At 53.9% G+C, this 225,175-nt stretch carries 226 protein-coding genes, 1 other RNA gene, 3 pseudogenes and 1 riboswitch (1 of these 231 cut by a window edge); of the genes and pseudogenes, 104 read left to right on the top strand and 126 right to left on the bottom strand.

The window, feature by feature from the left end:
* Both ccoO and ccoN read right to left on the bottom strand, forming a co-directional pair.
* On the bottom strand, positions 1–281 hold the start of the coding sequence (gene ccoO / locus AB9F27_RS05890; RefSeq protein WP_335583712.1) for a cytochrome-c oxidase, cbb3-type subunit II. 445 nt of this gene lie to the left of the window's left edge; 281 of the gene's 726 nt are visible here — the first part of the coding sequence; the start codon lies at positions 279–281; the stop codon falls past the left edge of the window.
* Positions 282–294: 13 nt separating this feature from the next.
* A complete protein-coding gene (gene ccoN / locus AB9F27_RS05885; RefSeq protein WP_335583713.1) occupies positions 295–1,887 on the bottom strand; it encodes a cytochrome-c oxidase, cbb3-type subunit I in 1,593 nt (530 codons plus the stop codon).
* A 193-nt stretch (positions 1,888–2,080) separates the two neighbouring features.
* On the opposite strand from ccoN, the gene AB9F27_RS05880 reads away from it, so the two are divergent.
* Positions 2,081–2,920: a universal stress protein gene (locus AB9F27_RS05880; RefSeq protein WP_335583714.1), complete on the top strand. Its 840-nt coding sequence runs from the start codon at positions 2,081–2,083 to the stop codon at positions 2,918–2,920.
* Positions 2,921–2,957: 37 nt separating this feature from the next.
* On the opposite strand, the gene fnrL is transcribed toward AB9F27_RS05880, so the two are convergent.
* Positions 2,958–3,704, bottom strand: a complete 747-nt coding sequence (fnrL, locus tag AB9F27_RS05875; protein ID WP_335583715.1) for a transcriptional regulator FnrL — start codon at positions 3,702–3,704, stop codon at positions 2,958–2,960.
* Between the two features lie 63 nt (positions 3,705–3,767).
* Between fnrL and hemN the strand changes: the two genes are divergently transcribed.
* On the top strand, positions 3,768–5,123 hold the full coding sequence (hemN, locus tag AB9F27_RS05870) for an oxygen-independent coproporphyrinogen III oxidase (protein WP_335583716.1): 1,356 nt from the start codon (positions 3,768–3,770) through the stop codon (positions 5,121–5,123).
* Here the strand turns inward: hemN and AB9F27_RS05865 are convergent.
* The 5 genes from AB9F27_RS05865 to AB9F27_RS05845 all read right to left on the bottom strand — a co-directional run bounded on the left by AB9F27_RS05865 (position 5,120) and on the right by AB9F27_RS05845 (position 11,692).
* Positions 5,120–6,721: an ABC transporter ATP-binding protein gene (locus AB9F27_RS05865; protein ID WP_335583717.1), complete on the bottom strand. Its 1,602-nt coding sequence runs from the start codon at positions 6,719–6,721 to the stop codon at positions 5,120–5,122. The two genes, hemN and AB9F27_RS05865, sit on opposite strands and share 4 nt — an antisense overlap.
* A complete protein-coding gene (locus tag AB9F27_RS05860; RefSeq protein ID WP_335583718.1) occupies positions 6,718–7,824 on the bottom strand; it encodes an ABC transporter permease in 1,107 nt (368 codons plus the stop codon). Before AB9F27_RS05860 ends, AB9F27_RS05865 begins: the two co-directional genes overlap by 4 nt.
* A gap of 2 nt (positions 7,825–7,826) precedes the next feature.
* Entirely contained in the window at positions 7,827–8,918 is a 1,092-nt protein-coding gene (locus AB9F27_RS05855; RefSeq protein WP_039001886.1) for a microcin C ABC transporter permease YejB, read from the bottom strand.
* Positions 8,919–8,933: 15 nt separating this feature from the next.
* Entirely contained in the window at positions 8,934–10,865 is a 1,932-nt protein-coding gene (locus AB9F27_RS05850; RefSeq protein ID WP_335583719.1) for an extracellular solute-binding protein, read from the bottom strand.
* 176 nt (positions 10,866–11,041) lie between these two features.
* A complete protein-coding gene (locus AB9F27_RS05845) occupies positions 11,042–11,692 on the bottom strand; it encodes a cytochrome c family protein (protein ID WP_335583720.1) in 651 nt (216 codons plus the stop codon).
* Here AB9F27_RS05845 and AB9F27_RS05840 point away from each other — a divergent pair.
* Complete coding sequence (locus AB9F27_RS05840) at positions 11,686–12,525, top strand: prephenate dehydratase (protein ID WP_335583721.1); 840 nt, start codon at positions 11,686–11,688, stop codon at positions 12,523–12,525. The genes AB9F27_RS05845 and AB9F27_RS05840 overlap by 7 nt on opposite strands.
* Positions 12,526–12,546: 21 nt before the next feature.
* Here AB9F27_RS05840 and AB9F27_RS05835 read toward each other — a convergent pair whose 3' ends face one another.
* Positions 12,547–13,020, bottom strand: a complete 474-nt coding sequence (locus AB9F27_RS05835; RefSeq protein ID WP_335583722.1) for an SRPBCC family protein — start codon at positions 13,018–13,020, stop codon at positions 12,547–12,549.
* Between the two features lie 33 nt (positions 13,021–13,053).
* Positions 13,054–14,016 carry an NAD(+) diphosphatase gene (gene nudC / locus AB9F27_RS05830; RefSeq protein ID WP_335583723.1) on the bottom strand — a complete coding sequence of 321 codons (963 nt, stop codon included), beginning with the start codon at positions 14,014–14,016 and terminating at the stop codon, positions 13,054–13,056.
* Positions 14,017–14,169: 153 nt separating this feature from the next.
* Here nudC and AB9F27_RS05825 point away from each other — a divergent pair, with 153 nt between their 5' ends.
* From AB9F27_RS05825 to recR, 6 genes are all read left to right on the top strand, one after another.
* A complete protein-coding gene (locus AB9F27_RS05825) occupies positions 14,170–16,149 on the top strand; it encodes a bifunctional 2',3'-cyclic-nucleotide 2'-phosphodiesterase/3'-nucleotidase (RefSeq protein ID WP_335583724.1) in 1,980 nt (659 codons plus the stop codon).
* A 91-nt stretch (positions 16,150–16,240) separates the two neighbouring features.
* An RNA gene (gene ffs, locus AB9F27_RS05820) (signal recognition particle sRNA small type) lies at positions 16,241–16,339 on the top strand.
* 167 nt (positions 16,340–16,506) lie between these two features.
* Complete coding sequence (gene rsgA / locus AB9F27_RS05815; protein WP_335583725.1) at positions 16,507–17,553, top strand: ribosome small subunit-dependent GTPase A; 1,047 nt, start codon at positions 16,507–16,509, stop codon at positions 17,551–17,553.
* 115 nt (positions 17,554–17,668) lie between these two features.
* Positions 17,669–19,447 (top strand): DNA polymerase III subunit gamma/tau, encoded by a 1,779-nt coding sequence (locus tag AB9F27_RS05810; protein WP_335583726.1) that lies wholly within the window; start codon positions 17,669–17,671, stop codon positions 19,445–19,447.
* Between the two features lie 57 nt (positions 19,448–19,504).
* Complete coding sequence (locus tag AB9F27_RS05805; RefSeq protein WP_335583727.1) at positions 19,505–19,849, top strand: YbaB/EbfC family nucleoid-associated protein; 345 nt, start codon at positions 19,505–19,507, stop codon at positions 19,847–19,849.
* Between the two features lie 6 nt (positions 19,850–19,855).
* On the top strand, positions 19,856–20,449 hold the full coding sequence (recR, locus tag AB9F27_RS05800) for a recombination mediator RecR (RefSeq protein WP_335583728.1): 594 nt from the start codon (positions 19,856–19,858) through the stop codon (positions 20,447–20,449).
* A 73-nt stretch (positions 20,450–20,522) separates the two neighbouring features.
* Here recR and AB9F27_RS05795 read toward each other — a convergent pair whose 3' ends face one another.
* Positions 20,523–21,269 (bottom strand): cell cycle transcriptional regulator TrcR, encoded by a 747-nt coding sequence (locus tag AB9F27_RS05795; protein ID WP_335583729.1) that lies wholly within the window; start codon positions 21,267–21,269, stop codon positions 20,523–20,525.
* A gap of 135 nt (positions 21,270–21,404) precedes the next feature.
* Here AB9F27_RS05795 and AB9F27_RS05790 point away from each other — a divergent pair, with 135 nt between their 5' ends.
* Positions 21,405–22,046, top strand: a complete 642-nt coding sequence (locus AB9F27_RS05790) for a ribonuclease T2 (RefSeq protein WP_335583730.1) — start codon at positions 21,405–21,407, stop codon at positions 22,044–22,046.
* Here AB9F27_RS05790 and AB9F27_RS05785 read toward each other — a convergent pair.
* The 3 genes from AB9F27_RS05785 to AB9F27_RS05775 form a co-directional block, all read right to left on the bottom strand.
* A complete protein-coding gene (locus AB9F27_RS05785; protein WP_335583731.1) occupies positions 22,043–23,032 on the bottom strand; it encodes an NAD(P)H-quinone oxidoreductase in 990 nt (329 codons plus the stop codon). The two genes, AB9F27_RS05790 and AB9F27_RS05785, sit on opposite strands and share 4 nt — an antisense overlap.
* A gap of 10 nt (positions 23,033–23,042) precedes the next feature.
* Entirely contained in the window at positions 23,043–23,747 is a 705-nt protein-coding gene (locus tag AB9F27_RS05780) for a COQ9 family protein (protein ID WP_335583732.1), read from the bottom strand.
* 170 nt (positions 23,748–23,917) lie between these two features.
* Positions 23,918–24,376 (bottom strand): Lrp/AsnC family transcriptional regulator, encoded by a 459-nt coding sequence (locus tag AB9F27_RS05775; RefSeq protein WP_039001871.1) that lies wholly within the window; start codon positions 24,374–24,376, stop codon positions 23,918–23,920.
* Positions 24,377–24,510: 134 nt separating this feature from the next.
* Between AB9F27_RS05775 and ald the strand changes: the two genes are divergently transcribed.
* Complete coding sequence (ald, locus tag AB9F27_RS05770; RefSeq protein WP_335583733.1) at positions 24,511–25,626, top strand: alanine dehydrogenase; 1,116 nt, start codon at positions 24,511–24,513, stop codon at positions 25,624–25,626.
* Between the two features lie 51 nt (positions 25,627–25,677).
* On the opposite strand, the gene mscL is transcribed toward ald, so the two are convergent.
* The 9 genes from mscL to pyk form a co-directional block, all read right to left on the bottom strand.
* Complete coding sequence (mscL, locus tag AB9F27_RS05765) at positions 25,678–26,115, bottom strand: large conductance mechanosensitive channel protein MscL (protein ID WP_335583734.1); 438 nt, start codon at positions 26,113–26,115, stop codon at positions 25,678–25,680.
* Positions 26,116–26,198: 83 nt separating this feature from the next.
* Positions 26,199–26,648 carry a YtoQ family protein gene (locus tag AB9F27_RS05760; protein WP_335583735.1) on the bottom strand — a complete coding sequence of 150 codons (450 nt, stop codon included), beginning with the start codon at positions 26,646–26,648 and terminating at the stop codon, positions 26,199–26,201.
* A 17-nt stretch (positions 26,649–26,665) separates the two neighbouring features.
* Complete coding sequence (gene pheT / locus AB9F27_RS05755; RefSeq protein ID WP_335583736.1) at positions 26,666–29,077, bottom strand: phenylalanine--tRNA ligase subunit beta; 2,412 nt, start codon at positions 29,075–29,077, stop codon at positions 26,666–26,668.
* A 2-nt stretch (positions 29,078–29,079) separates the two neighbouring features.
* Positions 29,080–29,523: an ASCH domain-containing protein gene (locus AB9F27_RS05750; RefSeq protein ID WP_039001866.1), complete on the bottom strand. Its 444-nt coding sequence runs from the start codon at positions 29,521–29,523 to the stop codon at positions 29,080–29,082.
* Complete coding sequence (gene pheS / locus AB9F27_RS05745) at positions 29,520–30,593, bottom strand: phenylalanine--tRNA ligase subunit alpha (protein WP_335583737.1); 1,074 nt, start codon at positions 30,591–30,593, stop codon at positions 29,520–29,522. The genes AB9F27_RS05750 and pheS overlap by 4 nt, the downstream gene beginning before the upstream one ends.
* Positions 30,594–30,723: 130 nt before the next feature.
* Positions 30,724–31,086, bottom strand: coding sequence for a 50S ribosomal protein L20 (gene rplT, locus AB9F27_RS05740; RefSeq protein WP_039001864.1), 363 nt, complete (start codon positions 31,084–31,086; stop codon positions 30,724–30,726).
* Positions 31,087–31,098: 12 nt separating this feature from the next.
* Positions 31,099–31,299, bottom strand: a complete 201-nt coding sequence (gene rpmI / locus AB9F27_RS05735; protein ID WP_039001863.1) for a 50S ribosomal protein L35 — start codon at positions 31,297–31,299, stop codon at positions 31,099–31,101.
* 119 nt (positions 31,300–31,418) lie between these two features.
* Positions 31,419–31,640, bottom strand: coding sequence for a hypothetical protein (locus tag AB9F27_RS05730; RefSeq protein ID WP_039001862.1), 222 nt, complete (start codon positions 31,638–31,640; stop codon positions 31,419–31,421).
* A gap of 32 nt (positions 31,641–31,672) precedes the next feature.
* Complete coding sequence (gene pyk / locus AB9F27_RS05725; protein ID WP_335583738.1) at positions 31,673–33,121, bottom strand: pyruvate kinase; 1,449 nt, start codon at positions 33,119–33,121, stop codon at positions 31,673–31,675.
* 211 nt (positions 33,122–33,332) lie between these two features.
* Here pyk and AB9F27_RS05720 point away from each other — a divergent pair, with 211 nt between their 5' ends.
* Positions 33,333–33,665 carry a DUF1244 domain-containing protein gene (locus tag AB9F27_RS05720; RefSeq protein WP_335583739.1) on the top strand — a complete coding sequence of 111 codons (333 nt, stop codon included), beginning with the start codon at positions 33,333–33,335 and terminating at the stop codon, positions 33,663–33,665.
* 37 nt (positions 33,666–33,702) lie between these two features.
* On the opposite strand, the gene AB9F27_RS05715 is transcribed toward AB9F27_RS05720, so the two are convergent.
* The 3 genes from AB9F27_RS05715 to dgcN are packed head-to-tail and all read right to left on the bottom strand — an operon-like array spanning position 33,703 to position 36,553.
* A complete protein-coding gene (locus AB9F27_RS05715; RefSeq protein WP_335583740.1) occupies positions 33,703–34,566 on the bottom strand; it encodes a D-amino-acid transaminase in 864 nt (287 codons plus the stop codon).
* Between the two features lie 10 nt (positions 34,567–34,576).
* Positions 34,577–35,542 carry an N-acetyl-D-Glu racemase DgcA gene (dgcA, locus tag AB9F27_RS05710; protein ID WP_335583741.1) on the bottom strand — a complete coding sequence of 322 codons (966 nt, stop codon included), beginning with the start codon at positions 35,540–35,542 and terminating at the stop codon, positions 34,577–34,579.
* Positions 35,543–35,551: 9 nt separating this feature from the next.
* The gene (dgcN, locus tag AB9F27_RS05705) at positions 35,552–36,553 is read right to left on the bottom strand and encodes an N-acetyltransferase DgcN (protein ID WP_335583742.1); all 1,002 of its coding nucleotides are present in this window, start codon (positions 36,551–36,553) and stop codon (positions 35,552–35,554) included.
* A gap of 266 nt (positions 36,554–36,819) precedes the next feature.
* On the opposite strand from dgcN, the gene AB9F27_RS05700 reads away from it, so the two are divergent.
* Positions 36,820–37,779, top strand: coding sequence for an L-malyl-CoA/beta-methylmalyl-CoA lyase (locus tag AB9F27_RS05700; RefSeq protein ID WP_335583743.1), 960 nt, complete (start codon positions 36,820–36,822; stop codon positions 37,777–37,779).
* Positions 37,780–37,952: 173 nt separating this feature from the next.
* Positions 37,953–38,915 (top strand): acetyl-CoA carboxylase carboxyltransferase subunit alpha, encoded by a 963-nt coding sequence (locus AB9F27_RS05695; RefSeq protein ID WP_335583744.1) that lies wholly within the window; start codon positions 37,953–37,955, stop codon positions 38,913–38,915.
* Positions 38,916–38,920: 5 nt separating this feature from the next.
* On the opposite strand, the gene AB9F27_RS05690 is transcribed toward AB9F27_RS05695, so the two are convergent.
* From AB9F27_RS05690 to AB9F27_RS05675, 4 genes are read right to left on the bottom strand one after another with little or no spacing between them, the layout of a single operon-like run.
* Complete coding sequence (locus AB9F27_RS05690; RefSeq protein WP_335583745.1) at positions 38,921–39,526, bottom strand: pyridoxamine 5'-phosphate oxidase family protein; 606 nt, start codon at positions 39,524–39,526, stop codon at positions 38,921–38,923.
* An 11-nt stretch (positions 39,527–39,537) separates the two neighbouring features.
* A complete protein-coding gene (locus AB9F27_RS05685; protein WP_335583746.1) occupies positions 39,538–40,278 on the bottom strand; it encodes a lysophospholipid acyltransferase family protein in 741 nt (246 codons plus the stop codon).
* Positions 40,275–41,180 (bottom strand): ABC transporter permease, encoded by a 906-nt coding sequence (locus AB9F27_RS05680; RefSeq protein ID WP_039001854.1) that lies wholly within the window; start codon positions 41,178–41,180, stop codon positions 40,275–40,277. Before AB9F27_RS05680 ends, AB9F27_RS05685 begins: the two co-directional genes overlap by 4 nt.
* Complete coding sequence (locus AB9F27_RS05675) at positions 41,177–41,848, bottom strand: ATP-binding cassette domain-containing protein (RefSeq protein WP_335583747.1); 672 nt, start codon at positions 41,846–41,848, stop codon at positions 41,177–41,179. Before AB9F27_RS05675 ends, AB9F27_RS05680 begins: the two co-directional genes overlap by 4 nt.
* Positions 41,849–42,011: 163 nt before the next feature.
* Here AB9F27_RS05675 and AB9F27_RS05670 point away from each other — a divergent pair, with 163 nt between their 5' ends.
* Positions 42,012–42,860: a zinc-ribbon domain-containing protein gene (locus tag AB9F27_RS05670; RefSeq protein WP_335583748.1), complete on the top strand. Its 849-nt coding sequence runs from the start codon at positions 42,012–42,014 to the stop codon at positions 42,858–42,860.
* 17 nt (positions 42,861–42,877) lie between these two features.
* Here AB9F27_RS05670 and AB9F27_RS05665 read toward each other — a convergent pair whose 3' ends face one another.
* Both AB9F27_RS05665 and lysA read right to left on the bottom strand, forming a co-directional pair.
* The gene (locus AB9F27_RS05665; protein ID WP_335583749.1) at positions 42,878–45,460 is read right to left on the bottom strand and encodes a TIGR02302 family protein; all 2,583 of its coding nucleotides are present in this window, start codon (positions 45,458–45,460) and stop codon (positions 42,878–42,880) included.
* A 37-nt stretch (positions 45,461–45,497) separates the two neighbouring features.
* The gene (gene lysA, locus AB9F27_RS05660) at positions 45,498–46,763 is read right to left on the bottom strand and encodes a diaminopimelate decarboxylase (protein WP_335583750.1); all 1,266 of its coding nucleotides are present in this window, start codon (positions 46,761–46,763) and stop codon (positions 45,498–45,500) included.
* 146 nt (positions 46,764–46,909) lie between these two features.
* Here lysA and AB9F27_RS05655 point away from each other — a divergent pair, with 146 nt between their 5' ends.
* A complete protein-coding gene (locus tag AB9F27_RS05655) occupies positions 46,910–47,281 on the top strand; it encodes a VOC family protein (protein WP_335583751.1) in 372 nt (123 codons plus the stop codon).
* Positions 47,282–47,284: 3 nt separating this feature from the next.
* On the opposite strand, the gene AB9F27_RS05650 is transcribed toward AB9F27_RS05655, so the two are convergent.
* The 4 genes from AB9F27_RS05650 to argH are packed head-to-tail and all read right to left on the bottom strand — an operon-like array spanning position 47,285 to position 49,351.
* Positions 47,285–47,602, bottom strand: coding sequence for a DUF2834 domain-containing protein (locus AB9F27_RS05650; RefSeq protein ID WP_335583752.1), 318 nt, complete (start codon positions 47,600–47,602; stop codon positions 47,285–47,287).
* On the bottom strand, positions 47,602–47,766 hold the full coding sequence (locus AB9F27_RS05645; protein WP_335583753.1) for a hypothetical protein: 165 nt from the start codon (positions 47,764–47,766) through the stop codon (positions 47,602–47,604). The genes AB9F27_RS05650 and AB9F27_RS05645 overlap by 1 nt, the downstream gene beginning before the upstream one ends.
* 25 nt (positions 47,767–47,791) lie before the next feature.
* The gene (locus AB9F27_RS05640; RefSeq protein ID WP_335583754.1) at positions 47,792–47,935 is read right to left on the bottom strand and encodes an argininosuccinate lyase; all 144 of its coding nucleotides are present in this window, start codon (positions 47,933–47,935) and stop codon (positions 47,792–47,794) included.
* Positions 47,936–49,351 (bottom strand): argininosuccinate lyase, encoded by a 1,416-nt coding sequence (gene argH, locus AB9F27_RS05635; RefSeq protein ID WP_335583755.1) that lies wholly within the window; start codon positions 49,349–49,351, stop codon positions 47,936–47,938.
* Positions 49,352–49,378: 27 nt separating this feature from the next.
* Here argH and AB9F27_RS05630 point away from each other — a divergent pair, with 27 nt between their 5' ends.
* Positions 49,379–49,927 (top strand): TlpA disulfide reductase family protein, encoded by a 549-nt coding sequence (locus tag AB9F27_RS05630; RefSeq protein ID WP_335583756.1) that lies wholly within the window; start codon positions 49,379–49,381, stop codon positions 49,925–49,927.
* A gap of 5 nt (positions 49,928–49,932) precedes the next feature.
* On the opposite strand, the gene AB9F27_RS05625 is transcribed toward AB9F27_RS05630, so the two are convergent.
* Entirely contained in the window at positions 49,933–50,502 is a 570-nt protein-coding gene (locus AB9F27_RS05625) for a DNA-3-methyladenine glycosylase I (protein ID WP_335583757.1), read from the bottom strand.
* 116 nt (positions 50,503–50,618) lie between these two features.
* Here AB9F27_RS05625 and AB9F27_RS05620 point away from each other — a divergent pair, with 116 nt between their 5' ends.
* The 4 genes from AB9F27_RS05620 to AB9F27_RS05605 all read left to right on the top strand — a co-directional run bounded on the left by AB9F27_RS05620 (position 50,619) and on the right by AB9F27_RS05605 (position 54,656).
* The gene (locus AB9F27_RS05620; RefSeq protein ID WP_335583758.1) at positions 50,619–51,458 is read left to right on the top strand and encodes an EAL domain-containing protein; all 840 of its coding nucleotides are present in this window, start codon (positions 50,619–50,621) and stop codon (positions 51,456–51,458) included.
* Positions 51,459–51,604: 146 nt separating this feature from the next.
* Positions 51,605–52,780 carry an acetyl-CoA C-acetyltransferase gene (locus AB9F27_RS05615; RefSeq protein WP_335583759.1) on the top strand — a complete coding sequence of 392 codons (1,176 nt, stop codon included), beginning with the start codon at positions 51,605–51,607 and terminating at the stop codon, positions 52,778–52,780.
* A 76-nt stretch (positions 52,781–52,856) separates the two neighbouring features.
* Positions 52,857–53,579 carry a beta-ketoacyl-ACP reductase gene (locus tag AB9F27_RS05610; protein WP_335583760.1) on the top strand — a complete coding sequence of 241 codons (723 nt, stop codon included), beginning with the start codon at positions 52,857–52,859 and terminating at the stop codon, positions 53,577–53,579.
* A gap of 225 nt (positions 53,580–53,804) precedes the next feature.
* Positions 53,805–54,656 (top strand): DMT family transporter, encoded by an 852-nt coding sequence (locus AB9F27_RS05605; RefSeq protein ID WP_335583761.1) that lies wholly within the window; start codon positions 53,805–53,807, stop codon positions 54,654–54,656.
* Here the strand turns inward: AB9F27_RS05605 and AB9F27_RS05600 are convergent.
* The 3 genes from AB9F27_RS05600 to AB9F27_RS05590 form a co-directional block, all read right to left on the bottom strand.
* Positions 54,653–54,820: a YdcH family protein gene (locus tag AB9F27_RS05600; RefSeq protein WP_082802223.1), complete on the bottom strand. Its 168-nt coding sequence runs from the start codon at positions 54,818–54,820 to the stop codon at positions 54,653–54,655. The two genes, AB9F27_RS05605 and AB9F27_RS05600, sit on opposite strands and share 4 nt — an antisense overlap.
* Positions 54,821–54,950: 130 nt before the next feature.
* Positions 54,951–55,703, bottom strand: a complete 753-nt coding sequence (locus AB9F27_RS05595; RefSeq protein ID WP_335583762.1) for a methyltransferase domain-containing protein — start codon at positions 55,701–55,703, stop codon at positions 54,951–54,953.
* Complete coding sequence (locus AB9F27_RS05590) at positions 55,704–55,919, bottom strand: DUF2007 domain-containing protein (protein ID WP_039001840.1); 216 nt, start codon at positions 55,917–55,919, stop codon at positions 55,704–55,706.
* A gap of 56 nt (positions 55,920–55,975) precedes the next feature.
* Between AB9F27_RS05590 and AB9F27_RS05585 the strand changes: the two genes are divergently transcribed.
* The gene (locus AB9F27_RS05585) at positions 55,976–56,974 is read left to right on the top strand and encodes a polyprenyl synthetase family protein (protein ID WP_335583763.1); all 999 of its coding nucleotides are present in this window, start codon (positions 55,976–55,978) and stop codon (positions 56,972–56,974) included.
* On the opposite strand, the gene AB9F27_RS05580 is transcribed toward AB9F27_RS05585, so the two are convergent.
* Both AB9F27_RS05580 and AB9F27_RS05575 read right to left on the bottom strand, forming a co-directional pair.
* Complete coding sequence (locus tag AB9F27_RS05580; RefSeq protein WP_335583764.1) at positions 56,971–58,623, bottom strand: thiamine pyrophosphate-binding protein; 1,653 nt, start codon at positions 58,621–58,623, stop codon at positions 56,971–56,973. The genes AB9F27_RS05585 and AB9F27_RS05580 overlap by 4 nt on opposite strands.
* Before the next feature lie 93 nt (positions 58,624–58,716).
* Positions 58,717–59,769 carry an FAD-binding oxidoreductase gene (locus tag AB9F27_RS05575; RefSeq protein ID WP_335583765.1) on the bottom strand — a complete coding sequence of 351 codons (1,053 nt, stop codon included), beginning with the start codon at positions 59,767–59,769 and terminating at the stop codon, positions 58,717–58,719.
* A gap of 61 nt (positions 59,770–59,830) precedes the next feature.
* Here AB9F27_RS05575 and mnmD point away from each other — a divergent pair, with 61 nt between their 5' ends.
* Both mnmD and AB9F27_RS05565 read left to right on the top strand, forming a co-directional pair.
* Entirely contained in the window at positions 59,831–60,511 is a 681-nt protein-coding gene (gene mnmD / locus AB9F27_RS05570; protein WP_335583766.1) for a tRNA (5-methylaminomethyl-2-thiouridine)(34)-methyltransferase MnmD, read from the top strand.
* Positions 60,508–61,398 carry a DMT family transporter gene (locus tag AB9F27_RS05565; RefSeq protein WP_369757601.1) on the top strand — a complete coding sequence of 297 codons (891 nt, stop codon included), beginning with the start codon at positions 60,508–60,510 and terminating at the stop codon, positions 61,396–61,398. Before mnmD ends, AB9F27_RS05565 begins: the two co-directional genes overlap by 4 nt.
* Here the strand turns inward: AB9F27_RS05565 and AB9F27_RS05560 are convergent.
* Positions 61,373–63,319 carry a lytic transglycosylase domain-containing protein gene (locus AB9F27_RS05560; RefSeq protein ID WP_335583767.1) on the bottom strand — a complete coding sequence of 649 codons (1,947 nt, stop codon included), beginning with the start codon at positions 63,317–63,319 and terminating at the stop codon, positions 61,373–61,375. The two genes, AB9F27_RS05565 and AB9F27_RS05560, sit on opposite strands and share 26 nt — an antisense overlap.
* A gap of 158 nt (positions 63,320–63,477) precedes the next feature.
* On the opposite strand from AB9F27_RS05560, the gene dapA reads away from it, so the two are divergent.
* The 6 genes from dapA to AB9F27_RS05530 all read left to right on the top strand — a co-directional run bounded on the left by dapA (position 63,478) and on the right by AB9F27_RS05530 (position 68,086).
* Positions 63,478–64,350, top strand: a complete 873-nt coding sequence (gene dapA, locus AB9F27_RS05555; protein WP_335583768.1) for a 4-hydroxy-tetrahydrodipicolinate synthase — start codon at positions 63,478–63,480, stop codon at positions 64,348–64,350.
* 86 nt (positions 64,351–64,436) lie between these two features.
* Complete coding sequence (gene smpB / locus AB9F27_RS05550) at positions 64,437–64,919, top strand: SsrA-binding protein SmpB (RefSeq protein ID WP_335583769.1); 483 nt, start codon at positions 64,437–64,439, stop codon at positions 64,917–64,919.
* A gap of 47 nt (positions 64,920–64,966) precedes the next feature.
* Positions 64,967–65,821, top strand: a complete 855-nt coding sequence (sseA, locus tag AB9F27_RS05545) for a 3-mercaptopyruvate sulfurtransferase (protein WP_335583770.1) — start codon at positions 64,967–64,969, stop codon at positions 65,819–65,821.
* 1 nt (position 65,822) lies between these two features.
* Positions 65,823–67,007, top strand: coding sequence for an amino acid aminotransferase (locus AB9F27_RS05540; protein ID WP_335583771.1), 1,185 nt, complete (start codon positions 65,823–65,825; stop codon positions 67,005–67,007).
* A gap of 113 nt (positions 67,008–67,120) precedes the next feature.
* Positions 67,121–67,678 carry a TetR/AcrR family transcriptional regulator gene (locus tag AB9F27_RS05535; protein ID WP_335583772.1) on the top strand — a complete coding sequence of 186 codons (558 nt, stop codon included), beginning with the start codon at positions 67,121–67,123 and terminating at the stop codon, positions 67,676–67,678.
* 42 nt (positions 67,679–67,720) lie between these two features.
* On the top strand, positions 67,721–68,086 hold the full coding sequence (locus tag AB9F27_RS05530; RefSeq protein WP_335583773.1) for an META domain-containing protein: 366 nt from the start codon (positions 67,721–67,723) through the stop codon (positions 68,084–68,086).
* On the opposite strand, the gene recO is transcribed toward AB9F27_RS05530, so the two are convergent.
* The 11 genes from recO to folK form a co-directional block, all read right to left on the bottom strand.
* On the bottom strand, positions 68,083–68,802 hold the full coding sequence (gene recO / locus AB9F27_RS05525) for a DNA repair protein RecO (protein WP_039001829.1): 720 nt from the start codon (positions 68,800–68,802) through the stop codon (positions 68,083–68,085). The genes AB9F27_RS05530 and recO overlap by 4 nt on opposite strands.
* 9 nt (positions 68,803–68,811) lie before the next feature.
* Positions 68,812–69,144 carry a DUF1491 family protein gene (locus AB9F27_RS05520; protein ID WP_335583774.1) on the bottom strand — a complete coding sequence of 111 codons (333 nt, stop codon included), beginning with the start codon at positions 69,142–69,144 and terminating at the stop codon, positions 68,812–68,814.
* Positions 69,141–70,052, bottom strand: a complete 912-nt coding sequence (era, locus tag AB9F27_RS05515; protein ID WP_335583775.1) for a GTPase Era — start codon at positions 70,050–70,052, stop codon at positions 69,141–69,143. Before era ends, AB9F27_RS05520 begins: the two co-directional genes overlap by 4 nt.
* Positions 70,049–70,735, bottom strand: a complete 687-nt coding sequence (gene rnc / locus AB9F27_RS05510; protein WP_039001826.1) for a ribonuclease III — start codon at positions 70,733–70,735, stop codon at positions 70,049–70,051. The genes era and rnc overlap by 4 nt, the downstream gene beginning before the upstream one ends.
* 117 nt (positions 70,736–70,852) lie before the next feature.
* Positions 70,853–71,635 (bottom strand): signal peptidase I, encoded by a 783-nt coding sequence (gene lepB, locus AB9F27_RS05505; RefSeq protein ID WP_039001825.1) that lies wholly within the window; start codon positions 71,633–71,635, stop codon positions 70,853–70,855.
* A 76-nt stretch (positions 71,636–71,711) separates the two neighbouring features.
* On the bottom strand, positions 71,712–72,116 hold the full coding sequence (gene acpS, locus AB9F27_RS05500) for a holo-ACP synthase (protein WP_335583776.1): 405 nt from the start codon (positions 72,114–72,116) through the stop codon (positions 71,712–71,714).
* A gap of 40 nt (positions 72,117–72,156) precedes the next feature.
* The gene (locus AB9F27_RS05495) at positions 72,157–72,906 is read right to left on the bottom strand and encodes a pyridoxine 5'-phosphate synthase (RefSeq protein ID WP_335583777.1); all 750 of its coding nucleotides are present in this window, start codon (positions 72,904–72,906) and stop codon (positions 72,157–72,159) included.
* A 42-nt stretch (positions 72,907–72,948) separates the two neighbouring features.
* On the bottom strand, positions 72,949–73,596 hold the full coding sequence (locus AB9F27_RS05490; protein ID WP_039001822.1) for a DUF2062 domain-containing protein: 648 nt from the start codon (positions 73,594–73,596) through the stop codon (positions 72,949–72,951).
* A gap of 22 nt (positions 73,597–73,618) precedes the next feature.
* Positions 73,619–75,742, bottom strand: a complete 2,124-nt coding sequence (locus tag AB9F27_RS05485) for a bifunctional (p)ppGpp synthetase/guanosine-3',5'-bis(diphosphate) 3'-pyrophosphohydrolase (RefSeq protein WP_335583778.1) — start codon at positions 75,740–75,742, stop codon at positions 73,619–73,621.
* Between the two features lie 25 nt (positions 75,743–75,767).
* On the bottom strand, positions 75,768–76,124 hold the full coding sequence (gene rpoZ / locus AB9F27_RS05480; protein WP_039001820.1) for a DNA-directed RNA polymerase subunit omega: 357 nt from the start codon (positions 76,122–76,124) through the stop codon (positions 75,768–75,770).
* 76 nt (positions 76,125–76,200) lie between these two features.
* Positions 76,201–76,794 carry a 2-amino-4-hydroxy-6-hydroxymethyldihydropteridine diphosphokinase gene (gene folK, locus AB9F27_RS05475; protein WP_335583779.1) on the bottom strand — a complete coding sequence of 198 codons (594 nt, stop codon included), beginning with the start codon at positions 76,792–76,794 and terminating at the stop codon, positions 76,201–76,203.
* A 99-nt stretch (positions 76,795–76,893) separates the two neighbouring features.
* Between folK and AB9F27_RS05470 the strand changes: the two genes are divergently transcribed.
* The 4 genes from AB9F27_RS05470 (at position 76,894) to rnhA (ending at position 79,586) form a co-directional block, all read left to right on the top strand.
* On the top strand, positions 76,894–77,475 hold the full coding sequence (locus AB9F27_RS05470) for an NYN domain-containing protein (RefSeq protein ID WP_039001819.1): 582 nt from the start codon (positions 76,894–76,896) through the stop codon (positions 77,473–77,475).
* A 119-nt stretch (positions 77,476–77,594) separates the two neighbouring features.
* Positions 77,595–78,545: a 4-hydroxy-3-methylbut-2-enyl diphosphate reductase gene (ispH, locus tag AB9F27_RS05465; protein WP_335583780.1), complete on the top strand. Its 951-nt coding sequence runs from the start codon at positions 77,595–77,597 to the stop codon at positions 78,543–78,545.
* Positions 78,542–79,135, top strand: a complete 594-nt coding sequence (locus AB9F27_RS05460) for a class I SAM-dependent methyltransferase (protein ID WP_335583781.1) — start codon at positions 78,542–78,544, stop codon at positions 79,133–79,135. The genes ispH and AB9F27_RS05460 overlap by 4 nt, the downstream gene beginning before the upstream one ends.
* Positions 79,128–79,586, top strand: a complete 459-nt coding sequence (gene rnhA, locus AB9F27_RS05455; protein WP_335583782.1) for a ribonuclease HI — start codon at positions 79,128–79,130, stop codon at positions 79,584–79,586. Before AB9F27_RS05460 ends, rnhA begins: the two co-directional genes overlap by 8 nt.
* A gap of 10 nt (positions 79,587–79,596) precedes the next feature.
* Here rnhA and fmt read toward each other — a convergent pair whose 3' ends face one another.
* The 3 genes from fmt to def (AB9F27_RS05440) are packed head-to-tail and all read right to left on the bottom strand — an operon-like array spanning position 79,597 to position 81,527.
* Positions 79,597–80,496, bottom strand: coding sequence for a methionyl-tRNA formyltransferase (gene fmt / locus AB9F27_RS05450; protein WP_335583783.1), 900 nt, complete (start codon positions 80,494–80,496; stop codon positions 79,597–79,599).
* Positions 80,497–80,511: 15 nt separating this feature from the next.
* Positions 80,512–81,009 (bottom strand): peptide deformylase, encoded by a 498-nt coding sequence (def, locus tag AB9F27_RS05445; protein ID WP_335583784.1) that lies wholly within the window; start codon positions 81,007–81,009, stop codon positions 80,512–80,514.
* The gene (def, locus tag AB9F27_RS05440; protein WP_335583785.1) at positions 81,006–81,527 is read right to left on the bottom strand and encodes a peptide deformylase; all 522 of its coding nucleotides are present in this window, start codon (positions 81,525–81,527) and stop codon (positions 81,006–81,008) included. Before def (AB9F27_RS05440) ends, def (AB9F27_RS05445) begins: the two co-directional genes overlap by 4 nt.
* A 107-nt stretch (positions 81,528–81,634) precedes the next feature.
* Between def (AB9F27_RS05440) and AB9F27_RS05435 the strand changes: the two genes are divergently transcribed.
* Positions 81,635–82,804, top strand: coding sequence for a MalY/PatB family protein (locus AB9F27_RS05435; RefSeq protein WP_335583786.1), 1,170 nt, complete (start codon positions 81,635–81,637; stop codon positions 82,802–82,804).
* A 41-nt stretch (positions 82,805–82,845) separates the two neighbouring features.
* On the opposite strand, the gene AB9F27_RS05430 is transcribed toward AB9F27_RS05435, so the two are convergent.
* The 8 genes from AB9F27_RS05430 to AB9F27_RS05395 all read right to left on the bottom strand — a co-directional run bounded on the left by AB9F27_RS05430 (position 82,846) and on the right by AB9F27_RS05395 (position 89,888).
* Complete coding sequence (locus AB9F27_RS05430) at positions 82,846–83,199, bottom strand: hypothetical protein (RefSeq protein WP_335583787.1); 354 nt, start codon at positions 83,197–83,199, stop codon at positions 82,846–82,848.
* Positions 83,200–83,300: 101 nt separating this feature from the next.
* Positions 83,301–84,092 carry a precorrin-4 C(11)-methyltransferase gene (gene cobM / locus AB9F27_RS05425; protein WP_335583788.1) on the bottom strand — a complete coding sequence of 264 codons (792 nt, stop codon included), beginning with the start codon at positions 84,090–84,092 and terminating at the stop codon, positions 83,301–83,303.
* Position 84,093: 1 nt separating this feature from the next.
* Positions 84,094–85,932, bottom strand: a complete 1,839-nt coding sequence (gene cobJ, locus AB9F27_RS05420; protein ID WP_335583789.1) for a precorrin-3B C(17)-methyltransferase — start codon at positions 85,930–85,932, stop codon at positions 84,094–84,096.
* Positions 85,923–86,624 (bottom strand): precorrin-2 C(20)-methyltransferase, encoded by a 702-nt coding sequence (gene cobI / locus AB9F27_RS05415; RefSeq protein ID WP_335583790.1) that lies wholly within the window; start codon positions 86,622–86,624, stop codon positions 85,923–85,925. The genes cobJ and cobI overlap by 10 nt, the downstream gene beginning before the upstream one ends.
* Positions 86,621–87,832, bottom strand: a complete 1,212-nt coding sequence (cbiE, locus tag AB9F27_RS05410) for a precorrin-6y C5,15-methyltransferase (decarboxylating) subunit CbiE (protein WP_335583791.1) — start codon at positions 87,830–87,832, stop codon at positions 86,621–86,623. Before cbiE ends, cobI begins: the two co-directional genes overlap by 4 nt.
* Positions 87,829–88,521, bottom strand: coding sequence for a precorrin-8X methylmutase (locus AB9F27_RS05405; RefSeq protein WP_335583792.1), 693 nt, complete (start codon positions 88,519–88,521; stop codon positions 87,829–87,831). The genes cbiE and AB9F27_RS05405 overlap by 4 nt, the downstream gene beginning before the upstream one ends.
* A complete protein-coding gene (locus AB9F27_RS05400) occupies positions 88,518–89,636 on the bottom strand; it encodes a sirohydrochlorin chelatase (RefSeq protein ID WP_335583793.1) in 1,119 nt (372 codons plus the stop codon). Before AB9F27_RS05400 ends, AB9F27_RS05405 begins: the two co-directional genes overlap by 4 nt.
* A gap of 12 nt (positions 89,637–89,648) precedes the next feature.
* Positions 89,649–89,888 carry a DUF6732 family protein gene (locus tag AB9F27_RS05395; RefSeq protein WP_335583794.1) on the bottom strand — a complete coding sequence of 80 codons (240 nt, stop codon included), beginning with the start codon at positions 89,886–89,888 and terminating at the stop codon, positions 89,649–89,651.
* Positions 89,889–90,184: 296 nt separating this feature from the next.
* Here AB9F27_RS05395 and AB9F27_RS05390 point away from each other — a divergent pair, with 296 nt between their 5' ends.
* Positions 90,185–91,165 (top strand): glutathione S-transferase family protein, encoded by a 981-nt coding sequence (locus AB9F27_RS05390; protein ID WP_335583795.1) that lies wholly within the window; start codon positions 90,185–90,187, stop codon positions 91,163–91,165.
* A gap of 4 nt (positions 91,166–91,169) precedes the next feature.
* On the opposite strand, the gene AB9F27_RS05385 is transcribed toward AB9F27_RS05390, so the two are convergent.
* Positions 91,170–91,535, bottom strand: a complete 366-nt coding sequence (locus AB9F27_RS05385) for a response regulator (protein ID WP_335583796.1) — start codon at positions 91,533–91,535, stop codon at positions 91,170–91,172.
* Positions 91,536–91,727: 192 nt separating this feature from the next.
* Here AB9F27_RS05385 and AB9F27_RS05380 point away from each other — a divergent pair, with 192 nt between their 5' ends.
* Genes AB9F27_RS05380 through AB9F27_RS05365 form a run of 4 tightly spaced genes read left to right on the top strand, consistent with a single transcriptional unit; the run spans position 91,728 to position 95,199 of the window.
* Entirely contained in the window at positions 91,728–92,114 is a 387-nt protein-coding gene (locus AB9F27_RS05380) for a DUF1636 domain-containing protein (protein ID WP_039001805.1), read from the top strand.
* Positions 92,111–93,046, top strand: coding sequence for a threonine-phosphate decarboxylase (locus tag AB9F27_RS05375; RefSeq protein ID WP_335583797.1), 936 nt, complete (start codon positions 92,111–92,113; stop codon positions 93,044–93,046). Before AB9F27_RS05380 ends, AB9F27_RS05375 begins: the two co-directional genes overlap by 4 nt.
* On the top strand, positions 93,043–93,957 hold the full coding sequence (gene cbiB, locus AB9F27_RS05370) for an adenosylcobinamide-phosphate synthase CbiB (RefSeq protein ID WP_335583798.1): 915 nt from the start codon (positions 93,043–93,045) through the stop codon (positions 93,955–93,957). Before AB9F27_RS05375 ends, cbiB begins: the two co-directional genes overlap by 4 nt.
* Positions 93,958–94,017: 60 nt before the next feature.
* The gene (locus tag AB9F27_RS05365; protein WP_335583799.1) at positions 94,018–95,199 is read left to right on the top strand and encodes a lytic murein transglycosylase; all 1,182 of its coding nucleotides are present in this window, start codon (positions 94,018–94,020) and stop codon (positions 95,197–95,199) included.
* Between the two features lie 20 nt (positions 95,200–95,219).
* Here the strand turns inward: AB9F27_RS05365 and smc are convergent, their stop codons facing one another.
* Entirely contained in the window at positions 95,220–98,675 is a 3,456-nt protein-coding gene (gene smc, locus AB9F27_RS05360) for a chromosome segregation protein SMC (RefSeq protein ID WP_335583800.1), read from the bottom strand.
* A gap of 317 nt (positions 98,676–98,992) precedes the next feature.
* A riboswitch (cobalamin riboswitch) is annotated at positions 98,993–99,224 on the top strand.
* Between the two features lie 33 nt (positions 99,225–99,257).
* On the opposite strand from smc, the gene AB9F27_RS05355 reads away from it, so the two are divergent.
* The 5 genes from AB9F27_RS05355 to cobN are packed head-to-tail and all read left to right on the top strand — an operon-like array spanning position 99,258 to position 105,447.
* Positions 99,258–99,458, top strand: a complete 201-nt coding sequence (locus tag AB9F27_RS05355; RefSeq protein ID WP_335583801.1) for a CbtB domain-containing protein — start codon at positions 99,258–99,260, stop codon at positions 99,456–99,458.
* A gap of 3 nt (positions 99,459–99,461) precedes the next feature.
* Positions 99,462–100,172: a CbtA family protein gene (locus AB9F27_RS05350; protein WP_335583802.1), complete on the top strand. Its 711-nt coding sequence runs from the start codon at positions 99,462–99,464 to the stop codon at positions 100,170–100,172.
* 60 nt (positions 100,173–100,232) lie between these two features.
* A complete protein-coding gene (cobW, locus tag AB9F27_RS05345) occupies positions 100,233–101,300 on the top strand; it encodes a cobalamin biosynthesis protein CobW (protein ID WP_335583803.1) in 1,068 nt (355 codons plus the stop codon).
* Positions 101,297–101,749, top strand: a complete 453-nt coding sequence (locus tag AB9F27_RS05340) for a GNAT family N-acetyltransferase (protein ID WP_335583804.1) — start codon at positions 101,297–101,299, stop codon at positions 101,747–101,749. Before cobW ends, AB9F27_RS05340 begins: the two co-directional genes overlap by 4 nt.
* Entirely contained in the window at positions 101,749–105,447 is a 3,699-nt protein-coding gene (gene cobN, locus AB9F27_RS05335) for a cobaltochelatase subunit CobN (protein ID WP_335583805.1), read from the top strand. Before AB9F27_RS05340 ends, cobN begins: the two co-directional genes overlap by 1 nt.
* Here cobN and AB9F27_RS05330 read toward each other — a convergent pair.
* Complete coding sequence (locus tag AB9F27_RS05330) at positions 105,444–105,740, bottom strand: hypothetical protein (protein WP_335583806.1); 297 nt, start codon at positions 105,738–105,740, stop codon at positions 105,444–105,446. The two genes, cobN and AB9F27_RS05330, sit on opposite strands and share 4 nt — an antisense overlap.
* A 144-nt stretch (positions 105,741–105,884) precedes the next feature.
* Between AB9F27_RS05330 and cobO the strand changes: the two genes are divergently transcribed.
* Positions 105,885–106,493 carry a cob(I)yrinic acid a,c-diamide adenosyltransferase gene (cobO, locus tag AB9F27_RS05325; RefSeq protein WP_039001794.1) on the top strand — a complete coding sequence of 203 codons (609 nt, stop codon included), beginning with the start codon at positions 105,885–105,887 and terminating at the stop codon, positions 106,491–106,493.
* Between the two features lie 4 nt (positions 106,494–106,497).
* Here the strand turns inward: cobO and AB9F27_RS05320 are convergent, their stop codons facing one another.
* The 4 genes from AB9F27_RS05320 to AB9F27_RS05305 all read right to left on the bottom strand — a co-directional run bounded on the left by AB9F27_RS05320 (position 106,498) and on the right by AB9F27_RS05305 (position 111,921).
* A complete protein-coding gene (locus tag AB9F27_RS05320) occupies positions 106,498–107,322 on the bottom strand; it encodes a 4-(cytidine 5'-diphospho)-2-C-methyl-D-erythritol kinase (protein ID WP_335583807.1) in 825 nt (274 codons plus the stop codon).
* Positions 107,323–107,328: 6 nt separating this feature from the next.
* Positions 107,329–109,014, bottom strand: a complete 1,686-nt coding sequence (locus AB9F27_RS05315; protein WP_335583808.1) for a tetratricopeptide repeat protein — start codon at positions 109,012–109,014, stop codon at positions 107,329–107,331.
* 116 nt (positions 109,015–109,130) lie between these two features.
* Positions 109,131–110,783, bottom strand: coding sequence for an electron transfer flavoprotein-ubiquinone oxidoreductase (locus tag AB9F27_RS05310; protein ID WP_369757600.1), 1,653 nt, complete (start codon positions 110,781–110,783; stop codon positions 109,131–109,133).
* Positions 110,784–110,934: 151 nt separating this feature from the next.
* Complete coding sequence (locus AB9F27_RS05305; RefSeq protein ID WP_369754920.1) at positions 110,935–111,921, bottom strand: phosphatase PAP2 family protein; 987 nt, start codon at positions 111,919–111,921, stop codon at positions 110,935–110,937.
* A gap of 111 nt (positions 111,922–112,032) precedes the next feature.
* Here AB9F27_RS05305 and greA point away from each other — a divergent pair, with 111 nt between their 5' ends.
* Both greA and AB9F27_RS05295 read left to right on the top strand, forming a co-directional pair.
* Entirely contained in the window at positions 112,033–112,503 is a 471-nt protein-coding gene (greA, locus tag AB9F27_RS05300) for a transcription elongation factor GreA (RefSeq protein WP_335583811.1), read from the top strand.
* Positions 112,504–112,524: 21 nt separating this feature from the next.
* Positions 112,525–113,556 carry a hypothetical protein gene (locus AB9F27_RS05295; RefSeq protein WP_335583812.1) on the top strand — a complete coding sequence of 344 codons (1,032 nt, stop codon included), beginning with the start codon at positions 112,525–112,527 and terminating at the stop codon, positions 113,554–113,556.
* On the opposite strand, the gene AB9F27_RS05290 is transcribed toward AB9F27_RS05295, so the two are convergent.
* From AB9F27_RS05290 to AB9F27_RS05280, 3 genes are read right to left on the bottom strand one after another with little or no spacing between them, the layout of a single operon-like run.
* On the bottom strand, positions 113,553–115,304 hold the full coding sequence (locus AB9F27_RS05290; RefSeq protein WP_335583813.1) for a bifunctional molybdopterin-guanine dinucleotide biosynthesis adaptor protein MobB/molybdopterin molybdotransferase MoeA: 1,752 nt from the start codon (positions 115,302–115,304) through the stop codon (positions 113,553–113,555). The two genes, AB9F27_RS05295 and AB9F27_RS05290, sit on opposite strands and share 4 nt — an antisense overlap.
* Positions 115,301–115,921, bottom strand: coding sequence for a molybdenum cofactor guanylyltransferase MobA (gene mobA, locus AB9F27_RS05285; protein WP_335583814.1), 621 nt, complete (start codon positions 115,919–115,921; stop codon positions 115,301–115,303). The genes AB9F27_RS05290 and mobA overlap by 4 nt, the downstream gene beginning before the upstream one ends.
* Complete coding sequence (locus AB9F27_RS05280; protein ID WP_335583877.1) at positions 115,918–116,751, bottom strand: formate dehydrogenase accessory sulfurtransferase FdhD; 834 nt, start codon at positions 116,749–116,751, stop codon at positions 115,918–115,920. Before AB9F27_RS05280 ends, mobA begins: the two co-directional genes overlap by 4 nt.
* Positions 116,752–116,831: 80 nt before the next feature.
* Between AB9F27_RS05280 and AB9F27_RS05275 the strand changes: the two genes are divergently transcribed.
* Positions 116,832–117,542: an AzlC family ABC transporter permease gene (locus AB9F27_RS05275; protein ID WP_335583815.1), complete on the top strand. Its 711-nt coding sequence runs from the start codon at positions 116,832–116,834 to the stop codon at positions 117,540–117,542.
* Positions 117,539–117,868, top strand: coding sequence for an AzlD domain-containing protein (locus tag AB9F27_RS05270; protein WP_039001786.1), 330 nt, complete (start codon positions 117,539–117,541; stop codon positions 117,866–117,868). The genes AB9F27_RS05275 and AB9F27_RS05270 overlap by 4 nt, the downstream gene beginning before the upstream one ends.
* A gap of 62 nt (positions 117,869–117,930) precedes the next feature.
* On the opposite strand, the gene AB9F27_RS05265 is transcribed toward AB9F27_RS05270, so the two are convergent.
* From AB9F27_RS05265 to AB9F27_RS05250, 4 genes are all read right to left on the bottom strand, one after another.
* Positions 117,931–118,065 carry an aa3-type cytochrome c oxidase subunit IV gene (locus tag AB9F27_RS05265; protein WP_039001785.1) on the bottom strand — a complete coding sequence of 45 codons (135 nt, stop codon included), beginning with the start codon at positions 118,063–118,065 and terminating at the stop codon, positions 117,931–117,933.
* Positions 118,066–118,145: 80 nt separating this feature from the next.
* The gene (locus AB9F27_RS05260; RefSeq protein ID WP_335583816.1) at positions 118,146–118,613 is read right to left on the bottom strand and encodes a DUF6173 family protein; all 468 of its coding nucleotides are present in this window, start codon (positions 118,611–118,613) and stop codon (positions 118,146–118,148) included.
* Positions 118,597–119,673 carry an MBL fold metallo-hydrolase gene (locus tag AB9F27_RS05255; protein ID WP_335583817.1) on the bottom strand — a complete coding sequence of 359 codons (1,077 nt, stop codon included), beginning with the start codon at positions 119,671–119,673 and terminating at the stop codon, positions 118,597–118,599. Before AB9F27_RS05255 ends, AB9F27_RS05260 begins: the two co-directional genes overlap by 17 nt.
* Positions 119,670–121,388 carry an acyl-CoA dehydrogenase gene (locus AB9F27_RS05250; protein ID WP_335583818.1) on the bottom strand — a complete coding sequence of 573 codons (1,719 nt, stop codon included), beginning with the start codon at positions 121,386–121,388 and terminating at the stop codon, positions 119,670–119,672. The genes AB9F27_RS05255 and AB9F27_RS05250 overlap by 4 nt, the downstream gene beginning before the upstream one ends.
* Positions 121,389–121,533: 145 nt before the next feature.
* Here AB9F27_RS05250 and AB9F27_RS05245 point away from each other — a divergent pair, with 145 nt between their 5' ends.
* Positions 121,534–122,448, top strand: coding sequence for an L-threonylcarbamoyladenylate synthase (locus AB9F27_RS05245; RefSeq protein ID WP_335583878.1), 915 nt, complete (start codon positions 121,534–121,536; stop codon positions 122,446–122,448).
* Here AB9F27_RS05245 and AB9F27_RS05240 read toward each other — a convergent pair.
* On the bottom strand, positions 122,445–123,014 hold the full coding sequence (locus AB9F27_RS05240; RefSeq protein WP_369757612.1) for a YqgE/AlgH family protein: 570 nt from the start codon (positions 123,012–123,014) through the stop codon (positions 122,445–122,447). The genes AB9F27_RS05245 and AB9F27_RS05240 overlap by 4 nt on opposite strands.
* A gap of 114 nt (positions 123,015–123,128) precedes the next feature.
* On the opposite strand from AB9F27_RS05240, the gene AB9F27_RS05235 reads away from it, so the two are divergent.
* Positions 123,129–123,953, top strand: coding sequence for a protein-disulfide reductase DsbD domain-containing protein (locus tag AB9F27_RS05235; RefSeq protein ID WP_335583820.1), 825 nt, complete (start codon positions 123,129–123,131; stop codon positions 123,951–123,953).
* Here AB9F27_RS05235 and AB9F27_RS05230 read toward each other — a convergent pair.
* From AB9F27_RS05230 to AB9F27_RS05215, 4 genes are all read right to left on the bottom strand, one after another.
* Positions 123,942–127,352 carry an efflux RND transporter permease subunit gene (locus AB9F27_RS05230; protein WP_335583821.1) on the bottom strand — a complete coding sequence of 1,137 codons (3,411 nt, stop codon included), beginning with the start codon at positions 127,350–127,352 and terminating at the stop codon, positions 123,942–123,944. The genes AB9F27_RS05235 and AB9F27_RS05230 overlap by 12 nt on opposite strands.
* A gap of 2 nt (positions 127,353–127,354) precedes the next feature.
* A complete protein-coding gene (locus AB9F27_RS05225) occupies positions 127,355–128,827 on the bottom strand; it encodes an HlyD family efflux transporter periplasmic adaptor subunit (protein WP_335583822.1) in 1,473 nt (490 codons plus the stop codon).
* A 104-nt stretch (positions 128,828–128,931) separates the two neighbouring features.
* Entirely contained in the window at positions 128,932–129,417 is a 486-nt protein-coding gene (locus AB9F27_RS05220) for a molybdenum cofactor synthesis domain-containing protein (protein ID WP_369757599.1), read from the bottom strand.
* Between the two features lie 37 nt (positions 129,418–129,454).
* Entirely contained in the window at positions 129,455–130,270 is an 816-nt protein-coding gene (locus AB9F27_RS05215) for a uracil-DNA glycosylase (protein WP_335583824.1), read from the bottom strand.
* A 107-nt stretch (positions 130,271–130,377) separates the two neighbouring features.
* Between AB9F27_RS05215 and AB9F27_RS05210 the strand changes: the two genes are divergently transcribed.
* Genes AB9F27_RS05210 through AB9F27_RS05195 form a run of 4 tightly spaced genes read left to right on the top strand, consistent with a single transcriptional unit; the run spans position 130,378 to position 133,675 of the window.
* Entirely contained in the window at positions 130,378–131,319 is a 942-nt protein-coding gene (locus AB9F27_RS05210) for an aspartate carbamoyltransferase catalytic subunit (protein ID WP_039001778.1), read from the top strand.
* 24 nt (positions 131,320–131,343) lie between these two features.
* Complete coding sequence (gene pyrC, locus AB9F27_RS05205; protein WP_335583825.1) at positions 131,344–132,630, top strand: dihydroorotase; 1,287 nt, start codon at positions 131,344–131,346, stop codon at positions 132,628–132,630.
* Positions 132,617–133,222 (top strand): glycerol-3-phosphate 1-O-acyltransferase PlsY, encoded by a 606-nt coding sequence (plsY, locus tag AB9F27_RS05200; protein WP_335583826.1) that lies wholly within the window; start codon positions 132,617–132,619, stop codon positions 133,220–133,222. Before pyrC ends, plsY begins: the two co-directional genes overlap by 14 nt.
* Complete coding sequence (locus AB9F27_RS05195; RefSeq protein WP_335583827.1) at positions 133,223–133,675, top strand: hypothetical protein; 453 nt, start codon at positions 133,223–133,225, stop codon at positions 133,673–133,675.
* Between the two features lie 8 nt (positions 133,676–133,683).
* Here AB9F27_RS05195 and AB9F27_RS05190 read toward each other — a convergent pair whose 3' ends face one another.
* The 3 genes from AB9F27_RS05190 to AB9F27_RS05180 are packed head-to-tail and all read right to left on the bottom strand — an operon-like array spanning position 133,684 to position 136,381.
* Positions 133,684–135,054 (bottom strand): glutamate--cysteine ligase, encoded by a 1,371-nt coding sequence (locus tag AB9F27_RS05190; protein WP_335583828.1) that lies wholly within the window; start codon positions 135,052–135,054, stop codon positions 133,684–133,686.
* Between the two features lie 57 nt (positions 135,055–135,111).
* Positions 135,112–135,660, bottom strand: coding sequence for a hypothetical protein (locus AB9F27_RS05185; RefSeq protein ID WP_039001773.1), 549 nt, complete (start codon positions 135,658–135,660; stop codon positions 135,112–135,114).
* Between the two features lies 1 nt (position 135,661).
* Positions 135,662–136,381, bottom strand: a complete 720-nt coding sequence (locus AB9F27_RS05180; protein ID WP_335583829.1) for a 16S rRNA (uracil(1498)-N(3))-methyltransferase — start codon at positions 136,379–136,381, stop codon at positions 135,662–135,664.
* A gap of 11 nt (positions 136,382–136,392) precedes the next feature.
* On the opposite strand from AB9F27_RS05180, the gene ubiA reads away from it, so the two are divergent.
* The 3 genes from ubiA to AB9F27_RS05165 are packed head-to-tail and all read left to right on the top strand — an operon-like array spanning position 136,393 to position 139,678.
* Positions 136,393–137,376: a 4-hydroxybenzoate octaprenyltransferase gene (gene ubiA / locus AB9F27_RS05175; RefSeq protein ID WP_335583830.1), complete on the top strand. Its 984-nt coding sequence runs from the start codon at positions 136,393–136,395 to the stop codon at positions 137,374–137,376.
* A gap of 59 nt (positions 137,377–137,435) precedes the next feature.
* Complete coding sequence (locus AB9F27_RS05170; protein ID WP_335583831.1) at positions 137,436–139,355, top strand: OmpA family protein; 1,920 nt, start codon at positions 137,436–137,438, stop codon at positions 139,353–139,355.
* Positions 139,352–139,678 carry a hypothetical protein gene (locus tag AB9F27_RS05165; protein WP_335583832.1) on the top strand — a complete coding sequence of 109 codons (327 nt, stop codon included), beginning with the start codon at positions 139,352–139,354 and terminating at the stop codon, positions 139,676–139,678. The genes AB9F27_RS05170 and AB9F27_RS05165 overlap by 4 nt, the downstream gene beginning before the upstream one ends.
* Here the strand turns inward: AB9F27_RS05165 and AB9F27_RS05160 are convergent.
* The 7 genes from AB9F27_RS05160 to AB9F27_RS05130 all read right to left on the bottom strand — a co-directional run bounded on the left by AB9F27_RS05160 (position 139,675) and on the right by AB9F27_RS05130 (position 145,944).
* On the bottom strand, positions 139,675–140,124 hold the full coding sequence (locus AB9F27_RS05160) for a molybdenum cofactor biosynthesis protein MoaE (protein ID WP_335583833.1): 450 nt from the start codon (positions 140,122–140,124) through the stop codon (positions 139,675–139,677). The genes AB9F27_RS05165 and AB9F27_RS05160 overlap by 4 nt on opposite strands.
* A gap of 3 nt (positions 140,125–140,127) precedes the next feature.
* Positions 140,128–140,376 carry a molybdopterin converting factor subunit 1 gene (moaD, locus tag AB9F27_RS05155; RefSeq protein WP_039001767.1) on the bottom strand — a complete coding sequence of 83 codons (249 nt, stop codon included), beginning with the start codon at positions 140,374–140,376 and terminating at the stop codon, positions 140,128–140,130.
* A complete protein-coding gene (gene pgsA / locus AB9F27_RS05150; RefSeq protein ID WP_039001766.1) occupies positions 140,373–141,041 on the bottom strand; it encodes a CDP-diacylglycerol--glycerol-3-phosphate 3-phosphatidyltransferase in 669 nt (222 codons plus the stop codon). The genes moaD and pgsA overlap by 4 nt, the downstream gene beginning before the upstream one ends.
* A gap of 9 nt (positions 141,042–141,050) precedes the next feature.
* Positions 141,051–142,964: an excinuclease ABC subunit UvrC gene (gene uvrC, locus AB9F27_RS05145; protein ID WP_335583835.1), complete on the bottom strand. Its 1,914-nt coding sequence runs from the start codon at positions 142,962–142,964 to the stop codon at positions 141,051–141,053.
* Positions 142,965–143,244: 280 nt separating this feature from the next.
* The gene (locus AB9F27_RS05140) at positions 143,245–144,012 is read right to left on the bottom strand and encodes an SDR family oxidoreductase (protein ID WP_335583836.1); all 768 of its coding nucleotides are present in this window, start codon (positions 144,010–144,012) and stop codon (positions 143,245–143,247) included.
* A 10-nt stretch (positions 144,013–144,022) separates the two neighbouring features.
* Complete coding sequence (locus AB9F27_RS05135; protein WP_039001764.1) at positions 144,023–144,979, bottom strand: calcium/sodium antiporter; 957 nt, start codon at positions 144,977–144,979, stop codon at positions 144,023–144,025.
* Between the two features lie 170 nt (positions 144,980–145,149).
* Complete coding sequence (locus AB9F27_RS05130) at positions 145,150–145,944, bottom strand: S49 family peptidase (protein WP_335583837.1); 795 nt, start codon at positions 145,942–145,944, stop codon at positions 145,150–145,152.
* A 201-nt stretch (positions 145,945–146,145) separates the two neighbouring features.
* Between AB9F27_RS05130 and AB9F27_RS05125 the strand changes: the two genes are divergently transcribed.
* The 3 genes from AB9F27_RS05125 (at position 146,146) to egtD (ending at position 149,491) form a co-directional block, all read left to right on the top strand.
* Positions 146,146–147,147 carry a hypothetical protein gene (locus tag AB9F27_RS05125; RefSeq protein ID WP_335583838.1) on the top strand — a complete coding sequence of 334 codons (1,002 nt, stop codon included), beginning with the start codon at positions 146,146–146,148 and terminating at the stop codon, positions 147,145–147,147.
* A gap of 146 nt (positions 147,148–147,293) precedes the next feature.
* Positions 147,294–148,553 carry an ergothioneine biosynthesis protein EgtB gene (egtB, locus tag AB9F27_RS05120; protein ID WP_335583839.1) on the top strand — a complete coding sequence of 420 codons (1,260 nt, stop codon included), beginning with the start codon at positions 147,294–147,296 and terminating at the stop codon, positions 148,551–148,553.
* The gene (gene egtD / locus AB9F27_RS05115) at positions 148,553–149,491 is read left to right on the top strand and encodes an L-histidine N(alpha)-methyltransferase (protein WP_369757598.1); all 939 of its coding nucleotides are present in this window, start codon (positions 148,553–148,555) and stop codon (positions 149,489–149,491) included. Before egtB ends, egtD begins: the two co-directional genes overlap by 1 nt.
* Here the strand turns inward: egtD and AB9F27_RS05110 are convergent.
* From AB9F27_RS05110 to AB9F27_RS05100, 3 genes are all read right to left on the bottom strand, one after another.
* Entirely contained in the window at positions 149,488–150,465 is a 978-nt protein-coding gene (locus AB9F27_RS05110) for a DMT family transporter (RefSeq protein ID WP_335583879.1), read from the bottom strand. The two genes, egtD and AB9F27_RS05110, sit on opposite strands and share 4 nt — an antisense overlap.
* Positions 150,466–150,624: 159 nt before the next feature.
* Complete coding sequence (leuB, locus tag AB9F27_RS05105; RefSeq protein WP_335583841.1) at positions 150,625–151,731, bottom strand: 3-isopropylmalate dehydrogenase; 1,107 nt, start codon at positions 151,729–151,731, stop codon at positions 150,625–150,627.
* 58 nt (positions 151,732–151,789) lie between these two features.
* Entirely contained in the window at positions 151,790–152,692 is a 903-nt protein-coding gene (locus AB9F27_RS05100) for a LysR family transcriptional regulator (protein WP_335583842.1), read from the bottom strand.
* 89 nt (positions 152,693–152,781) lie between these two features.
* On the opposite strand from AB9F27_RS05100, the gene AB9F27_RS05095 reads away from it, so the two are divergent.
* Positions 152,782–153,678, top strand: coding sequence for an epimerase (locus AB9F27_RS05095; RefSeq protein WP_335583843.1), 897 nt, complete (start codon positions 152,782–152,784; stop codon positions 153,676–153,678).
* Here the strand turns inward: AB9F27_RS05095 and AB9F27_RS05090 are convergent.
* The 4 genes from AB9F27_RS05090 to leuC form a co-directional block, all read right to left on the bottom strand.
* The gene (locus AB9F27_RS05090) at positions 153,665–154,717 is read right to left on the bottom strand and encodes an endonuclease/exonuclease/phosphatase family protein (protein WP_335583844.1); all 1,053 of its coding nucleotides are present in this window, start codon (positions 154,715–154,717) and stop codon (positions 153,665–153,667) included. The genes AB9F27_RS05095 and AB9F27_RS05090 overlap by 14 nt on opposite strands.
* A 26-nt stretch (positions 154,718–154,743) precedes the next feature.
* The gene (locus AB9F27_RS05085) at positions 154,744–155,577 is read right to left on the bottom strand and encodes a hypothetical protein (protein ID WP_335583845.1); all 834 of its coding nucleotides are present in this window, start codon (positions 155,575–155,577) and stop codon (positions 154,744–154,746) included.
* A 268-nt stretch (positions 155,578–155,845) separates the two neighbouring features.
* Positions 155,846–156,451: a 3-isopropylmalate dehydratase small subunit gene (gene leuD, locus AB9F27_RS05080; RefSeq protein WP_335583846.1), complete on the bottom strand. Its 606-nt coding sequence runs from the start codon at positions 156,449–156,451 to the stop codon at positions 155,846–155,848.
* 14 nt (positions 156,452–156,465) lie between these two features.
* Positions 156,466–157,869, bottom strand: a complete 1,404-nt coding sequence (gene leuC / locus AB9F27_RS05075) for a 3-isopropylmalate dehydratase large subunit (protein WP_335583847.1) — start codon at positions 157,867–157,869, stop codon at positions 156,466–156,468.
* Positions 157,870–158,259: 390 nt separating this feature from the next.
* Here leuC and rsfS point away from each other — a divergent pair, with 390 nt between their 5' ends.
* The 6 genes from rsfS (at position 158,260) to AB9F27_RS05045 (ending at position 163,829) form a co-directional block, all read left to right on the top strand.
* Positions 158,260–158,712 carry a ribosome silencing factor gene (rsfS, locus tag AB9F27_RS05070; protein ID WP_369754866.1) on the top strand — a complete coding sequence of 151 codons (453 nt, stop codon included), beginning with the start codon at positions 158,260–158,262 and terminating at the stop codon, positions 158,710–158,712.
* A 9-nt stretch (positions 158,713–158,721) separates the two neighbouring features.
* Positions 158,722–159,192, top strand: coding sequence for a 23S rRNA (pseudouridine(1915)-N(3))-methyltransferase RlmH (gene rlmH, locus AB9F27_RS05065; protein WP_335583848.1), 471 nt, complete (start codon positions 158,722–158,724; stop codon positions 159,190–159,192).
* Positions 159,193–159,251: 59 nt separating this feature from the next.
* On the top strand, positions 159,252–160,784 hold the full coding sequence (gpmI, locus tag AB9F27_RS05060) for a 2,3-bisphosphoglycerate-independent phosphoglycerate mutase (protein ID WP_335583849.1): 1,533 nt from the start codon (positions 159,252–159,254) through the stop codon (positions 160,782–160,784).
* Positions 160,781–161,914: a murein hydrolase activator EnvC gene (locus AB9F27_RS05055; protein ID WP_369757597.1), complete on the top strand. Its 1,134-nt coding sequence runs from the start codon at positions 160,781–160,783 to the stop codon at positions 161,912–161,914. The genes gpmI and AB9F27_RS05055 overlap by 4 nt, the downstream gene beginning before the upstream one ends.
* Before the next feature lie 6 nt (positions 161,915–161,920).
* Positions 161,921–163,258, top strand: coding sequence for a S41 family peptidase (locus tag AB9F27_RS05050; RefSeq protein WP_335583850.1), 1,338 nt, complete (start codon positions 161,921–161,923; stop codon positions 163,256–163,258).
* Between the two features lie 79 nt (positions 163,259–163,337).
* Positions 163,338–163,829 (top strand): RNA pyrophosphohydrolase, encoded by a 492-nt coding sequence (locus AB9F27_RS05045; protein ID WP_369754869.1) that lies wholly within the window; start codon positions 163,338–163,340, stop codon positions 163,827–163,829.
* Between the two features lie 258 nt (positions 163,830–164,087).
* Here AB9F27_RS05045 and ric read toward each other — a convergent pair whose 3' ends face one another.
* From ric to AB9F27_RS05030, 3 genes and pseudogenes are all read right to left on the bottom strand, one after another.
* Positions 164,088–164,750: an iron-sulfur cluster repair di-iron protein gene (gene ric / locus AB9F27_RS05040; RefSeq protein WP_335583852.1), complete on the bottom strand. Its 663-nt coding sequence runs from the start codon at positions 164,748–164,750 to the stop codon at positions 164,088–164,090.
* On the bottom strand, positions 164,747–165,331 hold the full coding sequence (locus AB9F27_RS05035; protein ID WP_335583853.1) for a UbiX family flavin prenyltransferase: 585 nt from the start codon (positions 165,329–165,331) through the stop codon (positions 164,747–164,749). Before AB9F27_RS05035 ends, ric begins: the two co-directional genes overlap by 4 nt.
* A pseudogene (locus AB9F27_RS05030) lies at positions 165,328–166,824 on the bottom strand (UbiD family decarboxylase). The gene AB9F27_RS05035 and the pseudogene AB9F27_RS05030 overlap by 4 nt, the downstream one beginning before the upstream one ends.
* A gap of 228 nt (positions 166,825–167,052) precedes the next feature.
* Between AB9F27_RS05030 and AB9F27_RS05025 the strand changes: the two are divergent.
* On the top strand, positions 167,053–167,583 hold the full coding sequence (locus tag AB9F27_RS05025; protein ID WP_335583854.1) for a flavodoxin domain-containing protein: 531 nt from the start codon (positions 167,053–167,055) through the stop codon (positions 167,581–167,583).
* A gap of 148 nt (positions 167,584–167,731) precedes the next feature.
* Positions 167,732–168,979 carry an MFS transporter gene (locus AB9F27_RS05020; protein WP_335583855.1) on the top strand — a complete coding sequence of 416 codons (1,248 nt, stop codon included), beginning with the start codon at positions 167,732–167,734 and terminating at the stop codon, positions 168,977–168,979.
* Positions 168,980–168,993: 14 nt separating this feature from the next.
* Here AB9F27_RS05020 and AB9F27_RS05015 read toward each other — a convergent pair whose 3' ends face one another.
* On the bottom strand, positions 168,994–170,103 hold the full coding sequence (locus tag AB9F27_RS05015) for an MFS transporter (RefSeq protein ID WP_335583856.1): 1,110 nt from the start codon (positions 170,101–170,103) through the stop codon (positions 168,994–168,996).
* Positions 170,104–170,361: 258 nt separating this feature from the next.
* Here AB9F27_RS05015 and AB9F27_RS05010 point away from each other — a divergent pair, with 258 nt between their 5' ends.
* Positions 170,362–170,772, top strand: a complete 411-nt coding sequence (locus tag AB9F27_RS05010) for a hypothetical protein (RefSeq protein WP_369757596.1) — start codon at positions 170,362–170,364, stop codon at positions 170,770–170,772.
* On the top strand, positions 170,769–171,377 hold the full coding sequence (locus AB9F27_RS05005; protein WP_335583858.1) for a TetR/AcrR family transcriptional regulator: 609 nt from the start codon (positions 170,769–170,771) through the stop codon (positions 171,375–171,377). Before AB9F27_RS05010 ends, AB9F27_RS05005 begins: the two co-directional genes overlap by 4 nt.
* A 23-nt stretch (positions 171,378–171,400) precedes the next feature.
* On the opposite strand, the gene AB9F27_RS05000 is transcribed toward AB9F27_RS05005, so the two are convergent.
* Positions 171,401–171,691: a hypothetical protein gene (locus tag AB9F27_RS05000; RefSeq protein WP_335583859.1), complete on the bottom strand. Its 291-nt coding sequence runs from the start codon at positions 171,689–171,691 to the stop codon at positions 171,401–171,403.
* Here AB9F27_RS05000 and AB9F27_RS04995 point away from each other — a divergent pair.
* Positions 171,683–172,153 carry a VTT domain-containing protein gene (locus tag AB9F27_RS04995; protein ID WP_335583860.1) on the top strand — a complete coding sequence of 157 codons (471 nt, stop codon included), beginning with the start codon at positions 171,683–171,685 and terminating at the stop codon, positions 172,151–172,153. The genes AB9F27_RS05000 and AB9F27_RS04995 overlap by 9 nt on opposite strands.
* A 30-nt stretch (positions 172,154–172,183) precedes the next feature.
* Here AB9F27_RS04995 and AB9F27_RS04990 read toward each other — a convergent pair whose 3' ends face one another.
* The 5 genes from AB9F27_RS04990 to AB9F27_RS04970 all read right to left on the bottom strand — a co-directional run bounded on the left by AB9F27_RS04990 (position 172,184) and on the right by AB9F27_RS04970 (position 177,920).
* Entirely contained in the window at positions 172,184–173,230 is a 1,047-nt protein-coding gene (locus AB9F27_RS04990; protein WP_335583861.1) for an AI-2E family transporter, read from the bottom strand.
* A gap of 108 nt (positions 173,231–173,338) precedes the next feature.
* Positions 173,339–174,187: a hypothetical protein gene (locus AB9F27_RS04985; RefSeq protein ID WP_335583862.1), complete on the bottom strand. Its 849-nt coding sequence runs from the start codon at positions 174,185–174,187 to the stop codon at positions 173,339–173,341.
* Complete coding sequence (locus AB9F27_RS04980; protein WP_335583863.1) at positions 174,184–175,812, bottom strand: acyl-CoA synthetase; 1,629 nt, start codon at positions 175,810–175,812, stop codon at positions 174,184–174,186. Before AB9F27_RS04980 ends, AB9F27_RS04985 begins: the two co-directional genes overlap by 4 nt.
* On the bottom strand, positions 175,809–176,981 hold the full coding sequence (locus AB9F27_RS04975) for an acetyl-CoA acetyltransferase (RefSeq protein ID WP_335583864.1): 1,173 nt from the start codon (positions 176,979–176,981) through the stop codon (positions 175,809–175,811). Before AB9F27_RS04975 ends, AB9F27_RS04980 begins: the two co-directional genes overlap by 4 nt.
* Before the next feature lie 33 nt (positions 176,982–177,014).
* The gene (locus AB9F27_RS04970) at positions 177,015–177,920 is read right to left on the bottom strand and encodes an IclR family transcriptional regulator (RefSeq protein WP_335583865.1); all 906 of its coding nucleotides are present in this window, start codon (positions 177,918–177,920) and stop codon (positions 177,015–177,017) included.
* 177 nt (positions 177,921–178,097) lie between these two features.
* On the opposite strand from AB9F27_RS04970, the gene AB9F27_RS04965 reads away from it, so the two are divergent.
* The 4 genes from AB9F27_RS04965 (at position 178,098) to AB9F27_RS04950 (ending at position 181,787) form a co-directional block, all read left to right on the top strand.
* Positions 178,098–179,096 (top strand): DctP family TRAP transporter solute-binding subunit, encoded by a 999-nt coding sequence (locus tag AB9F27_RS04965; protein ID WP_335583866.1) that lies wholly within the window; start codon positions 178,098–178,100, stop codon positions 179,094–179,096.
* 109 nt (positions 179,097–179,205) lie between these two features.
* Positions 179,206–179,688 (top strand): TRAP transporter small permease subunit, encoded by a 483-nt coding sequence (locus AB9F27_RS04960; protein WP_335583867.1) that lies wholly within the window; start codon positions 179,206–179,208, stop codon positions 179,686–179,688.
* Positions 179,681–181,003 (top strand): TRAP transporter large permease, encoded by a 1,323-nt coding sequence (locus AB9F27_RS04955; protein WP_335583868.1) that lies wholly within the window; start codon positions 179,681–179,683, stop codon positions 181,001–181,003. The genes AB9F27_RS04960 and AB9F27_RS04955 overlap by 8 nt, the downstream gene beginning before the upstream one ends.
* 31 nt (positions 181,004–181,034) lie before the next feature.
* Complete coding sequence (locus AB9F27_RS04950; protein ID WP_335583869.1) at positions 181,035–181,787, top strand: SDR family oxidoreductase; 753 nt, start codon at positions 181,035–181,037, stop codon at positions 181,785–181,787.
* 12 nt (positions 181,788–181,799) lie between these two features.
* Here AB9F27_RS04950 and AB9F27_RS04945 read toward each other — a convergent pair whose 3' ends face one another.
* The 7 genes from AB9F27_RS04945 to AB9F27_RS04915 all read right to left on the bottom strand — a co-directional run bounded on the left by AB9F27_RS04945 (position 181,800) and on the right by AB9F27_RS04915 (position 188,382).
* A complete protein-coding gene (locus tag AB9F27_RS04945) occupies positions 181,800–182,171 on the bottom strand; it encodes a Na+/H+ antiporter subunit G (RefSeq protein ID WP_335583880.1) in 372 nt (123 codons plus the stop codon).
* Between the two features lie 8 nt (positions 182,172–182,179).
* The gene (locus AB9F27_RS04940; protein ID WP_039003770.1) at positions 182,180–182,449 is read right to left on the bottom strand and encodes a K+/H+ antiporter subunit F; all 270 of its coding nucleotides are present in this window, start codon (positions 182,447–182,449) and stop codon (positions 182,180–182,182) included.
* Positions 182,446–182,943 (bottom strand): Na+/H+ antiporter subunit E, encoded by a 498-nt coding sequence (locus tag AB9F27_RS04935; protein ID WP_335583870.1) that lies wholly within the window; start codon positions 182,941–182,943, stop codon positions 182,446–182,448. The genes AB9F27_RS04940 and AB9F27_RS04935 overlap by 4 nt, the downstream gene beginning before the upstream one ends.
* The gene (locus tag AB9F27_RS04930) at positions 182,940–184,472 is read right to left on the bottom strand and encodes a monovalent cation/H+ antiporter subunit D (RefSeq protein WP_335583871.1); all 1,533 of its coding nucleotides are present in this window, start codon (positions 184,470–184,472) and stop codon (positions 182,940–182,942) included. Before AB9F27_RS04930 ends, AB9F27_RS04935 begins: the two co-directional genes overlap by 4 nt.
* On the bottom strand, positions 184,469–184,819 hold the full coding sequence (locus AB9F27_RS04925) for a Na+/H+ antiporter subunit C (RefSeq protein ID WP_335583872.1): 351 nt from the start codon (positions 184,817–184,819) through the stop codon (positions 184,469–184,471). Before AB9F27_RS04925 ends, AB9F27_RS04930 begins: the two co-directional genes overlap by 4 nt.
* Before the next feature lies 1 nt (position 184,820).
* The gene (locus AB9F27_RS04920; protein ID WP_335583873.1) at positions 184,821–187,682 is read right to left on the bottom strand and encodes a monovalent cation/H+ antiporter subunit A; all 2,862 of its coding nucleotides are present in this window, start codon (positions 187,680–187,682) and stop codon (positions 184,821–184,823) included.
* 511 nt (positions 187,683–188,193) lie between these two features.
* Entirely contained in the window at positions 188,194–188,382 is a 189-nt protein-coding gene (locus AB9F27_RS04915) for a hypothetical protein (RefSeq protein WP_335583874.1), read from the bottom strand.
* 59 nt (positions 188,383–188,441) lie between these two features.
* Between AB9F27_RS04915 and AB9F27_RS04910 the strand changes: the two genes are divergently transcribed.
* A complete protein-coding gene (locus tag AB9F27_RS04910; RefSeq protein ID WP_369757611.1) occupies positions 188,442–191,348 on the top strand; it encodes an error-prone DNA polymerase in 2,907 nt (968 codons plus the stop codon).
* Here AB9F27_RS04910 and AB9F27_RS04905 read toward each other — a convergent pair.
* Together AB9F27_RS04905 and AB9F27_RS04900 are read right to left on the bottom strand one after the other, a co-directional pair.
* On the bottom strand, positions 191,345–191,974 hold the full coding sequence (locus AB9F27_RS04905) for a DedA family protein (RefSeq protein ID WP_335586352.1): 630 nt from the start codon (positions 191,972–191,974) through the stop codon (positions 191,345–191,347). The genes AB9F27_RS04910 and AB9F27_RS04905 overlap by 4 nt on opposite strands.
* Positions 191,971–192,321 carry a hypothetical protein gene (locus AB9F27_RS04900; protein WP_335586354.1) on the bottom strand — a complete coding sequence of 117 codons (351 nt, stop codon included), beginning with the start codon at positions 192,319–192,321 and terminating at the stop codon, positions 191,971–191,973. Before AB9F27_RS04900 ends, AB9F27_RS04905 begins: the two co-directional genes overlap by 4 nt.
* A 542-nt stretch (positions 192,322–192,863) precedes the next feature.
* Between AB9F27_RS04900 and AB9F27_RS04895 the strand changes: the two genes are divergently transcribed.
* Positions 192,864–193,025: a hypothetical protein gene (locus tag AB9F27_RS04895; protein ID WP_335586355.1), complete on the top strand. Its 162-nt coding sequence runs from the start codon at positions 192,864–192,866 to the stop codon at positions 193,023–193,025.
* A 173-nt stretch (positions 193,026–193,198) separates the two neighbouring features.
* Here the strand turns inward: AB9F27_RS04895 and AB9F27_RS04890 are convergent, their stop codons facing one another.
* On the bottom strand, positions 193,199–193,720 hold the full coding sequence (locus tag AB9F27_RS04890; protein WP_335586356.1) for a transcription termination/antitermination NusG family protein: 522 nt from the start codon (positions 193,718–193,720) through the stop codon (positions 193,199–193,201).
* A 549-nt stretch (positions 193,721–194,269) separates the two neighbouring features.
* Here AB9F27_RS04890 and AB9F27_RS04885 point away from each other — a divergent pair.
* The 20 genes from AB9F27_RS04885 to AB9F27_RS04790 all read left to right on the top strand — a co-directional run bounded on the left by AB9F27_RS04885 (position 194,270) and on the right by AB9F27_RS04790 (position 215,903).
* Positions 194,270–195,028 carry an FkbM family methyltransferase gene (locus tag AB9F27_RS04885; protein ID WP_335586357.1) on the top strand — a complete coding sequence of 253 codons (759 nt, stop codon included), beginning with the start codon at positions 194,270–194,272 and terminating at the stop codon, positions 195,026–195,028.
* Between the two features lie 117 nt (positions 195,029–195,145).
* Complete coding sequence (locus AB9F27_RS04880; RefSeq protein WP_369757595.1) at positions 195,146–196,957, top strand: ABC transporter ATP-binding protein; 1,812 nt, start codon at positions 195,146–195,148, stop codon at positions 196,955–196,957.
* A 250-nt stretch (positions 196,958–197,207) separates the two neighbouring features.
* Complete coding sequence (locus tag AB9F27_RS04875; protein ID WP_335586359.1) at positions 197,208–198,011, top strand: FkbM family methyltransferase; 804 nt, start codon at positions 197,208–197,210, stop codon at positions 198,009–198,011.
* Between the two features lie 218 nt (positions 198,012–198,229).
* Positions 198,230–198,955, top strand: a complete 726-nt coding sequence (locus tag AB9F27_RS04870; RefSeq protein WP_335586360.1) for a glycosyltransferase family 25 protein — start codon at positions 198,230–198,232, stop codon at positions 198,953–198,955.
* A gap of 27 nt (positions 198,956–198,982) precedes the next feature.
* Positions 198,983–199,774 (top strand): hypothetical protein, encoded by a 792-nt coding sequence (locus AB9F27_RS04865; protein WP_335586361.1) that lies wholly within the window; start codon positions 198,983–198,985, stop codon positions 199,772–199,774.
* Between the two features lie 77 nt (positions 199,775–199,851).
* On the top strand, positions 199,852–200,787 hold the full coding sequence (locus AB9F27_RS04860; RefSeq protein ID WP_335586362.1) for a glycosyltransferase family A protein: 936 nt from the start codon (positions 199,852–199,854) through the stop codon (positions 200,785–200,787).
* Between the two features lie 352 nt (positions 200,788–201,139).
* Positions 201,140–201,913, top strand: coding sequence for a capsular polysaccharide synthesis protein (locus tag AB9F27_RS04855; RefSeq protein WP_335586363.1), 774 nt, complete (start codon positions 201,140–201,142; stop codon positions 201,911–201,913).
* The gene (locus AB9F27_RS04850; protein ID WP_335586364.1) at positions 201,910–202,911 is read left to right on the top strand and encodes a glycosyltransferase; all 1,002 of its coding nucleotides are present in this window, start codon (positions 201,910–201,912) and stop codon (positions 202,909–202,911) included. The genes AB9F27_RS04855 and AB9F27_RS04850 overlap by 4 nt, the downstream gene beginning before the upstream one ends.
* On the top strand, positions 202,908–204,134 hold the full coding sequence (locus AB9F27_RS04845) for a glycosyltransferase family 4 protein (protein WP_335586365.1): 1,227 nt from the start codon (positions 202,908–202,910) through the stop codon (positions 204,132–204,134). The genes AB9F27_RS04850 and AB9F27_RS04845 overlap by 4 nt, the downstream gene beginning before the upstream one ends.
* On the top strand, positions 204,127–205,272 hold the full coding sequence (locus AB9F27_RS04840; protein WP_335586366.1) for a glycosyltransferase: 1,146 nt from the start codon (positions 204,127–204,129) through the stop codon (positions 205,270–205,272). The genes AB9F27_RS04845 and AB9F27_RS04840 overlap by 8 nt, the downstream gene beginning before the upstream one ends.
* Positions 205,265–205,843 (top strand): WcaF family extracellular polysaccharide biosynthesis acetyltransferase, encoded by a 579-nt coding sequence (locus AB9F27_RS04835; protein WP_335586367.1) that lies wholly within the window; start codon positions 205,265–205,267, stop codon positions 205,841–205,843. Before AB9F27_RS04840 ends, AB9F27_RS04835 begins: the two co-directional genes overlap by 8 nt.
* A 135-nt stretch (positions 205,844–205,978) precedes the next feature.
* Positions 205,979–207,307, top strand: a complete 1,329-nt coding sequence (locus AB9F27_RS04830; protein ID WP_335586368.1) for a hypothetical protein — start codon at positions 205,979–205,981, stop codon at positions 207,305–207,307.
* A gap of 151 nt (positions 207,308–207,458) precedes the next feature.
* The gene (locus AB9F27_RS04825; protein WP_335586369.1) at positions 207,459–208,433 is read left to right on the top strand and encodes a hypothetical protein; all 975 of its coding nucleotides are present in this window, start codon (positions 207,459–207,461) and stop codon (positions 208,431–208,433) included.
* 241 nt (positions 208,434–208,674) lie between these two features.
* Positions 208,675–209,835, top strand: a complete 1,161-nt coding sequence (locus AB9F27_RS04820; RefSeq protein ID WP_335586370.1) for a nucleotidyltransferase family protein — start codon at positions 208,675–208,677, stop codon at positions 209,833–209,835.
* Positions 209,836–209,847: 12 nt separating this feature from the next.
* On the top strand, positions 209,848–211,506 hold the full coding sequence (locus AB9F27_RS04815) for an ABC transporter ATP-binding protein (protein ID WP_335586371.1): 1,659 nt from the start codon (positions 209,848–209,850) through the stop codon (positions 211,504–211,506).
* Positions 211,503–213,395, top strand: a complete 1,893-nt coding sequence (locus AB9F27_RS04810) for an asparagine synthase-related protein (protein WP_369757594.1) — start codon at positions 211,503–211,505, stop codon at positions 213,393–213,395. The genes AB9F27_RS04815 and AB9F27_RS04810 overlap by 4 nt, the downstream gene beginning before the upstream one ends.
* 33 nt (positions 213,396–213,428) lie before the next feature.
* Positions 213,429–213,614: a hypothetical protein gene (locus AB9F27_RS04805; RefSeq protein WP_335586373.1), complete on the top strand. Its 186-nt coding sequence runs from the start codon at positions 213,429–213,431 to the stop codon at positions 213,612–213,614.
* A gap of 409 nt (positions 213,615–214,023) precedes the next feature.
* The gene (locus AB9F27_RS04800; protein ID WP_335586374.1) at positions 214,024–214,947 is read left to right on the top strand and encodes a hypothetical protein; all 924 of its coding nucleotides are present in this window, start codon (positions 214,024–214,026) and stop codon (positions 214,945–214,947) included.
* A 144-nt stretch (positions 214,948–215,091) separates the two neighbouring features.
* Entirely contained in the window at positions 215,092–215,382 is a 291-nt protein-coding gene (locus AB9F27_RS04795; RefSeq protein ID WP_369754910.1) for a PqqD family protein, read from the top strand.
* 56 nt (positions 215,383–215,438) lie between these two features.
* Positions 215,439–215,903: a lasso peptide biosynthesis B2 protein gene (locus AB9F27_RS04790; protein ID WP_335586376.1), complete on the top strand. Its 465-nt coding sequence runs from the start codon at positions 215,439–215,441 to the stop codon at positions 215,901–215,903.
* A gap of 728 nt (positions 215,904–216,631) precedes the next feature.
* On the opposite strand, the gene AB9F27_RS04785 is transcribed toward AB9F27_RS04790, so the two are convergent.
* From AB9F27_RS04785 to AB9F27_RS04775, 4 genes are all read right to left on the bottom strand, one after another.
* Entirely contained in the window at positions 216,632–217,438 is an 807-nt protein-coding gene (locus tag AB9F27_RS04785) for a Stf0 family sulfotransferase (RefSeq protein ID WP_335586377.1), read from the bottom strand.
* 10 nt (positions 217,439–217,448) lie between these two features.
* Positions 217,449–219,734, bottom strand: coding sequence for a glycosyltransferase (locus AB9F27_RS04780; protein WP_335586378.1), 2,286 nt, complete (start codon positions 219,732–219,734; stop codon positions 217,449–217,451).
* A gap of 1,332 nt (positions 219,735–221,066) precedes the next feature.
* Positions 221,067–221,519 carry a transposase gene (locus tag AB9F27_RS22230; protein WP_407067045.1) on the bottom strand — a complete coding sequence of 151 codons (453 nt, stop codon included), beginning with the start codon at positions 221,517–221,519 and terminating at the stop codon, positions 221,067–221,069.
* A 183-nt stretch (positions 221,520–221,702) separates the two neighbouring features.
* On the bottom strand, positions 221,703–223,199 hold the full coding sequence (locus AB9F27_RS04775; protein ID WP_335586379.1) for a calcium-binding protein: 1,497 nt from the start codon (positions 223,197–223,199) through the stop codon (positions 221,703–221,705).
* A 411-nt stretch (positions 223,200–223,610) separates the two neighbouring features.
* Between AB9F27_RS04775 and AB9F27_RS04770 the strand changes: the two genes are divergently transcribed.
* Positions 223,611–224,063, top strand: coding sequence for an IS3 family transposase (locus AB9F27_RS04770; RefSeq protein WP_369757610.1), 453 nt, complete (start codon positions 223,611–223,613; stop codon positions 224,061–224,063).
* Here AB9F27_RS04770 and AB9F27_RS04765 read toward each other — a convergent pair.
* Positions 223,981–224,399, bottom strand: a pseudogene (locus AB9F27_RS04765) (DDE-type integrase/transposase/recombinase); the annotation flags it as partial. The gene AB9F27_RS04770 and the pseudogene AB9F27_RS04765 overlap by 83 nt on opposite strands.
* Positions 224,400–224,480: 81 nt before the next feature.
* Between AB9F27_RS04765 and AB9F27_RS04760 the strand changes: the two are divergent.
* From AB9F27_RS04760 to AB9F27_RS04750, 3 genes and pseudogenes are all read left to right on the top strand, one after another.
* Entirely contained in the window at positions 224,481–224,663 is a 183-nt protein-coding gene (locus tag AB9F27_RS04760) for a hypothetical protein (protein WP_335586947.1), read from the top strand.
* A 12-nt stretch (positions 224,664–224,675) separates the two neighbouring features.
* Positions 224,676–224,777, top strand: a pseudogene (locus tag AB9F27_RS04755) (hypothetical protein); the annotation flags it as partial.
* Between the two features lie 33 nt (positions 224,778–224,810).
* The gene (locus AB9F27_RS04750) at positions 224,811–225,059 is read left to right on the top strand and encodes a hypothetical protein (protein ID WP_369757593.1); all 249 of its coding nucleotides are present in this window, start codon (positions 224,811–224,813) and stop codon (positions 225,057–225,059) included.
* Positions 225,060–225,175 lie beyond the last annotated feature (116 nt).

Here is a 225,175-nt window from a genome sequence, read left to right as displayed (position 1 = left end):
TCGGCCGCCAGACTATAGTGACCATAACGCTCGACCTCGTCGCGCATCGGGCGGATCATCTGGCTGTGACAGACGTAACACCCTTCGCGCACATAGATTTCGCGCCCCGTCAATTCGAGCGGAGAATAAGGACGCATGCCCTCAACGTCTTCGATCGTATTTTGGATGTAAAACAGTGGCGCGATTTCTACGATCCCCCCGATGGAGACAACCAAAAGGCTGCCGACCAACAGGAGAGTCGCATTTTTCTCAATGACTTTGTGTTTGTCGAGAATTCCCATATCTGAACCCTCCTTATTCTGCGGCGACCATCGCGGGGGCCTTTTCAGGGGCCCGCACAACAGTCATCCAGAGGTTATACGCCATGATCAATGCGCCAGAGAGGAACAGAACTCCGCCCAAACCGCGTACGACCAACATTGGGAATTTCGGGCCAAGCGTGTCAGCGAATGCCCAAACAAGGAACCCTTGTGAGTCAACCTCGCGCCACATCAGACCTTCCATAATTCCGGTGACCCACATGGAGGCCGCATAGAAAACGATACCGATTGTGGCCAGCCAGAAGTGCCAATTCACAAGCTTGAGTGAATAAAGGCGCTCTTTGTTCCACAGACGTGGGAAGAGATAATACATCGCACCAAAGGTGATCATACCGTTCCAACCAAGCGCACCAGAGTGCACGTGACCAATGGTCCAGTCTGTATAGTGGCTGAGCGAGTTGACCGATTTGATCGACATCATCGGCCCCTCGAAGGTGGACATACCATAGAAGCCAATCGAGACGACCATCATCCGAATGATCGGATCGGTGCGCAACTTATCCCATGCGCCCGAAAGCGTCATCAGACCGTTGATCATCCCACCCCAGCTTGGCATCCAGAGAATAATCGAGAACACCATACCAAGCGTCGTCGCCCAGTCAGGCAGTGCGGTATAGTGAAGGTGGTGTGGCCCCGCCCAGATATAAAGGAAAATCAGCGCCCAAAAGTGGATGATCGACAGCTTGTAGGAATACACTGGACGTTCGGCTTGCTTAGGCACGAAGTAGTACATCATTCCCAAGAAACCCGCCGTGAGGAAGAAGCCCACTGCGTTATGGCCGTACCACCACTGCGTCATCGCATCCTGAACCCCAGAGAAGAGCTGCACCGAGCGTGACCCAAAGATCGACACCGGAAGGCTGAGGTTGTTGACGATATGTAGCATCGCCACGGTAACAATGAACGAAAGGTAGAACCAGTTGGCCACATAGATGTGCTTTTCTTTGCGCTTCATAATGGTGCCCATGAAAACCAGTAAATAGGCGACCCAAACAATCGTTAGCCATATATCGACGTACCATTCAGGTTCGGCGTATTCTTTGGACTGTGTTGACCCGAGCAGATACCCCGTCGCAGCAAGAACGATAAAGAGGTTGTAACCCCAGAATACAAACCACGCGAGATTGCCGCCCCAAAGGCGCACCGCAGAGGTACGTTGAACAACATAAAAGCTGGTACAGATCAGTGCGTTACCACCAAAGGCAAAAATAACCGCCGAGGTATGCAAAGGACGAAGTCGCCCAAAATTGGCATACCCTTCGGCCCACTCAAAGTTCAGGACAGGGAAAGCCAGCTGGAACGCGATAAACGTCCCTACTAAAAACCCAACAATGCCCCACGCCACAGTGGCAACCGCCCCCGCGCGAATGACATCGTCCATATATCCAGTTGGAGCTGCCTTTTTGGGCTCCCCTGTTTGGCGCAATGTCCAAACAAAAAGCCCAGCAGACACAGCCATAACCAATAAGGCGTGCACCTGATAAGCTAAATCTCTTGCGTAATTTGCAGCAATGGCGGCGAAAACCGCCACCAATGCAAGCAAGAGCAGCTTAAAATAATCCCACATTTTTTGTCCCTTCGTCCATTCCCGTCGTGATTCTAATCACGCGAGTGCGTTCTTATAATTTTTTAGGTAACTTTTCAGACTAATACCGCGCTTTGATCCATGTCAATTCATGCCATCAAAAGGTTGATCGAGGTCAAAGAACAACAATGCACATCCTCCTAGTATCCACATACAACATAAAGGGAGACCCTCCATGGCCTATAAGTCAATTCTTACGTTTATGACGGATTCAATAACCAGCGCTGCCGCTCTTAGCTATGCGGCAAATATGACAACCGAGCAAAACGGTCACTTGGATGCGTTTTGCCTTGGGATCGACCGCACTCAGGTCGGGTATTATTACGCAGGCGCCAATGCACTGATCCAGCAAGAAGCCTTTGCGCACGCCCATGAGGACGCAGAAAAAAGCGAAGCATGGACGCGCAAAACTCTAGAAGGGTCGCCATTTACTTGGGCAGTCGACAAAGCCACCGTCGCTTTGCCCAGCCTTGCCCGTCTCGTCTCAATTCACGCGCGCTTCTCTGACATTGTTGTTCTTCCAAAACCCTATGGTGAAGGCCGCGGCGGTCAAGACGAAGCTCTCCTAGAGGCGGCCTTGTTTGAGGGGCACGCGCCAACCATTATTGTGCCAGACAAAGCCAAATCGGCTGTTAAACCCAAGCGGATCGTGGTTGCGTGGAATGAGAGCCTAGAAGCCCTGAACGCAATTCGCGCCGCTCTGCCCCTTATGATCTCTGCGGATTTAGTAAATATCACGATAATTGACCCGCCAGCCCATGGGGCCAATCGCTCAGACCCCGGTGGTCCGTTGTCGCAAATGCTGGCTCGTCATGGCGTGAAGGCCGAGATTTCCGTGCTCGCAAAATCCCTACCGCGCGTCGCGGATGTTTTAACCCGCCATATCGTGGACACCGATGCGGATATGTTGGTCATGGGGGCCTATGGGCATTCACGTTTCCGCGAAGCCATCTTAGGCGGCGCCACACGTCACATGCTTGAACGAACTGAAGTACCAGTATTTATGGCGCACTAGGAACGCTTTGGGCGGGAGTTTTTTCCGCCCTATTTGCCTACGAGGGCATTCCTCCATCCGAATCATCTCCGGCTTCCGCTAGCAATCGTTGAAAGTCCGGAATCCGAACGTGGCGCTTACCGTCGAGTTCGATGACACCGCTTTTCTTGAGCGCTGTAATTTGGCGACTCACGGTTTCAATCGTCAAACCAAGATAATCACCCATCGCTTCACGGGTGAGCGGCAAATCAAACTCCAAGGTTGTCCGCATGCCCTCGCCCGAAAGCGGCGTGCTGCGCTGGCCAATGATGGCAAAGAGACTCGAGATTTTCTCGCGGGCCGTTTTGCGCCCCAAAAGCAGCATCCATTCCCGCGCAGCGTCCAATTCATCCAGCGTCATTTCCAGCAAACGGCGGGAAATCGCAGGGGTGGACGCGACCAAATCTTCGAATGGTTTCTTGCGAAAACAGCACATTACAAGATCCGTGGTCGCTGTCACCTCATAGGCGGCAATCGCGCGCCCGGGACGTCCGACAAAATCCGAGGGAAGCAAAAGGCCAACCATCTGCGTGCGACCATCTTCCATAGTTTGGCTTAAACAGGCGATTCCAGACACAACAGACGCCACAAAATCCATGCGATCCCCCGCCCAAACAACCGTCTGACCCGCCTCATAGCTCCGGTAATATTTAATTTTCTCAAGCACATCCAACTCGTCTGGCTCGCACCGCGCACAGACAGCACGTTCGCGAATTGGGCAGTCACCGCAGGAACTAAAGCTTAAATTTATGTCCGCTGGTCTCATTATGGTCTCTCGATTTGATTTGTGTCAAAGCCATGCCGCCGAGACTACAATTAGGGTATCCGGATGGAACAAAATATACAACTTGCCCGTCACGGACTTTTCGACGCGCGCGTGCCGCGTTACACTAGTTATCCGACCTCGCCACATTTTTCCGCTGACGTTGGGCCCGAGACTTTCGTGAACTGGATTTCCGCGATCCCGGAAGGGCGGCAGATTTCGCTTTATGTGCATGTGCCGTTTTGCCGACGCCTGTGTTGGTTTTGCGCCTGTCGCACCCAAGGAACAACATCGGATGCGCCGGTCCGCGCCTACCTTGAGGTCCTGAAAGCCGAGATCGAATTGCTGCGGGCGACGTTGCCAAAAGGCGTTACCCTCGAGCGGCTTCACTGGGGCGGTGGTACGCCCACTCTCCTCGCTCCCGACATGATGACGGAACTGGCGGAGGCAATTTACAGCGTCGCCTCCCTCGCGCCGGATGGGGAGTTTTCAGTTGAAATCGACCCTAACGAAATTGACGACGCGCGTTTAGATGCCCTTGCAAAAGCGGGTATGAATCGGGCCTCAATTGGCGTTCAGGACTTCGACCCCGAAATCCAAAAAACAATTGGCCGTGAGCAAAGCTACGAGCTCACAGAATCCGCCATCACTGCAATCCGCGCACGCGGCATCGCATCGCTCAATGCCGATATTCTCTATGGTTTGCCGCACCAAACACCCGAAAAAATCACCCAAAGCGTGCAAAAGTTACTCTCGCTTTCACCGGACCGAGTAGCGCTCTATGGCTACGCCCATGTTCCCTGGATGGCGCGTCGTCAAAATATGATCCCCGAGGAGGCCCTCCCTTCCCCTCAAGAACGTTTGGCCTTATTTGAAGTTGCTCGGAAATTGTTTGAATGGGACGGGTATACCGCCGTAGGGATCGACCATTTTGCCCTGCCCTCCGACGGTCTCAGTATCGCCCAAAAAGCGGGTAGACTGCGGCGGAATTTTCAAGGGTATACCGAGGACACGTCGGATGTGCTGATCGGGCTTGGGGCATCATCGATCTCCCGCTTTCCTCAGGGATATACTCAGAACGCTGCGGCGACTTCGCAACATATCGCGGCCATCCGTGGTGGGAATTTTTCAACGAAAAAGGGGCACAGTTTTTCTGCCAACGATAAGCTGCGTGGTCGGTTGATTGAAGTTCTGATGTGCGACTTTAAAATAGATACGGGTCAGATTGCCAAGGAATTTGGGCTGCCAAAAGCGGAAATATTGCTCCTAATAGAACCCGTGGCCTCACAGTTTTCCGACGTGGTCTCTCTATCGAATGGCGTGCTTAAAATACCGCCTGCATTCCGGCCTCTCACACGAGTCATCGCACGCGCCTTTGACGCCTACGCCCTCTCTAAAACAGGCCATAGCTCGGCCGTTTAGGCCGAGGTTACGTTCAGATCTAGAGCAGCAGCAATAAGAGCGCGGGTGTATTCCGTTGTCGGGTTTTCGAATATCTGTTCGCTCGTCCCTGCTTCGACCACATCGCCATCTTTCATAACAATCACTTTATGACTGAGGGTGCGAACAACTTTAAGGTCATGGCTGATGAACAAATATCCCAGTTGATATTTCTTCTGAAGATCTCGCAGAAGCGCAATGATTTGCTGCTGAACAGTCCGGTCTAAGGCCGAAGTTGGCTCATCGAGCACCACAAGTTTTGGTCGCAAAATCATCGCACGCGCGATGGCAATACGTTGGCGTTGCCCACCCGAGAACTCGTGCGGATAGCGATCAATGGTGGCCGGATCGAGCCCCGTTTCCAGCATCATTTCTTTGACCAAATCCAAGGGCGCGCGGCCTTGCGCCACGTCGTGGATCGCCAAACCTTCGGCAATAATCTGACCTGCGGTCATGCGTGGTGATAGGGAGCCGAACGGGTCCTGAAACACAATCTGCATATCGCGGCGCAACGGAGTCATGTCGCGATTTTTAAGGGAGTCAATCGCCCGCCCATCAAACTCAATTTGACCCTGTGATTGAATGAGCCGCATGATAGCGAGCGCGAGGGTCGTTTTACCCGACCCCGACTCGCCAACGATCCCGAGGGTTTCCCCCGAACGCACCGAAAGGCTCGCCTGATTGACAGCTTTGATGTGCCCAACAGTGCGCTTGAGGAACCCTTTGTGAATCGGGAACCAAATCCGCAAGTCCGTGGTTTTAATCAATGGCTTAGCATCCGAAGGTACAGGTTCTGGCCGCCCCGCGGGCTCCGCATCGAGCAATTGTTTTGTGTAGGGATGCTTGGGTGCGTCAAATATCTCGGCTGTTGGCCCCGTCTCTACGACCTCGCCATTGCGCATCACCACTACCCGATCCGCGATTTTGCGCACAATCCCCAGATCGTGGGTGATGAACAAAAGGCTCATGTTCTCACTCTTTTTAAGCTCCGATAAAAGCTCAAGGATTTGTGCTTGAATGGTCACATCCAAAGCCGTTGTTGGCTCATCCGCAATCAGAAGCTCCGGTCCGTTCGCGAGGGCCATTGCGATCATCACACGCTGCCGTTGGCCACCAGAAAGTTGGTGGGGGTACGCATCAAGTCGACCGCGCGGGTCTGGGATTCCAACCTTTTCCAACAGTTCAACAACGCGATCTCGCGCAGCCTTTCCCGTCAGTCCCTGATGCAAGGCGATGCCCTCAACCAACTGTTTTTCGATGGTATGTAGAGGATTAAGCGAAGTCATAGGCTCTTGGAAAATAAAGCTAATATCATTTCCCCGCACACGTCGCAGATCTTTATCGGGGGCGCCGATCATTTCCGTCCCTTGATAGATAACGGAGCCTGAAATCCGAGCACTTTCTGGCAGAAGCGACACAGTAGACAACGCAGTGATCGACTTTCCCGATCCAGATTCCCCAACCAACGCGACGGTTTCGCCTTCACCGACCTCAAAGGAAACCCCTTTGACGGCCTCATTTAAAACGCCGTCCTGCATGAAGCCGATGTGGAGGTTGCGGACTTGAAGTGCGGTCTTCATTGGAACACCTTTCGGGGGTCAAATGCGTCGCGGATACCCTCGAAAATAAACACGAGGAGTGACAGCATGATAGTGAAGGTGAAAAACGCCGAGAAGGCCAGCCACGGAGCTTGAAGGTTTTGCTTGGCTTGCTGAGTCAACTCGCCGAGGGACGGCGACGAAGACGGCAATCCATATCCGAGGAAATCGAGGCCCGCGAGGCTTCCGATTGTGCCGGTAATGATGAAAGGCATTAACGTCAGGGTTGCAACCATAGCGTTCGGCAGCATATGGCGGAACATAATCACGCGATTGGAAACGCCCAAAGCCCGCGCCGCGCGCACGTATTCAAAGTTGCGTGCCCGCAAGAATTCGGCTCGAACAACGCCCACAAGGGCCGGCCAGCCAAAGAGGATCATCACAAAGACCAAGAGCCAAAAACTTCGCCCTAAAACGGCGAACAGGATGATGATGACGTAGAGGCTTGGGGTTGAGCCCCAAATCTCAAGGAGCCTTTGAAAAATGAGGTCAACGCGTCCGCCAAAATACCCCTGTACTGCACCCGCGACGATCCCAAGAACCGAAGAAATGCCCGTAACGACAAGGGTAAAGAGGATCGACAGGCGGAACCCGTAAATCACCCGCGCCAAAACATCGCGTTTCGTGTCATCGGTACCGAGCCAATTGTAGCGATCAGGCGGCGAAGGAGCGGCACCGGGGCGATTCACTTGGTTGCGGTAATTGTTTGGAATGAGAGGCCAAATCATCCAGCCCCTGTCGATCTTTTCACCCGCAATTTCGCCGTCTTCCGCGTCTAACATTGTTTCTTCAGGCGTATCATAACAGTCGAGATTGCCGCCTGTCTTGATTAGACATTCCTGACTAACCCAAGCGTAATCGGCGGCGACGGGTAAGTCCCCTCCGAATGTCTCTTCCGAGTAAACGTTGAATATTGGGACGTAAAACTCACCCCGATACTTGACCAAAATTGGCTTATCATTCGCGATAAATTCTGCGAACAAGGACAGTCCAAAAAGCACGGCGAAAATAATCAACGAATAGAACGCGCGGCGATTTTTGCGGAAGTTTGACCAGCGGCGTTGGTTCAGCGGTGAGAGCTTCATCTTTAGTCTCCCCTACTTTCAAAATCGATCCTTGGGTCCACGTACACATACATTAAATCCGAAATAATCCCGATAATCAGCCCGATCAACCCAAAGAAAAACAACGTTCCGAACACGAGGGCAAAGTCGCGTTTTACGGCGGCTTCAAACCCTAAACGGCCTAATCCGTCGAGCGAGAAAATCGTTTCGATAATCACCGACCCCGTTAGAAAAACCGAGAGGAAAAGCGCGGGAAATCCGGAGATCACGATGAGCATCGCATTGCGGAAAATATGCCCATACAAAACGCGCGACTCCGACAAGCCTTTTGCGCGCGCAGTCACGACGTATTGTTTGCGCACCTCGTCAAGAAAACTGTTTTTTGTCAGAAGCGTCAGGCCAGCAAAGGATGCAATAGACATGGCAATCGTTGGTAACGCGATGTGCCAGAAATAATCAAGGACTTTGCCGCCCAGACTTAAACTGTCGAAATTGTCCGAAGTCAGACCGCGAAGCGGGAAAATCTGCCAATAAGAGCCCCCCGCAAAAAGCACGATCAGCAGGATGGCGATCAAGAAACCGGGCAATGCATAGGCAACAATGATAATGCCGCTGGTGAAGGTATCAAAACGGCTTCCGTCGGAAACGGCCTTTTTGATGCCCAGCGGAATCGAGATTGCATAGGCAATGAGCGTCGACCAAAGCCCAAGTGAAATCGAAACCGGTAGTTTTTCCCACACTAAATCCAGCACTTTTTGATCGTGGTTATAGCTTTCGCCAAAATCAAGCCGGATATAATTCCACATCATGGTGAAGAAACGCTCAAGCGGTGGTTTATCAAACCCAAACTGGCGCTCCAACTCCGCAATCGCTTCGGGGGGAAGGCCACGGGCGCCGATATATTTGCTACCAACATCAAGCGAGGAATCCGATATTCCAGCATCACCACCAGAGCCGGAGATAGACTTAAACACATCCCCTTCGCCCTCAAGCTCCGCAAGGATTTGTTCAATCGGCCCGCCGGGTACGAATTGCGTCAGCGTGAAATTCACGACCATAATGCCGAACAATGTTGGAATGATCAGCAATAGCCGACGAAGAATATACGCACCCATGACTTGCTCCCAGCTCTACTTAATTGCGCCAGATGCTTTGAGCGCGTCATATCTTTCTGCGTCCACCCACCAGTAATCTAGATACCCCGAATCAAACGGGGCGATTTCCTCTGGATGGCGGTAAAAATCGAAATACGCAAACGTGTGAACATCCTTATACCATTGTGGAACCAAGTATTTTTCGGCCCGCAATACGCGATCCAATGCGCGTGTCGCCACGTGCAGCTCTTCAAGGGTTTCGGCGTTGCGAATGACGTCAATAAGGGCGTCGATGGCAGGGCTGCTGATCCCTGCGGGGTTGAAAATGCTTTCTAGCGCTGTTTCGCTACCAAATTGCTGTAGCAACTCATCACCCGGTTCATTCCCGCCCCCTTCGTGCGCCGTAATCACGTCATAGTCGAAACTTTGACGACGCTCACTAAATTGCGCAGGATCAACGCGGTTCAGTTTGGCGTTCACCCCAAGGGCAAGCAAATTCTCGACATAGGGTGAAATCACGCGGTCAAAAGCTGGCGAACGCTCAAGGAATTCGACATCAAGCGTTTTACCCGCGGCGTTGCGCCGCAAACCATCATCGCCAACAATCCAGCCAGCATCATCCAAAAGTCCGGAGGCCTTGCGCAGGTTTTTGCGATCCAAACGACGCTGCCCCGACACCGGCGCCATGACAGCAGGCTCTGTAAAGATTTCGGGCCGCAATTTGTCTCGGATACTTTCCAGCAAGACCAATTCTTCGCCTTCGGGCAATCCTGTCGCTTCTAAATCGGAGTTTTCCCACAACGAATCCACCCGTTCATACAGGCCATAAAACAGGGTTTCATTTGACCATTCAAAATTGAACATTAGAGCCAAGGCCTCGCGAACACGAATGTCGCCAAAACGCTCGGCGTGCTCACCGCGTTGATTGAAAACAAACGCTTGCCCAGAAGCAATCGTGCCGTCAAACACGGTTTCCTGAATGACGGTCCCATCTTCAATGGCTGGAAAGTTGTATCCCGTCGCCCAAGTTTTGGACGAGTTTTCAACCCGAAAATGGACAACGCCAGATTTGAGGGCTTCAAAGGCCGCAGTATCATCGCCAAAATACTCTATGCGGATTGAATCAAAGTTGGAGCGCCCGATGTTGATCGGCAAATCGCGACCCCAATATTCTGGGTTGCGGACGAAGGTCAAGCGGCGGCCGACTTCGGTCTCACCACGCATGTAAGGCCCCGATCCAAGCGCTGTGGCGAGGCGCGTTTCATCCAGTATAGCGCCCGTTTCTGCAAACCAGCTGCTCTGAAAAATCGGCAAACCACCGACGGCCTGAATGATTTCGCGCTTCACGGCGTCCGGCTTGAAATTGAATTTAATTGTGTGGTCGTCAATGATTTCCGCGCTCTCAACCTGCTGAGAGAGTACCGCGCGATACGATGTCAGCCCCTCTTTCAGAAACAACTCGTAGGTGAATTCAACGTCTTTGGCCGTTACAGGCGAACCGTCAGAAAACGTGGCCTCGGGGCGCATGTGGAAAATCACCCACGATTTATCCACCGGATACTCAATGGTTTCGGCGAGCAAGCCATAGCTTGAGCCGATTTGATCAGAAACGCCTGAAAGGAGGGATTCATACATGATCGTTGCCAAAGCACCAGGATCACCCTTGCGCGAAAATGGATTCATCGAATCAAATGATCCGACGATCGCGAGAGACATTTCCCCGCCTTTGGGGGCTTCCGGATTCACATAGGAAAGATTCTCAAAATCCGCGTCGTAGTTCAGATTTCCAAACGTTGAAATCCCATGGGACTGTATCACTTCTTGTTCAGCACGCCCCGCGAGGGTGCTGCAAAATAGAACTGAAACCGCCAATCCAAGCATGGCGAGGTTCGGGAAGCGGACCCGTGAGTTTCTTAAATTGACATGGGCCTGATCGATAGCTTGGGCGGAACCAAAACTCTGAGACATTGTTATCCTCCGGACGCGTTCTGCGATTGAGACATTTTTATTAAAACCAGCCTAATTACCCAAGGGTTAAACATACAAGTTGAGATTCCGTGAACACCTGTGAATTTTGGCAAAAATCCACAAAAAAGGCCGCACCTTTGCAGTGCGGCCTGTAAAACAGTATTATTGTTAGGCTGTTAGCCGCCGATGGTTGCAAGATACGCAATCACGTTGGCGCGATCTTCTGGTTTTTTCAATCCAGCGAAGCCCATTTTTGTACCTGGAGCGAAAGATTTTGGGTTTTCAAGGAAACCGTTGAGGTTCTCGCCATCCCAGTTTCCGTCCATAGCTGCGATCACATCAGAATAGCTAAACTCCGCTTCAGACCCGATATCGCGGTCGACAACGTTGAACAATGTGGGACCAACTCCGTTCGCCCCAGGTTCAACTTTGTGACAAGCTTTACACTTGCCAAAGACTTTCGAGCCCTTGTCGATGTCTGCACCGGCTAGAAGTTCTTCGAAGGAAATTTCTTCTTCATCAACTTCGGTGGTTTCAGCAGATACCGTCTCGATCAGGTAGCCTTGCTCAGCGGCTTCATCACCATGAGAGCCGCCGCCTGTATGATACAGAACATCAGCAGCCCAAGTGCCAAAAAGAAATACCAGGAGTGCCCCGCAAAAGGCACCAACTATTTTAGTCATTGTCATTGTGTCGAACATGTCTCGTTCCATCTTGGTAGAAGGTTGAGGATGTGTAGCCTCTTCCATAACCAAAGAGCAAGATGTAGTTACCGCGACGAAACGCCCTTTTGCGAAAAAAACTCTCGGAGAGCCGAAAAATGCCAAAAATGATCTCATATCAAGGTGAAGCAGGCTCGTATTCACACCAAGCCTGCCGTGAAGCGCATCCAGACTTCGAACCATTGCCCTGCGAAACCTTTGAATCGGCGGTGGCCGCGGTACGGCGTGGTGATGCGCAACTGGGAATGATTGGTGTTGAGAATTCAACATATGGCCGCGTTGCGCCCGTTCACTCGCTTTTGCCGACAAGTGGTTTGCATATCGTTGGCGAAGCATTTGTGCGGGTGCACATCAATCTTTTGGCGATTCCCGGCACCAAACTTGCGGACATCAAGCGAGCCCGAAGCATGTCTATTCTACTGGGACAATGCCGCGAGTTCTTGCAAGCCAACAACCTCGACACCCTGAACTGGTCGGACAATGCCGCGGCCGCCCGCGACGTGGCGGCCCTTGGCGACCCAAGCGAAGCGGCCCTTGCCAGCGAATTGGCCGGCGAAATCTATGGCCTTGAAGTTGTCGCGCGTCATATCGAAGACCAAGGCAACAACACCACGCGGTTTCTTGTGATGTCGGGCACCCCTGATCTCTCGCGCCGTGGCGAAGACGGAATGATTACAAGTTTGGTTTTCCGAGTTCGCAATATCCCCGCGGCGCTGTACAAAGCAATGGGCGGATTTGCGACCAATGGCGTCAACATGACGAAACTTGAGAGTTATATGGTAGGCGGCCACTTCACGGCGACACAATTCTATGCCGAAATTGAAGGCCATCCCGACGATAGAAGCGTACAACTCGCGCTGGAAGAGCTCGAATACTTCACGGATCACCTCGATATTTTGGGTGTTTATCCGGCCGATCCACGGCGTCACAAACCTTAATACGAACAGCTATTGCCGAATTTAGGTTTTGGTCCCCGGCTTAAATCTGTCTTCAATGTCTTGGGCCATAGTGCTCACACGCTTTTCGAATCGCTGCCTAAGTTTCGTTTTTGCCAATTTCATCGATTGCAGGAGCAGGCGACTCGACAATGTTTTCGCACTCAATTCCACCGTCACTTTTAGACGGGTGTGCATTTTTGAGAGCGCAACCAAGTCGACAACCATCGCCCCGTGAAGTCCGCCCGTTCCACCGTTGATGGTAAAACCTTGGTCCGGAACAACATCAATCAAGCGGGCGACAGACTCGCGCTTTTTACCACGATATTGAAAGACAACGTTCCACCCTTGGACTGCGCCGTCGAGAGCGTTTTCGTCTAAAGGTTTCACTTCTAGCCCACGGCGCAAAGCGGATCGCTCAAAGCTATCGAAGTCGGAAACCGCACGATACACGACCTCGATAGGCGCTTCGATGTCTTCGGTGGATACAAATATCATGGGTCCGCTTTCCTTGGATGGTACCTTCTTGCCTCAATTGAGTCGATCTGCAAGCCAGTTTGTCATTAAAAATTGTGCGATCGAGCCACGTCTTGCGGCCCTAATTTTCGGATGCTCACCGGCCATCACCTGCATAAGATCCTCGCGACTTATCCAAAACGCATCTTCGATTTCAACGGGATCAATCGTAATATCTGTGTTCAAGGCTTCGCCATGGCACCCAAACATCAGGGACGACGGGAAAGCCCACGGCTGGCTGGCCAAATAGGTCACGGCACCGACCTCAATGCCGGATTCCTCAAAAACTTCGCGCCGTACCGCCGCTTCCAACGTTTCACCGGGCTCCACAAATCCCGCGAGCGTCGAATACATTCCCTCCGGCCACCCCGGACTGCGACCCAAAAGCAACTGATTGCCATGCGTGATGAGCATGATCACGACAGGATCGGTGCGCGGAAAATGCGAGCTATCGCAGAGCGTACAATTGCGTTGCCACCCCGCCATGGTCATCGCACTTTTGCCGCCACATTTGGCGCAGTAGCCATGGCTATCATGCCAATTGAATAATGCCTTCGCGGTTGCGACTAACTCCGCATCTCGTGGCGACAATTGCGCCATAACGGAGCGAAGCTCGGCAAAAACAATGCCTTGGGCGAATTCGGGGTGGATTTGCTCTGAGGGGTCAAAAAACTGGCCAACGAGTTCCAAATCCTGATCGGGCGGCTCCCAAGATGAGATGTCACAAGCGAAAACTGCCTGCCCATCATCAAGGCCGAGGAAGATATACTCCCCCGTTGACTCTTTTAGCGCGGGATGTCCCTGCGGCAAACGCACCAAACTTTCGCGTGTCTCGCCCTGCACCAAAACCTTGCCGCGCCAAAGCGGTAGAATATCGCCTGTGGTCAGGTGCTTGTGCATGAGGGTGGCATCGCCACGGAGTTGCGCCGCGCGGTCCAAGCCCGAACCACCAAATGTTACCGTTTCAGCTATCTTCACTGCACACCCTCTTTTTCTTTTGGCACAACTTCAACTTTTTGGCCTTCTACCGCAAGGGCCAGAGCAAACCTACAGCACAGAGAATTTCGTTTTTTGTCATAACTGTGTCACCGTAGATTTCTAAAGCTGCACAAAACAGAATCGGAGAACGTCATGGGACTTAGGAATTCAACATTGATCAGCCGCCGCGAATTCGTCGCTGGAGCAGCTTTTGGAACGACATTGCTTGCCATGCATCCGTTCTCGGCGCGTGCCGCCGCCAACCAAGCGCATTTGCGTATTATGGAAACAACGGACCTGCACGTGCATGTTTTCCCGTATGACTATTATTCCGACAAACCCATCGACACCGTCGGCCTTGCCCGCACCGCAAGCCACATTGTCGATGTGCGCGCCGAAGCCACAAACTCGATCTTGCTCGACAACGGCGACTTCCTTCAAGGCAACCCGATGGGCGACTACATCGCCTATGAACGCGGCATGAAGGACGGCGATATGCATCCCGTAATCGCCGCGATGAACGCCGTTGGTTTTGACGCGTCGACGTTGGGCAACCACGAATTCAACTATGGCCTTGATTTCCTGATGAAATCCATCGCAGGCGCGAATTTCCCCGTGGTGTCCGCCAATGTTGTCGTTGAACGTGGAGCCAATCCACGCGACGATAAAACCCTCCTCAAGCCCTATGTCATTCTCGACCGCATGATCACAGACGGCACAGGCACCGAACATCCGATCAAAATCGGCCTGATTGGGTTTGTGCCGCCGCAAGTGATGAATTGGGATCGCCGCCACCTCGAAGGCAACGTGACAACACGCGATATTGTCGAGACTGCCCGCGCCTATGTTCCCGAAATGAAGGAAGCTGGCGCGGACATCATCATCGCCCTGTCCCACTCGGGAATCGGATCGGCCAATGAAACCGAGTTCATGGAAAATGCCTCCGTGCCCTTGGCCACGGTTGACGGCATTGACGCCATCATGACAGGCCACAGCCACCTCGTTTTCCCCGGAACACAATACGCCGATTTCGCCGGAGTGGATGCCGAAAAAGGCACCATTCACGGTAAACCCGCCGCGATGGGCGGGTTCTGGGGTAGCCATTTGGGGGTGATTGACCTCATGCTAGAAAATGACGGTGGAACGTGGAAAGTCTCGGCCCACACGTCCGAGGCACGCCCGATTTCCCAACGCAACGAAGATCGCTCCATCTCGGCGCTGGTGGAAAGCCAAGACTTTGTCCTCGCCGCCGCGCAAAAGGAACACGACGAAACGCTGGCCTATGTGCGCCGTGCCGTGGGTAAAACCTCCGCACCCTTGCACAGCTATTTTGCCCTCGTCGCCGATGACCCCTCCGTGCAAATCGTCTCAATCGCCCAGAAATGGTACATCGGCGAAATGCTTGCAGGAACGGAATACGCGGACCTGCCAATCCTCTCGGCGGCGGCCCCGTTCAAAGCGGGTGGGCGCGGCGGCGCGGAATATTACACCGATGTTCCCGCAGGCGACGTGGCGATCAAAAACGTGGCCGACCTGTATCTCTATCCCAACACGGCGCGCGCGGTAAAAGTTACCGGCGAACAACTCAAAGGTTGGTTGGAACGTTCAGCGGGTATGTTCAATCAGGTCGAAGCAGGCAAAGCCGATCAAGTCCTGCTCAACCCAGATTTCCCAAGCTATAATTTCGACGTTATTGACGGAGTCAGTTATGAAATCGACCTGTCTCAACCGTCGCGATTCACCGCAAAAGGTGAGCTGGCCGACGAGACCGCAAATCGCATCGTGAACCTTACCTATAACGGCGCGCCCGTCACGCCCGATCAGGAATTCATCGTTGCCACAAACAACTATCGCGCCTCGGGCGGTGGGGATTTCCCAGGCGCAATGGGCGACACCATCATCTTTGAGGGACCAGACACAAACCGCGATGTCATCGTGCGCTACATCGTTGAGCAGGGCACAATCAATCCCTCCGCCGATGGAAATTGGGCGTTCACATCCCTACCTGACACGTCGGTGCTTTTCGACACAGGCCCCAAGGCCAAAGACTATATGGGCGATCTGGAAAACATCACAATCGAGGAAGCTGGCGACGGGCCAGACGGCTTTGCCCGCTTCCGTATCCAGCTTTAAACTTGCAAAATCCCATCGGGGGCGCAGAAACCCGCCCCCGATACCCTAAACTAGACTTGAAACCGTCGCCGACTCGGCCTATTTACTGCATTGAGAGGTTGGCGCGGGCGAGCGCCTCGCCAACTCGGTCAGATCCGGAAGGAAGCAGCCGTAACGAGAATTGTTTGGGTCGATGTCCAATCTCTCACCTAATTTAACGCGCATGACGCACTTGCTGAGGAGGATTTTATGATTGTCGTTGCTGTCCTTCGGGCAAGCCTGCTCTGACGCAGTTCCCTCTGTGATCCAGATTTGCCCTTGCATACGTCCCAGCCAACGCGGCTCCGGACGCCCCAATTCTTTGCAAAGAGCAAAACAATGACCCTTGAAACTACTCTCGAAGATCTCGGATGGGCCGAGGATTTTCAATCTCAACTTACCGATGAAGACGCTGGCTTGACGCCGATGCGCATTTCCGAAGTCCACCGCAGCAAAATCCGTGCGCTTTCGACAACGGATGCGCACCTGCTTGTTTTTCCCTCCCACATTACGTCCGGCGACGTGGCGGTGGGCGACTGGATATTGGTGGACGGTGATATCGCGCGGATCGTCCGTGTGCTTGACCGACGTTCCTGCCTGACACGGCGCGCGGCGGGTCCAGACCTACGCAAACAGCTTGTGGCCGCAAATGTGGACACGCTTTTTATCGTCACCTCCTGCAACGCCGACTTTAATGAGGCGCGCATTGAACGCTTTATTTCCATGGCGTTCGAGGCGGGAACAACGCCCGTCATCATCGCGACCAAGGCCGATAACGCCGAAGATGCGGCAGACTATGTGGCGCGGGCGGAAAAACTGTCGTTGGGACAAGTCGCCCTCGCGATCAACGCCCATGATCCAGAAGACCTGAAACGCCTCGCGCCATGGTGCGGACCGCGGCAAACGATCGCGCTTCTGGGGTCCTCAGGCGTTGGAAAAACCACAATCACCAACGGCATCGCGGGCACAACCCAAGCGACCGCAGAAATCCGCGAAGACGATGCGCGTGGCCGTCACACCACCACCTCGCGCGCATTGCATCGCATTCAAGGCGGCGGATGGTTGCTGGATACACCCGGCATGCGGGAATTCGGGCTGTTTGACGCCTCCGAAGGTATTAACACGGTATTTCAGGACGTTATGCAGTATGCTGACTCCTGTAAGTTCCGCGATTGTGCCCACGAGGGCGAGCCGGGCTGTGCAGTTCAAAAGGCAGTCAAGTCAGGCGAATTGGACCCAGATCGTTTGAAACGCTGGCAAAAGCTGCAACGCGAAGACTCGTTGCAGGTGGAAACCGTGGCCCAAACCCGCAAACGCTCGCGCACAATGGTGAAAATGCACAAAACCGCCAAACAGTTGCGCAATCGGAAGGTTGACGGCGACTAGCTCTTAAGGCTTGCCCGACAACGCACCCTCGCCCGTAATTTCAAACAAATGACGGCGCGGCGCTGGACGTCGGGCAAGCCTGCCATTAACCTACGCATAACGAAATGAGGGTGACATGAGCGAAACAGAATCCGGTTCTGCAAAAGACAGCGGCTATCAAGTTTTAGCGCGCAAGTATCGCCCCGAAGTTTTTGCCGATCTCGTGGGCCAAGAGCCCATGGTGCGTACCCTCAAAAACGCCTTTGAGGCCAACCGCATCGCGCAAGCCTTTGTGATGACCGGCATTCGAGGAACGGGTAAAACCACCACGGCGCGGATTATAGCTAAGGGCATGAATTGCATCGGCCCCAATGGCGATGGCGGCCCAACCACCGAACCTTGTGGTGTTTGCGAAAACTGCATCGCGATCATGGAAGGGCGTCACGTGGACGTCATGGAAATGGATGCGGCGAGTCGGACGGGCGTAAACGACATCCGCGAAATCATCGAAAGTGTTGCCTATCGCGCCGCCTCTGCCCGTTACAAAATCTATATCATCGATGAGGTGCACATGCTCTCGACCAGCGCGTTTAACGCGTTGCTTAAAACCCTCGAAGAGCCGCCCGCACACGTCAAATTCATCTTCGCCACCACCGAAATTCGCAAGGTTCCCGTCACGGTTCTTTCGCGCTGCCAACGGTTTGACCTGCGCCGAATTGAGCCTGAGGTGATGATCGCCTTGATGCGCAAAATCGCCAAGGCCGAGAATGCCGAGATTTCCGATGACGCGCTAGCTTTGATCACACGGGCATCCGAAGGGTCGGCGCGCGACGCTACCTCACTCCTTGATCAGGCGATTGCCCACGGTGCGGGCGAAACCACCGCCGACCAAGTCCGTGCGATGTTGGGCCTTGCCGATCGTGGACGCGTCCTTGATCTGTTTGACATGATCGTGCGGGGCGATGCCGCCGCAGCGATGACTGAGCTTTCTGGGCAATATGGCGACGGAGCCGATCCGATGGCCGTTTTGCGCGATCTGGCAGAGATTACCCATTGGGTTTCGGTGATAAAAATCACCCCCGAGGCCGCCGAAGACCCTACAGTTTCCCCCGACGAGCGGATGCGCGGTCAAGCAATGGCGGAAAAACTGCCGATGCGGGTAATGACCCGTATGTGGCAAATGCTCCTTAAAGCGCTCGAAGAAGTTGCCGCCGCGCCCAACGCGATGATGGCCGCCGAAATGGCTGTCATCCGCCTTACACATGTTGCCGACCTTCCCAGCCCTGGCGATCTAGTCAAACGTTTGCAAGATGCCACGCCGCCTCCGATGCCTCCCAATGGCGGCCCGTCAGGCGGTGGCCATCAGGCATCCTCGACGGCCACAATTGCCAGCCAACCCACGGCAACTCATGGTGGCAACACCACGCAAATAGTGGCAGGCGGCGGTGCGACGGCGCTTGGCGCGCCTGATGCGGTTCTCGCCCGTTTTGGCCAATTCGAAACCATCCTTGAACTCATCCGAAGCCACCGCGATGTAAAGCTCCTGATCGAAATCGAAACCACCATGCGCTTGGCAAACTACGCGCCGGGTCGGATCGAGTTCCAACCCACCGAAAACTCGCCGCGTGACCTCGCGCAACGGCTTGGACAACAATTGCAACTTTGGACGGGTGCGCGCTGGACGGTGACATTAGTGAACGAAGGCGGCGCGGCGACGATTGCTGAAATTCGCGACGCCGAGATGCTTGCCGTTCGCACGGAGGCGCAAGCGCACCCGTTGGTGCAAGCCGTGGTCACCCAATTTCCGGGCGCAAAAATTACCAGCATTCGCACCTTGAAAGAACTCGCAGCGGAGGCCGCTTCTAGCGCACTCCCCGAGGTTGAGGACGAATGGGATCCCTTTGAGGACAGCTAGGTTGTACACAGCTCTAAAGAGCCCCATCTACAGAGAACACACCAAGGAGATATCAAAATGTTCAAAGGTTTAGGCCAAATGGGCGACATGGCTAAAATGATGAAGGCCGCACAAGATATGCAGTCGAAAATGGCCGAAATGCAAGACGGTTTAGCGAGCATCACCGTTGTTGGCGAGAGTGGCGCAGGGCTTGTGAAGGCAACGGCGACGGCAAAGGGCGAACTTACCGGTCTCGACATTGACCCTAAGATTTTCGATCCGAGCGAGAAAGAGGTTGTTGAAGATTTGATCCTTGCAGCCATCAAAGACGCACAAGCAAAAGCCAGCGAACGCAGCCAAAGCGAGATGGCAAAATTGACCGAGGGCCTTGGGCTGCCCGAGGGCATGAAACTGCCGTTTTAATCCGAAATGGACGACAGCACGCGCGAAATAGAACACCTGATTAACCTTATGGCCAAGCTCCCAGGGCTTGGCCCGCGTTCGGCGCGACGTGCGGTTTTACATCTCATTAAAAAACGCGCGCTGGTTATGACGCCCCTCGCGAACGCCCTCCAGAATGTGGCGGCAACAGCGCGGGAATGCGTGAATTGCGGCAATATCGGCACGCAGGACCGCTGTGACATTTGCGCGAACGAAAAGCGGGCCACAGGTCAACTTTGTATCGTCGAAGACGTCGCTGATCTTTGGGCAATGGAACGCGGGCAGGCCTTTGGTGGGCGCTATCATGTTTTGGGCGGAACGCTTTCGGCCCTTGATGCCGTTGGGCCGGAAGAGCTTCGGATTCCCAAGCTTTTGGAACGCATTCGAGCCGAGGGTATTACAGAAGTCGTGCTGGCGCTCAATGTGACGGTCGACGGGCAAACCACGGCGCATTATATCGCGGAGCATTTAACGCACGTATCGGTCACATCGCTGGCACAGGGCGTTCCGATTGGTGGTGAATTGGACTATCTCGACGATGGTACGATTCAGGCCGCGTTCAAAGCGCGCAAACAGTTTTAAATTTATGACCTGAATACAAAAAAGGCCCCCACACCATCGGTGCAGGGGCCTTTTTCTGTAATGATATCTAGGCTTATGGCTGCTCGTCGTCCGTACCGCTTTCGGGAAGATTAAAGAAAGTATCCTTATCCGGAACCGCCTCAGCTTCTTCCTCATCACGTGGATCGGTAGAGAAGCTGAATGTTGACAGCTCTTCGATTGCAGAGGAAACGCGCGGGGCGTTCGCGACGCCGAGGCTCTGTTCGGTGGACACCAATTTGCGGCGCTCATCGTCACTCATGACATCGCCTTCTTTGGCGCGTTTTGCGGCAGCTTTCTGAACTTCGAAGTCGAGTTCAACTTGTTTACACAAGCCAAGAGCAACGGGATCGATTGGTTGAATATTCCCGATGTTCCAGTGTGTGCGCTCGCGGATTGCCTGAATTGTTGGCTTGGTTGTACCAACAAGCTTGCTCACCTGACCGTCGGTCAATTCGGGGTGGAACTTCACCAGCCAAAGGATTGACGCCGGACGATCTTGGCGTTTGGACAAAGGCGTATAACGCGGACCGCGACGCTTTTCTTCGCCAACAGCGGAGGCAAGGAATTTCAATTTTAGCTTATAGAGAGGGTTGCCCTCGCCGCGTTGGATTTCTTCGGCGGTCAGCTGATTATTGGCAATCGGGTCGAACCCTTTTACGCCGGTCGCAACATCGCCATCGGCAATGCCCTGAACTTCCAACTCGTGGAATTCGCAAAAATCTGCAACCTGTTTAAAGGTCAGCGTTGTGTTGTCTACCAACCATACTGCGGTTGCGCGTGCCATAATTGGTTTGGCCATGATCTTCTCCTATACAACATCCCCAGAACATATCTTCCCTAAGCCCTGGAAGGGGCGACCCTCATTCGGGCGGGCTCTCATTGAAGGGGAACTTAAGCTGTATATACTGTGCGCAACCAAAAGAGGAAAGAGAAAATGCGACTCGGATTTATCGGGCTACTTTTTGCGCCGTTTTTTGCTGCGACGGCTTGGGCCGATGGCGAACGCGCGGGGAATTTCGACTATTATGTTCTCGCCCTGAGCTGGTCACCAAATTGGTGCGCCCTTGAAGGGGATCGAAAAAACAGTGAGCAATGCGATGCCGACCAAGATTTTGGCTGGGTACTGCATGGGTTGTGGCCGCAAAACGAACGCGGTTGGCCCAGTAATTGCACTACGTCCGAGCGAAATCCGTCTCGGAGCCTCACAAGTAGCATGGTGGATATCATGGGAACGACGGGTGTGGCTTGGTACCAATGGAAGAAGCACGGGAAGTGCGCGGGCCTCTCGGGAGAGGATTATTTCGCTGCGGCCCGTCGCGCATTCGAGAGCGTGACCAAGCCCCCCGTTTTACGCAAAATCACCGACACCCTCGTCATTCCACCAAAGGTCATCGAAGAGGCATTTTTGCAGTCAAACCCACAGCTCAGTCACGACCAAATCACCATCACCTGCAAATCAAACTACATTCAGGAAGCAAGGATTTGCCTGACCAAATCTCTTGCGCCCCGCCGCTGCGGCCCCGATGTCATTCGAGACTGCAATGCGGCCAAACCCTTGTTCGCACCGATCAATTAGGAGACTTTTAAAACAATCTTTCCAATATGTTGTGAGGCTTCCATCCGTGTATGGGCCTTGGCGGCGTCCGACAGCTCAAATTCCTCGTCCATCACGGGGAAAATCGCGCCCGAAGCCAGAAGGGGCCAAACTTCGGCCCGTAAGTCTTCGGCGAACCGTGCCTTAGCCAGATCCGATTGCGGGCGCAACGTGCTGCCCGTCAAGGTCAGGCGACGGGTCATGATTTGCATGAAGTTCACCTCCTGCTTGAAGCCTTGCAGAAATGCGATCTGAACCAAGCGCCCATCATCCGCCAGCGCGTTGATGTTGCGTTGCAGGTAGCCGCCGCCAACCATGTCCAAAATAACATCGGCGCCACCAATCTCCCGCATCTCCTTGGCAAAATCGACCTCGCGATAATTCATCGCACGCTCAGCCCCTAAGGCAGTACAGGCAGCGCATTTCTCGGCGGATCCAGCAGTCGTAAACACCCGCGCGCCCCGCGCCTTGGCAAGTTGGATTGCGACCGTCCCGATACCCGAGCTGCCGCCGTGCACCAAAAACCGCTCGCCCGCCTTGAGGCCTCCGCGTAAAAACACATTGCTCCAAACCGTGAAAAACGTTTCGGGCAAACAGGCCGCCTGTTTAAGGGTTAAACCCGCCGGAACAGGGAGGCAATGCGCCGCAGGGCAAGTGGCGTATTCCGCATACCCTCCCCCCGGTAAAAGCGCACAAACAGAATCACCCAGCGCAACTGAAGTCACTCCAGCCCCAAGTGCGACGACCTCGCCTGCCCCCTCAAGCCCGGGTAAATCGCTGGCGGTCGCTGGCGGGTTATAGAGCCCTGCCCGTTGCAGCGCATCGGGGCGATTGACCCCCGCATAGGCCAGCCGAATGACAACCTCTCCCGCGCGCGCAATCGGCATTGGCCGACGTGTTTCGCGCAGAACTTCCGGACCGCCAGGCGTAGATATTTCCATCGCCCGCATCGTGCTTACTTCAACCATTTTATCTCACTTAGGTTACGTCTTTGGGCGACCAGTGCCCCGGCAAATCATCGCGATTAACCGCAGCATGCGGCGCGCGAATTCCCGAAAAAACCTTCGCGGGCCCGGCCATAAGCTTGCTCAAAATCGGGTTTTTTCGCACCGAAGCTTTAAACTTTTCGATCTGCATCACATTGTCGATCCGACGATCCAAGAACTCCCATGTCGCGGTATTTCCCTCGCCGTCATCACCCAACCAATACAGCACGGTCGACGCATAAACACCTGATAGTGTTGCGCGTTTTGTGTACCAATTCACATCGTCCGACGTGTCGCCAAGGGCGTTCCAAATTGCATCACACGTGCCCCAAACAAGTTTCGACCCATCGGCTGCATTCTGGGGAAGTGCAAAAAGCGCGCTACCTTTGCGTACCGCCTCCTTGTCCGTGACGGCTTCAATGCGATAGCGAACGGCGGCGGTAATTTTGTCGCGAAAACGTAGGTTCGACATATCCGCAGCGGCCAGCCGCTCCAACATCATCGCGTCGCCCGCTTTGTGAAACGCAATCGCCAAATCAACCCCGCCACGCGGATAGGCGGCCTGTGCGTCTTCGGGCGAAATGCCCGCGTCCAACGCCGCTTCAGCCAGCGTCGCCGTGCTCCAACCGTCGAAGACAACATGCGGCAAAGCTGCTTCCAGCAGAGCCTCTTTGGTTTTCAATAACTGTTCCGACATCACACACTCCTTGCAGTCTTGCCCTGTGCTCGCGCCATACAATTAGGCAAAGTCTTGGGCCTTTATGCAAACCCAAAACCATATCGCTGGTGAAAACGATACCACCTGAATCAACGAAAGCGAAGAGGCGGACACCCCGTTTCCTCCCCAGTGCACTTTGCCAATAGGGGTTAAACCGGAAGCGCCGTGGTTTTAAATACCGTTCGAAGCGCAAAGTTACTCTGCATTTGCGCCACACCCGGCAAGCGCGCCAAATGACGACGATGGATTTGCGCAAAATCTTCGGTGTCGTGGGCAACAACCTTCAGCATGTAATCCGCCGTCCCTGCCATCAAATGGCATTCCAGAACATCGGGAATCCGCGTCACGGCTTTCTCAAATGCATCCAAAACTTCGTCGGTCTGCCCAGAGAGAGTAATTTCCACAAAAACGGTAGTCTGCCGCCCAACTTTACGCGGATCAAGAAGCGCGACGTAATCCCGAATGTACCCCTCCGCCTCGAGGTGCTGAACCCGCCGATGGCATGCCGAGGGGGAGAGATTGATCCGCTCTGACAACTCAGCATTCGTTATACGACCTTGCTTTTGGAGCACCTCCAAAATTCGACGATCTATACTGTCTAATTTCATTATTCCGCAGATTCCTTCGAATTTTATCGGCCATTTCCGTAGAATTATCCCAAAACTTATCCGATCAACGAAGAGAATTCAAAACAATTGCGTTGAGAAAGGCGCAAACTCTAACTTCAAACGGAGGAGAACCCATGCTAATCGGATGCCCAAAAGAGATCAAACCCCAAGAATTTAGGGTTGGAATAACCCCAAACGCCGCGCGCGAAGCGATCCAACACGGCCATCGTGTTTTGGTGGAAACCGACGCTGGCATTGGGTCCGGTTTCACCGATACAGATTATGTCGATGCTGGTGTCGAAATAAAAGACACCGCCGCCGAAATTTTCGCCCTTTCTGATATGATCGTAAAGGTCAAAGAGCCCCAATCCGTTGAGCGTAAAATGCTGCGCGAAGGCCAAGTTCTCTTTACATACCTTCACCTTGCCCCCGACCCCGAACAAACGCGTGACCTCTTGGCCAGTGGCTGCACAGCCATCGCCTATGAGACCGTAACTGACGCCGCGGGCGGGTTGCCCCTGCTTGCGCCAATGTCCGAAGTCGCGGGTCGCTTGGCCCCGCAAGTCGGCGCATGGACTCTGCAAAAAGCAAATGGCGGGCGCGGCGTGTTGATGGGTGGTGTTCCGGGAGTTTCGCCCGCCCGCGTTGTGGTCATTGGCGGCGGTGTCGTTGGCACCCACGCGGCGCGGATTGCTGCTGGAATGGGCGCGGATGTGACGGTTCTGGACCGCTCCCTGCCACGCCTGCGCTATCTTGATGACGTCTTTGGTGGCACCTTCAAAAACGCCTACGCGACAGCTGGGAATACTGCTGACTTGGTGACCCATGCTGACATGGTCATCGGTGCCGTCCTCGTTCCCGGTGCCGCAGCACCAAAACTTATCAGCCGCGCTCAGCTTTCGACGATGAAACCCGGCGCTGCTATCGTGGATGTTGCGATTGACCAAGGCGGTTGTTTTGAAACAAGTCACGCAACGACCCACCAAGACCCGATTTATGAAGTCGATGGCATCATGCACTACTGCGTTGCCAACATGCCAGGAGCTGTGGCGCGCACGTCCACTATCGCCCTTGGGAATGCGACGTTACCGTTCCTTCTCGCCTTGGCTGACAAAGGCTGGAAACAGGCCTGTACCGATGATCCGCACTTGCTGAATGGCCTGAACGTCCACGCCGGACAATTGACCTATTACGCGGTCGGCAAAGCGCTTGGGATTGATGTTTTGTCGCCAGCTTTGGCGATCAAATAGACAGAAATGGCCCGCTAAATTTATGCGGGCCATTTTTTAATTTCGACGAACCTATTTTTTGACGAGTGCGTCGCGAATTTCTACCAAGAGTTCGATATCTGTTGGGCCTGCGGGCGCTTCTTCCGCCGCCGCCTCCGCCTTCACGCTAGCATCCTTGATCTTGTTAACGCTGCGCACCAGTAAAAAGACAACATAGGCAATAATCAGGAAATTGATCACGGCCATGACGAAGGCCCCGTATGCAAATGTACCCGCGCCCGCTTCACGCGCGGCTTCGAGCGTCGCATAACTCGCGCCCTCAGCGCCGCCCGAAAGCACGAAAAATTTGTTGGTGAAATCCACCCCGCCAGTGAACAATCCGATGATTGGATTGATCAAATCGGTCACAAGTGATTTTACAATCGCCGTGAACGCCGCCCCAATTATAATCCCGACCGCCATGTCCATGACGTTGCCCTTGGCGATGAAATCTTTAAATTCTTTAAACATTTTATTTCCCCTAAGTTTAAACATTTGTGCCTCAGCTCGAGCACTAAGATTTTTCGGTTCCGTTCTAGATCAGTAACGACAGTTTACTTCGGCAAGCTGCCGGTCAGAACATAGCGCAGAATTTCGATCACTTGCTGAGGCGTTTCGATCACAGCAAGAGCCGCAGCATCCACTTCTTTGAGCGCATGTTGGTGGTCCGCGCCATGCATCACGACCAAGGATTTTCCGAGGGCCGCGGCAAAACCCGCATCAAAGGCAGCATTCCACTGGCGATAATTCTCACCAAACCGCACCACAACAACGTCGGCTTCTGAGATGGCCTTGCGGGTCCGAATAGCGTTGAGTTTTGCGCCCTTATGGTCGTGCCAAAACTTGTCAGTTTCCGCGCCCATAATTGCCACACCGCAATCGTCGCTGGCGCCGTGGTCCGTCACAGGGGAGGAGAACTCAATGTTCAAACCCTCAGCCCCCGCAATGATTTCCGCGCGCCAATCCGAATGGATTTCCCCCGAAAGATAGACTTTAAAACTCATGTCAACGCTCCCTTAAGCTAGCTGCGCAGAACGCCGCCCGTCGCTTTTTCGACCTTTTCCAATATTTTGGCCGAAATTTCTTCGATTTCCTTCACCTTCAATGTCGCGTCGGTCGGTTGCAAGCGCACCGTAATCGCAAGCGATTTTTTACCCGCGCCCATTTGGGATTCAGCTTTTTCGCCGGTGAATTCATCAAACAATATGACGTCCGAGATCAGCACCTTATCCGCGCTGGCCGCAGCATTGACCAATGTCAGGGCCTCAACCGATGTGTCCACAACGAAAGCAAAATCGCGCTCAACCGCTTGCAGGTCACTGGCAACAAGCGCCGCACGTGTGGCCTTGGTTTTGCGCGGGAACGGCGGCTGTTCAAGGTAGACTGTGAATGCTACGGCCGTGCCGTTGATCCCCATTTTCTCAAGCGTTTTTGGGTGAACCTGACCAAAGCTGGCCATAATTTTCTTGGGGCCAAGGCAAATGCTTCCGTTGCGCCCCGGATGCCACCAGCTATTTTTTCCGCGTAAAATCTGAACACGCGTTGGAGCGCCAATACTGGCCAAGATAGCTTCGGCATCGGCTTTTGCGTCGAACACATCAACCATGCGGCGTTCGCCGTGCACGTCTTTGGGCCCTGTCGCTCCGACCAAAAGGCCTGCGACCTGAATGTGTTGCTCTTCGGGTTCGCCGCCGTGGAACGCCGGACCGACCTCAAACAAGGCCAAATCGGCAACGCCACGCGCTTGATTGCGGGCGGCAGCTTGCATCAAGCCCGCTAAAAGGTCAGGCCGCATGTGGCTCATTTCAGAGGAGATCGGATTGGCCAACATCGTTGCATTCGACCCGCCGCCAAAGAGTTCGGCGCTTGCTTTGTCGATAAAACTATAGGTCACACATTCGTTGTACCCAAGCGCCGCCGCCGTGCGACGCGCCATGCTTTCGCGGCGGTGCATCGGTGTCAGAATCGGGCCGGGAACACCAACGGTTGCACGCGCCATCGGGCGCCCTTCAAGCTTGGTAAGCGACGCAATACGCGCGACTTCTTCGACCAGATCCGCGCTCCCAAGGACGTCGGGCCGCCAGCTGGGCACCCAAGCCATGTCGCCTTCCAGCACAAACCCTAGAGCCTCAAGGCTCGCACGTTGCACTTCGGGCTCGATTTCCATGCCGACCAAACTTTGCACGCGATCCGTATCCAATTTGTAAGCGCGGCTTACATCTGGAACTTCCCCCGCAGTCACAACATGGCTCACTTCGCCACCGCATAGGTCCAAAATCATCTGGGTCGCTAGCTCAATGGCGGGCGCGTTGAAGGCTGGATCAATGCCCCGTTCATTACGATAGCGGGCATCGGAATTAATCTTAAGCGCCCGTCCAGTTTTGGCGATCTGAATGGTTTCCCAGACAGCTGCCTCTAGGAAAACATTTACGGTTTCCTCGGTGCAACCACTCTCAAGTCCGCCCATAATTCCGGCGATGCTCTCGATCTGATTGTCGTCGGAAATCACAACCATACCAGCTTGCAATTCATAAGTTTTGTCGTCCAAGGCCACGATGGTCTCGCCGCCCTTGGCGCGACGCACCCGTAAATTTCCGTGTACTTTATCGGCATCGAAAACATGAAGCGGACGGTTTTGATCATAGGTAAAGAAGTTCGTAACATCGACAAGAATCGAAATTGGGCGCAACCCGATGGCAAGCAGTTGATCCTGCAGCCACTTCGGACTCGGGCCATTTTTCACACCGCGGATCATGCGGCCCATGAACACGTCACAGCCCTCGGCGCGCGTATCCTCATCAATCGACACGGTGATCGGGCTGTCGAATGTCCCCGCAACTTTTGCTACAGGTGCTGGTTTCAAAACTCCAAGGCCACGCGCGGCGAGGTCGCGGGCGATCCCCCGAATACCAAGCGCATCAGGGCGGTTTGGCGTAATGGCAATTTCGATCATCGGGTCAACTTTGGCGGGATCAACCTTGGCCAAATAGTCGATAAAACGGTCACCAACGTCCCCTTCGGGAAGCTCGATGATACCGTCGTGCTCCTCGGAGAGTTCCATCTCACGCTCGGAGCACATCATGCCAAAGCTCTCGATGCCGCGAATTTTTCCAACTTGAATTGTAATATCCAACCCCGGAATATAGGTGCCCGGCTTGGCAACGACCACTGTGATGCCTTCGCGGGCGTTTGGCGCGCCGCAAATGATCTGGGTTTCGCCATCGGCGGTGGCCACCGTACAGATGCGCAATTTATCCGCATCGGGGTGTTTCTCGGCCTTGACGACCTTGCCCAATCTAAAGTCGGCAAGCTTTGCTGCGGGGTCCGTCACCTCTTCAACTTCAAGTCCAAGATCGGTCAGAGCATAAAGGATGTCATCGAGCGGCGCGTCGGTTTCGAGATGCGTTTTAAGCCAAGAAAGCGTGAATTTCATGATTAATCCTTTGTTGGCGTGATCCCACGCCCTGCCAAATCTTCAACGACGTCAAAGCGTTCGAACACCAACATCATTTCAGGGTCAAAACCGCCGTTGCGGCCAAAATATGCGGAACGATAGGCTTTCCAATCGGCAAGGCTATTGCCCATGCCCTCGTCCATCGCCAACTCCCACGTCACATCGCAAAAGCGGTGCTGTTCGACCTTTGTGGTCTTGGTGACGAGGGCTGGCGCGCCATTCCATTCGGTCGCGATATCGCAACGGCCCACTTTAGGGAGCGCGTCTTTGTCGCCGCCAAATTCCGCCAAAGCCGCGCAATCCAGACGTTTGGTCCCAGCACGCACCAGCGTTAGTTGCGCCTCGCTGTCGGCTTTACTCTCGCCAAAACAATAGGTGCCCGCACCGGGGTATGTGTCGTTTAGGTTCTCAGTGTGATCGTTCATTTGCTCAAACCTCCCGCCAGTGACGGCATGTCTAGCGCGCTGAAACCATAGTGGCGCAACCAGCGCAGGTCGCTATCAAAGAAGGCGCGCAAATCTGGGATGCCATATTTCAGCATCGCAATGCGGTCGATCCCCATACCAAAGGCAAACCCCTGATATTTTTCGGGATCAACCCCACCTGCTGCCAAAACTTTAGGGTGCATCATGCCAGAACCCAGCACTTCCATCCAACCGTCGCCTTCGCCGATGCGCAATTGCCCGTCAACCCAGCTGCACTGGATATCAACTTCTGCAGAAGGTTCCGTGAAGGGAAAATGGCTGGAGCGGAAACGGGTTTTGATTCCGTCAATTTCAAAGAAGGCCGCGAAGAATTCCTCAAGCACCCATTTCAGATTGGCCATAGAAATATCTTTGCCAATGGCCATGCCTTCGATCTGGTGGAACATCGGCGTGTGGGTCTGGTCATAATCCGAACGATACACACGACCTGGCGCAATCACGCGGATCGGCGCACCGGTTTTTTCCATCTCGCGGATTTGAACGGGGCTTGTATGCGTGCGCAGCACGTGAGGCGCGCGCTCGTCATCGGCATCGCGGTGCATATAAAACGTATCAAATTCCTGCCGCGCGGGGTGGTGCGGCGGAATATTGAGGGCATCGAAATTATAAAAATCATTCTCGATCTGCGGGCCTTCGGCCACGGCAAACCCCATATCCGCGAAAATCGCGATTACTTCTTCTGTGACCTGCGAGACAGGATGAATTGTGCCTGCGGGACGCCCACGTGCGGGCAAAGTCACGTCGAGCCATTCGCCCTTCAAGCGCGCATCAAGGGCGGCGTCGCCTAAGGCTTCTTTCTTGGCGGCCAGTGCCGAATTTACCTCGTCCTTGAGAGCATTGAGCGCGGGGCCAGCTGTTTGGCGTTCTTCGGGTGTCATTTTACCCAATTCGCGCATTTTCAGGCTGATTTCGCCCTTTTTGCCCACCGCAGAGACCCGCAAGTCTTCGAGGGTTGCCTCATTGGTTGCCGAGGAGATTGCCTCAAGAAATTTCTGCCGAAGATCGTCCATGCCTGACCCCTATTCTGTCCCCCGCCGTGCTATCACATCGGGGGTTAAACGCAAGAAGCCGCCGACCCATCACAGGCCCGCGGCTTCAAATTTTCTTCTCGGTTCGAGAAGTCTTCGCGAGCGTTACGCCTTAAGCCAGAGCGGCTTGGGCTTTTTCAACGATCGCTGTAAACGCTTCTGGCTCGTGTACGGCGAGATCGGCGAGAACCTTACGGTCCACTTCGATTCCAGCCAACGAAAGGCCATTGATGAAGCGCGAATATGTTAGTGTTTCGTCGTGAGCACGCACGGCAGCATTGATCCGTTGGATCCAAAGCGCACGGAAGTTACGCTTACGGACTTTACGGTCACGTGTGGCGTATTGGTTTGCTTTGTCGACGGCCTGTGTGGCTGTTTTGAAAAGATTTTTACGACGGCCGTAAAAACCTTTAGCGGCGTCGACGACTTTTTTGTGGCGACGGTGAGTTACCTTACCAGATGTTACGCGGGGCATATCAGATTCTCCTTAACGAGCGTACGGCATCATCGTCTTGATGATTTTCGCATCAGGAGCCGACAAAACTGTGGTACCGCGCGCATTGCGCAGGAATTTGTTGGAACGTTTGATCATGCCGTGGCGTTTGCCAGCTTGACCTCCAACTACAAGGCCATTGGCCGTAACTTTGAACCGCTTTTTGCAGCTCGACTTTGTCTTCATCTTGGGCATTTCCGTCTCCTATTTGAATTCGGTGTAAACGCGACTCGGCATGCCACTTTCGGCCGGTCACGCAGTAAGAGCGCGTCGTATAGGACGCATTCCCCAGAGGGGCAAGCCCAAAACACGTGTTACAGGTATTTTCCGATGACGTGGGAGAAGACCCCGGGGATGTCTTGGATGACATACCCTCCGGGCTTTTGAATGACCGCGAAGGCAATCATTCCACCCGCGATCACGACTAAAACTGCGGGTGTTCGAGGGGGGCGCCCATCAAATATGGCACCTAGGATCGGCGGAATTGTAAATCCGCCGATCAAAAGACCGATAACGAGAAAAAGATCTGGATCCATAGACCCCTCCAAAGACTACTCTTTAGAGTAGTCTATTCAGGATCGATGTTCAAAATCAACCGTTCATCACAAGGTGCGACGCGTAGAATATTGGTTGAACCACGCACATTGAACGGAACACCCGCTGTCACCACGATCGAATCGTTCTCAGTTGCGAGACCAGAAGCACGCGCAGCCCGAGCCGCTGCGATCACGGCCATTTTGAAGCGATCCACGTTGTCAGAGTTGAAGCAATTCATGCCCCAGCTCAAGCAAAGGCGACGCAAGGTCTCCTTAACGGGTGACAAAGCAATGATTGGAACACGTGGACGTTCACGCGCCACCAACAGGGCCGTATTCCCAGATTGCGTGAAGCAACAAATCGCTTTGATGTCGGCCGTTTCCGCAATCTCGCGGGCTGCAGCAACGATACCGTCAGCAATAGAGACGCCTTTGAACTTGCGGCTTGCTTCAATCACTTCGCGGTATGTCGCGTCGCTTTCGACCTCAACGGCCACGTTGTTCATGGTTGTCACCGCTTCGATTGGGAAATCCCCAGCCGCGGATTCGGCGGACAACATGATGGCGTCGGCACCTTCGTAAATCGCGGTCGCAACATCGGAAACCTCGGCGCGCGTTGGCACGGGGCTCTCGATCATGCTTTCGAGCATCTGGGTGGCAACGATCACGGGTTTCGCGGCATTGCGGCACTTACGAATCAGGCGTTTCTGAATTGGTGGAACGTTTTGAACGGGCAATTCAACGCCCAGATCGCCACGGGCGACCATAATCCCGTCAGACACTGCAAGAATGCTGTCAAACGCGGTAACCGCTGCTGGCTTCTCGATTTTTGACAGAATAGCCGCACGGCCCTTGGCCAGTTCACGCGCTTCAAAGACGTCTTCGGGGCGCTGTACGAACGACAAGGCCAACCAATCCACGCCCAATTCACAGACAAATTCCAGATCGCGGCGGTCTTTTTCAGACAAGGCCGCCAATGGGAGAAGCACGTCGGGGACGTTCACACCCTTGCGGTTGCTGATAGTACCACCAACTTCGACCACACAATCGGCGAAATCTTCGCCGCGCGCTTCAACTCGCACGCGGATTTTGCCGTCGTTCACCAGAAGGGTCGAGCCCACTTCAAGCGCTTGGAAAATCTCTTTGTGCGGCAGTTGAACGCGCTCAATGGTTCCGGGGGCGTCTGAAAGATCGAAGCGGAACTTAGCGCCTACGGCCAATTCTTCGCCACCATCGTTGGCAAAAACGCCACAGCGCAGTTTCGGCCCCTGAAGGTCAGCCAAAATCGCAATCGGTTTGCCAGTATCTTCTTCGATTTGACGAATGATCTCGTGGCGCTTACGAATTTCTTCGTGGTCGCCATGGCTCATGTTCAAGCGGAATACGTCAGCCCCGGCTTCAAACAAAGCACGTATCATTTTATAGTCATTCGATGCGGGGCCCAAAGTGGCCACGATTTTTACATTGCGAGCGCGTGTCATTCGGCGTCGATTCCTCGTGTTAAAAAATAATTTCGGTGGGCCGCCCGCTATATGCCCCATTTTTTTTCAAAACACAACGGGCCATACATCCATCTGCACGACCACTTTAAATGCCTTTTGTAACCCATCTGTGACAGTGAGTGTCGTTGCGCTTTCTTTCGAGGCGGTTAATATTTGGCTACGTTCCCGTATTTTTTACTATAGGTGCTCTATGAATTTCAATCGCCCAGACATCGACGCGCAAACGCAACTCGAGCTAGAAGCCGCCGCCTTTCGAACTCTGCGCACACATCTTATAGAAAAAAGAACCGACGCGCAAAATATCGACATGATGAATTTGGCGGGGTTTTGCCGCAACTGCCTGTCGCGCTGGGTGCAAGAAGCCGCCAATGAACGCGGCATTGAGATGAGCAAAGACGAGGCCCGCGAGGCATATTACGGAATGACGATGGATGAATGGAAAGCCAATCATCAAACCGATGCGACTCCACAGAAACAGGCCGCGTTCAAACAAGCATTTAATGAGATTGTAGCGAAGAAATAGAAAGCCAGCGTGAGGGTTCAGGCTGGCTTCTATTGATTTAAATCGCGGCTTTACGACTTTCTTCAAGATAGATTTCGCGCAGCCGCACAGCAACCGGACCCGGCACACCTGCACCGACTTGAGCGCCGTCAATCTCGACCACAGGCATCACGAAGGTACTCGCAGAGGTCACAAAAGCTTCATCGGCGCCTTGGGCTTCGGCAATAGTAAAACTACGTTCTTCAACGGTCATTTGCGCCTCTTCGGCAAACCGCAAAACGGCGTTGCGGGTAATCCCTGCGAGGATTTCCGTGCCGAGGTGGCGCGTAATGATCTTGCCGTTTTTTACGATATAGGCGTTGTTGGAGGTGCCCTCGGTAACCATGCCATCCTCAACCATCCACGCATCATCAACGCCAGCTTTTTTGGCCATCATCTTGCCCATAGAGGGATAGAGAAGCTGGATCGTTTTGATGTCACGGCGTCCCCAGCGGATATCCTCAATCGAGATAACCTTGATGCCTTTTTTCGCCACAGGTGTGTCGGCAAGACCGGGTTTGTTTTGGGTAAACAACACGATGGTTGAAGGGGTCTCGTCGGGATCTGGGAAGGCAAAATCACGGTCACTTGGCGCGCCGCGTGTGACCTGCAAATAGATCATACCCTCATTGATATCATTCAAACGCACCAATTCGCGGTGCACCTCAAGGAGGTCCTCCATCTCGATCGGCAGGGCCATATCGAGTTCCCCAAGGGAGCGCGCAAGACGTTTGGAATGGCCCGCGAAATCAAGCAATTTGCCGTCCAAAACACTGGTCACTTCGTAAACGCCATCGGCCATCAAGAAACCACGGTCGAAAATTGAGATTTTGGCGTCAGCTTCTGGCAAATATTCGCCATTTACATAGACAGTGCGGCTCATGGTTCTCTCCTTATCCCCAGAGTGCCGCCGTTGACGGATGCACGCCTGAGTCGTCATAAAATAATGCGTTCTCACGGTCTTGCGATAACAAAAGCGGCCCGTCAAGGTCTGTTATCATCGCGCCTTGAGCCACAAGAACTGCAGGAGCCATTGCCAAACTACTCCCGACCATACAGCCGACCATAACGCGGTAACCCTCTGCAATCGCTTGTTGCTTAAGCTTTAGGGCCTCGGTCAGACCACCGGTTTTATCGAGTTTGATATTCACCACATCGTACTTGCCCTTTAGATGCGCAAGGCTCGCACAATCATGCGCACTTTCGTCTGCACAGACGGGTAAAGGGCGTGCAATTTCGGCCAACATATCGTCTTCTCCAGCGGGCATTGGCTGTTCAACCAACTCAACGCCCAAACGGATCAAATGGGGGGCAAGCTCGCTGTAAACTTCGGCGCTCCACCCTTCATTTGCGTCAACGATAATCCGCGATTTCGGCGCTCCAGCCCGTACGGCCTCAAGGCGCACCATATCATCTGGTGTCCCCAGTTTAATTTTCAAAAGCGGGCGAAAAGCGTGTTTCGCCGCCGACAATTTCATCTCTTCTGGGCTGGCGAGCGACAGGGTAAAAGCCGTAATTTCGGGTTTTGGTGCGTCCAGACCAGCCAGTTCCCATGCCCGTTTCCCCGAGCGTTTTGCGTCCAAGTCCCAGAGCGCGCAATCAACTGCATTTCGCGCCGCGCCTGCGGGCAGCATTTCTTGCAGGCTGTTGCGATCAACGGGAGTCTTCAACCCTTCAATCAGGGCCGTGACGTTTTCCAACGTTTCCCCATACCGCGCATAGGGCACGCATTCCCCCCAACCTTCGTGCTCGCCATCTTGAATGCGCACGGTCAAAACATGCGCATGAGTGCGACTGCCGCGCGAAATGGTAAAAACTTCGGCCAAGGCAAAGGTATCGGGGGAAACGGTAATTTTCATATTTGCAACCTATAGAGCTTCAAGCGCATCGACCAGCCGTTCTGCATTGTCGCGGAACGGGTCGACCGCGGGCATGCCCATACGTGCCTCAAGCTCAGACAGATAAGCCCGCGCTTCGTCTTCACTCATGCTGGCCGTGTTCACCGAAATACCCACAATTTTGCAAGCGGGGTTGACCACATGTGCAATAGGCAGACACATATCGCGCAAGGCTTCCAACGTCGGCAAAGTATAGCTTGGAAGGCCGCGCATATGTTTACGGGTGGGCTCATGTGCAAGGATAATCGCATCTGGCTGGCCGCCATGAATAAGCGCCATTGTGACACCGGAGTAAGAGGCGTGAAACAGACTGCCCTGCCCCTCAATCACATCCCAATGGTCCGGATCATTGTCAGGGGAAACATATTCAACGGCCCCCGCCATGAAGTCGGCGATAACGGCGTCCAGCGGAATACCTTGTCCCGTAATCAAAATACCGGTTTGGCCCGTGGCGCGAAATGTCGATTTCATCCCGCGCTTTTGCATTTCAGCATCAATCGCAAGACCCGTATACATTTTCCCAACCGAGCAATCGGTCCCCACGGCGAGCACACGTTTGCCCGTCCGTTTGACCCCGTTTGCAATGGGATAGTCGATTCCCGGAACGCGCACATCGTGGAGACTTGTTCCATGCGCCATAGAACTGGCCACCAAATCGGCCTCATGGCGCAGCAAGTTGTGCAAACCACTCGCAATATCAAAGCCCGCCTCAATAGCGGCAATGAGAATCTCTTTCCATGCGGGGGAAATAACTCCGCCACGATTGGCCACACCAATAACCAAAGTTTTGGCGCCAGAGGCTTTTGCCTCGGCCAATGTCATATCCGTCAGACCCAAGTCCGCTTTACACGTTGGCAACCGGAGTTGGCCGATGGCGTGATCGGGACGCCAATCTTTTATGCCTTGGGCAACTTTTGTGGCGAGTTGGTCCGGCGCATCGCCGAGAAAGAGAAGATAAGGTGTGGGAATCATGTTGCGCTCCTATGTTGGGGGGAGCATCCCTCATTTTGGTTAGAACTTCCTCTCAAGCTTCGCTCATTTCGACGTAATTTTAGAAGATTACACCGACAAGTGATAATAGTATGAAAGAAATGACGAACACTGATCTGAATTACGGAGATTCCTTTCATGTGCGGGCGATTGCTGCAGTTGCACAAAGGGCTTGCGATCCATCGCGCAAGAATATACCAAACCAAAAGCAACAATTGAAATAAACTTACGCACCCATTGAGGCCCCCATGAGTTTTCGCATACAACCTACCGCCCCTGCCCGTCCCAACCGCTGTCAGCTTTTCGGCCCCGGCTCGCGGCCCGCGCTCTTTGAAAAAATGGCCGCCAGCGCGGCGGATGTGATCAATCTTGATCTTGAAGACAGCGTCGCCCCTGCGGACAAAGCCGTAGCGCGCGCCAATATCATCGCCGCGATTGGGGACATTGATTGGGGCGATAAGCTACTATCCGTTAGAATCAACAGCCTTGATACGCCCTATTGGTATCGCGATGTTGTTGATTTACTTGAGCAAGCGGGCGATCGGCTGGATCAAATCATGATCCCCAAAGTTGGATGCGCCGCCGATGTCTATGCCGTCGACGCCCTCGTGAGTGCCATTGAAGCCGCAAAGGGGCGCAGCAAACGGATCTCCTTTGAGGTTATCATCGAAAGCGCGGCGGGCCTTTCTCATGTTGAAGAAATCGCGGCCTCCAGTCCACGGTTGCAAGCGATGAGCCTTGGCGCCGCCGATTTTGCCGCGTCGATGGGGATGCAAACAACGGGAATTGGTGGCACGCAGGAAAATTATTACATGCTGCGCGATGGGGTCCAACATTGGTCCGATCCGTGGCATTGGGCGCAAGCGGCGATTGTTGCAGCGTGCCGTACGCATGGGATTTTGCCTGTCGATGGACCTTTTGGCGATTTCTCGGACGATGAGGGCTATCGCGCACAGGCGCGGCGCTCGGCGACCCTCGGTATGGTTGGGAAATGGGCCATCCACCCCAAACAAATCGGCATTGCAAATGAGGTTTTCACCCCGTCGGAGGCGCAAGTTGCCGAAGCGCGCGAAATCCTCGCCGCGATGGACGCCGCCACCGCCAAGGGCGAAGGGGCCACGGTTTTTAAGGGACGTTTGGTCGATATTGCCAGCATCAAACAAGCGCAGGTCATTGTACGGCAATCCGAGTTGATACTGGGAACCTAAAGCCTATTGCCAAATTACTTGGCCCGATACGCCCCCCCGTTTCTGTGAGAAAGGTGGAGCTAAATCGAATCTGGCCAATCCACAGACATTTAGCTGTGCCTAACCCAACTACAGACATTGCAAATACCGCTGTAGATTGTCATATATCTGTGCAAAGCGACGTGGAGACGGCTATGAACAATTATCTCGAATTTGAAAAACCCTTGGCGGAAATCGAAGGCAAAGCCGAAGAGCTACGCGCGATGGCGCGGAAGAATGAAGAGATGGACGTAGAGGCAGAGGCCAAGGCGCTTGATGCCAAGGCGCAGACTCTTATGAAGGATTTGTATAAAAATCTAACGGCGTGGCGCAAATGCCAAGTCGCGCGGCACCCTGATCGCCCACATTGCCTCGACTATATTGAGCAACTTTTCACCGATTTCACGCTCCTAGCAGGCGATCGGAACTTCGCAGACGATCTCGCGGTTATTGGCGGCCTTGCGCGTTTGGGCGGCCAAGCCGTTGTGGTTATCGGCCAAGAAAAAGGTTCCGACACAAAATCCCGCGTCGAGCGGAATTTTGGCATGGCGCGGCCCGAAGGCTATCGCAAAGCGATCCGTTTGATGGACCTCGCCGACCGTTTCAACCTTCCCGTCATCACACTCGTTGATACAACCGGTGCGTTTCCGGGCAAAGGGGCCGAAGAGCGCGGCCAATCCGAAGCCATCGCACGTTGCACAGAAAAATGCCTCAAACTCGGCGTACCCATGATCACGGTTGTGATCGGGGAAGGCGGATCGGGCGGGGCCGTTGCTTTGGCGGCGGGCAATACGCTCGTGATGCTAGAGCACTCGGTTTATTCCGTGATTTCCCCGGAAGGCTGTGCGTCGATCCTTTGGAAAGATGCCGCGCGGATGCGAGAAGCGGCCGAGGCGCTCCGGATTACAGCACAGGATTTGTTAACACTTGGCGTGGCGGACGAAGTTATTCCAGAACCCATCGGCGGCGCACATCGCGCTCCGCATGCGACAATCGCGGCGGTGGGCAAAGCGATCGAGAAACACCTAAAGGTGCTGGTTAAAAAGAAACCAGAAGTCCTCATCAAGGAACGCCGCAAAAAGTTCCTCGACTTGGGTGCAAAAGGCCTTTCCGCCTAGCCAATCTACCACATTGTATTTGCGGCGCGAGCAGACCAATCACGGTCATAGCTTGCGCCGTCAAAGTCCCCACCCGTTTGCTCGCGCAGAATATCCCCCATGCTGGGCAACCCTTGTGTCTCATCTTCACCGCTCCAAAGGTTCGCACGCATCAACGCGCGGGCACATTGCGAGTAAATCTCTGAAATCTGATGGATGATCGCACTGCGCGGCGCACTGCCTTTTGTCACAAAGGTTTCGAGCAAAGGCGCATCAACCGTTACTTTTGCGAGGCCATTCACGCGAATAACGTTGTGACTGCCGTTCACGAAAAACATCAACGACACACGCGGATCGCGCACAATATTACGTAGCGAATCCATCCGGTTGTTGCCGCGCCAATCTGGCAACGCCAAGGTAACAGGGTCCAACTCGCGCACAACGGGGCCGTCATCTCCGCGCGGGCTTGCATCCGTTCCTTCGGGTCCAACAGTCGAGAGGATGCATAACTTAGAGCGCTCTATCCATGCGCGATAGGCTGGTGTGATACAGGCTGCCACCTTCTCAAGCGATGCGCCCCCCGGTTTTCCATAGAGCCCTTCCAGCGCTTCAATGTCGGTGATGAAATCCATTGCCCAGAATCCTATGTTGTGTGACTGCCCAAAAAACCAGCCTCAATTGCCAAGCGATCCGACGCAGGTTCAATGATGTTTTCGAGTCTCTCCATGAATTCCTTGGTCGCCAAACCTGGGGCAATTGGTGGGAAAAACTCAACGACTGCCGTACCCGGTTTGCGATAAATCCCGTGGCGCGGCCAAAACACTCCAACGTTGGTGGCGGCAGGGACGCAGGCTTGACCCGTTTGGGTATATAGAATGCCTACACCCGCTTTGTACTGGCGCTCCACGCCCGGTGCGACACGCGTTCCTTGGGGATAAATGATTAATTGACCGGGAAGTTGTGCGCCAGACTTCACATCCGCAATCATCTTTTTGATCGCCGCGCCCCGTTTGCCACGATCCACAGGAACACAGCCGATACGCATTCCGTACCACCCCAAAATCGGCGCAAACCTTAGGATCGCTTTCATAATGAACTTCGGACGCGGCACTTCGGAGACAATCATAATGATATCTAGAAAGCTCTGGTGCTTGGAAGCAATCAACACTTCGTCCGTCGGAATTTCTCCACGCACTTCGGTTTTCAATCCAATCATCCACGCCGCGCTCCAGCGTACATAGCGGCAATAAGCATGCACGCCGTGGAACGCATAGTCGCGATTAAACACGGCGCGCGGCGTGTAATACAACGCGAGCACAAACATCATCACATACATCTGAATGCTAAACAGAAGGGATCGAACCCATTGAATGGCGCAAGTCATGTGAGCCCTTTCAAAACGCGCAGAGCGGAATAGCGGGTCGCGCTATAAGCGACGAGCGATGATAAAACGGGCACAAGCATGGGATAGAGCCAGTGGAAACCTTGAAAGCCAAGCCCTGTGAGAAATCCGCCCGCAGCGTCGGTGCGGGGGAGGAAGGCGATAGCGGTTGTTGCGAATAGGGTGCCAATAGCCGCGCCAACAAAGGCCCGAATTGTGAAGCGGCGCACGAAAGCGCGTGCGATAAAGATGTCACGCGCCCCGACCAAGCGAAGGACGCCTATTATTTGTGCGTTTGCCGCAAGGGCCGAGTTTGCCGCGAGGGTAATCATCGCGCCCGTTGCCGCCGTAATAAGAGCAATCGAAATCAGGCCGAGCATCCGAAGCCGCTCCGCAGCTTTCACAAGGGGTCGCCGCCAGCGCGTATGATCGTCAAGAACGGCTCCCGGAGCTTCCGCGCGCAGTCGAAGGCTCAACCCTTCAGCATCGTAGCCCTCCTCGTCTTCCAAAACCTCGATCAATTGGGGGATCGGCAGGGTTTCGATGGGTAAATCAGGCCCAAACCATGGGGCAAGGAGCGCCTTTTGTTCCTCAAGGTCAAAGGCCCGCGCAGAAGCAACGCCTGGGGTCGTTTCCAACACCCGAAGCGCGGCTTGCGTCTGTGCCTCGACTTGTCCTAACGGGGCCGAAATACGGACGGTGGCGGTGCGGGCCAATTCAGAGGCCCAGCGGTTTGCCAGCCGATCCGTCGCCAACGAAAGCGCCAGCGCAAACACCGCGAGAAACCCCATAGCCCCCGCGGTAAACAACGTCAGCGTCGCCGTAAAACCTGCGGGTGGAACGACGTTATGTGAAGCTTCGCCACCGTCAAGAAACCGCGTCACCCGCTCAAGAAGGGCCCTCATAGGTCGGCTCCTGCAAGGTGTAGCGTTTTGTCTGAGATGCGCAAAACCCTTGCATTTACTTGCTTTTTGGCCGTCCGGATCAGATTGAGATCATGCGTTGCAATCATAATCGTTTTGCCCATCCGATTAAGTTCCACCAAGAGCGACAGCAGGCGTTGGGACATTTCCCAATCGACATTCCCCGTGGGTTCATCCGCAAGGATCACATCGGGCGATTGAATGACCGCCCGCGCGAGTGCAGCGCGTTGCCGTTCGCCGCCAGAAAGTTCCGGTGGCCGGAAGGTTTTACGCTTATCCAACCCGACCCATTGCAAGAGGTCATTCATGTCTTCCATGTTCACTTGGCGCCCCGTCACCGCCAGAGGCAACGCCACATTTTCGGTCAACGACAGGTGGTCGAGGAAATTACAATCCTGATGAACCACCCCAATGCGGCTTCGATTATGGGCGATGTCATCGCGACTCATGGTGCTGACATCTTTGCCAAACACCTGAACCTGCCCCGAGGTGGCGCGCAATTGCATGTAGCAGAGTTTCAGAAACGTTGTCTTTCCGGCCCCCGAAGGACCCGTCAGAAAGTGGAATGAACCCGGTGCAAGTTTGAGCGACAAACCAGAGAGTAAGTCTCCTCCGCCATAGCCATAGGAAACATTTTGAAGTTCAATCACCAGCGAGTCCTTATCGGTTAATCTGCCACAGTTTTGCCCAAGCGCGCGAAAGGTTGCAATGGCTGTGGCCAAAACCTTTGTGTTTTCTTTTCCGCCTGTTAATGTTTCTCGCAAGAGTGGAAACAATAAACGCGGAAAATCCGCACGACAGGAAGGAGTAGCGATGAGGCTGATTTGCCCTAATTGCGATGCCCATTATGAGGTCGAAAGCCGTCTCATCCCCGAAAACGGGCGCGATGTGCAATGTTCAAGCTGTGGTGACACGTGGTTTCAAGCCGCAGCAACGCAAGATGACAACATAAAATCCGACCTCGAAGACGACATTTTTGCCGAGAATGCGGATCAAACGGGTGACCAAGATGCCCCTGAAATAGAAGAGATTGTGGAGGCTGAGCCTGCAGCGCAAGCGGAGTCTGAGACAACGACGGCACAGGGACCGGAACGTGCGAGCCTTGATTCGACCCTCATGCAGGTCTTGCGCGAGGAAGCGGAGCGGGAAACCCAAGCGCGCCTTAGCGAAGGTGGTGCAAACCTTGAAACCCAAACCGATATGGGCTTGGAAGCGCCAGAGCAACGCTCAAAGAGTTTTCCAGACGAACCCGATGTTGAAGAAGCTGTTCGCGAGCGTACAGCGCGGTTGCGCGGCATAGAGCCCGAGGATGTGTCCGATGGCTCTCCGAGTTCGCGCCGCGATTTATTGCCAGACATTGAAGAAATCAATTCCACATTGCGCGCCACATCCGATCGTAAAACCGGCGTTTCAAAAGAGACTGACGAAGAGGCCCCAAACAAGCGAAGTGGTTTTCGCACAGGTTTTAGCCTGATTATTGTTCTCGTGGCAGCCTTGCTTCTGGTTTACACTTTTGCTCCGCAAATCGGGGCCAAAGTGCCCGCAATTGATTCAGCGTTGAAATCGTTTGTGCGGAGTGCGGATCAAGGTCGCGTAAAGATCGATACCCTTATGGAAACGCTCATCGCCAAAATCAACACCGACGAAGCCCCCAGCCAGTAGGCGGGCTTTTCGGCCATTTAGAATTGATCGATTAGGCGGCGGAGGTATTCCAATTCTTGGTCTGGGCGGGTTTTGTCCCCTTCGCGGCGGCGCAATTCGTCTAGCAATTCGCGTGCACGACCATAGGGGTTTTCGCCATCGGCAAAGGGGCTGTCACTGCGGGACGCCCCGCTTGTTCCGGGCGCGCGTCCGAGGGGGTCGCCACCGTCACGCCCTTCGCCCTGTGCGGTTTGGCCATTCTCGCCCTCAGCGCTATTGGTGTCTTCCGCCATGGCCTGACCAAGGGCACGCATCCCTTCGCGCAATTCTTCTATCGCCTCTGATTGACGGTCCAAAGCGAGCGGAATGTCTTCGTCTTCCAGCGCATTTTCGGCCTCTTCCATTGCCCGCCCCGCGCGGTCAAGCGCTTCGCGGGACCCGCCATCGCTTCCCTCGCCTAAAGCCTGCTCTTGGCGGCTCAATTCATCCCGAAGGGCTTGCTGCCGTTGCGCCAACGACTCGCTCCCACCAGGTTGGCCTTGATCGGTTTCCTCGTCGCCGTTGCCGCCCCCCTCACCAAGCTGTTGTTCGCCTGTTGCGCCCTCCCCTTCTTGGCCGTCCTCGCTTGGCTGCGCCGAAGGATCTTGGCCCTGTGGGGTGGACGGGTTGTAGCGTTCTTGGAGGTTGCGAAAAGCTTCATCCGAGAGGTCTTGCTGATCGCGAAGGGTCTCTTGCAGGTCTTCCATCGCACGTTCGGCAGGTGTTTGTGGGCCGTTGCCTTCGCCACCCTGCGTGACTTGCATATTTTCCATCATCTCGCGCAACATCTCAAGAAGTTGCTGAGCTTCAGCCATCCGACCCTGCTCCATCAAGTCTTGAATTTGATCCATCAACGCGTCAATCTCGTCTTGCGTCACATCCGTGGAGTCTTGATTTTGGGCATTCTGTTGATCTGGATTTGGCTCTGAATTCTGGGCGAGTTGTTTGACATAATCGTCCATCGCTTCGCGCAATTCGTCCATCAACTCGGCGATTTCTTCGTCACTGGCCCCGCGTTCCATCGCTTCTGCGAGACGATCTTGCGCGCGTTCCAGACGCGCCTTTGCATCCTCAAGACCGCCTTCTTCAATGCGCAGCGCAATCTCCCACAGCGCATCGGCAATCATCGTTTGCTCTTGAGGATTTAGCCCGTCGATATTTGCCATTGTGAGGCGTTGCAGGGCGACACGCAGCATAAGAAAGCCACTCTCGTCGAGGTTCATATCTTGGGGAACATGCATCACGGCCCGCAAAACCTGCTCGGCACGGAGCCCATTGCTGCGCGCCCATAAAATGTCGCGTCGGGCTTCGACAACACTTGCCGCAAGCGGGTGAAAAAACTTGCGTTTTGGAAGGGTCGTTTCCACAATCTCAATTGCGCTCGTTTGCTCTAAATCATCCTCGACTTGCAGCGCTAAGGTTACCGGCAACCCCGCCCAAAGATTTGGCGCGAAATCTTCAACAGCCGTTTCGGTAAAATCGGCCGACTCCGCTGAAAAAGCAAGGGGAAGGTCCAACACCAAATCCTCCTGCGGATCAGGTTCGGCCTGCAGGCCATAGCGCCGGTCAACTGCGTTTAAATCGAGCGTGACGTGCAGAGTTCCAGCCGCCACACCATAGTCGTCACTGGCCCGAAATTCTTGGCGCAACTCGCCGTCCAACGTGGCCACAGGGGGCGCGGAAAGCCGCACTTCCGGTGCCGCATCCGCGAGCATTTCAATACTCCAATCGCCTCCATATGCGCCCTTGATGGAGAGATCACCCGACCGTTCAACCGAAAGGGAAAGCGAGGTTGTGCCGCCAAAATCGGCAGAGGCTTGAGCGGTTGTTGGCAGCGTTCCAATGTTTTGTTTCAGGGAGTTTGCACTGGATTCGTCATAGAACCGAAGGGCAATAACACTGCCCTCAGGGACTTGAAGGTCCGAACGTGCGATCAGGTCGTTTAAATAAAGCGTGGGTTTGCCCGTATAGCTTGGCGGTTGAATCCAGCCTTCCCATTGGGCCCCAGCTTCTCCCTGTCCCGCGAGGAGGTTGTCCGAAAGGATTGTCACGGAACCAAAATACTTAGGCGCGCCGAAAATCACGGCGGCCAATAGAGCGGTAACGGCCATCAAGCGCAGCCCGTTTGGATCGCGATCCGCGAGGCGCAAATCGGGCCAAGGGGCCTGCGCACTCGCCGTTTTCGCTTCCATCCTGCGCAAATGCGCCTCCCAAACCGCGCGCGAGGCCGGATCGTCAAGGCCCACAGTTTGCGCATCAGTCAAAGCCGCAAGGGGCTGGCCCACAAGGGTTGAATCCAACCGTGCCAAGGATTCGGAGCGATGCGGGAACCGAAAACGAGCAACAGCCCGTACAAGAGTCGCGAGGAGAAGAACACTGACAGCCGCAAGCAACCCCACGACCACGACAAACGGCAGGCGCTCCTGCACACCGAAAAGAAACGCCGCTACGAGTGTAAAAACAAGGCTATATACGGGCCAAAACGCGCGCAAGAACCGTTCGGCCACAAGTCCGGCCCACGTAAACCGAAGGGGCCAACGAAGGCGTTTCGACAGATTATTTTGCGCATCGGCCGACTTCAAGAGCACATCTCCGCAGTGATTTTGGCCAAGGACTAACCTAAAGCCATGAAGGAACCGTATCGCGATCAATCATATCTTGGAAGGTCGGACGTGCCCGAATGACAGCGAATTGATCACCATCGACCAAAACCTCTGGAATAAGGGGCCGCGAATTGTATTCACTGGCCATAACCGCGCCATAAGCCCCTGCCGAGCGAAATGCCACTAGGTCGCCCGCAGTCAATGGCGGCATATTGCGCCCCTTGGCAAAGGTGTCGCCACTTTCACAAACGGGCCCAACGATATCGTATTTCGCCTGCTCAACCCCAGGTACGGCCTCAATCACAGGAATAATGTCGTGATGCGCGCCATACATGGACGGGCGGACAAGATCATTCATCGCGCCGTCGATAATGAGGAATTCGCGGTCCTCTCCCGACTTCACATAGATTACTTCGCTGACCAAAATGCCTGCATTCCCCGAAATCAGACGCCCCGGTTCAATCTCGATTTCGCATCCCAAATCGCCCAAAACGTCCTGAATGAGGGCGCCGTATTCCTTGGGCAAGGGAGGGGCTTCGTTGGAGCGTTCGTAAGGAATGCCCAAGCCGCCGCCCAAATCCAAGCGGGTGATTTCGTGGCCGTCTTTGCGCAGGACTTCGGTGAGTTCACGTACCTTTTTGTAGGCTTGCTCAAATGGCTCAAGTTCAACCAACTGGCTACCAATATGAACATCAATGCCCATAATTTTCAGCCCTTTAAGACTAGCGGCCAGCGCATAGACTTCCCGTGCCCGTGAAATCGGAATGCCGAATTTATTCTCGCTTTTTCCGGTCGCAATTTTCTCATGGGTTTTAGCGTCAACGTCGGGGTTCACCCGAATTGCAATCGGCGCGATAACATTCAGCGCCAGCGCTGCTTTATTCAGCACAATCATCTCGGGTTCGGATTCGACATTAAACTGGCGAATACCGCCGATTAGAGCCGCGTCCATTTCCTCGCGGGTCTTGCCCACACCGGAAAAAACAATCCGGTCGCCCGGAACGCCCGCCGCTTTGGCCCGCGCATATTCGCCACCCGAAACCACATCCATACCCGCACCTTCTTTGGCCAAAAGGGTTAGGATCGCTTGGTTGGAATTGGATTTCATGGCGAAACAAACGAGGTGCTCCATCCCTGAAAGCGCATCATCAAACAGTTTAAAATGCCGACGGAAGGTTGCCGAGGAATAGAGATAAAACGGGGTGCCGACCGCCTTTGCAATCTCAGAAACGCGCACATCTTCAGCGTAAAGTTCGCCGTTACGATACAGAAAATGGTCCATTGCCGCGCCTTTCAAATGCCTCCCCCAAAAGGGGTTTTTTCGCTCATACCAGACCGTGCAACTATTTCAAACGAAACCCGCGATAAAAACGCAGGTTAGGCATGAAAGGGAAAAAATGCTAAACTTTAACAAAACGGGAGGAAGCAATGGAACTAGGTGCATTTTCAGTCAGCCTCAATGTGAAAGACCTTCAAGTCTCACTCGCATTTTATGAAAAACTGGGCTTTGAGATTTTTCACGGAGACGTGGCACAGGGGTGGCTCATCCTTCAACATGAGACAACCACTATTGGCCTTTTCCAAGGCATGTTCCCGCGCAATATCCTGACATTCAATCCAGGCTGGGACTCGCAAGCAAAGCCGTTGGACGACTTTGACGACGTTCGGGCGCTTCAAAAGGCTTTCGCGGAGCGCGGGTTGGATGCAGGACAACCGATTGACCCCGACTCGCAAGGCCCCGCTAGTTTTATGATTGTGGATCCGGATGGCAATCCAATTCTAATTGATCAGCACGTTTAAGCACTACTCAATCGGTCGAGACCGGAAGTAAAGGTAGAGCGGCAACCCACACGAAACGCCGATCAAAAATGTTGCGGGTATAGACACAAGCGCCATCCAATTGCGCCGGACATAAGTCTCGGCCAAGATCCAAACGCTCAAAGCGATGGCTGAAATAACGAGGTCCCACATGAGGCCCGTTGTCGCTGAATTGGCCTGCCACGCGGCAAACAGCAATTTCGGCGCAGGTCCATTTCCCCAGACCCAAAGCCCGATATGATACATCGGAAGCAAAGCTCCGACGATTGCCAATCCAAGATATATTGCACGTAGAGGAGACATCAGAACCCTAAATTTATGCCAAAATTACCCGTACTTATGCCTACACGACTATAGGTGCCGCCTGTCCCCGCATAGACGGTGCCGTTCACGACGGGTGGGTGTTGCGGGCCAGCACAGGCCCCCAACAGCGTCGTTACCAAAATGACAGTGATGACCTTATTCATGCTTCACCTTCACACCTCTTGGGTCTTAAAACTTCGTTACGACACCCATGCGGGCCTCGCCAGAGACCGTAATCCCCGTGGGGGTCGTGGTTTCGGGCGGGGTTGGAGCGCCGTCGACACCACAAGCGGCAAGAGTGGCAAAAAGTCCGAGAAAAACAAGCTTTTTCATTTAGGTGTCCTTATTGATTTTTTTGGTCCAACGCGCGATCTGGCTGCGCACTTGGCTCGGAGCGGTGCCGCCATAGGACACGCGCGAGGCCACGGAATTATGGACACCGAGCACATCAAAGACGTCTTGAGTAATGTGTTCGTGCACGGATTGCATGTCTGACAAGGTAAGGTCCGGCAAATCGCATTCTTTACTTTCCGCCAATGCCACAAGGGTTCCCGTGACGTGATGTGCCTCGCGGAAAGGCATATTGAGGGCGCGCACCAACCAGTCGGCAAGGTCGGTCGCGGTTGAAAACCCACTGGCCGCTGCGATCTCGAGGTTTTTGGTGTTTGCGGTCATATCGGCCACCATTCCCGTCATCGCAGCAAGGGCAAGCATCAGGTTGTCGGCGGCATCAAAGACTTGCTCTTTGTCTTCCTGCATGTCCTTGGAATAGGTCAGCGGAAGGCCTTTCATCACCGTAAACAGCCCAACCATCGCGCCCATGATCCGGCCAATTTTGGCGCGAATAAGTTCGGCGGCATCTGGGTTTTTCTTTTGCGGCATGATTGAGGAACCGGTTGAGAACCGATCCGAAAGCGCCACGAAACGGAACTGCGCAGAGGACCAAATCACGAGTTCCTCGGCAAAACGACTAAGGTGCATCGCGGTGATTGTGGACGCAGCAAGGAATTCGAGCGCGAAATCGCGGTCGGCCACGGCATCCAGCGAGTTTGCGGCAGGCCGATCAAAGCCCAGCGCCTCGGCCGTCATGTGGCGATCAATCGGGAAGCTGGTTCCGGCAAGGGCCGCCGCACCGAGGGGAGACTCATTCATCCGCACCCGCGCATCGCGAAAGCGCGACATGTCGCGGCCAAACATCTCGACATAGGCCATCATATGGTGGCCCCAAGTGACAGGTTGGGCAACTTGAAGGTGGGTAAACCCGGGCATCACCCAATCAGCGCCCGCCTCGGCCTGCGCCAAAAGCGCGCGGATGAGGGCCTCAAGGCCGACAATCACAGCGTCCGTTTGATCGCGCACCCAGAGGCGGAAATCGGTTGCGACTTGGTCATTGCGGCTGCGACCTGTGTGGAGGCGGCCTGCGGGCTCACCGATCAGGTCCTTGAGACGGCTTTCCACGTTCATGTGGATGTCTTCTAAGGCGGCTGAATACTGAAACTCTCCGTTGTCGATTTCTGACAATACCGTGAGAAGGCCTTCCCGAATGGCAACCGCGTCTGTATCTGTAATGATGCCTGCGCTTGCTAACATTGCGGCGTGGGCGCGAGAACCCTTAATGTCTTGAGCGGCCATGCGTTTATCGAAACTGATCGAGGCGTTGATAGCCTCCATGATCGCATCGGGTCCGGCGGCAAAGCGTCCGCCCCACATTTGGTTGGAAGAAGTCTTGGGTGTATCGTTTTTGGTCATGCTAGTGCCCTTTGGAGGGAAGAAAAAATGCGAAATCTTTGGTTAGCCCCCCTATACGCGGGCCTCGCGCTTAGCGCAAACGCTGCCTTTGCCGATTTGGCGGATCTACGCGTAGGCTCGCTCGAAAAATTGCAAATACATTCGGCGCCTGTGGCAGGTGCAGAGGCTATTTTTTTTGATCCCGAGGGAAACGAGCGAACTCTGTCCGACTATGATGGCAAAATTACGCTGGTGAATTTTTGGGCGACATGGTGCGCGCCCTGCCGCAAAGAAATGCCCTCCCTTGACCGCCTAGCAGCGCAAATGGAGAGCGAGGACTTCGCCGTTGTCACTGTCGCCACGGGGCGCAACAAAATGGCGGCGATTGAGAAATTCTTTGCCACCGAAAACATCCAGAACCTCCCGATCCTGTTGGATCCCAAAAGCGCCCTCGCGCGTGAAATGAATGTCGAAGGCCTGCCCGCAACGATACTCCTAGACCGACAAGGCCAAGAAGTCGCGCGCCTCGTTGGCGAAGCAGAATGGGATAGCGAAAGCGCCAAGGCCATTTTCGCAGAATTAATCGCGCAAAAATGATGCTTTCAACGGGTTTCGCTCAAATGGCTATGCCGTGGACAGGTTACAATGTGGTCATTGGCCATGCCAACCGCCTCCATAAAGGCATAGACAATCGTCGGCCCACAGAACTTAAACCCGCGTTTCTTAAGATCCTTGGATATTTCGGTTGAGAGCGGCGTTGACGGCGGAACATCTGCCAATAATTTGAAGTTATTTTGAAGTGGTTTTCCGCCAACGAAATTCCAAAGATAGGTATCAAATCCCTGCTCTTGCTCAATGGCCTGCCAAACACGCGCATTTGAAATGGTCGCAGCGATCTTGCCACGGTGGCGAATGATGCCCGGATTTTGCAAAAGCGTTTCGATTTCTGGCTCGCCCCATGTGGCAATCACATTTGGGTCAAAGCCATGAAAGGCCTCAATAAAGTTCTGACGCTTCTTGAGAATGGTGATCCAACTCAACCCCGCTTGGAACCCGTCTAGAACCAGTTTTTCCCAGAGAGCGCGGCTGTCATAAACAGGGACGCCCCACTCGGTGTCGTGGTAAGCAATGTATATGTCTTCCTGCCCAACCCAACCGCATCTTTCCTGCATATTTCCCCCTAAACCGGACACCCTACAATTCGTCGCAAATTAGAACTAAATGCGAACTTTCACCAGCTATTAAACTATCAGGAGGCATTCTAAACCTGTTGGTGAGGGAGAAAAAAATGCGTTTAACAAAGAATGGATATGTCACAGAGGCGATTGAGGGCCCAGAAAACCCTTTTTCTTTTGCTCAAGCAGAACAGGAATTAAATGTGCTTTCCCTTGTGCAGCATGCGCTCGACAATAAAAGGGCAATCTTAGCCTTTCAACCTGTTGTTCAGGCATCGCGCCCAGGTCGTGTTGCTTTTTATGAAGGCCTCGTGCGGTTGCTCGACGATAATGGGCGCGTCATTCCAGCCCACGAATTTATTGATGCCATCGAAAACAAAGAGCTTGGTCGCAAGGTGGACTGTCTTGCTTTGGAAATGGGTCTACAAACCCTTCTCGATCAGCCGAGCTTACGCCTGTCTATCAACATGTCCGCGCGATCGATCGGGTATCAACGCTGGATGCGCACTTTGGAATATGGGCTGGATCGAGACCCTACTATTGCCGAACGCTTGATTCTAGAAATCACCGAAGGCTCCGCTATGCTCATGCCGGAACTCGTGACTTCATTCATGAAAGATCTAAATCTGCGTGGAATTTCGTTTGCGCTCGATGATTTCGGGGCGGGCTATACCGCGTTCCGCTATCTCAAGGATTTTTTCTTCGACATTATCAAAATTGACGGACAATTCATTCGTGGAATAGCCACAGATCCCGACAACCAAGTCCTGACCAAAGCGCTCTGCTCTATCGCTTCACAATTTGAAATGTTTACCGTCGCTGAAAGTGTTGAAAACAAGGAGGATGTTGCTTTCCTTCAATCCATTGGTATCGATTGCCTTCAGGGGTATTATTTTGGCGCGCCAACAATTCGTCCTCCATGGCAAAAAGAACTCGTGGAGAAAACTGGATAATATCACGGTTTTCCTTGCGTAAGACGGGAACACCCTGTCAATTGTACTTCACGTAGATTCAACGTTGAACTTTACGCAATTGACGGGATGTGCCGCTGTCCCGAAGCGTCACGGACCTTTTTCAGTCTCGGGAGAGGAAAAGCCTAATGACTCATGTTGTCATCGCATCTGCAGCGCGAACCGCTGTGGGCAGCTTTAATGGTTCGTTTGCCAACACCCCCGCCCACGACCTCGGCGCCGCTGTGCTCGAATGTCTTGTTGAGCGCGCCGGAATTGACAAAGCCGAAGTTTCAGAAACCATCCTTGGGCAAGTTTTAACGGCCGGCCAAGGGCAAAACCCAGCTCGCCAAGCGCATATCAACGCGGGCCTTCCAAAAGAAGCGGCCGCTTGGGGAATTAACCAAGTTTGCGGATCTGGCCTGCGTGCCGTTGCTTTGGGAACACAGCATATTTTACTGGGCGACGCCGAGATTGTCACCGCTGGTGGTCAAGAAAACATGTCCATGTCCCCCCATGTCGCAAACCTGCGTCAGGGACACAAAATGGGCGACATGCAGTTCATTGACTCGATGATCCGCGACGGCCTGTGGGATGCATTTAATAATTACCACATGGGTACAACCGCAGAAAACGTTGCAAAACAGTGGGAAATCACCCGCGAAATGCAGGACCTCTTTGCGGTTGGCAGCCAAAACAAAGCTGAAGCCGCACAGAAGGCTGGCAAGTTTGTCGACGAAATTATGCCCTTTATCGTAAAATCACGGCGCGGTGATACCGTGGTCGACGCGGATGAATACATTCGTCATGGCGTAACAATGGAAGCGATGCAAAAATTGCGCCCCGCATTTGATCGTGAAGGCACAGTCACCGCAGCCAACGCTTCTGGCCTCAACGATGGTGCCGCCGGAGCGCTTCTTATGAGCGCCGCGAATGCAGAAAAACGGGGAATCGAACCTTTAGGCCGCATTGCAAGCTATGCGACAGCTGGCCTCGACCCCTCAATTATGGGCGTTGGACCCGTTTACGCCAGCAAGAAGGCACTCGAAAAAGCTGGCTGGAAAGCAAGCGATTTGGACTTGATTGAGGCCAATGAAGCTTTCGCTGCACAAGCCTGTGCCGTTAACAAAGAGATGGGCTGGGATCCTGAGATCGTGAACGTAAACGGCGGTGCGATCGCCATTGGCCACCCAATCGGTGCTTCTGGCGCGCGCGTGCTAAACACTCTTCTGTTCGAAATGAAGCGCCGCGACGCAAAAAAGGGTCTGGTGACTCTTTGTATTGGCGGTGGAATGGGCGTTGCACTTTGTGTTGAACGCGACTAATTTCAAACCGTGCGCGCAACAAAATTGCGCGCACGTCTGATATTTTTATCTATTAATACTTCTGGAGGAGAACAACATGTCAAGAGTAGCACTCGTTACGGGCGGAACACGCGGGATCGGCGCAGCCATTGCTACAGCCCTCAAAGCTGAAGGCTATACGGTCGCAGCAAACTTTGCAGGCAATGAAGAAGCCGCCGCGAAGTTCACGGCCGAAACTGGAATCGCTACTTATAAATGGTCTGTCGCCGACTATGACGCATGTGTTGCGGGAATAGCAAAAGTCGAAGCCGACCTTGGCCCCGTTGAGGTGTTGGTCAACAACGCGGGGATCACGCGCGACGGTATGTTCCACAAAATGACCCGCGATCAGTGGCAAGAAGTCATCGACACAAATCTCTCTGGTGTTTTCAACATGACCCATCCAATTTGGAATGGAATGCGAGACCGGAAATTTGGCCGGGTAATCAATATTAGCTCAATCAACGGTCAAAAAGGCCAAATGGGCCAGGCCAACTATTCAGCGGCAAAAGCAGGTGATCTCGGTTTCACCAAAGCTCTTGCTCAAGAAGGCGCCTTCAAAGGCATTACCGTAAACGCGATTTGCCCAGGATATATCGGAACAGAAATGGTTATGGCTGTTCCGGAAAAAGTTCGCGAGAGCATCATCGCCCAGATCCCAGTGGGACGTTTGGGTGAAGCGAGCGAAATCGCACGTTGCGTCGTTTTCCTCGCATCTGATGATGCGGGTTTTGTGACCGGATCAACGATTACGGCAAATGGCGGCCAGTATTTCGTTTAAACAATCGTAAGATTATTGCTTGGGGCCGGCGCAAACCGGCCCCTTTTTTCTTGCTATCCTCATTCCCAATCTCTACCGAAATATCCGTCCGATTAGCCGCCAAGAAGAACCGCATTTAACTAAAATTGAAGCTTGGATTTTAAAGGTAGAGGCAACGATGGAAGTTTTCAAAACCCACCGTGACTACGCCGATCGCTTCAAGTGAAGAGGCGAAAAGCAACAGCCGTGGGAGCTTCGGCAATTTTACTCTGGTCTTTTTTGGCCGTTTTGACAGTTGGCAGCTCGCCAATACCTCCCCTGCAACTCAACGCGATGTGTTTCGCTATTTCTGGTGTCATCGGGCTCGTTTGGGTAGCCCGAGGTATCGGTTTTTCCGCCCTGCTCCACGTAAATTGGAAAATCTACGCGTTCGGAACTCTTGGATTATTTGGGTACCATTTTCTGTATTTTTCAGCCCTGCGACTGGCTCCCCCTGCTGAGGCGGGATTGATCGCGTATCTCTGGCCCCTTCTCATTGTCCTTTTCAGTGGCTTCCTTCCAGAGGAACGCCTTAAGCCCACCCACATTATCGGTGCGATTCTAGGGTTTGTTGGGGCAGCCATCCTTATGGGGAATGGAGGGGCGTTGAAGTCGGAGTTCATTCTAGGTTACGCCCTCGCACTCATGTGTGCGGTCACTTGGGCAAGCTATTCAGTTATTTCTCGACGCTTAGGCACGGCCCCGACTGAGACGGTCGCAATTTTCTGCGTCTTTACGTCTTTGCTCTCGCTTCTGGCCCACCTTGTGTTTGAAACGACCTATTGGCCTCAGGATCCCATAGCTTGGGCATCCATCGTTGCGCTGGGCGTTGGTCCTGTCGGAATCGCGTTTTACACGTGGGATTTCGGCATGAAAAAAGGCGACATCCAATTGTTGGGCGTCACCTCATATGCTGCACCCGTGTTTTCAACCGCAATTCTTGTATTTTTTGGCGTAACAACGGCCAGTTGGTCTCTGGCACTCTCTGCCTGCCTCATCATTGCGGGTGCTGCACTGGCGTCACGCGCCAGTGCTCGCGAGTCTGACGAAGCGTCCTAAGCTTCGGACAATCGGTTAATCTGCTCTTTTAGCAACAATTTCTGTTTCTTCATATTTGCAATGGTAAGCTCATCTGCTGAGGGGCTCTTCTGCGCCGTCTCGACTTTAGTGGAAAGAGTTTGATGTTTTCTACGGAGCTCATTCAAATGCGAACTCATGTTCATAGTCGTCCTCCTAAATAAGATTAGCTAGGTCTTCAGAAAAACACAGGATCGACTCTTTGTCACGCATCTTAAACAACCGTTGGCCGACCCTTGCCTACTGTGAGAAAAGAGCACAAACATTAACAAACACTTAACGGCTTGGAAAATTAAGGGCGACGCCATCTCGCAACACGGATTTAACTTCCGGCAAGTAGCTATCTTGATCCACCGAGTGCGCGTCCCCCATATGAAGAACGAGCGCAGGATGTAAAATAAATTCCGCACGCCCTCCCTTGCGGGCCCGCAGCAAAAATCGTCTTGGCCGACGACCTTCGCGCGCAGAGATCGGCAAGACTTCCAGACTACCCAAAACGGGCAAGGCGGCGGCCATAATTTCGGGCAATCGCTCGATATCTTGGATCAAGGAAAAGACCCCTCTGGGACGTAATCTTTTCGCCGCGACTTCCACCCAAAGGGAAAGCGGTGTGTCCTCCGTGAAAGCCGCTTCCCGCCCCACATCTTCGGATTTTTTACGCCTTTTCTCAAGGTAATACGGCGGATTTGCCACGACGTGGTGAAACTGACGATCCCTGATTGATAGTGGCATTTCGGAGAGGTCAGCCGTAACAACTTCAAGCGCACCGTGAGCATTTTCACGGGCCAAGTCGGCATAGTCTGGTTGAATTTCGACTCCCACCAAATCCAATCCTGAAACCCGCGCATTTAGGCAGAGAGACACCGCGCCGACACCGCAGCCAAGCTCTAACACCGACTCGCCCGAGATCGCAGGAATCGCAGCCGCAAGTAACACCGCGTCCGGTCCCGCGCGGTAGCCCTGTGCAGGTTGTCGAAGGGTGACGCGCCCCCCCAAAAAAGAGTCATCGGTCGTCTGCGAAAAACTCATTCATTTTCCTAGGGGAACGTCATTATCGCGCAAAATTGCCTGTGCCATAAAGTGATCTCGGTCGCGAACCATCAATCGGCGCGGCAAAATGCCTATGGAACCTTCGAGCACGCTAATATTTACGTCCATTTCAAAGCAGTCTATACCCTCTCCTTGAAGAAGGGCTTGCGCGAACGCGATGACGGTTGGATCGTTTGTTTTTAAAAGCTCTTTCATAGCCAATGACTTAAGCCCTAAAGAGGTTATTTGTCGAGAGGGATGACGTGAGCGTGATGGGATTAGATGAAATTGCGGTCAAACCGCATGAACGCCTGAGCGATGCGCTCGCGGGTGAACTTGATGCTGTAAACGCCCTGATTCGCCGTCGCATGGCCTCCGAACACGCGCCTCGCATCCCGGAAGTGACGGCGCATTTGGTCGAAGCGGGCGGCAAACGTTTGCGCCCGATGCTAACTCTCGCGGCGGCGCGAATCTGTGGCTACGACGGGCCCTATCACATCCATATGGCCGCGACGGTTGAGTTTATTCACACCGCGACATTGCTGCATGACGATGTCGTTGACGAAAGCGGCCAACGGCGTGGACGTCCGACGGCCAATCTGTTGTGGGATAATAAATCCAGCATCCTTGTCGGCGACTATCTTTTTGCGCGCAGTTTCCAATTGATGGTCGAGACAGGCAATATGCGCGCCCTTGATATTCTCGCAAATGCGTCTGCGACCATTGCTGAGGGCGAAGTCTTGCAGCTTACGGCCGCCCAAGATTTGGCCACGACCGAAGAGATTTACTTCAAAGTTGTGCGCGGCAAAACAGCAGCGCTGTTTTCTGCGGCGACAGAAGTTGGTGGCGTTATAGCGGGCGCAAATGAGGTGACCACCGGCGCCCTATATGACTTTGGCGACGCGTTGGGCATTTGCTTCCAAATTGTCGACGACTTGCTGGATTATTGGGGCGGCGACGCCACGGGCAAAAATATTGGCGACGATTTCCGTGAGCGCAAACTCACCCTGCCGGTCATCAAAGCGATTGCAAAAGCGACCGATGAAGAGCGGGCCTTTTGGAAACGGACGATTGAAAAGGGCGACCAGCGCGACGGCGATCTTGACACTGCCCTCGCACTTTTGGCCAGCCACAATTCCCTGCAAGAGACTCGCCAAGAGGCGCTGCAATGGTCTGCGAAAGCCAAGTCAGCGTTGATCGGGCTTCCTGAGGACCCGATCAAAGATATGCTTGCCGATATCGCCGACTATGTTGTTGAGCGCCTTAACTAAGCTTTTGCACGCGCCCTGACTTCACTCAATGTCGCTCCAGGGGCAAGTGCTTCGCTGTCGAGTTTCAATTCGATAATGGCGGGAGTCCCACAGTTTCGTGCCCGCTCAAAGGCGGCGGGAAAATCCTCGGTTTTTGTAACCACTTCGCCGTGTCCGCCATAGGCGCGCGCAAAAGCGGCGAAATCGGGATTGATCAAATTCGTTCCAGAAACCCGCGCGGGATAGTGCATTTCCTGATGCATCCGAATGGTCCCATACCGCCCGTTATTGGCGACAATCGTGATGACATTTGCGCCCGACTGCATGGCTGTTGAAAACTCGTTGCAGGTCATCTGAAAACATCCATCCCCTGCAAGGCACACAACTGTTTTTTCCGGAAAGGAAATCGCTGCGGAAATGGCTGCGGGAAAGCCATACCCCATGCTCCCAGAAGTTGGAGCCAGTTGGGTTCCGTGCTGTTTGTAAACAAAGTAGCGGTGCAGGAAGGCCGCATAATTGCCCGCGCCATTGGTCAGGATCGCGTCCTCAGGGAGAACTTCAGAAAGATGCGCGATGACCTCTTCCATTTTCACGTCACCCGGTGTTGTTTTGGGTTTCAACCATGCCTCATAATCGGCACGGGCCGCTGCGCGCCACTCACTCCAAGGACCCGCAATCGGGGGGCAAGCCGCAAGTGCGGCAACAACCTCGCTCGTGTCCGCAACCAAGCCCAAATCAGGGCGGTACACCTGTCCCAAACTATCGGGATCGGGGTGCACATGCACAATGCGCGTGGTGATGTTGGTGGGGTCAATTGTTGTATACCCTGATGTCGCTATATCGCCCAAACGCGCCCCGAGAATGACCAAAAGATCAGCCTCTGCAAGACGTGTTTTTAGCGCGGGATTGATGCCAACATTCAAGTCGCCAATGTAGTTTTGGTGGCGGTTATCGATGTAATCTTGGCGGCGGAAATCAACAGCAATAGGCAGGTCGGAGGCCTTTGCAAACTGCGCGATATCGGTTGCTGCCTGCTTAGACCATTTACTACCACCGAGGATTATCAAAGGGCGTTTGGCGCGGGCAATTTCAGTGCGAATTGCCGCAATCGAAGCATCAGCTACACCGACTAGACGGGGGGCAATGGGTGCAATATCTGGAACGTCCGCAACCGAACTGAGCATGTCTTCGGGCAAAGCCAAAACAACAGGACCGGGCCGTCCGGAGGTTGCGACATGAAACGCGCGACTGATGTATTCGGGGAGGCGCTCGATTTGATCCACCTCCGTCACCCATTTGGCGAGTGTCCCAAAAACGGCCCTATAATCTACTTCCTGAAACGCTTCCCGATCGCGGTGCCCTCGGGCGATTTGCCCGACAAATAGGATCATCGGCGTGCTATCTTGACGTGCGATATGCACGCCCGCTGCGGCATTTGTCGCACCTGGTCCGCGCGTCACGAAAGCGATTCCAGGCTTGCCTGTGAGCTTACCCTGCGCTTCGGCCATCATTGCAGCGCCGCCTTCTTGGCGGCAAACGTGGTTTTCAATACCGCTTTCGTACAGGCCATCCAGCGCGGCTAAAAAGCTTTCCCCCGGAACAGAAAAAACTCGCTCCACGCCTTGGGCAACCAGTTGATCTACGAGAATTTTTCCACCGTGACGTTTCATTCTATGTGCCCATTTCATTGCGTTTCGCAGCGACTTTGCTGGAGTTTTCACTGGGGTGCAAGCCTCAAGAAAATTATGTGCAATGAGGCGCATCTAGCCCGCCAAATTGGCCTCAACGCGAAAATGATCGGGGATTGTATCGTTCCCGTTCAAAACAAGCTCGGCAAGAGTTGTCGCGAGTTTTGGGGTCATGCCAAAGCCAATTTTAAACCCTCCGTTTGCGATAAAATTATTCGGACGTCCGGGATAGGCACCGATCATAGGCGCACGGGTAAAGGAGCGTGGCCGCGCGCGGGCCCAACGCTCAATCACAGGAGCCTGTGCTAGCATCGGAAACGCAGTAAATGCCCGCGCGATGAGGTCTTCGAGCAAGTCATCTGATGCATTAGCGTCGTCGAAATATCGCTCAGTTGTCGAGCCAATCGCGGTTGTTCCATTGGAATGGGGAACAACGTAAATTCCATCTGAGAACAGCTGGTTCTTGCCTGTGGCGTCATATCCCAAAAGCGCCGCTTGGCCTTTTTCGCCATTGCCGATGGGGGCGTCGAATTCTTTGGCCATTGCAAAAAGCCCCGCGACGCCCGTTGCCCAAATGACTTTCGTACTGGGCGTTTGCGGCACGTCTTTGCCAAGGATTATTTCACCACCAAGCTTTGTCACCGCCTGTGCCAATGCCATGGTCGCCAATCGCGGATGCAAGCGCGCGGAAAGCGTATCATGCACGAGGTACCCCGTTTTGCTTTCCGGCGCCCAGCCAGCATGTTCTTCGGCCTTAACCACATCCCAGCTTGCCTCGCCGTGCCAGAACTCCTTGGCGGCCTCGTGGCGTTCATGGGACAGCTCCAATATGCGGGCGGTGTTAATCGGCTGAAGGCGTCCTACGCGGCCATAGCCCGTCGCAAAACCTGACACCTCCTCGACCCCGCGCCAAAACGCGGGCGCCATACAGAGGCTTTCGAATTGAAACTGTTTTTTGGTCTCCCAGCGCTCGGGCGTATGTGGTGCAAGGGCGCCAACGACGCCACCGCTGGCCCCTGCCCCGACCGAGGCCCGCTCAACAACTTGAACTTTCGCGCCCGCCTTGGCACAAACATAGGCGACAGACAGGCCAAACGCGCCCGCCCCCATTACTGTTATTTCTACCATTGCCAAAGTCCGCGCCCTTCTACATTCTCCGGTTTCTCGCCCGTGTTTAGGACAATCGTGCATGAAGAACCAGCAAGCAGATTTGGAATGGCGCGATGATGAAATCCCAGTGTCGTTGCGCTTTGACGATCCGTATTTCTCGCTTGGGAACGGGCTTGAGGAAACACGGCACGTGTTTTTAGGCGGAAATGACCTCCCCGCGCGGTTTTGCGAGGGGTTTCAAATCGCTGAACTTGGGTTTGGTACGGGCCTTAATCTCTGTGCGGCACTCCTTTCATGGCGCGAAGCGGGCAGGACCACGCCCCTGCGCTTCACAAGTTTTGAAGCCTACCCGATGACAGCCGCCGAAATGGAGCGTGCATTGCGGGCCTTTCCAGAGGCCCTACGCGTGGCCCCTCCGATTTTGGCGCAATTCGCCGATGGGAAGACGACGATTGACCTCCCTGACCTGCACGCCGAAATTATAATCGGCGATGCGCGAGAGACCCTCCCCAAGTGGCCCCACAAGGCGGACGCGTGGTTTTTGGACGGGTTTTCACCTGCGAAAAACCCCGAACTTTGGGAAGCCAACCTTATGTCGGCCGTCGCCGATCACACCCATCCCAACGGAACCTTTGCAACCTATACCGCCGCCGGATTTGTTCGCAAAGGGCTGGCCGAGGGGGGCTTCGCGGTCGAGCGCGTCAAAGGCTATGCCCGCAAACGACACATGAGCATCGGAAGACTGGATACCCTCACATGATTCAACGATCAGACACCCGCCTTGGCATTATATTGATGACGGCGACAACCTTTGTATTTGCCCTCCAAGACGTGATTTCGCGTGTTTTGGCGAGTGAGTATAATGTGATGATGGTTGTGATGATCCGCTATTGGTTTTTTGCGGCCTTTGTTGTGGCAATTGCCGCGCGCAAACCTGGTGGCGTTCGGGCCGTGGCGAAAACCAAACAACCGGTTGTACAAATCATCCGTGGCCTGCTGCTCAGCGCGCAAATCAACGTCATGGTGCTTGCTTTTGTTCTGCTGGGGCTTGTGGAAAGTCACGCGATTTTTGCGAGTTACCCGCTGATTATCGCCGCCCTATCGGGGCCTATATTGGGTGAAAAAGTTGGTTGGCCACGTGTTTTCGCCATCATGGCTGGATTTGTCGGCATCGTAATCATCCTTCAACCCGGCGTAAAAGTGTTCTCGCCTGCGGCCATTGTTCCCCTCGTTGCCGCCATTGGCTTTGCGCTCTACAGCCTGCTTACCCGCTATGCAGGGCGCAAGGACACCGCGGCGACTAGCTTTTTCTGGACGGGAACCGTTGGTATAGTTTTCTCATCTGCCGTGGGCGTTTGGTTTTGGCAAAACATGACCACCACCCATTATTTCTGGATGGCGGTGCTCTGCGTTTCTGGCGCTTTGGGGCACTGGCTTTTGATCCGCACCTATGAGGTTGCCGAAGCCAGCGCAGTTCAGCCGTTTGCCTATCTGCAATTGGTCTTTGCTTCGATGGCGGGCATCTTCTTTCTGGGCGAAACATTGCCCGTCAACGTAGCGATCGGGGTCTCCGTTGTTATCGCGGCTGGCCTGTTTACCTTTTGGCGCGAACGGCGCAAATCTAACGCTGTGTTAAATCCTCAATAAGCCGTATGTTTTGGGGTTTTCCCGCCAATTGCGCCCGATAGGGCAACAGAGCCTCAGACACACGCATGGTGTAATTCCGTGTCTCGTCATATTGGATATGTTCGATCCAATCGACAACTTGCGCACTGTTAGCCCGCGGATCACCCCGTTCAGAAAGCCAGCGACGCGGGCGTCCGGGCCCTGCGTTGTACCCCGCAGAAACAAGGATCACGTTGTCGCCAAACTCCTCAATGAGCCCCGCCAAATAGTTGGTTCCCAGCGTCGCGTTATAATCCCAATCACTCAAAACTTTTGACGGTTCATACTCGATCCCGATCTTTTTGCTCACAAGTTCCGCCGTTCCGGGCATGACTTGCATCAGGCCCTGCGCCCCTGCGCCAGACACCACCCGTGAATTGAATTCACTTTCGCGACGGGAAATAGCGAGCGCCAATTCTGGTGAAACCACGAGGGGTGATTTTGTGGCAACAGGATGCATTGGGTACATGGACGCGTGCAAGGTATCGCCAAATTGTGCGGCGCGCTTAGCCACATGAAGCGCAGTATACGGATTTTCGTTTTCGATGGCCCATGCCGCAAGCGCGCCGCGTTCGCTGCGATTAAGGCTTTCGGCAAGATGCGAGATAAACCGTGCCGAAATGCGACTTTCACCTGCGTCATCGAGAAGTTGCCCTGCCTTAAACACGCTGGAGTTGGCAAAGCTTGTGGTTTTCCAATCGGGGAATTTTTCCTGACCCAAAAGGGCGGGGTCCATCGCCATTCCCGCTTCTTGCGCTGCAAGTTGGCCGTAAAAACTGGTTTGGAAGCCACCACCAAAGACATAAGCCGCCTGCGCACGAGTCGCGTCGCCCATTGCTTCATGGGCACGCCCCTCCCAATAACCAGCTCGTCCAAGGCTAATCGGGGAATCCACTCCGGCTTGGAACGCTTTGAAATGCTTTAGCGCATCGGAAGGTCGGTTAAGGAATCGCAGCGCGATATAGCCAGAAAGCCACTCCAAATCGGCAAAATAATCGCCCTGTGATAGGTGATGTCGGGACGCGGCTGTATAGGCACTCTCATAGCGTCCAGCGCGCATTTCGTACCGCGCAATCAGGGCACGACGACGCGCCCATTCTTCGGGCCGTCCCAGTGATGCTGCCGAATTAGAGCGTTCATTCAAAAGCACGAGGGCATCGTCATAGCGGTCTTTGCGGGCGCGCCAAACAAAGCGCTCATAGGCCAAACCCGGATCGCTGGCCAAGCCAACTGGAATGGCGGAAATCATCCCATCCACTCCATCAACTTGCTGACGTAACCCAATCCGAGCGGCAGCCAGTTTCTGCCAGCCGTCACTCACATAGGGCATAAGGGCTTGGGCTTCGTTTGATGCCCCCTGCCACAAAAGCATATCCATGCGCTCTTGATGATAAGGTTTCAGCAGGTCGCTATAGGTTGCTAAAAACGCGAGTTGCTCGGCCGAAGTAAGCGGCATTGTGCGCCATGCATCGGTTATCGTTGCAGAGGCGCGTGAGGTTTCCCCCGTTTTGGACAAGGCCGCAGCATAGGCGAGAGCCCCCGTGCCCGTTTGCGGACCATCGGTTTTGAAATACGCGAGAACCCGTTGCGGCGACGTGTCGGTGTACAGCGTTTTTTCGCCGCGTTCGCTTAGGTACGGCATTCCGGGCCAATCCGCGTGATCCCGCAAAAAGGCTTCGTATTCGTCCAACGTCCCTTTGCCAGCCCTGAGGTAGTGCCACTCAACAATTGTTTGCGCTGTGGCCCCCGCAGGCTTTGCCGCAAATTCGGCCGCGGGCCAATCCTGTACACGCACCAAATCCATGGCCTGTGCCAAAGCTGTGTTGGCCTGCGCCGCAACAGATTGAGACGTTACAACTAATGTGAGAAGGGTAGAAAAAAATACTCGATGGATTTGCCGCACGATATCGTCCTTTTTGGATCTATTTTGATAAAGTTTAACGGATTCGCATCCATCAGCAACACACAACTTGGCAATTGCCCGTGAGGCGGCTAGGTTCCGCCGCGATTACACACGATCATCAGGGCGACTCGCGCCCTCAATCAAAAAGGAGACGTGTCATGTTCAAGGGTTCCCTTCCCGCTCTGGTGACGCCGCTTAAGGGTGGCCAACTGGATCTCGACGCGCTCAAACATTTGGTTGAGTGGCACATCGAAGAAGGCTCAACGGGCCTTGTTCCTGTGGGTACAACGGGCGAAAGCCCCACGTTAAGCCACGAAGAGCACGAAATGGTTATTGAGGTCGTTGTAAAAGCGAGCGCGGGGCGTATTCCTGTGATTGCGGGCGCTGGCTCCAACAATACCACCGAAATGACCCGCTTTGTGCAATTCGCCAAGAACGTTGGCGCCGACGCGGCCCTTGTTGTGACCCCTTATTACAACAAACCCACACAGCGTGGCTTGATCGCCCATTTCACGGCAGCGGCCCAAGAAGGTTTGCCGATCGTCATCTATAACATCCCCGGTCGTTCTGTGGTGGATATGACGGCGGAAACGATGGGTGAATTGAGCAAGTTGCCCATGATCATCGGCGTGAAAGATAGCACAGGCGACGTGTCGCGGATTTCCGAAAATCGCGGAACCTGTGGCGCTGATTTTGTTCAGCTTTCGGGCGAAGACGCTATGGCGCTAGGGTATTATGCGCATGGGGCCGTTGGCTGTATTTCGGTGACGGCCAATGTCGCGCCGCGCCTCTGTGCGGAATTTCAAGCAGCGCTGGCACAAGGCGATTTCGCCAAAGCGCTAACCTTTCAAGACCGCCTGATGCCGCTTCACACCGCGCTCTTTGTCGAGCCAGGCCTTGTGGGTGCAAAATATGCGCTGTCGCTTTTGGGCAAATGCACCGAAGACGTGCGCTCGCCTTTGACCGGCCTGTTGGACGACACAAAGCTGCAAATCAAAGCTGCAATGCAATTCGCTGGTATTTTGGCCTAAATCCCTCTCCCGCCGATGGATTTCTTTCGGCGGGACATTTCCTCGCGCATCTAGACATCCTAGACCACGCACATTAGATCATTCCCATGGCTAAAAAAGAAACCGCTGAAGACAGAAACTACAAAATCATCGCTGAAAACCGCCGCGCGCGGTATGATTACGCGATTGAGGACGACATTGAGTGCGGCATTATATTGCAAGGCTCTGAAGTCAAGTCTTTGCGCATTGGTCAAAGTAACATCGCCGAAAGCTATGCCGCCGTTGAGGATAACGAACTCTGGCTCGTGAACAGCTATATCGCGCCCTACAAACCGGCCGTTACTTGGGGACACGACGAGAAACGTCGCCGCAAACTAATGGTTAAAAAGAAAGAATTGGTGCGCCTCTGGCAGGCAACATCGCGCAAGGGGATGACGCTTATTCCACTGGTGATGTATTTCAACCATAAAGGCCATGTGAAGATCAAAATCGGCGTCGGTAAAGGCAAGCAAAATCACGACAAACGTGCCTCTGACGCTAAACGCGACTGGGGCCGCCAACAACAACGCATATTGCGAGACCGCGGCTAACATGGCCCGATCACGCAGCCTGTAGAGTAGAAGATTAAGGGGTACCAATGCCATATAATGATCCCAAAACGCTCGTGTCTACGGACTGGCTCGCCCAGCATTTGAACGACCCTGACCTGCGCATTCTGGATGCTTCATGGTACCTGCCCGATATGGGGCGCGATCCCAAAGCCGAGTACGACAAAGCCCATATTCCAGGCGCCCGGTTTTTCGACATCGAAGAGATTTCGGACCAGCGCAGCGCCTTGCCCCATATGGCGCCCCCCGTTGAGAAATTCATGAGTCGCATGCGCGCGATGGGCGTGGGTGACGGGCATCAAGTTGTGGTTTACGACGGAGCAGGCTTGTTTTCGGCGGCCCGCATATGGTGGTTGTTCCGCTTGATGGGCAAGACCGATATCGCCGTGCTGGATGGCGGCTTGGCAAAGTGGATTTCCCAAGGCCACCCCGTGGACGACAGCCCGCCAATTGTTCGCGACCGCCATATGACAACCTCACGACAAAACCACCTCGTGCGCGACGTAACGCAGGTTGCCTCGGCCTCCAAACTTGAGGACCACGAGATCATTGACGCCCGCAGTCCCGCCCGTTTTCGCGGCGATTCACCCGAGCCACGCAACGGCCTGCGCGCGGGACATATCCCAAATTCAAGCAACGTGCATTATGCCACCCTGTTAAAACCCGATGGCACAATGAAGGACCCCACCGCGATCAAGGCCGTTTTCCAAGCAGCCGGTGTGGACCTTTCGCGCCCCGCGATTACGACCTGCGGGTCTGGTGTGACTGCCGCGATTCTCTCTCTGGCGCTCGAAGTGATCGGGCACCGAAACCACGCGCTTTATGACGGTTCTTGGGCCGAATGGGGCATGTTCGATTATCTCAAAGCTGAAACAGGGGCCTAGAATGCTCACCAACTTAACCGCACAACCCGCAGACAAAATCCTTGAACTGGTCGGCATGTATCGCGCTGATCCGCGCGACACCAAAATCGATCTCGGCGTCGGCGTCTATAAGGACGCGAGCGGCAACACGCCCGTTATGCGCGCCGTAAAAATCGCTGAAAAGCAACTCTGGGAGCGCGAAACCACGAAGTCTTACACGGGCCTCGCGGGGGATCCTGCGTTTCACGATGCAATGATTGACCTCGTCCTTGGCACGTCGGTTGCTCGGGATCGTATCGCAGCGGCTGCCACACCGGGTGGCACGGGCGCTATTCGCCAAGCTATGGAACTCATCAAAATGATGAGCCCTGACGCGACAATTTGGCTTTCGAATCCAACATGGCCAAACCATCCCTCTATTGTCAAATACGTCGGGCTTTCCATGCGGGAATATCGCTACTTTGATGCCGAAACTGGTAGTGTTGATTTTTCAGGGATGGCCGAAGATTTGGCCAACGCAAAACCCGGTGATGTCGTGTTGTTGCATGGCTGCTGTCACAACCCAACTGGCGCAAATTTGACCCTCCCTGAATGGGCTGAGGTGATTTCCATCCTTCAGGAGACAGGCGCAACACCGATGATCGACATCGCCTATCAGGGATTTGGCGACGGTCTCGAAGACGACGCTGCTGGCGTGCGGATGGTGGCCTCTGAAATGCCAGAATGCCTGATTGCCGCAAGTTGTTCCAAAAACTTCGGCGTCTACCGTGAGCGCACAGGCATCCTAATGGCCATTAGTGAGGACCCAAAAAACACGGCCGTCACACAGGGCAACTTGGCGTTCCTAAATCGCCAAAACTTTAGCTTCCCCCCCGACCACGGCGCACGTTTGGTGACGATGATTCTGACTGATCCGGAATTGCGTGCAGATTGGCAGGCGGAACTTGAAGAAGTTCGTTTGAATATGTTGTCCCTGCGCAAACAATTGGCACTAGAATTGCAAACACTTGCCAATTCTGACCGCTTCGGTTTCCTTGCTCAACATCGCGGCATGTTTTCACGCCTTGGAACCTCGCCTGAAATGGTCGCCAAACTGCGTGATCAACACGGCATTTACATGGTCAGTGACAGCCGTATGAACATCGCTGGCCTGAACGAAGAATCCGCCTCGATCCTTGCGAAAGCAATCATTGACGTAGGCATCTAAGCTAGAACACCCGTCGGGCATTTCCAAAAGGGTGCCCGACGCTTCCACTCCATACGCAAGCGTACGTTGTCGATTGTCGTTGCGCAGTAGTATACGACATCGTACGCTCACTTATGGCTGAAAAACCCAAGCGCCTCACCATCGAAGATTGGCTCGTTCTGGGCCTCCATTCACTGACGACCAGCGGCCCACAAGCCCTGCGTGCCGAACGCCTTGCCCGCGATATTGGGGCCACAAAGGGATCTTTCTACTGGCATTTCAAAGATGTAGCGGACTATAAAACCGCACTTTTGGGATATTGGGAGAACAATACAACTCAGCTTTCAGAGCCCGCGAATTCAAGCACACCCGCAGAGCGCCTTCTCGCACTTGCAAATACTCAGGAACCGGCGAGCGCTCCTAATGCGCTCTTTGCAAACGCAGAACTCGCAATGCGCGCTTGGGCACGCGAAGACCAAATGGCCCAAGAAACACTCGCGCGCGTCGATCAAAATCGGATCAACGATCTGGCCGAAATTCTTGCTGAACTCGACCTGACCAATCCTGATTTTCCCCGAGCCATTTATGCGACCATGATCGGCCTAAAGGCCCTCTCGACTGGAAATTTCGATCAAGATCGCTCCGCCCTGACCAGCCTGCTTGCAACAATTGTCGCCCTTGCCGAAAGCTAAGTTTGGTGGCAATCTTGGGCGATGATACGTGCCGTTTTTGTAATGTTATTCGGACTATCCTCCTGCCAAGGGGATGAAACGATCAGCGGCTACAGCGCCACTGGCGTCACATGGGTTTTAGAAAGCCTAAATGGCGTCGCATTTACGGCCTCGGCGAATCTGACTTTTCCTGAAGAAGGGGAAATTGCGGGGGAAGCCCCCTGTAATGCCTACTTTGGCGCGCAAACAGCGCCCTATCCGTGGTTCGCACTCGAAGACTTCGGAAGCACTAAAATGGCCTGTGCCGACATGGACCAAGAAAGCGCGTATTTCACAGCACTTGCGGCAATGACGATCGCCGAGGTCGCCGGCGACACACTGATCCTGACTAACGACGAGGGCGGCGAAATGGTTTTTAAGGGTGACTAGCGCTTCAAAAGGTCGATCAATCTTTGGCGCGCGGCGGGCAAATCTCTATCACCGAGAGCCACCGCCAAACGGTTCTTTAGAAAATATCCCGTCGTTTCTAGACCTTGCATAATTTCCTCATCCGTCACCGAGCTTTGCCCCAAGAGGCATTGTGGCAATGGCAATAAACGGCTGGCCCATTCCCCAGCCCCTGCACGACTGACCGCCCGCGCAGATTTAGGCGAAACATAGATCAGATCGTCACGACTGCCCGTCACAGCACAGCGGCGCAAGTCCATACCAAACCCCATTTCCTCGAGTAAGTCCGCCTCCCATCTGAGATAGGCAAGCGGCCACGCGTCTGTCATGGACAGTAAATCCAAGAGGGATATAGACGCCGAATATATTGGCTTATGCGGCTCTCGTTCAGGGAGACAGAAAGCCAAGAGCGCGGTGATCGCGTTGAGCCCTGCTAGGGCCAATCGGTCGTCCATCACAAGGGCTGCGCGCGTCCGAATGGGCTCGACTGTAAACGCCCCCATATGCTGCTCCAATCGCGCGCGCCACGTCAGAGATAGCTCGGCTCCCGGCTGGAGAATGGGTGCAAGCTTGCGGCTCGTCCCGCCACGCACAACGCCTGTATAGCGCCCACGCTCCGGCGTAAGCACGTCGATAATCGCGGAGGTTTCCCCGTGCCGACGAACCGTCAATACTGTGCCTTGGTCACGCCATTCCATGCGCTTAAACTAGTCCGCAAATCCCGGTTCGTCGAGCAAATGACGACCGGCGCGGTCCTCGACTTCGATCACCCAAAGGTCTGGATCAAAACTGCATTGTTTTTTAATCGCTTTATCGACGCCGGGTTCATCCCCCTTGCGGAGGGAAATCCAAGCCCGTTCACCTGTCATCAGGTCAAAACTTTTCTGAAAAACCTCAGCCTGACCATCGAGGGTATTGAGCTTCACCAGCACGGCCCCAGCGGTTGTGTCCCCTTTTGAGGTCACAAACGCTGGAATATCCTTAAGTCGAAGCCGCGTCAGATACGCCGCGACCCAAAAATCTGCCGTGAGGCGTGTCATACGTTCCCATCTTTGAAGGACAGACCCATTTCGTCGTAACGCTCGGATTCTTCGAGCCAATTTGGCCGTACTTTAATCTGAAGAAACAGATGCACTTTGCGATCCAGGAAGGCTTCCATCTCCTCGCGGGCGGCGGTCCCGATGGCTTTGATCGACTCGCCTTTATTGCCCAGAACGATGCCTTTGTGGCCGTCGCGCATCACGTAAATCAGTTGATCAATGCGCACCGATCCGTCTTTGCGGTCTTCCCATTTTTCCGTTTCAACCGTCAGCTGATACGGCAATTCCTGATGCATCCGCAGAGTCAGTTTCTCGCGCGTCATTTCGGCGACGATCATCCGCAACGGAAGATCGGCAATTTGGTCTTCGGGGTAAAGCCACGGGCCAACAGGCATTTCATCGGCGAGCCACTTGCGCAACGCGCCAACCCCGTGACCTTTTTCAGCTGAGATCATGAACGTCTCGGTGAAGGGGAATTTTTCGTTCATTTCGGCGGCCAAACCAAGGAGGGTTTCGGCCTTAACGCGGTCAATTTTATTGATCGCAAGCGCAATGCGGCGGCCATCTGCGAATTCAGAGAGGGTTTCGAGCATCATGGCAACGCCCTCGGTCAAACCACGGTTCGCCTCAATCAACAACACCACAACCTCGGCATCGGCAGCGCCCCCCCAAGCGGCCGCAACCATTGCGCGGTCCAGACGGCGACGGGGGCGAAATACGCCCGGCGTGTCGATAAAGACAATCTGGCTATCGCCTTCGATGGCTACGCCGCGAATACGGGTTCGGGTCGTTTGAACCTTATGCGTTACGATTGAGATTTTGGCCCCAACCATGAAGTTAAGAAGTGTGGATTTTCCCGCGTTTGGTTCGCCAATCAGGGCAACAAATCCGGCGCGTTTTTCGGTCATGACTTTCCTTCCAGCTGCATGAGCAGCGCGGTGGCAGCGGCTTGTTCAGCTTGCCGTTTTGATCCAGCGGTCGCGCGATAGGCGTCGCCGCTTTGAAGCTGAACTTCTATTGTAAAAATCGGGGCGTGATCGGGGCCTGAGCGCGCGATCTCGACATATTTTGGGGGATGCTGTTTGCGAGCCTGTGCCCACTCTTGGAGCGAAGTTTTTGCATCGCGCGCGTCAGCCTCAACAGTGGTGATACGTTTACCCCAGTGACGCAAAACAAACGCACGGCCCACCTCAAATCCGGCGTCCTGATAAACGGCCGCGATCAAGGCTTCCATGGCATCGGCAAGAAGGGCTTCTTTGCGACGGCCACCGGAAATCATCTCCGAACGGCCAAGCTTTAAAACGGTTCCAAGGCCAATTTCACGCGCGACATCGGCGCAGGTTTCTTTGCGCACGAGCGCATTGAAACGCGGCGCAAGAACGCCTTCGCTGGCATTTTTATCCGCTTGCAGCAGGGCCTCGGCGATCACCAAACCCAAGATACGGTCCCCAAGAAACTCGTCTCGCTGATTATCATCACGGGTAACTGAGGACATCGAGCTATGCGTCACAGCCCGCAACAATAGGGCGGGGTCTGCAAAATCATGCTCTATTCGGGCGCAAAAGGCCTTTAATTCTGCGGCTATTTTCACCGATCGTCCTTCAAATTACTAAAACCTCACGAGATGCCTTTTGGAATCGCTCCACGGGCGATGGGATGGCCTATCAGTTTCTAGACCAAGTTTAAACCACACAAGACAAGTGTCGCGTTATTCAACCGCTTTAAAGAAACGGTCGCCGCGCCATGTCCAAAATGCAAACAACGATTTCCCTGCCGACGAGAAAACAATCCGATCTGCACGACCAACCAGATTTTCAAACGGTACCATACCAACACCACCAGCATTCTGCGGAACGCGGCTATCACTCGAATTATCGCGGTTGTCACCCATAAAGAAATAATGCCCTTCGGGTACAATAGACGCTTGCGTATTATCCAACTGTTGATCGGTGAAATTCAAGATTGAGTGGGTCACACCGCCGGGAAGCGTTTCAAGGAATTTATCTTTCACACACTCGCCGTCAGGGCCGGGGCGAGTAATACATGCAGGCAAATTACCAGCGGAGCCTTGTGGCGCATAGTTTTCTACAAATAGGCCATCAGGAACCTGAACCGCCTCTTCGTCGTTGATGAACACAACACTATCGATCACTTGAACCTTGTCGCCAGGAAGGCCGATAAGACGCTTAATGTAATCCACGCCTGATGTCGGGTGGCGGAACACAATCACATCGCCGCGATCGGGTTCAGATCCCAAAATGCGCCCCGTAATCGGACAGGCAGAAAAGGGGCAGGAATAGCGCGAATACCCATAAGCCATTTTGTTCACAAATAGGAAGTCACCGATTAAAAGCGTGTCTTTCATCGAGCCCGACGGAATCCAAAATGGTTGAAAAAACAAGGTCCGAAAAATGCCCGCGATGATCAGCGCCCAAAAAACGGTTTTCACAGTTTCCAGAATGCCGTCTTCTTTTTTCTCGATGGTTTTCATTTTCGTGCCTGTTCTGTTCAAAATATCTTAGCGCTACATGCGGCCCGCGCGGTTGAGTGTCAAGTTTTAGCCGCGTTTACACATTATTTGGGTGTGCTTCGATCACAACGAACGCCTGTGCCCAAGGGTGGTCGTCGGTTAAGGTGACGTGAATGATCGCCGTGTGTCCCGCGGGCGTCATTTCCGCGAGCCGCTCTTTGGCCCAACCGGTTACTTCCATCACCGGTTGACCAGTGCGAAGATTGCTCACGGCCATATCTTTCCAACTGATGCCCATGGCAAGCCCCGTTCCGAGCGCCTTGGAACAAGCTTCCTTGGCAGCCCAGCGCTTGGCATAAGTGCCAGCAACATCGCGCCGTCGCTCAGCTTTTCTTTGCTCAACTTCGGTAAAAACGCGATTTTTAAAACGGTCGCCGAACCGATCCAAAGTCCCTTGAATACGCTCGATATTCGCGAGGTCGCTTCCGATCCCCAGTATCATTGGGGCACCACTTTGCCGTCACTTACCACAATGCAATCGCTCAAGCTCTTGCCTCGTCCATCAACCGCCGCATTTCCGCCATGGCGGGCGTTAGGCCACGAAAGATGCTCTCACCGATCAGGAAGTGGCCGATATTAAGCTCGACAACCTCGGGGAACGCGGCAATCGGTTTGACGGTTTCATAGGTCAGCCCATGGCCCGCATGCACCTCAAGACCCAGCGAATGGGCAAACTGAGACATTTCCCGCAAGCGCTCAAGTTCAACATCGCGAACGTCAAAGCGCCCTTCGGCGTGGGCATCACAATAGGCGCCAGTGTGCAGCTCAATAACGGCTGCACCAATGCGGTGGGCCGCTTCGATTTGACGTGGCTCTGCGGCGATAAAGATAGAAACGCGACAGCCCGCATCCCGCAAAGGAGCTATAAAATGCGCCAGTGCATTTTCCTCGCGGGCAACTTCGAGCCCCCCCTCAGTCGTGCGTTCTTCGCGTTTTTCCGGCACGATACAAACGGCATGCGGTTTGTGACGAAGCGCGATATCTTGCATTTCTTTCGTCGCGGCCATTTCAAAGTTCAACGGAATCGAGAGCGCTTCCATCAACCCGTCAATATCGGCATCACCAATATGGCGGCGATCTTCGCGCAGGTGTGCTGTGATGCCGTCGGCACCCGCTTGCTGTGCCAAAACTGCGGCGCGTACGGGATCAGGTGTGTCCCCGCCGCGAGCATTACGCACCGTCGCGACGTGGTCGATATTTATACCTAATCTAAGTTTCTCTACTTGCGCCATTTCGTGATTCCCTAAACCGATTTACGCAGCACGTTAACGAGATCAAGCCGAGCCGTCAGCCTTCTTTGCCGCCTTCTTGCGCAACTCATCAAGTTTTTTCTTAAGCCGCCCACGCCGACGCTTTTGATAGACCGCGATCAAGGGCACCGAAAGGTAGTACACAACCACACCAGAGATGATCCCTGGGATAATACCACCAATCAAATACGGTAGGAACAAGGAGTGGTAAAACCCATCAATACTGGACCAATGCGGCTCTGCATCGGTAAAAATTGCCCAAATATTCGTTTTAATTTCTCGGCCTACTGCCGAAAACCTCGCCAAAAGATCCGCTTGGTCGGGCTGACGAAACGGGTGGCCCAGCATCCATTTTCCAAGTTGAATGCAGAGTGGTGCGATAATTGGAAAGGTGAGCGGATTGCCGAAAAACGTGCCCAGAAGCGCGGCCATAATATTACCGCGCATAAGTTTGGCCAAAATCACAGCAATCAGAAAATGCATGCCAAACAATGGGGTAAAGCTTGTGAGAACACCTGCGAACAACCCGCGCGCAATTTTATGCGGGGGGTCGGGTAGCCTGTGAAGCCGATGCCGAACGTAGCGAAACGCGCGCGACCAGCCGCCCTTGGGATAAAAGAAATCCGCGACGGCCTGCCATATGGGGCGTCTATCACGGCGTTTAAAAACCAAGTTGCGTTCCTCTGTCTTAGCTCTAGGCCGGTTTACGCGACGGATCGCGATGACGTTTCAAAGAAGCAACGTTCTCTTCGACCTCTAAGGCATTCATCACCATGTGCAAGTGTTCAGCGTCCCGCACATCTATATCTATCAGAAGGCGGAAGAAATCTGAATTCTTGTCCGAGAAGTGCATATCCGAGATATTTGCACCTTGCGCTCCAATTAGTGTGCACATGCGTCCCAGCACGCCAGCGTCGTTGGTAATGGTAATATTTATCGTCACCGTATGCACGGCGGGGTGGCGCCCAGAGTGCCAATGAAGATCAACCCACCGATCAGTTTGCTCTTCATATTCGGACAACACCGGACAGTCGATGCCGTGCACAACAACACCTTCGCCACGATATGTGATCCCGACGATGCGCTCGCCCGGAACAGGCTGACAACATTTCGCGCGGCGAAAACTTTGCCCAGGGGACAGGCCGACAACGGCGCGCGCCACGTCAATTTCATCACCCGAACTAGCCGCTAGTTCAGGGAAGACGATGGAAACGGCGTCACTTGCGGAAAGTTCGGCACTGCCCAAACGTGCGAGAAGTTCTGAAGAATTCGCAAGGCCAAGCTGGACCGCGGCGCGCTGCAACGTTTTTTCTGTGGCGCGCTTGCCAATATGATCAAACGCAACGCGGGCAAGTTCTCGCCCGAGCTTAATAAACCGATCCCGATCTTCGACGCGAAGGCTCCGACGGATTGCGGCGCGGGCCCGTCCAGTGACCGCAATATCCAACCAAGTCGCTTGCGGGCGTTGACCCTCGGCCGTTATAATCTCAACCGATTGTCCGTTCTTAAGGCGTGTCCAAAGCGGTACGCGTAATCCGTCCACCTTGGCACCCACACAACTATCGCCAATGCGCGTGTGGATGGCATAGGCAAAATCAAGCGGTGTCGCGCCACGAGGTAATTTCTCAACCGCGCCTTTTGGTGTAAAACAAAAGACCTGATCCGAGTACATTTCGAGCTTCACATGCTCTAGAAATTCGTCGTGATCCTCGGCGTTGGAAAACCGCTCGGCAAGGCCGGAAATCCATTTCGCCGGATCGATGGCGAAGGGGTTTTCGGTGCGCACACCATCGCGATACGACCAATGCGCCGCGACGCCGCTTTCGGCAACATCGTGCATTTGGCGACTGCGAATTTGAACTTCAACGCGCTTGGCGTCCCGCCCCGAGACAGTGGTATGAATCGATCGGTAACCATTTGATTTTGGCTGACTAATGTAATCTTTGAACCGTTCAGGAACCGCGCGCCACCGTCGGTGAATAGCCCCCAAAACCCGATAACAATCTGCGTCTTGCCGCGTAATAACGCGGAAACCATAGATGTCGGAAAGGCGCGAGAAACCTATGCCCTTTTCCTCCATTTTTCGCCAGATTGAGTAGGGTTTTTTCGCTCGACCATAAACGTCGGCCTCTATTCCCTCCGCCTCAAGCTCCGTACGAATGTCATGGGTAATTTTTTGGATCACGTCGCCCGTTTCACGCTGCAACATCACAAAGCGGCGAATGATCGAATTGCGCGCATCGGGGTTGAGTACGCGGAAAGCCAAGTCTTCCAACTCTTCGCGCATCCATTGCATCCCCATGCGGCCTGCGAGGGGGGCAAAAATATCCATGGTTTCGCGCGCTTTTTGGGCCTGTTTTTCTGCGCGCATCGCCTTGATCGTCCGCATATTGTGGAGACGGTCTGCGAGTTTAATCAGGATGACGCGCATGTCCTTAGACATCGCCATAAACAGCTTGCGAAAATTCTCGGACTGTTTGGTTTCACTGCTGGAAAGCTGCAAGTTGGTCAGCTTGGTAACGCCGTCCACAAGCTCGGCAACTTCCGTTCCGAACAGTTCCTGAATTTCTGAATAGGTGGCTTTGGTGTCTTCGATCGTATCATGCAGCAGGGCGGTGATGATCGTGGCATCATCCAATTGTTGCTCGGTTAAAATTGCGGCAACAGAAACGGGATGTGTGAAATATTCCTCGCCCGACTGACGCATTTGACCGACGTGCATCTCGCGGCCATAGGCATAGGCCGCGGCGATCTTGGCTTCGTCAGTGTTTGGATTGTAGTTGCGGACCAGTTGGATCAGGTCGTCGACTTCGATCATCCAGTCCGCCTCTTTCGCGTCTTGCTTATTGCTGCCCTTGCGCTTCCATAAGAGCGCGCAGCAAGTTTTCTTCAGACATATCGTCCTCAGCTGGTTTGTCAGCAGGCTCAGCCCCCATCAACAACGCCATATCGTCAGCTTCAGGCTCATCGACTTCGATCTGAGTTTGGTTGCTCTCGATCATCCGTTCGCGCAAATCCTCAGCGGACTGTGTCTCATCTGCGATTTCACGCAGCGCAACCACGGGGTTTTTGTCATTGTCGCGATCAACTGTGATCGCAGACCCAGCCGTAATTTCACGTGCGCGATGGGATGCAAGCATCACCAACTCAAAGCGGTTAGGAACTTTATCAACGCAATCTTCAACCGTAACGCGGGCCATGGGCACTCCAATGCAAATCGGGGTTTAGAAGAGGTCTATTTAGTAGCTTGACGCGGCAATGACAAGCCCGAAAACCCTAGGTTCTAAGGGGAATAATAGCGGATTTTTCGCTTTCTGATAGAGCATTCAGCATCTCGGCGACTGATTCGCCTGTCACGGGGTGTTTCCAAGTCGGAAAAACGTCGTTTAACGGCACCAGAACGAAGGCGCGATCCTGCAGCCGTGGATGGGGCAAGATGAGTTGGTCCGGCGTCAGTGCTTTTTGCCTCTCCATTGGCAAATCCCGCCAGTATGAGAAGGTTTCCACATCAGGTTGAATTCCGTCTCCCCATGCGATGAGATCAATATCCAAAGTGCGGTCAGCCCACCTGCTTTCACGCGTACGATCATGTTTAGCCTCGATAGCGTGCAACCGGCTCAGAACCTCTCGCGCGATAAGTGGCCCCGAGACCACGGCAACTGCATTCACAAAATCCGCCCCCTGATTCGCGGGAAAAAACGGTGAGTGATAAAATTGGCTGGTTTTTTTAAGAGTTATCCCTACGTCACCTAAATCAACCAAGGCGCGCCGCAATCGCTCTAGCGGTTGAAATTGCGGCGTAATAACGTTCGAACCCAAGGATACTATGCCTATTGTTTCAGCATTGTGACACTCTGTGGGTTGCGGCATTCGTTAAAATCCTTAAATTTACATAACCTTTGCTCGCACAATATCCTAATCACTCACTCACGGAAACCAGAGCAAAGTATTTTTGGAAGGACATATTTTATGTTTTATCGAGACGAACGACTGGCGTTGTTCATTGATGGCTCGAATCTGTATGCCGCTGCTAAATCACTTGGGTTTGACATTGACTATAGACTCTTGCGTCAAGAATTTATGCGCCGGGGAAAACTACTTCGGGCCTTTTACTACACGGCCCTGCTTGAAAACGACGAATATTCGCCCATTCGTCCGCTCGTAGATTGGCTTCATTACAACGGCTTCACGATGGTGACAAAACCGGCGAAGGAATATACTGATTCCATGGGGCGCCGGAAAGTCAAAGGCAACATGGACATCGAACTCACTGTTGATGCCATGGAACTTGCACCACATGTCGACCATGTTGTTCTCTTTTCGGGGGACGGTGATTTTCGCCCCCTCGTTGAGAGCTTGCAGCGTCAAGGCGTGCGTGTTTCGGTTGTTTCGACAATCCGCAGCCAACCTCCGATGATTTCGGACGAGTTGCGTCGTCAAGCCGACAACTTCATCGAACTTGATGAGCTTAAGGATGTGGTTGGGCGCCCACCTCGTGAGCCCAACTCTGAAGAAGATGCGGCTCCGACGATGATGGCAGAGCAAGAATAAACTGAACCGGGGTCCATTGGGCCCCGGTTTTCGTTTCAAGCTGATGCTTTTTACCCACGCGCCTCTTTACCAATAACGCACGAACGCATACCTCTGGGAAATCAACCAATGAGGCTCCCATGCAAAAACCTCCCCTTACCCTTTATCTTGCCGCACCGCGCGGATTCTGTGCGGGGGTTGTACGTGCGATCAAAATCGTCGAAATGGCCCTCGAAAAATGGGGCGCGCCCGTTTATATGCGCCACGAGATCGTCCACAACAAATATGTTGTAGATGAGCTTCGGGCCAAGGGGGCCGTCTTTGTCGAAACTCTGGCGGAATGTCCCGATGATCGTCCCGTTATCTTTTCGGCGCATGGCGTTGCAAAATCCGTACCTGCCGCCGCCCAAGCCCGCGACATGTTGTTTGTCGATGCGACCTGCCCCCTCGTGAGCAAAGTTCACATTGAGGCCGAGCGCCATGCCGAACGCGGCTTGCAAATGGTCATGATTGGCCACAAAGGCCACCCCGAAACCGTCGGTACAATGGGGCAATTGCCCGAGGGCGAAGTGCTCCTTGTGGAAACTCCCGAAGACGTTGCGCACCTCGTTGTGCGCGACGCTGAAAAGCTGGCCTATATTACGCAAACAACGCTCTCAGTCGATGACACGGCCCTCATCGTAGAAGCCCTCAAAACGCGCTTCCCCGCCATCATTGCCCCCCACAAAGAAGACATCTGCTACGCCACGACCAATCGCCAAGAAGCGGTCAAGGCGATGGCACCAAGTTCGGACGCGATCCTTGTAATCGGCGCTCCAAACAGCTCCAATTCCAAACGCCTTGTAGAGGTTGCAGCAGCAGCTGGCTGCTCCTATGCGCAACTTGTTCAGCGTGCCCATGACATCGATTGGCGTGCCCTTGAGGGCATCAAGTCGGTCGGCGTGACGGCAGGTGCGAGTGCGCCGGAAATTCTGGTCAATGAGGTCATCGACGCCTTCAAAACCCGCTATGACGTCACCGTAAAATTCGTTGAAACAGCCGAAGAAAACGTTGAGTTTAAGGTCCCCCGCGTGTTGCGCGAGGCCGTGTGAGCGTCGACAAAGAAACCCTCGCCGTCTATGAAGCCCGCGCCAGCGACTACGCTAAAATGGTGGAAACAGACGCGCCCTTCCCCGCCCTAGACGCGTTCATTGCACGACTGCCAATGGGCGCAACCGTTTTGGATTTGGGATGTGGCTCAGGGCGCGCATCGGCCCGCATGATCGCCGCAGGTTTGAACGTCGACGCCCGCGACGCAAGCCCTGCCATGATTGCACAGGCACGCGCACTTCATGGTGTTGAAGCGCAACTCGCGACCTTTGACGACATTTCCGGCGATGATATTTACGACGGCGTTTGGGCGAACTTCTCACTTCTCCACGCCTCCAAAGCTGATTTACCACGGCACCTCGTGGCCCTCCACCGCGCCCTAAAACCCACAGGGCATCTGCATCTTGGAATGAAAACCGGAACAGCAGAAATTCGCGATGGCATTGGCCGGTTTTATGCGCTTTATACCCAAGAAGAACTCGACCACATTTTAACAAACGTCGGCTTTCAAATCTCGCGCTGTGCCTTTGGCCAAGACGTGGGACTGGATGGCGTCACTGCACCTTGGATACTTATAACCGCCCATGTCTGAACTATATGCTTATACCGACGGCGCTTGCAGTGGAAATCCAGGGCCGGGTGGCTGGGGCGCTATTCTCATTGCCCGCGAAGGCAAAACCGTTGTCAAAGAACGCCCTCTTTGTGGCGGGGCCGCCGATACCACGAACAATCGCATGGAACTTATGGCAGCGATTAGCGCCCTCGAAGCGCTGGAGCGTCCGTCAAAGCTTACCCTCGTGACCGACAGCAATTATGTCAAAGATGGCCTCACGAAATGGATCTTTGGCTGGAAGAAAAACGGCTGGAAAACTGCGGCCAAAAAACCCGTAAAAAACGAAGACCTTTGGAAGCGTTTAGACGCGGCAAACGCCCGTCACGACGTTTCGTGGCAATGGGTTAAAGGCCACGCGGGCCACCCAGAAAACGAACGCGCCGACGAACTTGCCCGCCAAGGCATGGAACCTTTCAAGAAAAAGCGCTAGATTTTCGGGCCTAGATCAGCACTTCTGGCAGGGTAAGGCCGCGCAAAATATCGGCTGGAGACATGGGTTTTTTACCCTGTCTCTGCGCCAAAAGGATTTCAACCGCCCCCGTCGCACAGGCAATTGTCATACCGTCCAAAACTGTTCCAGCAGGGGCCGCACCCACTTTCGTACGAGATGCTAAAAGCTTGAGGCGCTCGCCGCTCACGTCGCACCATGCTCCCGGAAAGGGCGACAAACCACGGATTTTACGGTCAACCTCTTCGGCGCTTTGGCCCCAGTCAATCCGCGCTTCGGATTTGTCGATTTTCGAGGCATAGGTTACGCCAATATCAGATTGCGCAACGGCTTCAAGTTTTGGCAATTTTTCGAGTGCGGTCACAATCAGGCGCGCGCCTATTTCGCAAAGACGGTCATGCAATTGCACGGTCGTTTCCTCGACACCAATGGCCGTCGCTTCGCGCAACAAAACCGCGCCGGTATCAAGGCCCGCGTCCATCTGCATAATGCATATGCCCGTTTCTGGATCACCCGCCATAATCGCCCGATGGATAGGTGCCGCTCCGCGCCAACGGGGCAAAAGCGACGCGTGAATATTAAGGCATCCCTTTTTCGGCGCATCCAAAATGGCTTGCGGCAGGATTAATCCATAGGCAACCACAACGGCGATATCCGCCCCAAGCGCCGCAAAGTCCTCTTGGGCTTCGGGCGTTTTGAGGGAAACAGGCGTGCGCACCTCAAGGCCAAGGACTTCCGCTTTTTGTTGCACGGGGCTAGGACGGTCTTTTTTACCACGTCCGGCAGGGCGCGGTGGCTGGCAATACACTGCGGCGATCTCGTGCCCCGCAGTAACCAAAGCCTCAAGGACGGGAACCGAAAATTCTGGTGTCCCCATGAAAATAACGCGCATAGCAGTGTCCTCTCGCTAGCCTTGCAGTTTTTTGGCCTTGCGCAGCAGCATGTCTCGTTTCATTTTTGACAGGTGGTCAAAATACATTCTACCATTCAGATGGTCGATTTGATGCTGAACCGAAGTTGCCCAGACGCCCACGAAATCACGCTCTTCTTCAAGGCCTTCGGAATTCAAAAATCGCACAGTCACGGCGCGTGGCCTGGTGATCGTCGCCGAAACGCCGGGCAAATTTGGGCTGGCTTCTTCGTGGTCGCGCATCTTGCCACTGGCATGCAAAACCTCGGGATTGGCGAGCAAAACAACCTGCCCCCGTTCCTGAGAGCAATCCACAACGGCAAGGCGTTGCAACACGCCGATCTGAACGGCAGCAAGCCCCAAACCGGGCATCGCTTCCATTGTCTCAACCATATCAGCCCAAATGGCACGGGTGGCATCGGTAATTTCGGCCACCGATTGGGCAACGGTGCGCAGGCGTTTATCGGGCCACGCAACGAACGGGCGAACACTCATTCGCGCGCCCTCTCACGTTTAAGTTTCTGCATCCGACGCGTGATCATCTGGCGGCGCAAAGGCTTGAGATAGTCAATGAACAATGTACCATTCAAATGATCAATTTCATGTTGCACACAGGTCGCCCAAAGCGCATCAAACTTCGCCTCACGTGCGGCCCCTTCGGCATCGATCCATTTCACGCCAACTTCGGCGGGGCGTTCAACATCGCCAAATTGCTCGGGAATCGAGAGACAACCCTCTTCATAGGTGTTGAGCGCCTCTGATTTCCACACCACTTCAGGGTTGAACATAATCATAGGTTCGGGGTCTGCGCCGTCTTCCTTTACGCAATCCAAAACGATCAAACGTTTTAAAATGCCGATTTGCGGCGCGGCAAGGCCAATACCGGGCGCGTTATACATCGTGTCAAGCATATCTTCCGCGAGGGATTTCAACGCTGGCGTGACGGTTTCGATGGCCTCAGCAGTCTTTTTGAGGCGCGGATCGGGATGGATAAGAATTGGACGTATGCTCATATTTGTCATTTAGGGCATGATGCGCGCCGTTGCAATCTTTCTACCCCCTTGCAACTGCCTTTCATTTCGATAGCTTTACAAAAAACTGGAAACGTCAAGGAACCAAAATGAAATTTGACACCATAATCGATCGACGCGGCACCCATTCCTCAAAATGGGATGGCATGGAAAAGATATACGGCGTGTCGCCAGAGGACGGTTTGTCAATGTGGGTCGCCGATACCGATTTTCGACCCCCAAAATGTGTCGGCGACGCGCTTCAGGGAATGATTGACCATGGCGTTTTTGGCTATTTCTCGGATGAAACTGACTATCGAGCGGCAATTTGTTGGTGGATGAAAAACCGCCATGGCTGGAGTTTTGATCCCAAAGCTATTTTTACAACCCATGGCCTCGTGAACGCAGTTGGTATTTGTTTGGAAGCTTACACAGCTCCAGACGACGGTGTGGTAATTTTCACCCCCGTTTATCATGCTTTTGCGCGGATCATTTCCGCATCGGGCCGCAAAGTGGTTGAATGTCCTTTGGTGGATAACAACGGTCGCTATGAAATGGATTTTGCGGCCTATGACGCCAAAATGACTGGCAAAGAAACCATGTTGATCCTCTGTTCGCCGCACAATCCTGGGGGGCGTGTCTGGACGCGTGGCGAGTTGGAAGCCGTGGTCGCATTTGCTATCCGGCACGATCTTACGCTTGTCTGTGATGAAATTCACCATGACGTGGTTTTTGACGGTGCAAAACACACGGCAATGCCGTTGATTGAGGGGGTAACGGATCGTCTTGTGATGCTGACAGCCCCGTCAAAAACCTTCAATATCGCTGGGGCCTACACGGGCAACGCAATTATCGAAGACCCAGATTTGCATCAGAAGTTTGCCGCAAGAATGAGCGCGCTCAGTCTGTCGCCAAATAGTTTTGGCCTTGTCGCGACAACGGCCGCCTATTCACCAGAAGGGGCCGAATGGGTGGATTCACTTGTGGCCTACATTGCTGAAAATAAACGTATTTTCGACGAAGGCATCAATGCGATTCCGGGCCTAAAATCAATGCACCTCGAAGCGACATATCTGGCTTGGGTCGATTTTGCTGGTACGGGAATGTCGATGAGCGAAATTTCGGAGAGGGTGGCAAAAGTTGCCCGCATTGCCACAAATCAGGGGCCCACATTTGGTACAGGGGGAGAGGTTCACCTGCGGTTCAATATCGGAACGCAGCGATCCCGCGTTCAAGAAGCGGTATCGCGGATGCAAGCGGCCTTTGGGGATTTGCAATAGGTTGGACGGGCGTGGCAAGTAAGGTTGCGCCCTCCCCAATGCTATCTAGCGTGAACGATCAAGGCGACGGGGGCGTTATCCGAGACAGCAAAATCAAGCGCGGCCCGATCTGCGGCGACGGTGGCGCGCTTAAAATCAAAATGGATTTCATCGTCATGCGTTTCTGAAGCGACAATCAGACATTGATACAGGTGCCGACTTCCATCAAAAACATCCACCAACCCACGAATATGCGGCGCGTTTTTTGCCTCCAAAGAGAAGCCACGATCCCAAAACTTAAGAATCGGGAAGACATCCGGCCCCGTGTGCACACACAAACGGCTCCGCTTTCTTAAAGCGGCCATACGGGCCCGTTCAAGACCTTCGCGCACTTCTTTGGGTAGAAAATCAGACATCACAACTCCGAGAATCAAATTACGACACAGCGCCGCTTCCGTTAAGAATGCCACAGAGGACGTGTAGGTCAAGTTAACCTTAACCCTCAAAACTGTTTCCCCTAGGTGTTGATGTCTTCGACCAAATCAACACCAGTTACAGGGCGCAGCACATGCGGCATGGTGGGATCATAAAGGGCGGAATCCTTAAAGTCGCGCACTTCTCCAAGGGCTGGACCAACGAGAATAAGGGCGGTTCGCGTAATTTTCGCAGCACGGACCTTCTTGCGAATATCCGCCAAAGTTCCGCGCAGCATCATCTCGTCGGGCCAGCCAACGCGATACGCCACCACCACAGGACAGTCTTCGCCGTAATGCGGCACCAAAACCCGTTCGATTTCCCGCATATTACGGACCGCCAAATGGATCGCCAAAGTGGCCCCCGTACGGGCAAAATTATCAAGAGTTTCGCCTGCAGGCATAGAGGTCGACTGCATCGACATCCGTGTCAAAACAATGGATTGCGCGATTTCAGGAATAGTTAACTCTTGACCAAGGGCGGCGGCGGCGGCGGCATAGGCTGGCACACCCGGAATGATCTGATAATCGATTCCATCGGCTTTCAATCGCCGTATTTGCTCGGCAATCGCCCCGTAAAGCGACGGATCGCCTGAATGAACCCGCGCGACGTTTTCGCCCCGTTTATGGGCCGCCAAGATTTCGGCGTGGGTGTCGTCCAAGGTCATTGGCGCTGTGTCCAAAACGCGTGCGCCTTCTGGGGCACATTCAACGACCTGTGGCGGCACCAGCGAACCCGCATACAAGCACACGGGACATTCACCAATCACACGCGCGGCTTTTAGGGTCAAAAGTTCCGGATCGCCGGGGCCTGCCCCGATAAAAAAGACTGTCATATCACACTACTTTCTTGGCTAAATCGCCGTCAATTTTTCGGGCATAGCCACGGGGAGTATACATGCGCGGGCCTTCGCCGAGTTGGGCGAGTTTTGAGTTGCTAGAGCCCACCAAAACCACGGTCAACATATCCACTTCGTCCACTTCCAAATCCGCGAGTCGTCTGTAGCGCACGTTTTCTTCGGGGCGTCCCAATGAACTGGCGAGCATTACGGGTGTGTCTGCGGGGCGATGTTTGAGCAGGATATCGCGGGCTTCGGCCAACAGGGTACGTCGGCGCATTGAGACGGGATTATAAAACGCGATGACAAAATCACCCTCGGCTGCGGCATGAAGCCGTTTCACGATATCTTCGCGGGGGGTGAGCAAATCCGAGAGCGAGATCGCGCAGAAATCGTGGCCAAGAGGAGCTCCTGCGCGTGCGGCGGCTCCCTGAAGCGCCGAAACGCCTGGGGTTGAGACAACATCGACGCGGTGGGCTGCATCGCTTACGCCCATCTCATCAGGGCCGCGATCCAAGAGTTCAAACACCAAGGCGCCCATGGCGTAAATTCCTGCGTCGCCGGAACAAATCAGCGCAACATTCTTGCCCAAAGCAGCCTGCTCAAGCGCGAAACGACAGCGATCTTCCTCGCCGCCAAGCGGGAAATCCGACCGTGTTTTGCCAAAGGCAAGCGGCCCGAGCAGATCGATATAAAGACCGTAGCCCACGAGTTCCTCGGCTTCGGCGACAAGGCGGCTGGCCTCTGGCGTGCGCCAACTGTGTTGACCCGGACCGATGCCGATTATCGACAGGCGACCACGGGAACGGCCAGCGAACTCAATAATCGGGTCTTCGGCCCGCGCCAAGGCGCATGTCGCATTCGCCGTTTTTTGTTTCGCAACGATCAACTCGCTTATGGCTCCAGCCGCGGCCAATGCAGCCCCCTCGCACACGCCATGACAGCCGACTTCGGCAAAGACCACGTCGGAAGGATTTTCGAGCCGTGGGCTTTGGGCCTCAAGTTCGGCAGCCGTGAACAATCGCAACGGCACACCGAGGCGCGCAGCAACAACATTCATCGCGGGTTCGTCTCCCTTGAGGTCGATGGAATTCACACAGGCAATCGCCCCTTGCGCAATCCCTTCGCGCGTCAGGGTTTCTGTCACCAACGCCCACATTTCCTCTGGATCGGCGTTTCGCGCACATCCAAGGCCCAGCGCAAAACGTTGTGGATGGTAAACCAGCTTGGTTTCATTTCCGTCAACCGGAGCTTCGGTCACGTAAAGCTGAACCGCGCCGTCAACGTCATTCTCAAGGTCGAAAATCGCTTCGCCCTGACGCGAGGCCGTGGCGCCATTCAAAAGCGCCGCCATAACGGATTTCGCGTCTTGCGGATTGGCCAAACGATAGCCCGCGGGCGGCGCATCAAGGGCGACTCCCATAGCCACATCGCCCGCCGTTGTGACCGCGGCATGGCTGTTAAGGGCCGTTGCAATTTGTTGCGTCAACCGATTGGCCCCGCGATGCCCACCCAACAATGGCACGACAACGCTGCCATCATCCGCGACCGAAATAACGGGTGGCTCGGTTGTTTTATCGGCCAGTAATGGCGCCACCGCACGGATAAGGATACCGCTCGCACAAACGCCGACAACTGGGGTGCCACTGGCGAAAAGCGTGCGCACATGTTCCAGCGCATCGGCGAAAAATGCATCGGCCTTTGTCACGCGATCTGCGCGGCCATGTACCGCCGCACCAAGGATTTCAGCTACACGATGCGCCGTTGCTTCGCCAGATTTAGAGAGGCAAACTACAACAGGGTTCGGGGTGGATTTGGGGGAAGTCGTTAGAGCCATGGATCAGCTCCCTTCGTCAGCAAAATCATTGAAAAATAGGGTGCGTTTTCGGGCGCATCCTTGAGCGGAACGACCACTTCTTGGGGAAGGCTCGCACGCTCGATATAGGTGGCTTGGGCAAGCAGGCCCAAATCGGAGATCACGTTGCGAATTTTCGCAAGGTGCCGTCCGACTTTCATAATCGCGACGCTTTCCGCGCCTTCAATTCGCAGGCGTAACTCGGCCTCGGGCAGTGGGCCGGGCAGAATCGTAACCCGTTCATTACGCGCCGCCAAAGGCATTTTTGCCCGCGCAGCACAGGCCGTCACACTGGTCACACCTGGCACAACTTCGCATTCAAAACGGCCGGATAAGCGCGCAAAAAGATACATAAAGGAGCCATAGAAAAACGGGTCCCCTTCGCACAAACACACAACATTGCGCCCTTGCTCAAGCTCTTTGGCGATTTGGGCGGCCCCCTCATCATAGGCTGCTTGGGCGGGGCCGCGTTCAACCGTCATCGGCACATCCATGACGATTTCATGGGCGCCAGCGGGGATGTATTCAGCCGCAATCGATCGCGCGAAACTCGCCCCACCCGCGAGCGCGGGATAGGCCACAACTTCGGCTGCTGCAATGAGTTTTGCCGCACGCAATGTCATCAGTTCTGGGTCGCCCGGACCCAGCCCAACTCCGTAAAGTTTTCCGGTCATCGTTTAACCAAACTCAACTGTGTCACGGGCATCAGTGGTTTCCAGCCGGTATGCCCAGAGCCTTCGCCCCCAAGTGTCTGAACGCGATGCACAGAAAGCTTCACCAACTGCCCACCAAATTCCTTGTAAAGCGACACGAGTATGGCCTCACTCTCAAGCGTCACCGCATTGGCAACCAGCCGCCCCAATGGACGCAAAGCACTCCACGCGGCATCAAAGGTTTCGCGGCTTAACCCCCCGCCGATAAACACCGCATCTGGAGCGGGGAGATCCGCGAGAGCTTGGGGCACACGCCCGTCCACCAATTCTAGTTTCGGGACGCCCAGCGCCAGCGCATTCGCCGCCGCCATCGCGCGTCGATCCGCCCGTGGCTCAATCCCGATGGCCCGCGCATAGCGCGCCGACCGCATCCACTCAACGGCCACCGAACCACAGCCGGTTCCCACATCCCACAACAACGCGCCGCGCATCGGCATCAGTTTGGACAAGGTTGCCGCACGCACCTCTTGCTTAGTCATGGTGCCATCGTGCTCAAACATATCGTCCGCAAGGCCCGGAACGCGTGGAAGAAGTGCCGCATTCGGTGCCGCCACACATTCAACCGCTAGCGTGTTAAAGGGGGGCACTTCGTGATCCCAACTCGCGGCAACCCCTTCGAAACGTTTCTCATTTTCGCCACCCATTGCCGCCAAAACAACCATGCGACTGCGCCCATAACCACGCGCCGCCAGGAATTGCGCGATTTGCGCGGGCGTTTCCGCCCCCGTGGTCAGGATCAGCAAGCGTTGATCGGGCTGAATAAACGCGATCATCTGTTCCACAGGGCGACCATGCACCGTCAGCGTTTCCAAATCGGCCATGCTCCAGCCCATCCGCGCCGCAGCAAGTTGAAACGCGCCGACTTGCGGATGATAGGTAATTTCGCTTGGATCGATTGAGCGCCCAATCCGTGCACCAACGGAATACCAAAGCGGATCACCCGTCGCCAAAACGACAACGCGTTGCCCCTTGTGGGCCTTCAGAACGTCGATCAACGCATCAAATGGCGAGGGCCAAGCCACACGTTTTGCCGATCCAACATTTGCCAAAGCTTGATGCCGATCACCGCCGACGATGACCTGTGCCGCCTCAACAACCGCGCGTGTTGCGGGGGTAAGTCCTTCCAATCCGTCTTCGCCAATTCCGACGATATGGAGCCAAGCACTCATGTCGTAACCTCCGGCAATCCCGCGGCGAGCGCATTCACCGCAGCAGAGGCAATAGCCGATCCGCCACGACGTCCGCGCAGCGCGATAAATTCACATCCACGTGGGCGCGCAGCGAGTTCCGCTTTACTTTCCGCAGCTCCCACAAATCCCACGGGAAATCCAAGGATAACAGCGGGTTTTGGCGCGCCTTGATCTATCAACTCAAGCAAATGGAAAAGGGCTGTTGGCGCGTTGCCAATCGCGACCACAGCGCCGTCTAGGTGTTCTAGCCAAAGCTCAACCGCCGCCGCCGACCGTGTGTTTTGGATGGCCTGCGCACGATCAGGAACCTCTGCATTGTTTAGCGTCACAATCACCTCATTGCCAGCAGGTAAATACCGGCGAATGATCCCCGCCCCAACCATCTCACAATCGCACAAAACTGGCGCACCGGCCTGTAATGCGGCCTGCCCTGCCGCATAAGCATTGGGCGAAAACGCAAGGCGATCCGCGACCTCGATCATACCACAGGCATGAATAATGCGGGTCGCAAGGGCCGTCATGCCTGCGTCAAAGCGCTCCAAACGAGCCTCCTTGGCGACGGTTGCAAAACTCTGCGCATAGATTTCGGCGGGCGCGCGCTCATACCTGAGCGCAGGCCGAGCAGAGTGGCCCGCTTGCGGGCTCGATGATCGGTCTTCCCCCCTCATTTCTTGCGTGCGCTTTCTGGCCCATGCGGGTGTTTGGGATGCGGGTATTCAGCGTGAACATGGTCGTGCGTGTGGGAATGATCATGCGCATGGTCGTGGTCGTGGTCGTGGTCGTGGTCGTGGTCGTGGTCGTGAGTATGATCATGCGAATGGGCCAACATTTCCAACCGACATTCCCCCGTACAGAAGTCAGCGCACAACGCACAATCCTCGACATTACTGCCTGGCGCATTGGCCCCTTGTCCCTCAACGTGGTGATGGTGGCTTTCCTGAACCGCGCCAACCTCGGCTTCAAAACCCAAGACTTGCGTGCGGTATTTGCACGTTCCACACGTCGGCGGAACGATCTCCCCGAGCTGTTCGGTTACACGCTCTGCAAAGGTTTCCAACACTTTTGCATGGTCATTCAAATACCCAGCTTTCACAAACTCGATATCAGGATGCGCGGCGGCAACTTGGTCCGTAAAGCCGTAAATACGGTCGATTAAAATTCCGGTAAACAAGAAATACGGAAACACAATAACCCGCTTGTACCCAAGCTTCGCCACATGCGTCAGGCAGGGTTCCACTAGCGGGAATGTCACGCCGGAATAGCCAACTTCGCACCAGCCAAACCCCATGCCTTCCCACAACATCCTTGCGATTTTGCTCACATTTCCGTTGGCATCTGGGTCGGACGCGCCGCGCCCGATCACAACCAGACAGGTTTCCTCCAGCGGCACTGCACCCAGTTCCGAATTCGCCCGATCTACCGCTTCCTGAATACGCTCGCCTGCGGCTGCGATCATCTTGGGATCAACGCCAAGTTCGCGGCCATAGGAAATTTCAACGCCGTGTTTTGCGGCATAAGTATTCAGCACGGTCGGAATGTCATTCTTGGCGTGCATCGCGGCAAAAAGCATTCCCGGAACCGCTACGATCCGGTCACATCCGCCAGCCCGCAAACGATCAAGACCATCGCGGATTACAGGGTTTGCGAACTCAAGATATCCGTAGTCCACCATCCAATCTGACGGCAACAACGCAGGAAGCTTTTCGGCCAGAACCGCAAACTGGTCCACGGCGGCTTGGCTGCGCGACCCATGGCCGCAAATCATCACACCTACTTTTGACATATCGGAATTCCTTCAGGCTTCTTGGGGTTCGGCGTCGGAAATTTTTTCTTCGGCTTCGGCTTCTTCCGCCTCAGGTTTTTTCCGACCCTTCGCCGCCCAAAGACCAATCGCAATCGCCCCGCCCAATGCTATCGCCGCGCCCCAATGGGTGTGCCCTGCGGCCTCAATCAAATGCCCTGGATGTGCCAATACGGGCAAACCAGTCATAACCAAAACGGCCGAAAGGGAAACTATTGAAGTACGCGATGTCATGTCCATTCTCCTTGTTTGGGCAGAGGAGAAGGACCGCAGAAACTGCGCTTAACGATGTTGCTTTGGTTCCCCTATCTGGGTCAAACCGCGACAACCAACCTCTCTGGCCCTGTGGGCTTCGTTACGGGCAACGTATGCCCTCACCTTACTCGGTGCAATCAGATTCTAACATGACGGCGGAGTGTTTTGCGTCTGGCGCCTTTGTGCGCACTCGCACCCTCCCTGCGCCCCTATGTGGGTTTAATCCCCGTGCCACAAAAACTAGGTTAAAGGAGACATATTTATAGGAGCACCGCGTGGGACAACTTGTAGACGGAAAATGGCACAGCGAATGGTACGATACGAAATCCACAGGCGGCGCCTTTAAGCGCTCCACTGCCGGTTTTCGCAATTGGATTACGCCCGACGGCGCCGCAGGGCCCAGTGGCGATGGCGGCTTTCCTGCAGAAAGTGGGCGCTATCATCTTTATGTGTCCTATGCCTGCCCATGGGCCCATCGCACCCTCATTTTCCGTGCCCTCAAAGGGCTAGAGGAACACATATCTATAAGCGTTGTGCACCCTGATATGCTGACCGAAGGATGGACCTTTGAGAAGGACGACTTTGGCGCGACCGGCGACACGCTCTATAACCTGCCCTTTGCACGCGATATTTATACGAAGGCGCAAGCCGACGTGTCGGGCCGCGTGACGGTGCCTATTCTCTGGGACAAACAGCGCGAAACCATTGTAAGCAACGAAAGCAGCGAAATCATCCGCATGTTCAATTCCGCCTTTGACGGGATCACAGGAAACACGCTGGATTTCTGGCCTGAAGAGATGCGCGGCGACATCGAAGAAATTAACGCGCGAGTTTATTCCAACGTGAATAACGGCGTCTATAAAGCTGGTTTTGCAACCTCCCAAGCGGCTTATGACGCGCCTGTCGCATCGCTTTTCGACACGCTTGACTGGCTCGAAGACCGCCTCTCAACGCACCGGTATTTGATGGGGGATCGCCTCACAGAAGCGGACTGGCGGCTGGCAACAACGCTGTTCCGCTTTGACTCGGTTTATCACCTACATTTCAAATGTAACCGTAAACGCCTGATCGATTATCCCAACCTTTGGGCCTATACGCGTGAACTCTATCAAGTGCCTGGTGTTACAGAAACAACCAACATGGATCACATCGTGCGCCACTACCATTATAGCCACGAAACGATTAACCCGAACCGGATTATCCCGATCAATCCGATCCTTGATTTTAACCAAAAACACGGACGCGACGAGCTCTAATCTGTTAGGATCGGTCTCCCGCATAATGGGCCACAATCGCCGCCAAATCGTTTGGCGGCGTTTGCTCGCGCACATAGGCGCAGGCATTTGGGGCCAAAGCAAAAATAGAACCGTCCGAGAAGAAACTCGTGTCAGTTACGAAAATCACCTTCGCATCGGGGCGTTTGTAGCTGGCATAATCCGCGACTGCAAATGCGCTTTCACCCTTTAAAACAAGGTTGAGAACAATCGCGTTGAAGTTTTCTTCCTCCAAGGATTTCACGGCACCACTTTGCCCAGAAACAAGGACAACTTCAAAATCAAGCCGTTCTAAATGGTCCTGCCAAATGCGCCCAAGGTTTGGATTACCCTCAACGATTAAAATACGCATACAACCTCCAATCAGTGGATTGCACTGCTCAACTGCTAAATTCATTATTACCCACCAGACATCCCACCGTTAACTATTTTCCGCCCGAAAGACTAACAACAGGTTAATATCTTGCCTCGAAATGTTAACTTACATCTACGGGTTGAAATTCCGGCGAGAATCCGATTGAGGTACACGCAAAAGGGGTATGAGATGACGACATTCATTACAATTTGCGACACCTGTAAGCGCGAAGGTTGGGCAGAAACCGGTGCAGACGTCACCGACGGCGCCGCTTTGGCTGAATTAATCGAATCAGTCGCAGCCGAGCAGGTACAAACACGGCGTGTAAGCTGCTTGATGGGCTGCACCCACGGTTGTAATATCGCGATCCAAGCGGAAGGAAAGTTGGCCTATACGCTCGGGAAATTTGAAGCCACCCTAGATGCCGCCGAAGCCATCGTGGAATACGCGGCTCTGCATCAAGCGAGCGAAACGGGACAGATTCCCTATCGCACATGGCCCGCGGGCGTGAAGGGGCACTTTATTACGCGCCATCCTCCGTTACCGTCCCTCAAACCCTCTAATTCTGACGCATGAAAACGCAGCGGGACCACGGCGGCGGAATTGATGCTGCAATGGAACAGTTCGGCGGTACGAGGGGCGATTGGCTCGACCTGTCCACCGGCATAAACCCCGTGCCCTTTCCCTTGCCGTCGTTCCCCGCCAACGCATGGATGTCCCTCCCTGATCACAGCGCTTTTGCCGCGCTAGAGAAGGCCGCCCGCGCCTTTTGGAATGTTCCCGACTCTGCCGCCGTTCTTGCCGCCCCCGGAGCCAGCGCCCTGATCGCGCGCATCCCGCATTTGTCGGTTAAAAAAGGCGCGGTTCGTATCATCCAGAAAACGTATAACGAACACGCCGCCGCTTTTCGCACTGCAGGGTGGAACATCGAGGAGGACGGCATCGACGCCTCGGTCACGGTGCACCCGAATAACCCCACAGGTGCCTTCACCGCCTCCCTGCCTCACACGCCCCTCACCATCATTGACGAAAGCTTTTGCGATGTTGCGCCCGCTCAAAGTCATATCGCGAAAGCATGCGAACCCGGAACACTCATCCTCAAGAGTTTCGGCAAGTTCTGGGGACTTGCTGGGCTGCGTCTTGGGTTTGTTATTGGCGATCCGGGACTCATAAATGAGCTTCGCGAAACCCTCGGGCCTTGGCAGATTTCCGGTCCCGCAATCACCACAGGAATTGCCGCTCTCGCAGATTTTGATTGGGCAGAGAAAACCCGCTCTCGACTTGCACAAGATGCCGGCCGTATGAACGCGCTGTTGCAAACTGCGGGTGCCGAATCCGTCGCAGGCACCACGCTGTTTCAACTCTATCATGTTGGCGACGCGCAAAAGTGGTTCGAGAAGCTTGCCCATAATCACGTTCTCTCGCGGATTTTTCCGTATTCAAACCATTGGCTGCGTCTTGGAATGCCTGCGCCCAACCAATGGGACCAACTCGAAAGTGCCCTATGAGCCTTCCGTTAATCCTCCTTTTAGCCCTCCTCTTGGATGCGGTATTTGGCGAGCCTCGACTGTTATGGGACCGGTTCACGCACCCCGCCGTCCTGTTTGGAAAGCTGATCGGATTCGCGGATGAACGCGCAAATTACGGGGATAATCGAAAACTTAAAGGCACGGTGGTTTTTGGCGGGCTTTGCCTTGGTGCCATCTCTGCTGGCCTCGTACTTTCGGCGCTCCCGTTTGGCTGGTTGATTGAACTCCTCTGTGCCGCGATCCTCGTAGCGCAGAAAAGCCTGACCGAGCATGTGTCCGCCGTTGCCAACGCACTTCGTCTGTCAAACGTGAATGCGCGGATTTCTGTGGCGCGGATCGTTGGCCGAGACACCACCGATATGGACGACTCCCAAATCAGCCGCGCCGCGATCGAGAGCGCCGCGGAAAACCTCTCAGACGGTGTGATTGCCCCAGTTTTCTGGTTCCTCCTCTTCGGCCTGCCTGGTCTATTTCTGTATAAAATTACGAATACCGCCGACAGCATGATCGGCTATCGCACCCCTCGCCACGCGGAATTCGGTTGGGCGGCAGCGCGGTTTGACGACCTGCTCAACTACCTCCCCGCGCGGATTACCGCGCTCCTCATCCTCGTCGTTTGCGGCAACATGCATGCGTTGAAGCCGGTGCGAATTGATGCGCCGAAACATCGTTCACCCAACGCGGGCTGGCCCGAAGCCGCTATGGCACAATGCCTCAATATCGCGCTCGCTGGCCCAAGAAGTTACGATGGGGAAGCGCGTGATTTCCCCTATGTAAATCCCACTGGAAACCACTCAATTGGACCTGACGAAATCGACGCAACCGTTCGCGTCCTTTGGAAAACTTGGGGCGCGGCAATCGGCCTATGCGCTGTCCTCGCCCTGTTTTGAACCTTGCCTGAATCCAAAGGCCTGTTAGGCTGCCGCAAAATTTCATACTCGGAGTACCTAATGTTTTTTCGCGCCCCACTTGCTGCCTTCTTTCTGAGCTTGCTGTCCACAACTGCAATGGCTCAAAACCAGTGCGGGGGGGATTTCGGGCAATTTGTTGCCAACATGAAACAAGAAGCCACCGCACGCGGCCACTCGAAATCAACGGTCGACGCGTTTTTCGCCAGCGTAAAACAAGATCCGCGCACCCTAAAGGCCGACCGTTCACAGGGCATTTTCAAGAAAGACTTCAACGAATTCGCACGCGCCGTCATTAGCAAAAATCGTATGGATCATGGCCGCAACAACGAGAAAAAATACGATGCAGTCTTTGACCAAATGGAACAGCAATACGGCGTTTCACGAGGCGTTTTGCTGGCATTCTGGGCGTTGGAAACCGATTACGGCGCGGTACAAGGCGACTTTAACACCCTCAACTCCCTCGTCACGCTCTCGCATGATTGTCGCCGTCCGAACCTGTTTCGCCCCCAAGTTTTTGCTGCAATCGAACTCTTTGAACGCGGCAATTTTAGCCCCACGAATACAACCGGTGCATGGGCCGGAGAAGTCGGCATGGTGCAAATGCTCCCCGAAGACATCATCCGCAATGGTGTAGACGGCGACGGCGATGGCAAAGTATCGCTCAAAACCTCCCCGCCGGATGCGCTTCTGTCGGGCGCGAAAATGCTCAAAGGCCTAGGCTGGAATGCAGGACAACCTTGGTTGCAAGAGATCGTCGTGCCCAGCAATCTTGACTGGAGCAAGACTGGCCTTGATAAATCCTACAAAGTCTCCGATTGGAAGCGCATGGGCGTCAAAGGGAGAAGTACAAACATTGGCCCAGATAATTTACAGGCCTCGATACTTTTACCGATGGGGCGCAATGGCCCCGCCTTTTTAGCTTACCCCAATTTTCACGTGTACTTCGAGTGGAACAAGAGTTTCGTTTATGTCACGACCGCCGCCTATTTCGCCACGCGTCTTGAAGGTGCCCCCGTTTTCAACTTGGGGTCCCCGGATCCTTCGCTGTCGGATGCACAAATGAAATCGCTCCAGAAAAAGCTCTCGGCAAGGGGGCACGATGTGGGTAAAATTGACGGCATCCTTGGGGCAAAAACGCGCGCAGGGGTTCAGCTAGAACAGCAGCGTCTTGGATTGCCCGCAGACGCTTGGCCCACAAATGACTTGGTGAACAAGCTTTAAGAAAACGGTTGGGGGCTGGTTTAAGCGACCAGCGCCTCAGCCTTTTTGAGGTCCACAGAGACCAGCTGGCTTACGCCCTGTTCGGCCATTGTCACACCGAACAGTCGATCCATGCGCGCCATCGTGACCGCATGGTGGGTGATGATCAAAAACCGTGTTTCGGTCCGGCGCGTCATCTCGTCCAACAGGTCGCAGAACCGCGTCACATTGGCATCATCAAGCGGCGCGTCGACTTCATCAAGAACGCAAATCGGCGCTGGATTAGCAAGAAATACCGCAAAGATAAGTGCCATGGCCGTCAGGGTCTGCTCGCCCCCAGACAGGAGGCTCATCGTGCTAAGTTTTTTACCAGGAGGTTGGCACATAATCTCAAGGCCCGCTTCAAGTGGGTCGTCAGATTCAACCAATACAAGGTTCGCTTCGCCGCCGCCAAACAGATGTTTGAACAACAAGGTAAAGTTGCTGTTCACTTGCTCAAACGCGGTCAAAAGCCGCTCACGACCCTCTTTATTCAAGCTGGCAATTCCGGTACGAAGCTTCTTGATGGCTTCATCCAAATCGGCTTTCTCGCTTGCCAGGTGGTCGTGCTCTTCCTGAACGCCCCGCGCGTCCTCCTCGGCCCGAAGGTTCACCGCACCCAGAGCATCACGTTGACGTTTTAGACGGTTCACATCCGCCTCCACGGCCTCGGAATCTGGCATATTTTCGGGCAGAACGCCCAGCGTCTCAAGCAAGTTCTCGGGCGTAGTTTCCATGGCTTCGGCAATGCGCTCTGCGGCATGAATCGCGGTCTCGCGCGTGGCATCGGCCCGCGCGTCGGCCCGCGCGCGCACTTCTCGCGCTTCGCCTGCGGCCCGCTCCGCGTCACGTTCCGCAAGAAGCGCCTCTCGCAATGCTGTCTCGGCCTCTGCAAGCTTGTCAGACGCTCCCCGACACCTTATTTCCGCCGTAGCAATGGCTTCCGCTAAAGCCATCCGTTTCGCAGCGATTTCGTCTGGCGCGGTCTGTGCTTCCTGAAGTTCAGCCTCATTTTCAAGCCGCCGTTCTTCCAATTCTCCAATGCGTTTTTCCGCATTCTCCAAACGAAGCCGCCAACCGCTGATTTCCTTGAGAACCTCTTGGCGGCGCTTGGTGCGTGCATCGCCTTCGCGGCGCACCTCGTCAAAGGCCGACCGTTTTGACATCATCGTCATCCGTGCCGCCTCAACCGTCATTTTCACGTCTTCGACTTCCTCACGCGCTTGATCCAAATCATCCAAGTCCGCAAGGATCGCCGCCGCGTCATTCACCCGATTGCGTGCCCCCAACGCTTCTTCTTCGTGGCGCACGACCGCAAGCCGCAGACTCTCAAGCTTGCCTTCTGCGATATTGCGATCTGCTTCGGCCCGCGAAAGAGCGCGGCCCGCGTCCGTAAGTGCACGGTCTGCATCGCGGCGTGCGTTGCGGGCCTCTTGGTCCTCGCGGGTTAGACGCTGAAGGTCCGACGACAAGACGTCATGCGCACGGCTCGCGCCATCCGCCCGCGCACTCACTTCCTCCAAATCTCGCTTCAATTCCTCCAAACGATTGAGTTGTTGGAGGCGCAAGGCGGCGGCACTTGGGGCGTCTTCTGCTCCCGCGCGAAACCCATCCCAACGCCATAAATCGCCTTCTATACTGACCAGCCGCTGCCCGGGTTTCAAATCTTTTTGCAGGCGCGCCCCGTCGCCGGCCTCCACAAGACCGACTTGCCTCATACGGCGAAGTAATACGTTTGGCGAGGTCACAAAATGCGTCAAAACTTGCACGCCAGAGGGCAAAGATTGTAGTGTGGCATAATCTGGTAAAGTCACCCAGCCAGAAGGCATCTCATCCTGCACTTCGGGAGCGCGCAAATCGTCGGCAAGCGCCGCACCAAGCGCTTTTTCATAGCCAGATTTAACCTGTAGGGCGTCCAAAACTTGCCCGCCCTCTGCGGTGTCACGTTCGACCAATCGTGCCAACGCCCCAACCTCGGCTCGCAGCGCGTTTGCCTCGCCTTCGGCTTCGCTGCGCTCGGCGCGGGCATCCGCTTCACGGGCCTGCGCATCGGCGCGCGCGTTGTCCGCCATAATCAGGGCCTCCTCGGCCGCTTCCGTGGCCTTCGCTGCCAAATTTTGCGCGTCCTCTGCGGCTTCAAAATCTAGGGAGGATTTTGACAATGCGGCTTGAGAATGCGCCGAAGCTTCCCGCGCACGGACAGCATCTCCTTCGTTTCGATCCAGTGTTTTTTGGTGGTCCTCGACAAGTCTCCGCGCCGATTGATGTCGCGCTGCAAGGCGTGCAACGTCTTCGGTGAGCTGGCCGATGGCGGCTTCTCGATCTTGGAGGATACTTGCCGCATCCTGTGCGGCTTCATTGCTGATTTCAAGTCGTTCTTGATAGCCTTCAGCGGCCTTCGCTAGTTGCGCTTGCTCCCATTCAAGACCGGAAATCGTCTCGCCTGCGTCCTTGTTAAGCTCCTGTTCCCGCGCCTTATCTTTGGCCAACTGCTCAATGCGTGCGGTGAGCGTTTTGATTGTATCAAGCGCGCGGTCCTCTTGCTCGGACAGGGTATCTCGCTGATTTTCCAAACGCGTCAATACGGCAGCAGCAATAGTTTCTTCTTCGCGCAAAGGTGGCAGGGTTTCTTCGTTTTTTGCGCGGGCTTTGGTGGCCGAACGTGCCGCCCCTTCGCTCGCCCCAGCAAGGCGCGTGAGTTCGGTCAGTTCCGCTTGCGCCGCCGCACGCAATTCATCCGCTTCTTTCCAACGGCGATACAGTAAAAGCCCCTCGGACTTGCGCAATTCCTCGCCAATGGTGCGGTATCTCTGGGCCTGTCTTGCTTGGCGTTCGAGTTGCGCCAATTGAGTGGCCAAGGCCTCAATAACATCTTCGATCCGTGAGAGATTGGTTTCGGTCCCTTTGAGCTTCAGCTCCGCCTCGTGGCGGCGTTGATAGAGCCCCGAAATGCCCGCAGCCTCCTCCAAAATTCGGCGACGATCTTTGGGTTTCGCGTTGATCAATTCGCTGATCTGCCCCTGACGTACAAGCGCTGGCGAATGGGACCCCGTCGAGGCATCGGCAAACAGCATTTGGATGTCTCGCGCGCGGGCATCCTTGGAATTTGCCTTGAACGCAGACCCCGCATCGCGGGTAATGCGCCGCACCACCTCGAGTGAATCCTGATCGTTAAAACCAGCGGGGGCAAGGCGATCACTGTTGTCGATCGTGATCGCGACTTCGGCAAAATTGCGCGCGGGTCGCGTTGCGGTTCCCGCAAAAATCACGTCTTCCATGCCGCCACCGCGCATCGCCTTCGGGCGGGTTTCCCCCATCACCCAGCGCAACGCCTCAAGCAAGTTCGATTTTCCACAGCCATTTGGGCCGACAACCCCTGTAAGACCATGCGCAATCACAAGATCGGTGGGATCGACAAAGCTCTTGAAGCCATTCAGACGGAGCCTAGAAAACTGCAAAAAATTGTCCCTATTTGATTCCTTTGCAATAGGGTTTCGGACAGGGGCCCATTGAGTCAACGAAAAACACCACAAATGGCGTATTTTGGAGAGTTATCCACAAGATATTGCGCATTTTCTACCCTGTAGTCGCCCTGAAGGTGCGGAGGTATGCTGATTGTATGGGTATCGGCGGCGAATCTGTTTTGCTTGCAAGCTTTGGGAGTGCGTTCTCACTTTAATTGCGGGCACTCAACGAATAAGGGCTGGTTTGCGCCCAAAATCCCAGAAAATTCAGAGGCCGGCAGGATTCTACTTGACCCACCCCCCGTATCCCCCTCAGAAAGAAACGGCATGGTATCCCCATTCATGCCGCCAAGCGGCAGGGGATAAATGGGAATGCGGTGAGGGTGACCCAATCAGGGGCCTGATGCCGCAGCCGCCCCCGCGACTGTAAGCGGTGAGTGGATGTCAAATACCACTGGAGCGTTGGGAAACCAACAATCTGGGAAGGTGACATCGCACTTTGACCCGCGAGCCAGGAGACCAGCCTTGCAGCAACGTAACCGAACCGTCGGGTGTGACGGAAAAAGGAATGATAGAATGAACGAACAAAACAAAACACGCACAGATGCAAAAGTTCTCGCGGCTCCTATTGCCCAAGTCCAAACTGGTATTCTACCAATATTTGCAGCGGCTCTCGCTGGCGTAGTGTTAATCTCCCTCGCGGGCTTCGCACAGGCTTCCATGTTGCATGACTCGGCCCACGATACGCGCCACGCCATCGCGTTCCCCTGCCACTAAACAATGTTTAAACAGATTTTTACCAGCGCGTTGTTCGCTGGTATTGCTGCAGGGCTGCTTTCGGCTCTGCTGCAATTTTGGCTTGTCACCCCCGTACTTCTTGAGGGTGAGGAATATGAAACCGGTGCGAAAAACCATTTCGCAGGCGTTTTGATTGTGGAGGGCGAAGACCCTGCTCCTATCGAAGTGGAAGTGGAAATACCGCCAACCACCAGCGAACTCATTACGCGGCACGGGATGACCGTGGCGATGAACATCATTGTGTTCACGGGCTTTGCGCTCATACTTGTCGCAGGAATCGCGACAGCAGCGTCCGCTGGGTACGAGGTCACGCCCAAATCGGGGATAGTTTGGGGATTGGCAGGCTTTATTGCCGTTCAACTCGCCCCCGCTGCGGGACTATTCCCTGAATTGCCGGGCACCCCCGCAGAGGACATTTTTCTGCGGCAAATGTGGTGGATCACAACCGTCGTCGCAACCCTCGTGGGCCTTGCGCTTATTGCCTTTGGGAACCGCGCCTATTGGATGGTTTTAGGCGCGATCTTCATCGCCGCGCCCCATATCATCGGCGCGCCTCACCTTGAGTTCTATGCGGGCGTTGCCCCCCCCGAACTCTCGGCGCTTTTCGTCAGTCGCTCCCTTGCGGTTGCCTGTGCGAGTTGGGCCATCATGGGTGGTGTTGCTGGCGCGGTCTGGCATCGGCAAACGGTATAAACAACCTGCGCAGGGGCGTGTTCCTTGCGCAGCTTTCCAAATCTGAAAGTGAGGCCATCAATGGCACAAAAAATTCCCGCTACGATCGTCACTGGCTTCCTTGGCTCGGGCAAAACCACCCTTATTCGCCACATTTTACAAAACGCTAATGGCAAACGGATTGCGTTGATCATCAACGAATTCGGTGATCTGGGCGTGGACGGCGATATCCTCAAAGGCTGTGGCGAAGAGACCTGCACCGAAGACGACATCATGGAACTGTCCAACGGCTGTATCTGCTGTACGGTCGCAGAGGATTTTGTACCCACTATGGAAAAACTCCTCGCGCGGGAAAATGCGCCCGATCATATCGTGATTGAAACCTCCGGCCTTGCGCTGCCTCAACCCCTCGTGCGGGCGTTCAATTGGCCCGCGATTGCCACCAAAGTAACGGTTGATGGCGTCGTCACCGTTGTGGATGGTCGTGCCGTTGTGGACGGGCAATTTGCCCACAACATTGCCGCCGTAGATGCGCAACGCAAACAAGATGAGAACCTAGATCACGAAACACCGCTTTCGGAATTGTTCGAGGATCAAATTGCTTGCGCCGACATGATTGTTGTCAACAAAGCCGACCTTTTGAGTGCTGAAGAAGTCGAGAATCTTGTCGCCAAGTTGCGCGGTGAAAGCCGTGACGGAGTCCAAGTGTTGAAGTCAACATTGGGCGCGTTGCCCGTTGATGTTTTACTTGGACAAGGCGTTGGTGCCGAGGCGGACCTTTCTGCGCGCCATGAAATCCATCACCATCATCACCACCACGATGAGGATGACGACGACGATCACCATGATGAGCACACGCACGGTCATGACGAATTCGAAAGCTTCATCGTCACCCTTGATGAGATCACCGATCATGCGGGTTTTGCACAGAGGGTCTCTGACGTCATTCGCACCCACAATATTCTACGCCTAAAAGGCTTCGTTGCGGTCCAGGGCAAGCCCATGCGCCTGACGCTTCAAGCGGTTGGCCCTCGTGTTGATACCTATTTCGATCAACCCTTTGGCGAACAAAAACGCGAAACCAAACTCGTTGTTATTGGCGAAGCAGGCCTAGATCAGGGCGCGATCCGCGCGGCCTTAAGCGCGTGAAAATCTCCGTCGGAATAGGCGACCCAAAAGACCCGCGCACCGTAGAACTCCTTACGGCGCATCACAGTCTGATGCAGTCGCTCTTTCCGGCGGAATCGAACCACTTTTTGTCGGTGGATGCGCTTTGCGGTCTTGAGATAACCTTTCTGGTCGCAAGCGAAGGGGCGCAACATTTGGGATGTGGCGCCTTGGCGAACAAGGGCAGCTATGGCGAAATAAAATCGATGTTCGTCTCGGAAGCGGCAAGGGGCAAAGGTGTCGCGAACCTGATCTTGACGGAGCTAATTTCCAACGCACGCGCGTCCGGCCTCTCAAAGCTGTACCTCGAAACCGGTGACAGCCTGCGCGCCGCGCACGCGCTCTACGAAAAACATGGGTTTACCTATTGTGGCCCCTTTGGCGACTATGCCGCCGATCCCCTGAGCTATTTTATGGAGCTGACCCTTTAATGCATCTTTTGGCCGCCACTCCCGGGAATGTCGACGACGGAACTGAGCCCGTTGATCTAGGGCAAACGCCCGCTGATATTCTGTTCATCTCGGCGGCGGACACAGAGCTAGCAGCCCTTTCAGAAGCGCGGCGGGAAATGCAGAATCCGCCAAGTTTGCGCCTTGCGAGTCTGATGCATCTGCAACACCCGATGTCGGTGGACCTCCATATCGACGCCTGTGCGCGTAAGTGTAAATTGGTGATCGCGCGGGTTTTGGGCGGAGCGGGCTATTGGAAATACGGCCTTGTGCAATACGCCGCACATTTACACGCGGCGGGGGTGGCATTCGTCGCCCTTCCCGGAGACGACAAACCCGATGACGAATTGCGGGACCTCTCGACCGTTTCTCGTGACGATTACAATGCGCTTTGGGCCTACCTCGTGGAAGGCGGCCCCGAAAACGCGACACATTTCTTGGACTATGCGCAGGCAATGCTCACCGACGCGCCGCGCCCAGAAGCCGCGCGGCCCTTGTTGCGGGCGGGCGTTTATTGGCCTGGGGCTGGCATCTCTAATCTGACCACAGCGCAAGCCGAATGGACAGAAAACGCGCCCGTTGTCCCGCTGGTGTTTTATCGTGCTTTGGTGCAAGGCGCAGGTCTCAATCCTGTAAATCGGCTGGTGAAATCCCTTGTGCGCCAAGGGTTAAACCCACTGCCTATCTTCGTGGCCTCCCTCAAAGACCCAGTTTCCGTGGAAACCCTTGAGCATTTATTCACCCAAGCGACGCCAAGTGTTATATTGAATGCGACGGCCTTTGCCACAGGATCGCCACAAGAAGGAGAGCATTCCAACGGGGCATCGAACCCCCTTGTAATGCCTGCTGCAAATGCGTCGCCCGTTTTCCAAGTGGTGTTCTCAGCCAGCTCAGAAACGGCTTGGAGTGAGGGAATGTTTGGTCTCGCCGCACGCGATATCGCAATGAATGTCGCGCTTCCCGAAGTGGATGGACGCATTTTGAGCCGCGCTGTCAGTTTCAAGGGCGAAGCATTTTTTGACGAGGAGACCGAATGCGCCATCGCGGGATATCGCGCACAGGGCGACCGTGTGGAATTTGTGGCAAAACTTGCGGCAAATTGGGCGCGGTTACGCAATGCGCCTGTCGAAAAACGCAGGGTAGCTTTGGTTTTGGCGAATTATCCGAACAAGGACGGACGCCTTGCCAATGGCGTGGGTTTAGATGCCCCAGCAGCGACTTGCGGTACACTCGCCTCCTTAAATGACGCGGGATATACGGTGCGAAATGCGCCTCAAGACAGCGACGCATTGATGCAATCGATCCTCGCGGGACCCACGAATTGGCTAACGGATCGCACCCGACGAGACGGTGGTGTCCGCCTTGCCCTTTCCGACTATCGCACGCTCTATGACGCACTTCCCTATGACATGCGCCGCCAGATTGAAGACCGTTGGGGCGCTCCCGAAACGGACCCTTTCTTTGAGGGCGGAAGCTTTGCCCTTTCGGTTTTGGAGTATGGCAATGTTGTCGTGGGCATTCAGCCTGCGCGGGGGTATAATATTGACCCGAAAGAGACCTACCATTCACCCGACTTGGTACCGCCCCACAATTATTTTGCGTTCTACTTTTGGCTACGTGAAACCTTTGGGGCACATGCGATTGTGCACATGGGCAAGCACGGGAATATGGAATGGCTTCCCGGAAAGGCTGTTGCCCTTTCTCAGGAATGCTACCCCGAGGCTGTGTTTGGCCCAATGCCGCATATTTACCCGTTTATCGTCAATGATCCGGGCGAAGGTACACAAGCCAAACGCCGTGCGCAGGCCGTCATTATTGACCACCTAACACCACCGCTTACCCGCGCCGAAAGCTATGGGCCAATGCGTGATCTGGAGGGGCTTGTTGACGAATACTATGAGGCGGCGGGGGTTGATCCACGGCGGATTGAGTATCTAAGACGCGAAATTTTAAGCCTGACTAGCAGCACTGGATTGGGCGAAGACGCAGGTCTTACTGGAACTGACGAAGACGGCGATTTGGCCAAACTCGATGCCTATTTATGCGATCTAAAAGAAGCGCAAATTCGCGACGGGCTGCACGTTTTTGGCGAGAGTCCGATTGGGCGCCTTGAGAGGGATCTAGTGCAGGCACTTGTTCGGGTGCCGCGCGGCGATGGTCGGGGGGGGAATGCGTCTCTGATCCGAGCACTTGCAGTGGATTTTGGATTTGAATTCGATCCCTTGGATTGTGATATGGCGGCGCCCCATGCTGTAGAGAAACCCAGCGAACTCGCGGAGATCACAACGGATACTTGGCGAAGCCTTGGAGATACTGTCGAGCGGTTGGAGTTATTCGCGAGCGCGATGTTAGATGGAAAAGAGGCTCCCGGCCCACAGTCGGAAGCGGTTTTGCGGGAAGTTAGAACGAGCGTACGTCCAAAAGTTGCGGCCTGCGGCCCTGCGGAAATGACGGGTCTCCTCACCGCCCTTGCAGGGCAATTCGTTGCCCCGGCGCCATCCGGCGCTCCCACACGTGGGCGGCTTGATACCCTTCCAACCGGACGCAATTTCTATAGTGTTGACGGGCGAGCGGTCCCCACGCCGACGGCTTGGGCCTTGGGATGGAAATCCGCAAACCTATTGATTGAGCGCCACCTACAAGATCACGGAGACTGGCCCCAAACCATGCTTTTGACCGCGTGGGGAACCGCAAATATGCGCACGGGTGGGGACGATATTGCCCAAGCCTTGGCGCTCATGGGGGTCAAGCCGACGTGGGACGCGGCAAATCGGCGTGTTACGGGATTTGAAGTCCTTCCACAGGGGGTCTTGGGGCGGCCTCGCGTGGATGTCACCCTCCGAGTGTCAGGGTTTTTCCGCGACGCGTTTCCACAACTTATTGCGCTCATCGACAGTGCCGCGCGCGCGGTTATGGCGCTTGACGAACCCGCAGCAACCAACCCTGCACGGGCACGCATGTTGGCGGAAGGGCTTGAGAATTCACACCGCGTATTCGGCTCAAAACCGGGGGCCTATGGCGCGGGCCTTCAGGCTTTGATTGATGAGCAACTCTGGGCAAATAAATCCGATCTCGCGGAGGCCTACCTAGAATGGGGCAGCTATGCCTATGGCAAAGGGGCCGAGGGAACGCGTGCACGTGCGCAATTTGAAACCCGCCTCTCACAGACCGAAGCCATCGTTCAAAATCAAGACAACCGTGAGCACGACCTACTTGATAGCGACGATTATTATCAATTTGAGGGAGGGGCTGCGGCAGCCGTGCATACCCTTCAAGGCGTTGATCGGCCGATCTATCATAACGATCACTCGCGGCCGGAACGCCCCGTTATTCGCCGCCTAGAAGACGAAATCGGGCGCGTCGTGCGCAGCCGTGTTGTTAATCCGAAATGGATTAATGGCGTGATGCGTCACGGATATAAAGGCGCCTTCGAGATGGCCGCGACCGTGGACTATATGTTTGCGTTTGCCGCGACAACGGGTGCCGTAAAAAGCCACCATTTTGATGCCGTCCATCAAGCGTTTTTAGAGGATGAAAACGTGCGTGCGTTCATTGTCGAGCATAATGCGCCTGCGTTGCTAGAGATCGCACAACGCCTGGATGAGGCGATTGAACGTGGGCTTTGGACTCCGCGCTCCAACTCTGCACGCGCGTTATTGGACAATCTTAAATCGGGCTAACAATCAATCCGCGCGGCAACGAGCGCGGGGTCGCCCTTCACCGTCGTTTGGTCGACAACACACCCTGTTGCGACCTCTATGGCGACAACGGCACGCAATAAAACCCGCCCGAAATCGCGGCGGGGGGCATAATTGGTCCGAATTGCTTCGACAACTTCCCCGTTGGAGCGAACGGTAAAATCGCTGCCCTCGACGCTTACCTTTTTGACATCAAAACCCTTCGTGCGGGGGTGTGGACTGTCACAGCCTGTCACAGCCAAAAGGGCAGAAAATAAGATTGCGAGAGCACGCATATGGAGGTTTCCTAATCTGGTGTGAGTAAGGCTAATGCGACGTGGTTAACAAAGCCTTACTTCGCGCGCAGGATTGAGCGGAAAAGCACCCTTGCAACCCGTGCCATCTGCCTCCAAAGTCATTCCGGAAAACAGGAGAAACCCATGAGCGAAGACACCGAACGCCACGCGATGAAAATGGTCAAGAAGAAGGCCGCTCGTGATAAAATCATGGCGACAAAAACCGACCAGAAAGGCCTGATCATTGTCCATACGGGCAAGGGAAAAGGCAAATCCAGCGCGGCATTTGGGATGATTTTTCGCTGTATTGCGCATGATATGAAATGCGCCGTCGTGCAATTCATCAAAGGCGGGATGAGCACTGGTGAACGCGACCTTATCCTCGACAAATTTAGTGACGCTTGCGAATTTTATACGATGGGTGAAGGGTTTACCTGGGAAACCCAAGATAAATCACGCGATATCGAAATGGCGACCGCCGCTTGGGAAAAGGCAAAAGAACTCATTCGTAATCCCGAAAACAAAATGGTTTTGCTTGATGAAATCAACATCGCGATGCGATACGACTATATTGATGTGAACGATGTGGTCGAGTTTTTAGCGACCGAGAAACCGCCGATGACCCATGTTGTTCTGACAGGGCGCAACGCCAAGGAAGCCCTCATTGAAGCCGCTGATCTGGTGACGGAAATGGAACTTATCAAACACCCCTTCCGCGCGGGTATCAAAGCGCAGATCGGCGTTGAGTTTTAGGAACCTATTCTAGGATACGAGCGGATTTCGCCCACCAAGTTGGATACGCTTCGGAGATTTTTTCTGCGGCCTTTGAGGCGGCCGCAGAATCAGGAAACACGCCAAAACACGTCGCCCCAGAACCCGACATTCGGGAGAGGAGCGCACCAGTCTGAGAAATCGCTTCAAGTACTCGGGAAATGACAGGCTGAACCGCGATTGCGGGTGCCTGAAGATCATTGCGCTGGTGCGCAAGCCATCTACAAAACTCGTCCAAACTGGAACAGTCCGGCACGTCATCCATTGCTGTATTATGGCTGTTTTCCAATGCCTTGAAAATATCTGGTGTTGCTACACTCTGACGTGGATTGATCAATAAAAGGGCCATATCAGGCAGTTTGGGAACGGCGGTTAAGACTTCGCCAATTCCTTGCATTCTAGCCGTAGTAGACGACAAACACACGGGCACGTCCGCCCCGAGTTGAAGCACATCGGAACTCTTTGGCAAAGGCAGCGCCCAATGACGAGCAAGCAACCGCAGAGTTGCCGCAGCATCGGCAGACCCACCTCCAATCCCAGAAGCCGTTGGCAGGTTTTTTTGCAGTGTCAAAGCGACCGGTTGCCCAGGATTCAACAAACGCGCAGCACGCAAGACAAGGTTGTCTTTTTCCTTGGCAAGCCCCGCCCCCTCTGGCCCTTCAACCGCCAGGGAAAGTATGTCTGAATTCGTGGCTCCAACATAGTCGCCGATATCTGCGAACACCACGAGGCTATCGAGAAGGTGGTACCCATCCGCACGCCGCCCTGTGACATGCAGTGTCAGGTTTATTTTTGCGGGAGCGAATTCCATTTCAACCTAGTCTTCGGTCGCAATTTCTTCATCCGCCAAGACCTCGTCCAATCCGACTTCTAGTTTGCGACGGATGCGATCGGCATCCTTTTCTTCGGGTTCAAACGACAGTGCCCGACGCCATTGAAATTCGGCTTCAATCTTGCGGTCAACCATCCAAAGCGCGTCGCCCAAATGATCGCTTACAACGGGATCTACGGGTTCTAATTGCGCAGCCTTTTCCATCAATTCGGCTGCCTCTTCATAGCGTCCGAGCTTGTAATAGGCCCACGCGAGAGAATCTATTATATAGCCATCTTCGGGGCGCGCCGCCACGGCTTTTTCAATCATTTCAAGGGCTTCATCGAGGTTTTCGTTTTTCTCAACCATCGAGTATCCGAGATAATTCAGCACTTGAGGTTGATCTGGGTAGAGTGCCAATGCTTGACGGAAGTCAGCCTCAGCCTTTTCCCAATCCTGCGAGCGTTCGTGCGAAATTCCACGAGAATAGAACACAAACCACAAGTTCGGTGTAATCTCAGGAAAGAGCTCCAAGGCCCCGTCATAAGCCTCAATCGCGCCCAAATACTCCTCTTGGCTGCGCAATAGATCACCCAGCCCGATCAGGACAGCGGGCAATTCTGGGCGGTTTTTAGACAGGGTACGCAATACTTCGACCGCAGCCTCTGGCTTTCCGGCCCGCCTTAAAGTTTCTGCGCGGCCAATTTCGGCCAGATGGAACGAAGGATGGTCGGTGGGCACTTTTGCGTACGCCTTGGTCGCTAAGTCAAATTGCTCCAATTCTTCTAGCATTTCAGCCGTGAGCAATACCGCTGGAATAAAACTGGGGTCCAGAATTTCTGCCATACGGGAATAAAGGATCGTTTGGTCAGGCGTGCCTTCAACCGACAAGATTTCAGCAAGGGTAAACGCCGCTTGGGCTACGCCTTCACGGGCCGATGGAGCGGCAGTAAACGCAAGCGTTTCACCGTTTTCTAAACGTGCATAAAGATCGGCGAACTCAGGGTCCGCATCCCCAAGATTATAGGCCTTCCCAAGCGCTACGAGCGCGTCGTCATTCCGCTCCATTTGGCTCAAAATTTCCACATAGGCAATCAGGGTTGAACGTGTATGCGAAAAGCCTTTTTCCTCAATGCTTTCAAATACTTCTAGTGCTGCGCCGTAGTCGCCCACTGAGCCGAGTGCCAAGGCTCTATGGAAGTTCGCTATACCCTCAAAGCTGGGTTGTGCCTCAAGCGCATCAAACTTCTCGAGCGCAACCGACATTTTACCACTGCCAAGTTCTGCCCATGCATCAATGAGTTGCGTTAGAACGGGGCCAAGATCAGCGCCATCTTTAATGCGCTTGGAAACGGTGTCGTACTCGCCGTTTCTGATCTCCTCTATCGTCAAAACAAGGTCCGCTATTTGTGAATGAATACCTTGCTCTTCGAGGGTCGTCGCAATCGGGATCGCACTTTCGATTTGCCCTAAGGACAGGAAAGACGCCGCAGCGTTATTCAACAGGAAAGTGTTGTCGGGGTCCAGCGCGAGGGCGCGTGTAAAATACACGACGGCTTCCTCAAAATCAGCGGCGGTACTGGCGCTTCTGGCGGCAAGATAGGCTCCAGAAAGTCCTTCGGATTGCGCCGAAAAACCAGAGAAAAACAGAGCGGTGGAGAGAAGCGCGGTGCGCAAAAAGGAGTGTTTCAAACAATCAGGCCTTTGGCAATTCGTTGCGTTACCCTGAACTTAAACATTCACATGCCGCAACGCAATGCGGAGGCGCGCAATCAACGGCCTCCGCACAGTCTTGTGAGAATAATTGCTCACATATTTGGGTAGTTAGGCCCGTCGCCGCCTTGGGGGGTAACCCAAGTGATATTTTGGCTCGGGTCTTTGATGTCACAGGTTTTGCAGTGAACGCAGTTTTGGAAGTTCACTTGGAATCTTGGGCCTGTGCTTGGGTCGTCAATCACCTCATAGACCCCAGCTGGACAGTATCTTTGGGCGGGTTCCGCATATTTGGGCAGGTTCACCGAAATTGGCAGACAGGGATCGGCCAAATGCAAGTGACTTGGCTGACTTTCCTCATGGTTGGTCGCCGAAAAACTAACGTTTGTGAGGCGATCAAAGGACAGCGTTCCATCCGGCTTAGGATAAATGATTTCTTTGTGATCGGCTGCCAGCCCTGTGGCTTCAGCATCGTTTTTGCCGTGCTTTAGCGTCCCAAAAAGGGAAAGCCCGAAAAGCGTATTGGTCCACATATCAAACCCGCCAAGTGTCAGCGAAGCGATCAGGCCTAGCTTCGACCAAAGCGGCTTCACGTTACGCACTTTTTTGAGGTCTTTTGCAATGACGCCGGTGCGCAATTCTGTGTTGTACTCGGTTAACTCGTCGCCCGAACGCCCGCCCTTTATGGCGTCGAATGCGGCCTCGGCGGCAAATTTTCCCGAGAACATAGCGTTGTGATTGCCTTTGATGCGCGGCAGGTTCACGAGTCCAACAGAACATCCCAAAAGTGCGCCGCCTGGGAAAACGGCCTTGGGCATCGACTGATAGCCGCCTTCGGAAATCACCCGTGCGCCATAAGCCACGCGACGGCCACCTTTGAGAAGTTTTGCGATTTCAGGATGGTGCTTGAAGCGTTGGAATTCCATATAGGGGAAAACATAGGGGTTTACGTAATTCAAGTGCACAACAAAGCCGACGTAAACTTGGTTATTTTCCAAGTGATAGATAAACGAGCCACCGCCCGCGTTGCCGTTAAGCGGCCAACCCATTGTATGGGTGACGGTCCCTTCGCGGTGCAGGGCGGGGTCAACCTCCCAGATTTCCTTCATGCCAAGACCGAATTTTGCCACATCGGAGTCTTTGGCGAGGTCGTATTTCGCGATAATTTCCTTTGAGAGACTGCCACGCGCACCTTCCGAAAGGAAAACATACTTCCCACGCAACTCCATTCCGGGTTCGTAATCACTGCCAATGGAGCCATCGGGGTTTTTGCCAAATTCGCCTGCAACAACACCCACGAGTTCGTCGTTCTCGCCGTAAATCAATTGCGAACACGCCATGCCGGGGAAAATTTCGACGCCCAACTCTTCGGCCTGCTCCGCCATCCAGCGGCAAACATTCGCCATAGAAACAATGTAATTACCATGATTGTTCATCAAGGGTGGCATGAGGAAATTAGGAATACGGACGGAGCCTGCTTCGCCCAAAAACAGGAAGTTGTCCTTTTTGACCGGAACCGTGATCGGCGCGCCGCGTTCTTTCCAGTCGGGGATCAATGCGTTTAAGCCTGATGGGTCTAAAACCGCGCCCGAAAGAATATGAGCCCCAACTTCGCTGCCTTTTTCCAACACAACAACGTTAAGATCTGCGTCCAATTGCTTGAGCCTGATCGCCGCTGACAGACCCGCAGGTCCCGCGCCAACAATCACAACATCATACTCCATGGATTCGCGTTCAATATCGGCCATTTCATCCCTTCCCGCACCCGTAAGGCGCCTCACATTCTTGCTCTCTCGCTTTTAGCGATACCCGTGAGAGGGAAAAGGGTCAATCGTGACACCACGTTAAACCGCGCCCAAGCAACGGAATGATCGGCAACGACCACAAAAATTTCATGGACTAAACCACGACTTCGCCAGTTTTGCGCGATTGCCAAAGCAAAAATTTCCAAAGCAGGACGATGAACAGGATCGAAACATATCCGTCCACTACGTAATGCCACCCCAGAAAAACCGACAAAAACAAATAAGTGAGTACGAAGGCGATGCAAATGGGCAATGTTTTGGGGAAGCGCTCGTAAATATAAAGCGCAAACATTGTTGCAACTCCGATGTGAACGCTTGGGAAGGCGGAAATTCCCGTCCCGAGGTGCTGATTTCCCTCCACATAATTTTCCCACAAGTATTCCTGAATGAAACCCACAGCTCCGCCCATTGTCCCCGAAGTATTGAGGGCTTCGAGCAGCGGCGCAAAGTCATTTCCACCGTAAACGCGGTCAAAGAAGATCGGACCACAGGACATGAAAACGAGCGCGATTACATTCCCAAGCACAACCCAAGATGCGAAGTACAAAATTAAAAATCGGCCCACCCGCTCTTTATTACTGTCCACAACCAGCAAAATTACTGGAAAAATGACGCCGATTGCCAGCCAAACCTTCAGGTAAATAAAGGTTGTCAAAGCTTCAGGGATATAGGCCTGAAATTGGTGCGTCAGCTCCCACGGTGTCCTTCCAAAAGAAAGAAGCTCGTCGACTTCAATCAAGAATGGATCAGCATAAAATGGACTAATATTCACCATCGTTGTCTTGATAAGGGTAAACACCAAGTGTTGAATTCCAGCGAGAATTCCGACGACAAACGCTAACGGTAACCGCTCGCGCAACAGGTCTCGTGCAAAAATAAGCCCGAAAACAATAATTCCCAGAAAAGCCCAACTTCCATCAAGCAAGAGGCTTAAGGGTGCCAGTAAAACTTCATGCCAAAAATTTCTGTAGATCTCGAGCGGAACATCCGTGAAAAACCAAACGATCGCAAAGCCCGCAAATAAATGGCCCGCAACTAGATAGAAATATACTCGCACTAAACTGCCTGTTTTAAATACTATTTTTCGGTCGTTATTAGTGGTACTTCTGCTGACGCACTATTGACTTTTTATGCCAAGCTTGAATTAACAAGTATGTGTTGCCAATAACCCATTCATTAACATAGGGCACCCATGGAAAAAATACCAATGACCCAAGCTGGGTTCTCTCGGCTTGAAGTAGAATTAAAGAAATTGAAAACTGTTGAACGGCCGCTCATAATTAGTGCGATTGCCGAAGCGCGTGAGCACGGTGATCTTTCTGAAAACGCCGAGTACCACTCCGCCCGCGAAAAACATAGTTTTATTGAAGGCCGAGTCAAAGAACTTGAGGCCATAATTTCGCTTGCCGAAGTCATCAATGTTGCCGCCTTGTCGGGCACGATTAAATTCGGTGCCACCGTCACAATTGTGGACGAAGACACGGACGAGGAAAAAACTTACCAGATCGTTGGGGAGCCGGAGGCGAACCTTGAAAAAGGCCTTCTCAACATTAAATCCCCGCTCGCTCGCGCCCTCATCGGCAAGGAAGAAGGCGACAGTATTGTTTTTAACGCTCCTGGTGGGACACGTGATTACGAAATCCTGAAAATCGTCTTTCAGTAATACCAAAGCGGAAAGTTCTCCATGGCGGGTACCGAAAAACAAGAGACACTGGACTTGGGAGTTAGCTCCCAACGCGCCACAGCAGCGGGCCTTTCGAGGCCAGAAAAGCTTGCTGTCGCGTTGTCGGCTGTATGGATGGTCGGCGTTGCAGCTATTGTCTTGATGTCTCAAGGCGACACCGCAGCAGCTCAACTTGAGTCGTTGCGGTTTATCATGACTTTGGTAGCCGTTTTCCTGCCCGTCGCGGTTGTTTGGGTAGGTGTTTTATCGGCGCGCAGCGCGCGGACCATCCGCGACGAGGGTGCGCGCCTCCAAGCTTCAATCGACGCCATGCGCCTTAGCTATGTTGCCCAACAGCAGAGCGTCACGCTGGCCAATATTCCGTCCGTGGTTGAGAAATTGGACCAGATCGTTTCCGCGCAGCGACAAACCGAATCCACGATCGCAACCTTTGCCACATCTCGCCCAGCGAGTGCGCCTGCCCCAATGTTGATCAAGTCTGCGACCCTGACCACTGCCCGACAATCCTATGACGCGCAACCAACGTTGGCCCTCGGCACATCCTCTGAGGACATCGCGCCGCCCTTGTCCAAAGCTGATTTTATTCGGGCCGTGAATTTCCCCGAAAATGCCGAGGACAAAGAAGGTTTCGCCGCCCTGCGTCGTGCCCTCAAAGATCGCGAAGCCTCCCGCCTCATCCAGTCCGCACAAGACGTTTTGACCCTGCTCAGTCAAGACGGGATTTACATGGACGACCTGCGCCCGGATCGGGCGCGCCCCGACATCTGGCGCCAGTTTGCCAATGGGGAACGTGGTCGGACAGTGGCGGTTATTGGCGGCATTCGGGATCGGTCTTGCTTGGCGTTAACTGCGGGACGTATGCGTCAGGACCCCATTTTCCGCGACACGTCACATCATTTTTTGCGCCAGTTCGACAAAACCTTTTCCGTCTTTGAGGCCGACGCCACCGACATGGAAATCGCCGAAATTACTGATACAAGAACCGCGCGGGCATTTATGCTTTTGGGCCGCGTCTCGGGTACCTTCGACTAAATTCCAAAACCCGAAAATGGTAAAAACCGAACGGGCGAACCCTCTTTGATTTCGGTCTGATCTTCTGAAAGTTCGATCAATCCATTCGCCCAGCTCAGCCCAGATATCCGCCCTGACCCTTCCGAGGCAAAAGCTTCAACCCGTCCATCCTCCGCCAAACGCGCACGCAAAAACTCCCGCCTACCAGGTTTCTTTCGTTTGGAAAACGCCGCCGGAACATTAAAGCCAAGCGGCACAACCCATTCCGCCCCAGACAAAACGGCCAGCGACGGACGCGCAAAAATCAAGGCGCAAACAAAGGCCGCCACAGGATTCCCGGGAAGGCCAAATACCGGCACGTCCTGCCACATCGCTAAGGCCAATGGCCGTCCAGGTTTTATCGCAATGCGCCAAGTTTGCAGCGCGCCTTTTTCGGCCAAAAGTGCCCCCACATGATCCTCATCGCCCCCCGACGCGCCGCCAGAAGTAAAGACAACATCGACTTGCGCGGCCGCAGCATTGAGCGCCGCTTCAAGCACATCACGATCATCCTTCACATGTCCAAGATCCACCGCTACGTGGCCCCACGCCGCTGCAAGCGACAACAGCATCGGGCGATTGGCGTCATATGTTGCCGACGGGTTTTGCGTACTTCCCGGCGCGACAATTTCGTCCCCCGTTGAAAGCACACCCACGCGCAACCGTTGAAAAACCGGAACATCCTGCGTGCCCGTCGCCGCCAGAATAGCGATCTCGGGCGCGGACAGCCTTTGCCCCGCGCGCAAAATGACCTCCCCCTTATCCACATCCTCGCCCGCGCGGCGGGTGTTCGCTCGCGGCTTGAGTGGCCCGTTAAATTTGATCGCGCCCCCTTGGAAAGCGACATCTTCTTGCATCACCACACTGTCAACTCCGGCGGGCAAAACTGCCCCCGTCAAAATGCGCACGGCCTGACCCGCCGCGACAGATCCCTCATACGGGGCACCCGCAGCGGCACGCCCGTCCAGCACTTGCAATTCTTGAAAACCCGCACCGCGAGAATTGGAAAACCCATACCCATCAACCGCCGAGTTTGCCGCGGGCGGATTGGCCCGCAAAGCCACTTGATCCAAAGCCAAAATGCGCCCCAAAGCTGCGTCCAACGGAATTTTCTCAGCGCCAACCACCGTTGATAACTGCCCCTTCAAGCGGTCCAATGCCTCCTGAACCGGCGTCCAATGCATTCCTTCTGGCAAGGCAAAGCAATCGTCTTTGAGCGGGGGAACCACGCTGCCCCCTAGTCCGACATGTGCTAGAATAAAATCCGCTATCCCTGCCGTGTCGTCCAAATCGAAAACAGGGAGGTGCAAATTCTGCGGTTGATCTGAAGCCACGCCAACAATGCTCGCATCCTTTAGGCAAATGAGCGCCTCCCGCGCCACCTCCGCGCGATGCACTTCTATTTTGGGGTGGGGTGACGCCTTAAACCCTTCAACCAAAACCAAATCAACAGTATCTAGTCGCGCCAAATGTACCGCGAGGTCCGGCTCCTGTTCTCCACGTAATTCGTCCATCAACGCCCAGCGTTGGGACGATGAAAGCAGCACCTGCTTTGCGCCTGCGGTTCGGTGCCGATGGCTGTCTTTGCCTTCCTGATCGATATCAAACCGATGATGGGCGTGTTTGGTCGTGGAAACTGAGAACCCCCGCCGTGTAATCTCGGCGATCAGTCGCTCCATCAGGCCCGTTTTGCCGTTGTTTTTCCAACCCGTGATTCCAAAAACCCTCATGCGCTGGCCGCCAAAAATGCACGCGCTTGTGCCAAATCTCCTGGGGTATTCACGTTAAAAAAGGGATCAAACGGGTCGGTTGGGAAAACGGCCTTTGCCACTCCGTGCACATCGGCCCAAAGGATGACTTTGCGCACTCCACCGCTTAGCGCTGCACGCAAATCCTCCCGCAGGGCAACCGGCCAAAGCCCGAAAACCGGATGCAACATCACTTTGCCCGTTTCATTTGGTGTCGCCGCCATCGCAATCGGCAAGTTTTCGGTTTCCGACGCGAGCAACAGTCTTGGTACAATGTCCGCAGGGAAAAATGGTGTGTCGGCGGCGGCGGTAACGATATGATCCGCCCCCTGCAATGCGGCCCAATCTAGCCCCGCAAGCACCCCCGCCAATGGCCCAGCAAAGCCCTCAATCGTGTCGCCGAGAATCGTGAGGTTGAACGCCGAAAACCGAACCGGGTCGCCATTCGCATTGAGGGAAAGTTCGGCAACTTGAGGCTCGAGACGCTCAATCACATGCGTCAACAATTGCACGTCACCAAGGTGGGTCAAACACTTGTCCCCGCCCCCCATTCTCCGCGATTCCCCGCCCGCCAAAATCACGCCTAATGGTGCTTTCATTTCGCCGCCTCCTTGTTGCGCATCACAGGTTTTACATCTCGGATAAGGCGTTCTTCTCCCGACAAACACGTAAAGCGTTGCCCGCGCATACGCCCGATCAAAGTAAGCCCAATCGACTGTGCAATCTCAACCCCCCAAGCGGTAAATCCCGAACGAGAAACAAGGGTCGGAATCCCCATTTGGGCGCATTTAATAACCATCTCACTGGTAAGGCGTCCCGTGGTATATAGGATTTTGTCCGACGGATCGGCACTTGTGGAAAACATCCAGCCCGCAACTTTATCCACGGCGTTGTGCCGCCCAACATCTTCCATATAAACCAACGGCTTATCCTGATGGCACAGCACCGTTCCATGAATGGCTCCAGCCGTCAAATACAGGCTTGGCATGCGATTAATACTGTCCGCCAAGGCATAGAGCCAACTCGTCCTCACCTCGACTTTGGGCAACTCAAGCGCCTCCAGCCCCTCCATCATATCGCCAAATACGGTTCCCACGGCACAGCCACTTGTGCGGGTCTTCTTGCGCATTTTTTCCTCATAGTCGGTCTTGCGTTCCGTACGTACAACGACGACCTGCAAGTCCTCATCATAATCAACGCCCGTCACAACATCATCCGCGTTCAACATCCCCTGATTACGCAGAAACCCAAGTGCCAAATAATCGGGGTAATCCCCAATTGTCATGGCCGTAACGATCTCTTGACTGTTGAGGTAAATCGTTAACGGTCGTTCCTCGACAACATCGATTTCCACAGGCAATCCGGCCTGATCAAATCCGACGACTTTGCGGGTCAAGCCAGCGCGCTCCGGATCCGGCGCAATCAACATTGGTACAATATTTGGGGTTGTTGCCACAGACCGTCCCTCTATAGGTTTAGCTTAATTTTCCGATAGCTTAGAGCCAGTCCATGCCCAACTCCACCATCAAATCCGCGTTTTGGCGTGGTCTTCGCGACGGATCGCCTTTTCTCGTCGTCGGCGCGCCGTTTGCATTGCTTTTTGGCGTCGTCGCGACCGAGAGCGGGTTGGACATCCTCCATGTCATGTCCTTCTCAATTTTGGTGATCGCGGGGGCGGCGCAATTCACGGCCGTCTCCTTGATGGATGAAAACGCCCCCACAATTATCGTGCTTTTGACAAGCCTCGCGGTCAACTTGCGGATGACAATGTATTCCGCGTCACTTGTGCCTTACCTTGGCAAAGCCCCCCTCTGGCAACGGGCAACCGTCAGCTATTTATTGGTGGATCAGGGATATTCTGTCAGCATCTCGGAATACGAAAAGCGCCCGAAAATGAGCGTCCCAGAGCGGTTTGCGTATTTTGCTGGGACAATGACCCTCCTCACGCCTGTTTGGTATATTTTCACCTTCGTCGGGGCAAAGGTCGGCTCGGAAATCCCGCCCGCGTTCGCCTTGGATTTCGCGGTTCCCATCACGTTTTTGGCCATGGTCGCCCCGATGTTGCGTACGGCAGCCCATGTGGCCGCAGCGGTAGTTTCCATCATCCTCTCGTTGCTTCTGGGTTTTATGCCCGCGGGAACCGGCCTGTTGGTCGCCGCCTTTGCTGCCATGATCGTAGGCGCGCAAATTGAAGTCTGGATGAAAAGGAACGCCACATGACTTATTCGGACGCAAATATTTGGTTCATCATCGTTGGTTTGGGGCTCGGAACCTACTTAATCCGCTTCTCGTTCCTTGGCCTCATTGGCGGACGTGAATTACCGGAATGGTTGCTGCGCCATTTGCGTTATACACCTGTTGCCGTGATGCCCGGGCTTGTGGCTCCGCTGGTTCTTTGGCCTAACGCCACGGGCGGCGATCTTGATCCCGCGCGTTTAATCGCGGCTGGTGTCACGCTCTCGGTGGGGTATTTTAGCAAGAATTTCCTCGCCGCGTTCTTTTGCGGCGGCATTGCGCTATATCTTTCGCTCTACTTGCTTAACTAGACCGAATGGGCCTTAAAATACGAACAAACGGCGGCCTATGAGCCGCCGCTTTGAGTCTGCACTTATGTGTTGAAAAGCGCTAAAAAGATCAGAATGCCGATCGAAATTCCGCCTCCCCAAGTCACCAATTTAATAAATCCGGCAAAGGTGTTTTCTTGAACTTCAACGTCCGCTTCACCGTGCTTATGTTCGGCCATCTGGTTATTCCTTTTTTGTGTCACATGTCATGATTATCGACCAATTAAACGATTCAGAGCGGCATGTCACCCTCTGACATTCACTTGGCGCCTTCTTCTAAATCTGCCGCCAATCGAAAGCCAATTCTATTTGGCGCGGCGGCCGCCTTCAGCTTGGGAAGGGCGCGGAGCATGACCGAGAGTTGAGATACATGTTGGATCAATTGCGTTTTGGCACCCGAAGTTTCGGTTCCATAGAATGTAATGATATCAGGATCATAATAGCCAAGCCCCTCAATTCGCAACACCCCTGCGTCGCCACCAACAAATCCCATGGCCACTTCGTGCTCATTGTCGAGCTGCTCTTCGAAGTTTTTGATATACATAATCAAGCGCTCATAGGCCCAGTGAGCGGGTGTTTTTTGCCCCATTGGGGTTTTCGATACGCCCTTTGGCACCGGCTTCTGCTCAATTGTTTTAGGTGGATTGGGGCCACAATGCACCACATGCGCGCGCGGCAAGGCTTCTGCTTCTACAGCTTCAGCAGTTGTTTTAATTTTCCCGTCCATCGAAATTCTCCTTCACGCAATACTCCCACGCGTCGTTTTCGCGGGCTGATCGGGTAACTTTCCCCGCCAAGTATAGGTGATTTACGTGCGCGATTGCTTCGACCAATGCAAGCCCGTATTCGCCCTCGCCGATTGTTCGTTTATACAGCGGAGGGAAACATTCATGTGCCGTTTTTGGGGTTTCAAGGAATTCCAACAAGCGCTCCAAACCACTATGATGGTTTTTTATCAATTGCTTAAGCCGCGTAGGAAGGCCCGTATAAGGCAGCTTATGACCGCCCAATATGAACTGGTCCGCGCGCGCATAGGCGCTCAAACGTTCGCAAGCCTCGAGCCATTCTCCGAGCGGGTCGGCCATCGGTTCGGTGGCATAAACACCGATATTGGGAGAGATTGATTGCAGGAGTTGATCGCCCCCGATTACCAATTCGTCGTCGCGACTAAAAAGGCAAGCATGCTCGGGCGCATGGCCATTGCCGATACGCACATCCCACATTCGCCCGCCAATTTCCAACGTGTCCCCTTCTTGGATACGCGTGTACCCAACCGGCATTGGCGTGACGATATCGGCAAAATTAAACGGACGTTCTTGGGAGCGTTTCGCATAGGTCGCGGCTTCCATCCCCGCCTGCCGCCAAAACGTCAGGTTTTCCTCGGTTGGAAGCTCCTGATTATCAAGCGTTAACATGCGCGCGGACAGCCACGCCGTGCGTGTAGTGATCAATTCTGTACCGCATTCCGTTTGGAACCACCCCGCAAGCCCCACATGATCGGGATGGTGATGGGTCACCAAAAGGCGCGCAACGGGCTTGCCTTCCAGGGGGCCCGCCATCAAGTCTCGCCAAATCTCGCGGGTTCTTTTTGTATCAAAACCTGTGTCGACAATCGTCCAGCTTTCCCCGTCGTCAAAGGCATAGACGTTCACGTGATCCAGCTTCATCGGCAAAGGCAGGCGCATCCATAACACCCCCTGCGCAACCGTAATTGCCTCCCCCTCAGCGGGCGGCGTTTCAAACGGATATCTGATTCCCGCCGCTATTTTGCGCCCCTGCGCGTTCACGCGCCGAGGTCCGCCGCCGTGATTGCAAAGAGGTCTTTTTTGCCCTCGCGAACATGCTGAAGGAGGGCCACATGCTCGGGCAGCAATCGTTTCACATAAAAGCGCGCAAGGCGTGTGCGCGGGCCTTCGCCCTCTTCAGCCATCGCAGCCTTAAGGTGCGCATGACTGCCCAAAACAAGCGCGAATGCCTTCAGAAATGGAACAGCGCCCGAAAACCGATCACTTATATCGTCTTGGCTAACCAACCATTCCGTCGCTTCTCGCAGGGTCTCGGCGGAAGCCCAAACCGCACCTGCCATTTGCGGAAACTGGCCACGGGCGGACTCGGCGTTGTTTTCAACTTCTTCGAGCAAACGGAAGGCCGCGTCGCCGCCATCCATCATTTTGCGGGCCACAAGGTCCATCGCCTGAATGCCGTTCGTGCCTTCGTAAATCGCGGTGACGCGCACATCGCGGGTAAATTGCCCCGCGCCCGTTTCCTCGACATAGCCCATGCCGCCGTGCACCTGAACGCCCATCGTCGAAACTTCGATCCCGACATCCGTGCCATAGGCCTTGGAAATAGGGGTCAAAAAGGCCGCCCGATCGCGCCAATCTGCCTCGCCCGTCGCGTTCCCCATGTCGATCGCAACCGCGCAAGACAGGGCGATGGAACGGGCCGCAAACACTTGTGATTTCATTGTGGCAAGCATCCGACGCACATCCGCGTGCTCCACGATTGCGCCGCTGCCACCCTCGACAGGTGTGCGACCTTGCTTGCGCTCAACGGCATAGGCCAAGGCATGTTGGAAGGCCGCTTCTGCAACCCCAATACCCTCGACTGCAACCCCTAGACGAGCGTTGTTCATCATGGTGAACATGGCTTTCATGCCACCATTTTCCTGCCCGACAATCCAGCCTTTCGCGCCATCAAAACTCAAAACGGCGGTCGGCGAACCGTGCAAACCTGTTTTATGCTCAAGCGACACAACCTTCAGCGTATTCGCTATCCCAGGCACACCGTTTTCATCGGGTATCAGCTTAGGCACCATAAACAGGCTAATCCCGCGCGTCCCTGCAGGAGCATCCGGCAAACGTGCCAAAACGAGATGACAGACGTTTTGGGTAAAATCATTGTCGGCCCAGCTGATGTATATTTTCTCGCCTGTAATGGCATATTCGCCGTCGCCCATAGACACAGCTTTCGTCGACAAAGCGCCAACATCGCTTCCCGCCGCAGATTCGGTCAGGTTCATCGTGCCACTCCATTCGCCGGAAATCAGCTTGGGGAGGTAGAGGGCTTTGATGGTGTCGCTGGCGTGATGTTCCAGCGCTTCGATTTGCCCTTGGGTAAGCAATGGATTCAACTGAAGCGCCAAACACGCGCCCGACATCATGTCGTTCACTGCGGTCAAAACCGCAAACGGCAGGCCCATACCGCCAAACTCCTCCGAGGCCGCCGCGCCAATCCATCCACCGTCGGCAATCGCGGCATAGCCTTGGGCAAAACCAGTGGATGTACGCACGACACCATTCTCAAGGCGTGCAGGTTCCAAATCCCCAATCCGATTCAACGGCGCAATCACATCGTCGCATAATTTACCCGCCTCGAGGAGAATCGCTTCCACAACATCGGGCGTCGCTTCGGCGAACTTCTCGGTTGCGTATGTCTGCTCAAGGCCCACAATATTGTCGAAAATAAACTGAAAATCAGCAGTCGGCGCGCGATAGGGCATTTGGCCTCCGTTCAACAGCTTGGCAAAAACGCCCGACGCCGTTATGTCTTGTGAATTCAAGATCGAACCTAGTACATCCCGCGCGACCATCAATAAAAACGCCACGTCAGAAAGACTTGTTATTCAAACCCTTCTCCTCCCAGAAATGCCAGACGGCGTCAATCAAGCAGCAAAAATCTTGACGCGCGGAGGGCTTTGCGCCTTTCCGACCGAAACGGTTTACGGGCTTGGCGCCGATGCGCGCAACAGCACAGCAGTTGCGGGTATTTTCCACGCCAAAGGACGGCCCCAGTTCAATCCGCTGATCGTCCACGTCGCCTCCCTTGAGGCGGCCGAAAAATACGGGGTGTTTAATGAGGATGCCCGCGCGCTTGCACAGGCCTTTTGGCCCGGCCCCCTCACGCTTGTTGTACCTCTGCGCGCGGATGCAGGGCTGTCGAGTTTGGTCACGGCGGGGCTTGGGTCGGTTGGACTGCGCGTCCCTGCGGCTCCTTTGGCGCATGATCTTTTGCAAACCTTCCAAGGCCCCGTCGCCGCTCCCTCTGCGAACCCCTCAGGCAAGATCAGCCCCACAACTGCGGCGCATGTTGTTGACGGCCTATCGGGGCGCATCGACGCGATTTTAGATGGCGGCTCTTGCGAAGTCGGCCTCGAAAGCACGATTGTTGGATGCGTCGCGGCCCCAACCCTTTTACGGCACGGTGGGTTGCCCAAAGAAGCGATCGAACAGTGCCTCGGGCACGACCTCGCCGACGCAAAAGAGGGCGAGATATCCGCACCGGGCCAACTTTTGAGCCACTATGCGCCCAGCGCCCCAGTGCGCCTAAATGCGACCGAAAAACTTGCGGGCGAGGTTTTAATTGGGTTTGGCGCAACCAAAGACGCTGACCTTACGCTTTCCCACAGTGGGGACTTGCATGAGGCGGCGGCGAATTTGTTTGATATCTTGCATCAAGCCAACGCCTTAAATGCCGAAAAAATCGCCTTCGCACCGATACCAGAAGTTGGACTTGGACAAGCGATAAACGACCGCCTGCGCCGCGCTGCCGCCCCGCGTTAAGCGTTGCCAGACACCGAAGACAGCATCAACGGACTCACCCCAAGCTTGGCAAGAGCCGCTTCCCATTTTTCCATGTTGTCTGCTTCAAAAACCACGTCTGGGTCCGCATCTGAGGTCAACCATCCGTTGGCGAGGATTTCGTTCTCTAACTGCCCCGGTCCCCATCCCGCATACCCCAAGGCCAACAAAGCACTTTGCGGACCATTGCCAGTACATAGATCCTCAAGAATATTTAGCGTGGCGGTCATTCCAAAATTTTGATCCACTTGAAGGGTCGTTTCGCCGCCATCGTAATCATTAGAGTGCAGCACAAATCCGCGCGCGTGTTCAACAGGACCGCCAAAATGCACATGAATGTCGTCGCCACGATCACTGGGCGCGATCCCGAGTTGGTCTATCAGCGTGTCAAATTTCACGTTAAAGGAAGGCTTGTTAACGATGATCCCCATCGCGCCCTCGGAGGAATGGGCACAGAGGTAAACAACACTGTGGTCAAATCGCGTATCCCCCATTCCGGGCATCGCAATCAGAAGTTTACCGCTCAAGCTTTCCGTCACACTAATCATCTGGTTAGTGTGCTTAGAAAGTTGGCGTGTTTCAAGTGGATTAAATGGCGCAGTCACGGTGTTTTCGCTGAAATGTGATTTTCCAAAAAGGGGGTGTGCCCTATATCTGGTGTTATGAAACATTTTCCCCTCTTTCGACGTGCGTTTTTCTCTGCGGTCCTTGCCCTTACGTCAGCGGCGTCTCAAGGCTCCGCACAATCCAGCTTGGACGGCGACAAAATGGTTTCGTTGGAAATACTAACGGGGTGGCGGGCACAGGATGGCACCCAAATCGCGGCAATGAAAATCGCGCTTGCACCAGATTGGGTGACCTATTGGCGTGTGCCCGGTGAAGCGGGAATTCCCCCACAATTTAGCCTGACGCAAAGCGAGAATATTTCGGGGATTTCTTTTTCTTGGCCGCGCCCCAAAGCCGAAACAAAATTCGGTTTGCAATCATTTGTGTACCACGACCAAGTGATTGTACCGATGACAGTGACCCTCAAAAACCCAAGGGCACCTGCGCGCCTTGCGGGTGAAATTCAAATCGGAGTCTGCGCGGATGTCTGCATTCCCGTAAAGCTTTCATTTGATACTGATTTGCCCGCAACGGGGGAAGTGGGGACCAAAGCAATCAAACACGCCCTCTTACTGGGCGCGCGCGCATCCAAAACAACCGCGACATGTGATTTCATCCCCAGCGCCGCGGGCATGGGAGTGCGGATCACAGCGAAACTCCCTCCCCTCAAAGGGCAGGAAATTGCCGTCGTGGAGCACAGTGATCAATCGCTCTGGGTGAGTCCGACCCGCGTTTCACGCAATGGAAACACCCTCAATGTGGAAACATCCCTTGCTAGCGACACCGGCCTCCCGACAGGGCTGCAACGCAGCGATCTACGCCTCACGGTTCTGGGCGAGAGCGATATGGTAGAGTTTATCGGCTGTCACTCACCCAGCTAGTTTGCGATTAACTTGCCGCGCCATAACCACCGCGCCAATGAGGTAAACTGCCAAAGTAGCCAGCAAAATTCCCGCGACAAACACCCCAAAAGCCGTTGGCATAACGGGTCCATCTGCGAGTCTAGGAACGGCCGCAAGCAAAGGCGCCCAAAGCGCGCCCGTCAGGAGAGCGGCCCCCAAAGTGGCAGCAAAAATCACAGCGGACAACCCCACCAAAATAGCCACGCTCCAAGACGCAACGGCCCCACCCACAGGAAACCGGATCGCGCGTTTAAACGCCGCAACGTGGCGCGCGGTGTCGCTCTGAATGGCGACCAAAGACGGCACCACCAACAACACAAGCACCATGCCAAAGCCCAGCCCATACACCAATGTAATCACCGTTGGTTTCAGGAATTGCGCTTGGCTTGAGGTTTCAAACAACAACGGCGAGAGGCCCAAAACGGTTGTCAGTGTCGTGAGCATCACTGGCCGCAATCGATCTGCAACCCCATCAACAATCGCAGGAAACAAACCGCGCTCATCGGCGTATTCGTCAATCGTTGTGATCAGAACGATCGAGTCGTTGATGATAATGCCCGTCATCCCTATCAGCCCCACAACCGAGAACATCGACAGTGGCACATCCCACACCGCATGGCCATAAATCGTCCCCACGAGGCCGAAGGGAATAATCGCCATCACAACAATCGGGCGCGTCCAACTCGAGAACACCCAAGCCAACACGAGGTAGATGCCCGTCAGGCACAAAATCAAACCCAGAAACGCATCATTTAGGAAATCGCGCCCCTGTTCATCCAAGCCAGATTGATTCCACCCAACCCCGAAGTCGGACTCAATTTGAGGCAATATTTCATCGCGCAATTGTTCCGAGATCGCCACAGCCCGCGCAGGATCATCGTCGGAGATATCCCCCGTCACCGTGACAACGCGCAGGCCATTTTCGCGCCGCACGGTCGAAAAACCAGTCTGGCGTTTTACCGTTACAATATCTCCCAAAGGCACATAACTACCGCTTTCGGCCCGCAGGTAGGACTGTTCCAAGAAGTCCGCACCAAGCTCCCCTTTTGGAAGTTCCACGCGGATTATTGCGCTCCGAGGTCCGTCTGGATAGGTCGCCGCCTCAATACCATTTAAACGGTCGCGCAAAATGCGCCCCAGATCATCGATGGCAAAGCCAAGTGACTGGCCTTGTGGGGTCAACTCAAGAATGAGTTCTTCCTTGTCATAAGACAGCGTATCTTCAAGCGCCGAGACTTCAGGGAAAGAGATGAGCGCGGTTTTCAAGGCTTCCGCGGCCTCTTTGAGGGTCACCGCAGAGGCGCCATAAAACTGAACATCCAGCGCATCACCACCTGGGCCTGACCGCCCGCCTCTAAAGCTCACAAGTTCGGTGCGAGGTGTTTGAACCATCTCGTCCTGCAAATCGGCGAGGAAGGTAAAGCTGCTGTAAGGGCGCAGATCCGCGTCGATGAGTTCGACGGAAATTGCCCCCAAAAGCGATGAATCCTTAGACTCGACCCCAGAAAATCCACGCCCTGCATTCCCGCCAATTTCGGCGAGGGAATAGGCCACAGGATTGGTACCATGTTCGACCTCGTACCGCGTGCCCAGCACCTCCACAGCGCGTTGCATTTCTTGCATCATCACCTTGGTGTCGTCGCGCGTGGCACCGTCCACCATGGCGAAATTCCCCGTGATGGTCGAAAGTTCTGGCGCATTAAAAAACCGCCATTGCACATCGCCTCTGATAAAAACCGCAGCCTGCGACGCCAGCAAAAGGATGCCCGCCGCAAACACAGGATAGCGAAGGCGCACCACCAATCGCATCATCGGGCGGAAAAAGTTATCGCGTACATAGCCAAAGCCACGGTTAACCACTCGACTTGGCGCGTCGTACCAATGATTTTTACCGGAATGGGCCAGAGCATGGCTGAGGTGGTTAGGTAGGATCAAAAAGCACTCAACAAGCGACGCAATCAAAACGGCGATAACGGTAAACGGAATATCCGCAATCAAGCTGCCAAACCGCCCGCCAATCGCTACCAATCCGAAAAAGGCAATCACCGTCGTGATGGTTGCAGAAAAAACAGGCGGAGCCATCCGCCGCGCGGCGTTCTCTGCGGCCTCAACGGGGGATTCCCCAAGACGCCGCGCCCGAAAATCCGCGTGTTCGCCCACCACAATTGCATCGTCCACAACGATGCCGAGCGTAATAATCAACGCAAATAGCGAGATCATGTTGAAGGTCAATCCACCCGCATACATGATCGCGACCGCCGCCAACATCGCGACGGGAATACCCGCCGCGACCCAAATTGCCGTGCGCGCGTTGAGGAACAAAAACAACAATGTAACAACGAGGGCGAGGCCCATCAAACCATTCTCAAGCAACAGATTTAACCGCCCCGTAATCGCCTCGGCGCGGGTGTTAATCAGGCTGACGGATACCCCCTGTGGAACCACCGTCCGCATCTCGGCGGCGACCTTCTCCACCTGTTTTTGAATACCGATTGCATCCCCTTGGGCCGAACGATCCACGCGGACAACAATTGCGGGATTGTCACCGACAAAATAGGCCCGATCATGATCGACCCCGTACGTGGTGATCGTTGCCACATCGCCCACTGTGAGTTGGGTGCCGTCAGATTTGCTCTCAATCACCACGGATGAGATTTCATCAATACTCTTTTTCGCGACCCCGGTGCGGACCCGAATATTGGCGCCCTCAACATCCCCTGCGGGATCAGCGGCGGCTTCTGCGGCAATGACCGAAGCGATTTGAGCCATCGAAAGGTCATTCTGAATCAGCGAGGTCGCTGTAACCTCAACGATGGTTTCTGGCGCAGAAAGGCCGCGAATACTTGCGCGTGTAACGCCCTCAGCGAATAGGCGCGCGACAAATTCATCGGCCAAACGCCCGAGTTGCTCGGCGTCTACCGGCCCAGTTAGAACCACATCCGTGACGCGATCGCGCCATGCACCGCGCCGGACAACGGGATCGTCAGCCCCCTCAGGGAGGTTGGAAATCGTATTCACGGCGGACTGAACATCATCCGTCGCGCGGGCCATGTCCCAGTCGTCTTCAAAATCGAGCGAGACCGAAGCACTACCTTCTCTTGAAGTCGACGTCGAGGTTTCAACCCCCTCCACTGACAGCAACACTGGCTCCAATAATTGGATAATCGCGGAGTCCACATCCTCTGATCCGGCCCCCTCCCATCGCACCGAGACGCTTACGTTATCAATGACGATATCGGGGAAAAACTGCGCACGCATACGGGGTGCTGCGGCCAATCCAAGGGCAATCATGACCACCAAAAGGAGATTTGCTGCGGTGGCGTGACGCGTGAAATAGGACAACACACCACTCGCAGATCCGGAAAGTTTACGCGCCATGATCAGCCCCCCATCCGACCTTCAAGTCGCTCGACCACACTTGACGGGACTTTAGGTTGGGACAGCTGGCCAAGAATGCGTTCCCGCGCGTCGGCGGGCATCCGTTGATTGCTTTCGACAAAAGCGATCAACTTGCCGCGTCGCTCGTCCGTAAGTTCAACCAACTCTGGTTCGGGCTTGGCGGCTTGCTCGGTGTCTTGCACGCCTAAAGGTCGCGCTGGTGTTATCTTAATTCCCGCCCCCAAAAGCGGCGAACGTTCGGCGACGATTTGCCGTCCATAAAGCGCCTCTGCTTCGATCAAAATATCATCGCCCTGCCGCCGCAAAACATTCACGACAACAGACTCAAGACGGTCCTCTTCCCCAACGGCCAAAACTTCAGAAGCGGCATTTATGGCGAGAGCGGGGATAAGGGCGGCGCGCCGCAAAACAGGCTCGTCCGCATGTACAGTCACGAAATCCCCGGGGCGGAAACCGGGCGCGTCTTCAAGACTGGCATAAAGCACGCGGCCCGTTTGGCCCTCGCCGACGCTCGCGCTTTCGCGGGTAATTTTACCCGAGACCTCTAAATCAAGGTCCAAGACATTGAGGCTCACCGAAATATTCGATCCAATCAGGCGCCCTTGCCCATCCAAAAGCCGCGCGTATTGGCCGGTGGAGACGCGAAACGCGACCTCAAGAAGCGTGGGATCAATCAGTTGCGCGATCTGCTCATTATTTGTAACCAACCCTCCCTCAACGAGGGTTACCCCCGAAAGCGTCCCTGTAAAGGCTGCATAGATTTCGGTCTCTGCAAGGCGGCGTTCGGCTTCGATTTTCTCAATATCTTGCCGCACGAGAGATGTTTTTGCTGTACTCACCCGCGCCACGGCCTGCGCGATGGCTTGGCGGCGCGACACAATCGCTTGATTGGCCGCCGCGACCGCAAGGGCTGCGGTTTCAACAGAAGCATCAGTGCCAACCCCCCGCTTTCGCAAATCGTTTTGCCGCGTGAGGGCCGCTTCGCGCAGGTCCGCTTGTGCCTGTACCGCCGCGAGGTCTTCGTTCGCCAAAATCAGCGCCGCTTCCGCCTCGCTCAATTCCGCATTTGCTTCCAAAATATCCGCCGCAACCCGCTTCACCGTGTCTTGGGCATCTGCGGGATCAATACGCAAAAGAAGCTGGCCTTGCGTGACACGCCCACCTTCCTCAAACGCCTCGTCCATGAAAACAACAGTCCCGCCAGATGCCGCACGCACGTCTAGAATACGCCGGCTGCGCACTTCGCCAAACGCGGTAAACACAGGGGTATGCTCGCCCGCAACCACATCAAGGACATTCGCGGCAAATGCCCGCTCGCGGACGGGTCTTTGACGATCTTCTTGCTCGGCCAAGGATCGCACAGCAGAAAACACAACTTGCCCCGCCCATGCCAAAATCCCAAGGGTGAGGGACAGTAAAAGGACGCCAATCAGGCTCCGGCCAAGAAATCGCATAAATCGTCTCCGTTGGCGCATTTTACCACAATGGGAATGGCGCCAGAATCAAGAATTCGTGTGCCGACCAACAAGGGCGGATAAAAGGTATACGTAGCAGAAACCTACTTCCGTCGCATTTTTTCCGTTAATCGCGGAAATATTTCAACAAAATTGCACGGCATGTGACGATAATCGAGCTGGTGCACCAAAATTTCATCCCATGCATCCTTGCACGCGCCGGGACTTCCGGGGAGCGCGAACAAATAGGTCCCCTGTGCAACGCCTCCGGTGGCGCGGCTTTGGACCGCGGATGTGCCAATTTTCTTCATCGAAACGATTGTAAAGACCGTGCCAAAGGCCTCGATCTCTTTTTCATAGACGTCGCGATGCGCCTCGACAGTCACATCGCGCCCCGTGAGGCCCGTGCCGCCCGTGGAAATAATCACGTCAATTTCAGGATCCGCACACCACTCGCGCAATCGTGCCGCGATTTGGTCCCGCTCGTCGTGGATGATTTCGCGCGCGGCCAAAATATGTCCAGCCGCTGTAAGCCGATCCACTAGAGTTTGCCCCGAGCGGTCCTCTGCGAGGGAGCGGCTGTCTGACACCGTTAAAACAGCAATGCGGACGGGTAAAAATGCGCGTTCAGACATGACTTAACTCCCGAAGGCGGGCTTGCAACGCCAAGAGGTCCGCCCATGCTTCGCGTTTACTCTCTGGGGAACGCAACAGTTTCGACGGGTGCAACATAGGGAGCGCTGGCCGTTCTTGGGCCGTTGTCCATTGACCACGCTGGCGGTTGATATTCCCTTTTCCCAAAAGCGCAAGGCACGGCGAATTCCCCATCAACACAACCACATCGGGGTCTGCAAGCTCGATATGACGGGCCAAAAACGGACGCATCAAAGTGAGTTCATCCATCGTAGGTTCGCGATCCTGTGGCGTGGGCCAAGGCAATACCGTGGTGAGGTAAAGCGCTGTTTGCGGGTCGGGCGTACCACGAACGTGACCGATGGCGGCAAACATTCGGTCCAAAAGCTGGCCTTGCGCACCATAAAACGGCGATTTGTTGCGATCTTCGTCGACGCTGGGCACTTCGCCAATCACCATGATGCGCGCTTGTGGGTTTCCGTCCGAAAAACAAAATCCGCGTGCGCCTTTTTTCAGGTCACAGCCTTCAAATGCCTCGGTTGCGGATGCAAGTTCTGCGAGGGTCGAAGCCCCTTGTGCCGCAGCAACCGCCCTGCGACGTGCTTCTTCCAAGAGATCGGCTGCGCTCACTTCGGTATGAATAATAGGCGCAGGTTTCGCGGTTTTTTTCGCAAGTGCCGCAGGGGGGGCCAGTGTCGCCGGAATTTCATAGCGATCAATCGGAGAATCTTCGATCGCCTCATCGGCTCCGAGCTCGATCTGCCATTCCAACAAGGCTTTCGCCTCATAATATCCGAGTTCTGTCTCCATCCGTTTAAAGTATGCTGCGGGGGGCAAAGGGTAAAGCGGAGAAAAGAATAAATTGCCCCCGCGCGCCGTAGTTTCTATAAGCGAGAAAATCGACACAGGGGCTAGCCATGACTTTCCGCGCCAAGCATCTTTTGGGGATCGAATATCTCGCCCCAGATGAGATCACCACACTTTTAGATTTGGCCGAGACCTATGTCGAATTAAACCGCTCCAAAACCAAACATTCCGATGTTTTGGCGGGTCTGACCCAAATCAACATGTTCTTTGAAAACTCGACGCGCACACAGGCCAGCTTTGAGCTTGCAGGCAAGCGTTTGGGGGCGGACGTGATGAATATGGCAATGCAGGCCAGCAGCACGAAAAAGGGCGAAACGCTGATTGACACGGCGCTCACCCTGAATGCCATGCACCCCGATTTGCTGGTGGTGCGCCATCCACATTCCGGTGCCGTCAACCTGTTGGCCGAGAAGGTGAATTGTGCCGTTTTGAACGCGGGTGATGGCTTTCACGAGCACCCGACTCAGGCCTTGCTGGATGCCCTTACGATCCGCCGCGCCAAGGGGCGTTTGCATCGGCTCTCTATTGCCATCTGTGGCGATATTGCCCACTCGCGGGTTGCCCGCAGTAACCTGATCCTGCTTGGGAAAATGGAAAATCGTGTGCGCCTCGTTGGCCCCACAACTCTGATGCCCAGCCAGATTTCCGAGTTTGGCGTCGAAGTCTTTGATGATATGCGCGAAGGCCTTGCGGACGTTGACGTTGTGATGATGCTGCGCCTTCAGAAAGAACGCATGGACGGCGGATTTATCCCAAGCGAGCGCGAATATTACCACCGCTACGGCCTTGACGCCGAGAAGCTGTCCTATGCCAAACCCGATGCCATTGTCATGCACCCTGGCCCGATGAATCGCGGTGTCGAGATCGACGGCACTATCGCCGACGACATCAACCGCAGTGTCATTCAGGAACAAGTCGAGATGGGCGTCGCCGTGCGCATGGCCGCGATGGACCTTTTGGCCCGAAATTTGCGCAATCGTTCCGCCGCCTAATCTTCTAAGCCTAGGAAGCCAAACATGAAAACTCTGCTCGCCAACGCGATTTTGATAGACCCCGAAGACAAAACCGAAGCCCTCGGTTGGTTGCTGCTCGACGCGGGTTTGATTACGGACAAAGGCACAGGGACGCCTCCCGCCTGCGCGAACACGATCGATTGTCGTGGCCTGCACCTTGCGCCCGGGATTGTGGATATCGGCGTTAAAATCGGCGAACCGGGCGAGCGTCACAAGGAAAGTTTCCGCACCGCAGGCGCAGCGGCGGCGGCGGGTGGAGTTACCACAATGATCACCCGCCCCGATACATCCCCTGCCCTCGACACGCCCGAAGCGCTGGAATTTGTGACACGTCGCGCCAACGAGGCCGCCCCCGTAAATATCCTCCCCATGGCCGCCCTGACCAAAGGTCGCTTGGGCCATGAAATGGTGGAAATCGGCTTCCTAACGGATGCCGGGGCCATTGCCTTTTCCGATTGCGATCATGTGGTCGCCGACAACAAAGTTTTCTCTCGCGCACTGACTTATGCGAAAAGCCTCGGCGCCTTGGTTATTGCCCACCCCCAAGATCCGAATATGTCAAAAGGCGCGGCTGTCACCTCCGGAAAATTCGCGTCGCTGCGCGGCTTGCCCGCCGTGTCGCCGATGGCCGAACGGATGGGGCTTGAGCGCGACCTCGCGTTGGTTGAAATGACCGGTGCCCGTTACCACGCCGACACACTCTCTACTGCCGCCGCCCTGCCCGCACTGCAACGTGCCAAAGACGCGGGGCTTGATGTGACCGCAGGGGTCAGTATCCATCACCTCACGCTCAACGAACTTGATGTCGGCGATTATCGCACGTTCTTTAAGGTTAAGCCGCCGTTGCGTTCAGAGGATGATCGTCTTGCGATGGTCGATGCCGTAGCCACCGGCCTGATCGACATCATCTCCTCGATGCACACCCCGCAGGACGAAGAGAGCAAACGCCTTCCCTTCCAAGAGGCCGCATCAGGCGCTGTCGCGCTCGAAACCCTGCTGCCTGCCGCCCTCCGTTTGGTCCATAGCGAGTTAATCGACCTACCGACACTATTCGCGGCACTCGCGCTTAATCCCGCAAAACGCCTCGGGCTTCCCTGTGGACGCCTCGCGATTGGCGCGCCTGCGGATCTCGTTCTATTTGATATCAATGCGCCTTTTGTGCTGGATCGGTTTTCCCTAAAGTCAAAATCTAAAAATACCCCCTTTGACGGGCAGCGAATGCAGGGCAAGGTACGGATGAGTTTTGTCGCTGGACACGCCATTTTTGGAGCCGAATATGCCGATCATTGAGACTTCCCCGAGCGTTTTGGCCCTCGCCGCCATATTTGGCTATTTGCTTGGCTCCATTCCATTCGGGATGATTTTGGCCAAGGCAATGGGGCTAGGAAACTTGCGTGAGATCGGCTCAGGCAACATCGGGGCCACCAACGTTTTACGCACAGGCAATAAAACCGCCGCTGCACTCACACTCGTTTTGGATGGCGGCAAAGGAGCCGTTGCTGTTCTCATCGCCTTTGCACTTTGGGGCGAAGGCGCGGCACAAATCGCGGGATTGGCGGCGTTTTTGGGCCATTGCTATCCAGTTTGGCTGAAATTTTCTGGCGGCAAAGGCGTGGCAACCTACCTTGGGATCATGCTCGCCCTCAACCCAATTATCGGCCTCGCAGCCTGTGGCACTTGGCTGGCTTTTGCCATTTTACTAAGGTATTCGTCCCTTGCGGCTCTTATGGCCGCAGGCTTTGCGCCCGTTTGGATGGTTGTCCTGAGTTTAGATACGACCTTTATCCTCGGCGTTGTTCTTGCAATTCTGATATACTGGCGGCATCGCACCAATGTTGCGCGCCTACGTTTGGGCACCGAACCAAAAATTGGGAAAAAGTAGATGCAAACAAAAGCCGGACATATATTCTCGCGGTGGGCCTTTTTCTTGAGCGTTGGCTTGTCGCCTTTTCTAGTCGCCGCTGCAAGTTTCGGTCTTATGGCGACGAAATTAATTCCATCGTTAACCTTTGTTCTTTTGGCACCCGCGGCAATGCTCGTGCTTCTTCTGGTACCGTTTATTGTTTTAGGGTGGCCCGCACTGTATTTCGCGTCCCTGCGCCGCGCGCCGTCGATCTGGTTTTGGGTCGTCGTGGGCGTTCTAGTGGGCTTGGTTTCGCCGGTCGCAATTGGCATTCAAAACGCGCTATTGGCTGGCCGCGTGGACGCCGTTCTTGTGAAAACTGCCTTTGAAATCGGCTATACCATGGGCCTCATTGTGATGCCAATTTGGAGCGGTTTCGCCGCCTTGTTGTATTGGATTTTCACCCGAGGCCAGAAAGCCCCGAGTTTGTAGGCAAAAGCTTAGTAGCAATACTCGTCGTAAATACGGGTTAAATCTCCGCCCCAATCGCCGTTGTATTTATCCAGCAATTCATCGGCAGGAGTGCGTCCTGTTTCGACGCTTTCTTTCAATGCGTTCAGGAAGTGGGTTTCGTCAGGAATCAATCCGCCCGCACCGGGACGCGCACGCGCCTTAAGACCTGCCTCGGCAATGGCCACACATTCGCGCGCGAGATCGAGCATTTTGATACTATTAAATTCGCCCTGAAGCCCGTCGACCGAAGCCGCAACGCGCAGGCCTTCGCGGGTTTCCGTATCCCAATCTTTGGCCAAATCCCATGCCGCATCCAACGAGGATTGCTCGTAACACATGCCCACCCAAAACGCGGGCAACGCACAGAGACGACGCCACGGACCGCCATCGGCACCACGCATTTCAAGGAATTGTTTGATCCGCGCTTCGGGGAAAATCGTTGTTAGGTGATCTGCCCAATCAGACAGGCTTGGCTTTTCACCCGGCAGTGCGGGAAGTTGGCCCTTGAGGAAGTCGCGGAAACTTTGGCCCAGCGCGTTGATGTATTTTCCGTCGCGATAGACAAAATACATCGGCACATCGAGCGCGTATTGCACCCAAGCTTCAAACCCCATGCCGTCCTCAAAGACAAACGGCAAGGTGCCTGTGCGATCAGGGTCAAGATCGCGCCAAACGCGGCTACGCCATGATTTATGGCCGTTGATTTTGTTTTCAAAAAACGGCGAATTCGCGAAAAGTGCGGTTGCGACGGGTTGAAGCGCGAGGGCCACCCGCAGCTTTTGCACCATATCGGCCTCAGAGCCGAAATCGATGTTCACCTGAACCGTACAGGTACGGCGCATCATCGTCGTGCCCATCGTGCCCACTTTGTTCATATAAGCGTCCATCAGCTTATAACGCCCCTTGGGCATCAGGGGCATTTCATCGTGCATCCAAATTGGCGCGGCCCCAAGGCCGATGAATTTGACTCCAATATGATCGGCGATTTCCTTGACTTCGCGCAGGTGGTCATTCACCTCGTCACAGGTCTCGTGGATGGTCTCAAGCGGAGCCCCAGACAGTTCCAAAGCACCTCCGGGTTCCAGCGAAACATTAGCGCCATTCTTGGTGAGGCCGATCAGCTTGCCACCCTCTTCCATCGGGGCCCAGCCGAATTTGTCGCGCAATCCGCCCAAAACCGCCAAGATCGAACGCTCGCCTTCATAGGGGAGTGGCTTGTAGCTGTCTTGGCAAAACCCGAATTTCTCGTGTTCAGTTCCAATGCGCCAATCAGATTTGGGCTTACAGCCGTCTTCCAAGAGTTGCGCCAATTGGTCATGGCTTTCGATGGGGCCTGCGCCGGTTTGTGGGATAGACATGAGACGGGCTCCAGTGGGTTATCGGGGTTTAAGTCGTGAGGTGAAAATTAGGGGATGTCAATGCAACATTCGCCGCGAGATATAGCCCTCATCCTGCCAGATCAGGAAACGGCTATTCTGGGTTGATTGGCTGGCGGCGATCACTTTTTCGTAGTCAGCCCCCGGAAAAGCGACAAGCGCATCAAAAAGGCCTTCGGCCCCAACCGCCCCTGAAGGAATACGTACGGGTTGACCGTCGCGTTGATAGAAGATCCAGTGCATAGCCTGTGTATTTGGGCCTTTGTCGATGGTTTGAATCTCAATTTTGACGACTTGATCCATCGCGATAGTGCCGCCAATCCCGCTGGAGAAAAACGTCACTTCTTGCTCCACCATTTCCACTACCCCGTCAGAGATAGGGGCCTTTGCGCGTAGGATGCGGAAACGTGCACGGCGCAAACCCAAGAAGACAAACGCCGCCCCCGCTAATAGGAGCGGAATGGAAATGAACGTTATGAAGCCGCCCGCCAAAAATCCGATCACTCCGAGAACCACCGCGGCGATTCCCCAAGCAACTTCCTGATACTGCTTGAGCCTTTCGAGAACTTCAGGCCGAACAAAACTCATATCACCAGTCTCCGAGATGTGTTTGCCAAAGGGTGAGTGCCGCAACCGCGGCAGTATCTGCGCGCAAAATTCGTGGCCCAAGACTTACAGCATGCGTAAAGGGGAGCGCATGGAGGCGATTGCGTTCGGCTTCGGAAAAACCACCCTCAGGGCCGATGAGGATCGCCCATTTGTCACCCGTAGCCTTGCCTAGAACTTCGCCAGATCCCGCAAGGTTTTCATCGCAAAACATGATATTGCGGTCCGCCGGCCACGCGTCGAGCAGACGGTCAAGCCGCTGTAAATCGGCGACTTCGGGCACATATGTGCCGCCACATTGTTCGGCCGCCTCAACCGCGTGGGCTTGAAGGCGGTCGCGGCGAATCCGTTCCGAATTGGTGAATTCTGTTTGAATGGGGCAAATGCGCATCGCGCCCATTTCGGCGGCTTTCTCGACGATAAAATCCGTGCGCGCCTTTTTGATCGGAGCAAAACAAAGCCACAGGTCGGGCGGCATTTGCAAAAGGCGGCTCTGCGTCTCGCATTCCAACACGCCCCCGCGTTTTCCTGCCTCAACAATACGCGCCAAATACTCACCGTCGCGGCCATTAAACAGCGCGATATAGGAACCAACAGGTTGCCGCATCACTCCAAAAAGGTAATGCGCCTGATCGCGATCTAGAGGAATTGATTGCCCAACCCCTAGGCCCTGTTCTACATAAAGTCTAATCTTTGCTTTCATGGACTTAACTTATGCCCGACACACCCGAACTTCCAGAGGCCAATGCCCCTAAATCTGCGGCGCCCGTTCAGGATGCGCCAATTGGCAATTGGGTGGACCTCTTTGCACCAGAAGCCACTCGCCCCTATTTGCGGTTGTCGCGGGCTGATCGACCAATCGGTGCGTGGCTTTTGTATATTCCCTGCTTGTGGGGTGTCTGTTTGGCGATGCTGTCATCGGGGAGCGCGTCGTTCGCCGATCTTTGGATCGCGTTGGGCTGCGGGTTTGGCGCGTTTTTGATGCGCGGCGCGGGGTGTACATGGAACGATATCAGCGACCGAAATTTCGACGGCCTTGTAGAGCGCACCAAGTCCCGCCCCATCCCGTCAGGCCAAGTCAGCGTGCGCGGCGCTTTGATCTGGATGGTGGCACAGGTGGCAATTTCCGCCTTGATCCTGTTTAGTTTTCCCCTGCCTGCGATCATTCTTGGGATCGTGGCGCTTGTGCCCGTGGCGATTTATCCTTTTGCCAAGCGGTTCACATGGTGGCCGCAGGTTTTCCTCGGGATCGCTTTTAACTGGGGCGCATTGGTGGCCTATGTCGCGCATACTGGCGTGATCGACGGCGCGGTGATTGCGCTTTATCTTGCTGGGATCACGTGGACGCTGTTTTACGACACGATCTATGCGCATCAAGACAAGGAGGATGACGCCATGATTGGCATCAAATCCACAGCGCTTCTTTTTGGGGATCGCACCCGTATTGCGCTTCGCTATTTCTTAATGACAACCGTCGGTTTGATGGGGCTTGCCGTTATCCTTGCGACCGCGCCGCGCGAAAACCTACTCTTGCTTGTTGTCGCTTTGGGTGGGCCTTGGGCGTTGGGATGGCATCTCGCGTGGCAAATGCGCTTATTTGACGGGGATGACGTGTCAATGTGCCTGCGGCTTTTCCGTTCCAATCGCGAAGCGGGGTTGTTGCCTGTGCTGTTTTTCGCCGCATGCTTATTCCTGTGATTGAACCCATGGGACGAAGCGCCTAAACAAGGGCAACTCTCATCCAAGACAGGGTCTTCATGCGCTCACTTTCCACATTGGCAGGCGTCTTCGCCTTTCTCGCAGCGGCCGTTTTGGCCATCATGGCAGCCTATTTCGCCGTCGGAGCTATCGAAAAATACTCTGGGGCCGCCGTTGGCGAAGCTCTGAGTGAGCAGCAAATGAATTGGACAAATGTGGACGTTGACGGCCTGCAAGTCATATTGACGGGCACTGCCCCCACCGAAGCTGCACGTTTTAGAGCGCTGACAAGTGCGGGGAACGTTGTTGATCCGTCGCGCATTGCGGACTTTATTGACGTTGCCGAAGCCGAAAGCATTGCCGCGCCCGATTTCACAATTGAGATTCTTCAAAACACGGATGGCATCTCCCTCATCGGACTTATCCCCGAAGAGTTTGATCGCGAAGCCTTCCTTGAGGCCCTTCGCGACGCGACCAAGGGCACGCCAATCGTCGACTTTCTTCAATCTGCCCCCTATCCCGCGCCCGAAGGCTGGGATCAAGCACTCCTCTATAGCTACCGCGCCCTTGCGCAGCTTAAGCGTTCAAAAATATCCCTTTCGGCGAATAGTATCTCAATTACCGCCGTGAGTGAATCCCAAGGTGAGCGGGCGGAACTTGAAAAAGCGCTGCGCCGTGCCGCCCCCCAGACCGCCAAACTTTACCTGTCAATTTCTGCCCCGCGCCCCGTCTTGACTCCCTTCTCGCTTCGGTTCGTCCTCAAGGATGGCGTCGCTCGTTTTGACGCTTGCGCCGCAGACACAATCCCTACGCAGGCGCGTATCCTCGCGGCGGCTCAGGCGGCAGGCCTTAAAGGGGTTTCCAATTGCACGCTTGGCCTTGGCGTCCCCACCACACATTGGGGAGAGGCCGTTGAAACAGGTATCCGCGCGCTGGTAAAACTTGGTGGCGGCTCGCTTAGTTTCGCGGATGCGGATGTTACCGTAATCGCAGACGAAGGCACCGATGTGGAGCTTTTCAACACTACAATTGCCGAGCTAGAGGCCGACCTCCCGCTGCTATTCTCATTATCCGCTACATTGCCTGAATCCGAGGAGACCACCACGCGCCTTGAAGGCCCGATTGATTTTGTGGCCACCCTAAGCCCCGAGGGGCAGGTTCAGCTGCGCGGTCGTGTTCCGACTGAACGCGTTCGCAAAGCGGCGCAAAGCTATGCGCGGGCACGCTTTGGACGGGACGAGGTTTATGCCCCCCTTAGCCTTGATCCGGATCTACCAGCAGGCTGGCCAATGCGGGTTTTCTCAGGCCTCGCGGCCCTCGCAGAACTCAACAATGGCTCTGTTGTGGTCGGGGCAAACAACCTGACCGTCAAAGGGGTCACGGGCAATCTGGACACGAATGCACAACTCGCGGCCATGCTGGCAACCCAACTCCCCGAAGGCACAGACGTCACCTTTGATGTGGTCTATAACGAGGCCTTAGATCCGGTCGCCGCCCTTCCCACGCCAAAAGAATGTGTGACCTCGATCAACGCCGTCATTCAAGCCAACAAAATCAATTTTGCACCGGGCGCGGATACCATCGCCCCTGAGTCTAGATCTTCGATTGATCAAATTGCCGCCCTCATGAAGGAATGCGAAGGCGTCCCCTTGGAAATCGCGGGTCACACAGACAGCCAAGGTAGCGACGGCATGAACTATGACCTCTCACAAGCCCGCGCAGAGGCCGTCGTTAACGCCCTGATGGCGCGGCGCGTGTTGACCGGAAATCTGAAAGCTCTAGGGTATGGCGAAACAACACCCATCGCTAGTAATGACACAGAAGAAGGCCGCGAAGACAATCGACGTATTGAATTTACATTGATACTTCCAGAAGATGACGCCACACAAGAAGAGGGTCCGGCATCCGCGCTAGACCCAGAAACCGACGCTCCCCAAGAAGGCGCGACAGAAGAAACCGAGCAAGAGGCCACTGAATGAACGGAATTGAGTTTATTGCCGCGACGGCAATTATCCTATTTGTGGCTTTTGCACTGGGATGGTTTGCCAATTGGTTGGTGCATCGGTTTAGTCGCGTGTCAAAAGCGGACATCGGCGAGCTTGAGAAAATGGCGCAGGCCTTGCATGAGGCCGAGGAATTGCGCGATCAGGCCATCACCTATTTGGAACAACGCGAATCCGAACTGAACAGCCATATTTCCCAGACAGAGGCGGAATTGAGCGCGGCGATGGATGGCCTTCGGACCGCTCGTCACGAAGCCGAAGAACTCCGCATCTATATTGAAAAAACCAACGGCGCTTAAGGCTTCCAGCGGTTGAGGGCATCTTCATCGTCCCTTTTGGACGCAACCCAAGTTGCACCGGATTTTGTGAATTCTTTTTTCCAAAACGGTGCGCGGGATTTCAAATAATCCATAAGGTACTCTGCGGCTTCAAAGGCAGCGACCCGATGGCGCGACGCCGTGGCGACCATCATGATGGTTTCCCCCGCTTTTAGGTCGCCAAAACGGTGCAGGATAAGAAGGTTGCTCAAGTCCCAACGCGTCCGCGCCTTTTGTGCGATCTCGCCCAGCGCGCGTTCGGTCATTCCCGGATAATGCTCGATTTCCATCCGATCCAAATCACCGTTCGGCGTATCCCGCACGATGCCTGTGAATGTCACGATGGCCCCTGCGGAACGCGATGCCGCAGTAAAGCGCGCAAGCTCAACGCCTGCGTCAAACTCAAGCTCCTGCACGCGGATATCCACGGCCTAGCCCCCAGTCATCGGCGGGAAGAAAGCCACTTCCCGTGCGCCAGCTAAGGGCGCGTCAAACTCGGTAAGTTCTTGGTCAATTGCGACTCTGAGCGACGCAAGGTCCTCAAAAGCTAGGGCATAACGTTCTTCGCGGCCACGCAATTCCTCAACCAAATCCATCACGGTTTTGGCCGAGGTTTCGATCTGCTCCTTGGGCAGACCAATCCGCTCGCGCACCCATGCGAAATACATCACATCAATCATTTTGGCTCATCCGCAAGATAGGGCCGCGATTTATTGAAATAATCCCACCCCGTAATCAGGGTCAGTACCGCAGCAATCCACAAAATCCAAAGGCCTGCATAATGCGTCGCGAGCGCGCCAAAGCGTAGCCACCAAAGGCCCATGTGATCGGCCGTATCACCAGCGAGGATGCTGGAAATAATCCCTTGATCCATACCAATCGTAAACGCCCAAAAATAATGCTCGAAAATACCCTGAGCAAGCAACACTGAGATTGCCACCATTTGCGCCGTGGTTTTCCATTTCGCCAGCTTGGTGACCTTGAGTTTGCCCGCGTCCGCGCCCAAAAACTCGCGCAGCCCACTGACAAAAACCTCGCGGAACATGATGATCGTCGCGGGGAACACTACAAAGGGATTCATATTCCAGACCCCGACAAGCACCATCAAGGCAATAACGACCATAGCCTTGTCCGCGATGGGATCAAGCATGGTGCCAAATTTGCTGATCTGCTTCCACTTACGGGCAAGATAGCCGTCGATATAATCGGTCAGGGCCGCGCCCACAAAAAGCGTCAAGGCAAACCAATCGGCAAACCCGCGCGGCAAGAAAATAAACCCGAGGGCGAGAAACGGCGCGGCCAAGAGGCGGACAACCGTGAGAATATTTGGTATGTTCCAAGTCATGTGACCTTGTTACCCTTTTTCGTGGAAAAAATCATAGAGGGTTTCGGCCATTGCGCCCGAAATTCCTTCTACTGCCTTTAAATCGGACAAACCAGCCCGTGACACGGCCTTTGCGCTGCCAAAATGCGCCAAAAGCGCACGTTTCCTCGCCGCGCCCACGCCTGGAACATCATCAAGAGGCGTCGCACTAAAGGCTTTGGAGCGTTTGGCGCGGTGGGTTCCAATTGCAAAACGGTGAACTTCGTCACGCATGCGCTGAATAAAATACAAAACGGGGTCGTTGTGGCGCAGCGCCATCGGCCGTTTGCCCGTGCGGTGAAATTCTTCTTTGCCGTGGTCGCGATCAACCCCCTTGGCCACGCCCACCATCGGAATGTCCCCGACGCCATATTCGGTCATGATTTCGCGGACTGCACTGACCTGCCCCGCGCCGCCATCAATCAACAAAAGGTCGGGCCACGTCCCGCTCGTGCGCTCTGGGTCTTCCTTCAGCAAGCGTTTAAAGCGGCGCGAGAGCACCTCTTTCATCATGCCAAAGTCATCGCCGGGGGTGATCTCCGTGTCTTTGATGTTGAATTTCCGGTATTGGCTTTTAATAAATCCCTCTGGCCCCGAAACGATCATTCCGCCGACGGCATTGGTGCCCGAAATATGCGAGTTGTCGTAAACTTCGATGCGTTTGGGCGTTGCGGGTAGATCAAAGGCTTCGGCAACCCCCGCCAGTAATTTGCTTTGCGCCGCCGTCTCGGACATCTTGCGCGCGAGGCTTTCACGGGCGTTGCGACTGGCGTTCACTACAAGTTCGTATTTTTCGCCGCGTTGCGGGATAAGCACCTCGACCCGACGCTCGGCTCTTTGGCTCAAAGCTTCCGTCATCAAGTCTTTGTCTTCTATATCATGCGACAGGATCACCTGCTTGGGCGGCAGCTTGTTGTCGTAAAACTGGCCCAAAAACGCCTGCAGCGCCTCGGCGGGGGAAATATCCAATCCGACCCGTGGGTAGAAATCGCGGTTGCCCCAATTTTGGTTGGCCCGAATAAAAAACACCTGCACACAGGCCTGCCCGCCCTCCATATGGAGAGCGACAATATCCGCCTCCGCAACACCGCGCGGATTGATGCCTTGGTTCTGCTGCACTTGTGTTAGCGCCTTGATCCGGTCCCGCAACGCAGCCGCCCGTTCAAACTCAAGCGCCTCGCTCGCCGACGCCATTTCTGCCGCCAGTGTAGCCTGAACATTAGTGGATTTTCCTTGCAGAAACCGCTCCGCATCACTGACCAATTGCGCATAGTCCGACTTACTGACCAACCCCACACAAGGGGCCGAGCAGCGCTTGATCTGATATTGCAAACAGGGTCGCGTTCGCCCTTCAAAGGTGGCATCCGTGCAATCGCGCAGCAAGAAAACCTTCTGAAGTTGGTTGAGTGTCCGGTTTACGGAACTCGCGCTGGCAAAGGGTCCATAGTAGTTTCCTTTCGCCCCCTTGCGTCCACGGTGCTTCTTGACCGGCGGAAAATCATGCTCTGTTGAGACAAAAATATTGGCAAAACTTTTATCGTCGCGCAACAACACGTTGTACTTAGGTTTGAGTTGTTTGATCAGGTTTTGCTCAAGCAACAACGCCTCGGTTTCAGTACGCGTCGTCAGGAACATCATCTCGGCGGTTTCCGAAATCATCCGCAAAATCCGCCCCGTGTGACCGTTAGGATTGGCGTAGTTACTCACACGTTTGCGAAGGTTGCGCGCCTTGCCCACATAGAGCACCCGCGCCTCGCTATCGAGCATCCGATAGACCCCCGGCGAGTTGTCGAGGGTATGCAAATACCCCTGCACGCGCGCATGCCCCACAAGAGGCGTAGCGACATCAGCAGCGTCGCTAATTGCTGACACTGGGCCAGCTTGGGGGGTTGCTTCTTTTTTCATTGTGATTCCATTCTGCCCTGCAATCTATTCGCTATGGGAGCAAGAGAAAACATGTCCACGGTTTCTGTGGATAACTAGGTTGATAAGTTTCCTTGATCGCCATTTTTCCCTTTGTTTTGGGCATTATCTCCGCATTGCTTAATTTTTAGGCAAAATCTCAACACACTGATATCAAAAGAAACTTTTCTCAAAATCAAGCAAGCAACTGAAAACATTAAGGAATTTGTAACGTTTTTGTTAACTTTCCGAGACGGGTGCACAACTTGTCACAGCCGCTTGGCTATTTGCTCTCTGGCTTTCCTTGAACATCTCTGGTTTGCCATGTCAGATGCTGTCCTCCATCCACGCAAAGGAGCTGACCTGTCACCGCTGGAGCGTCTAGGAAGTAGCCGAGCGCCGCTGTGATGTCCGCCGCATTCGCACCGCGCTCAAGCAAACTATTTCGCCTCTGTGCGTCGAAGTGCTCCTGTGTTTGACGTGCGCCCCTTAAGGTGGTTCCCGGCCCGATGGCATTCACCCGAATACGCGGCGCGAGCGCCTGAGCGGAGGTCTGGGTCAGGTTCCACAGTGCCTGTTTGGCCAACGAATACGTCATAAACTCCGGAGTCAGTTTGCGTACCCGTTGGTCAACCATATTCACGATCATTGCCGGAAAATCGCCCTCCGGAACTTGCGCGGCAAAAGCCTGTGTCAGGATAAATGGAGCCCGCAAATTGGACGTCATATGGCGATCCCAACTGTCGCGAGTGGCGGTTTTGATAGTATCATATTCGAATATTGATGCGTTATTGACGAGGCAACTTAGTGGCCCGCCAAGGGCACGTACTGCGCGCTCAACCAGGCCTTCACAGTGATCCAAATCCAAAAGGTCGGCTTGAAGTGAAACCGCTTGTTGGCCAAGAGCTTGGACCATGCCAACAGTGTCCTGCGCACCCTCTTCGGACCCCGCGAAATGCACCGCCACATCAAATCCTCGCCCCGCAAGATAAACGGCCATCGCCTGTCCAAGACGCGCGCCGGCACCCGTCACCAATGCACGTGGTTGCATAGATATCTCCCTAGTTGATCAGGACGACGCCCATATACACAAGGTAGGCGCTCGACAAAACGATGCCCCAGATTCGCGACAGGTTCCACCCCAACAAGACGAAAGGAAAGAGCACAAGGGACGCGGCCAACATGACCCATAAATCAAAAGTCAGAATTTCATGGGGAACAGGAATGGTTCCAATCAGCGAGCCAACCCCCATAATCGCAAGAATGTTAAACATATTGCTGCCAATCACGTTGCCCAAAGCGACGTCCGCTTGCCGACGCAGGGCCGCCATCACGGTCGTTGCAAGCTCCGGCAAGGAGGTTCCGATCGCAACGAGAGTTAGGCCAATGACCGTATCACTCACCCCAAATTGCTCTGCAATATTTACGGCGCCATCAATAAACAGGTCCGCCCCGAGTGGCAGGCCGATCAAACCAATAACCAAGAAGAATGCGATGGATTTTCCCGTAATCTTAGGGTCCGCGCCCTCGACCTCTTCCAAATCCAAAGCGCAAGCATGGCTGTCCGACCGGTGGCGCATCGCATCGCGACCAGCGTCAATTAGGATTAAGACGAGCACACCGAGCATGATAAGCCCATGCGGCCAACTTAAGGGCCCAAAGAAGCACATGACTATGAAAAGGCCGGTTGCCCCCAGCATAAATATATAGCTTTTTCGGGTATTACATTCAGCAGTATGCATCGTGGTAATCAGGGCGGGAATTCCCAAAACGAGCAACACATTGGCGATATTTGAACCAATGATATTCCCCAAGGCCATGCCCGGAAATCCATTCCCGACGGCCTCAATGGTGATCAATAGTTCCGGTGCGGATGTTCCAAAGGCAACGATTGTTAGGCTGACAAGGAGGGGCGGAATCCCGAGGCGCAACGACAGGTTTACTGCTCCACGTACCAACAAATCGCCAGACAGCAAAAGGATGGTGAGCCCCAAACCCACCAAGAACCAATCGAGCATCGTTTATCCCTTATCCAATTGGCAACGACATGGCGACTTCCGAAGCCGAATACGTCCACAATTATTACATCTTGCCCGTGCAACCTGCTTATGACCGGGATATTTCAGGCGACCAAACATCGCCAAAACCAACATCCCAATCAAAAATAAGCTGACTATTTTAATCACAACTACAACCCAAACCGAGAAAACTCACTGCGTTCTTCGATTTTCCCGATCGTATCCCCAAGGATTTGCGCACCGAGGCGGCGCAGAAACGGTTTTTTCTGACCGTAGGGCATGAAAATAACTTTCTCGCCATATTGCTCGCGCATTTTGGGCATCATGTGCCCGATTCCGTCGATCAAACCAAGGTCCAGCGCCTGCTTCCCGATCCAATATTCGCCCGTAAACAAATCTTGATCCGCAAGCTTATCACCGCGCCGCGACGTGATCTGTTCTTTGAACACATCGTGCATTTGATCCAGCACCACCTTCAGGCGCTTCACGTCTGCAGGCTTTTCCGGAAGGAAAGGATCATTTGTCGATTTCGATTTTCCCGCCGTATAAACCCGCCGTTCAATCCCGTGTTTTTCGATCAGGCCCGACAGGCCAAAACTCGAAGAGATCACGCCAATGGACCCCACAATAGACGCCGCATCTGCCCAGATTTCATCGGCAGCGGATGCCAGCCAATAGCCACCAGAAGCCGCAACATCTTCGACAAACGCGTAAACTGGAATTTTCATCTCGGCCGCAAGGCTGCGAATACGCTGGCCGATCAACGCGCTCTGCACGGGCGATCCGCCCGGCGAGTTAATCAAAAGCGCAACCGCCACTGGTTTTCCACGCCGAAAAGCGCGCTCCAAAACAGGCGCGATAGACGCTTCGTTGAGCGCGCCGCGGCCGGACGCTGAAATCACACCTTGAAGGCGCACGACTGCGACCTTTGGCTCGGATTTGAGAAAGGGAATAAATCTTTTCATTAAATGGATGTAGGCGTCCCCCACGACCGGAACAAGGGGACCCGTGAAATCTGGGGTAACTGTTGCGCAGTTACCCCGCGACAATCCTAACACAGGTGCGCACTTTCCCAGCTTCTTTTGCTCCGTTCATTTATCCGAACACATTTTCACGATACAACAAAGAAATCCGTCGCGCGAAAAGCATTACCAAAAAGGCAAATCATGGCGAAATTACCGGAAATCGCGAGTCTTTGGATTGGCGGACAGCTCTCATGGCTTGAACAATTGTGTTTGGTGAGCTTTGCCCATGCAGGCCACAAAGTGACGCTCTATAGCTACAGCCCGATCCCGAATTGCCCCGCAGAAGTGGAGCAGCTCCCCGCCGATCCAATTTTTGCCGCCGAGCCGATGTTGCGGCACGCACGCACCGGAAGCCCCGCGATTCATGCGGATTTGTTTCGGCTGAACATGCTGCAACACACGGGGAAAATCTGGGTCGATGCCGATATGTATTGCTATCAGCCTTTCGATTTCCAAAACCCCCATGTTTTTGGGTGGGAAAAGCCCGGCCTCGTGTGCAATGCCGTTCTGGGTCTGCCAAAAGATAGCGAAGCTTTGGGGAATATGCTCGAGTTTTTCAAAGATGAGTACGCTATCGCTCCTTGGCTCAAACCATGGCAACAGCGCGAATTGGAAGCAGAGCGCGACGCGGGCAACCCTGTACATATGACAGCGCAAAATTGGGGGTTCACTGGCCCCGAAGCCGTGACGCATTTCCTGAAAGAGAGCGGTGAAATCAAATTTGCGCAGCCCGAAGCGGCCTTCTATCCAATTTCATTCCGTCACCGAAACCACATGATCAAAAAACGCTTCGACGTTGCGGGGCAATTGGGAAGTGACACCTATGGGGTGCATTTTTGGGCCCGTCGTATGAAGCCACGTCTAGAAGAAAAAGAGGGCGGCTCGCCAGACGCGGGAAGCTTTATGGCCGACGCCGTTATGCGCCATGGGATTGTTTGCGACGATGCGCCCATACCGCGCAAAATCGTAAAACAAGACCCCCGCGCCAAAGACGCCAAATTCCTAGCGGACCTCGCCTTGGAAGGGCTGGGCACGGACGCGTCGCCGGAGGCCATTGCACGCAAGCATAACGTGGAGCCAAAATTGGTCCGTGAAGCGATTGCAACTTTACAGTCAGGCGCCGCCAGCCTGTTTAAACGCTAAAACAGCACCAATTCTGGCGCCGAAGTGTATTGTGGATCAAATATGAACCACAGCGGCACATATCTTGACCTACCGATCAATTGGGCATCTCCTTATCTTAGAGGTAGGCCGTCAAATTTGCCCGCTCGATTATTTTAAGGTGTTCCATGACCGTTTCTATGCACCCACAATCCGCACCCGATTATGCCACACTCTTTACCGAAACACGGGCGCGCACCCATGCTATTGTGGCGCCACTGACCCCTGAGGATATGGCGCTTCAATCGATGGAAGATGCCAGCCCTGCGAAGTGGCATCTTGCTCATACCACATGGTTTTTTGAGGAATTCATTCTCAAACCACATGCGCCAAATTACCGCTCGCCCGACGATCGTTTCGCCTTCCTTTTTAACTCCTATTACGTGCAAGCAGGTCCGCGTCATGCGCGCGACAAACGGGGGCTGATTTCACGGCCCGGAGTTGAGGATGTTCTGGCCTATCGCGCCCACGTTGATTCGCAACTTCAAGCCCTTTTGCAATCCGGAACGGGCGACACAGAAACAATCCACTGCATCACAGAGCTTGGTTGTCACCACGAAATGCAGCATCAAGAACTGCTCGTGACCGACCTTTTGCACGCGTTTTCCTACAACCCCTTGATGCCCGTTTATCGCGCACCTGAACCGCTTGAAACAACGCAAGAGATTGCGCATCGGTTTACCTCCCATGCAGGTGGCTTGGTTGAGATCGGCCACAACGGAAACGGCTTTGCCTATGATTGCGAAGGGCCGCGCCACAAAACCTATGTCGCCCCGTACCAGTTGGGGAACCGCGCCGCCACCAACCGCGATTGGATCGGATTCATGCAGGACGGCGGCTATGACGACGCCACACTTTGGCTGATGGAAGGGTGGGCCGTTAAGCAACGCGAAGGTTGGGACAGCCCTCTTTATTGGTGGCTTCAGGACGGCGTATATTGGAGCTATTCCCTGCGCGGCGCGCAACCCGTCAACCTTGATGCGCCCGTCGTGCATGTGTCCTATTACGAGGCCGACGCCTTTGCCCGTTGGGCCGGCGCCCGCCTCGCAACCGAAGCCGAATGGGAGCTTGCGGCGCGAGACACGCCTCTAAAGGGCAACTTTCTAGACAGTAAAAACTTCCGTCCAACTGCGGCGACAGAATCCCTTTGGGGAAATGTGTGGGAATGGACGCAAAGCCCATTCACCCCCTACCCCGGCTTTAAACCACCCGAAGGCGCCCTTGGGGAATACAACGGCAAGTTCATGGTCAATCAAATGGTGCTGCGCGGCGGTTCCTGTGCCACCGCAATCGCCCAAATGCGCCCAAGTTACCGCACGTTTTTCTATCCGCACCAACGCTGGCAAATGCTGGGTTTGCGACTGGCCAAAGATCAAGGGAACGTATGATGGACTTGCCAACAATTCAAAACGCCGCGCTCCTTAAAAGCGCACTTGAAGGGCTGAACAGCACGCCAAAAAGCCTCGAAAGCAAATGGTTCTATGACAACGCTGGCAGTCATTTGTTTGAAGAAATCACCGAGTTGGAAGAGTATTATCCAACCCGCACAGAGCTGGCGATTTTAACTGATAATGCCTCGCTGTTGGAAAAATACGTCCCCGCAGCAAGCGTTCTTGTGGAGCTTGGGAGTGGGGCAAGCCGCAAAACGCGGGTGTTGCTCGACCAGTTCACACAGCTTGCGGCCTATCTGCCGACCGACATATCTGGTCCGTTTCTAAACCAAGTCGCGCAGCAATTGCGCCATGACTATCCACGCCTGATCATCGACCCGATTGTGGCCGATTTCACCAGCCCAATCCCCCTGCACGCAAAATATGTCGACACAGCCAAAACTGCGTTTTTCCCAGGTTCGACCCTTGGCAATCTGTCGCGAGACGACGCCATTTCCCTTCTGAGCCGAATCCGCAAATGGAACAATGTCACGGGCTTTATCTTGGGTGTCGATTTGGTAAAGGACACGCAGATTTTGCTTGATGCCTATAATGATGCGCAGGGGATCACCGCCGACTTTAACCTCAACCTCCTGCATCGCATGAACCGTGAAATCGGCGCGGTGTTTGACGTTGATAAGTTCGAACATGAGGCCAGATGGAACGACGTGGCATCGCGGATCGAAATGTATTTAGTCAGCCTGTCGGATCAATCTGTGCCGATAGGCTCCGAGGAAATTAGGTTTTCCAAAGGGGAAACCATTCACACCGAGAACAGCCGCAAATACACACGAGAAAGCCTCTCCGAAATGGCCGCGCTTTCTGGGTGGGGCGTGTCGGAGTTCCTAACAGATGCAGACAATCTTTTTGCTGTTGCGGTTTTGACGCCCGCCTAGGATTGGGCGTCCTCATCACGCGCTCGCGCATTATCTTCACGGCGGATCACCGTTCCCACGCGAAGGCCACCAGGAGAACCAACACGGCTACGGGTGCGCAAAACGGGTGTGTTTTGAGAGGTGTGCGCCGAGGATTCGCGCATGAGAATATAAAGGCCACTAGCGATAATCACACCTGCGCCAACCACTGTCGCTGTATCGAGCCGCTCGTTGAACAAGAAATATCCGTAAATACTGGCCCAAATAATCTGAGAATATTGCATCGGCGCCACGACCACGGCTTCACCGCTGCGATACGCAAAGATTTGGAACATCATGGCGATATACGCGAGTAAAGCAATCGCCCCCACAGCCGCAAAATCGAGCGGTGCCATAGGAACATAATAGAACGGCATCAAGCAGCCCATCACCAAGAAATTCCCCATCATCGGATAGAGCAAAAGCACAACGCTGCGTTCTTCTTGGCCGATTTTACGCACGATGATCGAGCTTAGGGACCCACCGATAGCGCCCATCAAAGCTGCGAGATGCCCAAGCCCAAGATCGGCATCTCCGGGACGCAAAACGATCAATACTCCGATCAAACCCACGATAACCGCCATCCAGCGTCGCATGCGAACACGCTCGCCCAGAATGGGAATCGCCAACACTGTAATCATCAGGGGCGTTGCGAAAAGGATTGCATAAACCTGTGTGAGCGGCAAATGCGCAAACGCATAAAACGCACTCGCACCCGTTACGACAGCTGAAAGAGTCCGCACAAGCATCCACCAAGGATGCACTGGGCGCAGCGTGCCATGCGTCGCATCACGCATCAGCATCACGGTCACAAACGGGAACCCTAAAAGCACGCTAAAAAACACGATTTGGAAGGCCGAATATGTACCTCCAAGCGACTTGACGATCACGTCATGCGTCGCAAAAACGCCGAAAGCAACAAGAGCAAATAACGCGCCCTTGGCGTTTGGGGATATTTTCAACATTGGGTATCTCAGCAATTTTGGGAGTATGACGTCGGCGAATACTTCTTAGCGCATACCTGAAGGGAAAAACGCCTTCGCCGCAAGGGCGCCGCCCCCTAGAAACGAAAAAAGGGGACACAAAGCCCCCAATTTCCAGAATTTTCGATCAGCTTAGAGGCTTGCGTCGAGAGCGGCGATGATTGCGTCGCCCATTTCGCCTGTGCTGATCGAAGTTCCGCCATCTGGCCCCAAGAGGTCTGCGGTGCGTGCGCCATTGGCCAAGACGGTTGCAATAGCCGCCTCCAAACGCGCCGCTTCTTCGCCCGCCTCAAAGGAATACCGCAACGCCATTGCGAAGCTGAGGATACAAGCGATGGGGTTGGCTTTACCTTGGCCCGCAATGTCGGGTGCGGAGCCGTGAACGGGTTCGTACATCGCCTTTGGGCGGCCATTTTCCATCGGTGCCCCAAGGCTTGCCGAGGGCAACATGCCCAAAGAACCCGTCAGCATCGCAGCAGCATCCGAAAGGATATCGCCAAACAGGTTGTCCGTGACGATAACGTCAAATTGCTTAGGGGCACGCACCAGTTGCATGGCGCCGTTGTCGGCATACATGTGGCTCAATTCAACATCGGGATATTCCGCGGCGTGGATCTCGGTGACGACATCGCGCCACAAAATGCCGCTCTCCATAACGTTGGCTTTTTCCATCGAACACAAACGGTTGCTCCGAAGGCGTGCTAATTCAAACGCACTGCGCGCAACGCGGGCGATTTCGCTTTCGGTGTAACGTTGCGTGTTGATGCCAACCCGCTCGTTGCCTTCTTTGAAAATGCCACGTGGCTCACCGAAATAAATACCGGAGGTCAATTCGCGCACGATCATAATGTCGAGGCCGGCAACTACTTCTTTCTTCAAGCTTGAGAAATCGGCCAGCGCATCAAAACACTGCGCAGGGCGCAAGTTCGAGAACAAATCCATTTCCTTGCGCAGACGCAAAAGGCCGCGCTCTGGCTTCACCGAGAAATCCAACACGTCGTATTTCGGGCCACCAACGGCGCCGAGCAACACGGCGTCAACCTCCATGGCGCGCGCCATTGTGTCGTCGTGCAACGGTGTGCCGTGTTTGTCATAGGCCGCGCCGCCGACGAGGTCTTCGGACACATCAAACGCCATGTCACGCTTCTCGCCATACCAAGCGATGACTTTGCGGACTTCGTCCATGACTTCGGGGCCAATGCCGTCACCAGGAAGGATCAAAATGGATGGGTTACTCATGAGAATTCCTCGACTATTTGCTAAGTTGCCTTGGCAATATCGCGCGCGCTCCGAAAATTCAAGCACCCGCGACGCGACTTAGCTCCTCGGCCAAATAATCATAGACCCGACGAATGCGCGGCGTGTTGCGCAAGGCCTCAGGGGCGGTCAACCAAATGGGCAGCGCGTCAGTGACGGTGTCTGGCAAAATCTCGACAACTTCCGACGTCTTGTTCGCAATAGTTTTAAGCGCGATGCCAATCCCACAACCCGCGCGGACCAACTCCCAATAGGCCGTTTGGTTGTCACATCGCGTCGCAAAAAAACGGCGGTCCACATGCCACCCCAAAGCGCGCATCCCTTTTATAATAAGTTCACTGCGATCATACCCGACCCAATCGTGATGATTAAGATCAAGGTGTGTGATCGGCATTCCCTTGCGCTCAATATAGGATTTCGCCGCATATATTCCCAAATCCATATCGCCAATATGGCGCGTTATCGTGTCCAACTGCTCGGGGCGGAACATGCGCACGGCGATATCCGCTTCGTGGAAAAGCAGGTTGTCCGTCGTGTCGCTTGCGTTCAATTCCACTTCGATGTCCGGCTCAAATGCGCGCAAACGTGCCAAAATTGGAGGAAGAATATGATGGGAGAACATCACCGACGCTGTGACACGAACAACCCCCGAGAGGCTTTGCGCCTGCCCGGCGGCCGCCAGCGAAAGCCGCGCGGCGGCGGCCTGCATATCCCGTGCGGCGGGCAATAATGCGTGGCCATATTCGGTAAGTTCATACCCCCGCGCCACGCGCGAAAAAAGCTGCACCTCCAAGGCGTTTTCGATTTGTGTGATATGTCGCCCAAGGGTTGGCTGGCTGTGCCCCAACCGTTTGGCAGCGCCCGTCAGTGACCCCGCCTCAGCTACAGCGATAAAGCTTTGAATGAGGGACCAGTCCAAGGACGCGAGAGAATTAACATTCATTTTTGAATACCACACATCCAAATTTTGCGAATACAACCCACAATAACGAATAGGTAAGCTTGTTTCAACACTTCAGAAAGGACTTACAAATGACCCAGACAGTACTCATCCTTGGCGCGAGCGGAAAAATAGGTCGCCACGCGGCCGAGGCCTTTGCAAAGGCGGGATGGACCGTGCGCAAATTCAACCGCTCCACCGATGACCTCATGCAATCGGTGATGGGGGCCGATGTGATCGTCAACGGCTTCAATCCCGCCGGTTACAAGGGGTGGGCGACGCTTGTTCCCAAATATACCGCTGACATTATCGCTGCGGCAAAAGCCAGCGGTGCCACCGTTATCATTCCAGGAAACGTTTACAATTTTGGCGCAACCGCTGGAACGTGGGGGCCAACCACTTCGCAAGCTGCAACCACGCGCAAAGGCCGCCTTCGGATCGAAATGGAAGAGAGTTATCGTCAAGCCGCCAAAGACGGCCTGCGCACAATCATTCTGCGCGGCGGCGATTTCCTCGACCCCAATCGCGACGGAACATTGATGAGCCTCGTGATCCTTGGAAAAATCGACAAGGGCGTTGTTACAACTATGGGGCCAACAGACGTCGAACATGCCTATTGCTATCTTCCCGACTGGGCGCGCGTGGCGGTCGCTTTGGCGGAGACGCGAGCCACTCTGAATGCCTTTGAAGACATCCCCCTCCCAGGTGAAAGTTTTACGATTCAGGAACTTTGTGAGGAGATCACGGCGGCGGCGGGACAGAAAATCAAGATTACGAATTTTCCGTGGTGGTTGATGCGGCTCGCGAGCCCTGTATGGACCTTAGCTTATGAGTTGCTTGAAATGCGGTATTTGAGCGAGATTCCACACCGCCTTTCGGGTGCACGCTTAGCGGAAATCCTGCCGGACTTTCACCCGACACCCCGCCAAGAGATCATGCTTTGCGAACTACCGTCTAACCTCAAGCGCGCCCAACTTATGGCAGCGTGATGTCCACCCAAACCAGTCGATGGCGGGTAATCCCCTCGCCCTCGGCCAAAAGGGCCGCTTCTGGGGTGCCTTCTTGGGGCCAGAAAACGCCGCTCCCGACGACGGTAATGTCCGACGAAGGCAAGACGTAATCAACCCGCAGATTTCCGGGGCTGGAACCGTCGCCTGGCCAATCCGCCGTATCCAAAGCGGGATCGCCGAGGTGACTTGGGTCTGACGCTGCCTTCCCGCCATGGCTTGCGGGCTGCGGATCAAACACGCGGGGATGGTCTAAAAGGGTCTGCATCACGCCTTTGATGCCATCGCCATCTACGGGGTCAAGATTCGAGTTCCCGAGGATCACAAACGGGCCGCTGGGCGCGAGTTGGGCAAGGGCGCCGTCAAGGTACGCGCCCCAAAATCGCGTTTCATCGGCGCTACGTTTGCCGTTCATATCCTCTGGGCCGTCGAAAACTGGCGGCGTGGCCGAATAGGCAAAAAGGTGAAGCACCCCATCGGGCGTCGTTATTGGAAGGTCCCAATGACCCGTCGTCGAAAGGCGCTGGCTGTCTTGTGCGGCCTGACTTGGAAACGGAGCGCCGTCGATCTGTGGCAAATCCGCCTGTGGAAAATCTTTCCAGAGTAAATCCGAGAAGTCGCGAAACACTGCATCCTCGATCGGATAGCGCGAAAGAACTGCCATGCCATTGGCCCCCGCATAGCGCCCATACCCCTGCGCGTCGCGCGCACTCCCCAAACGGCCGTCGCCATTCAGGTCCAAACCCGAGGCCATGCCAGAATTGGGAAGGGCGGCGAAAACATGGGGATAGTCGGCACCCCCGCCTGCCAACGCATCGGCAAACGCGCGGACCGTTATATTTGAAAGATCGTAATCTATGCCCGTTAGCAGAAGGATATCGGGGTTCACATGGGCAATCACACCCAGAGCGGCATTCGCGTCATCGGAGGACTCACGCAGAATATCGCGCAACAGAATTCCCGGCCCTTTGCGGAAAAAATCAACGTCGTATGTCGCCACTCGCAAGGGTGTTTGCCCCATTGCTGGCCCCGCCATCAGCAGGGCAATTAGGCAGCGACCAAGCCATCCTGTTGGGTAAAGGATGATTGGCGTTTTGCTTGAATCAACGATGCAATCCGCGCCATGGCGATGCCGCGCATAAACAGAGACGCAGGTAAGAAAGCCCATGCGGAAATCGTCCAGACCAAAGTTTGTGGCGAATCCAGCGAGAACGCTTGAAAGACAGTCGAAGTCGTCTGCATCGCCGCGGGAATAATAAACGGTAGAAGAAAGCCTAGCACAGAATTAAACCGCGCGTCCCGCGTAAGGCGATCGACAACATCGCGACCCGCTGTGGGATCAAAGGTCGGCAAATTGACCCAAACATTAAAGTTTTGACCGCGAGCGGGCCAGCGCCCCATCCGCAGACCAATCATAAAAACAGCAAGGGACACGAGAGAGATCAAATAACAAAGACCGGCTGCTGTGCGCACAAACTCTATGTCGCTCGAACTTGCGTCCGCTGGCAGCGCCAAAACAAACAAGCGCACAGGGCTGTAGGGGAAATCCATAGCTTGGCCGACGACAGTTCCGACGGCATGCGTGAAACGTTGCAAAGTTGCGGCATCCGCGCCGTCATCAACAATCAACGACAGCAAAACAACCATCAGCAACAAGCTGATATAGCGAATCCGATTAAATGGGGGCGCGTCGCGAAATTCCATCAGGCTAGGGTAGTCGGAAGCATATTCAATTGTGGTGAGCAGGCCTGCAAAAATCGCGAGAAGCGCCACAACTTGGCTCGTATCTGAATGATTGCCGGGCACGATTATGGAGGGCGCTGCAATTAAGAGAGCCACCAAAATACCGCGCACGATCGCGCCAATTAGCTGTGATAACACTGCCCAATTACCCTTTGGTTGGCCGAAAACGATCCGTAGCCGATCTCTTATTCCAACGATTTTCCGCACATTGTGGCGGTCTGCCTCATTCTTGCCCAATTTTTGCCTTCTTTCGCCACGTTCTGCAACACTCTGTTAACTATGACTAAATGTTTAAGGCAATTTCATGGTGAAACTGGTGCGAGATTGCATCATTAACCACGAAGGGGGTCGCAGATATACTGCGACCCCCTAGATGTGGTAGAACCGGCAATTTTACCGCCTAGCGTTATACCCAAGGGCGAGAGATCGCCGCGGCAGATTCGAAAGAATCAATCGCCGCTTCTTTGGCCAAAGTTAGGCTGATGTCATCCAGACCTTCGAGCAAACATTGCTTTTTGAAGGCGTCAACATCGAAGGGAACAACCGTTCCATCTGACATCGTGATCTCTTGCGCTTCAAGGTCTACAGTCATGCGTGCGTTCGCGCCATTACCGGCATCCTGCATCAACATGTCGACTTGCTCCTTGGGGAGGATGATCGGCAAAATTCCGTTTTTGAAGCAATTGCTGAAGAAAATATCCGCAAGGCTTGTGGAAATAACACACCGAATTCCGAAGTCTTTGATCGCCCAAGGTGCGTGCTCCCGCGACGAGCCACACCCAAAGTTGTCGCCCGCAATAAGGATTTCCGCGTCCCGATATGCGGGATTGTTCAGCACAAAATCCGCCTTTTCAGAGCCGTCGTTATTATAGCGCATTTCGGCGAACAAATTGACGCCAAGCCCCGTGCGATTGATCGTTTTCAGGAATACTTTTGGGATGATCATATCAGTGTCGATATTGATCAACGGCATTGGCGCCGCGATTCCGGTCAGTTTTTCGAACTTTTCCATTTAGGGTATTCCTCTTAAATAAGGTCGCGGATGTCGGTCAATTTACCAGTCAAAGCAGCGGCTGCTGCCATAGCTGGAGACACGAGATGGGTACGCCCACCACGGCCCTGACGACCTTCGAAATTGCGGTTGGATGTTGCCGCACAGCGTTCACCATCCGAAAGCTGATCTGGATTCATTGCCAAACACATGGAACACCCAGCCAAACGCCATTCAAAACCGGCGTCCGTGAAGATAGCAGCAAGGCCCTCTTCTTCGGCTTGCGCCCGCACGAGGCCGGAACCCGGAACGATCATCGCCCGCATACCTTCTTTAATTTTCTTGCCCTTCACGACGCCAGCAACTGCGCGCAAATCTTCGATCCGGCCATTGGTACAGGAGCCAATGAACACTGTGTCGATTTCAATGTCGGTCAATTTCATACCAGGCGTGAGGCCCATGTATTCCAGTGAGCGCGCAACGGCGTCAACTTTGCCACCGGTAAAATCCGACGGGAACGGAACAGTGGCCGTGATCGGCAACACGTCTTCGGGCGAAGTGCCCCAAGTCACAACAGGCTGAATATCTTCGGCCTTAAGTGTGATGACCTTGTCAAAATGCGCGTCATCGTCCGAATAGAGCGTTTTCCACCACGCCAGAGCCGCGTCAAATTCCGCGCCTTTGGGTGCATGTGGACGGCCTTTGACATAGTCAAACGTTGTTTGGTCGGGCGCAATCATACCTGCGCGCGCGCCGCCTTCGATGGCCATATTACAGACGGTCATACGGCCTTCCATAGAAAGGGCGCGAATGGCTTCGCCACAATATTCGATCACATAACCAGTACCGCCAGCGGTGCCCGTTTCGCCAATCACGGCCATAGTGATGTCTTTGGCTGTCACACCGGGATTCAATTTCCCTGTGATTTCGACCTTCATGTTTTTGGATTTTTGCTGGATCAGCGTTTGGGTCGCCAAAACATGCTCAACTTCCGATGTCCCGATGCCATGCGCCAACGCGCCAAACGCGCCGTGGGTTGCTGTGTGGCTGTCGCCGCAAACTACAGTCATGCCCGGAAGGGTCCAACCCTGCTCTGGGCCAACGATGTGCACAATTCCTTGGCGCACGTCGGAAACTGGATAGTAGTGAATGCCAAAATCCTTAGCATTCTTGTCGAGAGCGTCAACTTGAATGCGGCTCTCTTCGTTTTCGATACCTTTGGCGCGATCCAGCGTGGTTGGTACGTTGTGATCAGGCACAGCGATGGTTTTATCCGGCGCGCGCACTTTGCGATTCGTTAGGCGCAAACCTTCAAAGGCCTGCGGGCTTGTCACTTCGTGGACAAGGTGGCGGTCAATATAAAGTAGGGTTGTGCCGTCTTCGTCAACTTGGGCGACATGGGCATCCCAGATTTTATCATAAAGTGTTTTGGCGGACATGGTCCACTCCCGTTCGTTAGGTAAATTTGTGGCATTTTGGCTGCAAAGCGGACGCACCTGTGGCGCGCCAAACCTAGAGGTAGGCGTTGATCGAGAGCTGTTGTCCATAGAACCGCCAAGGCAGAAAACTATGGTCATCGATGTCAAATATACGCTTCATAACGTTGCCATACTCTCTTTGAATGAGTCTCGCAATACTTCCCCGCGCGAAAACCCAAGACGACAAGGGTTATAAATGCGGCCCCTAGCACCAAAATTCGCGCTTTCCCGCCCCGATTAAGCTTTGTGGTGTTGCTAATCCCGCGCCAAAGTCCTATGACCCCGCGTCTTATCATTGAGATTTAACATATGCGGTGTTATCTTTAGACGATACATGCATCGGAGGGTCCGGTGCGCATTACGGAGGACAGGAATCTGTCTCACTCTTCTGACACTGCCAACGGCGACAAACCCGTTAAGGCAAAGAAAAAAACAGCATCCGAAAGTGCCGCGAGCGAAGCTTTGCTCGCGCTCATTTTGTCGTCTTTAGAAGATGACAAAGCTGAAGACGTTGTAACAATCGACCTTGCGGGCAAGTCTGAAATGGCCGACCAAATGATCGTGTGCTCGGGTCGCTCCTCGCGCCAAGTCTCGGCAATTTCCGAGAAGCTCGCGGATCGCATCAAGCAAGAGACCGGCTACATTTCGAAGCTTGAAGGCAAAGGCCCCGGCGATTGGGTTCTGGTCGATGCGGGCGACGTGATTGTGCATGTATTCCGCCCTGAAGTGCGCGAATTCTATCAGCTTGAAAAAATGTGGCAGGCTGGCGTTCCAGGCTCAAGCGATCCAACCTCTTTGACATAGGTTTCAAGGATGCGCGTTCATATCTGTGCTGTTGGCCGCATGCGGGCGGGGCCAGAACGCGCCCTTTTGGACGATTATCTCACCCGATTTGACCGCACGGGACGCGCCCTGAACCTTGGGCCCGTCATCGTGCATGAAGTCGAGGACAAAAAGGGGCTTGGCTCCGATGCAGAAGCCGTCCTTCTAGAACGCGCCCTGCCCCAAAACGCCCTGATTGCGATTATGGACGAACGGGGCAAGGTGATGCCAAGCCCCGATTTCGCCAACACTCTCGCGCAATGGCGCGATGACGGACAAAGCGACGTGGCCTTTATTATCGGTGGTGCGGACGGCATTGCGAGATCCCTGCGCGCCAAGGCCAATTTTCGCCTATCCTTTGGCGCTATGGTCTGGCCGCATATGTTGGCGCGCGTTATGCTCTCTGAGCAGCTGTATCGCGCCGCGACAATCCTTTCCGGCAGCCCCTACCACCGCACATGACCTTGCTCTTCGCAGGGCTGCGGATTAAACCTAACGCAAATCCATAAAGCGAGAGAGCCATGTCCGCGAAAACGATAGCAAAAAAACCGATTGTTCTTTGTATTCTTGATGGTTGGGGACACCGCGACGAAACCGCGAACAACGCACCTGCGATGGCCGCGACTCCGAATTTCGACCGCATCATGAACGAAAGCCCGCATGCGACCCTGACCACATACGGACCCGATGTGGGCCTCCCCACGGGGCAGATGGGCAATTCGGAAGTTGGGCACACAAATATCGGGGCCGGACGCGTGGTGCCGATGGACCTTGGACAAATTGACCTTGCGGTTGAGAATGGAAGTTTCGCCCAAAACAAAGCCCTGCGCGGATTTATCGACACCCTAAAAAACAACGGCGGCACCGCGCATTTGATCGGTGTCATTTCGGACGGCGGCGTGCACGGGCATCTCAACCACGTCGTCGCGGCAGCCAAAGCGGTCAGCGACGCAGGCGTGCCATGCGTCATCCATGCAATCACCGACGGGCGCGATGTTGCACCTAAATCGGCAGATCACTTTATGGCCGAATTTGTGGCTGCCCTGCCCCAATCCGTCCAGATCGGCACGGTTTCTGGACGCTATTACGCCTTGGATCGGGACAACCGCTGGGAACGCGTCTCCAAAGCCTATGGCGCAATAATAAATGCCACGGGAGAAGCCGCGAACACAGCCATCGAGGCTGTCTCCGCAGCTTGGGCGCGCGGCGAAACCGACGAATTCATCTTGCCGACCGTCATCGCACCCTATGTGGGCGTTCGGGATGGCGACGGGGTTTATTGCCTCAACTTCCGCGCAGACCGCGCCCGCGAAATCCTTGCGGCCATCGGACAACCCGCCTTTAACGGATTTGAAACCGGACCTCGGCCCACACTTTCAAGCTACCTTGGGATGGTCGGTTATTCCGATGACCACACCACCTATATGGACGTCTGTTTTCCCAAGGCAAACCTTGTGAACACCCTTGGCTCTTGGGTCGCCCAAAAGGGTTTGCGCCAATTCCGCCTTGCCGAAACCGAAAAATACCCACATGTGACGTTCTTTTTGAACGGTGGCAAAGAAGAGCCAGAAATCGGCGAAGACCGCTTCATGCCCCAGTCGCCCAAAGTCGCGACCTATGATTTGCAACCTGAGATGTCGTCCGTCGAGGTCACAGACAAATTCGTCGAGGCCATCAATGCGGGCTATGACCTCATCGTTACCAATTACGCGAACCCCGATATGGTTGGTCATACGGGTGACTTGGCGGCTGCGATTAAGGCCTGCGAAGCTGTGGATCGCGGCCTCGGACGGGTGCTTGAGGCATTGGAGGCCGTTGGCGGCGCGATGATTATCACGGCGGACCACGGCAATTGTGAAACGATGGTAGACCCCGTAACCGGAGGGCCACACACCGCCCATACAACCAATCCCGTTCCCGTCGCCCTGTTTGGTGGACCCGCGGGCGCTAAACTTCGGACGGGTCGCCTTTCCGATCTTGCGCCAACGATCCTCGATCTGATGGGGCTTGATCTCCCGCCAGAAATGACGGGCGAGACGCTGATCATTCGATGAAAACCCTGCGCATCATAGGCTGCCTTTTGACGTTGGGCATGGCTACGCCTTCGATGGCGGAGGTTGATCCTTCGCATGCGGCACGCCGCGCGGCCCAACAAATCAGCACGGCAACCTTGGCGTTAGACGACGCCAAAAGCGCGAGTGATCGCGTTGCCGCCCTGACCGAAGCGGTGCAAGCCTTTGAAGCGGGCCTTGAAGCCATGCGCGAGGGCCTGCGACGTGCCACCATTCGCGAACAGGCCATTGCGCTTGAATTTGAAGCCCGCCGCGAAGAAGTCGCCCAGTTGATTGGAGTTCTGCAATCAATGGAATCGTCGCCGACGCCTCTCTTACTGCTCCACCCCTCCGGCCCCCTTGGAACCGCGCGCTCTGGGATGATCCTGTCGGACGTCACACCAAGCCTTCAGGCGAACGCCGAAGAATTACGCGCCCGCCTTCAGGAAGTTGCCCTGCTGCGTTCGCTTCAGGAAAGTGCCGTGCAATCGCTTCAGGAAGGGCTTTTTGGCGCCCAAGACGCGCGCACCGAATTATCGCTGGCGATTTCGGACCGCACAGATCTACCGCGGCGCTTTGTTGAAGACCCTGAGCGCCTGCAAAGCCTGCTCGAAGGCAGCGAAACACTTGAAGCCTTCGCCACGGGACTGGTGCAAGGCGTCGACGCCGCGCCTTTGGTCATCATGGATTTCGAAGCCATGCAGGGAAACCTCAACCTCCCCGTCTTGGGGCGCGTCTTGAGAAAGTATGACGAAGCCGACGCCTCGGGCATCCGTCGTCCCGGTTTTTTGATCGCGGCGAACCCTCTTTCCGTCGTTACTTCTCCGGCTCCGGCGACCATTCGCTATCGCGGTCCGCTGCTTGACTACGGAAATGTGATCATTCTGGAGCCACAAGCGGGTTATCTTTTGGTCATAGCTGGATTAAGTGAGGTATATGGCGAAGTCGGCCAAGTGGTTCTGACAGGGGATCCGTTGGGTCTCATGGGCGGTAACGCGCCTCAAGCGCAAGAGTTTTTGCAGAAAACGCGCAATGGGAGTGGCGCTTCTCGTTCGGAAACGCTTTATATGGAGTTACGACAGGGCAAATCCACGCTGGATCCCGCCCCGTGGTTTGCAGTGACAAAGGAATAGGACAATATGAAGAAATTCTTTATGGCAGCAGCCGGTGGCTCGCTTTTGGCCGTTTTGGTGACAACACAGCTTGCTGCCCCTCTTTTGGCACAGGAAACTGAAACGAAATCTTCGGTCTATGAGCAGCTCGACTTATTCGGCGCAGCTTTTGAGCGCATCCGCGCACAATATGTCGAAGAAGTTGACGAATCCGAACTTATTGAAGCCGCGATCTCTGGGATGCTCACATCCCTCGACCCGCATTCAAGCTACCTACCCCCGACCGATTTCGACGACATGCGCGAACAAACGCGCGGCGAATTTGGCGGCCTTGGCATCGAAGTGACCCAAGAGGAGGGCTTCGTTAAAGTTGTCTCTCCGATTGACGACACACCAGCCTTTGAAGCGGGCGTCGAAGCAGGCGATTTTATTACGCACGTTGATGGCGAAAGCATACTCGGCCTAACACTCGACGAAGCCGTTGAAGCGATGCGCGGTGAAGTTGGCAGTGAAATCATCATCACCGTCGTGCGCGAAGGCGAAACAGAACCCTTTGATATTTCCATAATTCGCGACATCATCAAGCTTACAGCCGTGCGGTCGCGCACCGAAGGCGACACCGTCGTTTTACGGATCACAACCTTCAATGATCAAACGTACCCCAATCTTGCCGAAGGGATCAAAGAACAGGTCGAAGAGGCTGGCGGTATTGAAAACGTAAATGGATTTATCGTCGATTTGCGCAACAATCCAGGTGGCCTCCTCACGCAAGCGATCCGCGTCTCCGACGCCTTCCTTGAGGCCGGAGAAATCGTTTCTACTCGTGGCCGTGCTGCCGCAGATGGCGAGCGCTTCAATGCGACCGCTGGCGATTTGGCTGAGGGCAAACCAATCGTTGTCTTAATCAACGGTGGCTCCGCATCGGCATCCGAGATCGTCGCGGGTGCCCTGCAAGATCACCGTCGCGCCGTTGTTGTCGGCACCAAAAGCTTCGGCAAGGGATCTGTTCAGACGATCATGCCCCTCAAAGGCGACGGTGCCATGCGCCTAACAACGGCACGGTATTACACACCGTCTGGCCGCTCGATCCAAGCTCTCGGCGTGTCGCCAAACATCGTTGTTGAACAGCCCCGCCGCGATCCGGAAGCCGTCGAAGAAGAGGAAGAGGATACACCTAAGCGCCGCACAGAAGAAGACCTGCGCGGTAGCCTCTCCAATGACTCGATGACAGACGATGAGCGTCACCTCCTGCAAGAGGAGCAACAAGCTGAAGAAGACGCAGCCAAGTTGCGCGACGAAGATTATCAGCTTTCCTACGCCATCGATATCCTGCGCGGACTTACCGCCTTAAGTGGCGAAAAGTAAGTTTGAGAACACAAATTTCGCGGCAGTGGTTTCAAAGCCGCTGCCCCGTTTCTTTTCTAAATGCAAAGTGTTGCCTCCCATGACCATCGATGCTCAAGACAATCGCCCCTACCGCCCCTGTGTTGGCGTCATGCTGGTCAATAAAGACGGTCACATTTTTGCAGGTCAACGCAACGACCGCCCCGAATCTGAGCCGCCTGCTTGGCAAATGCCTCAAGGAGGCGTTGATAAGGGCGAAGCGCCGGAAGTCGCTGTCCTAAGAGAGCTTTGGGAAGAAACCGGCGTGACCAAAAACCTCGTAACCATTGAGGCTCAAACCAGTGAATGGCTCCCCTATGATTTGCCGCTGGAACTGTCCCAACGCCTCTGGAAAGGCAAATATCGCGGCCAAGAACAGCTTTGGTTCCTAATGCGGTTCAACGGAACGGATGCCGATATTAACATCCAAACCGAACACCCCGAATTTAGCGAATGGCGCTGGATGGCACCCGATGAGTTGCTCCAATCGATCGTCCCCTTCAAACGGGATCTCTATGATCTTGTTATGGCCGAACTTCGCCCCAAAATTTAGGTTTCCCTTCGGTCGAGACTGTGTAGCAACGCATTTTATTGCGCCCGGTCTCCAACTCCAATCGCGGCTCGGCTAATTGTGATTGAGATATTCAGAACCATAAATTTTCGGTATAACCGCCGGATGACAACCAGCCTCCCAGTGGCGACTGCATCGTGGAAATCAATATCGACCAAATCAAACGCATCAACAAATAGCGCCCACGCCACGAACCGGACTATCTTCGCCCACAAAGCCTCGGCCCATAGCGCGGGCAGGTTATGCCGCTTGGCCGTCAAACCGTGGAAACAGCACAGTTTCCTCCAGATGGATATGCGCCACAAGATCGTCGCCCAATTTGCGCACTCCAGTGTAAAGCGCCGTCCACGAGCCACAAGCGCCTTCGGGTAGGTTTAGACCATGGCTGGCATGCTCAATCCCCCGCAAAAGATTGGTGGAATTCTCGTGGTCTTGACGCATAATCGCGAGTGGGGCAGCCAGCGCGGAGGCATTCCCTTCGCGCATCAAAGGGAACAAAACCTGTTCCTCCTTCTGCATATGGGGGTCCAGTTCGTCATACAAAGCGATCAATGCGGCCGTCAGCCCAAGTGGGGCCTCTTCGTGGTCGCCATGCACGGTTTCCACACGTTGCGCCAAGGGGATTAGGCTCTCCAATTCGCGGCGATGGGTTTCATGGTAGCGTTCCAACAGATGATCGATCAGCGCCGATGTTTCGCTTGGTGCATCGCGGTTCGCGGCCTCTTGCAACGCCATAAGTTGCGCCAACAGGGTGTCAGGTTTCAATCCTTGGGCGTCCGCAGCCTCGGCCAACGGCATCTTACCGCCGCAACAGAAACTGATGCCTGCTTGGCGGAACAATTCGGCGGCACCGGGCATCTCGGCGGCAATATCGCGCACTTGCGTATCTAGGGATATTTTCATTTTGGGTCGTCTCCGATTGAGGGAGCCCAGGCTTTGGCTTGGGCAGGGGCGAGTCGCAACAAATCAACCGCGCGCGCGGCGATTTGGGTGGTGATGTCTTGAGTGGTTTGGGGGCGCAGGTAAAACGCGGGCACGGGCGGCATAATGATACCGCCCATTTCGGTGACCGCGGTCATATTGCGCAAGTGGGCCAGCGTCAGCGGTGCTTCACGCGCCAGCAAAATCAAAGGGCGGCGTTCTTTGAGTTGCACACTGGCGGCGCGGGTCAGCAGGTTATCATCCAGCCCCTGCGCAATCGCGGCAAGACTGCGCATCGAACAAGGCGCGACGATCATGCCCGCAACGGGATAAGAGCCAGAAGCAATGGTTGCCCCCAGATCGGCGACCGGATGTAGGCGGTCTACCAAAGCCACCAGTTCGGCTTGTGCGTTAGGCCCGATTTCGAGATCTAAAGTGCGTTCCGCCATCCGCGAGAGCACCAAATCAACCTTAATACCGGAGCAGTGCAGAACCTTCGCAGCTTCCAGCGCCAAAGCCGCGCCTGACGCTCCAGAGACGCCCAAAATCACCCGTCTGGTCATCGCGCACCGCCCAAATACCGCGCAATCAATTCGGTGGCGCGCGCCTCGTGTTCCGGATCAATCGCCATCACGCGGCCCCATTCACGCGTGGTTTCCGCGCCGATTTTATTTGTGGCATCAATGCCAAGTTTGCCCGCCAACCCGTCACGGGGGCTGGAGAAATCCAGATAGTCCATTGGCGTATTTTCGAGCACAGTCACATCACGTGAGGGGTCCATGCGGGTGGCCATGGCTTAAGCAACGTCGTCCCAATTGCGCGGGTCAATGTCTTCATCCACGACAATAATTGTCTTGGTATAAGAGAACTGCGCCAACATTCCCCAAAGCGCCATCATGACGCGCTTAGCTTGACCGGGATAGCGTTTGGAAATCTGCACCACAGCCATCCGATAGGAGCATGCCGCGGGTGGTAACCAAAGGTCGCGGATTTCAGGGATTTGCGCGCGGATCACGGGCAGGGCGAGAGTATTGAACACTTCGCCAATTACCGACGGCTCATCAGGAGGGCGCCCCGTAACGTTGCTCAGATAAAGCGGATTGCGGCGATGGGTGATCGCGCTGATCCGCAACACAGGGAAGTTTTCGACCGAATTGTAATAACCGGTGTGATCGCCAAACGGCCCCTCTGGGGCGAAATCATTGGGGTGAACCCAGCCTTCGATCATAATTTCCGCATGGGCGGGCACCAAAAGCGGTACGCTGCGGGCGGGAACAAGTTGCGTGCGCGCGCCGCGCAATACGCCCGAAAACATCAATTCCGAGATATTTTCGGGTAGGGGAAGCGCCGCAGAAAGCAGCGTTGCAGGGTCCGCTCCGAGGGCAATTGCAACCGGCATCGGCGCACCAGCTTGCGCCCAGCTGCGGGCATGGGCCGCCCCGCCGCGATGTGCCAGCCAGCGCAGGATTAAGCGATCTGCTCCAATAACTTGAGCGCGGTAACCCCCCAAGTTATACTGTGCCAAACTGTCCAGCGTCGTGCCATAGGGCCGCGTGATGACAACTGGCCATGTGATCAACGGCCCCGCATCCTCGGGCCACGGCGTTTGGACGGGGATCATATTCATATCAATCGGCGCGTCAATTTCTTGCACAGGTGCTGTGCGCAGAAGTTTCGGGCGTGTCGTCAGGGCCGCCTTGAGCATCGGCCAGCGGGACAGCGCATCGCGCATGCCATCCACTAGAGGCGGGCTGCGCAAGGCCGCGAGAAAGTCGCCAAAGGCAGGAACCTCATCAAGCGCAAGTCCTAGTCCGGCGGCGACACGTTCTGAGGTGCCGAAAAGATTGCCGATCACAGGCATGGCAGACGCAGTATTCTCCGCTCCGATGGCAGCATCAAAGCGCAAAACCGGACCCTTGGCGCGCAACGCGGCCATTTGCACGGCGGTCATTTCATGTTGCAGGCTGATCTTGTCAGGGAGACAAAGAAAATCGTCCTTTTCCTTGGTCCAAGCAAGGAAGGCACGTAGATCAATAAAGGTGGGTAAACTGCGGATATCGGACCCCAAGACTGCTTGAGATGTCCCTATCAACCCTGCTTTTTCTTTAATTTGACGTTGGTCAACTCTGGTCGAAATATTTAGCCCGTGCGGATGGCAGCGATAGGTAAGGTCATAATTAATCACCTACATTTGATTTCGGACAAGGCAAGCCGAGCGTGACACTGATACCGTTTGAGGGGCGCTGACGTTTGAGCGCCGCGACTAGAGATAAGGAGAAACCGAATGTCGGTACTTATTCTGTTTGCATCTCTCGAAGGGCAGACTCGCAAGATTGCTCGGTTTGTTGAAGCCGAAGTGCGCAATGCGGGGTATGAGGCCACGTTGGTGGATGTATCTGACAAGATGGCGGAAGTAACGTTTGTGGGATTTGATACTGTCATTTTGGCCGCGCCGGTCCATGAGCGTCGGCATCCCCCGAATTTTGAACTTCTGTTGACCGCAAGCCAAGACTCTTTGGCGGCCCGTCGCACATTTATGATCTCCGTCAGCCTTGGCGCTGCATTTCCCGAGTTAATCGAGGAGGCGCAGGAATATTTGATTGAAATGAAATTGCGAACTGGTCTTGAGCCAAATGCAGAGTTGCTCGTTGCCGGAGCGGTGCACCCCAGCAGCTATGGCTATTATGAAACCCAAATACTGCGGCACGCGATCTTGCGTCATCAGGCAATTGATCCACGCAAGGAAGACCGCGAGTTTACCGATTGGGACGCGCTGTCGAAGGCCATAACGGAGTTTGTTTCTACTGGTACGTGAGCCGTTGCTTGCGCGGGTTCGAGGGGTATTCGTATTGGTCAGCTGATTTGGTGAAATTCTACTAATTCGCACTCCGCGTCATAATAATTCATCACAGCACACAATCCCTCTTGGATTGCTCAAACAAAAGCGGCAAGTTCAACCCGACATGCGATTACTCATCTCTTTTGCCGCCCTTTTTCTCTCGGTTATTTTGCTACAACTTTCGTCCGGCGGCGTGGGGCCTCTTGATGTGTTGTCTGGGCTCACCCTTGGCTTTTCCAAGCAGGAAATCGGAATGCTGGGTTCGGCCCATTTTCTGGGGTTTTTCATAGGCTGCTGGTGGGCACCGCGCCTGATGGGCAACGTGGGTCACTCGCGCGCGTTTGCCGCTTTCACGGCCAGCGGTTCCATCGGATTGATGGCACATATGATGGTGCTGGATCCCTACGCGTGGGCCTTGATGCGCGTGGCCTCAGGGCTTTGTGTGGCGGGATGCTATACCGTGATCGAAGCGTGGTTGCAGGCGCGAGTCACCAATGAAACACGCGGCCGCACGATGGGGGTATACCGCGTCGTGGACATGACGGGATCGCTGGCCGCGCAAATGATTATCGGAATCCTGTCCCCCGCGTCATACATATCCTACAACCTGCTGGCTATCCTCTGTTGTGCGGCGCTTTTGCCCCTGATGCTGACGCGCACGGCGGAACCTGAAACACCAAAGCGGGCCCGTTTACGACCCCGTTTGGCGATTGATTGTTCTCCCTTGGCGGCGGCGGCGGTTGTGGTCGCGGCGCTTTCAAGCGCATCCTTTCGTATGGTCGGCCCGATTTATGGTCAGGAAGTCGGATTGAGCGCAGGCCAGATCGCTTGGTTTTTGTCGGCCTTCGTGCTCGGCGGGGCACTGGCACAACTCCCCGTCGGATGGCTGGCGGATAAATACGACCGCCGCTGGGTGTTGGTTTGGCTGTCCTTCGCCGCGATGCTCAGTTGCGGCATTACGATTATGGCCTCGGGTTTGGGGACGACGGGGATCATGCTGTCCGCGGGGCTTTTTGGCCTCACGACCTTTCCGATTTATTCCGTCGCGGCGGCCCACGCGCATGATTTTGCCACCTCCGAGGAGCGCGTCGAACTCTCGGCCGCACTGATGTTTTTCTTCGCGCTTGGGGCTATCTTTGCGCCCTACCTCGCCTCGGTGCTTATTGACGATTTCGGCCCCAAAGCCCTGTTCCTGATGATATCGGTCGGGCACGGCGTTCTGATTGTCTTTGGCCTCGCACGCATGCAAGTGCGTCCCACCAAGGGCGCGCGCACGCCTTATATCTATACGCCGCGCACCTCTTTCACGGTTGGACGGTTGTTTCGCCGCCAACGCGACGGCAGCCTAGAAAACCGCGATCCGGGTGAGTAAACATCCCAATCCAATCAACGCATGCGTAAAAGATGTTTCGCCAAGATAAAGCTCAGTGCAAGCGTGGGGAGGAGCAAGGCGAAGGCGACATTAAGCGAGGTTGCCTCTGCGACGAAACCAATCATGGGCGGTCCAACAAGGAAACCGCTTAACGCGCCAAAGGTCATCACCGATACGTTTCTCGCCTCTCCCTCATCCCCAAGAGCTGCGCTGGCACTTATGCCCAGAGGAAAGATCGTGGACACGCCCAGCCCGACAAAAGCGAAGCCCAAAAATGACGCCTCCGGTCCAAAGTTGAATGCCAGAATGACAAGTCCCAAAATGGCGGAACCAATGCACATGCGCGCCAGCAGCATCGCACCATATCGGTTATTTACTGCGTCGCCAATAAATCGCCCTGCTGTCACAAAACCGGCAAAAATGGTCACCGCCCAACCCTCTTTGCCAGCAATGATCTCAGCAACATCGCGCATATAAACGGTCGACCAGTCAATCATTGCACCTTCGACAATTGTTGCCCCAAAAACAATGGCAACAATCGGTAGAAGCGCTTTTGGAAGTGGTGGTTTGGCCTGCGCGTTTTCTGTGGTCTCCTGTTTCGGCGCAATCCTTGGCAAAATATAGGCAACGACCATCAATAATGGCAAAAGCAGCAAGCCCCCCCATTGCAAGCTTTCGGCCACCGTGAAGCCAAGCCCTGCCATCTGAACACCAATAAAACTGCCCGCCATAATGCCGAGGCTCCAAAAACCGTGCGCTCGGTTCATGATGGATGTCCCAAGCGTTTTCTCCACCCGCGCGGCAAAGACATTCAAGGCGACCTCAGTAAACGCAATGAGCGCCCCGAGCACGAAAAGCGCCAGGAACAACGATCCCACACCCGTTGCAAACCCAGGGAGTACACCCGCAATAAGCATGGGCGGAAATAACCACAAAAGGGTGTGTCTTGGGCCGAAGCGATCAACGACGCGGCTGGCGAGATAGAGAGAGGGCAGAAGCCCGATGGGCATGCCCAACAAACCAAGCGCCAAATCCGAGTTGCTTAGACCCAAGCCTATCTTTATTTCGGCGACATTTGATAGCCAAATGCCAAACTGGATTGGCTGAACAAAAAATACAGCCATGCATAACCAGACCATCTGTCTAGGGGTTACTTTTAGCAATGGACATCTCCTTGGGCGGTCGCCGAAATTCAATCAGTAGAAAGAGCAGAAATCTGCCCGCGAGCGTTACCACATGCGTTTCTGAAACAGTAGGGTTTCTCAACATAAGATTGAGGTGGAAACCGTTCTGCCCTGATTTTAGGGAAAGTTGGTGTCGAGGTTGAAACGCGAGGTGCCTGTTATTAGTTATAGTAGTATAACTAATAGGAAGGATATCCAATGAATAGCCATCTAACAGTTCCCACTTCACCTTTTCACGGGCGAAAGCTCATAGCTACAGTCGCCATGTTATTTGGCGCGTTAACCCTGTTTTCCGCAGGCAATGTCTTGTTTGGTTCCATGGCCTCACAGGCGTGGGCGGGCAATTATGTCGGGTTTGTCGTTTGGTTCAATTTCCTAGCAGGGGCGGCCTATATTCTGGCCGCGATCGGCTTGTGGCAGGGCACACTTTGGGCGGCGCGTCTGTCAGGCTTAATCGCAATCGCAACGGCAGGGGTTGCCTTGGGATTTGCGTTTGTGGTCTTGCTCGGCACCCCGTTTGAGATGCGCACAATCGGCGCGCTGGTCTTGAGATTTACCTTTTGGGCTGTGATCGCCGTCATCGCGACGCGGGCCGTGAAACGAGGATGAGTACACGCAAATCCTCCGAAGATCGCAAGATGCAAATTCTGACGACGACCTTGGATCTTGCGTTCGAAGTTGGTCCGGATCATGTGACAACCGGCATGATCGCCAAGCGGCTTGGCCTGACACAGCCTGCGGTTTATAAGCACTACCCCAAGAAGGAAGACATCTGGTGGGCCGCCACCCAAACGCTATGTGCGCAAATCCGCGAAAATACCCTTGAGGGACAGCAGTCAGAGCGGTCCCCTGTAGACAATCTGCGACATCTAATTTTGGGGCATCTGCAACTGGTGACCCAAACTCCGGCGTTGCCGGAAATCATGGTGACCCGCGACCCAACTGGCATTTTAACCCAAGCGCGGCGCGCCATCCAATCAGAGGTTGTCGCGTTTCGCGCCGCCTTGATCCGCTCCTTTGAAGTGGCTCAAACTCAAGGGCATTTGGGCGGTACATTGCGCGCAGAGGACGGTGTGATGCTACTATTCGGGATCATCCAAAGCCTTGTGTTGCGCCTCATCTTAACCCGAGACGCCACCCACCTTGTGCAAGACGGTGCGCGTCTGCTTGATCTGCAACTGTGCCTCTTCGCGGACAAAGGGATTACAACATGAAACCGCTTTGAAATTGGCTTTTGTTACCCACCCAAGCGCCGCGATAGGTGCGGAACATGATGTTTGTGCCGATCCAGAGTTAAGGGGCCCGCCCAACAAAAATCCGAAAACGGATTGGATTGTGACGGATACTCTGGACATTCAACAAGGGCCGACCCAACATGTGGCGAACGGAAAAGCCGTGCGTATTTGAGACATGGAGAGTCACTATTAGTGTAGAAAGTTGGATATCCAATTACGGCCTTTTTGCCGTCTTTTTGGGCAGTATTGTCGAGGGTGAAACCGTCGCCATTACAGGAGGCATCATGGCGCATCACCATCTCCTTTTGCCTTGGCAGGTGGCGTCGGTGGCCATCTGCGGTGCTTATATGTCAAATCTATCGGTGTTTTTTCTGGGGCGGCGCTATCGCGGGCAGTCGCGCGTTCAGTCGATCCTAGCGAACAAACGACTCTCGGGGATGTTGCAGAAACTCAATAAAAATCCCGCCCGCTATGCGTCCATTTTTCAGTTCATACCGGGCATGCGGATTGTCGGCCCCATCGCGTTGGCCCAATCAGAAATCGGAACCATGCAGTTTGCCGTGCGAGCGGGCATTTCTGCGTTGATTTGGGGGGTGGTATACACTGTCCTCGGTAGCGCCGTTGGCCAACTTCTGGGGCGTGTTTTTGGGCATGTGTTGCATACCAAATATGTGCTGATTGCGGCAGGTCTTGTCCTGTCCGTAATTTTTCTACGGGCGATTTGGAATCATTTTCGCAGCGCAAGCGACCACTAAACTCGCAACGGAATGCGTTAAGTCCAGTGTTTATTCTTCGACACGGTCCGCCAGTAGCACTGCAATAAAGCGGGTAGACGCAAAGCTGGCAAAAATAATTGCGATCACCGAAGTCAGCGGGACCGCTAAAATTGCGCCAGGAATCCCCCAAAGCCCTGTCCAAACCGATAAAGCAATCAACACAATTACCGGACTCAGATTGACTTGCCGCCCAATAAAGCGCGGCTCAATGACATTGCCCATGATAAATTGGGTCGCGGTCAGGAAAAACGTCAGGGACAACGTATGGGAAAGGGAGGCAAACTGTGCAAACGACAGGATAACGGGAAAAAGAACGCCGATATAGGAGCCAACATAGGGGATATAGTTTAGCAATCCGATCATCACCGCCCAAAATAGGGCGAAATCTGTGCCATGCGCCCAGAGGATAAGAAAGGAGATCACCCCAAGCACGACATTGATCAGTGTTTTCACCGCCAAATAGTCGCTGATTTTAGTATTAATTTCGCGAATGACGCGTTTGGCCATTTGGGCCTGATTAGGGGTGGAGAAGACGGCCGCGAGCTTCTTTTCAAAGTTGGAACGTTCGCTCATTAAAAATGCGGCATAAATCACAATCAAGAAGACAGTGAGCCCAACATTAGTAAATCCCCCCAATAGGCTCAAAAAGACGACGCGCAGATCAAAGGCATCGATCGTAACGGTGCGAATTCCCAGCCAAAGCTCCTGATGATCCAACTCAAATCGCGCCGCAATGCTCTCAAGGAATGCGTCCATGTTGGCTTCATAGATAGGGGCAACGGCGGCGATTTCGCGGATTGTGGCGGCAGCAACGATGGCAAGCGTAATGACGGCAGCGGCAAAAACCGACAGCACGCAAAATCGTAGGAAAGGTAGCGGCAAATGGCGCAGCAAAAGCTGGCGGTGCAGCGCATTGGAGGTCGAGATCATCACGTAAACCGCAAAGAGTCCCGTCACGACGGGCAATAAAATTGGCCGCCCTATGAACAGAAGCCAGCCAATGGAAAGGGTGAGAAACATCGCAAGAGCCAGATTTAGGAGGGGCGCGTCTTTCATGAAAAGGTATGTCTCCTGACCGTCGTCACATAATTTTCAACGTTATGACGTTCACGGCCCAAAAGGTATCCTTTATGCGAAAATTTTAAAACTACCCCCCGCGCAGAATTAAGCGCGGCGCAAAACGATTTCAGCGGTGATTGAAATTGGCGCATCGCCGCTTTTCACTGTACCGCTGAAGATATCTTTCTGAATGTCCACAGCGGAGAGGTTGACGCTGGCCTTGCCGTTAACCAACTTACCCGAGTTTATAATGAACTCGGTTATGGCACTGTGCATGGACGGTGCGTCTTGGAACCGCGCGCCGTTGGCACTGCCGAGGCCCATGATTTCACCGTCGGAAATCCCGAAGGCACGGGCGGTTTCTTCAATGGCACAGCAAAGGTCCGTGTTGGGGCGCAGGGTCAGAATGACGGCATCTGGGGTCTGCACGGGCGAGCCCGTCGCACATGCGCGGAACAACTCAAAACAAGTTTCGTCATCTTGCAGGCGCTCAAACCGTCCGCCTTTGAAGCCGATAGCCTTGAGTGTCACAGGGCGCGAAACGGTGCAAATTGGGGCCAGCATATGCCCTAAAGTTGTTCCGTCAACCGAGGTCCAAACGCCGTGGCAATGGGTAAACGATCCGTCGCCGTAATGCCCAACCGACATTCCGCCCATATCCACGCGAGTCTCGCCCTTTGGCTCATAGGTTTCGCTGTACCAAGCGACGCGCGTACCGTCGGGGGATTTGTCCGGCATAACAAAGGCGTAGGGATCGGAAAACAAACCGCTCACATCGACCCAAGCTCCGTCACATCCCGCCGCCGCAACCGCCGAGCAAATGGCGGCTTCGACTTGCTGCCCCGCCTCTAGTTGAATTTCCAGATCATAGGCCTGTACGCCAACAGCTTCGATCCGTTTGGGATTCACAGGACCAGGGTGGACCATGGGTGGATTTAGCGCAGTAGTTTTCATGCGCAGGTCACCTCACCCAGCAAACCGCGCTGTATCAATGTTTCAAGAATAATTTTCTTGGTGATTTTGCCATAGGCAGATTTGGGCATTTCCTCGATGAGGATAAAACGCTTGGGCATTTTATAGCTCGAAATTTTTGGTTTGAGCCATGCGTGCAATTCTTCTGCTGTGGCTTCGGAGCCTTTGCGCAAAACGCAAACGGCGATGCCAACTTCGCCCCAGACCGGATCAGGTACGCCTAGGACTGCAACTTCGCTAACGGCGTCATGAGTGAGGATTTTTTCCTCGATCTCGCGGGGGTAAATATTGGACCCGCCTGAGATATACATGTCGGATTCCCGACCTGTGATGAAAAGATAGCCGCCAGCATCGACATAGCCCAAATCCCCCGTGCGGAACCATCCATCGCGGAAGGCTTTGGCGTTGGCGTCGGGATTATTGTAATAACCCGCAAAAACCGCAGGCCCGATCACGCAAATCTCGCCTTGTTGCCCTACTGGCATTTCACTGCCATCGCTGGCTTGGATGGAGATTTCGATGCCCGTGCGGGGGTAACCACAACTCCCGATCCGCATGTCTGCATCGTCTTCGAAATGTTCCGACGGCGGGAGGACCGTAATGTTTCCAGTGACTTCGCCGAGGCCGAAATATTGCACCAGCACTTTTCCCAGAACCGACAAAGCATATTTTTGATCGGAGCGGTACATCGGTGCGCCCGCGTAAATCATCTGTTTTAGCGAGGAAATATCATATTGGGTCACACTGTCATGTTCGACCAGCATCTTAACGATTGTGGGCACGGTAAACATATTGCTGATCTTGTGATCCTGCACGATTTTCCACGCGATTTCGGGATCAAAACGACCGGCGGGAAACAACACGGTTGCCGCCCCTGCGGCGACTTGGGTCATCTGGTGAATACCTGCGCCGTGACTAAGGGGCGCAAGGCATAGGGACCTCGCCTCATGTGTGGTCCCTGGCATGAGGTCATTCAGGTGATTGAGCAGAACAAACGCCATCTGTCCATGCGTCAGCACCGAGGCCTTGGGCCGCCCCGTTGTGCCCGAAGTAAAGAAAAACCAACAAGGATCATCGCGGTCGACGGCCGTATTTGCAACCGTCTGGCCCATATAGGAATCTACCAGCGTATCAAAATCACTGTCGCCCTTGGGGCCACCGATCACCAGCATGAACCCACGCTCAGGCGCGTCACAGGCGGCGGCGTGCTCAGGGAATTCCACGCCGCAAATCATGCCAGTCGCGCCCGAGGATTGTGCCAGCCACGACACTTCTTCGGGGGTTTGGCGGAAATTCGCAGGCACCCAGACCGCACCCAATCGAAAACAAGCGAGCATGGATTCAAACATCTGGTTACAGTTTTGGGACTGGATTAGGATGCGATCGCCCTTGCTCACGCCAAATCGGTCGCGCAATCCAAACGCCAGCGCATTCACGCGAGCCTCCATCTGCTCCCACGTCCATTGCTCCTCGCCCCAAACCAGCGCCACCTTGTCGCCCAAACGCCGCGCGTTGCGGGTAAGGTGGTTGGCAAGGTTTGAAACACGGGTGGTTGAGGGAGCAATCCCGCCCTTTGGATCGCTGTTAACTGACACCCACGTGCTCATCTTACGCGCTCCAAAACCGACATATAGTTGGCAACCGCCGCGCCGCCCATATTGAACACGCCCGCCAGTTGCGGGGATTTGGCCTGAATGCCTTCAGGCGCTTCGCCCGCCAGTTGCATCGCCGCCATGATGTGCATGGATACGCCCGTCGCCCCGATGGGATGCCCCTTGGATTTCAATCCGCCCGACAGGTTTACCGGAAGGCGGCCATCCTTGCGGGTGATGCCTTCACGGATCACATTTGCGCCTTTGCCCGTTTCGGCAAGGCCCATGGCCTCATATTCCAGCAACTCGGCGATGGTGAAACAATCGTGAGTTTCGACCAAATCCAAATCATAAAGGTTGAGATCCGCAGCCTCCAAAGAGGCAGCCCAAGCCCGACGTGCCCCATCAAAATTGGTGATCTCACGGCGCGATAGGGCCAGTATGTCGTTGGTATGGGTGCGCGCGCGGAAGGCAATGGCGCGTTTGAGGTCGGCGGCCACATCCGCAGAGGCGACAATCATCGCGGCAGCGCCATCCGACACAAGCGAGCAATCGGTGCGGCGCAGCGGGGGGGCCACATAGGGGTTGCGATCAGAAACGTCGTTACATTGCGCAAAGGTTAACGCTTTTTGCATATGAGCGTAGGGGTTATGCGCGCCATTCTGGTGGTTTTTGGAGGCAATCATTGCCAGCGCATCGGAACAATCGCCGTATTTCTGAAAATACTGTTGGGCAATCCGGCCAAACAGTCCCGCAAATCCACCCGCAACATCCGCCTCTTCGCTGCGATAACTCGCCCCTAAAAGGATATCGCCCACCTCAACTGTGGGCAGGGCCGTCATCTTTTCGGCTCCAACCACCAGTGCAATTTTGCCGCGACCAGATTCGATAAAATCAAGCGCAGAGTAAAGCGCCGCAGACCCAGTGGCACAGGCATTTTCCATCCGCACAGCTGGCGTCATGCCCAGTTCTGGCATGGCCATCCCAACCAATGCGCCTTGAAAATCCTGCTTGGAAAAGCCGTTGTTCATGACGCCTACAAAAATGCCGTCAATGTCCGCTGCGCCAACACCTGCATGTTCAAGCGCGGGGGCGATGACTTCGGCCATCAGGGTTTCGGTATCTGGCGCGTTGGATTTGCCAAAATGGCTATGTGCCCAACCAACGATTTGTGCTTTGTTCACGTACCTTATCCTCCGTTAAATACTAAGTGCCGACTAACCCTTGGCCGCCGCGCTGAATTGTGTGCGATGGCGTGGCAGGTCGGTCGATTTTGACAGCGCGAAGGTCTTGGCCATGCGCGCTTCTATTTTCGCGGTTTCAAGCAGCAAAGCCGCGCCCAATTCGGCCTGCCGTTCAGGCCCCATGCGGCTATCGATGGCGGCAATACTAATGGCGCCCGCAACCCGACCACCGGGTATTTTGAAAGCGGCACCCACGGCCCATGAACTGGTCAAAACCAATCCCGGATTGAGGGAGTAGCCGCGCTCGATTGCTTGAATGATCAGGGGTTTCAGGGCTTCGGGGCTACAATCAGGAAAGTTCTGAGCAAGTATATCTGTGTTGCGGCTCAGGATTTCGGCGCGTTCTTCGGCGGGAAGGGCAGAAAGGATGGCCAGCGAACCAGCCCCCACACCTAACGGATGGCGATATCCCACTTGCAGCGCATGAGTGCGGATCGGAAATGCACCTTCTTCCTTGTGCAGGCAAACAGAAAAGGAATCGCGGCGCACAGAGAGAAAAACGGAATCTCCGCTCAGGGCGGCCAGATCCACCAAACTGTTGCGCGTCAGGTCCATCAAATCGAATCTCTGTGCCGCCAACACGCCAAGTACATAGGTTTCTTCGCCGAGAAAATAATGCCGACTTGCCGTGTCTTGTTCCACCATTCGCGCCCGCATGAGGGCAAGCAGTAAGCGCCGCGCAGTTGGGCGACTTAACCCCGTGTCCTGCACGATTGTTGACAGACCAACCCCCTCAACCGCGCTGCGCCCGATTAAGGACAGCAAGGCCAAAGCCCGATCAACGCTTTGCGCTCCGATGTTTTCCAAAGGGAAATTCTCGTCTGTCATCTTCCAAGCACCCCCATGCATCCACAATGTGGACACCTCTTTTGTAGTCATTTTCTATCTGTACAGGCTCAAACATTGATTGTTGAGCAATATCGGGCATATTTCAAGGTAAAATTTGGAATTTCAAAACGACAATAAAATTTTCCCTTGCAACACCATCCAAAATATGGACGTTCTGTTGCCGGAGACCTCCACTGGGAGGGGACTTGTTAAATAGGAGGAGACAATATGTCCAAAATGAATCTCATTTTTGTGGCTGCAATTTCGGCAGCGACCGCTTTTGGGTCTGCGGCGAAGGCTGAAACGCTGCGTCTGTCGCACAATACAAGCGACACGACGTCATGGCATCAAGGGTCCGAAAAATTCTCGGAACTGTTGAACGAAGCCACGGGCGGGGATCTGGACGTGCGTGTTTTTCCAAACGCGCAACTGTCCGGTGGCGACCAAATGAAACAGGCTGAAATGGTTGGCCGCGGCGCGTTGGACTTTGTTGTCACCTCCGCAATCAACGTGACGCCCATCGTTCCTGAGATGGCCGTTTTCTCATTGCCGTATCTGTACTCTGGCTATGACGCCGTCGACGCCACGACATCCGGTGCGCCGGGCGACAAAATGAAAGAGATCATGGCGGAGCACGGTATCATCGTGTTGGCATGGGGCGAAAATGGCTTCCGCGAAGTCACAAACAACGTGCACCCGATCAAATCGCCAGAAGACCTCAAAGGTCTAAAAATGCGTGTTGCGGGTCCGATGTATATCGACGTGATGACCGCACTTGGGGCGAACCCACAACAGATGCAATGGGCGGAAACCTTCAGTGCGCTGCAACAGGGTGTCGTTGACGGCCAAGAAAACCCAATCGGCGCGGTGATTGTGCCCCAACGTGTGTATGAAGTTCAAAAATACATCACCCCTTGGCACTATTCCTACGACCCAATTTTCCTTGGTGTAAGCAAAGAGAAATGGGATGGCTGGGACGCGGAAACACAAGCTAAGGTTCAGGCTGCTGCGATCGAAGCGATGGATTTCCAAATCAAGGTGACTCGTGAAGGAACGGCTGCTGGTCTGGATAAACTGCGCGCAGAAGGCATGGAGGTTTACGAACCTACTGCTGATGAGTTGCAAGCGTTCCGCGACGCCACAAAAGAGCCTTTTGACAAATGGTCCGCCAAGGTTGGCCCTGAACTGGTGGAACTTTTTCAGACTTCCATTAACGGCTCAAATTAATTAAGTGAAAAAACAACGCGTCCCGCGCTAAGTGGGGCGCGTTTTCCGCCTGCGGTGCAGATGCTTGTGCATCGATGTCAGGTATGATCTTCATGCCAAAGGTGGCCCCATGAAAAACCTGATACTTAAAATTGCCGACCGACTGGAAGAATATGTTTGCAGTCTGATTTTTCTGGTGATGACATTTATCGGTTTTGCCAATGTGCTGGTGCGCTATCTTTCCAACTATTCTTTTGCAGCGACGCAGGAAATCCTGTTGAACGGATTTTTGCTGCTGACCGTTTTTGGCGCAGCAATTGCGGCGCGGCGCGGCCAACACCTCGCTGTGACACTGTTCGCGGATATGCTGCCCACTGCCTTACAGCCATTCGTGCGCTGGTTTTCTGTCTTTCTGGGCGTTCTGCTACTGGCGTTGTCGGCGTGGTATTGCGGCGAGATGGTGATAAACCAACGCTCCAGTGGAATCGTTTCGGCAGGTCTTCAGGTCCCATCATGGTATTATTCACTGGCTCTGCCCCTTGGGTTCTTGATGATTGCCGTGCGGTTGGTGCAGGGCGCGATTATTGAGCACAAGGCGGTGGCCTATGTTTGATTTCGATACCGGAACCCAGATGCTCATCCTTTTTGGCGTCCTCTTGGTCATCCGCGTTCCTGTGGCGTTTTCGCTTGGACTTTCATCCCTTTTTGCCATGTGGCAGATGGGTTTTGGGCTGGATCTGGTGGGTGATTTGCTGGCCAGTGGCATCACCAAATTCTCGCTTCTTGCTATTCCCTTCTTTATCCTCGCGGGCATCCTGATGGGAACTGCGGGTATGGCCGATCGGATGATCCGGTTTTTCCGTGTGCTAATGGGCAGCCTTCCTGGTGGCATGGGCCTTGTTGGCGTGGTTGTTAGTTTGTTTTGGGGCGCAGTTTCCGGTTCTGGCCCCGCGTCGGTGGCGGCGATTGGCCCGATGGTCATTCGCGGCATGGAAGAAGACGGCTATCCCAAGGCGTTCGCCGCGGCGATGGTCTGTACGGGTGCGGCCCTGTCCATTGTGATCCCGCCCTCTATCGGCTTGGTGATCTATGGCGTGATTGCCGAGGTTTCCATCGGCGATCTGTTTATCGCCGCAATCTTACCCGGTGTCGTTATGGGCGCCTTGATGTTGGCAGCCCTGCCTTTTGTCAGGGTTCAACGGGCCGCGAACAAATCCTCTAAACTCGCGGAATTGGCACCGATGCCCTACGCAGAGTTCCCTTTTCCCAAGCGCGTTTGGCTGAGCTTTCGGGACGCAATCTGGGGCTTAATGACCCCCGTTGTGATCCTTGGCGGGATTTACACGGGTATATTTACGCCCACAGAGGCGGCCGTTGTTGCCGTGGTCTATGCACTGTTTGTCGGGTTCTTTGTCTATCGCAGCCTAACGATTTCCACCCTTTTTGACGCCCTGACCGATGCCGCCGCTTCCTCGGCGGTTGTGATGTTGGTTGTGACCTTCGCCAGCCTGTTTGGCTGGGTTGTCACCGTAGATGATGTGGTCGGCCGCTATTCGGAAGGCCTGCTTGCCCTTAGCGATTCTCAGTGGACGATTATGCTGGTTATGGCAATGATCCTGCTTATTGCAGGTATGTTTATGGACGCGGTGACGATTATGTTTATCTCGCTTCCTATCTTTCTCCCTGTGGTGCGGGCGCTGGAATGGGATCCCGTCTGGTTCGGCGTGTTCCTCATGATCAATCTCGCCATTGGTCTGTTTACGCCGCCCGTTGGGATCAACCTGTTTGTGGCGGCGAATGTGGCCAAACTCTCGCTGGAGAAGATTGCGGTTGCGGCGGTGCCATTCCTTATCACTAGCACCCTCGGCCTTGCTATTATCGCGCTTTGGCCTGAGTTGACGACCTATCTGTTGGTGTGGATGAAGTAATCTAAGTTTTCTACGATTGGGAGTGAGGAACATGACACAGAAAGTAGCCCTTGTGACGGGAGCGGCGCGCGGAATCGGGCTGGCTACGAGTAAACTTTTGATCGAGCAGGGTTGGAAAGTCGCGATGATTGACCGTGACGCGAGCGAATTGGCTATCGCGGCGGAGCCGTTAGATCAGGGCTTTCCGTTTGAATACGACGTCTCTCTCCCCGACGATGTGGATAAAATGGCCGAGGCCGTAATTTCCACTTTTGGGCGCATTGATGCGGTTGTGAATAACGCAGGCGTTGCCGATTTCCGCCCCCTCGCCGAAACCACATTTGCCGATTGGCGGCGCATCATGGAAACCAATCTGGATGGGTTGTTTCTGGTGTCACAGGCGACGATTCCGGCGCTGAAGAAAACCAAAGGGGCGTTGGTAAATATCGCATCGATAAGCGGCTTGCGCGCCTCGACCCTCAGGGTGGCATACGGCACGTCCAAAGCGGCGGTGATCCATTTGACCAAACAGCAGGCTGCGGAACTGGGCGAATTCGGCGTCCGGGCGAATTGTGTCTGCCCGGGGCCGGTGCGCACCAAATTGGCAATGGCGGTCCATACGCCCGAAATTATCGCAGCTTACCACGATGCTATTCCGCTCAATCGGTACGGTACTGAGTTGGAACTGGCCGATCTGATTACGTATTTATGCTCGGAACGGGCCAGTTATGTGACGGGGCAAGTGATCGCAGCCGATGGTGGTTTTGAAAGCACAGGCGTCGGCCTTCCCGCTCTGCGCGGATGACCCCAAACGGCATCACCCCTCTTCTGGGGTGATGACCTCTGGTAAGGACGACCAGCTTTTATCCCCCCCCGGATCGGGCAATTCATCAGATTTCATATTCCGGTGAATATGCGCCTTGGCGATGAAATGCGCGGTGATCGGGGCCGTAAGGAACAAAAACAACGTGATCAGCAACTCATGCAACGAGAGGTGCCCTTCGATCAAAACCGAATGCAAGATAGACGCCAGAAGCACGCCGCCAACACCCAATGTTGTGGCCTTGGTGGGCGCATGAAGGCGCGACATTGGATCGGGCAATTTGACCAGACCAATCGAGCCAACAAGGCCAAAGACGCCGCTCACAATCAGAAAGAACGTGATTAGGATTTCGTAAAATAAGTCCATCATGCCCTCTACTCGATAATGTTTCCGCGCAACATAAAGCGCGTATAGGCGACCGTCGAAACGAAACCCAACATGGAAATAATGAGCGCGCTTTCAAAGACCATCTCGGTTTTGAACTTCATCCCGAAAAGAACAATCAGCGCGATGACATTGATGACCATCGTATCGAGGGCAAGCACACGATCTCCAACCCCCGGCGCACGTATAATCCGCCATAAGTTCAACAAAAGCGCCGCACCAAAGCAGCCAAAAGCAAAGTTGATTGCAATCCCAATCATTCGAAAATCTCCTTTAGGCGACGCTCGTACCGCATTTTTATTTCATCACAGACCGCCTGTGGGTCGGGGGCATTCAGGCAATGCACCAAAATTGCATGGCCTTCGTCGGAAATATCGCTTGAGACGGTGCCAGGCGTAAGGGTGATTGTTCCCGCCAAAACAGTAATGGCTTCGGGTGTGCGCAGATCCAAGGGAACGGTGACCCATGCCGGCTTTAAGTCCGCATTGCGGCGAAACAGAATGAGGTTCGCCACAACGAAATTGGCGACGACGATATCCCACAGGACAATAAAAAAGTACTCGATGATTTTGAGCGGGTGTCTGACACGCGGCATATTTGGCCAATAGGGGCTGGTAATAAAGGGAATGAGTACGCCAAGAAACGCGCCGAATAACAGCGAGTTGATGGAATAGGCATTTACCAGAAGCAGCCAAACGATCGTTAAAAGGACGGTGAGAACGGGGTGTGGGAATGCTTTGCGCAGGAGTCTCATTTCGCAGTCTCCCCAAGTACGGCGTCAATATAGGCGGATGTGTCAAACAATTGCGCCGCCGTGGCATTGGCATATTCTATCGCCTGTTCCGCGAAAATCGTAAGCGCGACAAGGCCAAAGAGCAGGGCAAAAATTGGCACAAAAACCATTACGGTGCCCTGTGTTTGGAGCGGTGCGATTTGCGCTTCTTCCAGATCGAGGTCCTCCATAGGGTCGGTGGTTTTCCAGAAGATCAAGCTGCCCGCACGCGCAAAGCCGATGATGGCTACCAGCGAGAAAATAAGGATCACGCTCCAGATCAGGGTTTGGTGGGGCGTTCCCGTGGAGGCCTGAAGAACCATCAGCTTGCCCAAGAACCCCGAAAGGGGCGGCATCCCAGCCAAGGCAATGGCGGCCACAAAAAAGAGGGCCGAGATCAAACCGTTCTGTGCCATACGGGGGGCGGGTTTGATCTCTTTTCCCCGTCGCTCAATGATCAGATCGGACACAAGGAAGATCATCGCCGTCGCCAGCGTAGAGTGCACAATATAGTAAATTGCGGCCCCTGTGGCGAGTGGCGTAAAGAGCGCGATCGCGATCAGCAACGTCCCCATAGAGCCGATGGCGGCAAAGACTGCGAGTTTAGAAATGTCGCGCGAACCGAGAATACCAACCATGCCCACCGCGAGGGTTAGCAGCGCCGCTGGCAATAGCCATTGTCCTACCAATCCAGCACTAAGGGCGAGATCTGGTCCAAACACCAGCGTGTACATGCGCAAGATTGAATAGGCGCCAACCTTGGTCATAATGGCGAACAAGGCGGCCACAGGCGCAGGCGCGTTTGCATAGCTTCCGGGAAGCCAAAAATGCAATGGCAGCACGGCGGCCTTGATGCAGAACACAAGCAACAACAGGACTGCACCGACACGAATAAGGGCTGTGTCCTCGGCGGGGAGTTCGGCAATGCGCACCGCCAGGTCGGCCATATTGAGCGTACCAGTGACGGCATAAATTGTCCCGAGCGCAAACAGAAAGAGGGTCGACCCGAGAAGGTTGTAAACGACGTACTGCATACCCGCACGAAGGCGGTCAGCGCCCCCGCCATGAATCATAAGGCCGTAGGAAGCAATGAGCAGCACCTCAAAAAACACGAAGAGGTTAAACGCATCACCCGTAAGGAATGCGCCACAAACGCCCATGAGTTGGAACTGAAAAAGCGGGTGGAAATGCTCGCCGCGTTTATCCCAATCCGTGCTGATAACATAGAGGTTCACGCAGAGGCCAAGGACGGATGTGAGCAAAACCATCAGGGCAGAAAGGCGGTCGAGCACGAGAACAATGCCAAAGGGCGCGGGCCAATCGCCCAATTCATAGACCTGAATTTCGCCGCCAGACGCTTGGTGGGTGAGGACCAGCGAAATGCAAACCAGCGCAATCGATCCTGCCATCGAGAAAATGCGTTGCAGGTCGAGATGATGCCGGATCACCATCAGAATGAACGGTGCGAGAACCGCAGGTAGAACGACGGGGGCTATGATCAAATTGCTCACGCGCTGTCTCCTTCGTCAGTGGTCTCGGTCATATCAATCTCGTCCGTCTCCGACGTCAAATAAGCGCTGAGGGCGATCATCACCACCAAGGCTGTCATCCCGAAAGAAATAACAATCGCCGTCAAAACGAGGGCTTGCGGGAGCGGGTCAGTATAGATGCCTTCGCCATATTTGTCCAAAATAGCAGGAAGGTTTTGCACAAGGCGTCCCGTTGAAAAGAGGAAAATATTCACCGCATAGGACAGAAGAGAAAGCCCCAGAATAACAGGGAATGTGCGTTGGCGCAGGATCAGATAGACACCACAGGATGTGAGGACAGCAACGGCGCTAGAGACAAGAAATTCCATTTTATACCTCCTCTCCATTTGGCTGAATATAATCACGGTCCGGGTTAATATTCATAGGATCATCACTTTCAATACCCGGTTGCCATGCGAAGCGCGCGAAGCTTTCCAAGGCCAACATAATCGCCCCGAAAACGGCGAGGAAAACGCCCAAGTCAAAGAACATCGCGGTGGCCAGTTCGAATTCCTCAAGGCCCGGAATATGAACATATGCGAAGGCACTCGTCAGGAAGGGCAGCCCGTTAAACCAAGCGCCCATACCCGTGACAGCCGCGACCAGAACCCCACAGCCAATGACGGCATGATAGGGGAATTTCTGCCGTGCGGCGGCCCAAGAAAAGCCTGACGCCATATATTGCATCACAAAGGCAATCGCGACGACAAGCCCCGCAATGAACCCCCCGCCAGGCATGTTGTGGCCCCGCAGGAAGATGTACACGCCAACCATCAAAGCGATCGGCATCATCACGCGTGTTGCGACAACCATCATCATCGGGTGGACGTCTTTTGAGAGCGGCTTGTCTGGTGTCCGGTTCAAAAGTTTGGCCCGCACATTGGACGCCAAGACAGATTCCGTGAGGGCGAAAATAACGACGGCGGCGATTCCCAAAACGATGATTTCGCCAAAGGTATCAAAGCCACGGAAATCGACGAGAATAACATTGACGACATTCGTGCCGCCGCCGCCCGAATAGGAGTTTTCAAGATGGAATTCCGAGATCGAAGGCTGTGCAAAACTGCTGAGCAGAATGGCGTAGACTAGTCCACCAACGCCCAAGCCCGCTACAACCGAGATAATAATATCGCGTGCGCGGCGCCCAGATGTACTCTCGATGGGGGAGGTTTTGGGCATAAAGTTGAGCGAGAGCAGCAACAGAATGATCGTGACCACTTCGACTGAAATCTGCGTGAGCGCGAGGTCAGGAGCTGAATAATAGTTAAACAGAAGCGAAACCATAAGCCCCGTCATACCGATAATCACAAGAGAAAGAAGGCGGTTGCGATGGAAAATAACGACGCAAAGCGCGGAAACGACCATGCAAATCCAGCCAATGGCCCCAAGAAACTCAACATCGCTTGCGGCATTCAACGGCACCGAATGTGTGCCTGAAACATAGGCATACAAAGCAAGAGACATGGTGAAAATCAGGAAGATAGCGGAGTAACGACTCAAAGCGCCATCATGCAAAACGGCAGTAAAGGACCGGCTTGCACGCTCTAGGGCACCCAACAGGCGGTCGAAAATAACTTTCGCTTCTGGGCGTGGTATCGCATTCCAAATCCTGTCCAAAAACCCGTAAGACCAGAGTAAAAACAGCCCGCCAATCAAAGCAACGCCCGACATGTAAAGCGCAGGCGTGAAGCCATGCCAGATTTTTAGGGAGTAATAAGGCAGCTCTGTGCCCCCAATTACTGCGCGCGCCGAAACCGCAACAATCGGCCCCACGATCGCCGACGAGAAAAGCCCGATTGCAACAACGAGAAAAACCAGAATACCCGGTGAAATCAACAAACCGGAAGGAGGATCATGTGGCGCGGCGGGGTAGTCATTGCGGACAGGGCCAAGAAACACATGTGCAATCAAGCGGAAGGAATATGCCGCGGAAAACAGCGCGCCCAAAACGACCACTGCAGGCAGCAAATACGGATAGCTCGCCCAAACGGTATGTGCGGCTTCTTCGAGCATCATTTCCTTAGAAAGGAAGCCATTGAGAGGCGGCAAACCAGCCATGGACAGGCTTGCCAGCGTCACCAGAATGAAAGTGATTGGCATCAATGTGCGCAACCCGCCAAGACGTTTGATATCGCGGGTATGGGTTTCGTGATCGATAATACCCGCCGACATAAAGAGGGCGGCCTTGAAAGTTGCGTGATTGATGATGTGAAAAACGGCCGTGACAGCGGCGATTTTGGTGCCAAATCCAAGCAACATGGTGATGAGGCCAAGGTGACTCACAGTTGAAAACGCAAGGAGCGATTTAAGGTCGTCTTTGAACAAAGCTATGACCGCGCCCAGAACCATCGTGATCAGGCCCGTGGTTGCGACGATGTAAAACCATTCTTCTGTGCCCGCCAAAACCGGCCAGAGCCGTGCCATCAAGAAAATACCCGCCTTCACCATAGTTGCCGAGTGCAGATAGGCAGACACGGGTGTGGGCGCGGCCATCGCATGGGGCAACCAAAAGTGGAATGGGAATTGGGCGGATTTTGTGAACGCCCCGATGAGAATAAGGATCAGCGCAGGTAAATAAAGCGGCGAAGCTTGGATCAGGTCTTTTTGCGTCAAAATGATGCTCAGGTCATAGCTGCCAACAATATTCCCAAGAATAAGCAGCCCCGCAATCATCGAAAGCCCGCCCATTCCCGTAACGGTCAAAGCCATTCGCGCGCCTTGGCGCCCTGCGGGTAGATGTTTCCAATAGCCAATCAAAAGGAAGGACGACAGCGAGGTCAGCTCCCAAAAAACCAGCAATAGCAGTATGTTGTCAGACAAAACAATGCCAACCATCGCACCTTGGAACAGCAGTAAATACGCGTAAAACTGACCCATCGGATCGTTGCGCGACAGATAAAATCTTGCGTAAAGGATGATTAATAGGCCGATGCCAAGGATCAGGCCAGCAAACAAAAGACCCAGCCCGTCGAGGAAAAAATTTGCGTTCAATCCAATCGATGGCGCCCAATCAAGGCGTGCGGTTACGACTTCGCCGCGCATAACTTTTGGGGCGTTCCAAAGGAGGCCGATCAACGCCAGAAGGGTTGTCCCGCCTGCGGACCAAGCCGCCGCATTTCGACCAGCACGAATAAGGAGGGGTGGGAATATTGCGCCCAAAAACGGTAGTAGGGCGATAAACATCAATGACACTATGTTGCCTCCGTCGAAATGCCTCTGCGAAGCAAATTATTTATAGCTGGCTTGCATCGTCGTATATGAGCAAGGTAATCAATTGAAAACAAGGGTGACTTAACCGTATATCCCACAAAACGCTATGCGCGATCTCTAAAGTGCGACACTTTTCTGATATAGGGTGGCTGATGGTATCACATTTTCCCCCACATCTTTTCGCGGAAGCCGAGGTCCAGCCCTCCGATTGGTGTTTTCGGGGTCCTGCAACCTTGACTAGAGATAGAAGAGGAATTGCAACGTACCTGCAATGTCAGCGACAGCACCTCGATGGTTTCGCTTTCAAAGACGAATTTTAGAAAATGAATTGGACCAAACTAAAGAGCTGACAGTTATAAGGTATGGCAAGTCTTCGGAAATCAACACAATATTTGTGATCAACCTTTGCCATTCAATCCCCCGTGGCCAAGGGGGGCTTCTGTTTAAGCGCCCATAACATTGAACGCAAAGGCCGCATTGAGCATGAATGTCCTCAATCGGCCGAGGCTGTGCGGCTTAAGATGGCAATTTCAACAGGCCGACAGATGCCAACCGGCTTTCCGATGGCGGCTTCATTGCTGAAATCAATATCGACCAAATCAACCAATGCGCCCGCGGCACGAACCAGATCATCATCGCCCACACAGTCTTCAAGATGATTAGCAGATATATGCGTTTCCACACAGCCTCGGCAGTTTAGACTCCAAGTGAGAACAAAACATGAATATACTGCGAATCGCCATGGTCGCAGAACTCAATATAACCTCCAATTTCACCTTTCTCACAGGGGCTTCGCACCCTGAGGAATACGTGCGCCGTGCCGCGCATTTGGGTATCCCTGCCCTTGCCATAACGGACGAAAATTCCGTCGCGGGCATCGTGCGCGCCCATGTGGAATGCCGCGAAGTAGCCCGCCACGTCGGATTGCGTCGCGATTTTGACGCTGCCCATGGCCTCATCGGGCCACCGCGCCCCACGCAGATTCCCGCGCCTCCATCCGCCGATATCTACACCATCCCGCGCCTATTGCCCGCGGCGTTGATTGTGCTTCAGGAGGGGGTCAACGTCACGGTTTTTCCGCGGGATCGCGCGGCGTGGGGGGGCCTTTCACGCCTGTTATCCCTCGGACGATTGCGGGCTAAAAAAGGCGCCTGTGTGCTGCGGTTTGAAGACCTTATGGCGTGGGGCGCGGGCTGCGAAATGCTCCTGCACCCTGCGCGCCGACCGCTCACGCCCTTTCGCGGCGCGCATAATTGGCAGCCGCTGGCGCGCCGACTGACGCGCCGCTTCCCCGGCCAAGTGTCGCTGCTCGCCTCCCCGCAATATGACGGCCAAGACCACGCACGGTTCCATCATCTCGCCCATCTCGCCCAAGACCTTTCCATCCCCATGGTCGCCTCCGCCAGCCCCATGATGCATCACGGAAAGCGCCGCCGTCTCGCGGATGTCCTCTCGGCTGTCCGGCTTGGGGTGCGCGTCGAAAATCTCGGCCACGCAGCCCTGCGCAATGCCGAGCAGCGGTTGCGCGCGCCCGTCGAAATGGCGCACCTCTTTCGCGACCACCCAGAGGCGCTCCTTAACGCCGAAGCCGTGGCCACCCGCTGCACCTTTTCTCTTGATGAGTTGCGCTATGAATATCCCAGTGAACTCACACAGGGCGAAACGCCCCGCCAACGTCTCGCGCGGCTCGCTTATGAGGGGCTCAAATGGCGCTATCCCGGCGGTGCTCCCCAGCGGGTGCACGACCTTTTGGAGCACGAGTTAACCCTGATCTCCAAACTCAAATACGAGCCCTATTTCCTCACCGTGCGCGACATTGTGCATTTTGCACGCGAGCGCAATATCCTCTGTCAGGGGCGCGGCTCGGCGGCCAATTCCGTTGTTTGTTTTTGCCTCGGCGTCACCTCAGTTTCCCCTGAAATCGGCACCATGGTGTTTGAACGTTTTGTCTCCGAAGCCCGTGACGAGCCCCCCGACATCGACGTTGATTTTGAGCATGAGCGCCGCGAAGAAGTCATCCAACATATCTACGAACGCTATGGCCGTCACCGCGCGGGCCTTTGCGCCACGGTCATCCATTATCGCGGCAAGCGTGCCATTCGTGAGGTCGGCAAAGTCATGGGGCTTTCTGAGGATACGATCAGCGCCCTCTCCAGCCAGATGTGGGGCTGGGGCGGTGGTGGTTTGCGCGCGGAGCGTCTGCGCGAAATCGGTCTCGACATCAGCGATCCCCACCTCGCCCAAACGCTTGATCTTTGCGATCAAATTCAGGGCTTTCCACGCCACCTGTCACAACATGTGGGCGGATTCATCATCACGGAGGGGCGGCTTGACGAGCTTGTTCCCATCGAGAACGCCTCCATGGAGGATCGCACCGTTATTTGTTGGGACAAAGACGATATCGACGCGCTTGGCATTCTCAAGGTCGACGTTCTCAGCCTTGGAATGCTGACCTGCATTCGCAAAGCATTTGATTTGATGGGGCAGCACCACGGGTTGGATTTCAACCTCGCGACCCTCCCCGCCGAAGACCCCGCCGTGTACGATATGCTGTGCAAAGCCGACAGTATTGGCGTGTTTCAGGTCGAGAGTCGCGCCCAGATGAACTTCCTGCCGCGCATGCGACCGCGCAATTTCTATGACCTTGTGATTGAGGTGGCGATCATCCGCCCCGGCCCCATTCAGGGCGATATGGTGCATCCGTTTATTCGACGGCGCAATGGCGAGGAAGCCGTGAGTTTTCCGTCGGACGCGCTGGGGGATGTGCTTGGGAAAACCCTCGGCGTGCCTCTGTTTCAAGAGCAAGCGATGCAAATTTCGATCATCGGCGCGGGCTTCACCCCCGATGAGGCCGATCGTCTGCGCCGCGCCCTCGCGACCTTCAAAAAGCTCGGGAACATCAGCAATTTTCGCACGCGGTTCCTTAAGGGCATGGCAAAAAACGGTTATGATACCGAATTTTCCGAACGGTGTTTCTCGCAAATCGAGGGGTTTGGCAGTTATGGTTTTCCCGAAAGCCACGCCGCGAGTTTTGCCCTGTTGGTCTATGCTTCGGCTTGGATCAAATGCCACCACCCCGGTATTTTTGCCTGCGCCCTGCTCAACTCCCAGCCCATGGGGTTTTATGCCCCTGCGCAAATTGTCCGCGACGCCCGCGCCCATAATGTGACCGTGCTCCCTGTCTGTATCAACGCCAGTTTCTGGGACAACGTGATGGAACCAGATGGGCGCGGCGGCCTCGCGTTGCGGTTGGGGTTTCGCCAAATCAAATCCATGCGCGAAGAAGAAGCAAGCTGGATCACCGCCGCGCGGGGCAACGGGTATCTGGATGTCGACGACCTCTGGCGACGGGCAGGCACGCCGCCGCGCCTGATCCAAATCCTCGCAGAAGCCGACGCCTTTGCCTCCCTCGGCCTCAATCGCCGCGAGGCCCTGTGGCAAGCCAAAGCCGTCAAGGGCGACGCGCCTCTGCCCCTTTTCGCTGGGGATTTGGACGGCGAAGGCATTGTTGAGCCTGCCGTGCATCTGCGCAAAATGAGCGAAGGCGAAGAGGTGGTTGAGGATTACGTTTCGATGCGCCTGACGCTGCGGGCGCATCCAATGGCGCTCATTCGCCCTCGCCTAACCCCACCAAAAAGTGCGCGCTAAACGCCTTCGCGGGCCTTAACCTCGCGCGTGTGTTTGGGCGATTTTGGATGTGCTCTGTAAAGGGCAACCCCGAGGGTGATTGTGACAGCAAGCCCCGTCACAACCCCAATTGTATTCCCCAAAAAGCTCGCCACTTCTTCAATATGTGCTGCGAAAACAAACCCAAGGCCCACATAAAGTGTCACCCAAACAATCTCGCCCAGCGCCGCCCAAATCGTAAACCTAAGCCACGGCATTTCCACGATGCCGCCCGCAAAATTCACATAGGGGCCAAGAGGGCTCAAAAGCCAACGACTCAAGAAAACACCCGGTCCGCCCCAATTCTCCGTAAAGCTCCGCGCCTTGGAAAAAACCTCCGCTCGTTTTGGGTGCGGTTGGATTTTGGACTGAAGCCACTCTCGCCCGCGCTTGCCAACGGCATACCCCGCCTGATCGCCAACGACCGCCCCCCCATAGGCCGCGAAAGCAACCGTTGTGATGGAAAAATCTCCGGATGCGGCAAAGGCACCGCCCGAAAGCATCATCAAAGAGGAGGGCACCGGCATCGCGAGGCAGCTTAAAAACGTCGTGACAAAAACGATTAAAATACCGTAGCTCAAAACCCATTGGAAGACGAGATCGGTCATGGATGGGACGCGCGGAACTTGGTGGCGGCATCTTCGACCGCAGCTTCCAGGTCCTTAATATCAACACCCGTATGCTCAGAAATTCGGCGCAGCGTCGTGGGGCGTTTCAGTTCCCCTTCTTTGATCCCAAGTGCATCAAGAACTTCTTCACGCGGCAGGTCAAACGACATGGAAATATAGCGGGGAGTCATCCACATTTCTAAGGGACGGTCCTGATGCATCGGGTCGGCCCAATACACCATACCAACAATAATGCGGAACAGGAAAACCGTTGTCAGCGCAAGGGCCATGACAAACGCGAGGCTCAAAACACGATGTTCGCGCCAAAGATAAGACAATCGACGCACAGCGTCTCCCTTGTTGAGCCAATCAACATTTACGGCAGTGTTTCAGTTTTTTTAGGGAGGGTAAAGCCACGAACGCATCACTATGGCGTCAACCTCCCCCTTCCCTCCCCCTTCACATCGCAACCGATATAGGCAACCATGAGAGGATATTTCAAGATTTCCACCACGTACTTGGTGCCCATGAATCGAGCCGTCGCATGACAAACCTTGCGCATAAAATTCGCGGCCTCGATAGCGCAACACAAGGCGAAGCGCGCGCGGAAACGATCTCCCTCTATGCCCCGCTGATAGCCGGATATTACAAGTCATCCAGAACTCCGAAATGACGGTTCCTGCTGGAAAACCCATAATTGGAATCGGCGACGTCCAAAGCGACCTAGAGGTGGTTGTGAACTAATCTCAACAAAAGCGGCCCGCGTCACATAGGGCGACTGCGTCCTCATCGAAGATTGGGGCTTTCCAGAGCCAAGGTTGGGAGCGCCACACGGATTGAGCCCTATGGTTTCCCTAAGCTTTTAGCCCTTGGCGTCGAGGAGCAACGCGTGCTCGTGATCATTGGCTTTGATGAAGACCAAAACGCCCGCGGAAGTTTGGGCCACGGCCACCGAGTCGAAGTGCGCATCATCGTTTGGGAGGAGAAAGACGTTTCAACCATCCCCGCGAGCGTCTTTTTAGAGTTCAAGACAAATGGGCAACCTATGTAGTGTTTGAAGGTGCCATTGGAACAGGAGACTTCGGATTGGCCAAAACAACGACTTGTCCACACAAGTGTCGGACGGGGTGTTGCAGGGTGACACGGTGGCCTTCTACCCATCGGCAGGTTTATCAGATGGCACAAAAGTTGCGCAAAGGATTGTTGAGTTAACCACGCTGGAGTTCAGATCGCTTTCAGTTCTTGCCGCGAAAGATTTGTACGCACAAGCCGCCCCATGAACGACAGTAAAACATCCACGCGTTCACCTTTCTTGCAGACTTCAACTTCTGCGACCCATTGCGTAAAGGGCCCTGCAGAAATTGTGACTTTCGTGCCGATGGGTAATTCATTTGCTGGCTGTAGGAGACCCTGATTGTTCACGCGAGCAAACAATTGCACCATCAACTCATCGGGCAATTCCGCAGGTTTTCCACTCAACCCACTGACCAGCCTCACAACCCCTAAAGTGCTATTAATCTTGCTCCAAGACACACTCTCTGGTGTTACACCAACAAAAATATAGCCAGGAAACAGGGGCTCAATCTTGCTAACCGTCTGGTTACGCACCCGCTGACTTACCGAAAGTTGGGGCATAAACGGATGAAAACCCTGCCGTTCCAAATTTCTCTGGGCATTTGCCAAACCGTTTGGCTTAAGTTGCGCCGCGAACCACAGTAAATCTTCATTTCTATAAATTGACGTCACTTACACCCTCGGCTTGCCGATCAAACTTAACATACACAAAACCAAATAAACCCAATTCATTTCGGGCCTTTTTGATTTGAACCATTGAACCTATAATTTACTATCAATTTTGGGCCTGCGTGCCAAGATTTTTGTGTTGAATTGGAAGGGAAAGCCCCTTGTAACTTAGGGAAAAAACCTAAGATTTCACGCAGCTTTGCCCTTTTGTTGTCGCGCAGAACAAGTTATTGCCTTCAGGCAATTAGGGAACCTCTCAAACTGAGGGCACTCAAATCTTTGAAGCAACATAATTGGTCCATCCGCTAATAAACGGATCAATTTTTCCACCGGAACTTCCCTAGACTCTCACGAGCTCTGGTGCGGTAGCCGTTGCTGAGGAGCAATAGGTCCGTGGCGCTTTCTTTGAATAAGGAACATAGAATTTTGCCTGCACTCGCCCTTAAACGCGCATCAAAAGCGGTAAACACCCTAGTTGCGCCCTTGGTTTACTTGGCTGCGAGAGCGCTTAGTTCCCCTAAATTAATAGACCTCGCCATTCGCATAGATAGAATGAATTTTCGTGCGCTGGCCACCAAGCGAAACCCACATTCCGTCGTCGACAGACTCTTGGCGGCGACGCGCCTTGCCGGTTCCGTTTCAAGAGAAGATAGCAAACTCGTCCTCGAATTCGTTTATTTTACACATGGCCAATTGCTACAGGACTTGTTCGCCATATTGGCGAGCAAAGGCAAACATGGAGGAACTTTCGTTGAGGTGGGAGTGGGCAGTGGCCGCCGTATCTCGAATACATTTGTCCTTGAGAAGGAACTGGGCTGGACCGGAATATTGGTCGAACCCAACATCTCTTCACATGCCAGTATCCGCGCGTTGAGAAGTAGTTTCCTCGAAACGCGCGCTGCCGCGTCAAAATCCGGCCTGAAGTTGCAGTTTGAAGAGGTTATGGACGATGGTGAATTTTCCCGCCTTTCAGGTGCCAATGGCCATACCGTGGACGCCAGTCGTATTAAGCGATATGACGTTGAAACTATTACGCTTAACGACATTTTTGCCGCTTCAGACATGCCTGATCGCATTGATTTCTTAAGTCTCGACACTGAAGGCAGTGAGGTCGATATTTTGGCGGGACTAGATCTGGATCGTTACACTTTTGGTGCAATGGCAATCGAACACAACCACAACCCAACTGCCCTTGCAGACCTGCGACGGATACTTTTACCAAAAGGCTACAAACAAGTGTTGGAACATTTATCTGGATTTGACGCTTGGTTCGTTCATTCCTCCTCACCAAACCAGTTTGACGGCGACTGACGTGTTCACTCTTCAAGAGAGGGCTGCTTTTCGATCACAGAACGAAATGCAACCAGCCTTAAGCTTCACCCCCCTTTTTTTCTGTCACGCAAACCAAGAACTGACACATGGTACCCAATGATTAAAACAACCGCCCTACGCAAAGCTTGGTCGCTCCTCGACGCGCAGGAAAGACGCAATGCCATAAAAGTACTGGCCATTATGATCGTGAGCGCCCTGGGCTCTGCCGTGATGGTGGGTTCGGTTTTCCCATTTCTTGCGGTTCTGTCCGATCCCGAGATGATTCAGAAAACGCCGGAACTATCATGGCTTTACGATGTTGGTGGCTTTTCCTCGAGCTACAACTTTCTCTTCGCTCTTGGGGTCGGTTCAATCACGATAATCCTCCTGTCAAACCTTTTACTGATCGTGAACACTTGGACGGTTGTGCATTTCACGTCGATGCGCACCCACGCGATCAGCCGGCGTCTGATGGCCCATTATCTCGCACAACCCTACGCGTTTTTCCTGAGCCGCCATTCGGGTACGATGTCGACAAATATTCTCGGCGAAGCCCAGCAGGCTGCTCAGCAGTTCATTCGGCCTGTTGCGGAACTCATCTCGGCCTCCCTTACCGTGGCCGCGGTTGTCTTCACGCTCCTGATTGTCAACCCGATGGTCGCCACGGTGTCGATTGCAGTTTTAGTTACGGTCTACGGTGCAGTAATGGTCGCCTCGCGCAGATACGTTCGTCGTATGGGGACGCGCCGCGCACAAGCAAACGACGAGCGTTTTCGGATTTCCGGCGAGACCTTTGGCGGGATCAAGGACATCAAACTGCTCGGCCGAGAAGCGGCATATCTTGACCGTTTCAGCGTCCCGTCGTTTGAGGTTGCAAAAGCGCAGGTTGGCGAGGGCGTTATCTCGCAAGCGCCGCGTTATGCGGTCCAGATTTTAGCTTTCGGAGGGATTATAGTCCTGAGCTTGGTCATACTGGATGCGCAAGGTCTGCAAGAACGCAACGCGCTGGGTGGCTTACTCCCGACCATTGGCCTCTTGGCATTCGCAGGACAGCGGTTGATGCCGGAGCTGCAAAAAATGTTCATGTCGGTTACGCAGATGACAGCTGGTGCAGCGGCGCTTGACCGCGTGTACGAAGATTTGAACTCGGGCTCCCCCTTGCAAATCCAGCGAGACAAGCCCGCCCCACTTGGCCTAAAGAACACGTTTGAATTAAAGAGCATAAGCTACACCTATCCAAAAGCCGAGCGGCAAGGGCTGTCCGAAATTGACCTCAAAATCCATGCTGGCGAACGGATTGGCGTCGTAGGCAGCAGCGGTGCCGGAAAGACAACGTTGGCCGATGTTATCCTTGGCCTCCTCGTGCCCGAACAGGGTACTCTTCATACCGATGGGCGCGCCATCACCGCCAAGACCCTCCGTGCGTGGCAAAAAAGCGTGGGATACGTGCCGCAGGACATATTCCTAATCGATGCTAGCCTGTCAGAAAACATCGCCTTTGGTTTGCCCCTAGAGGACATCGACGAGGCCAAAGTTGAGCGCGCGGCACGGATCGCCCAGATACACGACTTTGCAATGAAGGAACTGCCAGAGGGCTATGCGACACATGTGGGCGAGCGTGGCGTGCGCCTTTCCGGCGGCCAGCGTCAACGCATCGGGATCGCCCGCGCGCTTTACAATGACGCTGATTTGATCGTGTTCGACGAAGCAACCAGTGCCCTCGACAACATGACGGAACGGGAAGTTATGGCAGCAATCGAAACGCTGCCTGGCGACAAAACAATCCTGATGATCGCCCACCGCTTGAGCACCGTGAAGGTTTGCGACCGGATCGTCGTAATGGAAAACGGACGCATAACGGGCGTGGGGGAATGGGACACGCTCATGCTCGAGAACGCTGCATTCCAACGTATTGCTCGCGTTGTATGACTTTGATCCAACCCGGCCGGTGTTCGAAAAAGACTCAATTGTTGACGCACGACACATCACCCAAGTGAAGATACAGTGAACCTACTCGTCTCAGCTATTTTTTGGGCTCTAATTCAAACGGGAAATAGCGAATCAAAAAGGGCGTTTTGCGTATATGGTACGAAAAAGATAGGAACACTAGTCGCGCCAGAAGCTTAGCGCAGACAGCGCTCAAAGCTTTGATTTTGTATCAATAAGGGAAATAACTGGCATGAAACGACTATATGGCTTTATTCAAAGCATTTTCAGAGACGGGCCGATCATCGGTTATGGCCCTTATCTGAAATATAGGCTGAAACTTCCAAGGCTGAGTGCTCCCGGAGCGATGAAAGTTTGCGTTGGTGGCCAAGATATCTATGTGCGCCCGGGCACATCGGATCTGCGAGTCGCATTTCAGAACCTTCGCACTGAGTTCGACATTCTGTCAGATTTGCTACCAAAGGACTTCTCGGGCCTAATCATTGATGCTGGTGGTTATATAGGAACAGCAGCGCTGCAACTCGCGCGCATGTATCCCGCTGCGACGATTATCACAATCGAGCCCTCCTCTCAGAATTATGCAATGCTATTGCGCAACGTTTCTGCGATTGATCGGATTGTGCCGATCAACGCTGCCCTGCATACAGAGGCGGGCCAATCCTTAGAGCTCGTAGACCATGGCACAGGGGAATGGGGGTTTTCAATCATGGCCAGCGACACAGGTTGCAGCAGCATGGAAATCGTTCAGACGGTGTCGCTCCCTGAAATCGCAGCGCGTTATCCGAGTATGCGCATTGGCATTATCAAAATCGACATAGAAGGCAGCGAGAAGGACCTGTTCGAAAACTCCGACAAGACCCTAAGTACAGCTGAAGCCGTCTTTATCGAATTGCATGACCGGATGGTACCAGGCTGCACTGAACTTTTTCGAAACTTTAGCCGAGACCGCTGGATCTTGAATGCCGGCGGGGAGAAGCTCTTGTCGCTTCGAAAGCAATCGAACGATGCCCCCCACGAGTCCTTGAGAAAAGACTAAAACGGCGTAAGTTCGATGGTAACACACTCTAGAAGCGATCCATGCTTTTTTGCCTTAATCGCAATTTGTAAAGAATACCATTGGGACGATTTAGGACCTTGCACAGCCTGTTTTACATTTAGCATTGGCATTAGTGCAGCTTAGTACAGTACGGCAATCAGAACCAATAGAAGCGCGAAACTCCACTTTCCTAAGAATATGACGCATTGGAAAAATGAATGTTAATCCTAAAAATCTGTGATGAATTGACCGATAAAGAGAAATCGCTGGGCGTACGGCGAGTACCTCCTACTTGGGGCGCTAAGATGGATGCTGGTGAATACTTTCGCCATATTGCCCCCGGCCTGACGAAAGGGCTAGACCCACTAACCCCCGCGGAGTTGGGATGTACACTTTCCCATTTGGAATGTTATTCGATCATCATAAGGGAGCGTCGTTCGGCCCTAATATTGGAAGACGACATATCTCTTGACGACCAGTCGCTAAAGACCGTCAAACATATTGCTGAATTAGGGCTGGAGTTTACACACCTTGCACAGTCATCTGTATTCACATTCAGAGGTCAAGAGATTGATGATGGCCTTTACAAAATTGATCCTCGAATGGATTTCTGGGGGTCAGCAGCATACTTGGTAACTCCAGAATTTGCGCAAGAAGTACAAGAGTTCCATACTCCTTTTGTCCGATTTGCTGATGCTTGGACAGATTTTTTTCAGAAACGTGCAGGGGACAGCCCGCATTTCTCGCCAATTTTCTTCCACACAGGTGAAACGAGTGCAATCCAAACGTCGAGAGAAATGGCACGCAAATTATCAGCCAAGGCACTGCTACGACGACGTGCACTTCAGTGGGGCAATCGTCAAATGTCGCGTTTTCCTGATTGGGTTCAGGGTTTACCTCCGCCTGTTCCCCGTATTAGCAAAGAATGGAAGGAACTATCCTAGTTAGAAAATGCTATAATAGGCCTTCAAATGGACTTTCAGGCCGACATATCCGTTTTAAAAACCCGAACTAAGCTTGTCCTGCGCGGGCGCGAGATGACGTGTTATGCCGCCGACCTCAGAGGAGCCGCCGCGCGTGCAGGTAAGAAAAACATCCTGATCTATGTTCAAGGGCGCTTGAGGGCGCCCTTGTTTGAGCATTTGATGTGCTCTACCGGACATGTCACCGGCTATCGCGAGGTGCTCAATACAGTCACACGTCAAGTCCTCTGGCCGACGCGATATGTGCGTCGAATGGGTAAAAGGAACCGTGGCGAAAACGTCATTATTCATGTTATGCCCGAGCATCTTGATCTGAATCGCACCCACCTAGTCAATACGCAAAGTTTTCTTATGGCCCTCGTTGATGACGGGTGGTTTACCGTGCACCTCCAGCGCAGCAACATCGTCCGGATGATCGTGCCGAACTATTTAGCAGAGGCACGAGGGGGCAATCACAAATTAGATGACATCAAAGAAAGGGCGACCCTGAACATACCCACTACTGAATTCATTTCTAAGTACGAAAGGCAGCGCGGACAATTGCAGCATGAAAACGCTCTGGTTGAGGGAATTCCGTATTTTATGATCAACAACCAAGACCGCTTGGAGCGGCCCGAATTACACCAACAAACGGTTGATACTATTCTCGACAAGGTGGGCTTACCGCAAAGACCCGTTTCGACGCGCCTGAAGAAAATCAACACGTTTATGCCCGCAGATCTCCTGCCAAACTTAGATGGACTCGAGGCCGCCTTTGCATCAAGGGAATGGACACTATAAATTCTTGCGACCCTGAGCGCGGAGCGGGACTGCATATCCAAGCCCCCAGCGCCACGTCGCTAAAGGAGAAGCGTAACATGTTGGCCACTGTTTCCATTATCATCCCTTGCTACAATAAGCACGCATATGTTGCTGCCGCGATTGAAAGTGCGCTGGCACAGAACCACTCCTGTGAAGTGATCGTAGTGGATGATGGCTCAACTGATGCCAGCCTCGAAAAAATTAGGCTTTTTGACGGGCGTATCAAATGGGTCAGCGGCCCGAACCGAGGTGGAAGCGCGGCACGAAATATTGGCCTAGAAATGGCAAGAGGCGACTGGATTCAGTTCCTAGACGCTGATGACATTCTGCCACCAGAGAAAATCGCCATGCAACTCGCCCAAATGGAAGGAGCGCCCAAAGGAGCCATGGCATTCGGTCCATGGTCCCACTTCCATGACAATGGCGATATCGCCCCCGATGATGTTCGCCACTATTGGCAAAGCTACGAAACCGGTGCGGATTTACTGTCGTTCATGTGGCACAAAGGCGGCTTTTTCCCATATCATACTTGGTTAACACCACGCGCCTTGATCGAAAAAGTTGGCCCTTGGGACGAGAGCTTGACCGGTGATGATGATGGCGAATTTTTTGGCCGTATACTTGTTTCTGCCGGTGAGTTGCGCTTTTGCGAAGAGGCTCGGGTATTATACCGCCACCCGCCCGAAGGGTCCGTCAGCCGTAACAGAACGTTGAAATCCGCAAAGAGCGTTTGGCAATCTTTCGAGAGCGTCTCAGCGACCCTGCTGGCAGCGCGCGATGATACAATGGTGCGCAAGGCCTGTTTGGCTCGGGTGCGTACGCTGGCCTATTCCTGGCGCGACCAACCAGAAATTTTGGACCGCGCCGTTGCTTGGGAACGAGCCAATTGGCTTTTCGATTTCACTCCAGCCCTGCCAACCAAGACCCGTTGGGTCGTTGGGCTGCTCGGCTTGAAATGGGGACTCGCATTGCGGCGACTGATATTGAGCTAAGCCATTAGCTCCATCACACAGTCGGCAAAACATAGCTAATGGGTAATTTGGTCAATGCGTCATCTGCGAACCGCCCGCGGGCCACACCAAAATCCAAGGTATTTTGTGCCGAGATTTAAGAAACGGGCACCACACATCTTCCTTGGTCTTGTCTTTATTAGGTAAGACACCGTGTCGCGGATTGTCTCAGAAGGGCCGCTCACTACCTATAGATAATGTACGAAAAAGCTTGCCCGCGACTGCGAAAAGCCACGGCGCATGACTTAATTTGACCACAGGGCTGTAAGCGATGCCTCGCTATCAGGTGCACCCCCACACTGTTTGAGTAAATATATACATTTAAGGGAAATTTATGCTACGCAATACCTTCATAAGAGTAAAGAGAACGCGATTGGGACCGTTGATCACACCTCCTCCCTTGGAGGGGCTCAATAGCGCAGACTTGCCAAAAAATATCTATTTTTTCTGGGATCGCGGGCTAGAAAACGCTCCTGATCTTGTTCGAGCTTGCCATGCATCTTGGACGGAAAAAAATCCGGATTGGAACTTTGTGTTTTTGGACCAAGAGAAGGCAAACCGCATCTTAGATCGCTCGTCCCTTCCCGAAGGAACGCTGCCTGCGCACTATGCCGATATACTGCGCACGAAGCTTTTGTGCGAACGTGGTGGAGTTTGGGCCGATGCCACGTCTTTCTGCAATCACCCGCTGACGAACTGGATGCCTACCGTGATGTCACAGGCGGATTTTTTCGCTTTTCGCACCCCGCGACCTGCTCGAATTGTATCAAACTGGTTTCTTGCCTCCAAGCCGCAAGGCAAGATTATACGACCGTGGTTGGATGTTACCGAAAAATTCTGGGCTGGCCGCAAGGAGGCGCCGAAAACATACTACTGGCATGACTTTTCATTCGAATGGCTGACTTACACGTCGCAAAGTTTCAGGAAGGAGTGGAGCAAAGTACCAAATTTCAGTGCGACGCCGACACACAGGATCCTAAAACTGCACTTCGAAAACCAAGAACCAACCGAAACCGACAAAAACGTCATTCGAGGGGCGTTCGTGCACAAGTTGACTTGGAAAGAAAACTTCCGTGAAAATTTCTTGAACGAGCATCTCGATCTATGACTACTACGCCACCTTCAGAGGCCGCCCCGACGCCCTATATCAGCGTCATTATCCCAGCGTATTGCCCCCTCGATTTCGAGGCCCTAAAACGATCCATGGCTGCCAATTCAAATGCGCACGCGGAATGGATCGTCGTTGATGACGGGTCGGGGCCGGAGTATGGTGCGGTGTTTGCCACATTGGATGGAAGCCCTGCACGCGTTATTCGGCGTGCACAGAATTGCCGCCAAGGTGCCGCACGCAATGCGGGGCTTTTGGAAGCAAAGGGCGCGTGGATCAAATTTCTCGACGCGGATGATCAGTTGGATGAGGGTCACTTGGCTGCTCTTCTGAAAGAAGCCGAAAATCTACCCGAAAATGCAATCCCTTTTGCCCCCACAAAGCACGTCTTCACCAATGGGAACACGTCCATAAACAACAGTTGGCGCGATTTACCACCTGAGCCCTTGCTGCAGTATTGCCGGATGCTCGTGCGGCCTTTCCTCCACCATTGCGGGGTCCTTTTCCCACAGCATGTTCTGGAAAATCTTGGCGGATATGACGAGTCCCTCTTAACCGACGAGGATGGCGATCTACTGCTGCGTATCTTGTTGGACGGACATTATTTTGTACCCGTTGAGAGCGCCAATTACTTGTATATACATCATGCTGGCGGTCGCGTGTCGGCGGACGATGACATCCGCAAATTTGTTGCGCGCCGCCGTGTCTGTGAAAAAGTTGAAGCCTCATTCGACGGAGAGAAAGGACCGATGCCAGCGCGCCTCCGCGAAGCCCTCGCCCAGCGCATGGATAAAATCGCCATGGCTTACTGGGCGTCGCACCCCGCGGACGCGCGGGAACTTCTTGCGCGCGCACGCACCCTCTGCCCAAACTATCGCCCAGACATGCGGCTGCCCTTGCGAATTCTGCGTAGGATCGGCGGACCATCCATGGTACTGGCGACCACAACACTCTATCGACGGCTCAAAGGCCGTCCCAAAGGGGGAGCGCAAGGATGAGACTTCTCGCCATCAGCGAACATTATTTCCCGAGGATTGGTGGCACGGTTAATTACGTACACGAGACCCTCTGCGCCCTTTCCGCCAAAGGTGTGGAAGTCGAGCTTTGGGTGCCCGGCCCTGCGCCTGATTGCTGGTTACCGGATGGAATGTCCAAGCCGCCATACCGCGTTCGGTGGATTGATGCGGGGTATCCCGCGGCGGGCGACCCGAAACGCGAGCAACGCTATGACTTCTGCCGTCAGGTCGATCTTCTGGCCTCCGAGAGCCTGTCGACACCTGAGCGTCCTGACATGCTGCATGTGCTCTTTGGGCTGTTCCTCATGGAAGTTCTCGACACGGAACGCTTTCAAGCAGCGGGGCTTCCCTGCGTGGCGACGGTGCATAATGTGCCGCCGATGGAATGCCGTTTGGTCGCGCATAACGCACCTCTGCCCGCGCGTTTGAAGGAGTTTGCACGCCTCAAGGCGGTGAAAATCAAGAATAAAGCGCGATTAAAACGCCACGGATTTGCGGCCTATGTCGTCCCCTCCCTGCAGGTACAGACAGCGTTGGCGCCGATTGTGGCACAGGACCGTATTGAAGCGATCGGGCATGGGATGACTGCGGATCTTCAATTGTTGATGTCTCCCCCAACTGATCGCCGTCCCTCGGGGCCAGTTCGATTGCTAACCGCAGGTGGCTTTGCCCCGCACAAACGTCAACATATTCTCCCTGCGACTGTGCAGGCCTTGCGCGACATGGGCGTGGATGTGGTTTGGGATGTGGTGGGGCCCGCTGGTCGCGTAAAAGGGTATTTCGACGATATCCAACGGGATGTAACAAAGCGCGGCCTCGACTGCGTTCTGCGCTTGCATAAGGCGGTGCCGTTCGATGATTTAGCGCGACTTTATGATGCCGCAAATATCTACGTACAGCCCTCGCTTGAAGAGGGGTTTTGCATCACGGCCCTTGATGCGGCGGCCACGGGTCTTCCGGTGATTGGTAGCCCTGCTGGCGCCCTACCCGCGATTATCGAGGCAAGCGGTGGGATTTTGGTTGCAAGTGAGCCGCATGCTCTCGCAGGAGTTATTGCGCGTTTTTCCCGTGAAAATCTCTGGCAGGACCCTCAGGTGCAATCCGCCCATGTGCGAGGCTTGTTTTCGTGGTCAACCGCCGCGCAAACTTTGCTCGATAGGTACGCTATTTTAGGCGTGGATGAAAAAAGGGCCGCGCATGTCTGATCGAACGCGCGTTCTCCTCCTGACCAGCAAACTGTCGCCTGCCGCAGGGGGGCTGGCCGTATCAGTACCTGGTCTAGCGCATAGCATCGACCCGTTTGACGATATGGAAATGCATGTGATGGGAACCATCGACCCGTCATACCCAGACGCCGCTCAGACTTGGGGACCACGCGTTCATGCCTTTCCCGTCAGTGGCCCCGCGCCATGGCAATATGCGCGCGGCATGGGAGCGGCCATCGAGAAGCTTAACCCAGATTTGATCGATGTTCAGGGGCTTTGGACCTATCCGTCATACGCCAATCTTAAACAGGCCCGCACAACGCACACGCCTTATATTGTTACACCCCGAGGAATGCTTGACCCGTGGGCGCGGAACAATTCACATTTAAAGAAACGCATCGCCGCCGCCATATTTGAGAACGCCCACCTGCGCGGAGCACGCTGTCTGCGCGCCACCGCCGAAATGGAGGCACAGCATTTTCGCGACATGGGGCTAAGCAACCCGATTGCCATCGTGCCCAACGCAATGGCCCTTCCAGAATTGGCCACACGCACCGAGGGGCCGTTACGACAAGTGCTTTTTCTAAGTCGTCTTCACCCAAAAAAAGGCATCGACCTTTTGCTGAAAAGCTGGAGCACGCTTACGGCACGGTTCCCAGATTGGGAACTAGTGATCGCGGGAATCGACGAGGGCGGACATGAGGCAGACATGAAACTGCTGGCTGCGAAGTTGAAGCTTGAACGCGTGCGGTTTGTTGGGGCGAAACATGGGGCCGAAAAGGAAATGCAATATCGCAATGCCGACCTCTTTGTCCTGCCGACCCATGCGGAAAACTTTGGTTTGGTCGTGGCAGAGGCATTGGCGCAGGAAACACCCGTCATCACCACAAAAAATGCGCCTTGGGCAGGCTTGCAGGAGCATGATTGCGGCTGGTGGATCGAGTTAAGCCAAGATGAGCTCACAGAAACAATGCAGCAAGCGATGTCCACTGGGCCAGAAGTCCTAAAGGAAATGGGGCGACGAGGGCGGAAATGGGTTGAGCGCGATTTTGGTCGCGAAGAGGTGGCCTCTCGCATGCGCGACGTGTATCTTTGGATTACACGAGGCACTCAAAAACCGGATCATGTGCATGACTGAGCAACAAAAACCGCCCAACATGCGTCTTGACCTCTACGAGAACGCTGGGTTCTCTAGAGGGGCGTCGCGCTTGAAGGAACTTGCGTGGATCACCCTTTCTGGGGTTGTTTTCAACAGTTGGCTGCCAGGGTCTGGTTGGCGCTGTAGCCTTTTACGCGCCTTCGGAGCACGGATCGGTCGCGGGGTCGTCATTAAGTCCTATGTCGCGGTGAAATTTCCGTGGCGATTAACGGTGGCCGATCACGTATGGATTGGGGAACGCGTCTGGATTGATAATCTGGCCGAAGTTACAATCGGCGCGCATAGTTGCATTTCGCAAGGCGTCTATCTTTGTACGGGCACCCATGATTGGGCAGATCCTCGCTTTGGACTGATTACGCGCCCCATTGCGATTGGTTCAGGGTGCTGGCTCGGCGCTGGGTCCACACTCGCTCCGGGGTCCATCGTCGAAGATGGCGCCATACTCGCGATAAAAGCCCTCGGGACGGGCCGCCTTGCCCAAGGGCAAATTTATCTCAACGACGGTTCAATCAAGCAACGCCCTGCTGTAGCGGATGCGGGATCAAATTGACGCATTCCTTTAAGTTTGAAAAAATTAAGCTGCGGATTAGTCCGTCGTCACAGATGGCGCCAATCCACGGGACCGCGAACAATTTTGGAAATGTTTAATTACCGTGATGAGAATTCAGAGGAATAGGACTGCAGAATGGTAATTGGTTACACACCGCTGGACCCGTTGGTCGTTCTTATCGGGACAGCGCTCGCGATCTGGTTCCTCGCCAAGGCTCCAGTACGACTAATGGCTTACTTACCCACCGCACTCAGCCTGTATTTCTTCATCCCCCTCTTCACACTCCTGACCCTTTGGCAAACAGTTCCGATCCTTCTAACCATGCGCGTGTTTCTTCAGGGGCGCTTAAAAATGGCCCCTTCCGTAAAACCTATTTTCGCTTTTGCCATTATGGCCTTCGTCCTCTCGGCCACGCTTACAATCATAGCTGGATCAGACACGACACGCGCCCTAATTCGAATCATTTACTACCTTGGCATTTTCGCCATGTTCTCTTTTTGCTACGAAATGGGCCGAAAGCCCGATGCCTATCGCCTGCTCCTCAAAGGTCTTGTCGTTCTAGGCGTCATTTATGCGACCTATGGATTTTATCAGATCGTCGCAGACCGGATCGGCCTCCCATATCGCGGTATTTTACGCGGCACCTCTGCGGGTGATGTAGCCTATGAGTTTGGCTTTGTGAGGATCAATAGCTTGGCAAACGAGCCCAAACGACTGGGCTATGTTATGTTTGTTTGCGCACTGGCCTGTTTTTTCTATGTGCCGCCCAAAAAATCAACGGCGCGGTGGATGAAATGGATTGGTCGAGGCATTTTCTTTATGTCTTTGTTCACCTTTTCCGGTTCCTACATGATGACTATTGTTATCTTCGGTGCAATTGCTCTGTTGCTCTACCCCTCCCAAGCGACCAAATTCTTTTTCGGCAGCATCATCATCTTCGCGATTTTAATCGCAGCTTTCCCAGACATCGGGGTCCTTGACGCCTTCCAAGTTGGATATGAACGCAGAGCCCTTGAATTCGAGGCTGGAATAGACGCACGGTTTGTCTATCGGCAGGAATTCTATGGGTGGGACTATCTCAATAATCATCCCCTTGCTGCCATTTTTGGCGTCGGAATTGGGCAGTATTTCACCGCCCTTAATCAGCAATACGGGTTAGGTGTGGGCTTCACCGAGTTTGGTGGGTTGGCCCCAATGAATTCGACGTTTCTTGAACTTCTTTTTGATCTCAGCGGCGTCGTCGCGGTGTTCTTCTATCTCGCAATCGCGGCCCTTATCTGGAAGTTATACCAAGCCAAAGAGGTATTCCTCTGTCTTGCTCTGCTATTTGTGACGGTGCAGAGTTTTACAATCCTGACCCTTCAATTCATGATCCTTTTCGCAGGTGTCGGCATCGCACGCCTAGAGCAAATGCGTTCAGAAAGATTAGTGGCTGTGACCCAATCCCTGGAGGTCTCGGCATAATTGTTGGACGTACTTTCAGGCGTTTGGGATTCAACGCCGACCCCGAAGATGTTCGTGGCCATTGTATCAACACGACTGGTTGTATTTGTTGCTCCCAGAGCGGAATGAATTTCAAGAGCTTTGCCATTTAAAAATAGTAAGGAAACCTCAATTGATTGCAGAATCCGACATAAGACCGCATATCATTAGCCTCAACCAAAGTTTCCACCGCAAGCATCTCCATAGATTTGGTAATGGTGTCGGCTTTTGCTCAGAATTCAACGATACGGCAAACGTTCTCACAAGATGTTTGGCGGAAGAGCTTCAATTCTGCCAAGAGATCATAACACGCCCCCAAGGTGTTTCAACAATTCGAGGCTGGCAGGACTACTTCCTGCCGTTTTGCCAAGAGCTATCTACTCCCCTGCAGGGCTTGAATACAAAGGCATTGGCGCGGCGGAAGTATGCAGCAGTTCGCGCCCTCACACGCGGCCTCCTTAAGCTATCGACGGGATGCTCTTCCTTTATGTTTGATGCCATTGAACGAGGAAAGCCGCAGGAAATCACCATCAAGTCTCTCAATTATTCTGGCCAGTTCAATGTTGTTCTAGCTGCGGTATCGCGAGCGATTTGGAAGTTTAATGCCAGCACGCAGTCGGAAGTGGATGCAATACGCGAAATGTTTGGATTTTCGTCTGTTGATATCGCCCTGCACATTCGGCGCGGAGATAAGATTTCTGAATTCAACTATGTACCACTCGAAATGTATGTCGAGGCGCTTGAGCCGTATCGCTCATCCGGTAATTCTCTTTTTATTGCGACGGATGACACTACAATCGTTGATGAAATGAAGGCGCTTTTGTCTGGCGATTTCACTATCCTTTCTGCTGCAGAGATGAACGCTGATCAACAGAAAAAAAACGTCGGTTATGACCAGACAACCTTTAACGATTTGCCCCCAAAAATACGCCGCGCAAACATCATCTCTTTCCTCGTTGAAATGGAAATCATGCGCACGGCTCAAGTATTAATTGGCACTTCGAGTTCGAACGTTTTTATCACTCAACGTGGCTTACGGGATAACAAGTTGACCATAAATCTAACAAAAGATGCGTGGAATGATCGGGAGAACTGGAGAACATTCTAGAGTATCAATCCCCCTCGTTTCTCAACACCATTCCCTCGACTCTGTGGTGGAAGTCTATCGGTTCAAACATCCCTTCGCTAAAGTGTTCCCACGCACCAACTCCATCATGCGATAACGTTTTTCGAGTTCCTTGAGCATCACCCTTGGCGTATCACACGCTCTCAGCTAAGGATGCAGAAGGAACAAGTTCAATGCCGCCCATTATTTCGGGCGTTTTTACTGATTGAAAGAAGCGATTTTTATGACTGTTAACAGGGAAAAGGTAGACCTGCTCCTGAGTGCAGCAATAAGTAATCCCCGCACAGAGTGGCCGCACGAATGGCGCGACTCGGACTCGTCGATCGAAAACCTAACGATTGAACGCGCTTTGTATCACGGCATCGCGGGTGTCTTGATTGCCCCTCAGTTGCAGCTTGAAAATTGGCCGCAGCGCATCCTTGACGCGCTTCTCGCACAATCTCGCGCACAGGCAATGTGGGAACTTCGCCACAGGAGTATCGTTGCACACCTCATTTTGGAACTGACCGCGCAAAAGGTAACGCCGATCCTCCTGAAAGGAACGGCCCTTGCCTATGACGTTTATGACGAGCCGTATTGGCGTCAGCGTGGCGATACCGATATTCTTGTTCGGGATGAGGATCTGGCGCAGACAAGGGAAACGCTGCGAAATTGCGGATTTAAAATGGCGGCGTCTATGACCGCAACGCATGATCCTAGCAGCCTGCAAGAGCCGTGGGAAAAGGATCTCGGCAACGGGCATGTTCACGAAATTGATCTTCATTGGCGGGTCATGAAAGGGTGGGCTTTGGGTGACCTGTTCACCTTTGAGGAAGCCCTCCGTCAGAACCACCACTTGCCTCGCCTATGTAAAGGCGCGATGTCATTTGGGCCTGTTCTGGCCCTTTTACATGCTTGCGTGCATCGCGCACAGCATATCAGCAGCCCTTATTATGTTGATGGTGTTAAGTATTTCGGCGGTGACCGCCTTATCTGGCTAAACGACATTCACTTACTGGCAGCGTCCCTGTCTTCTGACCAGTGGGATGAGCTTTGCGATCAGGGCGAGGGAAAGAGCGTGGCCGAAATTTGTTATGTCGCGCTGAAAACCGCAGAAAGGCTACTTGGAACGCCCATTCCTCCGCAGGTTATGAGCCGAATGGAAGCCTCCGCGCAAATAGAGAGCAAACCTGGAAAATATCTGTTGCGGTCAGAACCAACACGGCAGGTGTGGTACGATTTTGTTGCCGTTCCAGGCGGGCGGAAGAAAATAGCTTTCATCAAGTGGAGGCTTTTCCCACCTGAGACCTTTATGCGCGCCAAATACCCCGATATGGCAGAGCGTAGTTTACCATTCCTTTATGGGCGACGGATGCTACATTTCTTCCGCCGCCGCGAACAATAGAGACGAAAATTCATGGTCCTACGAAAACTGCTCCCGTTTGCCTATCCGTTTCGCTATCCGCTTATTTTGGTAGCACTGCTTATGCTTTTGGAATCGGTCGCGACCTTGATCATCCCTTGGCTGGTAGGACAACTTGCGGGTGGAATTCTCGCTGATGAAACAATTTCTATCGGGTTGATTGTTATCCTTCTGATCGCTTTGCTTGGCTTGCTTGGGCTGCTCAGATTTACGACCCAAATCTTCTCGGGTCGAACCGCTGAACGTTTTCTGGCGGAAATACGCGTCAGTGTTTTTGGCCATTTGCAAAAGCTGCCGTTGGCCTTTCACCAAAAAGGTCGGCAAGGCGACGTCCTTGCGCTCATGACCAATGAGCTGCCACAGCTTAGTAGTTTCATTACCGGAACCTTGGTCAGCATCCCGCCCTTGCTCCTCACCACCCTAGGGGCCATCGTTCTGATGTTTCGGATTGATCCTATCCTCGCCCTCCTCGTTCCCGCCATTGTGCCGGCTTTTTATATCATTTTGAAGGTGATTGGCCGCAGGCTCCGTGGGTTGGCGCGTATGGCGCAACATGCAGAAGCCATGGCGGTCGGCCTTGCTGAAGAAGGCTTGGAAATGCTGCCAGCAGTAAAGGCTTTCACCCGCGAAAACGCCGAGTTGAATCGGTATAAAGCACAGATAGATCAAGTCCTGACCATAAACCTACAAGAAAACCGCATTAACGCGGCACTCGGTCCGATTGTCCAATTTGTGGCGGGTACGGCGGCGGTTTTGCTCCTTTTGTTTGCCGGTCTAAGCCTTCAAACAGGGAGTATGACGACGCCCGAAATGTTCAGCTTTCTGCTTTATGCCGCAATACTTACCCGCCCAGTGGGCACACTCGCCAATGTCTATGGGCAAACACAGACCGCGCGCGGTACATTGGAACGCCTGCTGACAGTCCTCAATGAAAAACCTGAGGCAGGCTATGCCGAGCCCCGCGAGATTGAACAAACTCAAGGGGATATTGAATTTCGCGGGGTTTCATTTGCCTATCCTGACCGCCCAGCGATCCTAAAGGATGTAAGCCTTCACATAGAATCTGGCGAAACAATTGCTTTGGCGGGTGAAAATGGCGCGGGGAAAAGCACCTTAATCAGCCTTTTGGTCCGGCTTTTTGATCCAGATACGGGGACTGTCCTCCTTGATGGCTGCGATATTTCCAGCCTAAATTTACTATCCCTGCGTCAAAAAATCGGTCTTGTCCCTCAACGCGCCTCGCTTTTCAACGGTTCCATTCGCGACAACATCGCCTATGGCCTTGAAGGCGCAACCGACGCAGATATCAACAAGGCGGCGCGTTTGGCCCAAGCCTATGACTTCATAACGAAATTGCCCGACGGGTTCGGCACTGAAATTGGGGATCACGGCGTGCGCCTGTCTGGTGGCCAGCGCCAACGCATCGCCCTCGCCCGCGCCTTCCTAAAAGACCCGCAAATTCTCATTCTCGACGAAGCAACTTCGATGTACGACATTGAGGGTGAGCAAGCGTTTATCGAAACCTGTGGGGATGCGCTCAAAGATCGCACGGTCATCCTGATCACCCACCGCACCGCCAGCCTTACCCTTGCGGATCGCGTGTTGTGTCTTGTCGATGGTCGGATCGTGGAAGAAAACGGAAAACTCACATGAGCGGTATTTGCGGTTTGATTTCTTTGGATGGCGCCAACCCTAAACCCGAAGACCTCGCGGCTATGGCAAAGGTGCTTGGCCGCCGTGGCCCGGACGGCACAAACCTTTTGCAACTGGATACTGCGGGCCTCGGCCATACCCTCCTTGCCACCACGCCCGAGTCCCTTTTCGAAACTTTACCGTATCGCGATACGGACAGTGGCGCCACGATCACGGCCGATGTGCGGCTCGATAATCGGGAGGAGCTCCTCGCCAAACTTGCCCTAGATGGCCAAACTGCAACGATCGGGGACGGCGAACTTATCCTGCGGGCTTATTTGGCATGGGGCGACACGTGCCTAGATCATCTGCTTGGCGACTTCGCTTTTGTAATTTGGGATCCGCGCAATATGCGTCTGTTCTGTGCGCGCGATCAACTTGGGGTGCGACAGCTTATTTACTACCATCAACCCAACAAGGTTTTTGCTTTTGCAACAGAGCCCGCTGCGATTCTGGCCGTTGATGCGATGCCTCGGGACCTCAATGAAGGGCGTATTGCAGATTTCCTCTACGATGATTTGGAGGGGATCGACTTCACCAGCACCTTCTATGAACAGCTTTTCCGCTTGCCGCCAGCACATAGCCTAACGCTTGACGAAAGCGGTCTTGCCCTTCGCCGCTACTGGACCCTGACACCGGGGCCGGAACTAAAACTGCCGTCCGACGAGGCCTATGCAAAAGCGTTTCTCGACGTCTTCACCAAGGCGGTACACTGTCGGCTGCGCTCCCCTACCCCCGTTGGCTCGATGCTCAGTGGCGGCATGGATTCAGGCTCCGTGGTGGCTGTGGCCAGTCGGCTTCTGGCCGACGAAGGTCTTGGCCCTCTTGAAACGTTCTCTGCGGTTGGCCCCGACCCTGAAACCTGCGTCGAGACGAAGGCAGCTTATGCTGCGATGACAATGCCCGATCTCAATCCACATGTGACGAACTATGCTGAGCTTGGATCACTGATGCCGGAATTGTTAGATTTAACCCAACGGAGCGAAGAGCCCTTCGATGCACATATGGTTTTGCCCCGTGCCGTCTATTTAACGGCGCACCGTGCGGGTATCAAGGTTATGCTCGACGGCGTATCGGGCGATATCGTCTTAGGGCACGGAATCCAAATCGCACGACTTCTTCGCGCGGGAAAATGGCGGCAAGCCCTGCAGAATGTTCGCGGCGAGAAACGGTTTTGGGGGCATCCATTTCCAATATGGAAAACACTGTTGCATCCGGCATGGACAGCCTTTGTGCCAAAACCAATTCGCCGAAAAAGGCGTCGCCTCCTTGAAGCACGTGAGCGGCGGCAATCCACAGACACTTCGCTCCTCCACCCTGATTTCGCCCGCAAAGTCAGGTTTCCCGAAAGGTTGCACACCTATCAAAAAACGTTCGGAGATATGGACAAATCAAGCGCCGAAGACCGCGCGGACTTGATCGTCCACCCCCACCTCGCAGTTGCACGCGAACGATATGATCGGGTGGCGTCCTGTGTTGCAATTGAACCCCGCGATCCCTTTATGGATTTGCGGGTGGTCGATTTTTGCCTGTCATTGCCAGCGAATCAACTCTTGTCCGATGGTTGGCCCAAGATGATCTTGCGACGAGCTATGGACGGACAGCTTCCCGACCAAGTACGCTGGCGCCATGGCAAACAACATCTAGGAGGGGATTTCACACAAACAGTCTTCTCAGGCGCTTCAAACACGCGGCCCCTGAATGCCCGCTCGCCCCATGCGTTGGGACAATTCATAAAACCGGAGATAGTCTTGGAAGCTGGACAAGGAGAGCGGAAAGATGATAATGTTAACGAAAGGTTAAATATTATTTACTTTGCGAATTGGTTTCGGATACAGGTGTACGAGTAAATAGTTAAAAAATTAAGATTCAGGATGAAATTTATGACTAACGGAAAAGATTTTGGCAGTATTCATGTCGAAGAAAAGTATTTGGCTCCTAAGCTGCATGTCTATGGCGGCTTGGTTGAGTTGACGGCCTCCGGATCTGGCACTCGATCGGAAAGTTCCTTTGGTAACATCTGTTCAGATTTCCCAAATATTAACCCGTGTACTGGCCGAAAGCCCTAAGAAACCTGCCAGTTCGCGGCTAATTTCGCTTATTGCTTCTGCCCCAAATTATCACCGAATCCATTGCATTCGCTTTGCGTATAATGTTAAGTATCTTTATTAGAGGTACTTAACCTTTTTCTGATCGCCGAAAACGATCTCTATTGCGAGCTACAGCTGATGGCAACGTTCAACGAACCAGACACTGATACGGTAAAAGAAACATATGCGGCACCGAGCGTCGTCATTTTGGGTAACCTGGTCGAACTGACGGCCTCGGGTTCCAATCAGCGACATCCAGAAAACAACGGTCAGCCTGGCCCTCTCCGTAATAGACCCTAAAGTTTCTCCCGTCTGCCGGATTGTTTGTGCGGTATTTTGATTTGAAGTAAAAATTCTTTGTGTATTTTGTTGTCTCGAAAAGTTTCAAATGAGAAGCGTTGATGGTTTTGGCAGTTGGACCGTAATTCAGCAGAGCCAAGACCCATCCGCCGTAAAAGCTCCCCCCCCTACTGATTTATGGAATGACGGAAGCGGGTTGTCCGTTGCGATAGCCGAACGCTATGGCGCTTCAACCTATGAAGTTCGGTTTTGGGATCAAGCCACGGTAAGCGTGTCCTTCACCAAGCGCGAAATCCTACTTTTTTCGCCCAATTCAAAACCGCTTCCTCCCGAGACTGCCAACCATTTCTTACAAGACCAAGTCTTTCCACGCATCCTTGCGCATCAGGGCGACCTTGTCCTGCATGCTGGCGCCGTCGAAAGTGACGGAAACGCGTTAGTATTTTTGGGCAACTCTGGGCGCGGTAAATCCACCCTCGTTGCCAGCTTTCAAAACAGCGGAGCCGTCCTTTTGGGTGATGACGCCATTATCGTCTCACAGGTAGACAATGTGTTCCACGGTAAGGCCGTCTACCCCAGCCTAAGGCTCCTGCCCGACTCGCTCGCGGAACTCTATTCCGAACCTCCCGACTCGACCGCGATTGCCAATTACACATCAAAGCAAAGTGTCAGCGTTCCCACACCCTCGAATACTGAACAATCGCCGGTCCCCATCGGAGCCTTCTTTTTTCTCGGACCAGAACCCGCAGGCGGCAGCATCACTTTCCGCCGAATGAGCGTTGCGGAGTGCTGCATGGGTCTGATCACCAACAGTTTCGCCCTCGACCCAACCGACAAAACGCGCGCGCACCAAAAAATGATGGACGCGAGTTCTTTGGCCAGCAAAGTTCCCGCCTTTGAATTGTTCTACCCCCGCGACTTTTCTAGGCTGAGCGAGGTTCACCACGCCCTCACAGTTCAAATGCAAACCCTGAGCAAGGCCGCACCCGGTTTTGTTGCCCCAACGGGCTAGATGTGAATACACTGTTTTTTGCGAGCCCCGCCTTACGCGGCCTCAATATTTGCGGGTGATATTTTTCTTTATAGCCATTACAATGATGAAATTAATTGTTGCATAATAATGCTACCTAAAGGCCGAAAGGGGCGAGGGACTGAAATGATCAAAAACTTCAACTTGGCCACGAAACTAGAACGAAGCCCGCACGCGGTTTGCAGTAAAGTCGGGGAAGAGACCGTGATTTTACACCTAGAAAACGGCACCTATTATGGCCTCGATTCCCTTGGCACACGCGTCTGGGAACTGCTCGAAAAGGGCACAACTGTGCCTGAAATATGCAATGCTCTTTTGCCCAAGTATAAAGTTTCCGCCGGCATATTGAATGCCGATATTACTGCTTTCGTTTTAGAAATGCGCTCGCATGATTTGGTCTTTACCGATCAAACTTGATCTCGGAGTATACTGTGAAAAGCGACGATTCACCCCCTCAATTACGTACAAGAAAAATGCGCCGGGCGGTGGGGTTTTCGGCGGGTCAATGGCTTGATATACTCCGAGCGGTCTTTGAACTCGCCCTCGGCCGCATTCATCTGACATCAAAATCCCCGCGCGCGTTGTTGGAAATGGCTGGTAAGCGTGGCGACCCTATTGAAAATTCGCACAAAACGGGGGCCGTCGACGTGGTTATTCATCGCGTATCTTGGGCCATTGCGGTGGCTGCGGGAAACGTACCATGGCGGTCCGATTGCTTTGTTCAGGCGATGGCCGCGCAACGTTGGCTGAATCGATCGGGGATAACGTCGGAACTTTTCATTGGTGTGCGCAAACGGGAAAACGCTGCTTTTGAAGCGCATGCGTGGCTCCGCCATGCCGATATAACAGTTACAGGCGGTGACTTTAGCACATTTATTCCGCTGGCAGGTCCAGAAACGTGGAATGGGTTAAACAATACTTCTCCCGCCCACCGATAATACGAAGGACACAAACTGGCGGTATTTTACTCCCCTGCAACTGCGATATGCAGCCGCTTCTGTGCCCCATTATTGCTCCGCGCTTTACACTCGACCCAGCTGTTATTTGATAATAACGCTCAACTAACGGCTTTGCGACATTTCTAGCATTATTGATGGTGTAGATTGGTACGGTGTGTAATCTGTAGGAAAAGAAGTTACGCACATAAACATTCGAGGTTTTCATTGAGTACCACAGCAATTCTACATGTAGGAACCCCTAAGACCGGATCTTCTACCATTCAAAGAAACCTTTTTAACTGCGTGAAACGCTGATGGAGAATGGGATCCTTATTCCGGAAATTTCTGGGCGAATGATCAATCAGGAAGAAATATTAGAAATTTTCAGCGGAAAGAGCGATGGCGGAAACGCTAAAAAGCTACTTTCCAAGATATACAATAATGTTCGAAAGCTTAGCCCGAAATATGTCATTTTTTTTAGTAAAACATACATTCGAAAGAGATTCTGACACCTTAAGCCGCGTGCGCCGCGCCGCACTCTGCAACTCGATTTCGTCTAGATCGGACCAACAGAAAACCGCACTTTGGTGTGAACCACTCGACAAAAATCATCTGTCTGCATTGAACCGAGGGGACCTTCGGGGAACGACAATTACGAAATCTTTAATTGCCGAATGCGAGACGAGTAGCTAAACGGCCCAAAAAATCGGGGCCACTTCAGAGGTCAATCAGCGGCGCTCGGGGGGGGTAAGACGAGACAGGCAGTTGGAATATATTTCTTCAGTGCCCTCTCCGTACATCTCAAAAATTCTTTCCAGCTCGGATACATTTTCGATATAATGGCTCAAAGGTTTGTTAAGCTTTTTAGTATCGTCATGCGGTCTCTTAATGCTTGCGGACACTTTGAATTTTCTGGCCAAATCATCAATTACTTCAGTGGATGCTGTAAAATCCTCATAATAACTGACTGAATAAGCTCGGTGAAGTTTGTTTAGAAGGCTTTTATATCTTTCAAAAAAAGCGACACTGGTGTGAGAAAATTTCTCAAACTCATCAAGGCTGATCTTAATTTTTATGTCTTGGTATCCCAAAACCTCTTGGTCAGCATCGGCTTTAACCCGCCAGACCTTCGATTTCATCGCATGTTTATAGCTAATATATTGAGCAAGTTTGTTTCTACGCTCAATTATCAAATACTTCATTTCCGGAAACTTTAACGGGATGTCATCCAAGAGACCCACATTATGTTCTGGGAATATTTTCATTAAGACGCCAACCGCTTGAGGCTTAAACGTGTCCTTGGTGACCAACATTCTAAACTTGTCGATCATGCATTCCCTAGAGACATCTTTTCCAGTCAAAAAGCTAATTACACGCGGCTCATCTAGCAGTAAATTACTTCCGCCAAGTATAGGGCCACCATTATTAAATGGTTCGTTTAAAACAGAAAGACATCTATCTTGTGCAAACTTGCGAATAAAAAAGTTTGTCCCTGATCTTGGCTGAGCAACCATGAGGATTTTATTAAAAGTCATTGCCGTCCACCTATTCAAAAACCGTGAATTCCATCAACTCATTGAGAATTTTTCGCAGTTCGTTTGGCGTCTCTGGAACCGAGAACTTAACCTCTTCCGTAAATGAAGGGTGACTTTTCAAAGTATTTCCTTCGATACATTTCCTCTGAATCACCTCAATCGTACAGTGTTTTTCAAAGTGCTTGAGTGCCAAGTCTGAATGGGTTTTAAGCCAAGCGGGGTCTATCCCACGTGCGATTTCAAATAGTTCTTCGGGTACGGCCCAACATGGGGCTTCCCGATAAGCCATATCTGATACATTCATCATTGGGTGCAAGTAGCTATCATGATTAATTATTGGAATTCCACAAGACAGAACCTCAATAGAGGTCTTCCCCCCAGCAATTGGGAAGGACTGAAGGAATACGTCCACGTTGTTATCCAACAGGTACTTTCCCAAATTTGGAACGCGAGGCTGTACTTGGAAAGCGTCTTGATCAATTGAGTGTTTGGCGAGGGCCTTTCGTATATGATTAACGACACCCTCTGAGATATCACCAACGTGCAGATAGCTACAGCCAGTCTTGTGAATGAGTTCTGGAACTACGTCTTTGAATTGATAATCGTAAGCTTGCTCAATTTTATATTTTCGAACACAGGCGCTAGCGAACTTTAGAGTTTGCCCTGTTTGCTTTTTACTAATCACTCTTTGAGTCACATGGCGCGTAAATGCGGGAACATAAACTCTTTGCTTGCTTGGTGCTAACTTTTTAAAGACATCCATTTCATATGGGCGCTTCGCTATTATCCCACTGACGGCTGGCGAATATTTACCGATGCCAATCCCATGGTCCAAACTATTTATAAGGTATATGCTTTCACAGTGCTCTTTTCGGATCCCACCCAACAGGCTCACGTCATGATGACTTGGGTTCAAGAACACTAATGATGGGTTTATCCTAGATAAATGGTACGTTAGCCAAGCTGTTTTTTCGAGCAAGCCCGTATCCGTACAAATTACCAACTGAATTCTTGAGTCTACATAATCTCTTATGTCCCGACTGCTGCCCACCGTCTCGGTGGAAAACAGATAAACTTCTCTATCAGCCAAATAACACTGCGCAAAATCTAGAGTTTCCTCCATCATCCCGCCGCCGTTACTTGTCATGCCTGACATAACAAATGCTACGGGACCCAATTTGTCTTTGTTCGGTTTGGTTCTTGGTTGAATAGATAGCTGGTCTGCAATCAACCCGCCAATTTCGTAGCAAAGCGCATCAATTTCTGGAGTACATATTACTTTGCGAAAGCTAATTTTTTTCAAATTTGCATCAAAAGAGAGTGCTGAAATAAATTTGCGTAACAATGAGAGCGCTTCATCCAACATTCCCATAAGAATTAATGAACGAACTTGCTTCTCTAAATCCGTCACTGTTTTTATGCCATTGACCGAGCTTAGCTGAAACTTGTTTTTAGTAAAAACGTCCTGCGAGTTTAAACACACAGGCCTCTTGGAAATTGGGATGTAATTTCTAAGAGAGTTTACTTTCCAACCTACATATTTTTTTGCATTCTCTTCATCTTCAACCAGATCATACATTTCGTATTTTTCTAGTTTGGTATAAAGTCTCTCAATCAGTTTTATCTGACCCTCTTGGTTCAGCGAAGTCCAGATACCACCGCCATGATTATCATATACCGACATAGTTCTGGGAATATAGGCAATGTCACCATAGCGCGCATTTACATACATTCGAATAACATCGCCTCGGACCTCTCGAAATATTTCATGAGGATGCGATGATTTCGTGCTGGGGTCGTAAAAGTAGTTGCGAAACAAAAGGGAACTTGTGTGGAAATATGCCGCGCCTTGAACCAAATCGCTGTATGAAACGGGATTTAGCCTCGGTTCAGGGTTCGGATAAAAGCTTTCAGTCCCCCCCATTTCATCGCGCACAATCGTTCTATGCCCGCATCCAGCCAATTCAGGGTTTGCCTCCAAGAATTCTACTTGCAAAGACAATTTACCCCTATCAATCCAGTAGTCATCTGCGTCCAAAACGTGATAATAATGCCCGCTTGCGGCCTTTAAGCCGTGGAAAAATGCAAGTGCGTTTCCTAGATTTTCGTCAAGCTTCAAATATTTGATATTAAGAAATTGAGCCTGATTATTTTTTATCAACGATGATGCTAACTCGGCAGTCTTATCACTTGAACAATCATCAACAATAATCAGCTCAACGCCGAACCGTACGTTTTGATTTTGGATTGATTGAACTGCGCGTTCTAGAAATAATTGCTCATTAAAAACGGGCATTATTATAGATACTATCGGTCGAGTAGTCATTGCTGTCGGCCTTCCCTTATTTTTTCAAATACCTGAATCCAAAAAGGTTGGGCGCAATTGCTTCCAAGTCTGCTTAGGGCTGGGCATCTTTCAATGCCTTTAACATTGATTTATTCCAGTGTGAACGCTTTTGTCTCCTGAATCCTTCCGGAACTGGTGTTTTCAACTGACCTTAGGTTCCAGTGTAACAGTCGAAAATCACCGGACGGTGTGCTTAGGGGTACTGGCAATCCACCCATTTTAATTCGGCTGCTTTCTGTTCCATTGCGGGTGGAATGCCACCGATGCCTAAATTGGGTCGCTCGCGGCTGTAAGTCCCGAGCAATTGCGTTGCCTTGGTCTGCGCCTCCTCAATCGTTTCAAAGATGCGTTCTCGTTGCGTCGATCAGGTTTCGCTTCGGTCCGCTTCTGGTGCTTCTTCGCGGCATTCTCTTAGCAGCGATCAAGGCTGCTTGATCTATTCAGTTCGTCCCGTCTTACTTCTGTGTGCGAAATGTCTCCGACATTTCTGCGTTCGTGGCGCGCATGTGCTTTCAGCTTATTGAAGCCGATCCGTTGAATGTCGAGGGCTGCAACTGGTGTCTGCTTTCCCAAAGGTTGCGCCAGATCAGCTTTTCCTTGGGTGATTTGAAGAACGTTTCAACCAAGGAGTCGTCCATTACTCGGCAGGGTTATGGCCTACAAATGATCCCTCGGATCATCTCCTAAACGCCTCAACTTGAACACTTCCCTCTCCTCGCACAGCAGGCAGATTTCATCACTAATGCGATCGTTCTCCCGTTCCAGATTTTCATGAGGGCTCGACATCAAATCATCATGCTAGTGTTACTGAACCCACTTGTTCAGGATCGATAGCCCAAAACCCGAATTCACGGCGTCCAAGGAGTAAATAACTTCAAATAGAAAGGTTGAAACAACATTAATTTAGAGACTTGAAGCGGCTATGGCCGATCCGGTTTCGAACCTATTCTGTTGAATAACTCGAAGTTTTCACCGTGTGGCCTCTCAGGATAAATGGTTTCCACTTCTGTTTCTCACAGTGGCTCTGGCCTGGATTGGGTTTGGTGCTAGTTTGGCTAACTTTTTGAGGTTCTGGGCAGTTGCCGCGAGGATAAATTCGTCGTGTGCACCACATAGGCTACGCAATCTGAGCCGGCCCAAGCCGTGAATGCGTTTGAGATGGACGCATGACATCTCGACCTTTTTGCTCAGTTTGCGATCAACCACGAGCGACATCACGGGACGTTTCATAGGTTGAACGTTTCACTTTGCGCTTCGGCTCTTTTGGAGTGCAGCACTCTTTTAAGGCACACGCGTCACAGTCTGATTTTCGAGCACGATAGCGTATCGTTTCATCTTTGTGTGCGCCGGACCTCGGCGTTTCAAACGCACGACGATATTGTGTGAGCTCTTTACCGCCGGGGCAAATGTACAAGTCATGTTCAGTATCGAAGGTAAAATCAGCGCGTTCAAAGGCCCATGTTTTTGCCCCGATTTGTCTATGACGGGAATATGCGGCGCAATTGCGGGCTTCGCGACCAGCCAATCTAACATCGGACCTGAACCAAAAGCGGTATCCATTGGCAGTCGCAGCTTGCAGCGATGAGAGGGGCGGTTCTTGGAGAACGTGGAATGATCGGGAATAGGATCCGTCAGACCTAGCTTGCAGAACCAATAACATGCGCACCATTCGTTATGGCACAATAGAAGGACGACCCGTCGTACTGTAAAGCTCAGACGAATGTTGGCGAACACTGGACAAACCAATTGCCCGAAATACGTGGTCAGATGGAACGGGATCCTCAATCCCTCATATCCACAAGGAAGCTGATTCAGCCAAGCGCTCTCAAATCAAGAAGGGTTTTCCAACAGAATAAGACGTGAGCAGACCTTGACGGTCGTCGCCGCGATTTGGCTACTGAACCGCATTTTTCAAAATTATAAAAACATGAAGTTGTCGTTGTTAAAGAACTGAGTCCAGCTAATGGAATCATCGACATCCACCAGAATTCGTTCGTTTGTTTCCTGAACCATTACCGCAAAATGTTTATTCCCATCTATTGTGGTCTCCCAAGCAAAGAGATCATCAAGTGATCCAACATTATTGACGTTATCGAATTTTATTACATCAACTCCATTGGAAAAATCCGTAATCAAATCAAGTTGTGCATTCATTTGCGACCACGTTCCGTCGAGATTGTCCCAATCCATTAAATCACTGTTTGTGAATTCAAACGTATCAGCGCCATGTCCTCCGGTGAGGATGTCCGCCCCTTGGCCACCAATTATCCTATCATCACCGCTCTGCCCGAATATCACATCCTGACCTGCGCTTCCGTAAAGTCGATCATCACCATTTCCGCCGTAGAGTTGGTCGTTGCCGTATCCGCCGCCCAGCAGGTCATTACCGTCTCCGCCACCCAGCAGGTCATTACCCCCTTCGCCGATCAAGGTGTCGGCCCCCATACTGCCGTAAAGTCGATCGTCACCGTGTCCGCCGTAGAGCTGGTCATTGCCGGTTCCGCCGCCTAGCAAGTCATTACCGTCTCCACCGACCAGCAAGTCATTACCGTCTTCGCCGATCAAAGTGTCGGCCCCCATACTACCGTAAAGTCGATCATCACCGTGCCCGCCGTAGAGCTGGTCATTGCCGTATCCGCCGCCCAGCAAGTCATCGCCGGTTCCGCCTAAAAGGGTATCGTTCCCATCGTCTCCAAGGACGGTATCGTTGCCGCCGCCTCCCCAAATTCGATCATTGCCAGCGAAGCCGTGTGCAAAGTCGTCGTTCAGGCCGGCCGCGATTAGATCGTCTCCCGAGGTTCCCAGAATTTCGGCAAGCACGTCGGCGGCATCTACGTCGGTGTCATTGATTGTGACACCGTTCGTCGGCGAGAAACCGGCTGGAACGAAATTCTGTGGGTCGATGTATGGGACTGTTTCCAAGACAGAAAAGTCTGGAAGCTGGCTTTCAAGGAGGAAGTGACCTTCTTGGTGGGGGGAGTGCGAATCTCCGCCTCCACTCATACCAATGCGCGCACCTTCAATTGCATAAAAGATGTGACCACCTGAGGCTGTGTCGATTAGCAACCACTGCTGCGGTTGCGATCCCATGTCGTGATGGGCTCCGTTAAATTCGACAACGCGAATATTACTGGGCAAATTGTCGAAGTCGAGCAACTCTCCTTCAATACGAATTTCATCCCGGGACGCATCAAAATCCTCAATGCGGCCGACAATAACATCGGCAACGTTGTTGATGTTTTGAAAATTGAAAGTATCCGTGCCGCCACCGGAGCGCGCATGATGGCCATGCGAAAACTTTGTGATGCTTGAAAATTCTAAGTTATCCCAATGGTCATAGATATTATCGACACCCCCACCATAGGTATGGATTTGCGTTTTTCCATCTGTAGCGACATATGTTCTGGTTACCATTCCTGCCTCATACTCAAATTAGGTTGCATCACGCTCTATGGCCGCGAGCTCAAAACTCCTGAAGGGCCGGTGCTTAGACAACATTGCAACTTCGCAACGGCAGAGAGGTTTGATCACCTGCCGTACCGATGCATTCAATCATTCAGGAATGTGTTGATCAAAGACAGTGCTATAAGGAATAGCTACGCGACTCTAATGCTCACCTCACTGTACGAAGGGGTATTGGAGTGGCCCGAAAGGATACCAAAAAGGCCCAGATGAAGGCTTTGGATTGAGAATGTGCGCGCAGGGCAGAGTGAATTTTCTATTCTGTACAAACGGGCGCTCATTTTTGAATGGCTGACTTGAGTGCCTCAAGCGTTCGTGATTCAGCCAAAGAACCTGCTCACCGGATTGCCGAGTGGTGGTTCAATGCCGCAATTGCTGCGAATGTCCATTTCCCACGCGCCCTGTCAGTCAGAGCCGGCTTCCACGTTTGGCCGGTCATCTTTCAGTTTTGCAGAAAACGGCCGCTATCCGCCCTTTCAAACTCAGGAATGTTTCCATTTTAGAGAAAATTTGTATGGTGCTCGCAAACTGTGGCATTCCATAAGACGGGAAGGCATCGATTTGGCGCGCGACACTGTTGAACGTCTCATGTGTGACACTGGGATCGAAAGTGTTAGGCGCGGAAAGAAGATCAAGACAACTCTGCCGGACAAGGCGCTGCCTTGCACAATGGATCTTCTGAACAGGCCGCTCCGCGCAACCGTGCTAAACCAGTTCCAGTCTTTCAACTCATTTATGCAGCCCTTCGTTCAAATGCCAAGGAGCTTTTGCCTCCCCGCGATGAATGTCGGCGGCGTGGATTACAAAATCCATTGATGTGCTGGAATATTGCGCCTTCAGCCTGCCACCGCGTCTCTCATCGGTTTCTCCAAATTAATTCTGCCTTGATGGATTTGAAGAATGTTTCCGGCAGGGTCATGCGCAGCATGATCCCGAGAGGAGGAGCAATTCCCTTTGCCGCTCACGGATACTTTGAAGCCCTGTTTTGTCAGGCATTTCTGGCAATCATGCGATCAGGATTGCGAGCCACGATCCGTATGGTAAACGGGGTGGCCGCCGTAATGCCACGGTCATAGCCCACGCGCGTATTGCCAGATTTCGCTTCATGCGATTGCTGCCCGCTGCTCGGCCAATGACGCAGCGGGAATATAAAATGACCTGTACCAAGGCCGTCTTATTTGGAACCTTCAGCGTTTCATCAAGGATCCAGACACTAGTAAACGGCAAGCCGGTATGAATCCAACGGAAGACTGGATCATTGAAGAGGTTCCTGATCTCCGCCTTATTCCCGACGGCCTTTGGAACCGTGCCAAAGCCCGCCAAAAGGCCACCCGTAGTGAGGTCATCAGCGAAGGCGTTGTACGTGCCGAACGCGCAAAGCGCCCCAAACATCTGTTTTCAGGTGCATTGACCTGAGGAGCCTGTGGTGGCGGTTTCACCATTGTTTGGAAGACCTACTTTGGCTGCGCCAATGCCCGCAACAAAGGCACCTGCGGTAATCGCACCACCATAAAGCGGGAGGAGCTAGAGACCCGAGTTCTCGTAGGTCTCAAAGATCAATTATTGCATCCTGACCTCATCGCAGAGTTTACCCTCGCCTATGAAGCTGAGTTCCGCCATCTTACCAGCTCCATTAAACAGGACCGCTCCAAGACCGAACGGGACTTGGTAAAAGTGAACAAACAGATCGGCACAATCATCGAAGCCATTACCGATGGAATGTATCACCCCAGTTTAAAGATAAAGATGGATGAGCTCGAAGCGCGGAAAACGGAGTTAGAGGTGCAATTGCCAAACACAGAGGATGGGTAATCCCCCCATTTCTAATGGGGTGCGGCTGTAGAACTTACGCGGCCATTTTCAGTTTCTGGGCGGGGGTCATGCCGCCTATGCCCATATTCGGGCGGTCATTGTTGTAAGTCCATAGC

Source organism: Falsihalocynthiibacter sp. CO-5D18, assembly GCF_041205445.1.
GTDB lineage: Bacteria > Pseudomonadota > Alphaproteobacteria > Rhodobacterales > Rhodobacteraceae > Falsihalocynthiibacter > Falsihalocynthiibacter arcticus.
The sequence above is the reverse complement of the archived record's forward strand: the minus strand, read 5'-3'. Positions and strand labels throughout refer to the sequence as shown.

What these genes read in the sequence shown, in the direction of transcription:
- AB9F27_RS05035 (WP_335583853.1), bottom strand. Translation starts at nt 165,331, where the DNA reads ATGACCAGACGGGTGATTTTGGGCGTCTCTGGAGCGTCAGGCGCGGCT.
- AB9F27_RS05195 (WP_335583827.1), top strand. Translation starts at nt 133,223, where the DNA reads ATGCAAACAAAAGCCGGACATATATTCTCGCGGTGGGCCTTTTTCTTG.
- AB9F27_RS04985 (WP_335583862.1), bottom strand. Translation starts at nt 174,187, where the DNA reads ATGAAAACTACTGCGCTAAATCCACCCATGGTCCACCCTGGTCCTGTG.
- AB9F27_RS04880 (WP_369757595.1), top strand. Translation starts at nt 195,146, where the DNA reads ATGATTAAAACAACCGCCCTACGCAAAGCTTGGTCGCTCCTCGACGCG.
- AB9F27_RS05640 (WP_335583754.1), bottom strand. Translation starts at nt 47,935, where the DNA reads ATGAAAAAGCTTGTTTTTCTCGGACTTTTTGCCACTCTTGCCGCTTGT.
- AB9F27_RS05330 (WP_335583806.1), bottom strand. Translation starts at nt 105,740, where the DNA reads ATGCGTGCTCTCGCAATCTTATTTTCTGCCCTTTTGGCTGTGACAGGC.
- AB9F27_RS05795 (WP_335583729.1), bottom strand. Translation starts at nt 21,269, where the DNA reads ATGGCCAAACCAATTATGGCACGCGCAACCGCAGTATGGTTGGTAGAC.
- AB9F27_RS05580 (WP_335583764.1), bottom strand. Translation starts at nt 58,623, where the DNA reads ATGAAACGTCACGGTGGAAAAATTCTCGTAGATCAACTGGTTGCCCAA.
- uvrC (WP_335583835.1), bottom strand. Translation starts at nt 142,964, where the DNA reads ATGAAAAAAGAAGCAACCCCCCAAGCTGGCCCAGTGTCAGCAATTAGC.
- AB9F27_RS05235 (WP_335583820.1), top strand. Translation starts at nt 123,129, where the DNA reads ATGAAACATTTTCCCCTCTTTCGACGTGCGTTTTTCTCTGCGGTCCTT.
- AB9F27_RS05140 (WP_335583836.1), bottom strand. Translation starts at nt 144,012, where the DNA reads ATGCAACCACGTGCATTGGTGACGGGTGCCGGCGCGCGTCTTGGACAG.
- AB9F27_RS05275 (WP_335583815.1), top strand. Translation starts at nt 116,832, where the DNA reads ATGCCCAACTCCACCATCAAATCCGCGTTTTGGCGTGGTCTTCGCGAC.
- AB9F27_RS05180 (WP_335583829.1), bottom strand. Translation starts at nt 136,381, where the DNA reads ATGAAAGCAAAGATTAGACTTTATGTAGAACAGGGCCTAGGGGTTGGG.
- AB9F27_RS04805 (WP_335586373.1), top strand. Translation starts at nt 213,429, where the DNA reads ATGACTAACGGAAAAGATTTTGGCAGTATTCATGTCGAAGAAAAGTAT.
- rnhA (WP_335583782.1), top strand. Translation starts at nt 79,128, where the DNA reads ATGTCTGAACTATATGCTTATACCGACGGCGCTTGCAGTGGAAATCCA.
- cbiB (WP_335583798.1), top strand. Translation starts at nt 93,043, where the DNA reads ATGAGCCTTCCGTTAATCCTCCTTTTAGCCCTCCTCTTGGATGCGGTA.
- AB9F27_RS05245 (WP_335583878.1), top strand. Translation starts at nt 121,534, where the DNA reads ATGCCAGACGGCGTCAATCAAGCAGCAAAAATCTTGACGCGCGGAGGG.
- leuD (WP_335583846.1), bottom strand. Translation starts at nt 156,451, where the DNA reads ATGGAAAAGTTCGAAAAACTGACCGGAATCGCGGCGCCAATGCCGTTG.
- AB9F27_RS04875 (WP_335586359.1), top strand. Translation starts at nt 197,208, where the DNA reads ATGAAACGACTATATGGCTTTATTCAAAGCATTTTCAGAGACGGGCCG.
- AB9F27_RS04935 (WP_335583870.1), bottom strand. Translation starts at nt 182,943, where the DNA reads ATGAGACTCCTGCGCAAAGCATTCCCACACCCCGTTCTCACCGTCCTT.
- AB9F27_RS04850 (WP_335586364.1), top strand. Translation starts at nt 201,910, where the DNA reads ATGACTACTACGCCACCTTCAGAGGCCGCCCCGACGCCCTATATCAGC.
- AB9F27_RS05055 (WP_369757597.1), top strand. Translation starts at nt 160,781, where the DNA reads ATGAAAACCCTGCGCATCATAGGCTGCCTTTTGACGTTGGGCATGGCT.
- AB9F27_RS04870 (WP_335586360.1), top strand. Translation starts at nt 198,230, where the DNA reads ATGTTAATCCTAAAAATCTGTGATGAATTGACCGATAAAGAGAAATCG.
- AB9F27_RS05615 (WP_335583759.1), top strand. Translation starts at nt 51,605, where the DNA reads ATGACTCATGTTGTCATCGCATCTGCAGCGCGAACCGCTGTGGGCAGC.
- AB9F27_RS05125 (WP_335583838.1), top strand. Translation starts at nt 146,146, where the DNA reads ATGGCGAAATTACCGGAAATCGCGAGTCTTTGGATTGGCGGACAGCTC.
- leuC (WP_335583847.1), bottom strand. Translation starts at nt 157,869, where the DNA reads ATGTCCGCCAAAACACTTTATGATAAAATCTGGGATGCCCATGTCGCC.
- AB9F27_RS05100 (WP_335583842.1), bottom strand. Translation starts at nt 152,692, where the DNA reads ATGAATGTTAATTCTCTCGCGTCCTTGGACTGGTCCCTCATTCAAAGC.
- moaD (WP_039001767.1), bottom strand. Translation starts at nt 140,376, where the DNA reads ATGATTGATGTGATGTATTTCGCATGGGTGCGCGAGCGGATTGGTCTG.
- rlmH (WP_335583848.1), top strand. Translation starts at nt 158,722, where the DNA reads ATGCGCGTTCATATCTGTGCTGTTGGCCGCATGCGGGCGGGGCCAGAA.
- AB9F27_RS05260 (WP_335583816.1), bottom strand. Translation starts at nt 118,613, where the DNA reads ATGGACGGGAAAATTAAAACAACTGCTGAAGCTGTAGAAGCAGAAGCC.
- mnmD (WP_335583766.1), top strand. Translation starts at nt 59,831, where the DNA reads ATGAAGAACCAGCAAGCAGATTTGGAATGGCGCGATGATGAAATCCCA.
- mscL (WP_335583734.1), bottom strand. Translation starts at nt 26,115, where the DNA reads ATGTTTAAAGAATTTAAAGATTTCATCGCCAAGGGCAACGTCATGGAC.
- AB9F27_RS04830 (WP_335586368.1), top strand. Translation starts at nt 205,979, where the DNA reads ATGGTAATTGGTTACACACCGCTGGACCCGTTGGTCGTTCTTATCGGG.
- AB9F27_RS05760 (WP_335583735.1), bottom strand. Translation starts at nt 26,648, where the DNA reads ATGAGTTTTAAAGTCTATCTTTCGGGGGAAATCCATTCGGATTGGCGC.
- gpmI (WP_335583849.1), top strand. Translation starts at nt 159,252, where the DNA reads ATGTCCGCGAAAACGATAGCAAAAAAACCGATTGTTCTTTGTATTCTT.
- AB9F27_RS05540 (WP_335583771.1), top strand. Translation starts at nt 65,823, where the DNA reads ATGCTCACCAACTTAACCGCACAACCCGCAGACAAAATCCTTGAACTG.
- sseA (WP_335583770.1), top strand. Translation starts at nt 64,967, where the DNA reads ATGCCATATAATGATCCCAAAACGCTCGTGTCTACGGACTGGCTCGCC.
- AB9F27_RS05130 (WP_335583837.1), bottom strand. Translation starts at nt 145,944, where the DNA reads ATGAAAAGATTTATTCCCTTTCTCAAATCCGAGCCAAAGGTCGCAGTC.
- AB9F27_RS05590 (WP_039001840.1), bottom strand. Translation starts at nt 55,919, where the DNA reads ATGAAAGAGCTTTTAAAAACAAACGATCCAACCGTCATCGCGTTCGCG.
- AB9F27_RS05650 (WP_335583752.1), bottom strand. Translation starts at nt 47,602, where the DNA reads ATGTCTCCTCTACGTGCAATATATCTTGGATTGGCAATCGTCGGAGCT.
- dgcN (WP_335583742.1), bottom strand. Translation starts at nt 36,553, where the DNA reads ATGATTCCCACACCTTATCTTCTCTTTCTCGGCGATGCGCCGGACCAA.
- AB9F27_RS04965 (WP_335583866.1), top strand. Translation starts at nt 178,098, where the DNA reads ATGTCCAAAATGAATCTCATTTTTGTGGCTGCAATTTCGGCAGCGACC.
- pheS (WP_335583737.1), bottom strand. Translation starts at nt 30,593, where the DNA reads ATGGACGATCTTCGGCAGAAATTTCTTGAGGCAATCTCCTCGGCAACC.
- AB9F27_RS05295 (WP_335583812.1), top strand. Translation starts at nt 112,525, where the DNA reads ATGGCGGGTACCGAAAAACAAGAGACACTGGACTTGGGAGTTAGCTCC.
- AB9F27_RS05020 (WP_335583855.1), top strand. Translation starts at nt 167,732, where the DNA reads ATGCGATTACTCATCTCTTTTGCCGCCCTTTTTCTCTCGGTTATTTTG.
- cbiE (WP_335583791.1), bottom strand. Translation starts at nt 87,832, where the DNA reads ATGAGTGCTTGGCTCCATATCGTCGGAATTGGCGAAGACGGATTGGAA.
- AB9F27_RS05270 (WP_039001786.1), top strand. Translation starts at nt 117,539, where the DNA reads ATGACTTATTCGGACGCAAATATTTGGTTCATCATCGTTGGTTTGGGG.
- AB9F27_RS04800 (WP_335586374.1), top strand. Translation starts at nt 214,024, where the DNA reads ATGAGAAGCGTTGATGGTTTTGGCAGTTGGACCGTAATTCAGCAGAGC.
- AB9F27_RS05025 (WP_335583854.1), top strand. Translation starts at nt 167,053, where the DNA reads ATGTCGGTACTTATTCTGTTTGCATCTCTCGAAGGGCAGACTCGCAAG.
- argH (WP_335583755.1), bottom strand. Translation starts at nt 49,351, where the DNA reads ATGACCAAAAACGATACACCCAAGACTTCTTCCAACCAAATGTGGGGC.
- ric (WP_335583852.1), bottom strand. Translation starts at nt 164,750, where the DNA reads ATGAAAATATCCCTAGATACGCAAGTGCGCGATATTGCCGCCGAGATG.
- AB9F27_RS05860 (WP_335583718.1), bottom strand. Translation starts at nt 7,824, where the DNA reads ATGAAGCTCTCACCGCTGAACCAACGCCGCTGGTCAAACTTCCGCAAA.
- AB9F27_RS05395 (WP_335583794.1), bottom strand. Translation starts at nt 89,888, where the DNA reads ATGACATCGCGTACTTCAATAGTTTCCCTTTCGGCCGTTTTGGTTATG.
- AB9F27_RS05695 (WP_335583744.1), top strand. Translation starts at nt 37,953, where the DNA reads ATGAACAATTATCTCGAATTTGAAAAACCCTTGGCGGAAATCGAAGGC.
- AB9F27_RS05625 (WP_335583757.1), bottom strand. Translation starts at nt 50,502, where the DNA reads ATGCAGGAAAGATGCGGTTGGGTTGGGCAGGAAGACATATACATTGCT.
- AB9F27_RS05855 (WP_039001886.1), bottom strand. Translation starts at nt 8,918, where the DNA reads ATGGGTGCGTATATTCTTCGTCGGCTATTGCTGATCATTCCAACATTG.
- AB9F27_RS05485 (WP_335583778.1), bottom strand. Translation starts at nt 75,742, where the DNA reads ATGATCGAAGTCGACGACCTGATCCAACTGGTCCGCAACTACAATCCA.
- rpmI (WP_039001863.1), bottom strand. Translation starts at nt 31,299, where the DNA reads ATGCCCAAGATGAAGACAAAGTCGAGCTGCAAAAAGCGGTTCAAAGTT.
- AB9F27_RS04855 (WP_335586363.1), top strand. Translation starts at nt 201,140, where the DNA reads ATGCTACGCAATACCTTCATAAGAGTAAAGAGAACGCGATTGGGACCG.
- AB9F27_RS05215 (WP_335583824.1), bottom strand. Translation starts at nt 130,270, where the DNA reads ATGGAGACAGAACTCGGATATTATGAGGCGAAAGCCTTGTTGGAATGG.
- AB9F27_RS05265 (WP_039001785.1), bottom strand. Translation starts at nt 118,065, where the DNA reads ATGGCCGAACATAAGCACGGTGAAGCGGACGTTGAAGTTCAAGAAAAC.
- AB9F27_RS05280 (WP_335583877.1), bottom strand. Translation starts at nt 116,751, where the DNA reads ATGTTGATTGCGCCGGATCCGGAGCGCGCTGGCTTGACCCGCAAAGTC.
- leuB (WP_335583841.1), bottom strand. Translation starts at nt 151,731, where the DNA reads ATGAGTAACCCATCCATTTTGATCCTTCCTGGTGACGGCATTGGCCCC.
- AB9F27_RS05470 (WP_039001819.1), top strand. Translation starts at nt 76,894, where the DNA reads ATGTTTTATCGAGACGAACGACTGGCGTTGTTCATTGATGGCTCGAAT.
- AB9F27_RS05720 (WP_335583739.1), top strand. Translation starts at nt 33,333, where the DNA reads ATGAATTTCAATCGCCCAGACATCGACGCGCAAACGCAACTCGAGCTA.
- AB9F27_RS04780 (WP_335586378.1), bottom strand. Translation starts at nt 219,734, where the DNA reads ATGCCCGTTTTTAATGAGCAATTATTTCTAGAACGCGCAGTTCAATCA.
- recO (WP_039001829.1), bottom strand. Translation starts at nt 68,802, where the DNA reads ATGGAATGGCGTGACCAAGGCACAGTATTGACGGTTCGTCGGCACGGG.
- AB9F27_RS05670 (WP_335583748.1), top strand. Translation starts at nt 42,012, where the DNA reads ATGAGGCTGATTTGCCCTAATTGCGATGCCCATTATGAGGTCGAAAGC.
- AB9F27_RS05750 (WP_039001866.1), bottom strand. Translation starts at nt 29,523, where the DNA reads ATGAACGATCACACTGAGAACCTAAACGACACATACCCCGGTGCGGGC.
- AB9F27_RS05355 (WP_335583801.1), top strand. Translation starts at nt 99,258, where the DNA reads ATGAACGAACAAAACAAAACACGCACAGATGCAAAAGTTCTCGCGGCT.
- AB9F27_RS05880 (WP_335583714.1), top strand. Translation starts at nt 2,081, where the DNA reads ATGGCCTATAAGTCAATTCTTACGTTTATGACGGATTCAATAACCAGC.
- cobW (WP_335583803.1), top strand. Translation starts at nt 100,233, where the DNA reads ATGGCACAAAAAATTCCCGCTACGATCGTCACTGGCTTCCTTGGCTCG.
- AB9F27_RS05530 (WP_335583773.1), top strand. Translation starts at nt 67,721, where the DNA reads ATGTTATTCGGACTATCCTCCTGCCAAGGGGATGAAACGATCAGCGGC.
- dapA (WP_335583768.1), top strand. Translation starts at nt 63,478, where the DNA reads ATGTTCAAGGGTTCCCTTCCCGCTCTGGTGACGCCGCTTAAGGGTGGC.
- AB9F27_RS05230 (WP_335583821.1), bottom strand. Translation starts at nt 127,352, where the DNA reads ATGGCGCGTAAACTTTCCGGATCTGCGAGTGGTGTGTTGTCCTATTTC.
- AB9F27_RS05565 (WP_369757601.1), top strand. Translation starts at nt 60,508, where the DNA reads ATGATTCAACGATCAGACACCCGCCTTGGCATTATATTGATGACGGCG.
- AB9F27_RS05610 (WP_335583760.1), top strand. Translation starts at nt 52,857, where the DNA reads ATGTCAAGAGTAGCACTCGTTACGGGCGGAACACGCGGGATCGGCGCA.
- AB9F27_RS05380 (WP_039001805.1), top strand. Translation starts at nt 91,728, where the DNA reads ATGACGACATTCATTACAATTTGCGACACCTGTAAGCGCGAAGGTTGG.
- AB9F27_RS05810 (WP_335583726.1), top strand. Translation starts at nt 17,669, where the DNA reads ATGAGCGAAACAGAATCCGGTTCTGCAAAAGACAGCGGCTATCAAGTT.
- pyk (WP_335583738.1), bottom strand. Translation starts at nt 33,121, where the DNA reads ATGACACGCGCTCGCAATGTAAAAATCGTGGCCACTTTGGGCCCCGCA.
- AB9F27_RS04925 (WP_335583872.1), bottom strand. Translation starts at nt 184,819, where the DNA reads ATGGAATTTCTTGTCTCTAGCGCCGTTGCTGTCCTCACATCCTGTGGT.
- def (WP_335583785.1), bottom strand. Translation starts at nt 81,527, where the DNA reads ATGAGCATACGTCCAATTCTTATCCATCCCGATCCGCGCCTCAAAAAG.
- pyrC (WP_335583825.1), top strand. Translation starts at nt 131,344, where the DNA reads ATGAAAACTCTGCTCGCCAACGCGATTTTGATAGACCCCGAAGACAAA.
- egtD (WP_369757598.1), top strand. Translation starts at nt 148,553, where the DNA reads ATGGACTTGCCAACAATTCAAAACGCCGCGCTCCTTAAAAGCGCACTT.
- AB9F27_RS04865 (WP_335586361.1), top strand. Translation starts at nt 198,983, where the DNA reads ATGGACTTTCAGGCCGACATATCCGTTTTAAAAACCCGAACTAAGCTT.
- AB9F27_RS04990 (WP_335583861.1), bottom strand. Translation starts at nt 173,230, where the DNA reads ATGAAAGACGCGCCCCTCCTAAATCTGGCTCTTGCGATGTTTCTCACC.
- AB9F27_RS05045 (WP_369754869.1), top strand. Translation starts at nt 163,338, where the DNA reads ATGACCATCGATGCTCAAGACAATCGCCCCTACCGCCCCTGTGTTGGC.
- AB9F27_RS05835 (WP_335583722.1), bottom strand. Translation starts at nt 13,020, where the DNA reads ATGATATTTGTATCCACCGAAGACATCGAAGCGCCTATCGAGGTCGTG.
- AB9F27_RS04960 (WP_335583867.1), top strand. Translation starts at nt 179,206, where the DNA reads ATGAAAAACCTGATACTTAAAATTGCCGACCGACTGGAAGAATATGTT.
- ubiA (WP_335583830.1), top strand. Translation starts at nt 136,393, where the DNA reads ATGCCCGACACACCCGAACTTCCAGAGGCCAATGCCCCTAAATCTGCG.
- AB9F27_RS04945 (WP_335583880.1), bottom strand. Translation starts at nt 182,171, where the DNA reads ATGGACTTATTTTACGAAATCCTAATCACGTTCTTTCTGATTGTGAGC.
- AB9F27_RS05850 (WP_335583719.1), bottom strand. Translation starts at nt 10,865, where the DNA reads ATGTCTCAGAGTTTTGGTTCCGCCCAAGCTATCGATCAGGCCCATGTC.
- def (WP_335583784.1), bottom strand. Translation starts at nt 81,009, where the DNA reads ATGAGTGTTCGCCCGTTCGTTGCGTGGCCCGATAAACGCCTGCGCACC.
- AB9F27_RS04760 (WP_335586947.1), top strand. Translation starts at nt 224,481, where the DNA reads ATGAATCCAACGGAAGACTGGATCATTGAAGAGGTTCCTGATCTCCGC.
- AB9F27_RS05095 (WP_335583843.1), top strand. Translation starts at nt 152,782, where the DNA reads ATGACCCAGACAGTACTCATCCTTGGCGCGAGCGGAAAAATAGGTCGC.
- AB9F27_RS05185 (WP_039001773.1), bottom strand. Translation starts at nt 135,660, where the DNA reads ATGAGTTTTGTTCGGCCTGAAGTTCTCGAAAGGCTCAAGCAGTATCAG.
- AB9F27_RS05785 (WP_335583731.1), bottom strand. Translation starts at nt 23,032, where the DNA reads ATGGTTGAAGTAAGCACGATGCGGGCGATGGAAATATCTACGCCTGGC.
- AB9F27_RS05350 (WP_335583802.1), top strand. Translation starts at nt 99,462, where the DNA reads ATGTTTAAACAGATTTTTACCAGCGCGTTGTTCGCTGGTATTGCTGCA.
- AB9F27_RS05310 (WP_369757600.1), bottom strand. Translation starts at nt 110,783, where the DNA reads ATGGCCGATATTGAACGCGAATCCATGGAGTATGATGTTGTGATTGTT.
- hemN (WP_335583716.1), top strand. Translation starts at nt 3,768, where the DNA reads ATGGAACAAAATATACAACTTGCCCGTCACGGACTTTTCGACGCGCGC.
- cobI (WP_335583790.1), bottom strand. Translation starts at nt 86,624, where the DNA reads ATGACCGGAAAACTTTACGGAGTTGGGCTGGGTCCGGGCGACCCAGAA.
- fmt (WP_335583783.1), bottom strand. Translation starts at nt 80,496, where the DNA reads ATGCGCGTTATTTTCATGGGGACACCAGAATTTTCGGTTCCCGTCCTT.
- AB9F27_RS05685 (WP_335583746.1), bottom strand. Translation starts at nt 40,278, where the DNA reads ATGACTTGCGCCATTCAATGGGTTCGATCCCTTCTGTTTAGCATTCAG.
- ispH (WP_335583780.1), top strand. Translation starts at nt 77,595, where the DNA reads ATGCAAAAACCTCCCCTTACCCTTTATCTTGCCGCACCGCGCGGATTC.
- dgcA (WP_335583741.1), bottom strand. Translation starts at nt 35,542, where the DNA reads ATGAAAATTACCGTTTCCCCCGATACCTTTGCCTTGGCCGAAGTTTTT.
- AB9F27_RS04980 (WP_335583863.1), bottom strand. Translation starts at nt 175,812, where the DNA reads ATGAGCACGTGGGTGTCAGTTAACAGCGATCCAAAGGGCGGGATTGCT.
- AB9F27_RS05210 (WP_039001778.1), top strand. Translation starts at nt 130,378, where the DNA reads ATGACTTTCCGCGCCAAGCATCTTTTGGGGATCGAATATCTCGCCCCA.
- rpoZ (WP_039001820.1), bottom strand. Translation starts at nt 76,124, where the DNA reads ATGGCCCGCGTTACGGTTGAAGATTGCGTTGATAAAGTTCCTAACCGC.
- AB9F27_RS05240 (WP_369757612.1), bottom strand. Translation starts at nt 123,014, where the DNA reads ATGATTAGTGTGACGGAAAGCTTGAGCGGTAAACTTCTGATTGCGATG.
- lepB (WP_039001825.1), bottom strand. Translation starts at nt 71,635, where the DNA reads ATGAAAACCATCGAGAAAAAAGAAGACGGCATTCTGGAAACTGTGAAA.
- AB9F27_RS05690 (WP_335583745.1), bottom strand. Translation starts at nt 39,526, where the DNA reads ATGGATTTCATCACCGACATTGAAGCGCTGGAAGGGCTCTATGGAAAA.
- AB9F27_RS04845 (WP_335586365.1), top strand. Translation starts at nt 202,908, where the DNA reads ATGAGACTTCTCGCCATCAGCGAACATTATTTCCCGAGGATTGGTGGC.
- greA (WP_335583811.1), top strand. Translation starts at nt 112,033, where the DNA reads ATGGAAAAAATACCAATGACCCAAGCTGGGTTCTCTCGGCTTGAAGTA.
- AB9F27_RS05190 (WP_335583828.1), bottom strand. Translation starts at nt 135,054, where the DNA reads ATGTCTATCCCACAAACCGGCGCAGGCCCCATCGAAAGCCATGACCAA.
- AB9F27_RS04950 (WP_335583869.1), top strand. Translation starts at nt 181,035, where the DNA reads ATGACACAGAAAGTAGCCCTTGTGACGGGAGCGGCGCGCGGAATCGGG.
- AB9F27_RS04995 (WP_335583860.1), top strand. Translation starts at nt 171,683, where the DNA reads ATGGCGCATCACCATCTCCTTTTGCCTTGGCAGGTGGCGTCGGTGGCC.
- AB9F27_RS05000 (WP_335583859.1), bottom strand. Translation starts at nt 171,691, where the DNA reads ATGCGCCATGATGCCTCCTGTAATGGCGACGGTTTCACCCTCGACAAT.
- AB9F27_RS04775 (WP_335586379.1), bottom strand. Translation starts at nt 223,199, where the DNA reads ATGGTAACCAGAACATATGTCGCTACAGATGGAAAAACGCAAATCCAT.
- rplT (WP_039001864.1), bottom strand. Translation starts at nt 31,086, where the DNA reads ATGCCCCGCGTAACATCTGGTAAGGTAACTCACCGTCGCCACAAAAAA.
- AB9F27_RS05715 (WP_335583740.1), bottom strand. Translation starts at nt 34,566, where the DNA reads ATGAGCCGCACTGTCTATGTAAATGGCGAATATTTGCCAGAAGCTGAC.
- ccoN (WP_335583713.1), bottom strand. Translation starts at nt 1,887, where the DNA reads ATGTGGGATTATTTTAAGCTGCTCTTGCTTGCATTGGTGGCGGTTTTC.
- AB9F27_RS04815 (WP_335586371.1), top strand. Translation starts at nt 209,848, where the DNA reads ATGGTCCTACGAAAACTGCTCCCGTTTGCCTATCCGTTTCGCTATCCG.
- AB9F27_RS05700 (WP_335583743.1), top strand. Translation starts at nt 36,820, where the DNA reads ATGAGTTTTCGCATACAACCTACCGCCCCTGCCCGTCCCAACCGCTGT.
- AB9F27_RS04970 (WP_335583865.1), bottom strand. Translation starts at nt 177,920, where the DNA reads ATGACTACAAAAGAGGTGTCCACATTGTGGATGCATGGGGGTGCTTGG.
- AB9F27_RS04885 (WP_335586357.1), top strand. Translation starts at nt 194,270, where the DNA reads ATGAATTTTCGTGCGCTGGCCACCAAGCGAAACCCACATTCCGTCGTC.
- ald (WP_335583733.1), top strand. Translation starts at nt 24,511, where the DNA reads ATGCTAATCGGATGCCCAAAAGAGATCAAACCCCAAGAATTTAGGGTT.
- AB9F27_RS05135 (WP_039001764.1), bottom strand. Translation starts at nt 144,979, where the DNA reads ATGCTCGATTGGTTCTTGGTGGGTTTGGGGCTCACCATCCTTTTGCTG.
- AB9F27_RS05620 (WP_335583758.1), top strand. Translation starts at nt 50,619, where the DNA reads ATGCGTTTAACAAAGAATGGATATGTCACAGAGGCGATTGAGGGCCCA.
- mobA (WP_335583814.1), bottom strand. Translation starts at nt 115,921, where the DNA reads ATGAAAGCACCATTAGGCGTGATTTTGGCGGGCGGGGAATCGCGGAGA.
- lysA (WP_335583750.1), bottom strand. Translation starts at nt 46,763, where the DNA reads ATGGACCATTTTCTGTATCGTAACGGCGAACTTTACGCTGAAGATGTG.
- AB9F27_RS04820 (WP_335586370.1), top strand. Translation starts at nt 208,675, where the DNA reads ATGACTGTTAACAGGGAAAAGGTAGACCTGCTCCTGAGTGCAGCAATA.
- AB9F27_RS05840 (WP_335583721.1), top strand. Translation starts at nt 11,686, where the DNA reads ATGCCAAAAATGATCTCATATCAAGGTGAAGCAGGCTCGTATTCACAC.
- AB9F27_RS04785 (WP_335586377.1), bottom strand. Translation starts at nt 217,438, where the DNA reads ATGACTTTTAATAAAATCCTCATGGTTGCTCAGCCAAGATCAGGGACA.
- AB9F27_RS05225 (WP_335583822.1), bottom strand. Translation starts at nt 128,827, where the DNA reads ATGCGATTTCTTGGCCGGAGCCTGATTGGCGTCCTTTTACTGTCCCTC.
- AB9F27_RS04910 (WP_369757611.1), top strand. Translation starts at nt 188,442, where the DNA reads ATGGTCGCAGAACTCAATATAACCTCCAATTTCACCTTTCTCACAGGG.
- AB9F27_RS05015 (WP_335583856.1), bottom strand. Translation starts at nt 170,103, where the DNA reads ATGGCTGTATTTTTTGTTCAGCCAATCCAGTTTGGCATTTGGCTATCA.
- AB9F27_RS05790 (WP_335583730.1), top strand. Translation starts at nt 21,405, where the DNA reads ATGCGACTCGGATTTATCGGGCTACTTTTTGCGCCGTTTTTTGCTGCG.
- AB9F27_RS04955 (WP_335583868.1), top strand. Translation starts at nt 179,681, where the DNA reads ATGTTTGATTTCGATACCGGAACCCAGATGCTCATCCTTTTTGGCGTC.
- acpS (WP_335583776.1), bottom strand. Translation starts at nt 72,116, where the DNA reads ATGATACTGGGGATCGGAAGCGACCTCGCGAATATCGAGCGTATTCAA.
- AB9F27_RS05595 (WP_335583762.1), bottom strand. Translation starts at nt 55,703, where the DNA reads ATGAGTTTTTCGCAGACGACCGATGACTCTTTTTTGGGGGGGCGCGTC.
- AB9F27_RS05775 (WP_039001871.1), bottom strand. Translation starts at nt 24,376, where the DNA reads ATGAAATTAGACAGTATAGATCGTCGAATTTTGGAGGTGCTCCAAAAG.
- AB9F27_RS05655 (WP_335583751.1), top strand. Translation starts at nt 46,910, where the DNA reads ATGGAACTAGGTGCATTTTCAGTCAGCCTCAATGTGAAAGACCTTCAA.
- AB9F27_RS05645 (WP_335583753.1), bottom strand. Translation starts at nt 47,766, where the DNA reads ATGAATAAGGTCATCACTGTCATTTTGGTAACGACGCTGTTGGGGGCC.
- rsgA (WP_335583725.1), top strand. Translation starts at nt 16,507, where the DNA reads ATGACCCTTGAAACTACTCTCGAAGATCTCGGATGGGCCGAGGATTTT.
- AB9F27_RS05090 (WP_335583844.1), bottom strand. Translation starts at nt 154,717, where the DNA reads ATGGGGCAAACACCCTTGCGAGTGGCGACATACGACGTTGATTTTTTC.
- AB9F27_RS05405 (WP_335583792.1), bottom strand. Translation starts at nt 88,521, where the DNA reads ATGAGGGGGGAAGACCGATCATCGAGCCCGCAAGCGGGCCACTCTGCT.
- AB9F27_RS05630 (WP_335583756.1), top strand. Translation starts at nt 49,379, where the DNA reads ATGCGAAATCTTTGGTTAGCCCCCCTATACGCGGGCCTCGCGCTTAGC.
- AB9F27_RS04810 (WP_369757594.1), top strand. Translation starts at nt 211,503, where the DNA reads ATGAGCGGTATTTGCGGTTTGATTTCTTTGGATGGCGCCAACCCTAAA.
- AB9F27_RS05495 (WP_335583777.1), bottom strand. Translation starts at nt 72,906, where the DNA reads ATGGCGCAAGTAGAGAAACTTAGATTAGGTATAAATATCGACCACGTC.
- AB9F27_RS05535 (WP_335583772.1), top strand. Translation starts at nt 67,121, where the DNA reads ATGGCTGAAAAACCCAAGCGCCTCACCATCGAAGATTGGCTCGTTCTG.
- smpB (WP_335583769.1), top strand. Translation starts at nt 64,437, where the DNA reads ATGGCTAAAAAAGAAACCGCTGAAGACAGAAACTACAAAATCATCGCT.
- AB9F27_RS04770 (WP_369757610.1), top strand. Translation starts at nt 223,611, where the DNA reads ATGCCGCAATTGCTGCGAATGTCCATTTCCCACGCGCCCTGTCAGTCA.
- pgsA (WP_039001766.1), bottom strand. Translation starts at nt 141,041, where the DNA reads ATGACTTGGAACATACCAAATATTCTCACGGTTGTCCGCCTCTTGGCC.
- cobM (WP_335583788.1), bottom strand. Translation starts at nt 84,092, where the DNA reads ATGACAGTCTTTTTTATCGGGGCAGGCCCCGGCGATCCGGAACTTTTG.
- AB9F27_RS05680 (WP_039001854.1), bottom strand. Translation starts at nt 41,180, where the DNA reads ATGAGGGCCCTTCTTGAGCGGGTGACGCGGTTTCTTGACGGTGGCGAA.
- AB9F27_RS04840 (WP_335586366.1), top strand. Translation starts at nt 204,127, where the DNA reads ATGTCTGATCGAACGCGCGTTCTCCTCCTGACCAGCAAACTGTCGCCT.
- AB9F27_RS05730 (WP_039001862.1), bottom strand. Translation starts at nt 31,640, where the DNA reads ATGGATCCAGATCTTTTTCTCGTTATCGGTCTTTTGATCGGCGGATTT.
- AB9F27_RS04905 (WP_335586352.1), bottom strand. Translation starts at nt 191,974, where the DNA reads ATGACCGATCTCGTCTTCCAATGGGTTTTGAGCTACGGTATTTTAATC.
- plsY (WP_335583826.1), top strand. Translation starts at nt 132,617, where the DNA reads ATGCCGATCATTGAGACTTCCCCGAGCGTTTTGGCCCTCGCCGCCATA.
- AB9F27_RS05010 (WP_369757596.1), top strand. Translation starts at nt 170,362, where the DNA reads ATGAATAGCCATCTAACAGTTCCCACTTCACCTTTTCACGGGCGAAAG.
- AB9F27_RS05805 (WP_335583727.1), top strand. Translation starts at nt 19,505, where the DNA reads ATGTTCAAAGGTTTAGGCCAAATGGGCGACATGGCTAAAATGATGAAG.
- AB9F27_RS04835 (WP_335586367.1), top strand. Translation starts at nt 205,265, where the DNA reads ATGACTGAGCAACAAAAACCGCCCAACATGCGTCTTGACCTCTACGAG.
- recR (WP_335583728.1), top strand. Translation starts at nt 19,856, where the DNA reads ATGGACGACAGCACGCGCGAAATAGAACACCTGATTAACCTTATGGCC.
- AB9F27_RS04860 (WP_335586362.1), top strand. Translation starts at nt 199,852, where the DNA reads ATGTTGGCCACTGTTTCCATTATCATCCCTTGCTACAATAAGCACGCA.
- AB9F27_RS05005 (WP_335583858.1), top strand. Translation starts at nt 170,769, where the DNA reads ATGAGTACACGCAAATCCTCCGAAGATCGCAAGATGCAAATTCTGACG.
- AB9F27_RS05400 (WP_335583793.1), bottom strand. Translation starts at nt 89,636, where the DNA reads ATGTCAAAAGTAGGTGTGATGATTTGCGGCCATGGGTCGCGCAGCCAA.
- AB9F27_RS05585 (WP_335583763.1), top strand. Translation starts at nt 55,976, where the DNA reads ATGGGATTAGATGAAATTGCGGTCAAACCGCATGAACGCCTGAGCGAT.
- cobO (WP_039001794.1), top strand. Translation starts at nt 105,885, where the DNA reads ATGAGCGAAGACACCGAACGCCACGCGATGAAAATGGTCAAGAAGAAG.
- folK (WP_335583779.1), bottom strand. Translation starts at nt 76,794, where the DNA reads ATGCCGCAACCCACAGAGTGTCACAATGCTGAAACAATAGGCATAGTA.
- AB9F27_RS04790 (WP_335586376.1), top strand. Translation starts at nt 215,439, where the DNA reads ATGCGCCGGGCGGTGGGGTTTTCGGCGGGTCAATGGCTTGATATACTC.
- egtB (WP_335583839.1), top strand. Translation starts at nt 147,294, where the DNA reads ATGACCGTTTCTATGCACCCACAATCCGCACCCGATTATGCCACACTC.
- AB9F27_RS05170 (WP_335583831.1), top strand. Translation starts at nt 137,436, where the DNA reads ATGCGCTCACTTTCCACATTGGCAGGCGTCTTCGCCTTTCTCGCAGCG.
- AB9F27_RS05520 (WP_335583774.1), bottom strand. Translation starts at nt 69,144, where the DNA reads ATGACACGCCTCACGGCAGATTTTTGGGTCGCGGCGTATCTGACGCGG.
- pheT (WP_335583736.1), bottom strand. Translation starts at nt 29,077, where the DNA reads ATGAAATTCACGCTTTCTTGGCTTAAAACGCATCTCGAAACCGACGCG.
- AB9F27_RS05435 (WP_335583786.1), top strand. Translation starts at nt 81,635, where the DNA reads ATGAAATTTGACACCATAATCGATCGACGCGGCACCCATTCCTCAAAA.
- fnrL (WP_335583715.1), bottom strand. Translation starts at nt 3,704, where the DNA reads ATGAGACCAGCGGACATAAATTTAAGCTTTAGTTCCTGCGGTGACTGC.
- AB9F27_RS04940 (WP_039003770.1), bottom strand. Translation starts at nt 182,449, where the DNA reads ATGATTGGGATTGCAATCAACTTTGCTTTTGGCTGCTTTGGTGCGGCG.
- AB9F27_RS05430 (WP_335583787.1), bottom strand. Translation starts at nt 83,199, where the DNA reads ATGTCTGATTTTCTACCCAAAGAAGTGCGCGAAGGTCTTGAACGGGCC.
- AB9F27_RS05250 (WP_335583818.1), bottom strand. Translation starts at nt 121,388, where the DNA reads ATGCCCTATCGCGCGCCGACTGCTGATTTTCAGTTTATTTTCGACAAT.
- AB9F27_RS05825 (WP_335583724.1), top strand. Translation starts at nt 14,170, where the DNA reads ATGGGACTTAGGAATTCAACATTGATCAGCCGCCGCGAATTCGTCGCT.
- cobN (WP_335583805.1), top strand. Translation starts at nt 101,749, where the DNA reads ATGCATCTTTTGGCCGCCACTCCCGGGAATGTCGACGACGGAACTGAG.
- AB9F27_RS05600 (WP_082802223.1), bottom strand. Translation starts at nt 54,820, where the DNA reads ATGAACATGAGTTCGCATTTGAATGAGCTCCGTAGAAAACATCAAACT.
- AB9F27_RS04795 (WP_369754910.1), top strand. Translation starts at nt 215,092, where the DNA reads ATGATCAAAAACTTCAACTTGGCCACGAAACTAGAACGAAGCCCGCAC.
- cobJ (WP_335583789.1), bottom strand. Translation starts at nt 85,932, where the DNA reads ATGGCTCTAACGACTTCCCCCAAATCCACCCCGAACCCTGTTGTAGTT.
- AB9F27_RS05780 (WP_335583732.1), bottom strand. Translation starts at nt 23,747, where the DNA reads ATGTCGGAACAGTTATTGAAAACCAAAGAGGCTCTGCTGGAAGCAGCT.
- AB9F27_RS05865 (WP_335583717.1), bottom strand. Translation starts at nt 6,721, where the DNA reads ATGAAGACCGCACTTCAAGTCCGCAACCTCCACATCGGCTTCATGCAG.
- AB9F27_RS05050 (WP_335583850.1), top strand. Translation starts at nt 161,921, where the DNA reads ATGAAGAAATTCTTTATGGCAGCAGCCGGTGGCTCGCTTTTGGCCGTT.
- AB9F27_RS05575 (WP_335583765.1), bottom strand. Translation starts at nt 59,769, where the DNA reads ATGGTAGAAATAACAGTAATGGGGGCGGGCGCGTTTGGCCTGTCTGTC.
- AB9F27_RS05290 (WP_335583813.1), bottom strand. Translation starts at nt 115,304, where the DNA reads ATGAGGGTTTTTGGAATCACGGGTTGGAAAAACAACGGCAAAACGGGC.
- AB9F27_RS05375 (WP_335583797.1), top strand. Translation starts at nt 92,111, where the DNA reads ATGAAAACGCAGCGGGACCACGGCGGCGGAATTGATGCTGCAATGGAA.
- AB9F27_RS05365 (WP_335583799.1), top strand. Translation starts at nt 94,018, where the DNA reads ATGTTTTTTCGCGCCCCACTTGCTGCCTTCTTTCTGAGCTTGCTGTCC.
- AB9F27_RS05385 (WP_335583796.1), bottom strand. Translation starts at nt 91,535, where the DNA reads ATGCGTATTTTAATCGTTGAGGGTAATCCAAACCTTGGGCGCATTTGG.
- AB9F27_RS05320 (WP_335583807.1), bottom strand. Translation starts at nt 107,322, where the DNA reads ATGGAATTCGCTCCCGCAAAAATAAACCTGACACTGCATGTCACAGGG.
- AB9F27_RS05165 (WP_335583832.1), top strand. Translation starts at nt 139,352, where the DNA reads ATGAACGGAATTGAGTTTATTGCCGCGACGGCAATTATCCTATTTGTG.
- era (WP_335583775.1), bottom strand. Translation starts at nt 70,052, where the DNA reads ATGACCGAAAAACGCGCCGGATTTGTTGCCCTGATTGGCGAACCAAAC.